The organism is Streptomyces sp. NPDC013455, assembly GCF_040632975.1.
Taxonomy (GTDB): Bacteria; Actinomycetota; Actinomycetes; order Streptomycetales; family Streptomycetaceae; genus Streptomyces.
In genome coordinates this window covers 390,643-572,478 of record NZ_JBEYCX010000002.1, presented here as the reverse complement: position 1 = coordinate 572,478, position 181,836 = coordinate 390,643, and the positions used below count along the sequence as shown (strand labels likewise).

Genomic DNA, 181,836 nt, shown 5'->3' with positions numbered 1-181,836 from the left:
CCTCGTCCCGGTCTGCTGACCGGAGACGGGGTATCAACATATCTGGCGTTGACTTTTGGCACGCTGTTGAGTTCTCAAGGAACGGTCGCTTCCTTTGTACTCACCCTCTCGGGCTTTCCTCCGGGCGCTTCCCTTCGGTCTTGCGTTTCCGACTCTATCAGATCTTTTCTCGATCCGATTTCCTCGGCGCTTTCCAGGTTTCCGCTTCCGCGTTTCCCTTTCCGGCGGTTCCGACTTTATCAGAAGTTTTTGGCCGGTCGAACCGGCCGCTCATTTCTGATTAATCGGGGGATGCTTCTCGGAATGTCACTCGGACTTCCTGAGGAAGCTCATAGATTCTATCGGCTGCCGGGGAGCCTGTCCAGCTCTCCACGCAACTGTTTGAATCTACCTCCCCACGCGCTCCGTGTCAACGGCTCTTGCGGGGCGAAGAGGAGATTAGCAGCTCACAGGGGTCGAGCGCACATCAGGCGGCGGTGGGTACGGAGGCGCTGCGGTCCGTGGCCTCCAGATCGCCCGTCTCACCCGCGCGGGCCGCGCGGCCGCCCAGGACGTAGACGTACCCGAGGAAGGCCAGCTCGGCGAGGACCCCGATGCCGATGCGCGCCCAGGTGGGCAGGCCGGAGGGGGTGACGAAGCCTTCGATGGCACCGGAGACGAACAGCACCAGCGCGAGGCCGATCGCCATGCCGACGGCGGCCCGCCCCTCCTCCGCGAGAGCCGCGCGGCGGGTGCGCGGGCCGGGGTCGATCACCGTCCAGCCCAGGCGCAGGCCCGTACCGGCCGCGACGAAGACCGCGGTCAGTTCGAGCAGGCCGTGCGGGAGGACCAGTCCGAGGAAGGTGTCGAGCCGGCCGGCCGAGGACATGAGCCCGAAGCCGACCCCGAGGTTGAGCATGTTCTGGAAGAGGATCCAGAGGACGGGCAGTCCCAGGAAGACGCCCAGGACCAGGCACATCGCCGCCGCCTGGGCGTTGTTCGTCCACACCTGTGCGGCGAAGGCGGCAGCGGGATGGCTGGAGTAGTAGGTCTCGTACTCGCCGCCGGGGCGGGTCAGCTCGCGCAGCTGGCTGGGGGCCGCGATGGCGGACTGCACCTCGGGGTGGGTGCCGATCCACCACCCGAGGAGGACGGCTATGGCGGTGGAGACGAGCGCCGTGGGCACCCACCAGTGGCGGGAGCGGTAGACGGCCGCCGGGAAACCGTGGGTCAGGAAGCGCGTGACGTCCCGCCACGAGGCGCGGCGGGTGCCGGCGACGGCGCTGCGCGCGCGTGCCACGAGCTGGCTGAGCCGTCCCGTCAGCTGGGGGTCCGGTGCGCTGGACTGGATCAGGGACAGATGGGTGGCGGTGCGCTGGTAGAGCGCGACGAGTTCGTCCGCTTCGGCACCCGTGAGGCGCCGCCGGCGGCGGAGCAGTACGTCGAGCCGGTCCCATTCGGCTCGGTGCACGGAGACGAAGACGTCCAGGTCCATCCGGTCTGCCTGCTCCTCGGCTGATCGTCCACGGCTCGTCGTGGATGCTCATGACTGTTGTCAGCTTGTCGTACCGCGACGCGATGCGCCCACAGCTTGGCAGACTTGCGGTTCAGGGGGCGGACCAGGGAAGGACGGCGGGCATGAGTGAGCTGGTGACGGGCGAGGCGGTGGCTCTCGAACTGCGGCCCGCGAAGCTGCCGAGCAGGGCGTTGGCCGTGCTGCTCGACCTCGTGGTGGCCGTGGTCGCCTACATCGTGGTGGCCACCGTGCTGGTGGCGTCCGCGGCTTCTCTGGACGAGGCCGCACAGGTGGCGCTGTCCATCGCGTCGTTCCTGCTGGTGCTGGTCGGCGGGCCGATCGCGGTCGAGACGCTGAGTCACGGGCGTTCGCTGGGGAAGCTGGCGTTCGGGCTCAGGGTGGTGCGGGACGACGGCGGGCCGATCCGGTTCCGGCACGCGCTGGTGCGCGGCGCGATCGGTGTGGTCGAGATCCTCATGACGTTCGGGGTGGTGGCCTGCATCGCCTCGTTGGTCTCGGCGCGGGGGCGGCGGCTCGGAGACGTGTTCGCGGGCACCCTGGTCGTGCGTGAGCGCGTGCCCGCCGGGCGGACCGGGTTCGTCCCGCCCCCGCCGCCGTGGCTCGCGGGGCGGTTCGCCGAACTCGATCTTTCAGCGGTGCCCGATGGGCTCTGGCTCGCGGTCCGGCAGTACCTGACGCGGATGCAGCAGCTCGACCCGCAGGTGTCGGCGGGTATGGCGCAGCGGCTGTCGGCCGACCTCGCGGCGCGCACCGGCGCGCCGGTGCCGCCGGATCTTCCTCCGGCGGCCTTCCTGGCGGCCGTGGTGCACGAGCGGCAGTCCCGCGAGGCGCGGCAGGCTTTCGGCCGCGGCGGTTTCCCCCCGCCGGTGGCGCAGTCCCTCGCGCAGCCGGTGGCCCCGTCCGGTGCTCCGGTCCTCCACCAGCAGGCCCCGGGCTCGTACCAGCGTCCCCCGGCCCCGTCGCAGCAGGCCCCGCTCGGCCCGCCGCCCCCGCCGCTGCCGGACGGGGCACCGGCCGACCGGCCGGCCCGGCCGGCCACCGGGTTCGCCCCGCCGGTCTAGCCCCGCCATCCGCCGGACCGGTCGCCGGGGGCAGCGGGGCCGGCCGGCGCCGGTGCGTTCAGTCGAAGCGGGACGGGGGTGACTGGAGGTCCTCCAGCTCGATCCCGGGTGCGGCCAGGACGACGTCGCCGGCGATGTGGACGGCGTGCTGTTCGCCGGTTTCCAGGGCTGTGACCTGGTACTCGTCCACGAGCAAGGGGCCGTTGTCAGTGGCGTGTGCTTCGCTGTTCACCAGAGCCCAGGACTGGTCCACGGTGCGGGGGGCGAGGACCGGATCGGTGAAGGCCACGAGGCGTACGCGGGTCGCGGCGGAGGAGGGGGTGAGGCGCAGGAGCCGTGCGGTGGCGACGAGGAACGCGGGGGACGTGCCGGTGAAGGCGTGGGCGCGCACATTGCCTTCGGTGGCATGGCTGCCGGTGGGGTCGGTCCGGACCCAGGTGACGCCGTCGAGGGCGGCGCCGCGCACCTGCCAGCCGCCCGCGTGGAGTTCGAGACGGATGGGCCGGCCGAGTTCGTCCAGGGCGAGGTCGACCGAGCCGCGGTCGTCGCCGGTGGGACCGGTCAGCCGGGAGACGTAGCGCCAGCCGGACGGCCCGGGGGCGCACTGGAAGTGCTCTTGTGCGAGGGGGGTGTGATCGTGCGGATCGTGGAGCGAATAACGGCCGCGGGGCATGGGGGTCCTGGGTCGTGACGGGCTGGTCCGGCCGGCAGCCGTGGGTCGGGGGACCCATCGGGGGGCCAAAGGGGCAGGCCCCCGGCACGGGGGTGCGGGGGCCTGCCTCGGAGGTCGTACTGCCGGAAGGGGTGCGTCGGTGTACCGGCGCACTCCCCCGGCGACCGGATGGGATCGATCCGGCTCAGTAGCGGTAGTGGTCCGGCTTGAACGGGCCGTCGACCTCGACGCCGATGTACGCGGCCTGCTCCGGGCGCAGCTTGGTGAGCTTGACGCCGAGCGCGTCCAGGTGGAGGCGGGCGACCTTCTCGTCGAGGTGCTTGGGCAGCACGTAGACGCCGATCGGGTACTCGTCGGGCTTGGTGAACAGCTCGATCTGGGCCAGGGTCTGGTCCGCGAAGGAGTTGGACATCACGAACGACGGGTGGCCGGTGGCGTTGCCCAGGTTCAGCAGGCGGCCCTCGGACAGCACGATGATCTTCTTGCCGTCGGGGAAGGTCCAGGTGTGGACCTGCGGCTTGACCTCGTCCTTGACGATGCCCGGGATCTTGGCCAGACCGGCCATGTCGATCTCGTTGTCGAAGTGACCGATGTTGCCGACGATGGCCTGGTGCTTCATCTTGGCCATGTCCGCGGCCATGATGATGTCCTTGTTGCCGGTCGTGGTGATGAAGATGTCGGCCTTGTCGATGACCTCGTCGAGGGTCGTGACCTGGTAGCCGTCCATCGCCGCCTGGAGCGCGCAGATCGGGTCGATCTCGGTGACGATCACCCGGGCGCCCTGGCCGCGCAGGGACTCCGCGCAGCCCTTGCCCACGTCGCCGTAGCCGCAGACGACCGCGGTCTTGCCGCCGATGAGGACGTCGGTGGCGCGGTTGATGCCGTCGATCAGGGAGTGGCGGCAGCCGTACTTGTTGTCGAACTTCGACTTGGTGACGGCGTCGTTCACGTTGATCGCAGGGAACAGGAGGTGGCCGTCGCGCTGCATCTCGTACAGGCGGTGGACGCCGGTCGTGGTCTCCTCGGTGACACCGCGGATCTCGGAGGCCAGCTGGGTCCACTTCTGCGAGCCGTCCGTGATGGTGCGGTGCAGGAGTTCGAGGATGACGCGGTGCTCGTCGGACTCGGCGGTGTCGACGGAGGGGACCTTGCCGTCCTTCTCGTACTCGACGCCCTTGTGGACGAGGAGGGTGGCGTCACCGCCGTCGTCGAGGATCATGTTCGGGCCGCCGGTGGGGCTGTTGGGCCAGGTCAGCGCCTGCTCCGTGCACCACCAGTACTCCTCCAGCGTCTCGCCCTTCCAGGCGAAGACCGGGACGCCCTGCGGGTTGTCGGGCGTGCCGTTCGGGCCGACGGCGATGGCGGCGGCCGCGTGGTCCTGGGTGGAGAAGATGTTGCAGGAGGCCCAGCGGACCTCGGCGCCGAGGGCGACCAGGGTCTCGATGAGCACGGCGGTCTGCACGGTCATGTGCAGGGAGCCGGTGACGCGGGCGCCGGCGAGCGGCTGGGCCTCGGCGTACTCCCTGCGGATCGCCATCAGGCCGGGCATCTCGTGCTCGGCGAGGGTGATCTCCTTGCGGCCGAACTCGGCCAGGGAGAGGTCGGCGACCTTGAAGTCCTGTCGGTTGTCGACAGTCGTCATTGCGAGCTGCTCCTCGGGGTTGGGTCGAGGTGGGTACGGCTGGTCTGCGCGGCGGCGGACACAGGGGTGCCCGAGAAGAGGACACAGGCATGCCCACGTACGCGCAGCGCAGTCCGTCGGAGGCCCTCTCTCCCTCGGCCGATCCGCGTGGGACCGCCCGACCGCCATCAGCAGCGACGTCTGGCTCCGTCCCAAGCTACACCGGAGGAGCCGGTCGCCCCCAGTCCGCATCCGCATACTTCGGGCCGTTCGGAGCGCGGTCGGGGGCCGGGCGCGCGGGGTGGCGGTGGTGCGGAAACGGTGGAACCAGTGCCGACGTACCCGCTTGAACTGGGACTTTTGCCGCGCCGGGGTGGTGCGGGATGCGGGGGGGGGGACCGGGAGTACCTGTCCCGCTCGCGGGGCGTCCGGGACGGCGCCGCGCGCGACGGAACGTGAGGGAAGCGACGTGTCCGGTCCGGCCGGGCCACCCGTGAGGGGTGACCGCGACGAGGAGCGGCGACCGTTGAAACTGCTGGCTGCGACGGCCTGCCCGGCCGGCATCGCGCACGCCTGCGTGGCGGCGGAGAAGCTCGCCCGGGCCGCCGCGAGCCGGGGCATCGAACCGAAGGGGGAGACGCCGGGGTCGATCGGGGCTGGAAATGGTCTTGATAACAGCGATGTCAGTGATGCGGAGGCGTCGTCGACACCGGCAGGGACGTCGGCCTGCGCCGCTTCACCGGCAAGCGCGTGTGGACGGTGGGGGGGCGCCGAAGGCGTCCGCCCGCCCCGTGCAGCTGCTGCAGCGGAGAGCGGGCACGGAGCGTTCACCAGGGGCCGCTATTCTCCGCCGCCGCGGATGGGCCGCATGGGGAGGACGGGACAGGACATGGCACGCAGTGGGCGGGGACTGGGGATCGCGGCGCTCGTGGTGGGGCTGCTGGGGGTACTGCTGGCCGGCGGTGGCTTCCTGTACGGACGCGGTGCGTACGGCACGGGCACCCCGTCCAGTCAGAGCATGGAGCCGACGTACGAGCGCGGTGACCGGATCGTCTGGGAGCGGATGGACGGCAGCGGGGTGCGGCGCGGTGACGTCGTGATGCTCTCGATGCCGGAGCGCTACCGGACCGACGCGGTGGTGATGCAGCGGGTGATCGGCGTGGGCGGGGACCGCGTGGCCTGCTGCACCACGGTCGGCACCGAGGAGCGGGTCACCGTGAACGGGAAGCCGCTCAAGGAGCCGTACGTCTACGGGGGCGACGCCGACGGGCTGGACCGGCCGTACGACGTGCGGGTGCCGGAGGGACGGCTCTTCCTGATGGGGGACCGCCGGTCGGACTCGATGGACTCGCGCTTCTTCGCCGACGATCACAACGGGACGGTTCCGGTGGACGCCGTGCGGGGGCGGGTGACGGACGACCACTCGGGTCCGGCTCTGCTGGGTACGGCCGTGCTCGCCGGTGGGGTGCTGGTCCTCACCGGCATCGGGCTGGGGACGGGCTTCCTGGTGGTGCGGCGGCGGAAGGCGCCGGCGGTGCCGCCGGCGCCCTGGCCCGTCCAGCCGGTCTGACGCCGGCCGCCGTACCGGAGGTCAGTGACCGGCGGGGGCCGGACCGCCCGGGGTGGCCTCCGGGTCCGGGCCCTTGGCGGCCTCGGCCTCGCTGTAGATGTCGGGTTCCAGGTAGATGACGCGGGCGATGGGGACGGCGGCGCGGATGCGGGTCTCGGCGGCGTTGATGGCGTTCGCGACCTCGCTGGCCGTGTCGTCGTGCCGGACGGCGATCTTGGCGGCGACCAGCAGCTCCTCGGGGCCGAGGTGCAGCGTGCGCATGTGGATGAGGCGGGTGACCGTGTCGCCGTCGACGATGGCGGCCTCGATCTTCTTGACCTCCTCGATGCCGGCGGCCTCGCCGAGCAGCAGCGACTTGGTCTCGGCGGCCAGGACGAGGGCGATCAGGACGAGCAGGACACCGATGCAGACGGTGCCGATGCCGTCCCAGACGCCGTCGCCGGTGAGCAGGGCGAGGCCGACGCCGCCGAGGGCGAGGACCAGACCGATGAGCGCGCCGAAGTCCTCCAGCAGGACGACGGGCAGTTCGGGTGCCTTGGCGCGGCGGACGAACTGCGTCCAGGACAGCTTGCCGCGCAGTTCGTTGGACTCCTTGATGGCCGTGCGGAAGGAGAAGCTCTCAGCGATGATCGCGAAGACGAGGACGCCGACCGGCCAGTACCAGTGCTCGATCTCGTGCGGGTGGCTGATCTTCTCGTAGCCCTCGTAGATGGCGAACATGCCGCCGACCGAGAAGAGGACGATGGAGACCAGGAAGGCGTAGATGTAGCGCTCGCGGCCGTAGCCGAAGGGGTGTTGCGGGGTGGCCTCGCGCTGCGCCTTCTTGCCGCCGACCAGCAGCAGGAACTGGTTGCCGGAGTCGGCGAGCGAGTGCACGCCCTCGGCGAGCATCGAGGAGGAGCCGCTGAACGCGAACGCCACGAACTTCGATGCCGCGATCGCGAGGTTGGCGCCGAGTGCCGCCACGATCGCCTTGGTACCGCCTGACGCGCTCATGTGTCCGCGTTGTCCCTTCGCCGCTGTCGCGCTTGTACGTCCGTCCGGACGAGTGCCCGGCTTTGCCCGGCCTTTGCCGGTGGGTCATTCTTGCAGCCCGGCCGGGCATCGGTGCTTCAGGTGTCCACAACCTCCGGTCACATGATCGGCCGGCCGTCCACCGGGGGGCCGGTCAGACGATCACCGTGGCGCGGAAGACCGTGCCCGCGCCGGAGATCTCCGCCCGCTCGCCGGCCGGGACGAAGACGGACCGACCGGGGCCCAGCTCGTGCTCGCCCGCCCGGACGGAGCCGGCCGTGCACAGCAGGATCTGCGGGGTGTCCCGGGTGAGGTCGTGGGCGCCGCCGCCCTCGGGCAGGACGTAGCGGGAGAGCCGGAACTCGTCGATCGGCGTCTCGTAGACCTCCTCGCCGTCCGCGGACGCCTCCGGGCGCAGCACGCCCGCGTCGCTCGGCTCGAAGCGGACGATCCGCAGCAGTTCGGGGACGTCGACGTGCTTGGGGGTGAGGCCGCAGCGCAGGACGTTGTCGGAGTTGGCCATGATTTCGACGCCGAGGCCGTTGAGGTAGGCGTGCGGGATGCCGGCACCGAGGTACAGGGCCTCGCCCGGCTGGAGCCGGACGTGGTTGAGGAGCATGGCCGCGATGACGCCGGGGTCGCCCGGGTAGTGGTGGGCGATGTCGGCGTAGGGGGCGTAGGCGCCGCCGAGGCGGGTGCACGCGGCGGTGGCCTCGGCGACCGTGTGGGCCATCTCCTCCGGGTCGGCGGTGAGGAGGGCGGTGAGGACCTCGCGCAGCGCCGCGTCCTCGGGGTGGGCGTGCAGCAGGTCGACGTACGGCTTGAGGGAGTCGACGCCGAGCCCGTCGAGGAGGTCGGCGGTGCGGACGGGGTCGCGGAAGCCGCACAGGCCGTCGAACTCGGTGAGCGCGCAGATCAGCTCGGGCTTGTGGTTGGCGTCCTTGTAGTTGCGGTGCGGGGCGTCGACGGGGATGCCGCGCCGCTCCTCGTCCGCGTAGCCCTCCCGGGCCTGTCCGAGGTCGGGGTGCACCTGGAGGGAGAGGGGTGCGCCGGCGGCGAGGATCTTGAGCAGGAACGGCAGGTGCGGGCCGAACCTGGCGACCGTGCGGGCGCCCAGTTCGCGCTCCGGGGCGGCCTCGATCACCTCGACGAGGGTGCCGCGCGCGGTGCGCGACGGGGCGCCTGGGTGGGCGCCCATCCACATCTCCGCCTGGGGTTCACCGCTCGGCTCGACGCCGAGGAGGTGCGGGATGGCGGTGGTGGAGCCCCAGGCGTAGGGGCGGACGGTGTTGTCGAGGCGGTCCATGTGTCTTCTCTGTCTCCGTACGTACGCGGCTCGGCCGGCGCTGTCGCTTCCGTCCCGCGCCGCTGGCGGGCGCGGTCGGTCGGCCAGGAGTCAGATCAGGCCCTCGAAGCGAGCGCCAGGTAAACGGCGGCGAAATCCGTGACGGCGATCAGTTCCGCGAGGGTCTCCAGCTCGCCGCCCTCCTCGGGTTCGAGTTCGCTGATCGGCGTGTCGTGGCCGAGGGCGATGTCACGGGCGGCGGGGGCGGCGGTGAGGCCGCTGATCGGGCGGTCGCGGAGCAGCACGACGCGCGCGTGCAGCGCGGGCGGCTCCTCCACGCGGTCGCGGAAGAAGTCGTCCGGATCGGCGCTGGCGGCCAGCGGGCCGGCCAGCAGGGCGCTGTGCGCGGCGAGCGCCTCGGGCAGTTCGGCGACGAGGGCGGGGCGGCCGGCGAGTTCGGCGAGGGCGGCGGCGAAGCGGCGGCCCGCCGGGCCGGCCGAGGTGCCCTCCGTCCACACGACGGGCAGCGCGTCGGCGAGTTCGGCGGCGAGGGTCTTGGCCGGGTTGCTGTAGGTCGCGATGGCCGGGCCGCAGCGCTCCGCGATGTGGTCCAGGCGGTCGGCGATCTTCTCCAGGGCGTCCGGCGGGGCGGCGATCAGGCCGATCCGGTCCAGGAGCGCCACCAGCGGGGTCAGCAGCGCCCAGAAGACGCCCGGGGAGGACGCGGCGAGCGGTTCCTCCTGGTCGTACGGTGCCGTCGCCATCGGTACGAACAGGCCGTGCGCGCCCGCCACCGCCTCGGCGAGCGGGGTGCCCGGCGGGGCCACGGCGACGAGGGAGCAGCCGCGGCGGTAGGCCTGGTCGGCGAGGAGGGAGAGGCTCGGTTCGGTGCCGTCCGGGGTGGCGATCAGCAGCAGGTCCACGGAGCCGGCCCAGCCCGGCAGCTCCCAGCGCAGGGCGCCCGCGGCGGGGGCGACGCCGGAGGGTGCCAGCCGGACGACGGGGCTGCCCGGGCCGGCGAGGGTGCCGAGGAGGTCGGCGGTGTGGGTGGCGGCGGCGCCGGGTCCGGCGATGAGGACCGCGCGGGGGCGGCCGTCGGGTCGCAGGTCGCCGACGCCGGCCTCGGCGGCGTGCCGGGCGGCGGTGCGGACGCGGGCGCCGGCCTCCGCTGCACCGCGCAGCAGTCCCCGGCGGTCGGCCTGGGCGAGGCCTTCCGGTGTGTCGAGCAGCGATTCGTCCAGCATGGGCGGCAGCCTCCGGTCGCGGGGTCCTGGGGTGCTACGCGGTGATGGGCCTCGTCACTCGGGGCGGCGTGCCTCGTCCACCAGGAGGACCGGGATGCCGTCGCGGACCGGGTAGGCGAGGCCGCAGTCCTGGCCCGTGCAGATCAGCTCGGAGTCCCGCTCCTGGAGGGGAGCGTGGCAGGCCGGGCAGGCGAGGATCTCCAGGAGACCGGCTTCGAGCGGCATGGGGTGTCCCTTCGGAGGGCGGGTGTGTGTCTTGTGTCTGTGGATACGCCTGGTCAGGTTACCGCCGTCGGGCAGGTCGCTCAGCCCCTGATGATCGCCAGTGCCTCGTCCCTGATCTTCGTCATCGTCGGCTCGTCCTTCGCCTCCGCGTTCAGGCGGAGCAGGGGCTCGGTGTTGGACGGGCGGACGTTGAACCACCAGTCGGCCGCGGCGACCGTGAGGCCGTCGAGGTCGTCGAGGGTGACGTCGGCGCGGTCCTCGAAGGCGGTGCGGATCGCGGCGAGGCGGGCGGACTGGTCGGTGACCGTGGAGTTGATCTCGCCCGAGCCGGTGTAGCGGTCGTACTGGGCGACCAGGCCGGACAGCGGGCCCTCCTGGCCGCCGAGGGCCGCGAGGACGTGCAGGGCGGCCAGCATGCCCGTGTCCGCGTTCCAGAAGTCCTTGAAGTAGTAGTGGGCCGAGTGCTCGCCGCCGAAGATGGCGCCGGTGCGGGCCATCTCGGCCTTGATGAAGGAGTGGCCGACCCGGGTGCGCACCGGGGTGCCGCCATGCTCCCGTACGACCTCGGGGACCGTGCGGGAGGTGATCAGGTTGTGGATGACCGTGCCCTTGCCGCCGTGGCGGGCCAGCTCCCGGGCGGCGACCAGCGCGGTGATCGCGGACGGGGAGACCGGGTCGCCGTTCTCGTCCACGACGAAGCAGCGGTCGGCGTCGCCGTCGAAGGCGATGCCGAGGTCGGCGCCCTCCGCGGGGACCCGCTTCTGCAGGTCCACGAGGTTGGCCGGGTCCAGCGGGTTGGCCTCGTGGTTCGGGAAGGTGCCGTCCAGTTCGAAGTACATCGGGACCAGGGTCAGGGGCAGGCCGGCGAAGACCGGGGGGACCGTGTGGCCGCCCATGCCGTTGCCGGCGTCGACCACGACCTTCAGGGGGCGGATCGCGGTCAGGTCGACCAGGGAGCACAGGTGCGCCGCGTAATCCTGCAACGTCTCGCGCGAGGAGAGGGTTCCCGGCCGGTCCGCCGGCCGCGGGGCGCCCTGCTCCAGCCAGCGCTCGACCAGCTCGCGGATCTGCGCCAGGCCGGTGTCCTGGCCGACCGGGGCGGCGCCCGCGCGGCAGAGCTTGATGCCGTTGTACCGGGCCGGGTTGTGCGAGGCCGTGAACATCGCGCCCGGCAGGTCCAGGGCGCCCGAGGCGTAGTACAGCTGGTCCGTGGAGCACAGGCCGATCTCGGTGACGTCCACGCCGCGCTCCGCCGCGCCGCGCGCGAAGGCGCGGGAGAGGCCGGGGGACGAGGGCCGCATGTCGTGGCCGACGACGATGGCCGCCGCTCCCGTCACCTCCGCGAAGGCGGCGCCGAAGAGCCCGGCCAGTGAGGCGTCCCACTGGTCCGGAACCACTCCGCGCACGTCGTACGCCTTCACGATCTGTGACAGATCAGCAGCCACGGCCAGCCCTCCTGGAAGTTCTACGGGTGCCCACAAACTACCCGCCGCCGGATGGGGCGGGGTGCGCGGACACCTGGTGGACGCCCGGTGGATCCGCACCCGTAACGCCGACGGAGGGCGAAACGTCACGCCCGGCGGGGGTGGCGTCGGGTGGCGCGGCGGTGGCGGCGCTCAGTTGTCCGGGGAGCGCAGGACCCTGAGGTGGCCCCGGCGGGCGACCTCCATGGGATCCGCGCCGCGGGTGCCGCCGCCGCCCGCCTCGGCCGTGCGCTGCTGCGGGCGGGCCGCTTCGCGTACGGCGTTGGCGAGGGCTTCCAGGTCGTCCCCGCTGGGCCGTGCGGGCGCCGAGCCGTCGAGCAGGCGTACGACCTCCCAGCCGCGCGGCGCGGTGAGGCGCTCGGAGTGCTCGGCGCACAGGTCGTAGCAGTGGGGTTCGGCGTAGGTGGCGAGCGGGCCGAGGACCGCGGTCGAGTCGGCGTAGACGTACGTCAGCGTCGCGACGGCGGGTCGGCCGCAGGCGGTGCGCGAACAGCGACGTACAGGGCTCACGACGTTGGACGGTACCGCACTCTTGAGCGGGCCGCGACGACTCCCCACCAGGTCACTCCACCGTGTCGTGCTGTGAAACGGCCCACACCCCCTCCCGGGCGGCCCCCTCTGACCTGGGCGGACGGACGCCCGGCGGGGGCCGGGGGGAAATCCGCGGGGTCACGAGCCGGTGCAAACGCCATCAATTGCCGTGAGTTCGGTGGTCTTGGCGGGTTACGGAATCGAGCCAGACGTTGGCTGGAATGGCCATGCCGCGGCGGGGTGCCGGGTGGCCCGTTGCCGCGTGGGACCGGACGGCCGGAGGGCGCGGGGACTACCCTTCACCAGTGATGGACAACCGTGTACCGCCCCGTGCCGCCGGCCCCGGGCCTCGCCGCCGTGATCGCCACGGGCGGGGCATGCGGGGGCCGATCGCACCGCCGCAGGTGCCGCTCGCGGCCAGCCGTGCCGAGGTGTTCGCGGATCTGGTGCAGGACTCCGTGGAGCGTCTGGAGCGGCGGTGGCCGCAGCTGGCCGACATCGATTTCCTCGTGCTGGAGGTGCCCCGGCTGGACGGGCGGGGCGACCAGGCGGCCGCGTGGAGCGACGAGGCCGTGCCCCTCGGCGGGATCATCCCCGCGCGTGACGGACGGCGGGCCCGGGTGGTCGTGTACCGGCGGCCGGTGGAGATCCGGACCAAGGGGCGCGACGAGCGGGCCGCGCTCGTGCACGAGGTCGTCGTGGAGCAGGTGGCCGAGCTGCTCGGTCTGACGCCGGAGACGGTCGATCCCCGGTACGGCGAGGACTAGGGGTGTCCCGCCGGCCGCTGCTCCTGGCGGACCGACGCTGCTCCTGACTGACCGCCGCTACGTCTGAAGCACCGCCGCTACTCCTGGAGGACCGACATGTCCTCCTCCGTCCGCGGCACGGAGACCATCCCGTGGTCGTTCGGGAGGGTCTGGACGGTGAACGCGGGGACGCCTCCGTCGGTGACCGCGAGGGTGCGGGAGGCGTAGACCGGGCCGCCGGAGACGGGTTCCACCGTGAGGGCGTAGGTGCCCTTCAGGCCCGCCGGGACCGGGGCGTCGATGTTCTGGGTGGTGCCGGACTTGATCGTGTAGGTCTTGCCGGCCGGCGTCCCGCCCTCGCTGCCGGCCGACGCCGTGACCTTGACCGTGGCGGTGCCGGTGGGGGCCGTCAGCGCGAGGGTGGTGCCCTTCGCCCTGTTGTCGGCCACGGTCGCGCGCGTGCCGACGGCGGCGGTGGCCGGGATGAACGCCGTCTCCCGCTTGTCGCCCTTGCCCCGCACGACCTGGAGGGCCGCGACGACCGGCACCGCCTGGTCGGTGGGGTCGAGGACGAGCGAGCCCGCCTCGCCACGGGTGACGTCACCGAGGTCGACCGCCGTGGTCATGCCGGACTTGACGTGCACCGTCTCGTTCCCGGCCGGGGTGATCAGGCCGTCGGGGGAGGCCAGCCGGATCTTCAGGTCGGCGTCGTCGTCACCGGGGGTGAAGGCGATCAGGCGGACGTCGGTGGCGTCCTTGGGGATGCCGGGCAGGACCAGGCTGCCGGACGGGTCCGCGGCGGCGGCCAGCCAGTCGCCGCCGGTCTTGTCGTCCAGGGCCTGCACGGCCGCGGCGACCCGGCCGCTGCGCACGCCGACGTGCACGGTCAGGTCGGGCCGGCGTTCGTCGGTGAGTGTGGAGAGCAGGATCCGCTCGCTCGCGTGCGGCTTGACGGTGAGGTTCTCGCCCAGCGGGGACTTGATCGCGCCGTCCTCGCCGTACAGCTCGATGTCGACGACGGCGGCCGCGTCGTCGGGGTTGGTCAGGTGGACGTAGTCGGTGCGGCCGGCCGCCGTGCCGGCGCCCGGGAACCAGAACTCGGTGTCCGCGCCGGTGCAGGTGACGCCCTGGAGGCCGCGTCCGGTCCCGGCGGCGACCTCGGTGGTCTCCTGCACGGTCCAGCCGGGCGCGAACCGGCCGTCCGCCGTGCCGACGAGCGCGGGTGCGTCGGCTCCGGAGGTCTCACCCGTGACCGGCGTGCCCGGTGCCTTGGGGGTGAGCACCGGCCGGCCGGCCGTGCCCTTGCCGCCCCCGGCGTCCCCGGCGTCCTTTGCGTCCTTGTCCGCGTCGGCGCCGGCCGGGTCGTCCGCCGACTGCTCGGTGGCGGCCTCGAGCCGGGCCTCGCCGCCGCCGGCGGCGCCCTTGGTGACGGGCGTGAACGACGTGTACGACGTCTCGGCGATGTCCGAGAGGCTCGGCGCCGGGCACAGCAAGCCGGTGCGTTCGACGGGCAGGCGGGCGGCCGCCCCGGGCGCGGCGGCGCCGGAGGCGGACGGCGAGTCGAGCGCGGCGAACGCGGTGACGGCGGCCAGCGCCGTCGTGCCGGCGAGCAGGGACAAGGTGGTGCGGTTCACTGCTGGCTCCCGTCGGGGCGCTGGCTGCCGGTGCCGTGGGGGTGCGGGGCCGTGTCGTACCCCTGCTGGGCGGGGTCGTAGCCCCGCTGGGAGTGGTCGTAGCCCCGCTGGGAGTGGTCGTAGCCCTGCTGGGCGGGGTCGTAGCCCAGGGCGGGGTCGTACGCCGGGTCGTAGCCCTGCTGCTGGTAGGCCGCCGGGTCGTACGGCGTCGGCTCGGTGGTGCCGCTGTAGGCGTACGGGTCGTAGGGGGCCGTCTGATAGGGGTCGGGCTGCTGGTGGCTCCGCTGGTCGTAGCCGCTCGCGGTCCCGTACGCGTCGGTGCCGTAGCCGCCGTATCCCGCCTGCGCGTAGGCGGACGGTTCGCTTTCCCAGTCCTGGCTCCGGTCGGCCGGGTCCTGCGTGTCGTACGACTGCTGCGCGGGCACGGCCGCCGGCGGCTGGTCCGGGAGCGGGGGTGTGCCGGGCTGCCGCTCGGCGGCCGCGTCCTCGGCCTGGGCGCGCAGGCGGCGGGCGCGGCGGCCCTCGCCGGCGGTGGCCTGGGCGGGCAGCGGCTGCTCCTCGGGCAGGTCGTCGTCGACGTCGCGGCGGCGGCCGGGCAGGGCGAGGACGACCAGGACGACGGCCAGCGCGCCCTGTGTCCAGAGCCAGGCGGTGTGGGCGATCGGCGCGTCGTAGGTGACGTCCAGCCTGCCCCCGGTGGACGGCAGCCGGAAGCCCTGGGCCCAGCCGTCGACCGTGGTGCGGGTGAGCGGCTTGCCGTCGAGGGTGGCCGTCCAGCCGTCGGCGGCGCTGTCGGCGAGGCGCAGGACGCGGTCGCCGGAGCCGGCCGGGACGGTGGAGTGGATCTCCACCGGTCCGGCGGCCACCGGCAGGGCCTTGCCGGAGCCGGCGGCGGGCACGATGGCCGCGCGGGAGACCTTCTGGTCGACGCGCCACAGGGCGCTGCCGTTCTGCTGGCTGAGCCGGGCCAGGCCGGGGGTGGCGTCGAGGACCCGGGTGATCTCGCGCGGGGCGCCCTGGTGGACGAGGACGTAGCGCACGGCGAAGCCGCCGAGTTCGTCGGCCTGGTCGGCGCCGGAGCCGGCGACGAGCTGGGCGACGGTCTCGCCCAGGCGGGTGCTGCGGCTGTCGGCGGCGGCGAGTTCGGCGTCGCCCATGCGGGCGCCGGAGCCGCGGACCAGGGTGTAGCGCACCCGGGCGGTGGAGTCGCTGTCCAGGACCAGGGTGCGGGCCTGGTCGCCGCCGGTGGAGTCCTCGGCGACGAACGCGGGCACCTGGGCCGGGTCGCGGCGCTGCAGCGGGCCGTCGGCGCCGCGGAGCATCCAGCCGGCGGCGGCGAGCAGCGGGCCGGCGGCCGCGGCGAGGGCGATCAGGGCGGCGACGGGCTGGCGCCAGCCGAAGCTCTGCTCGGCCACGCGTGCGCGGGCGCCGTCGGCGCCGAGTGCGGCTGCGGCCAGCAGGGCGATGCCGTAGACCAGGGTGGCCGGTCCGGCCCAGGCCGACTTGTCGGACAGGACGGCGAAGACGAGGCCGACCAGGGCGACGGCCCACGCGGTGCGGATGCCGAGCTGCCGCTCGGAGCGCAGGAGGGCCGCGAGCGCGGCGAGCACGAGGCCGATGAGCAGCAGGCCGGGCACGGTGCCGGGGCCGCCGGGGGCGGCGCCGAGCAGGTCGAGCGCGGAGGCGGCCGAGGCGCCGTACTCCAGGCCCGCCTCCTGGAAGAAGCCCGTCGGGAGCAGGGTCAGCGACCAGGGGGCGAGGACCAGCAGCGGGGTGCCGAGCTGGACCAGGAAGCGCAGGCCGTGGGCGACGAGGTCGCCGCGGCGCAGCACCAGCACGCCCAGGCCGAGGAGCAGCGCGATCGGCCAGACGATCGGTGTGAAGGCGGTGGTGACGGTCAGCAGCAGCGCGTACGCCCAGGTGGCGCGCCAGCTGCCGCGGGTGCCGGCGCGGTGCGCGAGACCGGCGGCGGCGATGCCCGCGCGCGCGATGAGCGGCAGCAGGACGGCGAGGACGGCGGTGCCGACGCGGCCCGCGGCCAGGGCGCCGGTGGTGGCGGGCAGGAAGGCGTAGGCGACGGCGGTCCACGCGCGCAGCAGCCGGGAGGTGACCAGCGGCCGGGAGGCGAAGTAGGCGGTGCACCCGGCGAGCGGCACCGAGCAGACCAGCAGGACGGTGACGGCGAGCCCGGTGGAGCCGAACAGGATCGAGGCGAGGGCCGCGACGATGGCCAGGTAGGGCGGTGCGGACGGGGTGCCGCCGGTGCCGACGGGGTGCCAGGCGTCCAGGTAGCGGGACCACAGGTCGCCGGCGCCGGCCGGGGCGGGCAGCAGCGCGCCGCCCGCCAGCGCGCCCCCGGCCAGCAGGGCGCGGCAGGCGACGAGGGAGATGAGCAGCAGCGCGAGGAAGAGCACCGGGCCGGGCCTGCGGGCGATCCGCTTGAGCCGGGCGAACTGCTCGACCTGAAGGAAGTCGGCGTCGTCGTCGCCGGGTCCGGACTCCACGGCGCCGCCGTGCCGGCCGGCCGAGGTGGTGTCGGTGTCGCTGCCGCCGGAGAAGTTGCCCGCGATCTGTTCCACGGTGGCCCGGACGGTGGCGCCGGGCGGCGGGAAGAGCTGGCGCAGTTCCGCCTTGTCGATCCGGGAGGGGCCGCGGCGGCGCCGGGCGGCGATGATCCGCTCGGGCCGCAGCAGGGTGGACAGCAGGCCGCGGATCTCGTCGACGGCCTGGCCGGGGACCTTGCCGACGAGGTAGGCGAGGGTGCGCAGGACGGTGCCGAGGACGAGCCGCAGCAGCACCCAGGGCAGCGCGGCCGTACGGGTGTTGACGAGCAGGGTGTAGACGGCGCCGGCCTTGTCGACCTTGTGCGGGGAGGCGGCGGTGCGGCCGGCGCAGTCGACCGTGCGGCGCTCGCGGGAGGCGGCCTCGGCGTGCCGGACGACGGCGTCGGGGGCGATGAGGACCCGGTGGCCGGCGGTGTGGGCGCGCCAGCACAGGTCGACGTCGTCCCGCATGAGGGGCAGCCGGCGGTCGAAGCCGCCGAGCTGTTCGAAGACGTCGCGGCGGACGAGCATGCCGGCGGTGGAGACGGACAGCACGGTGCGGACGTGGTCGTGCTGGCCCTGGTCCTGTTCGCGGCGGTCCAGGCCGGTCCAGCGGCGGCCGGAGCTGGCGATGGAGACGCCGACCTCCAGCAGCTGGCGTCGGTCGTACCAGCCGCGCAGTTTGGGGCCGACCACCGCGACGTCGTCGCGGCCGAGTTCGATCTCGTTCTCGACGACGCGCAGCAGCTGGGCGAGGGCGTCGGGTTCGGGGGCGCAGTCGTCGTGCAGCAGCCAGAGCCACTGGACCGGCTCGCCGTGCGGCAGCTCGGGCAGGTCGTAGGCGTCGTCGCGCCACGTGCGCGTGACGGGGTCCCAGCCGCTGGGGCGCTTCAGGTACGGCAGGTCCTCGGGGGTGAGGACGGGCGCGGTGCGGCTCGCCTCCTCGACGGCCTGGCCGAAGCCGGTGCGGCGGGCGAGGTGCAGCACCTGGGCATCGCCGAGGGCGTCGGTGAGGAGCCGGGCGGAGTCGTCCGCGCTGCCGGTGTCGGCGGCCACCGCGTACTGGACGGGGCGCTCCTGGCCGAGCAGCCCGGCGAGCGCGTCGGGCAGCCAGCGGGCGCCGTCGTGGGAGACGAGGACCGCGGTCACCACATGACGCGGGAACTCAGGGGTGGCAGCCGGGTCTTGGGCTGCCGTATGGCTGTGCACGGACATCGAGGTACGGGCCCCGGTTCGATGGACTGCGGTGGACGCCTGTGCCTCCTCGCGGGCCGAGGGGACAGCGGGGCGTCTCGGACGAGCGACCACACTATCGGCTGGGCATGACGACGGCCCGCCGCCTGTGGATAACCCACCTGCGACGGGCCGTTCGTGACGATTCCGGGTGGCCGTGCGCCCGTGCGCACGCGGGCCCGTTTCAGACGGCGGCCTTCTTGAGCCTGCGGCGCTCGCGCTCGGACAGCCCGCCCCAGATGCCGAAGCGCTCGTCGTTGGCGAGGGCGTATTCCAGGCACTCGGAGCGGACCTCGCAGGCGAGGCAGACCTTCTTGGCCTCTCTGGTGGAGCCGCCCTTCTCGGGGAAGAAGGACTCGGGGTCGGTCTGGGCGCACAGCGCGCGCTCCTGCCAGCCGAGTTCCTCGTCCGCGTCGTCGACCAGCAGTTGCTGCACCAGCTCGGTCATGTGCGCCCCTCGTCTGTCTTCGCGTCCCCGTGCGTAGCCGTTACCGATTTCGGCTGAACGACACGAGTGAAATTACAAGTGTGCTGCTCCGGGCGAGTCAAGCCGAGATCTGCTATTGGGCCCGTTATTCACTCTGCGGAACCAAGGCCGTGCGGAAAGTGTTCAAATCGCCATAAACCTTCACACCCAGCCGGGAGCCGCGAGGGCGGTCGGACCCCGCACGGCTCTCTGTACGGAGAAAGACGCCTCCGTGTTCGATGCCGTTCCGCGAGGCTCTTGCGCTCGGATGTGCCCCATGTGTCCCGAGGTCCCCGTGCACAAACCTTTCACCTGACAGTTGCACCGTATGAGGTGAACCATGTCCCACATACCGGGCGTCGAGTTGACACCACGTGTGTGAACCGGTGTCCTAGTGGGCATGCTCGCGAACTTGGCACTCACCTCGACCCGCACCGCCGGGTCCCACGGTGCTGCCCGGTCCCGCTGTAGCTGTTGTCGCCGTTCCGGCTGTTGAGCCCGTCTCCCGCTCCAGCCTGTCCCGGGTCCTTTGCGCGGGCTCGGTCGTTCCTTCCTCAGCAGCACCCTCCTGCAGCACCCTCCTTCCGGGCCCCACTCTTCCGCCGAGGACCAGAGCACCCATGAACAGCGACAACGACCTCCAGATCGCCGGCGACATCCTCGAAGTACCGCACCTGCTCCAGCCGCCGCGCGAGCACCCGGTCACCGTCGCCGAATTCGTGGGGCTCGCCCGCTCCATCGCCGCCGACCGCGCCCAGTGGGCGCACCTCGTGCGGTACGACGCCGCCACCCGCTGGTACCACCGGCTGCGCACGGGTCCCGGATACGAGGTCTGGCTGCTGTCCTGGGTCCCCGGGCAGGGCACCGGGCTGCACGACCACGGACGCTCGTCCGGGGTCCTCACCGTCCTGGAGGGCACGCTCACCGAGCGCACCGGGCAGCGCACGCGCGCGCTCACGGCGGGAACGCAGCGGGTGTTCGCGCCGGGGTACGCCCACGAAGTCGTCAACGACGCGCTGGAGCCGGCGGTCAGCCTGCACGTGTACCACCCGGGCCTGACCGAGATGCCGATGCACACGTCCCCGCACTGCGAGGCGCGCACCGAGCCGAGCCCGGTCACGGCCTGACGGCCACCGCGCCGGTGGCCGCCCGACCGCCACCGGCGCCGTGGCGGGTGGCTCCGGCAGCCTTGCGGCCGGGCTCCTGCCCGAAAGACGACGGCGCCTCGTCCGGTGGCTGTCTGACGCGTTGTCGTACCCGCCTGCGAGACTGATCCCCATGCGCATTGTGGTTCTGGCAGGCGGCATCGGCGGTGCCCGGTTCCTGCGTGGTCTGAAGCGGGCCGTTCCGGACGCGGACGTCACGGTCATCGGCAACACCGGCGACGACATCCATCTCTTCGGGCTCAAGGTCTGCCCGGACCTGGACACGGTGATGTACACGCTGGGCGGCGGCATCAACGAGGAACAGGGCTGGGGGCGGTCCGAGGAGACCTTCCACGTCAAGGCGGAGCTGGCGGCCTACGGGGTCGGCCCGGAGTGGTTCGGGCTGGGCGACCGGGACTTCGCCACGCACATCGTGCGGACCCAGATGCTCGGCGCCGGCTATCCGCTGAGCGCGGTCACCGAGGCGCTGTGCGACCGCTGGAAGCCGGGCGTGAAGCTGATCCCGATGACCGACGACCGCGTCGAGACGCACGTGGCCGTCGAGCTGGACGGTGAGCGCAAGGCGGTGCACTTCCAGGAGTACTGGGTGAGGCTGCGCGCCTCGGTCCCGGCCCACGCCGTCGTCCCGGTCGGTGCCGAGCAGGCCAAGCCGGCCCCCGGCGTCCTGGAGGCCATCGCCCAGGCGGACGTGATCCTCTTCCCGCCGTCCAACCCGGTCGTGTCCATCGGCACGATCCTCGCCGTCCCCGGTATCCGCGAGGCCATCGCGGAGGCGGGCGTGCCCGTCGTCGGCCTGTCGCCGATCGTCGGGGACGCGCCCGTGCGCGGGATGGCCGACAAGGTGCTCGCCGCGGTCGGCGTGGAGTCCACGGCCGCCGCGGTCGCCGAGCACTACGGCTCCGGGCTGCTGGACGGCTGGCTGGTGGACACCGTGGACGCGGGCGTGGTCGAGCGGGTCGAGGCGGACGGCATCCGCTGCCGGGCCGTACCGCTGATGATGACCGACGTGGACGCGACCGCGCAGATGGCGCGGGAGGCGCTGGCGCTGGCCGAGGAGGTGCGCGGGGCATGACCGAGGCGCGTCCCGAGTACCGGGTCTGGGCCCCGTCCGGCATCCCCGAGGTGCGGCCGGGCGACGACCTGGCCAAGCTGATCGCCGCGGCCGAGCCCGGCCTGGCCGACGGGGACGTGCTGCTCGTCACTTCCAAGATCGTCTCCAAGGCCGAGGGCCGGATCGTGCGGGCGGCCGACCGGGAGGCCGCGATCGACGCCGAGACGGTCCGGGTGGTGGCCCGGCGCGGCACGCTGCGCATCGTGGAGAACCGGCAGGGCCTGGTCATGGCCGCCGCCGGTGTCGACGCCTCCAACACCCCCGCGGGCACGGTGCTGTTGCTGCCCGAGGACCCGGACGCGTCCGCGCGCGCGATCCGCGCCGGTCTGCGCGAGGCCCTCGGCGTCGACGTCGGCGTCGTCGTCACCGACACCTTCGGGCGCCCTTGGCGCTCGGGGCTCACCGACATGGCGATCGGCGCCGACGGCGTGCGCGTGCTGGACGATCTGCGCGGGGGCACGGACGCCTACGGAAATCCGCTCAGCGCGACCGTCGTGGCCACGGCGGACGAGCTGGCCGCCGCCGGTGACCTGGTCAAGGGCAAGGCGGCGGGCCGGCCGGTCGCCGTCGTACGCGGACTGGCGCACGTGGTGGAGGCCGGCGACGGTTCGGCCGGTTCAGACGGTTCGGACGGTCCAGACGGCGAAGGCGCGCGGGCGCTGGTGCGCAGCGGGCCGGCCGACATGTTCCGGCTCGGCACCTCCGAGGCGATCCGGGAGGCGATGACCCAGCGCCGCACCGTGCGGGCCTTCACCGACGACCCCGTGGACCCCGGCGCGGTCCGCCGCGCGGTGGCGGCGGCGCTCACCGCGCCCGCCCCGCACCACACCACGCCCTGGCGGTTCGTGCTGCTGGAGTCGGCACGGTCGCGGGTACGGCTGCTGGACGCGATGCGGGACGCCTGGATCGCCGACCTGCGCCGGGACGGCAGGAGCGAGGAGGCCGTGGCCAAGCGGATCCGGCGCGGTGACGTCCTGCGCAACGCGCCGTACCTGATCGTGCCGTGCCTGGTCATGGACGGTTCGCACACCTACGGGGACGCCCGGCGCGACGGCGCCGAGCGGGAGATGTTCGTGGTCTCCATGGGCGCGGGCGTGCAGAACCTGCTGGTCGCGCTGGCCGGGGAACGGCTGGGCTCGGCGTGGGTGTCGTCCACCATGTTCTGCCGGGACGTGGTGCGCGAGGTGCTGGAGCTGCCGGCCGACTGGGATCCGATGGGCGCGGTGGCCGTCGGCCGCTCGGCGGAGGACCCGAGGCCGCGGGCGGAGCGGGACCCGGGGGCGTTCGTGGAGGTGCGGTGACCTCTCGCGGGGCCCGGCCGCCGTCATCGGCCTTCGCGCCGGGAGCCCGGCATGACCGCGAGACACCCCCGTAGTCTCGTAGCACGGCACCGGCATTCCGAGGACTCACCCGTGGCAGGACGTTTTCCCCAGCGGCCGACGCGTACGACCGTGCGCGGCGGGCATGTCGGCGTACCCGGGGGCGCCGCCGCCGGGATACCGCGGCAGGCGGCGGCCGCGCCGGCCCGGGTACGGCGGTGGGTGCCGGACGGGCCGCTGGACCTCGCCCTCGTCCTCGGGCCGCTGCGGCGCGGGCCCGCCGACCCGACGTTCCGGGCCACGGCGGACGGGTCCGTGTGGCGGACCAGCCGTACGCCCGCCGGGCCGGGCACGCTGAGGGTGCGGGCGTACGGCGGTGAGGTGCTCGGTGAGGCGTGGGGGCCGGGCGCGCCGTGGCTGCTGGACCGGCTGCCCGAGCTGCTCGGCTCCGCCGACGATCCGGACGCGTTCGTGCCCCGGCACCGGGTGGTGGCGCTGGCGCGGCACCGGCGGCCGGGGCTGCGGCTGACCCGGACCGGGCTGGTGCTGGAGTCGCTGATTCCGTCCGTGCTGGAGCAGAAGGTCACCACCGACGAGGCGTACCGGGCGTGGCGGCTGCTCGTACGCAGGTTCGGCGAGCCGGCGCCGGGCCCCGCCGGGACGGGTGAACGGCCGATGTGGGTGGTGCCGGCACCGCGGACCTGGGCGCTGATCCCCTCCTGGGAGTGGCACCGGGCCGGGGTCGACGACAAGCGGGCCTCGACGATCCTGCGGGCCGTGCGGGTCGCCGCGCGGCTGGAGCAGGCGGTGGAGATGCCGGCGGCGGAGGCCCGGGCGCGGCTGGAAGTGGTGCCGGGGGTGGGGCCGTGGACGTCGGCGGAAGTGGTGCAGCGCAGTCACGGGGCGGCGGACGCGGTGACCGTGGGGGATCTGCACCTGCCGGGGATCGTGGGGTGGGCGCTGGCGGGAGACCGGGACGCCGATGACGCGGAGATGCTGCGCCTGCTGGAGCCGTATGCCGGGCAGCGGCACCGGGCGGCCCGGTTGATCCTGCTGAGCGGGTGCGTGCCTGCGCGGCGGGTGCCGAAGATGCCCCGGGTGGACATCGGGTTGCTGTGAGGAGGGGGCGGGTGCCGGCCGTCGGGGGTGGGGGCCTGGCGGGCGCCGGGCGCGTCTGCGGTGCGCGCTGGGCGTGCCGGGCAGCACTCACCGGCGCTGGCCGGGTGCGCGATGCTTCGCCGGACGCCGGGGGGTCGCTCACCGGCGCTGGCCGGGTACGCCATGCTTCGCTAGACGCCGGGGGTCGCTCACCGGCGCTGGCCGGGTGCGCCATGCTTCGCCGGACGCCCAGGGTCGCTCACCGGCGCTGGCCGGGTGCCGCTGCGCCCACCCGTGCCGCCCCAGCGGCACGACTGCCCGCAGCTGGGTGGCGGTACGGCGCCGGAGGCGGGGCCCGCCGGGGCGCCGGGCACGACTGCCCGCAGCTGGGTGGCGGTACGGCGCCGGAGGCGGGGCCCGCCGGGGCGCCGGGCACGACTGCCCGCAGCTGGGTGGGTGGGGGGTGGGGCGTGTCGGGTTACTGGTCGGAGGAGAAGCGGACCGCGCCTGCGGGGATGCGGGCGTCGCACCATACGCGGGCTCCGTCGCGGAGCTCGTTGTCGGGGCCCACGATCGCGCCGTCGCCGACGACCGTGCCGGTGAGCACGGAGCGTTCGCCGACGCGGGCCCGGGTGCCGATGAGGGAGTCGGTGATGACGGCACCCGGTTCGATGACGGCGCCCGGGAGGATGGTGGAGCCGAAGACCCGCGCGCCCTCGGCGACGAACGCCCCCTCCCCGACCACCGTGCCCCCGGTCAGCTTGGCGTCCGGCGCCACCGTGGCCGTGGGCAGGACGAGCCGGTCGCCGCAGCGGCCGGGGACCGCCGGAGAGGGTGCGCGGCCGAGGACCAGGTCGGCCGAGCCGCGCACGAAGGCGGCCGGGGTGCCGAGGTCGAGCCAGTACGTGGAGTCGACCATGCCCTGCAGGTGGGCGCCGGCGGCCAGGAGGTCGGGGAAGGTCTCGCGTTCGACCGACACCGGGCGGCCCCCGGGGATCGTGTCGATGACCGAGCGGCGGAAGACGTACGCCCCCGCGTTGATCTGGTCGGTGACGATCTCCTCCGGCGTCTGCGGCTTCTCCAGGAAGGCCAGGACGCGCCCGGTCTCGTCGGTCGGGACGAGACCGTAGGCGCGCGGGTCCGTGACCTGCGTCAGGTGCAGCGAGACGTCCGCGCCGGTCGACTCGTGCGTGCCGACCAGGGCCCTGATGTCCAGGCCCGTCAGGATGTCGCCGTTGAAGACCAGCACCGGGTCGTCCGGGCCGGAGTGCAGCCGGGAGGCGACGTTGCGGATGGCGCCGCCCGTGCCCAGGGGCTCCTCCTCGGTGACGTACTCCAGGTGCAGGCCCAGCGCGGAGCCGTCACCGAAGTACGGCTCGAAGACCTCGGCCAGGTAGCTGGTGGCGAGGATGATGTGGTCGACGCCCGCCGCTCGCGCCCGGGCCAGCTGGTGGGTGAGGAACGGCACCCCGGCGGCCGGGACCATGGGCTTGGGCGTGTGCACCGTGAGCGGGCGCAGCCGGGTGCCTTTGCCGCCGACCAGAAGGATCGCTTCTGTCACCTGTCGTCTCTGCTTCCTGCCGGGACCGGCAAAACGTACTCGTCACACTCGTTTCGGCCGGTCAGTGTATGCAGACCGGGCGACGGCGCCCTCGCCGGCCGCGCGGAGCCACGCGAGATCGGCGTACGGTTTCCCCCGGCCGCACCGGGCAGGTCCCCCGTCCGGCCCCGCCTCCGTCCCCGTCCCGCCTCCGTCCCCGTCCGGCCCCCCTTGCGCCGCCCCCCGCCCCCCGACGGCGATGAACGCGGACCGGCTCAGCGTCCCTGGTAGCGGGCGGCGGTGGAGCGGGCCGTGCCGAGCTTGGCGTAGAGGCGCTTGCCGGGGCACTCGGTGGCGAACCCGTCCCGATGACCGGAGATCACGTTCAGTCGTACGCTCTTCCCCTTGGGGTAGAGGTTGCCACCACCCGACGTGAGATAAGTCTTCGCGCGCGGATCGGCCCCGAAGAGCCCGAGCTTCCACGCGGTCAGCTTGGCGACGGCCGTCACCGCCGAGCCCGGGGGCTTGCTCGCGCCGTACGAGCCGATCACGGCGATGCCCATGCTGTTGGTGTTGAACCCGAGCGTGTGCGCGCCGAGCACCGCCTTGGCCACGCCTCCGGCCCGGCCCTCGTAGATGGTTCCGCACTTGTCGACGAGGAAGTTGTAGCCGATGTCCCGCCAGCCCATGCTCTTGACGTGGTAGCGGTAGATACCGCGGATGACGGACGGGGCCTGGGCGCAGGTGTACTTGTTGCCGGAGGCCGTGTGGTGCACGAAGGCCGCCTTGACCTTCTTCGTGTAGACGAAGCCGCGTTCCCGCAGTGACTCGTCGGCGCCCCAGCCCCGGCGTGTGACGATCCGCGGCCGCGGTCCGATGTACGGCTTCGCCCGGGGTGTGCCGAGCAGGCGCTCCAGCTCCTGTTCGGTGGCCTGCCGGCTCAGTGCCGGGATGGCGGTGGACCCGTAGTCGGTGATGTCGACGTTGGCGGCCGAGGCGGCCATCGCCGCCTCCGTGATGAGGTCGGTGCGGGGGTCGTCGGCCGGCAGGTCCCCGGGGATCGCCTCACCGGCCGCACCGGCCGCAGCGCCGCCCTTGGCCTCCCGGGCCTCCCGTGCTTTCCGCGCCTCCCGTGCTTCCCCCGTCTCCCCTGCCTCACCGGCCTCCCGCGCGTCGCCGGCCGCCTCCGTGTCCCCGGCCCCGCCCTCCACGTCGTCCGTGCCCTCCGCGTCCCTCCCGGGATCCACCAGCTCCAGGCGCAGCCCGGACGGCAACGGCGCCCGCGCCCCGCCCGCACGCCTCCCCGCGCCGTCACCGGCGGCAACCGCGCCACCGGCACCGTCCGCACCGCCCACCGGCCCCGCGTGCTCCGCGCCCCCCGCGTGCTCCGCGCCGCCCACCGGACCCGCGTGCTCAGCGCCGCCCTCGTCCCCCGCACGCTCCGCTTCCTGTGCCCGGACCCGCACGTCCACGCCGTCCGAGTCGCCCACCCACAGCGGCGCGGTCGCCCCGCGCACCCGCCGTCCGGAGCGTTCCGCCGCGTGCGGGTCGGCGCCGTGGTCGGCGTTGTGCGTCTCGACGTCCTGCCAGCCCGACCACTCCCCCGTCGCGGCGGACCGGGTGCGCACCTGCACCCGGCCGTGCAGCTCGGTGCCCGGGTCGTCCCAGACGACGCCGAGGAGCGCGAACCGGTCCAGTCCGGTGCGGTACAGCCCCTGCTCGGGAGCCGCGCCGAGAACGCGCTCCCGGGAGAGGGGGGCGAGCGGCAGCGACCGGGTACTGCCCGGCACCCCTGCCCCACCCGGCCGCCGGGCACCGGCACGCGCGCCCGCACCCGCGCTCGGCCGTCCGGGGCCCCGCACCCCGGTCGCGCGCGCCCGACCGGGGCCCTCCGCCCCGGCCCCGCCCAGCGGACCGGACCGTTCCGTGCTCCCCGTCGCCGCGGGCGCGGTCGTCGGGGCGGTCGCGGCGGACGCGGGCAGGGCGGGTGTGAGGGCGACGACCGCGGCGCAGGTGACGCCGATCGAGCGGATGGCGAGCGGGGTGAGACCGAGAGAGGAAGTGAGGAATCCACGCATGCACAGGATCTTGGACATAGTCAGACAAATCTGTCCATAGGCAAACTGACGGACCGTCGGGAAACGTTCCGCCGAACCGGTGGCCCCACAGCCCGTCTCGCGCGCTCGCCCGCGCGTACCCTGTGCCGGGTGAACGCCACCGATCGCACCCCCGCCGACCTGCTCACTTCCGCGCTCGCCGCGGATCCCGGCCGCCCGCTGGTGACCTTCTACGACGACGCCACGGGTGAACGCGTCGAACTGTCCGTGGCCACCTTCGCCAATTGGGTGGCCAAGACCGCCAACCTCCTCCAGGGCGACCTCTCCGCCGGCCCCGGTGACCGGGTCGCGCTGCTGCTGCCCGCGCACTGGCAGACGGCGGTGTGGCTGGTGGCCTGTTCCGCGGTGGGCGCCGTCGCGGACGTCGCCGGGGATCCGGCGGCCGCCGACGTCGTCGTCAGCGGGCCGGAATCGCTCGAGGCCGCCCGCGCCTGCACCGGTGAGCGCGTGGCCCTGGCGCTGCGCCCGCTCGGCGGACGCTTCCCGCAGCCGCCGGCCGGGTTCCTCGACTACGCGGTGGAGGTGCCGGGCCAGGGCGACCGGTTCGCGCCGTTCGTCCCGGTGGACCCGGAGGAGCCGGCGCTCATCGTCGCCGGCCGGGAGTTCAGCGGGGCGGAGGTGGTCGAGCGGGCCGTCGCGGAGGCGCCGTCGCTGGACCTGACCGGACCCGCGTCCCGCATGCTGTCCGCACTGCCGTACGACACCTGGGAAGGGCTGTGCGCCGGCCTGTTCTCGCCGCTGGCCGTCGGCGGGTCCGTGGTGCTGTGCCGGCACCCGGAGCGGCTGGACGAGGAGGGCCTCGCCAAGCGGATCGAGAGCGAGAGGGTGACGGCGGTGCGCCGGTAGACCCACGCCGGCCACCCCACCACGGCCGGACGGGTCACCCCACCACGGCGGGTGACCGGCCACCCCACCACGGCCGGACGGGTCACCCCACCACGGCGGGTGACCGGCCACCCCACCACGGCCGGACGGGTCACCCCACCACGGCGGGTGACCGGCCACCCCACGACCGGACCGGTCACCCGCCGCGGCCGGACCACGTACCGGCCGCGCCCCGCGGCCCGGCCCCGCCCCCGCCGTCCGCTCCACACCCCCGCCGGTCGCCGGTCCCCGCCGTTCCCCGCCGTTCCCCCGTTCGGAGTAACAAAGGGCGCTGTCACCGCCCGGTCCCGCCATCGTCGTAAGGGCAGGACGTGACGCTCGTACGCCATGGAGGGGTGGACCTGACGTGAGCGACACCGCAGGCAACTCCCTCGGCCCCGGTGCCGGCTCCGCGGCCACCGGTGAAGGGCTCGCACGGCGGCGTCGGCGGTGGGTCAGGGGTACGGCGCTGGCGGCGGCCGTCCTCCTCGTGGCGGCCGGAGGCGCCGGCTGGGCCGTCTACGCCAAGCTCAGCGCCAACATCACCCCCGACGACGCGGCCGCCGCCGAACTGGCCCGGTACGAGAGGGAGCGGCCCACCGCCCTGGTGCGGGGCGCGCAGAACATCCTGCTGATCGGGTCCGACACCCGGGCCGGGGAAGGCAACGGCAAGTACGGCAAGGACCTCGGCAGCGAGCGGTCGGACACCACGATCCTGCTGCACCTGGCCGCCGACCGGGACAGCGCCACGGCCGTCTCGCTGGGAGTGTCCCGAAACCTACGCGCGGTCGGGCGACGCAGGCAATGAGCGCGGCCCCGGCCGGTGGGGAGGAAGCACACCGACCGGGACCTGTCTTTGAGCGGCGGCGGGGCGCGGTGACTCCTACAACTTCGCCAAGCCGTCTAGCAGCACCCGAAACAACGCCTCATCTGGGGCCGCCCAACGGCTAGGCAGCATCGACGCAGGCACCACTTTTCGCCGCTCGGCAAGCGCGGCCACGGAATCCGGCAACGCCGCGCGTGGCATCACGTGAAGCTGCGCGCCGCCTGCCGTCCTCGGTCCGCGTGCCCGTACTGGTGGCGTCGTCTCGCGCCGCAACTCCGTGAGGACGCCGCGCGCCTGCGAAACCCCCGGCGCTGCTGCTGCCCTCTGCGGCCGAAACTCCCTCGGCGCGACGGATGCCGCGTGCCGCCGCCGCTCGGGCAGCTCCGGCACTGGTGCCCCCCGCTGCTGGCGCATCTCGGCTAGATAGGCGGCCGTGTGCCGCCCGCGCTTCTTGCCCAAAACCCCGAGCCACCTTCCCGCGCGCTGCATGAGCCCGATAATCTGTCGCATGTGCTGTCAGCTCCTCGCTAGCTGATCGGTACAAGAACCCTGGGGACGGCCCACCCGCCCCAGGGCCAAAAACCCTTCGTCCTACCGACACAACCGAGCACGGCCCCCGCCTCCGCCGCAACGGCTGCGGGGGCGCACCGGTCAGAGCAACGCCCAACCATCTACGAAGCGATGCATGAGCGCCGCGTCCGCCATTTCGTGCAGGTCTCCGCTGCCATCGACGTGCGCGTCTAGTACCTCGTGTGGGAGCTTGATCGGTTCACCCTCGACCGACACCGCCGGGGGCTTCTCGACGTCGATATCTGCCCAAACGATCTTGCCGCCGCTCTCCGCTGCCGACACGCCCCACCGGTCACTGAACGCCTCGACCAGATGGAGACCCCGGCCGTTCTCGTCGTCGTCGCCTGCTGTGCGCGGGGCCGGTAGATTCGGGTGACGGTCCCAGACCTCGATCACGAGCGTGTCACCCTGCACGCGCACCTGGACGGCGACCAGCGCCAACCCGCTCGGGTCGCGCTCCGGGCCGGGGCCGACCTCGACCGCGTTGGTCACCAACTCCGACACGATCGACCGCGCCTCGTCGGCCACGTAATCCAGCCCCCACGCCCTCAGCGCGTGTGACACGAGCGAGCGGGCGAAATGGGCCGCCTTCGGCGTCGCGTGCAGCTTCACGGAAGTGGCCCCGAGAACCGCCGGATACTCCTTCACCGTGCCATCACCCCGAGTTCTTCGACTGGGGCGGCGACGACCGGCCCCTTCGTGCCTACGATCCACACACGGCCGCTGATCCAGCGCGCCACGTCTTCGCACATGAACGTTGCTAGTGACTCGTCGTCGTGCAGATGTGCAAGCGACGGGACCACGATGTCCGAAACCCTGAACAGGCGGCAGCTCCAGAGCAGTTCGGCCCAGACCTCCAGCCGATCACCGGGACGCTCCAGCATCATCACGTCCATGAGCCGGAACCCGCGCCGTCCCGCGAAGCCGTTGAGCTTGCGACGGACACGCGATAACTCGGCCGTGGAATCCGCGCCGGGCAGCAAGCGCGCATAGCCGTAGATGGTGGGGGTCAACAGACTGTCCTCCCGGTCGTCCGGGGCCACACCGAAAGGCGTGGGCCGCCCTGCTGCGACGTGCGCACGGCAGCGATGCATGGACCGGAACCGAAGCCGTTCGCAACATCCCGTCACTCACGCGGGGCACGTTCGGCTCTCGGCATCCGCTCCGTCACGGCGCGTGCCAAGCTGAGCCCAGCATGGCGGGTGGAACTGGTCACGTGCAACCGGTTCACATGGATTGGTTCAAATGAACCGGGTCATTTGGAATCCAGCTTGGCGAGACGGCCCCGCATGAGCCACACTCGGCGGCAGACGCCCACACCAGGGAAGGGATGCCGTGACCGAGAAAACGCCGGGCCTACGAAGCCTTGCGCTCGCGCTGCGACGGCTGCGGGAAGCGGCCGGGATGGAGCCCGAGGAGGTGATCGCAAAGGGACCGGTCAGCAAGAGCACGCTACGGCGCGCGGAGAACGCCGAAGCGCGGCCCAACCGCAGCACCCTGTACCACCTGCTGACGCTCTACAGGGCCGACGACGCCACCCGCGCTGAGATCGACGCCCTATGGGAAGAGGCGGGAAATCAAGACTGGTTGCGGCCCTATCACTCCGACCTGCGCCGTGACTACAAGGCGTGGATCGCGTGCGAAACGGCCGCATCGGAGGTCAAGAGCTACGAATCCTTGTTCGTTCCCGGCCTCACCCAAACCCGCGAATACGCGCACTGGCTCATCCAAGGCGTGTGGCCCTCCGCGACCGCGACCGACCTCGAACACCACGTGCAAGCGCGGATGGACCGGCAAGCGGTGATCACGCGGGCAAAACCCGTGACGTTCACCGCCGTCATGGACGAGGCCGCCCTACGGCGCGTGGTCGGCTCACCGCTGGTGATGTCTGAGCAGATGCGCCACCTGCAAGCGCTCGCGGATCAACCGCACGTCACGCTGCAAGTGATCCCGTTCAGCAGCGGTGCGCACCCCGGCATGCCCGGCTCGCTCGCCGTGGCCACGTTCGCCAAGCCGGCCGAACAGCCGGTCGTATACAGCGACGGCATGACCGGTGACGTGCTGCTCGACTCCGAACAAGATGTCGAGCACTACACCGAAATCTTCGCCGCCACACAGGCGAAGGCGCTCAACCCAACGGACTCGCTCGCCCTCATCGCTGCGGCCGAACACGAGTTCACCCGAGAACTGGAGACAGCATGAACAGCCCCGACCTCACCAACGCGCAGTGGTACAAGAGCTCTTACAGCAGCGGACAGGGCGCCTGCGTAGAGGTCGCCCACCTCCCCGGCGCGGTCGCAACGCAAGACAGCAAGGACCCCGGCGGTCCTGCGCTCGTCTTCACCCGCGACGGCTGGAAGAGCTTCCTCGACGGCATCGACGCGGGCGATTTCGGCGGATAACCGGGAGATTCACGCGCCCCCGCTCCACGTCGGAGCGGGGGCGCCCGGCATATACCAACGGCATACAACGGCGGTCATGGCCGAAAACACCCCTCGGAACTGGCCAACACCCGTCGCCAGCGGTCACATTCGAACACCCGACCAGGCACGCCACAAGGTCACCGGGCATATGACCGGGGCGGAACCGGACATACCGCATAACTGCGCGCGAAGGTCCTAGCGGGACACGAAACACCGGCGTTACGTTCGAGGCGTTCCGAAAGCGGCTGCATATATGCGCCGAACGTCCCCTGGCGCACGCGGCCGATCCGATCCAGTGAGAGGGAACGATCATGTTACGAGCCAAACTCGCGATGCTCGCGGCCGGTTCCGCCGCCGTGCTCGCCCTCGGCGGCCTCGCCGCCACCCCTGCAAGCGCCGCGACGGACGGTGCCCAGCTCGTGCCGACCAGGATCGGTGACTTCCTGGACTCCGGCGGCTCAGATGTCGGCGACGTCCTGAGCGAGCAGACGTGCACGTCTACCCCGGCCACTGCCAACCGCATCGCCCTCGACGCGGGCCAGTCCGCCATCGTGTACGCCAACCTCGTGACCTGCCTTCTCGACGTCGGCGGCTCGACCAGGACGGGCACGAGCAACATCGTCGGCGGCGTGAACGTGTACAGCACGAGCTGACACAGGACGTGCGGGCAACGCCGCGAGGCGTGATCCCGCCGGGGGCCGCGCCGTCAGGCGTGGCCCCCACCGCGCGGAACGCGCGGTGCCGCCGCGCGTCAGCGCGGCCAAGCGCCCGTCAGTGCCCGCTAGGGCACGGACGGGCATAGCTTGATCTACGTCGAGAACAGCGCGCCTGCCGCAGAAACCCACGGCGGGCGCGCTGCCGCGCGTCGGGCGTCAGCCCGGCGCGCGGCGCGGCGGCGCTCTGACCGGAGCATCGGGCACAGAGCGGCCGGGGCCGGTGGGTCCGCGCCCCGCGCGGGGCCACCGGACGCGGGCGCGGGCGCAACCACGACCACCGCGCGGCGCGACGCGTCACGCGGCGCGGTCAACCGCCGTGGCGTGCAGATGTCGGGACACGCCCGTCTCGCTGCCCCGGGACCTGATGGTGGACATCCCCGGCTGCCGGCGGGAGGACGGCCGGCGCAGCGACCCGGTGTTCTCGATGTTCAACCACGCCTTCCAGGTGGGCGGTTCGGCGTGCACGATCCGGACCGTCGAGAAGCTGACCGGCATCCGTGTCGACCACCACGTGGTCGTGGACTTCAGCGGGTTCAAGGAGATCGTGGACGCCGTCGACGGGGTGGAGGTGTGCCTGAAGGAACCCGTCGACGACAAGGCGGCCAAGCTGCGGCTGCCCGCCGGGCGGGTCACCCTCGACGGGGAGCAGGCGCTCGGCTACGTGCGCGCCCGCAAGTCCCTCGGCGACGGCAGCGACACCGAACGGATGGAACGGCAGCAGCGGTTCCTCGGCGCGCTCGTCAACAAGGTGCAGAGCAATGACGTCCTGCTGAACCCGGTGAAGCTGTACCCGGTGCTGGACGCGGCGACCTCCGCGCTGACCACCGATCCGGAACTGGCCAGTCTGGGCGGCTTGTACCAGTTGGTGCGGGGACTGCGCGACATCCCCACCGAACGTGTGCAGTTCCTGACCGTGCCACGGGAGTCGTACGTCTACGACACCAACCGTGACCAACTCGTGGAGCCGGAGGCCGAAAAGCTCTTCGGGCGGCTGCGGGCCGACCAGTCGGTGGCGGTGGCCGGCGACAATTCACGGGATGTTCCCGGCGGGGTCACGGAGACGGACGGTCGGGACGGCCCCTCGCCCGCCCCGACCTTTCACGGGAACACGGCCGCCGAGCAGGTCTGTGTGTAAGAGGAACGGCAAGAAAGACGAGCTCCGGTTCAGTAAATGAGGGGGATTGCCCGGTTGTAGGGAGGTGGAATTTGTCACCGGCGTCGCTCGACGCTGAACTGGGCGGATAGTGTGAGCGATCCGGTGCACCTGGCCGCGAGGTCCGTCCTGGGGTCGTGCACTGATTCACCGAGACCCGAGCGCCTTGGAGGGGGAAGGCGCCGCGTGGCCCCGACGGAGGATTCGGACAACCGTGGACGCGCAAGGCCGTGGGCGGGCGGACAACATCGACCCCGCAGACCAGTGGGTACTCAATCCGAACACCGGCGAATACGAACTGCGACTGAGTCCTTCCGCAGCGCAGTCGCCGGTGCCCGGACCGCGCAGACCGTCCTCCCGGGACGGCGGCGGAGCGGCGGGCGGCCGTGCGCGGCAGCCGGCGGGGCAGACCCGGCAGACGCCCCGGGCGCGCGGCACCGACGTGCCGCCGCCGCGTTCGGCGCGGCGCCGGGGCGGTGAGCCGGAGGCTCCGCCGCCGGGCCGGCGCGCCTCCCGGCGGCCGGTGAAGAAGAAGTCGACGGCGAAGAAGATACTGCTGTGGACCGGCGGGTCCATGGCCTTCGTGCTGGTCGCGGCGACGACCGCCGGCTACCTCTACATCAAGCACCTGAACGACAACATCACGTCCGTGTCCGACGACGGCGCGAGCACCGGTGGCTTCAGCAAGGACGAGGCGATCAACATCCTGCTGATCGGCACCGACAAGCGCACCGGCAAGGGCAACGAGGGCTACGGCGACTCGGGCAGCGTCGGCCACGCCGACACCACGATCCTGCTGCACGTCTCCAAGGACCGCTCCAACGCCACCGCGCTCAGCATCCCGCGTGACCTGATCGTGGACATCCCGGACTGCCCGACCCAGCAGGAGGACGGCAGCCAGAAGGTCATCCCGGGCTCCGAGGGCGCGCGCTTCAACACCAGCCTCGGGCAGGACGACCGTACGCCCAGCTGCACCATGCGGACGGTGACCGAGCTGACCGGGATCAAGCCGGACGACTTCATGGTCGCCGACTTCAACGCGGTCAAGACGCTGACCGAGGCGGTCGGCGGGGTCGAGGTCTGCCTGGCCAAGGACATCGACGACCCGGACTCGCACCTGAAGCTTTCCGAGGGCACCCACAACATCTCCGGTGAGCAGGCGCTGGCGTTCGTGCGCACCCGGCACTCCGTGGGCTTCGGCGGCGACCTCAGCCGGATCGGGCTCCAGCAGCAGTTCCTGAGCGCGCTGATGCGCAAGCTGAAGGGCAACTCCACGCTGAGCAGCCCGACGAAGATGGTGAAGCTGGCGGAGGCCGGCACCAAGGCGCTGACCGTGGACGACAAGCTGGACAGCATCGGCAAGCTCAAGGACCTGGGGCTGGAGCTGGGCAAGCTCAACCCGAAGAACCTGACCTTCACGACGGTGCCGGTCAAGGACAACCCGGCGGAGAAGGTCAAGGCCACCGTGGTCCTGGACGAGGCGAAGGCGCCCGCGGTCTTCGAAGCCATCCGGGGCGACGTCTCCTTCACCGAGGTGAAGAAGAAGCAGAAGGAGGCGAAGGACGCCCAGGCCGCCCGGCTCAAGGGCACCAAGGCACCCGCCTCCGAGGTGCGGGTGCGCATCCTCAACGGCGGGGCCACGGACGGCAGCGCCCAGGCGGAGCTGAACTGGCTGCAGAACGAGCAGGGCGTGACCAAGTCGGAGAACGCCGGCAACGCGCCGGCCGCGCTCGGCAAGACCACGCTGGAGTACGCGCCGGACCAGGCGGCCCAGGCGCGCCGGCTGGCGGCGATCATGGGGCTGTCCGGATCGGCTCTGAAGCCGGGCGAGAGCGTGACCAATTCCCAGGGGCTGCCGGCGATGACGCTGACCCTGGGCAAGGACTTCAAGGGAGCGGGGGTCTCCCTGACGACGCCGTCGAAGGCGCCGGACGTCGACAAGTCCACGGCAGACAAGGTGAAGTGCGCCTCGTAGGTAACCCTAGGGGCCCGTCGTGCGTCTAACCCGACGCGGGACGGGCCCGCTGCTTGGCGCAAGGGTGGGGAGGGCAGGGAATTTGGCGCAGAGCGAGGTGCGCGGGGAGGCTCCGGCGGTCGAGGACGGAACGTCACTCACGCCGCAGACCCCGGACGCGCCGGCGCGTTCCGGCCGGCGCCGCGGCGGGCGGCGGGCGGTCGGTCGGCAGCGGGACAGACGGCGGCCCAGACGGCGCGTGCTGCGCTGGTCGGCGACCGTGCTGGCGGTGTTGATACTCGGCACCGCGGGTGCCGGTTATCTGTACTACCAGCATCTCAACGGCAACATCCAGAAGGGCAAGCGCGCCGTCGGCGACGACTCCAAGGCGCACCGGACCGCACCCAACGCGGCCGGCCAGACCCCGCTGAACATCCTGCTCATCGGTTCCGACAGCCGGAACTCCAAGGAGAACCTGAAACTCGGCGGCAGCCGGGACCACGTCGGCGACCCCCCGCTCGCGGACGTGCAGATGCTCATCCACCTGTCGGCGGACCGCAAGAGCGCCGCCATGATCAGCATCCCGCGGGACACCCGGGTGGACATCCCCAAGTGCACCGACCCGGAGACCGGCAAGGTCTATCCGGCGACCAACGACATCATCAACGTCACCCTGGGCCGCGGCGGGGCCGGCTGCACGCTGCTCACCTGGGAGAACCTCACCGGGGTCTACATCGACCACTGGATGACGATCGACTTCGCGGGTGTGGTGAGGATGGCGGACGCCATCGGCGGTGTCGAGGTCTGCGTGAAGCAGAACGTCTCGGACCACTCCACGCCCAGTCAGCGCGGCGGCTCCGGCCTCCGGCTGAAGGCGGGACGCCAGAAGGTCCAGGGGGTGAAGGCCCTGCAGTGGCTGCGCACCCGGCACGCCTGGGGCAGCGACCTGATGCGGGCCCGCGCCCAGCACATGTACCTCAACTCGATGATCCGCACGCTGAAGCAGCAGAACGCGTTCACCGACACCGGCCGGCTGATGGACCTGGCCGAGGCGGCCACCGAGTCGCTGAAGGTCTCGGAGGAGATCGCCTCGGTGAAGAAGCTGTACGGGCTGGGCATGGAGATGAAGTCCGTGCCGACGGACCGCGTCACGAGCGTGACGATGCCCAACGTCCCCGACCCGAGCAACCCGAACGCCCACGTCGTACCGGACAAGTCCAAGGCCGACAAGATGTGGCGGATGCTCCGGGATGACGTGCCGTTCGACAAGAACGGCGGGAAGCCGGACGGGAAGCAGGCCGCGGGCAAGGAGGAGGCGGCCAAGAAGCCCTCGGTCGACACGAGCCGGCTCGGGGTGCTGGTGCAGAACGCCACCCGGACCGCCACCGAGGCCGCGGTGCGGCAGCGGGCGTCCGCGATCAGCCAGGAGCTGGTGGTCAAGGGCTACGCCCGGGCGACGGCCGACACCTCGGGAAGCCTCGCCGAGGACAAGACGGTCGTGCGCTACCCGAGCGCGGATCTGGAGGGTGACGCGCAGGCCGTCGCCAAGGCGCTGGGCATTCCGATGAGCCAGGTGCGGAAGTCGACCGACGTGTCGGGGGTCACGGTCGTCGTCGGCGCGGACTGGCGTACGGGCAGCGCCTATCCCAAGCAGCAGGAGCCGAAGGCCGGCGACCTGCCCGAGGGCGCCGACGCCGTCAACGGCTCGGACGAGTCGAAGTGCATGGACGTGTACGAGCCGTACCGGTGGAGCTGACGGCCCGGCGCACGTGACGACGGCCGAAGACGACGGCCGAAGACGAGGAAGGGCCCCTCCCGCGCGGCGGGAGGGGCCCTTGCGGTGTCCGTCAGACGGCGTCGAGGACCGCGGGCCGGCGGGAGGCGATGACCTTCCTCGCCAGGGACCGGGGGCTGGTCAGGAAGCCCCAGCCCCACGACATGTGCATGGTGGCCAGGGCCACCGGGATCTGCAGCCGGGCCTTGGCGGGCAGGCCCCGGCCGGCCGGGACGGAGCCCGCGACGATCGCGGCCAGGTAGCCGCCCGGGACCACGAAGGCCCACGGGGTCAGCGCCGCGCCGGCGACGAGGCCGGCCGCGATCGCGCACACCGCCGTCGGCGGGGCCAGGTAGCGCAGGTTGATGGAGCCGGAGTGGTAGCGGGCGACGACGTGCCGCCAGCGGCCGTAGTCCTTGTACTGCTTGGCCAGCGCCCGCACGGACGGCCGCGGCCGGTAGGACACCTTCAGCTCGGGCGAGAACCAGATCAGCCCGCCCGCCTCGCGGATGCGGAAGTTCAGCTCCCAGTCCTGGGCGCGGATGAACTCCTCGTTGTAACCGCCCTGCTGCTCCAGGGCCTCGCGGCGGAAGACGCCGAGGTAGACCGTCTCGGCCGGGCCGGCCTGGCCGCCGGTGTGGAAGGCCGCGTTGCCGACGCCGATCTTCGAGGTCATGGCGGCGGCGACCGCGTGCTCCCAGTCGTTCTCGCCCTCGGCGTGCATGATGCCGCCGACGTTCTGCGCGCCCGTCTCCTCGAGGAGCCGGACGGCGGTCGCGATGTAGTTCGGCGAGAGCATGCCGTGGCCGTCGACGCGGACCACGATCGGGTGCCGGGACGCCTTGATCGCCGCGTTCAGTGCGGCGGGGGTGCGGCCGGTCGGGTTGGGCACGGTGTGCACGCGCGGGTCTTCACGGACCAGCTCGGCGGCGATCTCGTCCGTGCGGTCCGTGGACGGACCGAGGGCGATCACGACCTCCATCTCGCCGGCGTACTCCTGCGCGAGGATCGCTTGGACGGCCCCGCGCAGATGCCGCTCCTCGTTGAGGACGGGCATGATCACGGACACAGCGGGGAGCCGCACGTCGGGCTTGGCGTTCATAGGGGCCTCACGTTACCGCGAACGGGGGACACGGGTGCGCGCCGCCCGGCGTGCGGCGCGGGCTGGAGATCGTATCGGCCTACCGTGCTCACGGATCCCACGTACGGCCTCGTCCGGAGGTGTCCTCCTTGCCCAGCCCGCCCCGGTCCCCCGCGCGTCCGCAGCGCCGCCCGCAGCCGCCCCGCCGCCTGCCGCGCCCGCCCGAGCGGCCCGTGCGGTCCGTCCGGCCGCCGCGGCGGCCCCGCTGGGCCATGCGGGCGGTGTGCACGCTGTCGGTCGTGGTGCTCGCCTCCGCGGGGATCGGGCACACGGTCGTCAGCAGCCTGGACGCCGGCATCGCCCGGATCGACGCCTTCAAGGACATGAAGAACCGGCCCCGGGCCGGCCACGGCATGAACCTGCTGCTGGTCGGCACCGACGGCCGCGACAAGCTCAGCGAGCGGGACCGGCGCACCTTCCGGCTGGGCGGGCAGCCCTGCCACTGCACCGACACGATGATGATCGTGCACATCTCGGAGGACCGGGAGCGGGCCACCGTGGTGAGCCTGCCGCGCGACTCGTACGCCGAGATGCCCGCGCACGTCGACCAGAACTCCGGGCAGCGGCACGGAGCGCACCCGGTCAAGCTCAACGCGGCCTACGCCGAGGGCGGCCCCCAGCTGACCATCCGCACGGTCGAGAACATGACCCACGTGAAGATCGACCACTATCTGGAGGTCGACTTCACCAGCTTCATGCGGACCGTCGACGTGGTCGGCGGGGTGAAGGTCTGCACGCCGACGCCGCTGAAGGACACGTACACCGGGCTCGACCTGGCCCCCGGCACGCACACCCTGCGCGGCGGACAGGCGCTCCAGTACGTGCGGGCCCGGCACCTCGACGGGGCCAGCGACCTGGGCCGGATGAAGCGGCAGCAGCGGTTCCTGGCCGCGCTCATCGAGAAGGCGACCTCGTCCGGGGTGCTGCTGAACCCGATGCGGTTCCGGGACGTGACCCGGGCGGTGCTCGGCTCGGTCCGCGCCGACGCGGGCTTCGGCACCGACGAGCTGCTCGACCTCGGCCGTGCGATGCGCAGCTTCTCGCCGTCCTCGTCCGAGTTCACCACCGTGCCCATCGGACAGATGGACTTCCCGGTCAAAGGCATCGGCTCGACCCTGAAGTGGGACCAGGCCAGGGCCGCCCGGCTGTTCCGCTCGCTGCGCGAGGACGAGCCGCTCACCGCGGACCGCCCGCGCCGTGCCCCGGCACAGGCTCCGGTGCCCGTCGAGGTGGCCCCGGACCGGATCCGGGTCCAGGTGGCCAACGGCACCGGCACGATGGGGCTGGCCAAGCGGGTCGACGCGGCGCTCGCGGCGGCCGGGTTCGCCACCACGCGCCGGCCGGTGACCGCCCCCGCGCACACACCACGCACGGTGATCTTCTACGACCCCCGCTGGGACCGGTCCGCCCGCTCCCTGGCCGCCGCCCTGCCGGGCAGCGAGCTGCGCGCGGTGGCGGGCCAGGGGCCGCTGCTGAAGGTGACGGCCGGCGCCGACTTCAAAAACGTGCGCAAGGTGCGTTTCGAGGACCCCGGGCAGCCGGAGCAGACGGTGGTGCGCGGCGACGAGGTGGTGTGCTCCGGGAACGCCTAGGCGGTGTCCTAGTCCTCGAATCCCTCCGCCACGCGCTGCTCGCGCAGCTCGCGGATCGCCCGGCGGCGGGCCAGGCGGTGGGTGCGGCGGATCTGGGCCTCCTGGTAGCGGCGGCGGTCGCGGTCGGTCTCCGGGAGCACCGGCGGGACCCGGCGCGGCTTGCCGTCGGCGTCGACGGCCGCGAAGACCAAGTAGGCCGAGCCGACCTGGGTGGGCGGTGCGGACTCGTTCCAGCGCTCGGCGAGGACCCGGACACCGATCTCCATCGAGGTCCGGCCGGTCCAGTTCACCTGGGCCTTCACATGGACCAGGTCACCGACGCGGACCGGCTCCAGGAACGCCATCTCGTCCATGGACGCGGTGACGGCGGGGCCGCCGGAGTGCCGGCCGGCCACCGCGCCCGCCGCGTCGTCGACCAGCTTCATGATCACTCCGCCGTGCACCGACCCCAGGAGGTTGACGTCGTTGTGGGTCATGATGTGGCTGAGGGTGGTGCGCGAGGCGGACGTGGGCTTGCCCGGGATGTCCGGTTCCACGTCCGTGGCCTGGTCTGTCATGCCCTCCACCTTATGCCGCGGCCGCATTCGCGGACTTTGTGTCGGGTTCGCAACAGCGGCGCCCTGATTTTCCGACATCCCTTGTCGAGCACGTAGCGGCGCCCTGCACACTGGGGCGCATGAATGACTGGCCCGAGGGATGGTCCGACGACAACCGCGGCCCGCGCTACGGACGCGGCAGTGCCGGCGCGCAGCCGGAGGCGGCCCGCGTGATGCGTCGGGTGCGGCGCGGCCCGGCGGTACCGCCCGGACCGCGCTCGGCGTACGGCGACCCCGGCCCGGCGGCGCCGCCGTACGGGGCCGGCGTGCCGCAGCAGCCGTCGTACGTCGACGGCCGGGGACACGACGACGGCGCCGGTCACGGCGACTACGACAGCGGCTACAACACGGGCCGGGTCTACGGCTCCCCGGGCGGCCGGGGCCCGGGCGGTCCGGCGGGCGAGTCCACCCGTGCCCCGCGGCCCGCGCCGAACTGGCGGCGCCGGATCAAGTGGACCGCGGTCTCGCTGGCGACCGTGGTGGTCGTCACGTCGGTGGCCACCTACTTCTGGGCCGACTCCAAGCTGCGCCGCGAGGTCGACCTGTCGACGGTCATCGACCGGCCGGAGGCGGGCGAGGGCACGAACTACCTGATCGTCGGCTCGGACAGCCGCGAGGGCATGTCCAAGGAGGACGAGAAGAAGCTGCACACCGGCGGCGCCGAGGGCAAGCGCACCGACTCGATGATGATCCTGCACGTCGGCGACAACGGCGACACGCTGATCTCGCTGCCGCGCGACTCGGACGTGGTGGTCCCGTCGTACAAGGGCTCGACGTCCGGCAAGGTCTACCCCGCGCAGGGCCGGCACGCGAAGCTGAACGCCACCTACTCCGAGGACGGGCCGACGCTGCTGGTCCGCACGATCGAGGCCAACACCGGGCTGCACATCGACCACTACGTGGAGATCGGCTTCCAGGGCTTCGCGAACATCGTGGACGCGGTGGGCGGCGTCGAGATCGACATCGACAAGGGCTTCAAGGACAAGTGGTCCGGCGCCGACTTCGAGGCCGGCAAGCAGACCCTGAACGGCCAGCAGGCGCTCGCCTTCGTCCGCACCCGGCACGCGTTCGCCGCCTCCGACCTGCAGCGGACCAAGAACCAGCAGAAGTTCCTGGCCGCCCTGGCCCACCAAGTGGCGACCCCGTCGACGGTGCTCAACCCCTTCAAGTTCTACCCGACCATGGGCGCGGGCCTGGACTCCCTGATCGTCGACGAGGACATGTCCCTGTGGGACCTGGCCTCGATGTTCTGGGCGATGAAGGGCGTCAGCGGCGGTGACGGCACGTCGATGAACATGCCGATCTCCGGCTCCTCCGGCGGCAACCTCGTCTGGGACAAGGCCAAGGTGAAGACGCTGGTGGACCAGCTGAACAACGACGAGAAGGTGACGGTCACCGGCAACTAGCCGGCTGCCGCGCCCGGACCGAGGGCACCCGCGCGGGTGCCCTCGGCCGCTGTACGGCCGCAGCGGCTCACATGCCGGCACCCACCGCCGCCCGGCAGGTGTCCGCACAGCGGCGACACGCCTCCGCGCAGCGCATCATCTGCTGGTCGTCCGGTATGGACATACACGCCTCGGCGCACATGTCGCAGACCTTGGCGCAGAGCGCGCACATGTCCGCGCACATGGGCGAGCGCCGCATCATCATGTCGGCGCACATGCGGGTCGTCTCGGAGCAGTCCATCAGCGCGCGCATGATCTGCATCTGCTGCTGGCCGCCCTTCTGCATGCAGGAGCTCATGCTCTCCTCGCACATGCTGTGGCAGCTCATGCAGGCCTCGATGCACTCCTGCATCTGCTGGGTGAGGGCGGGCATCATCTGCGACTGGGTCATGGCTCCTCCTCGGAGGCGGGGACCCGGGGCGGGCCCCGTGTGCTTCCGTCCTACGTCCCTCCGCCCCGCCCCGCATGTGACCGACCGGTCGTAAGGCGCCCCCGGCGCAGCGGAAAGGCGCCCCGAGGGGCGCCTTTCCGGGAGCCTTTCGAGCCGCCCGCCGAGCCGTGCGAACGGCTGGGGACGGCTACGCCGCCTACGGCAGGTTGCGGGCCATCACGATCCGCTGGACCTGGTTCGTGCCCTCGTAGATCTGGGTGCTTTACAGACCATACGGCCGTGACCTGGGCGAACACCCCTCCCAGAGGGAGGCTCCCCAGCATTTCCCCATGATGATCAAGAGTCTGTCCAGGTGGGACCAGCCGCAGCAGCGGCACAACCGGATGGGCAGTGGACGAGCAGGTATGCGGGAGGTTACGCGGTTTCCCGTTCCGTCAACCGTGATCGCTTGACCCGCGCGCCCCGGCCTCGGGAGCATCAACCCAGACGCGGGGAACTGGCAGCAGCGTGGGAGAGGGGAACCCGGACCATGAAGGTCACCAAGCTGGTCAGCACGTGCGACATCACGGACTGTCCGACGATCTATGCGACGGATCGCGGCACCTTCCTGGTGCAGGGCGAGACGCCGACCGACCACGGGCTTCAGATTCCCGCTCACGAAACCCTGGTCGAGATCCCGATGGAACTGCTCCAGAAGGCCGTCCGTGACAACCTCGTCTAAGACCCTCGGCGACCTCTTCGACTCGTTCGAGCGTGAGGCTTTCCGCCTGGAGGCCCTGGACGACTACAGCAAGTCCGGGAACGTCGACGCGTATCACGCCTACCTTGCCGGAGAGCCCCAGCCGGATGACTACAACGCCGGGTGGGTGGAGAAACTCCGCTCGCACACCGATAACGGGAAGCGCGTCTATCGGGTGCACATCTTGTCGCGCCCACTCACGGACTATCTCTGCTTCGAACTCGGGTGGGGCTACCGGAAAAACATGACCGGGGGTGAAGAATTCTTCATCCTCGACATCACCGACAAACCAAATCCCCTGCCCGATGTGCCAGACTTCTGGTGCTTCGATTCGCAGACCGTGGCCGTAATGAACTACGACGGGGCGGGAAAGTACCTGGGCTCGGAGGTTCTGAAGCCGGAGCGGGTGGCCGAGTTCACCACTTACCGCGATACGGCACTTGCTCACGCGGAGCCGTTCACCGAATGGTGGGCCAAGCACGGGGCGTGAACAGGGCACAGCTGGGAGCCGCACTGCGGGCACTGCGCCAGGCATCCGGGAAGGAGGCCAAGGCAGTCGCCCGTGCCGCCCTCATGTCTCCGTCCAAGCTCTCCAAGATCGAGAACGCGAAGCTGGCACCCAGCGCAACGGACGTAGAGCGGATCCTACTCGCCATCGGCGTATCCCCCGAGATCAAGGCCGAGTACACCGAAGCCGCCCGGACGGCCGGCACGGAGACGACTGAATGGCGACTGCTGAAGCGGGTCGGAGTCCACAAGGGTCAGCAGGAGGTCAAGGCTCTTGAAGCCCAGATGTCAGTGCTTCGGATGTTCCAACCGGCGCTGATTCCAGGTCTGCTCCAGACTCCTGAGTACATTCGGGCCGTCCTGCAGCGCCACAACCTGAGCGAGGACACCCTCAACCGCACGATCAACGGCCGATTGGACCGTCAAGCGATCCTCTACGACAGTACGAAATCCCTGCGGTTCATCATCACGGAACCGGTGCTGCGGTGGCGACTCGTCCCGTCGTCCATGATGGCTGCCCAGCTTGATCGGATCGTTTCCATGTCGCGTCTCTCCCACATCGACATCCGAGTAGTTCCGTTGAGTATTCGGCAGCACGACATCGCGAACCACTCGTTCGCAATCCGTGACAACCGCATGGTCACCGTCGAAACAGTCCACGCCGAGGTACTCGTCACCGACCCACGGGACGTAGAAATCTACGCAGAGAAATTCCACGGGTTCGAGCGGGTCGCACTGTCCGGTGAGGACATGCAGAGCTTGGTCGAGGGCATCCGCGACGACTTCTTGCGGGAACAGGAAACAGGCTAGAGCCCCGCCCCTGGCCCCGCCGAACATGGCGTCATGGGGAGCGAAGAGAGAACTTCCGATCCAGTGTCGACCGCATCGGCGATCAGCCTGATGGAGGGGCGAAGTGAGCCATCTCCTAAGCCTGGTTGCCGTACCTGCCTCTCACTCTCGGTCGCTCGCGAGAACGCGCGATCCGCGGGGGACCACAGCGGGGTTTCAGACGGCAACGTGAGGCTCCGCCGCCACCAAGCTGAGGTGCACGAGTGACGCGCAGGGGAGCGGCGCAGCGGCTGTTCACTGATCGACCGCTGATGACGATGCGCGTTTCCCGTGACTCCGGGCGAACGTGGGAGCCCGAGCGGGCAGTGTCGGCGAGCGACGATCTGGCACCTCTGATGGCTTCAGCGTGGCCGCCGTGCAAGTGCGCGCGGTGCGCCGAGTCCGGCAAGCGTTCCGACCGCTGAGCGGCTCTCCCCTTTGACTCCCGCCCGAACGGGCGGCGGCGGTCAGCCCTGGCCGCGATCAGTCAGCAGGAAGGTGCAGTGATGCTGAACGGAACCGACCTGTACGCGCTCGACATCGACGGGGCCTCGTTCGTGAAGGCGTGTGGCGGCCCCTGCACCGAAGGGTGCGTGACCCTGGCCCGGATCGGTGACGACGCCTGGGCTCTGGGCGACAGCAAGCGGCCGGACGCGCAGCCGCTGCGGTTCACCACGGAGGAACTGGACGCGGCCGGGATCGACCCGGCGCGGTTCGGTCTGAGCGTCTGACCCTCCGCCCTCGCCAACCGGCCCGGCCTCCCCTCCACACAGGCCGGGCCGGTTGGTTCCGCAACCCCCCACCATCGAACGGGAATCGACTGGTGCACCACCATCACGGCTATCTGTGGGTCGGCCCGAGAGAACGCTTCGACCAGGAAGCCCTACGGCGGCCCCCGCACCCCGAGCCGCCCCCGCCCGGCAGCAAACCCGAACTGATCCAGCGCTACCGAGAGGTGGCAGCGGAGTTCCCCACGTCTGACCTGCCACCGCTGGAGACGGCGTACTGGCTCATCAAGCCCCGCTCGTTAGTTCGTGGAACCTGGGACGAGGCCAAGGAAGCAGCGGGATGGATCGGGGAACGGCTGACTGAGTTCGCGCCCCGGTTCGCCTCTGAGCGTGACCGGGACACAACCCGCCTGGCCCGACTGGTGAGCGCTGCTGCTGAGCAACTGCACTCGGGTACGGATGTGTCCTGTGGCTTCTATCTGGAGCGCCCCTCGTATCTGTCCCTGGCAGTGGTGACGTGCTCCCCGAATCGCTCGATGCCTGAGCTGCCCTGCCCAGTCGCGTAGTCGAAGCAACGAAAGAAGCCCCGGCCGACGTGGCCGGGGCTTCTGCGGTTGGTTTCAGCAGGGCGCGGAAGGAGTTGAAGTCTGTGAGCGGTTCCGGCCCCTTTGGTTGCTGCTCGGGCTCAGAGGCGGCCTGCTCGGGTTCCACACGGTAGGCGTCCAGGCGGACGACCCGAGCACGGTTCTGCTCACGCTCCGCGCTGGCCGGCTGGGCCTCCGCGTGACGAGAAGTGTCCCGGTTCTCGTTGCTGTAGGTGCGGGCCGGCTGCGGCGCAGCGTGACGGGAAGTGTCGTCACGGAGTGAGAAGACGGTGGCCGGTCGGCCGGTCTTCCCCTCCCGTTCCACGGTGACGACGATTCCGGCCAGTGCCTTGACCTCGGCGGCGGTCGCCCCTACGTACGGGAGCACCTGGGAGGACGTGGCCCGGCCCCCGTGCATTTCGATCCGGGCCCGAACCTTGTCCTCAAGGCTGAGCGGCTGCCGCTTCACCTTCGGGGAGGTTGCTCCCTTGGTGATGCGGACGGCGTCCTGGACAGACCTGCGCACGAGTGTGAAGGGCGCGGGAAGTGCTGGCGATGCTGGAAGCCTGCCCTCCCCGCTACCGCGCGATGCTGTGGCTGATGGCAGGGTGTGGCCTGCGGCTGGGCGAAGCCATGGCCGTCTCCCGCGATCAGGTCGACTTCAAGGCCGAGACCCTTCGAGTGGACCACGGTGTATGGGGGCCGGAACGACTCCTCTTCCCGAACGTGACGCGGACGGGCTACCTGTACGCGTCGTACTTCTACCCGAAGATCTGGATGATGGCGCTGGACAAGGGCGGAGTGACCTACTGCAAGCCCCACTCGCTCCGGCACTACGCAACCATGCTGACGCCCGGCGCCGATGACCCCGACGACCCCACAGACGCGTCAGAGGTCGCCTGATCCCCACACGACAACAGCCCCCGGCAACTCGCCGGGGGCTGCGTTCGTTTGTGCTGGCAGCGGGTGTTTTCGAGTCACCAGCTCCCCAGGATTCCCCCAGCATGACGCCCATGAACGGCCCTGATCAGGCCGCAACGGGCAGAAAGCCGAGAGCGCTCCTCCGGAGCCTCGGAACCCCCTCTGACCTGCAAAAATCCTGCTACGGAAGATTCCTGGCCATGACGATCCGCTGGACCTGGTTCGTGCCTTCATAAATTTGCGTGATCTTGGCGTCGCGCATCATGCGCTCCACCGGGTAGTCGCGGGTGTAGCCGTAGCCGCCGAGGAGCTGGACGGCGTCGGTGGTGACCTCCATGGCGACGTCCGAGGCGAAGCACTTGGCGGCGGCACCCAGGTAGGTGAGGTCGGCGTCGCCGCGCTCGGAGGCGGCGGCGGCCTGGTAGGTGAGGGCGCGGGCCGCCGAGATCTTCATCGACATGTCGGCCAGCATGAACTGGATGCCCTGGAAGTCGGCGATCGCCTTGCCGAACTGCTTGCGCTCCTGGACGTAGCCCTTGGCGTAGTCCAGGGCGCCCTGGGCGACACCGAGGGCCTGGGCGGCGATGGTGATGCGGGTGTGGTCCAGGGTCTGCATCGCCGTGGCGAAGCCGGTGCCCTCCTCGCCGATCATGCGGTCGGCGGGGATGCGGACGTTGTCGAAGTAGACCTCGCGGGTCGGGGAGCCCTTGATGCCGAGCTTCTTCTCCGGGGCGCCGAAGGAGACGCCCTCGTCGGACTTCTCGACGACGAAGGCGGAGATGCCCTTGGAGCGCTTGGCGGGGTCGGTGACCGCCATCACCGTGTAGTACTCCGACACGCCCGCGTTGGTGATCCAGCGCTTGACGCCGTTGAGGACGTAGTGGTCGCCGTCCCGGACGGCCTTGGTCTTCATGCCGGCCGCGTCCGAGCCCGCCTCCGGCTCGGAGAGGCAGTACGAGAACATCGCGTCGCCCTTGGCCAGCGGGCCGAGGTACTTCTTCTTCAGCTCCTCGGAGCCGGAGAGGATCACCGGCAGGGAACCGAGCTTGTTCACGGCCGGGATGAGGGAGGAGGAGACGCAGGCGCGGGCCACTTCCTCGATCACGATGACCGTGGCGAGCGCGTCGGCACCCGAGCCGCCGTACTCCTCGGGGACGTGCACCGCGTGCAGGTCGTTGGCGACGAGGGCGTCGAGGGCCTCCTGCGGGAAGCGGGCCTCCTCGTCCACCGCCGCGGCGTACGGCGCGATCTTCGCCTCGACCAGGGAGCGGACGGCGTCCCGGAGCATGTCGTGCTCCTCGGACGGGCGGTACAGGTCGAAGTCAGCCGATCCGGCCACGGTCTCTCACGCTCCAAAGACGCAGTGATAATGACGCTAATTACCGTTAAGTAACTGAAATTTTAGAGGGCTTGTCCGCGGACGCCTACGTGAGGTTGGCGACAGCGGGAAAGTTGCCCGGCGAACGGCCCGACTATGCTCAGGCACCGCATGACCGAGCAGCACCGACGTACCCGAGCTGGAGCGCAACCATGAGCCTGAAGATCACCGTGATCGGCACCGGCTACCTCGGCGCCACCCACGCCGCGGCCATGGCCGAGCTGGGCTTCGAGGTGCTCGGCCTGGACGTCGTCCCCGAGAAGATCGCCATGCTGGAGCGCGGCGAGACACCGATGTACGAACCGGGTCTGCAGGAGCTGCTGCGCAAGCACGTGGCCGGGATCGAGGGGGCCAGCGGGCGGCTGCGGTTCACCACGGACTGGGCCGAGGTCGGCGCGTTCGGCGATGTGCACTTCGTGTGCGTGAACACCCCGCAGAAGCACGGCGAGTACGCCTGCGACATGTCGTACGTCGACGCCGCCGTCGCCTCCCTCGCGCCGCACCTGCACGGTCCGGCCCTGGTCGTCGGCAAGTCGACCGTGCCGGTGGGTTCCGCCGACCGACTGGCCGCCTACCTCGCCGAGCACGCCCCGGCGGGCGGTGACGCCGAGCTGGCCTGGAACCCGGAGTTCCTGCGGGAGGGCTACGCCGTCCAGGACACCCTGCACCCGGACCGGATCGTGGCCGGGGTGCGCAGCGAGCGCGCCGAGAAGCTGCTGCGCGAGGTGTACGCCGGCCCGATCGGCGAGGGCACGCCGTTCGTGGTCACCGACTTCCCGACCGCGGAGCTGGTGAAGACGGCCGCGAACTCCTTCCTCGCCACCAAGATCTCCTTCATCAACGCGATGGCGGAGGTGTGCGAGGCCGCCGGCGGCGACGTGGCGAAGCTGGCGGAGGCCATCGGCCACGACGACCGGATCGGCGCCAAGTTCCTGCGCGCCGGGATCGGCTTCGGCGGCGGCTGCCTCCCCAAGGACATCCGGGCGTTCATGGCCCGCGCGGGCGAGCTGGGCGCCGACCAGGCGCTGACCTTCCTGCGCGAGATCGACTCCATCAACATGCGCCGGCGCGGCCAGATGGTGGAGATGACCCGGGAGGCGCTCGGCGGCGGCTCCTTCCTGGGCAAGCGGGTCGCGGTGCTCGGCGCGACCTTCAAGCCGGACTCCGACGACGTCCGCGACTCGCCCGCGCTGAACGTGGCCGGGCAGATCCACCTCCAGGGCGGCCAGGTGACCGTGTACGACCCGAAGGGCATGGACAACGCCCGCAAGGTCTTCCCGACCCTGGGGTACGCCGACTCCGCGCAGGCGGCCGTCCGGGGCGCCGACGTCGTACTGCACCTGACCGAGTGGCGGGAGTTCCGCGAGCTGGACCCGGCGGCGCTGGGCGAGGCGGTCGCGGCCCGGGTGATCCTGGACGGCCGCAACGCCCTCGACCCGGAGCTGTGGCGGCGGGCCGGGTGGACGTACCGCGCGATGGGCCGGCCGACGGCGTAGCCGGACGCGCGCGCACGGCCCCGCGCGAACGGACCGCGCCGGCGGGCTCACGCGCACGGACAGGTGACGCCGGTTCGGCCGAGGCTCAGTCGGCCGAACCGGCGTCTGTCCGCATTCTGCACCACACCGCCCCGGATCACGGCCCCTTCGCCCGGTAACGGCGCATCTTGGCGCGGGCCCCGCACACCTGCATCGAGCACCAGCGCCCCCGGCCGGCCGGGCTGCGGTCGTAGTACGCCCAGTGGCAGGTGTCGGCCTCGCACGCCTTCAGGCGGGTCCAGGTGCCCGCGACCAGTGCCTCGGCGACGGCCGCGGCCACCCGGGAGAGCAGGGGGGCCGGGTCGGCCGGGGCGAGGCGGGCCGAGCCGTCGCGGTCGTCCACGGCGACGTACAGCGGGGCGCGCGCCAGCAGCGTGCCCAGGGGGGCCACCGCGCGGTGCGGCGCGTGGCCGGCGTGGGCGAGCAGCGCGGCCCGCAGGGCCTCGCGCAGCTCCCGGGCGCCGGCCAGCCCCTCCTCGGTGATCCCGAACCGGCCGCGGCCCTCCGACGTGTCCAGCGAGTCGGCGCCCGTCTCCAGGTCCAGGGTGTTCACCAGGGACTCGACCAGGGCCAGGCCGCCGGGAGCGGCCGATCTCTCGCTCATGGTTGCGACGTTACCCCTTCTGCGGGAGCATGCAGTAACCGTTACTGGTTACCCGGCTCTACAGGTAACCCAAGGAGGTAGTCATGGCTCTCGCCAAGCTCGATGTCGTGGTCCTGGACTGTCCCGACCCGCGGGCGCTGGCCGGTTTCTACGCCGGCGTGCTGGGCGGCACGGTGGAGGGGGACGACGAGTGGGCCGACCTGAAGGTGCCCGGCGGGCCGGCGCTCGCCTTCCAGCGGGCGCCCGGGTTCGTGCCGCCGCGCTGGCCCGCGCCGGACCACTCCCAGCAGTTCCACCTCGACCTGGCCGTCCAGGACCTGGACGCGGCCGAGGAAGGGGTGCTGGAACTGGGCGCGAAGCCGCTGGACACCGACCGCTCGCGCACCTTCCGTGTCTACGCCGACCCCGCGGGGCACCCGTTCTGCCTGTGCGCCTGCTGAACCGGGGCGCGCGTCGAACCGCCCGTCGAACCAAGGGAGGACACACCATGGCGTCGGTGGCCCGACTCCGCAACGTCGCGCTCGACTGTCCCGATCCGCACGCGCTGGCCGCCTTCTACGCGGCGGTGGCCGGAGGCACCCCGCGCGCGGAGGACGACGACTGGGTCGTCCTCCAGGTCCCGGACGGCCCCCGGCTGGCCTTCCAGCGGGCCGAGGGGCACACCCCGCCGGAATGGCCGCGCGCGGACCACAACGGCCAGCAGTGCCATCTCGACTTCGACGCGGGTCCGACCTGGGCGGACGTCGACGCGGCGCACGAGCGGGTGCTGGCGCTCGGCGCCCGCCCGCTGGACCTGGAGGACCGGGAGAAGAAGGACTTCCAGGTGTACGCCGATCCGGCCGGGCATCCGTTCTGCCTCTGCCGTATCGAGCAGCCGTGAGGACCTGCCGGCGGTGAGACGCCCCCTGTCAGGGGGTGGTGTCCAGGTCGGTGATCCGTGGTGCCCGGGCCTCCCGGCGGTACTGGGTGGCCCGGGCCGTGAAGTCGGCGCTGCGCAGCACCCGCTGCACGTTCTTCCAGGTCAGCAGGGACAGCTCGGTCTCGGTCCAGCCGCGTCCGAGCAGCTCGGCGACCAGGTGGGGGTAGCGGGAGGCGTCGGCGAGGTCGCGGGGGTGGACGGCCCCGGAGTCGTAGGTGCCGGACAGGCCGACGCACTCGGGGCCGGCCACGTCGCGGATGTGGTCGAGGTGGTCGGCGACGTCCGGGACGGTCGGGCCGGTCTGCTCGGCGGTCAGCGGCACCATGCACAGGCCCTTGGCCGCGCCCAGGGCGGCGAGCAGGTCGTCCGGCAGGTTGGCCGGGTGCGGGCGCAGGGCGCGGGCGGCCGAGCGCGTGCACAGCACCGGTGTCCGGGACAGGGCGAGGGCCCGCTCGGCGGTGGCCTGGGAGGCGCCGGAGAGGTCGGCGAGCACCCCGAGCCGGTTCATCTCGCGCACGACCTCCTCACCGAACCGGGTCAGCCCGGACTCGCCCGCCCAGGCGGTGCCGGCGAGGGTGAGCACGCGCAGCCCGAGGGCGCGCAGGATGCGCAGGATGCCGAGGGAGTCGTCCAGCGCGGCGCCGTGCGCGGGGCCCAGCACCACGGCGATCCGGCCGCGGTTGCGGGCGTCGATGACCTGGCCGGCGGTGCGCACCAGCCGCAGCCCCTCCGGGTGGGCCTCGATGACGGTGCGGACCTGGTCCAGCTGCTCCAGGGTGGCCGCGGCGGCGCGCTCGCCGACCGGCCCGCCGGGCAGGTGCAGCGACCAGAACAACGCGCCCACGTGCCCCTCGCGCAGCCGGGGCACGTCCGTGTCGACGGCGGCCTCGCCCAGCTCCAGGTCGTACCAGGGCAGGTGGCGCAGGGCCCAGGGCAGCCCGCTGTAGCCGTCGGCCACGGGGTGGGCGGCGAGCAGGGTGTGCGCCCGCGTCAGCAGTTCGCCGGTCGGCTGCTCCGGACGGGCCCGGCCCGGGTCGAGCGACGGCGGGACGGCCGGGGGTCCGCCCCGCAGGCCGTCGTCCTCGCCGACCTCGGTCGTGGTGGGGATGTCGTCCTGGAGGTCGGCCATGGCGGGCTCCGTACGTCGTCGTCGGCTACGTCGGTCGTGAGCTACGGCGTGCTGTGGCTGGCGTACCGACACGGTCGCACGGAGCGGAGGGGAGCTTCCTGGTGAGTGGGGCGTTCGGGGTACCGCGGCCGTCCCGGCCGGAGCACCCCCGAAACACCCCCCTGAACGGTCAGTCCCGCGTGCCGTCCAGGGCCTCGATGGTGGCCAGGGACGGGGCGCGCACGGCCTGCAGGTGACGGGCCACGTCCTCCGCCGCGCCCAGCACCCGGACCGCGTTCTGCCAGGTCAGCTTGGCCAGGTCGGCCTTGGACCAGCCGCGGTCCAGCAGCTCGGCGAGCAGGTTCGGGTAACCGGAGACGTCGTCCAGGCCGTCCGGGGTGAAGGCGGTGCCGTCGTAGTCGCCGCCGATGCCCAGGTGGTCGATGCCGGCCACCTCGCGCATGTGGTCCAGGTGGTCCGCGACCGTCGAGACCGTGGCGACCGGGCGCGGGGTGCGCTCCTCGAAGGCCCGGTGGACCCTCATGGCCTCCGGGCCGGTGTCCAGGTGGTGCAGGCCGTGGGCGCGCATGTTCTCGTCCGCCGCGGCCGTCCAGTCCACGGCCGCCTGGAGCACGAACTTCGGCACGAACGTCACCATCGCCACGCCGCCGTTCGCGGGCAGGCGCTCCAGGACGTCGTCGGGGATGTTGCGGGGGTGGTCGCACACCGCCCGCGCGGAGGAGTGGGAGAAGATCACCGGCGCGGAGCTGGCGTCCAGCGCGTCGCGCATGGTGGTCGCCGCCACGTGCGAGAGGTCGACGAGCATGCCGAGGCGGTTCATCTCCGCCACGACCTCGCGGCCGAAGGCGGACAGGCCGCCCACGCTCGGCTCGTCGGTCGCGGAGTCCGCCCAGTCCACGTTGTCGTTGTGGGTGAGCGTCATGTAGCGCACGCCGAGCGCGTACAGGCCGCGCAGCGTGCCGAGGGAATTGGCTATCGAGTGGCCGCCCTCCGCGCCCATCAGGGAGGCGATACGGCCGTCCCGGCGCGCCGCCTCCATGTCCGCGGCCGTCAGCGCGGGCGCGAGCTCCGCCGGGTAGCGGGCCAGGAGCCGCCGGACGCAGTCGATCTGCTCCAGCGTCGCCGCGACCGGATCCGGCTGCTCGCAGGGCACGTACACCGACCAGTACTGGGCGCCGACGCCGCCCTCGCGCAGCCGCGGCAGGTCGGTGTGCAGGTGCTCGCGCTGGTCGCCGGCGACGTCCAGGGCGGCCAGGTCGTAGCCCGCCTGCTTGCGCAGCGCCCAGGGCAGGTCGTTGTGCCCGTCGACCACCGGGAACTCGCGCAGCAGCGCACGGGCTTCGTCGAGGGCGGCCACGGCGGTCACTTCCCGAAGCCGAAGCCGCCGGTGCCCTCGACCTTGGCGCGCAGCCGCTTGCCCTTCTCGGTGGCCTGGTCGTTGAGGTCCTGCTGGAAGTCGCGCATCCGGTGCATCAGCTCCTCGTCGTGCGCGGCGAGCATCCGGGCCGCGAGCAGACCGGCGTTGCGGGCGCCGGCGACGGAGACCGTGGCGACCGGGACACCGGCGGGCATCTGCACGATCGACAGCAGGGAGTCCATGCCGTCCAGGTACTTCAGCGGCACCGGCACGCCGATGACCGGCAGCGGCGTGACGGAGGCGAGCATGCCGGGCAGGTGGGCGGCGCCGCCCGCGCCGGCGATGATCGCCTTCAGGCCGCGGTCGGCGGCCTGCTCGCCGTACGCGATCATCTCGCGGGGCATGCGGTGCGCGGAGACGACGTCGACCTCGTAGGCGATCTCGAACTCGTCCAGGGCCTTGGCGGCGGCCTCCATGACGGGCCAGTCGCTGTCCGACCCCATGACGATGCCAACAACGGGGCTCATTCGGTGATGGTGCCTCTCAGGTAGCCGGCTGCGTGACGGGCGCGCTCCAGCACGTCGTCCAGGTCGTCGCCGTAGGTGTTGACGTGTCCGACCTTGCGGCCGGGCTTCACGTCCTTGCCATACATGTGGATCTTGAGCTTGGGGTCGCGGGCCATGCAGTGCAAGTACGCGGAGTACATGTCCGGGTAGTCGCCGCCCAGGACGTTGACCATGACCGTCCATTCGGCGCGCGGCCGCGGGTCGCCCAGCGGCAGGTCCAGGACCGCGCGGACGTGGTTGGCGAACTGCGAGGTGATCGCGCCGTCCTGGGTCCAGTGGCCGGAGTTGTGCGGGCGCATCGCCAGCTCGTTGACGAGGATGCGGCCGTCGCGGGTCTGGAACAGCTCGACGGCGAGGTGCCCGACGACGCCCAGTTCCTTGGCGATGGTCAGCGCCATCCGCTCGGCGTGCAGCGCCAGGTCCTCGGCCAGGTCCGGGGCGGGGGCGATCACGGTGTCGCAGACGCCGTTCACCTGCCGGGACTCGACCACCGGGTAGGCGACGGCCTGGCCGTGCGGGGAGCGGACCACGTTGGCGGCCAGCTCACGGACGTAGTCGACCTTCTCCTCGGCGAGGACCGGCACGCCCGCCTTGAACGGCTCGGCGGCCTCCTCGGCGGAGTCGACGACCCACACGCCCTTGCCGTCGTAGCCGCCGCGGACGGTCTTGAGGACGACCGGGAAGCCGTCGCCCTCCGCCGCGAACCGGGCCACGTCGGCCGGGTCGGCGACGATCCGGTGCCGCGGGCACGGGATGCCGATCGAGTCGAGTTTCGCGCGCATCACCCCCTTGTCCTGGGCGTGCACCAGCGCGTCGGGCCCCGGGCGCACGGGGATGCCGTCCGCCTCCAGGGCCCTGAGGTGCTCGGTGGGTACATGTTCGTGATCGAAGGTGATCACATCGCACCCGCGCGCGAACTCACGCAGCGTGTCCAGGTCGCGATAGTCGCCGATGACGACATCGTTCACGACCTGCGCCGCGGAATCCTGAGGGGTGTCACTGAGGAGCTTGAACCTGATGCCGAGCGGGATGCCTGCCTCGTGAGTCATACGAGCGAGCTGGCCCCCGCCGACCATGCCGACTACCGGGAACGTCACACCCCTAGCGTATCGGCCACGCCGGGGCGGCCGAATCGCGTCCCTCCATTACTTCCCCGCCCGGCTGTCCTGCCCCTTCCCGCCCGGCTGTCCTGCCCCTTCCCGCCCGGCTGTCCTGCCCCTTCCCGCCCAGCCCTCCCGCGCCCCTTCCCGCCCGGCCCTCCCGCGCCCCTTCCCGCCCGGCCCTCCGCCCCCGCTTCTCGCGACCCGTGCGCGAGCCGTGGCCCGGTCCGCGGGCGTCCGCCGGTCCCCGCGGCTAGCATGGCGGGGTTGACGCAACCTACCGACGGGAGCTGCACCGCCATGGAACCTCGTTCCTCGGGGCTGCAACGGCTCGTACGCGAGGTGGTCAAGTTCGGCGCCGTCGGCGGCGCCGGTGTCCTGGTCAATCTCGGTGTGTTCAACCTGGTCAGGCACGTCTCCGACCTGCCGGTGGTGCGCGCCAGCATCATCGCGACCGTCGTGGCGATCGCGTTCAACTACGTCGGCTTCCGGTACTGGACGTACCGGGACCGCGACAAGAGCGGGCGGACCAAGGAACTCACGCTGTTCCTGCTGTTCAGCGCGGTCGGCCTGGTGATCGAGAACGGCGTGCTGTACCTGGCGACGTACGGCTTCGGCTGGGACAGCCCGCTGCAGAGCAACGTCTTCAAGTTCGTCGGCATCGGTGTCGCGACCCTGTTCCGGTTCTGGTCGTACCGCAGCTGGGTGTTCCGGGCGCTGCCGGCCCGGCAGGCCGTGGCCAGTGCCGAATCGATCCTGAAGCAGGAGACGCGGCGGCCCCCGCGGCGCCAGCGCGTCCCGTGACGCGGCGGCCCCCGCGGCGCCAGCGCGTCCCGTGACGCCCCGGGCCCCCGCCCTCCCCGCCGGCGCAGGTCGGCGCCCGCCCCGCTAGCGGACCGTCGGCCGTTCCTCCGTCTGCTTGCCCGACGGGGGCGTGCGCGAGAGGAACAGGCCGAAGACCGGGGGCTGCGCCTGCAGCAGCTCCAGCCGGCCGCCGTCGGCCTCCGCGAGGTCCCGGGCCACGGCCAGGCCGATTCCCGTGGAGTTGCGTCCGCTGATCGTGCGCTCGAAGATCCGCGCGCCGAGGTCGGCGGGCACGCCCGGCCCCTCGTCGGTGACCTCGATCACGGCCTGGTTGCCGGTGACCCGGGTGCGCAGCGCGACCGTGCCGCCGCCGTGCATGAGCGAGTTCTCGATCAGCGCGGCCAGCACCTGGGCGACCGCGCCCGGTGTGCCCACCGCCGTCAGGTGCCGCTTGCCGGAGCTGACGACGGCCCGGCCCGCGCTGCGGTACGCGGGCCGCCACTCGGCGAGCTGCTGCTGGATGACCTCGTCGAGGTCGAAGGTGACGGCGGAGCCGGTCCGCGGGTCGCGCGAGTTGGTCAGCAGCCGCTGCACCACGTCCGTCAGCCGCTCGACCTGCGTCAGCGCGATGGTGGCCTCCTCCTTCACCGTCTCCGGGTCGTCGGTGAGGGTGATCTCCTCCAGCCGCATGGACAGCGCGGTCAGCGGTGTGCGCAGCTGGTGGGAGGCGTCGGCCGCGAGGCGCCGCTCGGCGGTGAGCATGCGCCCGATCCGCTCGGCGGAGGCGTCCAGCACATCGGCGACCCGGTCCAGCTCGGGGACGCCGTAGCGCCTGTGCCGCGGGCGCGGGTCGCCGGAGCCGAGGCGCTCGGCGGTCTCGGCGAGGTCGGTCAGCGGGGAGGCGAGCCGGTTGGCCTGCCGTACGGCGAGCAGCACGGCCGCGATCACCGCGAGCAGCGCGACCAGGCCGATGATCAGCAGGGTCCGGCCGACCTCGCGGGTCACCGCGGAGCGCGGCTCCTGCACGGTGACCGTCTCGCCCTCCTCGCCCCGCTGCGTGGAGTGGATGGTGTCGCCCTCGGGCTTGCTGCCGATCTCGATGGGCGCCCTGCCGGGCATCCGGATGACCGCGTACTGGTCCTTGCTGACCGGATTGCGCAGCACGTCCGCGTTGACGTTCTCCGAGGCGAGGAGCCGGCTGTCCACGATGCTGGCCAGCCGCACCGCCTCCGACTCCACCCGCTCCTGGGCGCTGTTGCTGATCGTCCGCGTCTCGACGATCACGAGGGAGACGCCGAAGACGGCGATCACCACGAGGACGACGGCGAGGGTGGACTGGATGAGACGTCGGCGCATGGTTTCTTACCTGTGCTGGGGGCCGGCCCGGGCTCAGCTCTTCTCGAACCGGAAGCCCACGCCGCGTACCGTCGCGATGTACCGGGGGTTCGCCGCGTCGTCGCCGAGCTTCTTGCGCAGCCAGGAGATGTGCATGTCGAGGGTCTTGGTGGACGACCACCAGGTGGTGTCCCAGACCTCGCGCATCAGCTGGTCCCGCGTCACCACGCGGCCGGCGTCCCGCACCAGCACCCGCAGCAGGTCGAACTCCTTCGCGGTGAGCTGGAGTTCCTCCTCGCCCATCCAGGCGCGGTGCGACTCGACGTCGATCCGCACGCCGTGCGTGGCCGGCGGCTGCTGCGGCTCGGCGGCACCGCGCCGGAGCAGGGCCCGCACGCGGGCGAGCAGTTCGGCGAGCCGGAAGGGCTTGGTGACGTAGTCGTCGGCGCCCGCGTCGAGGCCGACGACGGTGTCCACCTCGTCGGCCCGCGCGGTCAGGATGAGGATCGGCACGGCGTGCCCGTCGGCACGCAGCCGGCGGGCGACCTCCAGGCCGTCCATGCCGGGCAGGCCCAGGTCCAGCACGACCAGGTCGACGCCGCCCTGCAGTCCGGCGTCGAGTGCGGCGGGTCCGTCCTCGCGCACCTCGACCTCGTAACCTTCCCGGCGCAGGGCGCGGGCCAGCGGCTCCGAGATGGACGCGTCGTCCTCGGCGAGCAGTACACGGGTCATGAGGTGATGGTAGACCGCCCGGGTGCGGTGCCGGGGTGTGATCGGTTCCCCGGCTTCTTACCTTCGCACCTCCCTGGTACGAACCATTGACCTGGGGATGCGATCGTAGGAGAGACCTTCGAATTCCCCCGTGCGGTTCCCGCGACACCTGTGATCCGCGTCTCAAGTCCTTCCATATCCGGCAGTGTCCTGCCGTATGGTGACCTGAACGCCTGTAGTACACCGGGGACCTTTGGCGGGCAGTCGACGCTGAAGGTCTTTGTTGTGTACGGGCCGAGCAAGATCACTTGATCGGCCGCGAAGGAATGACCTCTGGCCGGGCTCCGGACGCAGTGACGCGTCGTGGGGCGTGGATCCCGGTGGTCGCCGTCCGCCGCTCCGCGATCCGGGGCGGACTCCCCTGGGCGTGGGGATGGAGGGCCGACCCGCCGGTGCCGGCCGCACCCCCACGGGCGCGCGACTCCTCCCCCGGCTCCCGGCTCGGTCCGGGCACCGGGGACCCCCACCAGCCGCCGCCCCGACAGCAAGGAACGACCATGGCGTCCAGCCTGACGAAGGACTCGGTCCGTCCGGGCACCCCCGGTTCCGAGAAGACCTTCTTCGGCCACCCCCGGGGACTGGCCACCCTCTTCATGACCGAGATGTGGGAGCGTTTCTCCTACTACGGCATGAGGGCCCTGCTCCCGCTGTACCTGGTGGCCCCGGGTGGCCTGCACCTGAGCGCGGGCACGGCGAGCGCGATCTACGCGGTGTACCTGTCGCTCGTGTACCTGCTCGCCCTGCCCGGCGGCTGGTTCGCCGACCGCGTGCTCGGCCCCCGCAAGACGGTCGCCGCCGCCGGCATGATCATCATGCTCGGCCACCTCTGCCTCGCGCTGCCCGCCGCCGCGAGCTTCTACGTCGGCCTGGTCCTCGTCGCCATCGGTTCGGGTCTGCTGAAGGCCAACATCTCCACGATGGTCGGCCACCTCTACAACGGCCCGGACGACCCGCGCCGGGACGCCGGCTTCACGCTCTTCTACATCGGCATCAACCTCGGTGCCTTCGTCGCCCCGCTGGTCATCGGCACCGTCGGTGAGAACGTCAACTGGCACCTGGGCTTCGCGCTGGCCGCGCTCGGCATGGCGCTGGGTCTGGTCCAGTTCCTGCTGGGCGGCCGCCACCTGAACGTGAAGAGCAGCGAGGTCCCGACCCCGCTGACGCCGGCCGAGAAGGCCGCCACCCTGCGCAAGGGCCTGATCTGGCTGGCCATCGCCGTGGTCTTCTACGGCATCGTCGGCGGCACCGGCCACTTCACCCTGAACTGGGCGCTGATCCCGCTCACCCTCATCGGCCTGATCGTGCCGATCCTGGTCATCTCCCGCATCCTGCGCGACAAGGACCTGGAGACGGCCGAGCGCTCCAAGGTGTCGGCGTACATCTGGTTCTTCGTCGCCGCGGCCGTCTTCTGGATGATCTACGACCAGGGCGGTTCGACCCTGTCGCTGTTCGCCGACGGCAGCGCCAAGAACTCGGTCTTCGGCTGGGAGTTCCCGGTCTCCTGGTACCAGTCGGTCAACCCGGTCATGATCATGGCCCTGGCGCCGGTCTTCGCCTGGCTGTGGCTGTGGCTGAACCGGCGCGGCAAGGAGCCGAGCACGATCGTGAAGTTCGCCTCCGGCCTGGTGCTCGTGGGTGCGTCGTTCTTCGTCTTCCTCGCCCCGCTGTCGATCGCCGAGGGCGGCCACAAGGCCGCGGCGATGTGGCTGGTCGCCATCTACTTCGTGCAGACCGTCGGTGAGCTGACGCTGTCTCCGGTCGGCCTGTCCGTGACGACGAAGATGGCGCCGAAGAAGTACGCCTCCCAGATGATGGGCGTCTGGTTCCTCGCGGTGACCGCGGGTGACTCCGTCACCGCCCTGCTGTCGAACCCGGCCGTCGGTGGCGTCAACCTCGACAGGATGGGCTTCGTCGCCCTGGAGGCCACGCTCGCCGTGGTCGCCGGTGTCGCGGTGTGGATGTACCGCAAGAAGGTCAACGCGCTCATGGGCGACGTCCACTAGTCGCCCGGCCCCGGCCGGAGGAGGGCCGCCGCACCCCCGCGGGTGCGGCGGCCCTTCCGTGTGCGCGGGAAGAGCGGACCGCCGGGACCGCGTCGAGGAGCACGCTCTCCGACGGCACTTCGGGCGCGGCCGTCGAGGCGCGCCGGGGAGCGTGGGGAAGGAGGTCACGGCGCACGCCGGAGTCGTGGCGATCCGGCGTGCGGGACGGGGTGCCGGGGTGGCGGCCGGTGGCCCGGGGGCCGTCCCGAGCGGGTCAGGCGGGGGCGCCCAGTTCGGCCCAGACCGTCTTGCCCGGCGCGCCCGGCGTGCGGACGACGCCCCAGTCCAGGCAGAGCCGCTGCACGATGAACATGCCGTGCCCGCCGGGGCGACCGGCGCGGTGCGGGTTGCGCGGGGCGGGCTGGCCGGTGCCGCGGTCGGAGACCTCCAGCCGGATCACCTTGTTGTCGCAGGCGAGGCGCAGTTCGTCGGGACCCTCGGCGTGCAGGCAGGCGTTGGTGACCAGTTCGGAGACGACGAGCAGCACGTCCTCGGCGGCGGCCCGCTGGTCCGCGCTGGCGGCGGGCAGCCAGCCCCAGGCGTACAGCGCCTGGCGGGTGAAGTCGCGGGCGAGCGGGACGACCCCGCTCTCGCCCTCCAGGCCGAGTCTGCGGACCTGCCGGCCCTGCACCCGTGACGTACCGCCGGACGGCACGGACGGCACGGACGGCGCGGCTGCCCCCGTGGCTGCGCCGACGGCCGGCACAGCCTCCTCGGACGCCCCGGAAGCGCCGCTGGGCTCCGGGCCGCGGTCGCCCGGCGAGTAAGGCCGGGTGGTGCTCATCAGCGCTTCACCTCACCGATTCACCAGTTCACGATTCGAAAGTCCGGTCAAAGATCCGAGCGCCGTCGGGCGCCGGGCCGGTCCGTGCGCCGTCCGGCCGGGCGCGCGCCGCCCGCCCGTTTCCCGGGCGGGGTCCGGCGACCGCCCGCCGGCCGGGCGCGCGCTGCGTCCCGGCCGTACAGACGTGCGTACGTCCCGTCTGGTTCGTGGGTCCCGTCCGGCTCGGCCGCCGGTCCCGGGAGGGCCTGCGGCCGGCGGCCGGCGGGACGCCTCCTGCGTTTCTTCTGCCCTCTCCTGCCCGACCGATCCGGCGGAACACCCCCGTCTTGGACGTGACGGACGCAATGTCCGCGGGATGCGGCGGGCCGGCCGGGAGGGGCGGCGGATCAGTCGGCACCGTCGGCCAGGGCCGCCTCCACGGAATCGTGGACGGTGAAGACCGCCTCGGCCCCGGTGATCTCGAACACGCGGGCGACCACCGGCAGCATTCCCGCCAGGTGGACCCCGCCTCCGGCGGCCTCCGCCTTCAGCCGCGCGCCCAGCAGGACGTTCAGTCCTGTGGAGTCGCAGAACTCCAGGCGTGAGCAGTCCACCACCAGTCGCGAGAAGCCCTTGGCCAGGAGGTCGTCGAGGGGCTCACGCAAAAGATCGGCGGTGTGGTGATCGAGCTCACCCGCCGGTGTCACAACGGCGCTGGAGCCCTCTTCCCGCACCTCCACCAGAAGCCGGCCCGACTGTGCGCTGCCGACCGTCCCGTGGTCCATGCCGTCTCTCTCCCGAGGTCGTGGCTGCTGATGCCCTCGAACATTACGCCTTCCATGCGCACTCCGACACCCGAACATCCGCACACAATCGGACATACCAGAACAGAACGCACTTGCGACCCGCTCACTGCAGCGGGTAGGGCTAGTAAGGACACACACCCCTACACGCCGGCTTCGGAGGCGCCGCACACCGCAGTGCACGTACTGGCTTCGGCAGCCATATGCCGAGAACGATGGAGGACACCCATGTCACCCCGGCTCGACGCATCGCCTACCCCGATCGCGACGTCGACACCCCCACCGGAACAGCTGGATCATCCCATCGACACCCTCGACCTCTTCGAGGGCCTCCCGGAGATCCCCCCGTACGACGAGATCGGCCCGGTCGACGCGCGGGCCCTGTCCAAGACCCTCTTCGAGCGCCTGGAGTCGCTGGAGGAAGGGACGCACGAGTACGCGTACGTCCGCAACACCCTCGTCGAGCTCAACCTGGCGCTCGTCAAGTTCGCCGCCTCCCGCTTCCGCTCCCGCAGCGAGCCGATGGAGGACATCATCCAGGTCGGCACCATCGGCCTGATCAAGGCGATCGACCGCTTCGAACTCTCCCGCGGTGTGGAATTCCCCACGTTCGCGATGCCGACCATCATCGGCGAGATCAAGCGGTTCTTCCGTGACACCTCGTGGTCCGTGCGCGTCCCGCGCCGGCTCCAGGAGCTGCGGCTCGACCTGGCCAAGGCCGGGGACGAGCTGGCCCAGAAGCTGGACCGCGCGCCCACGGTCGCGGAACTCGCCGAGCGCCTCGGCCTCTCCAACGAGGAGGTCGTGGAGGGCATGGCCGCGTCCAACGCGTACACCGCCTCCTCGCTGGACGCCCAGCCCGAGGAGGACGAGACCGAGGGCGCTCTCGCGGACCGCATCGGGTACGAGGACCACGGCCTGGAGGGCATCGAGTACATCGAGTCGCTCAAGCCCCTGATCGCCGAACTCCCGGCACGGGACCGGAAGATCCTCTCCCTGCGTTTCGTGGCGAACATGACCCAGTCCGAGATCGGCGAGGAGCTCGGCATCTCCCAGATGCACGTGTCGCGGCTGCTGTCGCGCACGCTGGGACGGCTGCGCAAGGGACTGACGCTGGAGGAGTGACCCGGCGTCCGGGCCGCGCGGGCGGCCTCGTGGGAAGCGGCTCGGCCGACGGCGCCGGGCCGCTCCGCCGTTCCTCGGGACCCGGCTCGCCGGGTCCCGGGTACCCGGCGCCCGGATCGTCATGCCGGCCTCCCGGACCGTCATGCCGGCCTCCCGGGCCGCGTCCGCCCCGCCGGGCCGGGACGCAAGCGTCGGACCGCCCGCTCCCCGCGCCGTCAGACCGCCCGTACCCCGCGCCGCCAGACCCCCGTCACGAGCGGCACGCCCGGCCGGTAGGCCAGGTGGACGTGGCTGGGGGCGTCCAGGAGGAGCAGGTCGGCACGGGCGCCCGGAGCGAGACGGCCGATGTCGGTGCGGCGCAGGGCCGCGGCACCGCCCGCCGTGGCCGACCAGACCGCCTCGTCCGGGGTCATCCCCATGTCGCGGACGGCCAGCGCGATGCAGAAGGGCACGGACGAGGTGAAGGACGAGCCCGGGTTGCAGTCGGTGGAGAGGGCGACCGTCACACCCGCGTCCAGCAGGCGGCGGGCGTCCGGCCACGCGGCACGGGTGGAGAACTCCGCGCCGGGCAGGAGCGTGGCGACCGTACGGCCGCTCGCGAGGGCGTCGACGTCGTCGTCCGTCAGATGGGTGCAGTGGTCGGCGCTGGCCGCGTCCAGTTCGACGGCCAGCCGCACGCCGGGGCCGTACGAGAGCTGGTTGGCGTGGACGCGCGGGTGCAGGCCCTTGGCCTTGCCGGCCGTGAGGATCGCGCGGGCCTGGTCGCCGTCGAAGGCGCCCTTCTCGCAGAAGACGTCGATCCAGCGGGCGTGCGGCGCGCAGGCGTCCAGCATCTCGCCGGTGACCAGGGCGACGTAGGCGGCCGGGTCACCGGCGTGCTCGGGCGGGACGATGTGCGCGCCGAGGTACGTCACCTCGTCCGTGTGCCGCGCCGCGAGGCGCAGGGCGCGCGACTCGTCCTCCACGGTCAGGCCGTAGCCCGACTTGGTCTCGAACGTCGTCGTGCCCTGGCGCAGGGCCTCGTCCAGGTAGCGGGTGAGGTTCGCCTCCAGCTCCGCGTCGCTCGCGGCCCGGGTCGCGGCGACCGTGGTGCGGATGCCGCCCGCCGTGTAGGAGCGGCCGGACATGCGGGCGTTGAACTCCTGCGTCCGGTCGCCCGCGAAGACCAGGTGGGAGTGGGAGTCCACGAAGCCCGGCAGCACCGCCCGGCCGCCGGCGTCGACCCGGTTGTCAGTGGCGGGTGCTTTGCTTGACTCACCGGTCCACGCGACACGGTCGCCGTCGATGACGACGGCCGCGTCCTGGATCAGACCGAGGGGGGAGCCGTCACCGAGGGAGGGGTCGTTGGTGACCAGCGTGGCGATGTTGGTGATGACGGTGCTGCTGCTCATGGTGTCCTCGTGGGTGGTCGTCAGGCGCGGAGGGCTTCGACCGCCCGCGCAAGGGCGTGCGGCACGTCGGGTACGAGCGTGTGCGCCCCGTCGCGTACGACATGCCGGCCGCCCACGACCGTATGCCGTACGTCCGCCGCGCTCGCCGCGAAGACGGCCGTCTCGGCGCCCAGCCGGGGCAGTGGCCCGGCCGTCCTGACCGAGTCCAGGGCGATCGTCGTCAGGTCGGCGAGCGCGCCGGCCTCGATGGTGCCGGCCTCGTCCCAGCCGAGGGCGGCGTGGCCGTCGGCGGTGGCGGCCCGCAGCAGGGCGGCGGCCGTCCAGTGGCCCCGGGTGCGGGTGCGCAGCCGCTCGTTCAGCTCCATCGCGCGCGCTTCTTCGAGCAGGTCGATGACGGCGTGGCTGTCGGAGCCCAGGGAGAGCGGGGAGCCGGCCCGCTGGAGGGCGACGGCCGGGCCGATGCCGTCGGCCAGGTCCCGCTCGGTGGTGGGGCACATGCAGGTGCCGGTGCCCGAGCCGCCGAGCAGGTCGATGTCCTCGTCGGTGAGGTGGGTGTTGTGCACCCCGGTGGTGCGCGGCCCGAGGACGCCGTGGTCGGCGAGCAGCCGGGTGGGGGTGCGGCCGTGGGCGGCCAGGCAGGCCTCGTTCTCGGCGGTCTGCTCCGAGAGGTGCACGTGCAGCGGGGCCGACCGCTCCCGTGCCCACCGCGCCACGGTCGCCAGCTGCCCGGCGGGCACGGCCCGTACGGAGTGGATGGCCGCGCCGATCCGCGCGTGGTCCCGCTCCTTGAGAACTGCGCAGCGTTCGGCCCAGGCCTCCGCGCTGCCGTCGGAGAACCGCAGCTGGTGGGTGTTGGGCAGCTCGCCGAAGCCGGCGGAGAGGTAGCAGGTGTCGAGCAGGGTGATCCGGACACCGGCGTCGGCGGCGGCCGCGATCAGGGCCTCGCCCATGGCGTTGGGGTCGGCGTAGGGGGCGCCGCCGGGTGCGTGGTGCACGTAGTGGAACTCGCCGACGCAGGTGATGCCGGCGAGCGCCATCTCCGCGTACACCGCGCGGGCGAGGGCGTGGTAGGTCTCCGGGGTGAGGCGGTCGGCGACGGAGTACATCACCTCGCGCCAGGTCCAGAAGGTGCCGCTGCCGACCTGGACACTGCCGCGCAGGGCGCGGTGGAAGGCGTGGGAGTGGGCGTTCGCGAGCCCCGGCAGCGTGAGCCCGCGCAGCACCTCGGCGCCGGGCGGCGGGGCGGGCACGCCGGTGCGGACGGCACTGATCCGGCCGTCCGCGACCTCGAGGGCCACGCCCGGCTCGACGTGCGTGCCGAGCCAGGCGTGCTCCAACCAGTAGGTCCCCTTGGTCACCTGCAGGCCAGCCCTTCCAGTACGTCGGCGAGTGCGATCACCCCGGCCACGCAGTCGTCCTCGGCCGCGAACTCGGCCGGGGAGTGCGAGACACCGGTGGGATTGCGCACGAACAGCATGGCGGTCGGGATGCTCCCGGAGAGGATCCCGGCATCGTGTCCCGCCCCTGTTCCCAGGACGGGCACCGTCAGGCCGGTGTCCTTGCCCAGGATGCGGCCCAGTTCGTCGCGCAGGGCGTGGTCGAACTCGACGACCGGGGTGAAGGACTCCCGCACGACGTCGAGGTCGACGCCGTGGGCGTCCGCGTACTCCCGGGCGGCCTTCTCGACGGCGCCGACCACGGTGTCCAGGGTGCCCTGGTCGGCGGCCCGGGAGTCGAGCCAGCCGCGCACCAGCGAGGGGATCGCGTTGACCCCGTTCGGCTCCACCGCGATCTTGCCGAAGGTGGCGACGGCACCGGCGAGTTCGGCCTCCCGGCGGGCGGCGAGCACCGTCTCCGCGTACGACAGCATCGGGTCGCGCCGGTCCACCAGCCGGGTGGTGCCGGCGTGGTTGGCCTCGCCCCGGAAGTCGAACCGCCAGCGCCCGTGCGGCCAGATGGCGCTGGCGACGCCCACCCGGTCGCCGGAGAGGTCCAGCGCCCGCCCCTGCTCGACGTGCAGTTCCACGAAGGCGCCGATGCGGGCCAGTCGCTCGGGGTCGGCCCCGATGGCCTCGGGGTCGTGGCCGGCGGCCTCCATGGCCCGGGGCAGGCTGACGCCGTCCCCGTCGGTGAGCCGGTGGGCCTGCTCCCGTGTCAGCCGGCCTGCGGTGAGCCGGGAGCCGACACAGGCGAGCCCGAACCGGGCCCCCTCCTCGTCCCCGAAGTTGACGATGGCGAGGGGCTTCGCGAACTCCGCTCCCCGGCCGCGCAGCTCGTCCAGCGCGGCGAAGGAGGACACGACCCCGAGAGGCCCGTCGAAGGCGCCGCCGTCCGGCACGGAGTCCAGGTGCGACCCGGTGACGACGGCGTCCCCGGCGTCCGGGTCCCCCAGCCAGGCCCACTGGTTGCCGTTGCGGTCCACCTCGTAGGCCAGCCCGCGCGCCTCGGCCTGCTCCTTGAACCACGCCCGGCACTCGGCGTCGGCGCCGGTCCAGGCGAAGCGGCGGTAGCCGCCGGAGGCGGGGCTGCGGCCGATCGGCAGCAGCTCCGCCCACATGCTGTGGAAGCTCACGCGTGGTCACCCTCGCGCATCGGGACCCGGACGCCGCGCTCCTGGGCCACGGACTCCGCGATGTCGTACCCGGCGTCCACGTGCCGGATGACACCCATGCCGGGGTCGTTGGTCAGTACGCGGCGGATCTTCTCGCCGCCCAGCTTCGTGCCGTCGGCCACCGTCACCTGTCCGGCGTGGATGGACCGTCCCATGCCCACGCCGCCGCCGTGGTGGATGGACACCCAGGAGGCGCCGGAGGCGACGTTGACCATCGCGTTGAGCAGCGGCCAGTCGGCGATCGCGTCCGAGCCGTCGAGCATGGCCTCGGTCTCGCGGTACGGGGAGGCGACGGAACCGCAGTCGAGGTGGTCGCGTCCGATGGCCAGCGGAGCGGACAGTTCGCCGCTCGCCACCATGTCGTTGAAGCGCTCGCCGGCCTTGTCGCGCTCGCCGTAGCCGAGCCAGCAGATCCGCGCGGGCAGGCCCTGGAAGTGGACCCGTTCGCCGGCCATCTTGATCCAGCGGGCCAGGGACTCGTTCTCGGGGAAGAGCTCCAGGATCGCCTTGTCGGTCTTGGCGATGTCGGCCGGGTCGCCGGACAGGGCCGCCCAGCGGAAGGGGCCCTTGCCCTCGCAGAACAGGGGGCGGATGTAGGCGGGGACGAAGCCGGGGAAGGCGAACGCCCGGCCGTACCCGGCCAGCTGGGCCTCGCCGCGGATGGAGTTGCCGTAGTCGAAGACCTCGGCGCCGGCGTCCATGAAGCCGACCATGGCCTCGACGTGCTGCGCCATCGACTCCCGGGCCCGGGTGGTGAATCCGGCCGGGTCCTTCGCCGCCTCGGACGCCATGTCCTCGAAGGCCACGCCCACCGGCAGGTAGGACAGCGGGTCGTGGGCGGAGGTCTGGTCCGTGACGATGTCGACGGGGGCGTTCATCGCCAGGAGCTGCGGGAGAAGCTCGGCGGCGTTGCCGAGGACGCCGATGGACAGCGGACGGCGGGCGTCGCGGGCCTCGACGGCCAGCTGCAGCGCGTGGTCCAGGCTGTCGGCCCTGACGTCCAGGTAACGGTGCTCGATGCGGCGCTCGATGGCGCGCGGGTCGACGTCGATGCAGATCGCGACGCCGTCGTTCATGGTGACGGCGAGCGGCTGGGCACCGCCCATGCCGCCGAGGCCGGCGGTGAGGGTGATCGTCCCGGCGAGGGTGCCGCCGAACTTCTTCGCGGCGACGGCGGCGAAGGTCTCGTAGGTGCCCTGGAGGATGCCCTGGGTGCCGATGTAGATCCAGGAGCCGGCGGTCATCTGGCCGTACATGGTCAGGCCGAGGGCCTCCAGACGGCGGAACTCCTCCCAGTTGGCCCAGTCGCCGACCAGGTTGGAGTTGGCGATGAGGACGCGCGGGGCCCACTCGTGGGTCTGCATCACGCCGACCGGGCGGCCGGACTGGACCAGCATGGTCTCGTCCTGCTTGAGGGTCCTGAGGGTGCGGACCATGGCGTCGAAGGAGCGCCAGTCACGGGCGGCCTTGCCGGTGCCGCCGTAGACGACGAGCTTGTCGGGGTGCTCGGCGACCTCGGGGTCGAGGTTGTTCTGGAGCATGCGCAGGGCGGCTTCCTGCTGCCATCCCAGGGCGCTCAGTTCCGTGCCGCGCGGTGCTCGTACGGGGCGGGGTCCCGACATCGTCTGCCTCCTCCAGTGCCTACGTCTATTCACATCCTGGCTTCCTGAATAGACCTAGTCAATACATCGGTGGGGCCGCGTCCGCGCGCGGCGGATGTTTGGCTGGAAGCACCGGTGGCCGACACAGGACGGGGAAGCCGTGGAACACGACGTCGAGAGCGAGGCGCGGGCGCGCGCGGCCCGCCGCGACCAGGCGGTGCGGGCGGCGGTCGAGCAGGGGCTGCTGGGGCCGGACGCGGCCGTGGTGGGGCTGCTGGACGTCACCGGGATCCGGGAGTCGGCCGCGGCGCTGCGGGCGGCCTTCGAGGCGGTCACCGCGCCCGGCACACCGGTGCTGCACGCCTTCGCGGTGAAGGCGACCCCACTGGTGCCGGTGCTGCGGCTGCTGCGCGAGGAGGGGATCGGCGCGGAGGTGGCGAGCCCCGGCGAGCTGGCGCTGGCCCGGGCGGCCGGGGTGCCGCCCGACCGGACGGTGCTGGACTCGCCGGCGAAGACCCCGGCGGAGCTGCGCGAGGCGCTGGCCCTGGGCATCGCGGTGAACGCGGACAACCCGCAGGAGCTGGCCCGGCTCGACGCCCTGGTGCGCCGGGGCCCGGCGGGCACCTGGGGCGTCCCCGCCGCACCCGGCCGGTCCGCCCTCGGCCTCCGGGTCAACCCGCAGATCGGCGCCGGCACGATCGGGGCGACCTCCACGGCGACCCGGACCTCCAAGTTCGGGGTGGCGCTGCGGGACGAGGGGGCGCGCGCGTGGGTCGTGCAGGCGTACGCGGACCGCCCCTGGCTGACCCGGCTGCACGCGCACACCGGCTCGCAGGGCATCGCGCCGGCGCTGCTGGCGCGGGGCGTGGCGGAGGCGTACCGGCTCGCGGAGGAGATCAACGCGGCCGTCGGGCGGCAGCAGGTCGACACCGTCGACATCGGCGGCGGACTGCCGGTGAACTTCGCCTCGGAGGAGGCGGCACCGTCGTACGCGCACTACGCGCGGCTGCTGGCCGAGGAGGTGCCGGGGCTGTTCGACGGGCGGTACGGGCTGGTGACCGAGTTCGGGCGGTCGCTGCTGGCCAAGCACGGGACGGTGGTGGCCCGGGTGGAGTACGCCAAGAGCGCGGGCGGACGGCGGATCGCGGTGACGCACGCGGGCGTGCAGGTGGCGACGCGGACGGTGTACGCGCCGGAGGCGTGGCCGCTCAGGATCGCCGCGTACGACGCCGGGGGGCGGCCGAAGACCGGGCCGCAGGTGGTGCAGGACGTGGCCGGGCCGGCCTGCTTCTCCGGCGACCTGCTGGCCGAGGGGCGCGCCCTGCCCCCGCTGGAAGCGGGGGACTACGCGGCCGCGCTGGACACGGGCGCCTACTACTTCGCGCACCACTACGCCTACAACTCGCTGGCCCGGCCGGGCATCCACGGCTTCGCGCCGGACGGTGCGGGAGGCGTCGCCTTCGCGGTCGTACGCGAGCCGCAGACCATCGCGGAGGTGGTGGCGGAGTCCGGAGGGGCGCACGCGTCCGCGCTCACCACCCTGAATGCGACCGAGCGCCGTTGACGCACTCCGCCCACCCTCGTCCACCCTCGAACACATGGATCAACCGGCGTGGAACACACGTCAGTTGAGCAACACTAGTACGCCGGACGCATGTTCCACCGGAAAATACCAAAGGCCTCACCTCCCGCGCACACGTTGCGTAGTGTCGGCGTCACTCAGCCGGAGTCCCAGGCGGGAGGGGAGCCACGGTGCCCGGAATCGACGAGTGCCTACTGGAAGCGATGCGCCTGCCCGGTGCCCGGGGGGCCGCGCTGGTGGACTGGACGAGCGGACTGGCCCTCGGCACGGTCGGGGAGGCGCCCGGCGGCGACCACGAGACGACCGCCGCCGAGGCCGCGGAGCTCGCCCGGATGGCCGCCGAGCACGGCACCTTCGCCGCGCGCGGTGACGCGCCGGCACCGGTCGAGGACGTGATCATCAGCAACACCGACAGCTACCACCTGCTGCGGTTCGTCGACACGTCCTTCGACAGCAGCGTGTTCCTGCACCTGTGGCTCGGCCGTGAGGAGGGCAATCTCGCGCTCGCCCGGATCCGGCTCGGTGAGATGGCCGCCCGGCTGGTGCTGGGATGACCGCCGTCAGAACCCCGCCGCCGGCCCTGCCCGTGCGGGACAAGGGGGCCACCCGCGCGCTGTCCCCGATGCTCACCCGGCTCGCCGAGGAGCGGGCCACCGGTGTCCTGGTGCGCGAACACGGCGTCCTGCACCTCGCCGAGGGCCGGGTGGTGCACGCCGAGAGCCCCCTCGCCCCCGGCCTCGACGTGCTCCTGACGGCCCACGGCACCCTCGCGGGCACCGCCTGGCAGCGGGCCGCGGCCCGCACCCCGGGCCCGCTGCACGCGGCCGAACTCCTGCTGAGCTCCGGGGTGCTGCCCACCGGCGCGCTGGAGCTGTGCCACCTCGACGCGCTCTACGACGCCGGGTACTTCGCGCTGGCACCGAGCAGCACCCCGGGATGGTTCCGGTACGACCACGCGCCCCGGCTCGGCCCGCTGCCCTCGGTCCCGGTCGTCGCGCTGGAGCGGGAGACGCTCCGCCGCCGCCTGCTGCTGCACCGGCTGTGGCCCGACCCGGCCGCCGACAGCGCCCCGCTGATCCGCGTGGACCCGGCCCGCCGCGCCCCCGCGGCACCCGTCGCGCCCCGGCAGCGGGCCGTCCTGGACCGCGTGGACGGCGTCCGCACGGCCGCCGACATCGCGCGGCACCTGGGCCGGCAGGCGTTCCACACGCTGGTCGACGTCCGCCGGCTCGCGGCGGCCGGGTACGTCGCGCCGGTGCCGCCGGCGCCGGCCGCGCTCCCGGCGGCGGCCCCGCCGCCCCCGCCCCACCAGGTCACCACCGACCCCGACATCGCGCTGCTGAAGAGGCTCAGGGATGCGCTGGAGGCGCTTTGAACGGCACCGCCCCGCCGAGAGGAGAGACCTGATGGTGGCCGAAGAGGACCTGGAGACGGTCCTGGCGGAGCTGCGCCGGCTACGCACCCGGGTGCCGCAGCTGACCGGCGCCCTCGCGGCCGGTGTCGACGGCCTCGTCGTCGCCCACGACACCCCCGGGGTCGACCCGGAGGGCCTGGCCGCGCTCACCGCCGCCGCGCTCACCGCCGCCGCGCTCGGCGTGGCCGTGCGGGTCACCGACGCGACCGGGCACGGCGGCTTCCGGGAACTGCTGGTGCGCGGCGAGCGCGGCTACATCGCCACCTACGCGGCCGGCCGGAGCGCCGTCCTGACGCTGCTCGCCCAGGACCGGGTCAACGTCGGCCGGCTGCACCTGGAGGGCCGCCGGGCCGGTGCCCGCGTCGGGGAGCTGCTGGACGCCGCCGAGGCCGCCGCCCGCACCGCCCGGCCGGGCCCACGACCTCTGGGAGCCGTGCGTGCGGCACCCCCGATGCCCACCCGCACGCCTCGCACGACGAGTGCCGAGGCGCGCACCGCAACCGACAGTTGAGAGGACCACCATGGCCAATACCGAGACCGCGCTGAAGGAAGCCCTCACCTCCATCGAGGGCGCCACCGGTGTCGCACTCGTCGACTACACCAGCGGCATGGCCCTGGGCACGATGGGCGGCAGCAAGACCTTCGACCTGAACGTGGCCGCCGCCGGCAACACGGACGTGATCCGCGCCAAGATGCGCACGATGGAGATGCTGGGGCTCAAGGCCGGCATCGAGGACATCCTGATCACCCTGTCCGACCAGTACCACCTCATCCGCCTGCTCAGCAGCCGCGGCGGCAACGGACTCTTCCTCTACCTGGTCCTCGACTCCAGCCGGGCCAACCTCGCGATGGCCCGGCACCAGCTGAAGCGGATCGAGGAGGAGCTGGAGGTCTGACGGCGGCTCAGACGAGCGCCGCGGTGCGGCGGCGGGCCCCGCCCGGGGCCGCGTCGCCGGCCGCGATGCCCGTACCGCGCAGGCCGCCCACGGCCTTGCCCGCCGGGCGGCCGCCGCGCCCGTCCAGCCAGTCGACGCGCACCCACAGCAGCGTCTGGGCGGCCCGCTCCAGCCGTCCGATCCAGGCGGCCTTCAGCCGCAGCCCGGCACCGAGCCCGGCCATCAGCAGGCCACCGGCCGCGGGTACGGCGAAGGCGGAGCCGAGCGCGACGACCCAGCCCGCCAGCAGCCACCAGCGGTGTCCCCGGCGCCAGTTGCGCACGGTCACCGCCCGGTCCTGCAGCACGTCGTACCGGCCCGCGCGGGCCGCACCGCCGGCCAGCGCCGCGTACCGGCCCCGGCGGGCCAGCGCCACGGCGGCGGCGCCGAGCAGGAACAGCGCCGCCCCGGCCAGTACGCCGATCCGGCGTCCCGTCAGTCCCTCCGGCACGACACCGATCCCCGCGGCGGCCACCCCGAGCCACCACAGCGGTGCGGCCCCCGCCCGTACGACGACGGCCACCCGTGCCAGTCCCTGTCCTCCGCGCGCCACGTCAGCCTCCCGTGTCACGTGTCCGCATGGTTGCTACGTCTCGTAGGGAAGCTAGTAGCACAACGTGAGACGAATCTGAGAGCCCCCGGACGGGCGTCACTCCACGAACAGCCCCCGGGCCGCCGCCCTGGCGTCGAACTCCTCCAGACGTGCCTGGGCGTCCGGCAGGTCGTCGCAGAGCGCCTCCAGCAGCACCCGGCCGAGCAGCATCGGCGCGCACGCGGTGTCGAAGGCGAGCCCGGTGCCGACGGCGGCGGGCAGCAGCAGGTCGGAGTACTTGGCGACCGGCGCGAACGCCGAGTCGGCGACCGTGACGACGGTCAGGCCCGCGTCCTTGGCGTGGGCGAGGGTGTCCACGACCTCGCGCGGGTGCCGGGGCAGGGCGAAGCAGAGCAGGGCGGTGGCGCCCGCGCGGACCGCGGCGTCGACGCGGTCGTGGACCATCGTGCCGCCCTCGTGCAGCAGCCGGACGTCGGGGTGGACCTTGGCGGCGAAGTAGGCGAAGCCGTACGCCTGGGAGGCGGCGGCGCGCAGCCCGAGCACCGGCAGCGGGCGGGAGGCGGCGAGCACCCGGCCGGCCTCCTGCACCGGGCGGGGGTCGGCGAGCAGCTCGGCGAGGTGCTTCAGGTTCTCGATCTCGGCCTCGACGGCCTGCTGGTACTCGTTGTAAGCCCCCGCCCCGGCGGCCGGCTCGGCCGGGACGACCTCGCGCAGGTGCTTGCGCAGGGCGGGGTAGCCGTCGAAGCCGAGGGCGACGGCGAACCGGGTCACCGACGGCTGGCTGACCCCGGCCAGTTCGGCCAGCTCCACGCTGGACAGGAAGGGCACATCGGCCGCCCGGCGCACCATGCTGTGCGCGATGCGGCGCTGGGTCGGCGTGAGCCGGTGGCCCTCGAAGAGCGCCTGCAAGCGGTTCGCAGGGCTGTCGGTCGCGCTCATGACGTACTCCCCCTCCAGATCTCCTCGACGCCCCGGGAGAGTACAGCGCCGAGGCACAGCCGGACACGAGCCGACTATTCAGGCATCGCGTCACTGCATACCGTTATACAGCGCGGGGTGCCGGAGCGCAGCCGCCGTCCCCACCCCGGACCGGGGGGCCAGCCCCAGTGCGGCGGAGCCGGCCGCTTCCTAGGGTGGCCGGTATGGACACACTCGATCCGCGTGACGCGGAGCTCAGGAAGGACCTCGACGCCACCGTGCGGGCCCGCAGGGAACTGGGCGAGGAGTACGACTCCGCTCTCGTGGACTCGTTCCTGGAGAAGGTGGAACAGCGGATCGACGACGCGGTGGAACGCCGGGTGCGGCGGCAGCTGGCCGAGCGGCAGATGGCGGCCGCGCGCGAGACCCGGCGGCCGAAGCCGGCCGACTCCTGGGCCGAGCGCTACGGCTTCGCCCTGATCACGCTGGTCCTGGCGATCCCGCTGTCGGCGATCTCCGGCGCGCTGGCCGGTCTGGCCGGGATCGTGGCCACCTGGTTCGGCGTCGTCGGCGTCAACGCGGTGCAGGCGGTCCGGCTGCACCCGGAGCTGCTCGCGGGCCGCCGCGACCGGTACCGGCCGGCCGAGGACGACTGAGCGGCACCCCGGCCCCGCGCCCGCGCCCGCGCACCGGGCGAGGGCTGGGGCTGGGGCTGGGAAGTCGCATGCCGTGCGGTGGGAAGCCGCGTGCCGCGCGGTGGGAAGCCGCATGCCGCGCGGTGGGAAGCCGCATGCCGCGCCGGGTGATTTGCGCGGGGACCGCCGCACCCCCGTAACCGGGGGGCGGGACGACGGCGGTCCCCGCGAGGGACGCGGGCCGGGTCAGGACCGGGCTTGCGCGTCCGAGGCGTCCATGGAGGTCCGGGAGCCGCTCCGGAGGTCCTTGGCGCCGTTCGGCGCCGGCCCGGGAGGGAGGCTCCCAGTGCTCAACGCCTGGGTGGTGCCCCGTCTCCCTGCCGACACCGTCCAATGTGCCGGACCCGTGTTAAGCGGGTGCTGCGCGCACGTGACACGCTCGTACCACTTCCGCGAACCCCCGTCCCCCCGCAAGTCCGCCGCCCGCACGGGCGGTTCACCGGCCGTGCGGGCGGTTCACCGGCCGTGCGGGCGGTTCACCGGCCGTGCGGGCGGTTCACCGCCCGTTCGGCTACTTGTTGCCGCCCTCGGCGAGGAACGCCAGCAGGTCCTGCCGGCTGACCACACCGGTCGGCTTGCCCTCGACCAGGACGATCGCCGCGTCCGCCGAACCGAGCACCTGCATCAGGTCGCCGACCGGCTCGCCGGAACCCACCTGCGGCAGCGGGGCGCACATGTGCTTCTCCAGCGGGTCCTCCAGGGACGCGCGCTTGCTGAACAGGGCGTCCAGCAGCTCCCGTTCCACGACCGAGCCGACGACCTCGGCGGCCATCACGTCCGGGTGACCGGCGCCCGGCTTGACGACCGGCATCTGCGAGACGCCGTACTCGCGCAGCACCTCGATGGCCTGGCCGACGGTCTCCTCGGGGTGCATGTGCACCAGGGACGGGATGGAGCCGCCCGCCTTGTGGTTCAGGACGTCACCGACGCGGGCGCTCGGGCCCTCGTCCTCCAGGAAGCCGTAGTCGGCCATCCACTCGTCGTTGAAGATCTTGCTGAGGTAGCCGCGGCCGCTGTCCGGCAGCAGCACCACCACGACGTCGTCCGGACCGAGCCGCTCGGCGACCTCCAGCGCGGCCACGACGGCCATGCCGCAGGAGCCGCCCACCAGCAGGCCCTCCTCCTTGGCCAGCCGGCGGGTCATCTGGAAGGAGTCCTTGTCGGAGACCGCGACGATCTCGTCGGCGATGGTGCGGTCGTAGGCGGTCGGCCAGAAGTCCTCACCGACGCCCTCGACCAGGTACGGCCGCCCGGAGCCGCCGGAGTACACGGAGCCCTCGGGGTCGGCGCCGACGACCTTGACCTTCCCCTGGCTGGCCTCCTTCAGGTAGCGGCCGGTGCCGGAGATGGTGCCGCCGGTGCCGACGCCCGCCACGAAGTGGGTGATCCTGCCCTCGGTCTGCTCCCACAGCTCGGGACCGGTCGAGTGGTAGTGGGAGAGCGGGTTGTTGGGGTTGGAGTACTGGTCGGGCTTCCAGGCGCCCGGCGTCTCCCGGACGAGGCGGTCGGACACGTTGTAGTAGGAGTCCGGGTGCTCAGGCGCCACGGCCGTCGGGCACACGACCACTTCGGCCCCGTAGGCCCGCAGCACGTTGATCTTGTCGGTGCTCACCTTGTCGGGGCACACGAAGATGCACTTGTAGCCCTTCTGCTGGGCCACGATGGCCAGACCCACACCGGTGTTGCCACTGGTCGGCTCGACGATCGTGCCGCCCGGCTTCAGCTCACCGCTCCGCTCGGCGGCCTCGATCATGCGCAGGGCGATGCGGTCCTTCACGGAACCGCCCGGGTTGAAGTACTCCACCTTGGCCAGGACGGTCGCCTGGATGCCCTTGGTCACGTTGTTGAGCCGCACCAGCGGGGTGTTGCCGACGAGGCTGATCATCGAATCGTGGTATTGCACCGTTGTCTCCGGTCGCTGCAAAAGGTGTGTTCGTAGTGGTGTCGCCAGCCTAAGGCCAGCTGTGTGGCGGAGGCGGTCGTTCACTCCCCGTGGAGATTGACGCACGCCCTGTACGGGGCAAGGAGTGGGTGTACGGCTACGAGGAGGTGGCGGCGACGCATGACGAGCATGTCGAGGGCGCGGGTGGCCCGGCGGATCGCGGCCGGAGCGGCGTACGGCGGTGGCGGGGCCGGGCTGGTGGGTGCCGCCGCCGTCGGCCTGGTGCTGGCGGAGCTCCGGCTGGCGCGGCGCCATGTGGGCAACGGCAGCGGCGGCCGGGTGCCACCGGCCGAGGGCGTGTACGGCCACGCCTACGACATCCCCGGCGAACCGCCCCTGCGCCTGACCATGCTCGGCGACTCCACGGCGGCCGGGCAGGGTGTGCACCGGGCGGGCCAGACCCCGGGCGCGCTGCTGGCCTCGGGCCTCGCGGCGGTGGCGGAGCGCCCGGTGGAGCTGCGGAACGTGGCGCTGCCCGGTGCCCAGTCCGACGACCTCGACCGCCAGGTGACCCTGGTGCTCTCCTCCCCCTCCCCCGTCCCGGACATCTGCGTGATCATGATCGGCGCGAACGACGTGACCCACCGGATGCCGCCGACCCGCTCGGTACGGCACCTGTCGGCGGCGGTACGGCGGCTTCGCACGGCCGGTGCCGAGGTGGTGGTCGGCACCTGTCCCGACCTCGGCACGATCGAGCCGGTGCAGCAGCCGCTGCGGTGGCTGGCCCGGCGCGCCTCCCGGCAGCTGGCGGCGGCCCAGACCATCGGAGTGGTGGAGCAGGGCGGGCGCACGGTGTCGCTGGGCGATCTGCTCGGCCCCGAGTTCGAGGCGAACCCGCGCGAGCTGTTCGGGCCGGACAACTACCACCCGTCGGCGGAGGGATACGCCACGGCGGCGATGGCCGTGCTGCCCACGGTCTGCGCGGCGCTCGGGCTGTGGCCGGCGGAGGAGGAGCGGCCGGACGTGTCGCGCCGCGAGGGCTTCCTGCCGGTGGCGCGGGCGGCCGCCGAGGCCGCGTCCGAGGCGGGCACCGAGGTCACGGCGGCCATGCCCACCGGGCCCCGGGGGCCGTGGGCGCTGCTCAAGCGGCGGCGCAGGCGGCGGGTGCCGGAGGCCGAGCCGGCGGCCCCCTCGCTCTGACCGGCCGGCGCGCTCCCGCCGGCCGGTCGGATCAGAGAGGCCGGCCGGCCCGATCGGAAAAGCAAGCGCTTAGAAAGTGCGGCCAGGGTCACACGACGACACCGGTGACCCAGCTCATACGGACGGGTAACTTCCCCAGAAGGCCCTGCCCGATTCCCTCCCCTGGAGCCGTGATGCCCGAAGCCGTCATCGTCTCGACCGCCCGCTCCCCCATCGGCCGCGCGAACAAGGGCTCTCTGAAGGACCTGCGCCCCGACGACCTCACCGCCACGATCATCCAGGCGGCGCTCGCCAAGATCCCCGAGCTGGACCCGCGCGAGATCGACGACCTGATGCTCGGCTGCGGCCTCCCCGGCGGCGAGCAGGGCCACAACCTCGGCCGCATCGTCGCCGTGCAGATGGGCATGGACTACCTGCCCGGCTGCACGATCACCCGCTACTGCTCCTCCTCCCTCCAGACCTCCCGCATGGCGCTGCACGCCATCAAGGCCGGCGAGGGCGACGTCTTCATCTCGGCCGGCGTCGAGATGGTCTCCCGCTTCGTCAAGGGCAGCTCCGACGAGCTGCCGGGTACGCACAACCCGCTGTTCGCCGAGGCCGAGGCCCGCACCGCGGCCGTCGCCCAGTCGGGGGCCGACGAGTGGCACGACCCGCGCGAGGACGGCGAGCTGCCGGACGCCTACATCGCCATGGGCCAGACCGCGGAGAACCTGGCCCGTCTGAAGGGCGTCACCCGCGAGGAGATGGACGAGTTCGGCGTCCGCTCGCAGAACCTCGCCGAGAAGGCCCTGCAGAACGGTTTCTGGGAGCGCGAGATCACCCCGGTGACCCTCCCGGACGGCACGGTGGTCAGCAAGGACGACGGCCCGCGCGCCGGCGTCAGCATGGAGGGCGTGGCCGGCCTGAAGCCGGTCTTCCGCCCGGACGGACGGGTCACCGCCGGCAACTGCTGCCCGCTCAACGACGGTGCCGCCGCGGTCGTCATCATGAGTGACACCAAGGCCCGCGAGCTGGGCCTGACCCCGCTCGCCCGGATCGTCTCCACCGGCGTCTCCGGCCTCTCCCCGGAGATCATGGGCCTCGGCCCGGTCGACGCCAGCCGGCAGGCGCTCCAGCGGGCCGGCCTGACCATCGACGACATCGACCTGGTGGAGATCAACGAGGCGTTCGCGGCCCAGGTGATCCCCTCCTACCGGGACCTCGGCGTCGACATCGACAAGCTGAACGTCAACGGCGGCGCCATCGCCGTCGGCCACCCCTTCGGCATGACCGGCGCCCGCATCACCGGCACGCTCATCAACTCGCTCCAGTTCCACGACAAGCAGTTCGGCCTGGAGACGATGTGCGTCGGCGGCGGCCAGGGCATGGCGATGGTCATCGAGCGCCTCAGCTGACCCACCGTCCGTAGCGGAGCCTGCACGCCAGGTCGCAGAAGGGCCCAGAACCGAGGAAACGACACGGTTCTGGGCCTTTCTGTGATCCAATCTCCCCCAGGATGTGACCTATCTCGCCCGCTGGGCACATCCACGCAGGTCAGAGCAGGTCGGCACGGCGCACGGCAGAACCACGAAGCCAAAGTCCTGTCCGTTTCGTGACGTTACGCACTGACAGCTGGTTAGTCCGCCCTTCAAGCTGATGTAGGAAGTCGGGGGACGACTTTGAACCGGGAGTAAGTCAGTGAGCGCCATGCCGATCGCCCTGCTGCTCACCACGGCTGCCACCGGCGCCGTGGGCGTCGCCGTCCTGCGGACCGTCCTGAAGCTCCGCCGGCAGCTGACGGAGCTCCAGCGGCAGCTCGCCGAGAACCAGGCCGCGACCACGCACGCCCTGCTGCCGGGCGCCCGCACCAGCTCGGACACCGAGCAGATACGCGCGGCCGTCGCCGAGGCGCTGGCCGAGGAGCGGGAGCGGGAACTGGCCGAGGCGCGCGCCTTCTGGGCCGCGCAGGAAGCCCGGGACGCCTCCGACACGCCCTCGCTGTACGGCCTGCCCGACCCCGAGCTGTTCCTGCCGCGCCAGGCGGACTTCGCGGGCCTGGAACCGCTGGAACCGCTGGAGCCGGCCGTCGACGCCGACGACTTCTCGCCCAAGGACTTCGTCCAGGGAGGCACCCCGAGCGAGTCCCCGGAGCTCGCCGCGGCCCGCCGCCGGCACCCCTCGCACCCCGACTTCGTCCCGGTGCAGTCGCCCGCCGTGAGCGACCACGAGCGCACGGTGTCGGTGCTGGAGGAGCTGGCCGCCGAGCGCGTCGAGCTCTCCGACGTCCGCCCGGGCCCGCTCGGCACCCTCGACGTCTACGTCTTCGCCGACGGCACCACCCTGTGCATGACCCCGGGCCACCGCGAGACGGCGGAACGCCTGGCGAGGGCCGTGGAGGCGGGCGAGTCCCCTTACCTCCTGGGCGGCTCGGGGATCTCCGGCGCGTACACCCTCACCTTCGCGTGCGGCGAGGAGATGGTCTACGTCCTGGCCGACAGGGTCATCGCGTCCCTCTGACCTCTTCCTGCGCCCTCTTCCTCCGGCGTCTTCCTCCGGCGTCTTTCGCGTCTTCCTCAGACCCCCGCCCGCTGCCGCGCCTCCTCCACCAGCCGGACGGCTTCGGCAACCTGATCGTCACCGCGCAGCACATCGGCCAAGTCGTGGGCGGCCACCAGAATCTGGTCGGCCGCGGCGAACATCCCGGCGTCCGGCATCACCCGGGGCTCCGACCCCGGCGACTCGACACGCTGGGCCCAGCCGGCCAACTCCCTGGCCAGCGCGAGCGCCTCGGCGGCGGCCCCCCGCTGGAGCCGACTCTGCGGGGCCGCCCGCAGCCGGTCGGCGAAATCATCCACTGCTTTGGTCAAGGGCGTCGTATCAACCACGCGCCGAGCGTAACGCGCCGCACTGTTGCCAATACGCGAACGCTCAGGCACGGTGACCTGAAGGACCGGCTTACATCCCCTTTGCGTTCGGAGGCGCCGATGTCCCACGTCTTGTCCGAGGAGACCCACCGCAACCTGCTCGCCCGCATCCCGCACTGCACCGGTCGTGAAGTCTCCGACTGGCTGCGCGCCGTCGAAGAAGGCCCGTCCCTGTTCCGCTTCGAGGAGAAGGTCAGCTGGCTCCGGCACGAGTACGACCTGGCGTACGGCCACGCCAAGGCGATCGTGCACGAGTACGACCTGCGGAGGGCGGCGCGCAAGCTGCTCTGAACGCCGAAGGGCCCCGGGCGGATCGCCCGGGGCCCCTGCGTGCGACGGCGGTCGCGCTAGTCGTTGCTGCTGAAGATCGCCACCAGCCGCAGCATCTCCACGTAGATCCACACCAGGGTCATGGTGAGACCGAACGCGGCGAGCCAGGACTCCTTGCGCGGCGCGCCGTAGGCGATGCCGTCCTCGATCTGCTTGAAGTCGAGGGTCAGGAAGAACGCGCCGAGCAGGATCGCGAAGATGCCGACCACGGCACCGAGCGGACCGAAGCTGCGCAGCCCGCCGTCCTCGGCGACGCCGAAGGCCACCAGCAGCAGGTTGATCGCCATGACCACCATGAAGGCGATCGCGATGGTGATGCCGATGCGGGCGTAGCGGGCGGTGACGCGGATCCAGCCGGCCTTGTAGACCAGCAGGGTCGCGCCGGACACCGCCATGGTGCCGAGCACCGCCTGGAACGGCGCGCCGCTCCAGCGACTGTTGAACATCTCGCTGAAGACGCCGAGGAAGACGCCCTCGAAGGCCGCGTACCCGAGGATCAGCGCGGGCGACGGGGTGCGCTTGAAGCTCTGCACCATCGCCAGGACGAAGGCGATCAGGGCGGCGCCGACGGCCAGGCCGTAGCTGGTGCCGGAGACCGGCAGCAGCGCCCAGGCGAGGACGGCGCCGACGGCGACCGTGCCGAGCGTGAGCGCCGAACGGACGACGACGTCGTCCATGGTCATCCGGTCGGTGGTGGCCGGGGCCTGCGGCGGGGCGCCGTGCTGGACGTCCCCCTGCGCGTACGGGTTCTGTGCGTACGGGTTCTGCGCGTACGGGTTCTGCGCGTAGGGGTTGCCCTGGGCGTACCCGGCCTGCGGTGCGGTGTTGAAGCCGGCGTAGCCGCTGTCGCGGCTGAACCCCCGTCGCGAGAAGACCGGGTTGCTGCTCCTCATTTCACTCCTCCATGGCTGCCGAGCGCAGCCTTGGCTCAAGAGTAATGGATTGGCAAAGGATCGTCGTGATACCTGAGGAGGATCTTTCTCCTGCGGTGCTTCTTTCCCCTGCCGTGCTGCGCAACACGCTACGCGGACGGCTCATTCCCGGCCATGGGCGGTCGGCCGACCGAGCGGAAATCCGGTGTAGGCCTCGGCCAGGTCGGTCTCGGCCGCGCGACAGGAGGCGATCCGTTCCAGCCGGGCCAGCTGCAGGCGGGCGTCGAAGGGGGTGGCGTCCGGGGCGCGGTGCAGCAGGGTCGTCATGTCGTAGGAGAACCGCTCGGCCTGCCAGACGCGGTGCAGACAGGTCGCGGAGTACGCGTCGAGCAGGTCCGGGGAGCCGGTGTCCCGCTCGTGGACGAGCGCCCGGGCAAGGGTGACGACGTCGCCGACGGCGAGGTTCAGCCCCTTGGCGCCGGTCGGCGGCACGATGTGGGCGGCGTCGCCGGCGAGGAAGAGCCGGCCGTGCCGCATCGGCTCGTGGACGAAGGAGCGCATGGGCGTGACCGACTTCTGGGTGACGGGCCCGCGCTCCAGCCGCCAGCCGTCGCCCGTCTCGAACCGCCGCTCCAGCTCGTCCCAGATCTCCTCGTCGCCCCACTGCCCGGCGTCCGTGCCGGCGGGCACCTGGAGGTAGAGCCGGGAAACGGACGGGGACCGCATGGACAGCAGGGCGAAGCCGCGCTCGTGGTGGGCGTAGACGAGCTCGTCGTGGGAGGGGGCGACGTCGGCGAGGACGCCCAGCCAGGCGTAGGGGTAGGTCCGCTCGAACACGCGGGAGACGCCGGCCGGGAAGGCCCGGCGGGACACCCCCCAGAAGCCGTCGCAGCCGACCACGTAGTCGCACTCCAGTACGTCCTCGCGTCCCTGGTGCCGGAAGGGGATCCGCGGCCGGTCCCCCTGCGCGCCCTCCACCGCCAGCGCTTCGGCCTCGAACAGCAGCGGCCCGCCCTCCTTCACCTGGAGCGCGATGAGGTCCTTGCACACCTCGGTCTGGGCGTAGACGGTCACGGACCGCCCGCCGGTGAGCGCGGGGAAGCCGACGCGGTGGCGGCGCCGGTCGAACCGCAGCTCGATGCCGTCGTGCCGCAGCCCCTCCCGGTCCATCCGCTCCCCGGCCCCGGCGGCGCGCAGCACGTCCACCGTGCCCTGCTCCAGGATCCCGGCCCGCTGCCGTTGCTCGACGTAACCCCGGTCGCGGCTCTCCAGGACGACCGACTCGATCCCCGCCCGGTGCAGCAACCGCGCGAGCAGCAACCCGGCCGGCCCCGCTCCGATGATCCCGACGGTGGTACGCATCGACCGTCCCCTTCTCCGCCGCACCGCGGCTGTTCGCACAGTGAAGTTTTCTTCACTGGTACCAGGGCGCGAGTCTCCGACCGCACGGGCACCGCTGTCAACGGTCGCGCGCGGGGTGTTCAGGAGGGGTCGAAGCGGAAGGTGCCCGGAGCCGGACTCGAACCGGCACGCCCGCGAAGGGGCAGCGAGGTTTAAGCTCGCCGTGTCTGCATTCCACCATCCGGGCAGGCCATGGGCTCCGCATCGAGCGTTCCGAGCCTATCGGGACCCATCCCTCGAACAGCCGAAGGGTGGACCGATGTTGTCTTATTTTATTGACGCCTGAGGGTGCATCAGCCGACGGTACGCGCCATCCGCACTTGCCAATAGCGTGACGTGACAGCTGTACGCGCGTACGTGAAATGACGGAATTTCACCGTCCGAACGAGGGTGTTCCACCTGTTCTCGACGGGCCCGCCCGGCGCCTGCCCGGTCGGCGTCTCGGGGTCGGCCGTCCTCCCCAGGTATGACACGGCGGCCTTCCGTCCGACCGGAGTCGCCCCCCGGAACCGGAACAGCGACTGACTCCACGGGCCCCGCACGCCGAGACGATGGAACGGTCCCCGAGAACACACGTCGTCCCGACAGGAGCACCCTCCCGTGACCACCACACCCACCGCCGGCCGGACCACCGCCGTGGCCGCACGCGCCACGGAGTTGTCGAAGATCTACGGGCAGGGTGAGACCCGGGTGGTCGCCCTGGACCGGGTCTCGGTCGACTTCCGGCAGGCCGAGTTCACCGCGATCATGGGACCGTCCGGCTCCGGCAAGTCCACGCTGATGCACTGCGTGGCCGGGCTGGACACCTTCTCCTCCGGGTCGGTGCGCATCGGCGACACCGAGCTGGGCAAGCTGAAGGACAAACAGCTCACCAAGTTGCGCCGGGACAAGATCGGCTTCATCTTCCAGGCGTTCAACCTGCTGCCCACGCTGACCGCCCTGGAGAACATCACCCTCCCCATGGACATCGCCGGCCGGAAGCCGGACAAGGCGTGGCTCGACCGGGTGATCCAGATGGTCGGGCTGGCCGGGCGGCTCGCCCACCGGCCCTCCCAGCTGTCCGGCGGCCAGCAGCAGCGCGTCGCCGTCGCCCGCGCCCTCGCCTCCAAGCCGGACATCATCTTCGGTGACGAGCCGACCGGAAACCTGGACTCCCGCGCCGGTGCCGAGGTCCTCGGCTTCCTGCGCAACTCCGTGCGCGAGCTGGGCCAGACGGTGGTCATGGTCACCCACGACCCGGTGGCCGCCGCCTACGCCGACCGCGTGGTCTTCCTCGCGGACGGGCGGATCGTCGACGAGATCCACGGCCCCACCGCCGAGTCCGTGCTCGACCTCATGCGCCACCTCCCCGGCAGCGGTCACACCGGCGGCGCCGCCGCGCGGCCGCAGACCCCCGGGTCCGACGCGAAGGGCCGTACCCGCTGATGTTCCGCACCGCCCTGCGCAACGTCCTCGCGCACAAGGCCCGGCTGCTGATGACCGTGCTCGCCGTCATGCTCGGCGTGGCGTTCGTCTCCGGCACGCTGGTCTTCACCAACACCATCTCCGACGCCTACCAGAAGAGCTCCGCCAAGGGATTCGACCAGGTCGACGTCGCCGTACGGCCCGATTACCAGGATTCCGAGGGCGACACGGTCGGCAAGCGTGCCGAGCTGACCCAGGCGCTGCTCGACAAGGCCGCCCGGGTGCCCGGTGCCGCCTCCGCCACCGGTGTCGTCGGCGGCTTCACCGCCGTCGCCGGCAAGGACGGCAAGCTCGTCGGCGGGGACTGGCAGTCCGCCGGCGGCAACTACTGGGGCACCGAGGACGCCCGCTACCCGCTGGTCAGCGGCAGCGCCCCGCACGGCCCGGACGAGGTGCTGATCGACTCCGCGACCGCGAAGCGCGCCGGCTACCGGGTCGGCGACACCGTGCGCCTGTCCGTCGACGGACCGGTTCTCACCCCCGTCGTCAGCGGCATCTTCACCACCGACGACGGCAACGTGGCCGCCGGCGGCAGCCTCACCCTGTTCGACACGCCCACCGCCCAGGCCCTGTTCGGCAAGAAGGGCACGTACGACGAGATCGACGTGCGGGCCGCGGCCGGCACCAGCCAGACGGCGCTCAAGGCCGCGCTGGACAAGGCCCTGCCCGCGAAGCTCGTGGAGACCACCACCGGCGAGCAGCTCGCCGACGAGCAGGCCGAGGCGATCTCCGCCTCCATGAGCGGCCTGAAGCAGACCCTGCTGGTGTTCGCCGGCATCGCCCTGTTCGTCGGCACGTTCATCATCGCCAACACCTTCACCATGCTGGTCGCCCAGCGCACCCGGGAACTGGCCCTGCTGCGCGCGGTCGGCGCCTCCCGCCGCCAGGTCACCCGCTCGGTGCTCATCGAGGCGTTCGCGGTCGGTACGGTCGCCGGCGTGACCGGTCTGGCCGCCGGCATCGGCATCGGCGCGGGCCTGCGCTCCCTGCTGGGCTCCTTCGGCGCGAGCGTGCCCGACGGGCCGCTGGTGATCAGCCCCGGCACGGTGGCGACCGCCCTCGCGGTCGGCATCCTCATCACCATGCTGGCCGCCTGGCTGCCCGGCCGCCGGGCCGCGAAGATCCCGCCGGTGGCGGCGATGAGCAGCGTGCACGCCAAGGCCACCACCAAGTCGCTGGTGCTGCGCAACACGCTGGGCTCGCTCCTCACGGCGGCCGGCGTCGCGGTGGTCCTCGCGGGCACGAGGATGGACGCCGACACCGGCCAGGGCGCGATGGGCATCGGCGCGGTCCTGCTCATCATCGGCGTGTTCGTCCTGACGCCGCTGCTGTCCCGCCCGCTGATCGCCGCCGCCGCGCCGGTGCTGCGCGCCTTCGGGGTGTCGGGCAAGCTGGCCCGACAGAACTCGGTGCGCAACCCGCGCCGCACGGCGGCCACCGCCTCCGCGCTGATGATCGGCCTGACCCTGATCACCGGCATGACGGTGATGGCGGGCAGCCTCCAGACGTCCATCGACAAGATGGCCAGCTCGGCGATCCGCGCCGACTACGTCGTCTCGATGGCCAACCGGGGCCCGCTCTCCCCCGATGTGGAGGAGAAGGCCGCCGCGGTCGACGGGGTCACCGCGAGCAGCCCGCTGCGCAACGGCGAGTCCCGCATCGACGGCAGGACGGAGTTCCTGACCGGGGTCGACGGCTCGGCGATCGGCGAGCTGACGGACCTGAAGGTGACCGACGGCTCCTTCACGGTGGGCGGCACCCGCGTCGTCGTGGACGAGGACCGGGCGAAGGACTTCGGCTGGAAGGCCGGTTCGCGGTTCACCGCGCACTTCGAGGACGGCGCCTCGCGGCGGCTGACGGTCGCGGGGGTGTACGAGGGCAACGAGATGCTCAACGGCATCATCCTCGACAACGAGGTCCTCACCCCGCACCTGAGCGACCCGGCCGACATGCAGGTCATGGTCAAGACCGCCGGCGGCGCCTCGGACGGGGCCAAGGACAGGCTGGAGAAGGCCCTCGGCTCCAACCCGGCCATCAAGGTGCAGGACAAGCAGGACATCTCCCACGAGATCGGGAAGATGTTCACGCAGGTGCTGAACATGGTCTACGGCCTGCTCGGCATGGCGGTGATCGTCGCGGTGCTCGGCGTCGTCAACACGCTGGCGATGTCCGTCTTCGAGCGGGCGCAGGAGATCGGCATGCTCCGCGCGATCGGCCTGGACCGCCGGGCGGTCAAGCGGATGGTCCGTCTGGAGTCCCTGGTGATCTCCCTGTTCGGCGGGGTGCTGGGCATCGGCCTGGGCGTCTTCTTCGGCTGGGCGGCCGGTGAGCTGCTGGGCACGAAGATGGCGACGTACGAACTGGTCCTGCCCTGGGGCCGGATGGCGGTCTTCCTGCTGCTGGCGGGCACGGTCGGGGTCCTGGCCGCGCTGTGGCCGGCCCGCCGCGCGGCCCGGCTGAACATGCTGGCGGCCATCAAGGCCGAGTAGCCGCACGGCACCGCCCGCACGACACCGGCGGGCACGGCACCGGCAGGGGCTCCGCGGTCGCGGGGCCCCTGCCGGCCGCAGGGGCCGTCAGGCGTTCCAGGTGCGGGTGCGCAGCGGGAGTCCGGAGGCGCCGGACTCGGGGGTGCGGACCGCCAGGACCTGGTTGACGCCGATGCGGTTGCGCTCGAAGGCGAGCGCGGAGGCGGCCATGTACAGCCGCCAGACGCGGGCCCGGCCGGGGCTGGTGAGCCCGACCGCCTGGTCCCAGCCGGCCTCCAGGTTGGCCACCCAGCGGCGCAGGGTGAGGGCGTAGTGCTCGCGGATGGACTCCACGTCCCGGACCTCGAAACCGGCCCGCTCCAGCTGGGTGACGGTGGTGCCGACGGGGGCGAGTTCGCCGTCGGGGAAGACGTAGGCGTCGATGAACGCGTCCACCTCGTACGCCGATTCGTCCCGCTGCGGGCGGCGGGCGATCTGGTGGTTGAGCAGCCGTCCCCCGGGCTTCAGCAGGGAGTGCAGCCGGCGCGCGTACTGCAGGTACCGTTCGGCGCCGACGTGTTCGGCCATGCCGATGGAGGAGATCGCGTCGAAGGGGCCGTCCATGACGTCCCGGTAGTCCTGGACCCTGATCTCCACCCGGTCGGTCAGTCCCTCGTCGGCGACGCGCTTGCGGGCGTACGCCGCCTGCTCCTGGGACAGGGTCACCCCGACGACGCTCACGCCGTGCTCGCGGGCCGCGTGGATGGCCATGGAGCCCCAGCCGCAGCCGACGTCCAGCAGTCGCTGACCGTCCCTCAGGCCGAGCTTGGCGCAGACGAGTTCGAGCTTGTCGCGCTGGGCGGACTCCAGCGTGGCGCCCTCGCCGGCGGCGTCCCAGTAGGCGCAGGAGTACACCATGGAGGGGCCGAGGACGAGCTCGTAGAAGTCGTTGCCGACGTCGTAGTGGTGGCTGACGGCCCGCTTGTCGGTGCGGCGGGTGTGCAGCTTGCGGAGCGGTCTGCGGACCTCCTCGCGCGGCGGGGCGGGCGGCACCGGCGGACCGGCCAGCCTCAACAGGTCGCGGGCGGCGGCCCGGACGGCGGGATCGCGGGCCGCCTCCAGCAGCCCGCGGGCGTCCTCGTCCCGCTCCCAGAGCAGGCCCGCCACCGCGTCGAGCGCGGTGTACAGGTCGCCCTCGATCTCCAGGTCGCCGGAGACCCAGGCGCGGGCGAGGCCCAACTCGCCCGGTTTGAAGAGCATGCGGCGCAGGGCGCGGCGGTTGCGCACGACGAGCGCCGGCGCCCCCGGCGGCCCGTCCTGCGATCCGTCCCATGCCTTCACGCGCACCGGGAGCGGCGCTCCCAGCATCTGTTCGGCAAGACTCCTCAGCCGCGACGCGGCGTCGGCCATGGCGCACACCTCCAAGACGAGATCCCGGATGCCGGTAACCACGTAAACACCGTCTGCTGTTCCGCACAGTCCCGCAAAGGAGTTACAAGTAGGCAAAACAGTTGCAGACGCCACGCGGATGGCGGTGCGGGAACGCCGAAGGACCTCCCGCACCACGGATGGCGGGAGGTCCTTCGGGTGGTCCGGCGACCGGTGGTCGCGGAGTGGCGGCCGGGAGGGTCAGGAGGCCTTGGCCTTCTCCTCGGACTTCGAAGCGGCGACCGGCGCCGGCTTCGCGGCCTCGTAGAACTCCTCGCGCGGGTTCTCCATGGCGCCGAGGGAGACGACCTCGCGCTTGAGGAACATGCCGAGGGTCCAGTCGGCGAAGACACGGATCTTGCGGTTCCAGGTCGGCATCGCCAGGCCGTGGTAGCCGCGGTGCATGTACCAGGCGAGGCGGCCCTTGAGCTTGATCTTCATCTTGCCCATGACGATCATCGCCACGCCCTTGTGCAGGCCGAGACCGGCGACCGCACCCTTGTTGGCGTGCTCGTACTCCTTCTGCGGGAAGCCCCGCATACCGGAGATCACGTTGTCGCCGAGGACGCGGGCCTGGCGCAGCGCGTGCTGGGCGTTCGGCGGGCACCAGGCGTTCTCGTTGCCCGCCTTGCGGCCGACGAGGTCCGGAACCTGCGCGTTGTCACCGGCGGCCCAGATGTAGTCCGTGCCCTTGACCTGGAGGGTCGGCTCGCAGTCGACGTGACCGCGCGGGCCGAGGGGCAGGCCGAAGCGGGCGAGGGCCGGGTTCGGCTTGACGCCGGCGGTCCAGACGATGGTGTTGGAGTCGACCTCGAGGCCGTTCTTCAGCACGACGTGGCCGTCGACGCAGGAGTCCATGGAGGTGGAGAGGTAGATCTCCACGCCCCGGCTCTCCAGGTGCTCCTTGCCGTACTGGCCGAGCTTGGGGCCGACCTCGGGGAGGATCTTGTCGGCGGCGTCGACGAGGATGAAGCGCATGTCCTCGCGCGACACGTTCTTGTAGTACTTGGCCGCGTCCCGGGCCATGTCCTCGACCTCGCCGATGGTCTCCGCACCCGCGAAGCCACCGCCGATGAAGACGAAGGTGAGCGCCTTGCGGCGGATCTCCTCGTCGGTCGTGGAGTCGGCCTTGTCCAGCTGCTCCAGGACGTGGTTGCGCAGGCCGATGGACTCCTCGATGCCCTTCATGCCGATGCCCTGCTCGGCGAGGCCGGGGATCGGGAAGGTGCGGGAGACCGCGCCCATCGCGATGACCAGGTAGTCGAAGGGCAGCTCGTACGCCTCGCCCACCAGCGGGGCGATCGTGGCGACCTTGCGGTCCTGGTCGATGGTGGTGACCCGACCGGTGAGGACCTCCGCCTTCGGCAGCACGCGTCGCAGCGGGACGACGACGTGGCGAGGGGAGATGCTGCCGGCGGCGGCTTCGGGGAGGAAGGGCTGGTAGGTCATGTACGACCGGGGGTCGACGACCGTGACGGTCGCCTCGCCGTAGCGCATCTTCTTGAGGATGCGCCGAGCTGCGTACAGGCCTACGTACCCACCGCCTACTACGAGGATCCTGGGACGCTCCGTGGTGCTCATGCCATCGAGTATCCACCCGCCATCGGGGGGTCGCTCGTGCGCCCCTTCACAAGGTCTGACAGGGCCTGTGCTAAACTCCGCGGCCCGCGTGACGCAGGTCATGCCGGCCCGACGGAACCGGGGGGTGGTTCGCCCCGTTGTCAATGCCGCGTGAGCTGCCTCTCCGGGTCAGTGCGGGGCCGGTGAGGGTCCTGTGACCCTCTCGGAACAACCGATTCCGGAGCCCCTCCGCGCCCTTCATCTGAACATGTTCAACCGGCCTTGGACCCCTCGGAAGGGGGGAGGGAAGCGGTTCCGGGGACCGGCGGGAGGGAAATCCTTGTGAAGAACTTCACGAAGCTTTCCGCACGGTCGGGCCGAAGGGCCCCTTGAAGGCCCCCGGACACCGCTCAAACGTTATCCAACCTGCTCAGCAGACGGCTACCGGCGGGTAACAAAAGAGAGCTACGCCACCGACCACGCGATGCCGTCGAGGATGTCGTGCTCGCTGACGACGACCTCCTCGGCGCCGATCCGCTCCATGATCGCGAGCAGGACGAGGGCGCCCGCGCCGATGACGTCGACCCGCCCGGGGTGCATGGACGGGACCGCGGCGCGCTCGGCGTGCGTGGAGCGCAGCAGCCACTCGGTGATCTCGCGGACCCGGTCGCGGGAGACCCGCGAGTGGTGGATGCGCGCGGAGTCGTACTCGGGCAGCTCCTGGGCGATCGCGGAGACCGTGGTGACGGATCCGGCCAGGCCCACCAGGGTGTGCGCCTCGCGCAGCGGGACGGTCTCCTCGGCGAGGTCCAGGGCGGCCTCGACATCGGCCCTTATGGCGGCGATCTGCTCCTCGGCGGGCGGGTCGCTCACCGCGCCGTCGCGCACCAGGTGCCGCTCGGTCATCCGCACGCAGCCGATGTCCACCGACCGCGCGGCGCGCACGCGGTCGTCGCCGACGACGAACTCGGTGGACCCGCCGCCGATGTCCACGACCAGGTAGGGCCTGGCCAGGTCGGTGCGGCCGGTCAGCTCCCTGGTCGCCCCGGTGAAGGAGAACTCGGCCTCCTGGTCACCGGTGATGACCTCGGGCTCGACACCGAGGATGTCGAGGACGCCGCGCACGAAGTCGTCCCGGTTCTCGGCGTCGCGGGAGGCGGAGGTGGCGACGAAGCGGAGCCGCTCGGCGCCGTGCTCCTTGATGACGGCCGCGTACTCACGGCAGGCGGCGAAGGTGCGCTCCAGCGCCTCGGGGGCGAGCCGCCCGGTGCGGTCGACCCCCTGGCCGAGCCGCACGATCGTCATCCGGCGGTCCAGCTCGGTGAGTTCGCCCGTCTCCGGGTCGGCGTCGGCGACCAGCAGCCGGATGGAGTTGGTGCCGCAGTCCACGGCGGCGACGCGGGTCACTGCTCGTCCCCCTCGGTGTCGCAGGCCGTCACGCACGGACCCTTGGCCCACCACTCGGGGAGCATCGCGATCGCCTCGTCGCCGAGCGGGTTCACACCCGGTCCCGCGGCCAGCGAGTGGGCCACCAGGACGTGCAGGCACTTCACCCGGTCCGGCATGCCGCCCGCGCTCGGGAAGCCCGCCAGGACCTCGATCTCGTCCCGGCGCCGGATGTAGTCCTCGTGCGCGGCCCGGTAGGCGGCCGCCAGTTCGGGGTCGGTCCGCAGCCGCTCGGTCATCTCCTTCATGACGCCTTCGGCCTCCAGCGTGCCGATCGCCGAGGCGGCGCGCGGGCACGTCAGGTAGTACGTCGTCGGGAAGGGCGTGCCGTCGGGCAGGCGCGGTGCCGTCTCCACGACGTCCGGCCGGCCGCACGGGCAGCGGTGCGCGATGGCCCGCAGGCCCCGCGGCGGACGGCCCAGCTGCTGCTTGAAGGCCGCTACGTCGGCGTCGGTGGGCTCGGTGCGCGAAGTGGGCGGCGGAGGCGTTTCCATGACTGCTTTCAGACTGGCTTTCTGTCGGTTACCGGCCCTGCGGACCGGTCACTGGTCGGAGGCGTCGGACTTGTCGACGCCGTCCCAGACGTTCGCGTACCAGGGCCGGTGGGCGGCCCCGGAGGCGGCGCGGGACTGCTTGGCCGCGCCGGGGTCGACGACCACGTACCCGGTCTCGCCGGGCCGCACGTAGTGCAGCCGGCGCCGGATCTGCTGCTCGGCGTAGGCGTCGTCCTGCCAGCGCGCCTTGAGGTCACGCAGCTGTTCGACGCGACGGCGGGCCTGCTCCTGCTGCCGCTGGAGGTCGGCGATCTCCGCGCGCTGGGAGACGTACTGCCGCATGGGGTAGGCGAGGGCGACGACCAGCGAGCACAGCACCAGCGCGAGCAGTGCCGCGCGGCCGGTGAGCCGGGAGCGGCGGGCCTGCCGCTTGGTCTGGGAACGGTAGACCCGGGCCGCGGTCTGCTCGCCGAGCAGCCGGAGCCTGGTCGCGGTGGAGAACCGGTCCCGGCCGGTCATGACAGCTCACCTCGCATCACTGCTCCCGGCGCCTGCTGGTCGGCCGGGCCGGGGGACGTCCCCCGGGACAGCACAGCACGGCCATCTTCCCGCCTCCCGTCACACGCGCGTACGTCCCCGGACACGGTACGGGACCGGGTACGGGGACGTACGGACGACTGGCGAGGACTTAGCCCGGGAAGGCTCAGCCCTTGAAGCGCGGGAACGCGCTGCGGCCGGCGTACACCGCGGCGTCGTCGAGGATCTCCTCGATGCGCAGCAGCTGGTTGTACTTGGCGACGCGCTCGGAGCGGGCCGGGGCGCCGGTCTTGATCTGGCCGCAGTTGGTGGCGACGGCCAGGTCGGCGATGGTGACGTCCTCGGTCTCGCCGGAGCGGTGGGACATCATGCACTTGAAGCCGTTGCGCTGGGCGAGCTCCACGGCGTCCAGGGTCTCGGTCAGCGAGCCGATCTGGTTCACCTTGACCAGCAGGGCGTTGGCGGCGCCCTCCTCGATGCCGCGGGCCAGGCGCTCGGGGTTGGTGACGAACAGGTCGTCGCCGACGAGCTGGACCTTGTCACCGAGCTTGTCGGTGATGGTCTTCCAGCCCTCCCAGTCGTCCTCGAACAGCGGGTCCTCGATGGAGACCAGCGGGTACGCCTCGACCAGCTCGGCGTAGTACTCGGTCATCTCGGCGGCGGAGCGCGCCTTGCCCTCGAAGGAGTAGCTGCCGTCCTTGTAGAACTCGGAGGCGGCGACGTCGAGCGCGAGGGCGATCTGCTCGCCGGGGGTGTAACCGGCTTCCTTGATCGCCTCGAGGATGAGGTCGAGGGCCTCGCGGTTGGAGCCGAGGTTCGGGGCGAAGCCGCCCTCGTCGCCGAGGCCGGTGGACAGGCCCTTGCTCTTCAGGACCTTCTTCAGCGTGTGGTAGACCTCGGTGCCCCAGCGCAGCGCCTCGGAGAAGGACTCCGCGCCGATCGGGGCGATCATGAACTCCTGGATGTCCACGTTGGAGTCGGCGTGCGAGCCGCCGTTCAGGATGTTCATCATCGGCACCGGCAGCAGGTGCGCGTTCGGGCCGCCCAGGTAGCGGAAGAGCGGGAGGTCGCTGGCCTCGGAGGCGGCGTGGGCGACGGCGAGCGAGACGCCGAGGATGGCGTTGGCGCCGAGGGAGCCCTTGTTGTCGGTGGCGTCCAGGTCGAACATGGCCTGGTCGATCAGGCGCTGCTCGGTGGCGTCGTACCCGACCAGCTCCGGGCCGATCTGCTCGATGACGGCGAGGACGGCCTTCTCGACGCCCTTGCCCTGGTAGCGGTTCGGGTCACCGTCGCGCAGCTCGATGGCCTCGAAGGCGCCGGTCGAGGCGCCGGACGGAACGGCGGCACGACCCGTGCTGCCGTCGTCGAGGCCGACCTCGACCTCGACCGTGGGGTTGCCTCGGGAGTCCAGGATTTCCCGGGCTACGACGACGTCGATGGACGGCACGAGCATCTCCTTCTTGGATGTGACGCTGGAAGTGCGGGGCTGGTGTGCCTTGCGCCTAGAGCCTAACCGTCCCGGGGGCGTCGGCCACCGACCGACCGTCCCGTGGACAAGCTGACCGTACCTTTTGTTTCTGTCCGAAACAAAGGACTCCGGGTGGACGGACACAAAAAAGCCCCGTCCCGGTGCGTACGGGGGAACACGCACCGGGACGGGGAGCCCGTGGGGACGGGGGTGGCCCGCACGGGGGTCTTCAGCGTGGCCCGCACACCTGTGCGAGCCCTGTGGCTCCGGTGGGAGCCGGGTGTCACTTCAGGTGCAGCTGCTGGCCCGGGTAGATGAGGTCGGCGTCCTCGACGATGTTCTTGTTCAGCTCGAACAGCTTCTTCCAGCCGCCCTTGACGCCCTGCTCGTCGGCGATGGTGCTGAGGGTGTCGCCGGCGGCCACCTTGTACTCGCCGTCGCCCTTCGCGACCTTCTCGCCGGTCGGGGTGGTGACGGTCTTGCCCGTGGACGCGGCCGGACGCTCGGCGGAGCGGGAGGCGGCCTGCCCGTCGGTGGAGCGGGTGGCGGTGCCCGAGTCCGTGGAGGTGCTCGGGGCGGAGCCGTTGTAGGGGGTGCTGGACAGGCCCGTGCCGCAGACCGGCCAGGCGCCCTTGCCCTGCGCGGCGAGGACCTTCTCGGCGACCGCGATCTGCTGCGCCTTGCCGGCCTTGTCGGCGGTCGGGGCGTATGCGGTGCCGCCGTACGCGGCCCAGGTGGAGGCGGAGAACTGCAGACCGCCGTAGTAGCCGTTGCCGGTGTTGATGGACCAGTTGCCGCCGGACTCGCACTGGGCGACCTTGTCCCACTCGGCGGCGGTGGCGGCGGAGGCGTTGCCGGCCGCCATCAGCGGGGCGGCGACGGCGGCGCCGGTGACACCGGCGAGCGTGATGGCGCGGACGGCCTTGGACGGACGACGGTGCTTGCCCTTGCCGGTAAACAGCATGGATCGATCCCCTCACCGACGCCTGCGAGGTGAGCTGTCGGGTTCGGGCCGGTTGAGTTGCCCGGCCGCGGTCCCGCTTGCGCGGAGATCGCGGCTTCACCCCCAGCCGGTTCCAGCGTCAACCGCTGGTTCCGGCACCTACCTTGGGTCCCCCGCTCCTGCCTACGGCGCTTGACGCGACGACTGTTCCCGGGCGTCCGCTGGCAGGATTCGGCGTTGCGGATGCCGGGGCTCGCGGTGACGAGCGGCCTCGACCGTAGACACGCGATCCGCGGAATTTCAAAGACGATCAGGGCTTCTGAGACTCATCCCACACTTTCGCCAAATCGGACATTAGGGCGTTAAGTGGGGCGTCAACTGCCCCTACTCCGCGTCCTTTTCGTCCTCGACTTCCAGGGTCTGACCGGCGGTGATGTGGTTCGGGTCGGACCCGATGGCCTTCTTGTTGCCGGCGTAGAGCGCATGCCATCCGCCGTCGACGTCAAGGGAGTCGGCGATGGAGGCGAGGGAGTCTCCCTGGCGGACGGTGTAGGTACCCGGTTCGCGGGAGGCGTGCCGGCCGGACGCGGTGGCGTTCTGACCGTTTGTCACGCTTTCGTCCGCGCTCGCACCCCGGTGACGCCCGCCGCCCGCGAGGGCACCGGTGTCGACCAGGCTCCAGGAACCGGCGGCCTTCTGGGGATCGTCCGCGCGGCCGGGGTCCGGGGTGGCCGCGGGCAAGCCGTCGGCGCCCTGCGCGCTTCCCCGGTCCGGCGTGGCGGACTTGTCGGACTTGGGGGTGTCCGTCCCGATGGAGCCGGTGGCCGTGCCGGCTTCCTCGCCCGGCTCCGTGCTCGGCGTGGCCGTGGTGTCGGAGGAGGAACCGGAGCCGGTGCCGGTGTCGCCGCCCGTGCCGGTGCCGTCCGAGGTCTTCGGATCCGGCTTACCGGACGGGTGGGAGCTGTCGGACTTGCCGGAGGTGTCGGACTCGGGGGCGGGCGTCGAGGAGTCGGCCGGGGGCTCGGTGTCCTCGGAGCCGCCGACGCCCGTGTCGACGTCCACCGAACCCGAGTCCGTGGTCAGCCCGGACAGCAGGGCGCAGGTGGCCCAGGGGGCGGTGCCCTTGTCGGCGAGGATCTTCTCGGCCACGGAGATCTGCTGCGAACGGCTGGCCTGGTCGGCGCTGTCCGCGTACTGCGTACCGCCGTACGCGGCCCAGTCGTCCTGCGAGATCTGCAGGCCGCCGTAGTAGCCGTTGCCCGTGTCCGCGCTCCAGGAGCCTCCGCTCTCGCACTCGGCCACCTTGTCCCACGTGGTGCCGTCGGCCGCGTTGGCGCTCGCCGCGCCGAGCAGCGGGATGGCGATGGCGGAGCCGGTCACTCCGGCCGCGACGAGGAGGGCGGGAGCCTGGCGGGGGCGACGGTGTCGGCCGTTCCCGGAGAGCATGCAGAAGCCTTTCGAGCGACAGCAGGACCGGCGCGGCGGATGGAGCCGGTCGCCGCGCTGATGGGTGAACGTATAGGCAGACGATCACTTGTCACAAGTTCATGCCGCACAGATCACGTGAAGATCACAGAGTTGAACGTGTGTCATGTTCCGCTGGAGCGAGTGTGTTCAGACGGTGGGGGTGAACTCGACCGGCAGGCTGCGCAGGCCGCGCATGATGAGCCCGCCGCGCCAGCGCAGGTCGGCCGGATCCGCGGCGAGCCGCAGGTCGGGCAGGCGGGTGAGCAGCGTGGCGAGCGCGGTCTGCCCCTCCAGGCGGGCGAGCGGCGCGCCGAGGCAGTAGTGGATGCCGTGGCCGTAGCCGAGGTGCTGGTTGTCGCGGCGGGCGAGGTCCAGCACGTCCGGGTCACCGAACCGCTCCGGGTCCCGGTCGGCGGCGGCGAGGACGACGAGCACCGGATCGCCCGGCGCGATGTCCTGCCCGCCGATGGTGAGCGGCTCGGTGGCGAACCGCCAGGTGGCCAGCTCCACCGGGCCGTCGTAGCGCAGCAGTTCCTCCACCCCCGTCTCCAGCAGGTCCGTCTCCCCGGCGGCCAGGGACCGCTGGAGGCGCCGGCGCTGTCCGGGGTGGGTGAGCAGGGCGTAGGTGCCGTTGCCGATGAGGTTGACGGTCGTCTCGAAGCCGGCGAACAGGAGGATGAAGGCCATGGCGGCGGCCTCGTTCTCGGTGAGGTGCTCGCCGTGGTCGGAGGCGCGGATGAGGCCGGAGATCAGGTCCTCGCCGGGTGCGGGCGCGGCGGGCAGCGCCTCGCGCTTCTTGTGGATCAGCTCGGCGAGGTACCCCCGCATCTTCTTGACGGACCGCGCGACCCCTCCCCTGGGCCCCCCGCCGTGCCGGATCATCATCCCGGCCCAGTCCCGGAAGTCGTCCTGGTCCTCGCGCGGGACGCCGAGCAGGTCGCAGATGGCGTAGATGGGCAGCGGGAAGGCGAACTCGTGGATGAGGTCGGCGGAGCCCGTCCTCGCGAACCGGTCGATGAGGTGGTCGGTCAGCTCCTGCACCCGGGGCGCGAACTCGGCGACCCGCCGGGGCGTGAACGCCTTGCTGACGAGCCTCCTGAGCCGGGTGTGGTCCGGCGGGTCGATGTTGAGCAGGTGCGTCATCAGCTCGGCCTTGCGCTCACCGGGGATGCCGGTCTTGCCCTTGGCGTGCGCGGGCTCGTCGTGATGCGCCGGGTTCTTGCTCAGCCGCTGGTCGGCGAGGGCCTGCCGGGCATCGGCGTACCGGGTGACCAGCCATGCCTCGACCCCGCTCGGCAGCCGCGTCCGGTGTACGGGGGCGTGCTCGCGCAGCCAGGCGTAGGCGGGATAGGGGTCGGTGGCGAACTCCCACGTGAAGAGGGCGGGAGCGGTCGGCGGCTGGGGCTGGTCGGTCACCCCTCGACGGTATCCGCAGCGCCCTCTCGGGACGTGGGCGGCCGTACGTCCTGGCGGAGCCCCGCGACGGTATCCGCAGCGCCGTCTCGGGACCCGGCGGGCGTACGTCCTGGCCGGATCCCCTCGACGCTGTCCGCGGTGCCTCGCCGGGATTCGGGCGGCCGTACGTCCTGCCGGGACCCGGGCGGCCGTACGTCCTGGCGGACGCCCCTACGCGTCCAGCCCTTCGGCGGCTCGTACCGCGTCCCGGTAGACCCGGGCCGCCGCCCGCAGCGCCGCCTCCGGGTCCACGCCGTCCGCCTCGGCGCGGACGGCCAGCGCGAGGAGTTCGTAGCCGATGCCCTCCCCCTGGGGCAGGGGGACGTCCAGGCCGGCGGTGCGGACGCGGGAGGCGAGCTTGGCGGCGAGGGCCAGGCCCGGCTGGCCGAGCGGGACGCCGTCCGTGACCGACGTGCGCCGCTTCTCCTCCGCCTTGGTGCGCAGCCAGTGCTCCTTGACGTCCTCCGGCGTCTCGGCCCGCTCCTCGCCGAAGACGTGCGGGTGCCGGTGGATGAGCTTGGCGACGATGCCGCCGGCCACGTCGTCGACGGAGAACGGCGCCTCGCTGTGCTCCTCGGCGATGCGGGAGTGGAAGACGACCTGGAGGAGGACGTCGCCGAGCTCCTCGCGCAGCTCCTCGCGGTCGCCGGCCTCGATCGCCTCGACCAGTTCGTACGCCTCCTCGATGCCGTACTTCGCCAGGCCCTCGTGGGTCTGCCGGGAGGACCACGGGCACTCGGCGCGGATGCGGTCCATGACCTGCACGAGGTCCAGCAGCCGGGCGCCGGGCAGGTCGTAGGAGGCGGGAAGCAGTTCCAGCTCCGGCATGGCGACCCGGCCGGAGCCGGCGAGCCGGGCGAGGCCGTCGGTGAGCGCGGGCTCGCCCTCGCCGGTCGCCACGACCACCACCGTCCGCCCGCCGGCGCAGGCGTCGACCAGCTCCTGCGCGGTGGGGGACGCCTCGGCCACCGCTATCCCGGCCTCCCGCAGGTACGGCAGCTGCGGATGCGCGCCGTCCGCGCACAGCACGGCGTCGGCGGTGCGCAGGGCCTGCCAGGCGGGCCAGGAGAGCAGCCCGGGGGCGACGCGGTGGCTGGTGGTGAGCAGGACGATGCGGCCGGGGGTGGTCCCGGGGCCGGGCGTGGGGCCGGTTGCGGGGCTGGTTTCGTTCACGCTCCGAACGTAACCCACGGCGCGCGGCGGCGGTTCGCGTTGTCCACAGGGCCGGGAGGACAGTGTGATCGTATGCCCGGCGGCTACGCCGTCAGCGGGTCGTCGCCCGCCGCCGTCACTTCCCGGACCCAGGGTGTCCTGGCGTCTACCCGGCTGCTCTTCTGCACGTCCCAGGAGCCGTAGCGCGGGTTGAGGTCGACGTGGAGTTTCTCGGACGCCTCGGACAGCGCCTTCCAGAAGGCGGGCCGGCTGGTGTCGGTGCCGAGCTCGTCGGCGAGCTTCTGCGCCTCCAGCTGGAGGCGCAGGTTCTCGTCGAGGTGGGCCGGGGCGATGCTGTACCTCTGCAGCCAGGCCCTCTCCAAGTCCTTGCTGCCGCCGGCCTGCTGCTCCAGGTCCCGGCGCATCTGCTGGATCTCCTTGCGGGTGACCGTGACGCCCGCGTCCTGGGCGGCGCGGTGCAGCACCCGGTCGAGCACCATGCTGTGCAGGGTGTCCCGGGTGAGGCCGCCGGTGGAGGAGACGACCCGCTGGTACTGGCTGTCGTCCGGCACCGCGGCCCGCTGCGCCTCGCGGACCTCGCCGACCCGGCTCTCCAGCTGGGCGACGGTGATCCGCTGTCCGCCGACGACGGCCGCGGCGCCCGGGTGCGCGTCGTTTCCACAGGCGGTCAGCAGGGGTGCCGCGGCGGCGATCGCGGCGGTGAGGACGAGCGCGGTGCGACGGCGGCGGTGCAAGGAAACCTCCAGGGGGGAGATTGTGCGACGGTGCACAAAGTCTTGCGGTGATCGATGGTAGGCAGTGGGCAGGCCGCGGCCAACCCATTCGACCAACGATTCGCGCGCGCTTCGGGCACCGCCGCGCCGCCGGGTACCGCCACGCCGCCGGGCACCGCCGCGCCGCCGGGCGGACGGCCGGCCGGGGACCGGCGGGGGCCAGGGGGCGCCGGGAGCCCGGGATGATCGGTGAGATACCCCCTAGCCGCGGACCTGCCCCAGCCACTGGAGGGTCCGCCGGACCTCCACGGCCAGCGGATGACCGGGGCCGTGCAGCCGCTCGACGTCCACGACCAGGCGGGCGAGCGTGTCGTGGGCGGCCGGCCGGTCGCCCAGGGCGAGCAGCAGAAGGCCGATGCGGCGGCGCACGTCGTGGGCGAGGTGCGGGTCCCCGGCGACGTACTGGTTCTCGTAGTACGGCAGCAGCGCCCGGTACTCGGCGAGCGCCGCCGCCGGTTCGCCCAGCTGCTCCAGGCACTGCGCGGCCTCGTAGCGGTAGCGCAGCGACTGCGGGTCGGCGTGGCCGGCCTCGGTGGCGCGTTCATCGGCGAGGCGGCGCAGTTCGGGCAGCGCGCGCCGGTACTGGCCGTCGTCCATGAGCGTGGCCGCGTACTGCTTGCGCAGCGTCCGTACGACCGGGGAGTGCTCGCCGTGCTGTTCCGCGGCGGCCGGCAGGATCGCGCCCAGGATGTCGACGGCCTGCGTGATGCGGCCCTCCCCGAGCAGGCGCTTGACCTCGTCCACGGCGGCGGCGACATCGGGCTTCTCGGCCACCGGTGGCGCCGGGGCGACGGGTGCGGGCTGGTGGGCGGGCGTCCGCGCGCGGTCCGGCCAGGGGGCGTGCGGGCGCAGGAAGGGGCGCGTGGGGTCCAGGGGCGCCCCCGTGGGGGTCCCGCGCGCGGGCAGGAGCCGCGCCAGGTCCTCGTACACCTCTTGCGCGGACGCCGGCCGGTGCTGGGGGTCCTTGGCGAGCAGCCGCAGCACCAGGGTTTCGAGCGCCTCGGGGACCTCGGGGCGGATCCGGCGCACGGGCAGCGGAGGCTCGTACAGGTGCCGGTGCAGCACGCCGAGCGCCGTGGAACCGGCGAACGGCACCTCGCCGCTGAGCAGTTCGTGCATCAGCACGCCGAGCGCGTACAGATCCGTGTACGGGCCGACCGCGCCGCCCATCGCCTGCTCCGGCGCCATGTAGGCGGGCGAGCCGATCGGCGAACCGGTGTGGGTCAGGCGCGTGGTGTCGGTGTCCATCACCGAGGCCACGCCCAGGTCCAGGACGGTGACCGTGCCGTCCTGTTTCACCATCACGTTGCGCGGCTTCAGGTCGCGGTGCACGATCGGCACGGCGTGCACGGCGCTCAGCACGGCGCACAGTTGCGCGGCCACCGCGACCGCCCACTGCCACGGGTACGGGTCGTGCTCGGCGAGGTGGTCGGAGAGGTCGGCGCCGTCGACGTACTGCATGACGAGGAAGAGCTCCTCGCCCTCACTGCCCGCGTCGTGCACCGTCACCAGGCCGGGGTGGTCCACCTGCGCGGTCACCCGGCACTCGCGCAGGAACCGGCGGCGCAGTTCGTCCGCCTCCTGGCCGGCCACCTTGTCGGGGCGCAGCAGCTTCACCGCCACCCGCCGGTCGAGCCGCCGGTCGTACGCCGTCCACACCTGGCCCATGCCGCCCTGCCCGATGAGCGTGGACAGTTCGTACCGGCCGGCGACGAGACGTCCTGTCGCCCCGCTCACCGTCCGCCCTCGGGGCCGTCCTGCTTGCGCAGGTAGTCGCTCAGTTCGTCCAGCTCGGCCCGCACCTGGTCGATCCGCGCGGGCGCGGGGCGCGGGGCCGGCCCGGGGCCCGGCACGGGGACGGGGGGCACGGCTTGCCCGGTGTGGGGCGGCTGGGGCACCGGCGTGTGCTGCGCCGGCGGCCCGGGTATCGGCGTGTGCCGCGCGGGCGGCTGCGGGGCCGGCACGGGCGTCGTGTACGGCGGTGCCGCGTGCCCGAAGCCGTACGCGCCGTGCACGGTGGGGGCGTGCGGGTGGGCGTACCCGGCGAACCGCTGCCGCTGGTGCACCCGGATGTCCACGACCAGGTAGTAGACCGCCGACACCACGCCGAGGAGCAGGAGCAGGGCCAGCGCGAGGTCGCTGCGCCAGTCCTCCTCCGGCAGTTCACCGACCACCGCCAGTCCGGTGATGGACAGCGGCAGGCTCAGCCAGGCGATCAGCCAGTCGAACCAGCGGCCCCGTACGAAGGCGACCCGGAACAGCGGCAGGCACGACAGCAGTCCGCAGGTGAGCGCCCCGGCGGCCGCGAACATCACTCGCAGGGAGATGACCTTTCCCGCGCTGCGGGGAGGCGGCACCGCGCCGTGGCCGTACATGACTGCTCCTGGACCGAGTGGGACCGATGGGGACGGACTCCGACGGGACGGTGTCCGAGTCGGAGTCCGAGCGTATAGGCCGACAAGGACAACCGGTCCCGGGTTGTACCGAACCGTTGTCGCACTGATCACGTGACGCGTATTCACCCCGCCCGCCGGCCGGCCCGCTCCGGTTCAGCCGGGTGCGACCGTGCCGTCCGTCAGCCCGTCGTACATCCCGCGCACCAGCTGCTCCCCGAGCCGGCTCGCGTGCCTGAGCGCCCGCTCGAACTCGTCGAGGGCCCGGAACCGCGCGCCGTAGCGCCGCTGTTCCTCCAGCGGGAGCCGGGGCAGCTGGAGGCGGCGCACGTCCAGGCGGGTCGCCGTGGAGGCGTAGCTGCTGGCCTGCCGGTTGTTGGCGGTGCCGCGCAGGAACCCGGCGAGGAACCACGGGTCGAGTGCCGTGCCGTCGGGGCGCAGCAGCACGAGGTTGCGCCCCAGGGCGGCGCCCCCGGTCGTCTCGTCGATCACCCGCGCCACCGAGCCCCCGCCGAGCACGGGTACGACGACGTCGCCCGGCTCGGTCAGCACGGCCTCCTCCTCGCTCTCGGGGAGCGTGCCCGACGGCGCCGTCCCGGCCAGCACGTCGTGGTCGGTGAGCACCGGCACGCGCGCGTGACCGCCGTTTCCACCGGTGCGCATCACCAGGGCGCCCCCGCGCGCGAGTTCGCCGACGGTGGTGAGCGGCCAGCGCGCGGCCGGCGCCGGGTCGGCGGGGGGCGGCGTGAGGTCGGCGGTCAGCCGCAGGGTCGCCCCGAGCCGCTCGCGCACCTGCGTCAGCTGCTCCGCGCCGTCGGCGACGGCGGGCGGCGGCAGGTGGCGGGCGGGGGCCAGGTCCACGTCGTCGTCGAGGAGGTCGATGACCGGCACGGAACGGGCGAGTCCGGGCCGCTCGTCCAGCCGCCCGGTGCGCGCGAAGGTGCGCCAGGCGTCCAGGACGGCGTCGCGTACCGCGTCCCAGTCCGGGCCGCCCCGCCCCTCACCGGCGAACCTCCCCGTGTCGGCGAGCAGCACCTCGGGGGTGGCGGGTGTCCGGCCGGGCCGGCGCAGCACCCACAGGTGCAGCGGGATGTTGTACGGCGGCGCGGCGCCGACCGGCAGCGCGACCACCGCCCGCAGCGCGCCCCGGCGCAGCAGGTCGGCGCGGATCCGGCGTCCGGAGCGGCGGGAGGCGGCGGCCGGCGGCATCAGCAGCACGGCGGTACCGCCGTCGGTCAGCCGGGCCAGCGCGTGCTGCACCCAGGCCAGCTCGGACTCGGTGCGGGCCGGGAAGCCGTACTCCCAGCGGGGGTCGTAGGCCAGTTCGTCGTGGCCCCAGTTGCGCTCGTTGAACGGCGGGTGGCACAGGACCGCGTCGGCGCGCAGCTCCGGGTGGGCGTCGGCGCGCAGGGTGTCGCCGGCGGCGGCGCGCACGGTGGCCCGGCTGTGCAGCGCGAGCCGCAGCGCGCTGAGCGCGGCGAGGTCGGGGGCGCTGTCCTGGGCGTACACCTCCTGGTCGGGGCGGGTGTCGACGGCGCGCAGCAGGGCGCCGGTGCCGCAGGCCGGGTCCAGGACGGTGCGGGCCGGGCCGGCGAGGTCGGCCATGAGACCGGCGAGCTCGGCCGGGGTGAGCGTGTACTGGCGCGGGTTGGCGTCCAGGTGCCGGCCCAGCAGGAACTCGAACGTCTGCCGCGCGCCCACCTCGGCGGCGAGGTCGGCGGCGCCACGGAGGAGGGGGACGGAGGGGAGGAGTTGGGGGCCGGTGGGGGTGGGGACGGCGGGGGCCGGGGTGGTGGGTGCGGCCGGGGTGGTGGGTGCGGTGGTGGTTGCGGCGGGGGCGGACGGGGTTGGGGTGGACGGCGTGGATGGGGTGGGGGTGGATGGCATGGATGGGGTGGCTGCGGGCCGGGTGGCCGTGGCCTGCCCGGTCGGGGCGCTGTGAACGGGTGGTTCGCTGTGAACGGTCGGCGGGGTGTTCACAGCCGAGGGTTCCGGGGACGAGTTCACGGCCGGTGACGCCCGCGACGGGTTCACAGCCGGTGTCGTCCGCGAAGAGTTCACACCGCCGAATCGCGGGGTCAGCACCTCCTCCAGCGCGCCGGGCAGGATCGCGGCCAGCCGGGCGTCGGAACCGGCACTCGCGTCGAGCCAGACGGTGGGGCGCTCGTGGATCAGCAGCAGCGCGCAGCCGGTGTGCACCAGGGCCGTCAGCGGCCCGTCCGGGTGGCCGGCGAGCTGCTGCCAGACCCGCTCCCGCAAAGGGACCTCGGCGAGTTTGCCCTGCCGGCGCAGCCATGCCTCGACCTCGGCGAGGGCGAAGGACGGGCTGGTCTCGGTGCCGCCGACCGGCTTCGGGAAGTCGGCGTGCCTGCGGCGCCAGTTGCTGACGGCGGCGCGGCCCACGCCCGCCAGCCGCGCGATACCGGCGGCGGTCACCTCTGTCGCGTTGTCCTGCACCGGCGTCGCTCCCCTCGTCCCATGTGTGCACCGAGCATACCGGCGTACACAAGACCGGCGGATTCACGGTCGTGTACACACCTGTTCCTGTGAACCGTGTTGACTCGGTTAACAGGCTCTGGTCTTATTGACCCAGCGAACGAGCGGCCACCGAGGGGGAGGCCGCCGCTTTCGGAGGGGATTTGCCATGGGCATGAAGGCCAAGGTCGCGTTCGGTGCCGTCGTGGGGATCGTCGTCATCGGAGCCGTGTCCGCGAACGCGGGCGGCGACGGAGAGGACGGCGGTAACGGCGGTTCGGGCAGCGGCAAGGGCTCCTCGGCGTCGGCCGGGCGCACGTCCGGTGGCAAGAAGGCCCCGGAGGGCGACACGAAGGCGGCCGAGGAGAAGAAGGCGGCCGCCCTCGGGGGCGACGGCGAGTACCAGGTGGGTTCCGACGTGAAGCCGGGGACGTACCGCACCACCGGCAACACCGACGACATGTGCTACTGGGAGCGCGCCAAGGACGCCTCGGGCGAGATGGACTCGCTGCTGGCCAACGACAATGTCTCCGGCACGAGCTACGTCACCGTCAAGGCCACCGACAAGCTGTTCAAGTCCAGCGACTGCAAGGACTGGGAGGCCGTGGACCCGAAGGCGAAGGGCACGCCCGGCTCCTCGATGGACGGCGACGGAGGCATGTTCAAGGTCGGCACGGACATCGCGCCGGGCACCTACAAGTCCACCGGCAACGCCGACGACTCCTGCTACTGGGAGCGCACGAAGGACGCCGACCACGGGCTGGACTCCATCATCGCCAACAACAACGTCACCGGCACGGCCGTCGTCACGATCAGCCCGTCGGACGCCTACTTCAAGACGACCGACTGCGGCGACTGGAAGAAGGCCTGACCCGTCCGCTGGTCCCGGGCGCGGGGCGTGCGGTCCCCCCACCGCCCGCCCCGGCCCGCCCCGCTCACCTCGCCCGCCCCGGCGCGCCCCGCTCACCTCGCCCGCCGCGGTTCCTCCGCTCACCCCGAACCATCCCCCACCCCGTGTCCGGACAGCCCCACCGGCTGCCGGCCGTGGGTCCCGCGCCCGGACGGCGAACCCCGTCCCGGACGCCGTACGGCCTCGCCGTACGCATTCCCCCCGTCACACCCACCCCTGAAGGACTGTCATGCGTTTCTCGTCCCGTGCCGCCACGCTGATCGCCGTCGCGGCGCTCCCGCTGGCCCTGTCGGCCTGCTCCTCGTCCTCCGACTCGCCCTCCACCGCCAAAGCGAGCGCCAAGCCGGCCAAGGCGAAGGACCCCAACGCCGGTCTCCTGACCGGCACCCAGCTGAAGAAGGCGCTGGCGCCCGCCTCGGCCTTCCCCGCCGGGTTCACGCTGCAGGCCGACGGCGCCTCCGACAGCGGGGGCGACTTCCTGGCCCCGTCCAGCAGGAAGACCGCGAAGCCGGACTGCACCCGGCTGGAGGGCACGGCCTGGCTCCAGGTGACCGGTTACGAGGGCGGCGTCTCCTTCGCGCAGGACGACTACATCAACCAGGACAAGACCGAGGAAGTCGCCCAGGAGATCGACGCGTTCCAGGGCGACACGGCGAAGACGGTGATGAAGCAGCTCCGGTCCGTCGCGGCCGAGTGCGCCACCTTCACGGACACGGACACGCACGCCAAGGTGAAGGTGACGGGCAAGTCCACGTCCGGGCTCGGTGACGAGGCGTACACGATGACGCTGACCAGCGGCGCCTGGGAGACCGGCACCACCCTGATCGCGGCCCGTACCGGCAACACCGTGGTGACCGTGCTGTCCACCGCGGGCGCCGACGACGGTGCCGCGGTCGCGAAGAAGGTGACGGCCAAGGTCCTCGGCAACCTGTAGGGCCGGCCGGCCGCGTGCCACGCGGAAGGGGCGGGTCCGCCTGAACACCGTGACCTGGCGCCGGGGCTCACACCCCGGCGCCAGGTCACAGCGGGTGCCGCATCCACACGTTGGGCTCCACGTACACGGCGTAGTCGCGTTCCGGTTCGCAGCGGACCGGGACGAGCGCGCCGGGCACCTCGATGTCGCCGGCCGTGTCGAAGGCCAGCCCGGTCCACCGGCGCCATTCCTCCAGCGAGCCGCTCACGGTCATGGAGGCCGGGGCGATGGAGTCGATGGTGGCGCCGGCCCGGGCGTGGACGCGCAGCCACGGGTCCTCGGGCAGGCCGTCGAGGCGGATCCGGTGGGCGTAGTCGCCGATCGGGGTGTGCGGTTCGCGGTGCTTGGCGTTCGGGCGTACGGGGGCGACGACCTCGCGGAAGCCCCGGGCGCGGGCGTTCTCCCGCATCGCCGAGAGCATCGCGGCGGACAGGCCGTGGCCCTGGGCGTGCGGGGCGATGGTGACGGAGACGGCGCTCACGGTGTCCGGGCGGGTGCCGCGGCGCAGGTCGGTGAAGGCCCAGGCGAGAATCTGGTCCCAGCCGCGGGCGGGCAGGGTGCGCCGGCCCTCCACGTCGAGGGCGAACGGCACGCTGTAGGCGTGGGCGACGACCCGGCCGTCCTCGTCCTCGGCGAACAGGGCGTACTCCGGCAGCTCGGTGGGGATGCGTCCGTAGTGGGTGGTGCCCACGGGGTCGTGGGTGACGAACTCGGGCCATGTGTCGGTCATCCCGAGTACCGCCGGCAGCCGGTCGGGCCGCTCGGCGAGGCTGCTCACCTTGATGTCCATGCCGGTCACAGTAAACGGTGCGCGCCCGGCGGGAGGGCGCTCCACGCGGTCGCCGGGCGGGGTCACCGGGCGACCGCGTGATCATCCGGGCGGCGGCCGGACACGCGTACGTCCGGCAGGCCGCCCGGTCCTCCGGCAGGCCGCCCGGTCCTCCGGCAGGTCCCCTGTGCGAAGCGGGCCGTCCTGTCTCCCCCCCGGGGACGTCGTCGTGTTCAGTCGGTGTCCGTCGCGGCCAGCACCGCCAGCCGTCGGCGTCCGGGAGACATCACGGCCAGGCCGATGTCCCAGGCCACCTGCTCGAACCACTGCGTATCGGCGCTGAAGCCGTACCACGTGCACGCTCGGGCACGTGCCTCCACCGCCTCTGTGGCGTCACCCTCCGCGGCCCCGCAGAGACGGGCCAGGGACTGCCACGCGGCCAGCCGGCCGTATGCCCCGTGGATACCGGAGTTGTAGGCCCCTCCCGTGGACGCGGCAGCGAAAAGCACCCGCCACGCCTGGTCGGGCGGACAGACCGCGGCCGCGAACCCGTTCCCCGCGCCCTTCAGGCACTCCAGTCCCAGCGCCGGCAACAGGCTCGGTACCGCCTCCGCCGCCGAAGGATCCACCCACTCGAAGACGCGTGCCTCGATCCGGCCGTTCGACTCCTCGGCCCAGTTCGCCACGGCCGCGCCGATGCCCTTGGCCGCGGTTTCGGTCGTCGTCTCCACGAACGGCGCAACGCGCGCCCCGGCGACGACTGCGGCGCCGCGGTCGTCCGACGGGCCGTACGGCATCGAGTAGCTGCTGCTCTGAACGCCGTAGCTCGGCACGTCCGGCCGCCCTTCCACCTCGCACAGCGCCAACGGCAGCCGGCCGAGCGGATGGTGTCTCCAGTGTGACGATGTCGCCCACTGCGCGATCCCCGGTATCTCCGTCACGCCGGCGCCCCGGAGCACCAGTTCGTGAACGAGGCAGGCACGCAGTTCCTCCGAGGCCTCGGCACTGAACGCCACGGCCAGTTCCTCCGCCGGGTGGCCGGAGGCCAGCAGGGAGGCCGTGTAGCGGTCCAGCTTCCCTTCGGCGGCGCCCCCCGAGGACACCAGGCGCAGCGCCTGGGCGACGTTCCCGGGACCGGGGGTGGTGGCCAGCAGGCGAAGCAGGTGGTCGAAGACGCTGCGGTACTGCCAGATCCGCCCGGCGTCCTCGCCGTACGCACCGGCGAGCGCGATCCCGAGATCCGCGACGAAGGCCGCGTCCCCGCGCGTGAGGCGGCGGTCGGCCTCTTCCCACACGCCGGTGACGCTCTTCAGTTCCGGCAGCGTCGTCACGATGTCCTGTATGCAATCGGCCACGCCCTGAGCGTACGTGTCCGACAGCACGGAACCGAGCGCGTTTCCCGCGGTCACCGGGCCGTGGTCAGCCGCCGCACTGCTTCAGCATCATCGTCTTGTCCGCTGCCGTCACCGGCAGGTCGTACTTGAGGGCGACCTGTGCGAAACGGACGGTGTAGGCGCACCTGATGCGTCTGTCGGGCGGCAGCCAGGACGCGGGGCCGGAATCGCCCTTGGCCGAGTTGGCCCGCCCCTGGACCGGGATCAGGTTGAGCACGTCGTTGGCGAGCTGCTCGCGCTTGCTCTTCGACCAGCGGGAGGAACCCATCTGCCAGCTGTACGACAGCGGCACCACGTGGTCTATCTGTACCTCGGAGGCCCGCTGCTTGCGCCACTCGATGGTCGTCCCGGTGTACGGGTCGCGCAGCGTCATGGCGATGACCACGCAGTCGGAGCCGGCGCGGAAACGGAGGTCGCGGCCGTCGCGGCGGATGAGGTCGTTGCGGGTGTCGCACCCGTTCCTGGCGAGCGGCACCCCGTCGGCCGTGTCCATCCACGCGTAGCCGAACTTGTCGCGGTCGTAACCCGTCTTCGGCCCTCGCCCCTTGGTGGGCAACTTCTCCATGAGCCTGCGGGCCGCGGCCTTGTCGGCGTCCGAGGTGAGGGGCGCGAGTCCTGGCTCGGTGCCGTCCGGATTCTTCAGCGGACTGACTGCCCGTCCGTCCGGCGCGGCCGGCCCGGAACCCGTGGAGGAGCCGTCTGCGCCGAGTCCCTCGCAGCCCGCGACGAGGAACACGGCGGCCGCCGACACCGTCGCCGCGCGCAGGAAACGCGCCTTCCGCGCCCTTCCGTGACGCACGCGCCTCTCCCTCAGACGCGTCATGCTGCGCCCCCCTCGTCGTTCCTGGTCCGCCCCGGTCCGCCCCGGTCCGCTCTCCGGCGCGGCGGATCATTCCGCCCCACCGTAACGCCCCCTCCGCGTCCGCCGAACGGGGCGTTCGAGGGACGGTTACCCGGCCGGGCCGGGCTGGAACGTGCGCGGGGTCAGTCGGTACGGCCACCGCCCGGACCCCGCCTCACCGCCCGGCCGGTCCCCGCCCCCGGACCCACGCCTCACCGCCCGGCCGGTCCCCGCCCCCCGGGACCCGTCGCGGCCGGGTCCCCACCCCGCGGGCTAGCCCAGGATGGAGGTGAGGAACTCGCCGACCCAGGCCAGCAGTTCGCGGCCGACCAGCGGCTTGCCACCGATCTTCGCCGTCTTCGGGCGCGGGACCAGCACCTGGTGCACGGCCGGCTTGATGACCGTGCCCGGGTAGAGGCGCTTGAGGCGCAGCTCCTGCGACTCGCGCAACTCCACGGGCGCGAAGCGGATGTTGGTGCCCTGGAGCACGATCTCGCCGACCCCGCACGCGCGCGCGAGCATCCGCAGCCCGGCCACCAGCAGCAGGTTCTCCACCGGTTCGGGCAACTTGCCGTAGCGGTCGGTGAGTTCCTCGCGGACGGCCTTGATGTCCTCCTCCGAGTTGGCGGAGGCGATGGCCCGGTACGCCTGGAGGCGCAGCCGCTCGCCGGGGGCGTAGTCGTGCGGGACATGCGCGTCGACCGGCAGCTCGATCTTGACCTCGAGCGGCGGCTCCTCCTCGGCCCCACCGGTCTCCAGCTGGCGCCGGTAGTCGGCGACGGCCTCGCCGACCATGCGGACGTACAGGTCGAAGCCGACGCCGGCGATGTGCCCGGACTGCTCGCCGCCGAGCAGGTTGCCCGCGCCGCGGATCTCCAGGTCCTTCATCGCGACGTACATGCCCGCGCCCATCTCCGTGTGCTGGGCGATCGTCGCCAGGCGCTCGTGCGCGGTCTCCGTCAGCGGCTTCTCCGGCGGGTACAGGAAGTAGGCGTACCCGCGCTCGCGGCCCCGGCCGACGCGGCCGCGCAGCTGGTGCAGCTGGGAGAGCCCGAAGGTGTCGCCGCGCTCCACGATCAGCGTGTTGGCGTTGGAGATGTCGATGCCCGACTCCACGATCGTGGTGGACACCAGCACGTCGAACTTCTTCTCCCAGAAGTCGACGACCACCTGCTCCAGCGCGGACTCCGACATCTGGCCGTGGGCCGTCGCGATGCGCGCCTCGGGGACGATCTCGCGGAGTCTGGCCGCCGCGCGGTCGATGGACTCGACCCGGTTGTGGATGTAGAAGACCTGGCCCTCGCGCAGCAGCTCGCGGCGGATGGCCGCGCCGATCTGCCGCTCCTCGTAGGGCCCGACGAAGGTGAGCACCGGGTGGCGCTCCTCCGGCGGGGTGGTGATCGTGGACATCTCGCGGATGCCGGTGACCGCCATCTCCAGGGTGCGCGGGATCGGGGTCGCGGACATGGTCAGCACGTCGACGTTGGCGCGGAGCTTCTTCAGCTGCTCCTTGTGCTCGACGCCGAAGCGCTGCTCCTCGTCGACGATGACCAGGCCGAGGTCCTTGAACTTGGTCTCGGAGGAGAAGAGGCGGTGGGTGCCGATGACGACGTCCACCGAGCCCTCGCGCAGGCCCTCCAGGACGGCCTTCGCCTCGGTGTCGGTCTGGAAGCGGGAGAGCGCCTTCACGCTCACCGGGAACTGCGCGTACCGCTCCGAGAACGTCCCGAAGTGCTGCTGCACCAGCAGGGTCGTCGGGACGAGGACGGCCACCTGCTTGCCGTCCTGTACGGCCTTGAAGGCGGCGCGCACGGCGATCTCGGTCTTGCCGTAGCCGACGTCGCCGCAGATCAGGCGGTCCATCGGGACCGACTTCTCCATGTCGTCCTTGACCTCGGCGATGGTGGTGAGCTGGTCCGGGGTCTCCGCGTAGGGGAAGGCGTCCTCCAGCTCGCGCTGCCAGGGCGTGTCGGAGCCGAACGCGTGGCCGGGGGCGGCCATGCGGGCGCTGTACAGCTTGATCAGGTCGGCGGCGATCTCCTTGACGGCCTTCTTCGCGCGGGCCTTGGTCTTCGTCCAGTCGGCGCCGCCGAGGCGGTGCAGGGTGGGGGCCTCGCCGCCGACGTACTTGGTGATCTGCTCCAGCTGGTCGGTCGGGATGTAGAGGCGGTCGCCGGGCTGGCCGCGCTTGGCGGGCGCGTACTCGACCACCAGGTACTCGCGGGTGGCGCCCTGCACGGTGCGCTGCACCATCTCGATGTAGCGGCCGACGCCGTGCTGCTCGTGGACGATGTAGTCGCCCGGCTCCAGGGTGAGCGGGTCGATCGTCTTGCGGCGGCGGGCCGGCATGCGGGTGCCGTCGCGGCCGGTCGCGCGCTGGCCGGACAGGTCGGTCTCGGTGAGCACGGCGAGCTTGAGCGCCGGGTCCACGAAGCCGTACTCGATCGAGCCGCAGGAGACGTGCACCACGGACGGGCTCAGCTCGCCGAGGTCGGAGTCCAGGCGGGCCGCGATGCCCTCGCCGCCGAGCACCTCCACGGTGCGCGCGGCCGGGCCGTGGCCCTCGGTGAGGAACACCGTGCGCCAGCCGTCGGCGAGCCAGCCCTTGGTGTCGGCGAGCGCCCGCGCGGTGTCGCCGCGGTAGGTCTCGGGGGCGTGCATGCCGAGTTTGAGGGTGTCGGCCTCCAGTTCGAGGTCGGCCGCGAACGGCGACACGGACCACCACATCACGTCCAGCTCGCGCGCGCGGTCGCGGACGTCGGCGATGGACCACAGGGAGGCGGCGCCGACGTCGATCGGGGCCTCGCCGCCGCCGGCGGTGGCCGCCCAGGACGCCTGGAGGAACTCCTGGCTGGTCGCCACGAGGTCGGCGGCGCGGGTGCGGACCCGCTCGGGGTCGCAGACGACGGCCATGGCGCCCTTGGGGAGCACGTCGAGCAGCAGCTCCATGTCGTCCACCAGGACCGGGGCGAGGGACTCCATGCCCTCCACCGCGATGCCCTCGGCGATCTTGCCGAGGAGTTCGCCCAGCTCGGGGTGGTCCTCGGCGAGGGCACGCGCGCGTGCGCGCACGTCGTCGGTGAGCAGCAGTTCCCGGCAGGGGGGCGCCCACAGGCCGTGCTCGGCGACTTCGAGGGAGCGCTGGTCGGCGACCTTGAAGTAGCGGATCTCCTCGACGTCGTCGCCCCAGAACTCGATGCGCAGGGGGTGTTCCTCGGTGGGCGGGAAGACGTCCAGGATGCCGCCGCGCACGGCGAACTCGCCGCGCTTCTCGACCAGCTCCACGCGCGCGTAGGCGGCCGCCGCGAGGGCTTCGACGACCTCGTCGAGATCGGCGGTCCGGCCGGCCTTCAGGGAGACCGGTTCCAGGTCCCCGAGGCCCTTGACCTGTGGCTGGAGGACGGAGCGCACGGGGGCGACGACGACGGAGACCGGGCCGGTCTCGGGGTCGTCGGGGCTGGGGTGGGCCAGTCGGCGCAGCACGGCGAGGCGGCGGCCCACGGTGTCGCTGCGCGGGCTGAGCCGCTCGTGCGGGAGGGTCTCCCAGGAGGGGTACTCCACGACGCCCTCTTCGGGCAGCAGGGAGCGCAGGGCGGCGGCCAGGTCCTCGGCCTCCCGGCCGGTCGCGGTGACCGCCAGCACCGGGCGGCCGGCCTCGCGGGCCAGGGCGGCGATCGCGAAGGGGCGGGCCGCCGGGGGGCCGACGAGGTCGACGTGCGGGCGGTTGCCGTCCGCTGCCGCCTTGATCGCTTCCGCGAGGGCGGGGTCCTTGACGACGGCGTCGAGCAGACCGTGCAGGCTCATGGAGGGGCTTTCCGTCCGGGGGTCGGCAACACGAAGGGCCCGACTCGTGCGACGGGCCGGGGCTGTCCAGCGTACGACGGTGTCCGGGTTGCCGCCGGTGCCTGTGGACAACCGTCGCCGCGCCCCGCGCGCCCCGCGCGTCCCGTACGGCGCCGTCCGGGCCGCCGCCGTGCCGGCGGACGACCGGGACCGCGCCCGCGGCCCCTGGCGGGGCCGTGCGGCCGTATGACGGCGGGAACCCGGTGCCGGTGAGTCCCTCGGGACTCCCGGCTCCGGGTCCTCCTCCGCAACCCCCGTGTGCGGTGGTCTTCCGCGCCGCCCGCGCGGCTAGTCCGCCGCGATGGCGTTCAGGACGTTCATCCGGCCCGCCCGGAACGCCGGGACCAGCGCGGCGAACAGGCCCACGAAGGCCGAGCCGGCGAAGACGGCGGTGATCGTCGGCCAGGGGATCTCCAGGACGTGCAGTCCCTCCAGCGCGAGGAGCTTCTGGGCGGTGGCGCCCCAGCCCATGCCGAGGCCGAGGCCGAGCAGGGCGCCGAAGACGGCGATCACCACGGACTCCAGGCGGATCATGCGGCGCAGCTGGCGGCGGGAGAGGCCGATGGCCCGCATGAGGCCGATCTCCCGGGTCCGCTCGACCACCGAGAGGGCGAGGGTGTTCACGACACCCAGGACCGCCACGATGATCGCGAGGGCCAGCAGGCCGTAGATCATGTTGAGCAGCTGGCCGATCTGGTCCTCGAGCGCCTTCTTGTAGTCGGTCTGGTCGCGCACCGTCAGGGCCGGGTCGTCGCGCAGTGCCGACTTCAGCGCCTGGTAGGCGGCCGCCTCCCGCCCGTCCGCGGCGGTGGCGAACACCAGCTGGTCGAGGGGCATCCGCTCGGCCGGCACGTACCGCGCGGCCGTGGCGATGGAGGCGTACATGGCGCCCTTGTCGACCACGACGTCGTCACTGGTGATCGCACGGACCGTCAGTTTCGCCGTCCGGCCGTCGGCGAAGTCGACCGCGACGGTGGAGCCCAGCGTGACGCCGTGCTTCTTCGCGAAGCCCTCGAAGACGGACATGGAGTCCGGCCGGTAGGCGTCGGCGAGGTCGCCGGCGACCGTCTTGGTGCGCAGGTCCTGCACGTAGGTCGGGTCGGCCGCGTTGATCGTCTCGTTCCTGGAGACGCGCCCGTCCGGCGTGGTCAGGGACGCGTCCAGGCTCTTGTACTCGGTGACCCGCACGAGGCCGGGCGTGTCCTTGATCTTCTTCACCATCTGCGGGTTGACCATCTTGTACTCCTGGTCGCCCTGGATGATGAAGTCCGTGCCCACCGTCTTGTCCAGCTGGTCGGTGGCGGAGGCCACCATGGAGGAGCCGACCACCGACAGGCAGGCCACCAGGGCCAGGCCGATCATCAGGGCGGCGCCGGTGGCTCCGGTGCGGCGCGGGTTGCGCAGCGCGTTGCGCTCGGCCATCCGGCCCACGGGTCCGAAGATCCGCAGCATGACGGCGGCGAGGACGCGGACGACGCCGGCGGCGAGCAGCGGGCCGATGACGACGAAGCCGATGAGGGTGAGCACCACGCCCGCGCCCAGCCAGCCGGAGCCGGTCTTCGCCTGGTCGGCGGTGGCGGCGACGTACAGGCTCCAGCCGCCGGCGGCGGTCAGGAGCAGGCCGAGGACGGCCCGGACGGCTCCGGCCCTGGCGTCGGCCGGGGCGCCCGCGTCGCGCAGGGCGGCCATCGGGGAGACCTTGCCGGCGCGCCGGGCGGGCAGGTAGGCGGCGAGGACGGTGACGATGACGCCGAGGAGCAGGCCGGCCGCCGGGGTCGTCCAGGCGACGGTGAGATCGTCGGTGGACAGCTTCATGCCCATCCGGCCCATGAGCTTCATCAGGCCGATCGCGATGCCGACGCCCGCGCCGACACCGAGCACGGAGCCGAGGACGCCGAGCAGCAGCGCCTCGACGAGCACGGAGCGGTTGACCTGCTTGCGGGAGGAGCCGATGGCGCGCATCAGGCCGATCTCGCGGGTGCGCTGGGCGACCAGCATGGAGAAGGTGTTGATGATCAGGAAGATGCCGACCAGGAAGGCGATCCCGGCGAAGCCGAGCATCGCGTACTTCATGACGTTGAGGAAGCTCTGGACGTCCTTCTGGTTGGCGTCGGCGACTTCCTTGGCGGTCTGCACCTTGTAGCGCTGCCCGAGGGCGGCGGTGACGCTCTTCTTGAGCCGGGCGTCGCTCACGCCGTCGGCGGCGGTGACGTTGATGTTGGTGTAGACGCCGGTCCGGCCGACGAGGGTCTGCTGGGCGGTCCTGGTGTCCAGGTAGAAGATCGCGGCGCCGGGGTTGGTGACCTTGAAGGCGGCGATGCCGGACACGCGCGCGTGGTGCGTGCCGACGGCCGTGATCACGCCGATCTCGTCACCGAGCTTCAGGCCGTGCTTGTCGGCGGTGTCGGCGTCGACCATCACCTGTCCGGAGCCCTGGGGCGCCTTGCCCGAGGTGATCTCCATGGTGCGGGCGTCGTTGCCGTTCCAGCTGCCGACGATGGTGGGCGCGCCGCTGCTGGGCGACAGCTTGTCCTTGTCGGCGTCGACGACGGTCACCGCGGTGGAGAACACCGTGCCCTCGGCCGACCGGACGCCGTCGGCCGTGCGGACCTCGCCGAGCACCGCGGCCGGCACCACCGGCGGCTTGCCGGTGCGGGAGGTGGTCTGTCCGGTGTCGGAGGAGCCCTTGGCGCTGACCGTCACGTCGGAGGAGGTCGCCTGGAACAGCTTGTCGAAGGTGGTGTTCATCGTGTCGGTGAACACGAGCGTGCCGCACACGAACGCCACCGACAGCAGCACCGCCACGGCCGACAGCGCCATGCGCCCCTTGTGCGCGACGAAGTTGCGCATCGAGGTCTTCAGGACGGTCATGACGTGCGCCCCCGGGCGTCGAAGTCCTTCATGCGGTCCAGGACCTGATCGGCCGTCGGGTTGTACATCTCGTCGACGATCCGGCCGTCGGCGAGGTAGAGCACGCGGTCGGCGTAGGAGGCGGCCACGGGGTCGTGGGTGACCATGACGATGGTCTGGCCGAGTTCGTCCACCGAGCGGCGCAGGAAGCCCAGCACTTCGGCGCCCGCGCGCGAGTCGAGGTTTCCGGTCGGCTCGTCCCCGAAGATGATCTCCGGGCGGGCGGCGAGCGCGCGGGCCACGGCGACGCGCTGCTGCTGGCCGCCGGAGAGCTGGGTGGGCCGGTGCTTGAGGCGGCCGGCGAGCCCGACGGTCTCCACGACCCGGTCCAGCCAGGCCTTGTCCGGCTTACGGCCGGCGATGTCCATGGGCAGCGTGATGTTCTCGATCGCGTTGAGCGTCGGCAGCAGGTTGAACGCCTGGAAGATGAAGCCGATCCGGTCCCGGCGCAGCTGGGTGAGCTTCTTGTCCTTCAGGCCGGTGATCTCGGTCTCGTCCAGGTGGATGTGACCGCTCGTCACCGTGTCGAGGCCGGCGAGGCAGTGCATCAGGGTGGACTTGCCGGACCCGGAGGGGCCCATGATCGCGGTGAACCGGCCGCGGGCGATGTCCACGTCGACGTGGTCCAGGGCGACGACCCGGGTCTCGCCGGACCCGTACGCCTTCACGACCTGGCGCGCCCGCGCGGCAACGGCCGTACGCCCTCCAGTGCCCCCGTGCCTGGGAATGGTCACAGCCGATGTCACGGTATGTCTCCTATATCGGTCGGCAAGTCGGTGCGGAGTGCCCCGAGGTGCCGGGGCGTCGTCCGGGTACGTCGATGAGTCTGGCGGGAGGCCCGGGTGGGGCGCGCTGGTGCGGAGCCCCGTCTTTCCGGGGGGAAAACCCCACCCCCGCCGGTGCGGTCCGCCGCCCCCCAGCGGCGTGCAGCCAGGTTACGGAGCGCGCCCGGCCGGTCTCGTCCTCCGCCGGGACGAACCCGCCCCGAGACGGAGTACGGAGCAACCCCTAGGGGTGCTCCACCGCCGGGTGGAGCGGTTCTCGGGGTCGTCTGCACCTTTCGGCGCGGAAAGCCTCCACCCCGCCGTCAGGTCGGGGCCGGAACCGGGGCCGGGGCCGGGGTGCCGTGGGAAGCTGTGGTCCCGAAGACAGGTGCAGGGGGCACCGAGATGTTCCGGCGGGCGGCACGGGAGGAGTGTGCGGTGGAGGGTACGACACCGGCGATACGCGGCGGGGCCGCCCGGCGGCAGGGCACCGGGCGGCGGGGCGCGGTGGTCGGCGCGCTCATGCTGACGATGGCACTGGCGGCGCTCGACTCCACCGTCGTCGCCACGGCCGTACCGCAGATCGTCGGCGACCTCGGCGGCTTCTCCTTCTTCTCGTGGCTGTTCTCCGGCTACCTGCTCGCCGTCACCGTCTCGCTGCCCGTCTACGGCAAGCTGTCGGACACCTTCGGACGCAAGCCGGTGCTGGTGGTGGGCGCGGCCGTGTTCCTGCTGGGTTCGCTGCTGTGCGCGGCGGCCTGGAACATGGCGGCGCTGATCGCGTTCCGGATCGTGCAGGGCCTGGGCGGCGGGGCGTTGCAGGGCACCGTGCAGACGCTGGCCGCCGATCTGTACCCGCTGGCCGAGCGTCCGAGGATCCAGTCGAGGCTGTCCACGGTGTGGGCGGTGTCCGCGGTGGCCGGTCCGGGGCTCGGCGGCGTCCTCGCCGCCTACGCGGACTGGCGCTGGATCTTCCTGGTCAACCTGCCGATCGGCGCCGCCGCCCTGTGGCTGATCGTCCGTCACCTCAGGGAGCCGGAACGGGAGAACGCCGGCCGCGCGCGCGTGGACTGGGCCGGCGCGCTCGCGGTGTTCGCGTGCGGCGGCGTGCTGCTGACCGCGCTGGTGCAGGGCGGGGTCGCCTGGCCGTGGCTGTCGGCGCCGTCGCTCGCCCTGTTCGGCACGGGCCTCGCCCTGGCCGCCGTGGTGGTCGTGGTGGAGCGGCAGGCCGCGGATCCGGTCATCCCGGGGTGGGTGTGGCGGCGCCGGACCATCGCGGCCGTCAACCTGGCGCTCGGCGCGCTGGGCCTGCTGATGGTGGCGCCGTCGGTGTTCCTGCCGACGTACGCGCAGTCGGTGCTCGGCCTGGCGCCCGTGGCCGCCGGGTTCGTGCTGTCGGTGTGGACGCTCAGCTGGCCGGTGACGGCCGCGCTCAGCCAGCACGTCTACCGGCGGATCGGCTTCCGCGACACCGCGCTGCTCGGCATCGGCCTGGCGGCGCTCGTCCTGTGCGCGTTCCCGTTCCTGCCGTACCCCGGGTCGTGGTGGCAGCCGACGCTGCTGATGCTGCTGCTGGGCGGGGCGCTGGGGCTGTTCCAGCTGCCGCTGATCGTCGGCGTCCAGTCGACCGTGGGCTGGTCGGAGCGGGGCACCACGACCGCGTCGGTCCTGTTCTGCCGGCAGACCGGCCAGACCGTCGGTGCGTCCCTGTTCGGCGCCGTCGCCAACGGGGTGCTGGCCGCGCGGCTGGGCGGCGCGGGCGACCTGGACTCCGTCACCCGCGCGCTGGACGCCGGTACGGCCCCCGAGGCGACCCGGCGGGCGATCGCCGAGGCGGTCCGGGCGGTGTACCTCGGCGCGGCGGCCGCGGCGGCGGTGGCCTTCGTGGTGCTGCTGGTGGTGGCGCCTCGGCGTTTCCCGGTGCTCCAGGACTGAGTGCCGCCGTCCCGGCAGGGGGGTTAACGCGGGTAACACCGCAGGCCGGGGGACCGTGTTCCCCGCGGAAAGCGCATACCGACCGGCCAGTTTGGTGAAAACGCCCCGCGGCCCGTGACGCACGAGTAGCGTGCGTGCCCCGCTCCCCACCTCCCTGCGGTCCGCCACGGACCCGAGCCGCGCAAGGAGCCCCGGGATGTCCCACGACCCGCCGCCCCCGTCCTTCCCGCCCACCCCCGCACAGCCCTCACCCGCGTCCCGCCCGCCGTGGTCGCCGTACCCGCCGTACGCCCCACCGCCGTCACCCGCGAGGTCCACACCGCATACGCCGCCCCCGTCCTTCCCGCCGCCCCCGGCCCACCCCTGGCAGCCGCCCGCGCCGCCCGGACCGCCGCCCCGCCCGGACGCCCGGGCGCCCCGGGCGCCGCTCGGCCACCACAGCGACCTGCGGCTGCTGCGCAGCGCCTACCGCTGGCAGCGGCGCACCGCCACCCTCACCGCGCTGGGCTACTTCACGCTGTTCCTGGTGATGTCCGCGTGCGCGCCCGGCTTCATGACGGACCCGGTCGCCGACGGCGTCCCGGCCGGCCTGCTGCTCGCCCTGTTCCAGCTCCCGGTCACCTGGCTGGCGATCGCCCTGTACGAGCACACCACGCGCCGGCGCGTCGATCCGCTCGCCGACCGCATCCGCAGGCAGGCCGAGCTGGACGCGCGCCGGGGAGCCACGCGGTGACCGGCGCCGCCGGAGCGGTGTCCACCGGGTTCAGCGACTCCGCCCAGACCATGTCCCTGGTCGCCTTCTCCACCGTCGCCACGGTGACCCTGCTGCTGTGCGTGATGACCGGCCCCGACCGGGACGACCTCGCCGAGTTCTACACCGGCTACGGCTCCCTGTCCCCGCTGCGCAACGGCCTCGCCATCGCCGGCGACTACATCTCCGCCGCCACCGTCCTCGGCACCGGCGGGGTGATCGCCCTGTACGGCTACGACGGGATCGTCCTGGCCCTCAGTACGGCGCTGTCGCTGATGCTGCTGATGTTCCTGCTGGCCGAACCGCTGCGCAACGCCGGCCGGTTCACCATGGCGGACGCGCTCGCCCGCCGGCTGCCCGGCCGCGCCGTCCGCATCACGGCGTGCGCGGTGACCATCGCCGCGCTGCTGCCGCTGATGCTGGTCCAACTGGCCGCCACCGGCCAGCTGATGGCGTTCATCCTGGGCTTCGGCAGCGAGTCCCTGCAGACCGGGTGTGTCGCCGGCCTCGGCGTCCTCATGATCGCTTACGCGGCGATCGGCGGCATGAAGGGCACCGCGCTCATCCAGATCTGGAAGATCGTGATGCTGCTCGGCTCGGGCGCCGTGGTCGCCCTGCTGGTCCTGCGCCGCTTCGACTGGGACCCCGGCGCCCTGTTCACCACCGCGGCCGGCCGGAGCGGGGCGGGGCCCGCCTTCCTGCGCTCCGGGCTGCAGTTCGGCACCTCACCCGGGTCCCGACTCGACATGATCGCCTCGCAGCTGACCGTCGTCCTCGGCGGCGCCTGCCTGCCCCACGTCACCATGCGCATGTACACCGCCTCCAGCGCCCGCCAGGTACGCCGCTCGATGTCCTGGGCCGTGGCCCTCGTCACCCTGTTCGTGCTGGTCGTCACGGTGGTGGGCTTCGGCGCCACGGCGCTGCTCGGGCGTACGGCGATCGCCGCGGCCGACCGGCAGGGCAACACGGCGTACCTGATGGGCACGCGCGCGGTGTTCGGCGCCGACGTCTCGGCGGCGGAGACCTTCCTGTTCACCACGGTCACCACCGCGATCTTCCTGACCCTGCTCGCCTCGGTGGCCGGGATGATCCTGGCGTGCGCCAACTCCCTCGCCCACGACGTCTTCGCGGCCCGGGTCCAGGAGATGCCGGCCCGCCGCGAGATGACGCTGGCCCGGGTCTCGGCGCTCGTCACGGGCGTGCCGACCATCCTGCTGGCCACCCTGGTGCAGCACCACAGCCTCCAGCCCCTGGTGACGCTCTCCTTCTGCCTGGGCGCCTCCGCCCTGGCGCCCGCCCTGGTCTACGGCCTCTTCTGGCGCCGCTACACCCGCGGCGGACTGCTGGCCACGCTGATCGGGGGCTCGCTGACCGTGCTGCTGCTCATGCCGGGCACCACACTCGTCTCCGGGTCGCCCGCCTCGGCGTTCCCGCACGCCGACTTCGCCTGGTTCCCGTTCACCACGACCGGCATCGTCTCCATCCCGGCCGGCTTCCTCTTCGGCTGGCTGGGCACGGTGCTGTCGGACCGTGCGGAGGCGGAGCGGCAGCGGCGCCAGTACGAGGCGGTGGAGGGATGGATCCTCGCCGGGCCGGTCCGCGAACGGAGCTGACGGGCCGTCCGGGCGGCCCGGCGGCCCGGCGGCCCGGCGGTCAGCATGAGGGCGGGGCCCGCCGCGGTCGGTGGCTACTCCAGGGCCGCCCGGCCCGTCAGCGAGATGAGGCTGTCGCGCACGGAGTCCATGTGCGCCTGGACGTCGTCCCACATCTCGCCGTGCTCGCGCAGCACCCGCTCCGTCTCCCGGGCGATGCGCTCGGCGCGCACGCGCGCGTCGGCGACGATCTCGGCGGCACGCGCGCATGCCTCCTCCTGGCAGCGGCGGGCGGTCTCCCCGGCCTCCTCGAGGGCGCGCTCGGCGTCGGACAGCGCGGTCTCGGCCCGGCGGGCCCGCTCGGCGTGCAGGGCGTCCAGCGCGGCGATCCGCTCGGCCTCCTCGCGTTCGGCCGCTTCCCAGCGCTCGGCGTGGCCCCGGGACTGCTGGGCGAGCAGGCCGGCGGTGCGCTGGCGCACCTCGCGCAACGCCGCAAGCGCCTCACCCCGGCCCGCCTTCACCTCGCGCCGGGCGCCGACGCGCAGTTCGTCGGCCTCGGCCTGCGCGGCCGCGAGGTGCCGGCGGGCGTGCTCGTCGGCGTCCGCGCGCAGCGCCTGCGCCGCTTCCCGCGCCCGCTCGCACAGTTCCTCGCCGTGCGCCCGGGCCGCCGCCACCTCCTGCTCGGCCTCATGCCGCGTGCGCTCCCCGAGGTCCGCCGCCTCCTCCAGCACGAACTGGAAAAGACGCTGCGCCTGCTCCCCGAGCGCCTCGTAGGTCTGCGGGCCGAGCCGGGCGACGGCCTCACGCAACCGTGCGGCCTCCGCCTCCATGTCCTTGGCGAGCACGGTGAGCCGGGCGGCGCGCTCCCAGGCGGCGTCCCGGTCGTCGGACAGCGCCTGCAGATACGCCTCGACCTGCTCGGGGCGGTAGCCGCGCCCCCGGACGGTCGCGAAGCCGTGCGGCGGCATCGATGCGCTGCTCACCCTGGGAACCCCTCTCCACCGGACACGAACGACAGGATGATTTCGCGCACATCTTGATGGATCGGACGTAAGTGTTCATAACGCGACACTCCGCAGCCGCGTCACGGCCGGGATCCCCCTCTTCGCGAACGGCAGGGCGGACAGGGCCTCCCGTGCGACACGTCGGGCCCTCCACGCGTGCGCGTGAAGGGCCCGAAGGTCACACCCGGCCGGCGGGCGCGGGTCACGTCACAGCAACCCGTCCCACATCTGTTCCAGCAGCACCGACCACCAGTTCTCCGGCGAACCGAGCGCCGCCGGGTCCAGGGCGGCCAGCTGCGCCTGGAAGTCGACGGTCCAGCGGCCCGCCTGCTCCTGGTTCAGCCCGTAGCGCAGGCGCCACATCCGGCCCAGCAGCGCCAGGCACCGGGCGAACTCCGGCAGTCCGGTGTTCACGAACTGCGGCGGCACCGGCGCACCGCCCGGCCCCGCCTCCACGGGCACGGCCACGATGTGCGCCGTCCCGTACTGCACGCAGAGGGCCTTGCCGAAGTCGGTGCCCATGACGAGGTACGAGCCCGCGTCCGCCGCCGGCTGCACCCCGCGCTCGGCCGCCAGCTCCGCCAGCGTCGGCACCGGGCGGCCCGGCTGCGCCTGCGCCCAGAAGAACGGGCCCATGTCCAGCGGCAGTCCCGCCACGACCAGCGTGTGCGCCACGACCGGCGGCACACCCTGCCGGGACACCGCCTGCTGCTCGAACCGGAAGATCCCCGGACCGAACGCCGCGGCCAGCTCCTGCGCGACGGCCTCCGGCGGGACCGGCGGCACGGCCTGCACCGGCGGCAGCGGCGCCCGTACCGGTCCGGGCCGGGCGGGGCCGTCGGCCACCTGGTGCAGCTCGCCCTGGTGCGCCAGCAGCTGCTGCACGCCCTGCTGCCGGCTCGCGTGATCCGTGCCGTACGGCGCGATGCTCGTGATCCGCGCCTGCGGCCACTGCTCACGGATCATCCGCGCGCAGTACGCACCCGGCAGCGCACACGACTCCAGCTCCGTGTGCAGCTCCAGCACCGCCTCCGGCGGCACGTTCATGGCCCGCAGCTCGTGGAAGATCTGCCACTCCGGGTGCGGCGTACCCGGCGCCGAACGCCGGATCAGCTGCTGCTCCGAGCCGTCGTGGGCGCGGTAGCGCAGCACGGCCTGGTAGCCGGGCCCGACCGTCGGCTGCCCCTGCTGCGGATAGCCGTAGGCCGCAGCCGGCCCCGGCATCGGCCCGCCCGGCACCGGCCCGCCGGGCACCGGTCCGCCCGGCGGCGGCATCGCGCCCGGCGGCATCGGCGGGGTGCCGGGAGCGCCCGGCATGCCGACCGCCCCGGGGGCGGGCGGCGGCGGGGGCGCGCCCGGGCCGGCCACCGGCGGAGCGGCCAGCATGGTCTCGGCGTGGTGCACGGCCCCGCCACGGCCACCGCCGGGGACACCCGGGGCACCGGGAGCGCCCGGAGCACCGGGGGCGTTGGGCGCGGCGGGGGCTCCGGGCACGCCCGGGGCGCCCGGCGGCTGCGGTGCGCCCGGCGCGGGGGGCACACCGGGGGCGCCGGGCGGGTTCGGCATGCCCGGGGCGCCCGGTGTACCCGGGGCGCCCGGTGCCGGGGGCACGCCCGGGGCGCCGGGCCGCTGGGGCACGCCCCCGCCCAGCTGGCTCGGGTCGGCCAGCACGGTGGCCGCGTGATGCACCTGGCCCGGGGGCGTACCGCCCGGAGCACCCGGAGGCGCGGCAGGCGGGGTGGGGGCGCCCTGAGCGTTCGGCGCGCCGGGCGCCTGCGCCCCGTCCGCGCTCCCCGGACCGGCCGGCGCACCCGCGCCACCCTGCCCGTCGAGCCCCTCCGACCCGAGCGGCGCCATGAGCTGCGTCGGCACATACCCGCCCGCACCCGGCGCGGGCGGCGGAGTGGCGCTCCCCGGGCGCGCGCCCGGCGCACCAGGAACGCCCGGCGGCGGAGGCGGCGTGCCCACACCACCGCGCGCCTTCTTCGGCGGCGGAGCGGCCTTGCTGGTCGCGGCGTCCGCGATGTCCCCGGCGTTCGGCGCGAGCGGCCGCGCCGCCCCGCCCGGACCCGCTTCGGTCCGCGGCGCGTCCGGCGCACCGCCCGGCGCCGGCGGATAGCCGTACCCCGGCGCACCGGGCCCCTGCGGGTAGCCGTACGACGGGGCGCCCGGCGGTGCGGGCGGCGGCGTGCTGCCCTGCGGAGCACCCGGCACGCCGGCGGCCGCGGGAGGCGGAGTGCCGTGCGCCGCGGGGTAGGGCACCCCCGGCGGAGGAGTACCCGGGGCCGACGGCGCCTGCGGATGGCCGTACGGCGGCGTGCCCGACGGCGGCGGGGGCGTGCCCTGGCCCGCACCCGGCGCACCGGGAGGGACGGCCGCCGAGGCGGCACCGGGGGCACCCGGCGCGAAGCCCTGGGCGTCCGGCACGTTCAGCGCCGGCGCGACCGCCGTCGGCGGCAGCTGGCTGCCGCCCGACATCAACGCCGTCGGAGCGTCCGGCGCGACGGCCGGCGGACGCGGAGCCGCATCGTCGAGATCGCTCAACGGCGGCGCGAACACCGTCGCGGGCAGCGGCACCGACCGGTCCTCCCCACCGGTGTCCGCGTTCGTGTCGGTACCGGCCCACGGCGTCGCCCCCACGGGCACGTCCATCGCAGCGGGCGCCCCCGGCACACCGGCGCCCGGCGCCCCGGCACCGCCCTGCGCCTCCCCGGCCGCCGCCATCGGCACCCCGGCCTGCGTCCGGGCCGGCCCGTCCTCATCGGAGCCGCCGGCACCACCGGCCGCCCCCGACGCGGGACCACCGGCCGACGCGGGCGCCCCACCGGAAACCGACGGCGACGCGGCACCCGGCACCCCGGCCGGAGCACCGGAAGAACCGGATACACCGGATACACCGGATACACCGGATACACCGGATACACCGGATACACCGGATACACCGGATACACCGGATACACCGGACACACCCGAAGCATCCGCAGCCGGCACCGCACCCGAGGCCGCCGGATCCGCGTCCTCCGCGCCCGCCCGGCTCCGCTCACCGATGCCCAGCTTGTCCGCCGCCTCCTGCAACCACTCCGGCGGAGTCAGCAGGAACGACGTCTGGTTCAGATCCACCCGGGCGGCCGGCGCCGGAACCGCGTCCCGCGGCTCCTCGGCACGGCCGTACTCCTCCTCGTACCGGCGGATCACCTCACCCACCGGCAGAGCGGGCCACAGCGTCGCCTCCCCGCTGTCCCGCGCGATGACCAGCCGCTGACCGCCCGCGTCCGAACGCGGGCCATCCGGCCGGTCCTCGCCCCACACCACGAACCCCAGGTCGAACTCCCGCACCCGCACCTCACGGTGCTGGTACGCGGGCACGTCACCGTTGATCCACTCCTCGGCGCGCTCCTGCGCCTGCGCGTACGTCACCATCGCCTGCAGCTCACTCCCCCACCGGGCCGGAAGACGCCGAACCGGAAGACACCGGCACGACACGGACGAAACCGCCGTCCACCATCAGATCGGCCACCGTCTTCAACTCCGGCGGACTGCCCGCCAGCCGGGACAGGAAGGCGTCGAAATCATCACCGCACGGCAGCAGCAGACGCTCCACCCGCTCCGCCGGCGACCACGACGGATCCACGTCCCGCACATCGTCGTACGCGCAGAACCACACCGAACCGACCCGCTCGCCCTTCACCTTCACCGCGAGCAGCCCGCCCTGCACGAAAGCCACCCCGAGGTAATCCTTCGTCAGGTGGTCGCGCAGACACTTGTTCACGTACACCAGGTCGTTGACCGCCGCCTCGTCCCGCACCGTGAAGAACGGCTGGTCCACCAACAGCCCCAGCCCGGCGTCCAGCGCCGTACCGACCGGCGCGCAACCGCCCGCCGCCTTCAGGAACGAGCGGTAGGCACCGGGAAGCCGGTAGCCGAGATCCTCCTCGACCCCCTGCACCTGCGCCTCCTGCACCGCCACACCCGACTTCGGCAGACCGAAGTGCGCCGGCCGCGCCTCCTGCAGCGGCCGCGTACCCCGCTTGCCGTGGTCCACCGGCGCCGTCGCCACCCCACCGTGATGCCGCAGCAACGCCTTCACCTCGACCGGCACCAGCTCCAGCCGCCGCGTACCCGCCACGTGATGCCACGTCCAGCCGTGCGGCGTCGCCACGTCCGGCACCGTGTCCCACAACGCGTGCCCCGCCGCCGCCAGCGCGGCGTTCGCCGACACGTAGTCCGTCAGCCGCAGCTCGTCGACCCCGAAACCCTCCGGCGGCTCGGCGATCTCCACGGCCACGCGCGCGTACGGCGAGAAGTCCGGATGACCACGCTCATCGACCCGTACCCCTCTCGGGTGACGTGCCGCCCGGACCGGATCCGGGAAATGCACGACCTGCCCGGCGTAGGCCGCATTCGGCGGCGTGGCCCCTCCCCCGGCGTGGCCGCTGGGCGGTGTCCCCAGCCCGAGCCGACCTGTCGTCATGGCAGTTGCCCCCTGCGGCGTTCTCTCTGGCGCCTGAACGGCGGTGTCGATCGCGGATGGCGACAGCCTATGCGGTACGCGAACCCCGGTCACCGGCCCACCGCGTCCCCGCACCCGCCACCCGCCCGGCGACCACCCGCCCCCGACCCGAACCCACCACCACCTCCGTGACCAGCCGTCACCCCAGCGTCACGGCACACCTCCGCACGGGCGTCTCATCCCGCCCCAGCTTCCGCACCAGCCACGGCATTTGGCACCCTGTGTCCTTCGGGGGGATGCCCGGGGAGGGAAGAACGATCATGAACACCTTGCAGACCGGAGGTACCGACGTGCGGGCCGGCGACCCTCGCATCGACTGGAGCGGAACCGACACACCCCCCACCCCCACCCTCCGGCACCGCCGCGACGGCATCCTGCCCACCGTCGCCGCCGCCCTCTCCGTCCGCGGCGCCACCCTCACCGGCACCGCCGCCCGCAGCGACCAGCCCCCCGCCCTGCACCCCCTCGTCCAGGACTTCCTCGACACCCTCACCAGCGCCCAACGCGACCGCTTCACCGGCCGCTGCGCCGAGACCATCCTCATCTCCCGGCACATCGCCGCCGCCGACGCCGCCCGCAGCAAACGCGCCGCCCGCAGACCCATGACCAACGGCGAAGCCCGCAAGACCCTCAGACACGCAAAACTCACCGCCCGCCGCATACGCGAGGACGGCGACCCCCTCCACGGCAGCTTCGCCACCCCCTGCCGCGCCTGCACCGCCCTCAGCGCCCACTTCGGCGTCCGCATCGTCGACCCCACCGCCACCACCGGCTGACCCGGCCCGGCCACCCCGACGGCACCCGCACCACCCACGCGCACCCCCGCGCACCCGCACCCCCGCGCACCCGAACGACGACCCGAACGACGAACGAAGGGCCGATGCACCCCGACCGCACCACCACCCGCTTCCCCGTACCCGTCGACGCCGCCCTGCGCGCCGCCGGCTGGCAACCCGGACGCTGGGACATAAAACAAGCCGAGATCTGGGCCGACACCCTGCGCGACCACACCTCACCCGCCGGACACCGGCACACCGTCTTCCCCGCCGCCGTCGAAGCCTGGGCCGAATTCGGCGGCCTCACCATCACCCCCACCGGCCCCGGCCGCCAGATCGCACCCGCCGCCCTCCACCTCGACCCCCTGCACGGACTCCACCTCGCCCGCACCCTCGGCGACCTCGGCCGCGCCCTCGGCACCGAACTCTGCCCCCTCGGCGAGGAAACCGACACCGCCGCCCTCCTCGCCATCGACGCCGAAGGCCGCGTCTACACCATCGACCACACCGGCGACTGGTACCTCGGCCCCGACATCGACCACGCCCTCGCCACACTCGTCACCGGCATCCCACCCGTACGCCTCACCGCCGGCTGACACCCCCCAGCCCCCCACACAACCCACCGCGGCCCCGGCCGACCACCCGGCCCACCCCACCCCGGCGGACCACCCCTCACGCCGCCGGAATCACCGCCGACACCCGGAAACCCCCCGCATCCGTCGGCCCCGACACGAACACACCACCCAACGCCACCACCCGCTCCCGCATCCCCACCAGACCGTTCCCACCCGACGGCAGACCCGCGGCCGACGCCGACGCCGGCTCCGGCGGCGGCTCGTTCTCCACCTGCATCGCGATCTCCGACACCCGATGCGCCAGCCGCACATGCGTCTTCGCACCCGCCGCGTGCTTGTGCACGTTCGTCAACGCCTCCTGCACCACCCGGAACGCCGTCTGCTCGATCTCCGCCGCATACGACCGCACCTCCCCCTCCACCGACAGATCCACCACCATCCCCGCCGCGGCCGACTGCCCGATCAACTCACCCAACTCCGACAGACACGGCCCCTCCCCCGCACCCGCCTCCTCGGCCGCCCGCGACGCCGCCTCCGCGGCCGCCTCCCCCACCGCCGCCAACGACACCACCGCGGCCCGCCGCCCCGCGTCCTCCCCCGCCCGCAACACCCCCAGCATCTCCCGCAACTCCGTCAACGCCTGCCGCCCCATGTCCCCCACCAACGCGGCATTGCGCACCGCCTTCTCGGGATCCTTGCGGGCCACCGCCTGCAACGCCGCAGCGTGCACCACCATCAGGCTCACCCGGTGCGCCACCACGTCATGCATCTCACGCGCGATCCGCGTCCGCTCCTCGTTGCGCGCCCACTCGGCCCGCTCCTCCGCCCGCTCCGCCAGCAACTGCAGCTCCCGCTCCAGACTGTCCGCCCGCTCCCGCAGACTCTCCATCAGCCGCCGCCGCGCCCCCACGTACAACCCCAGCAACACCGGCGGAGCCGTCAGCCCCAACGCCGTCGTCACCGCCGCGAACGGCACGAACCAGTCACCCAGCGTCAGATCCCCGCGCGCCATGTCCTGCCGCACCCGCACGAACGTCACCACCGCCGTCCCCAGCAGCGACATCCCCGCCAACGCCCCGATGACCCGCCGCGGCAGCTCACACGCCGCCAGCGTGTACAGCCCCACCACACCCATCAGGAAACCCATCTCCGCGGGCGTGATCGCGATCGACACCAGCACCACCGCGACCGGCCACTTCCGGCGCAGCACCAGCACCGCACCGGCCACCAGCCCGAACACGATCCCCAGCGAGACCGGGACCCCCGCCTCCCGGGCGAACGGAATCCCCTCCGCCGCACACTCCACCGCGGACACCAGCGCGAGCGCCCCGTCGAGCACCGCACTGCGCCACCTCTCCCACCACCAAGGGCCGGTCAGCGCCCTGGCGTGCTCATCCCCCGTCGTGGTCATGTCTCCAGCCTACGGGCGACAGGTACGGCTTTTCCGGTGACTTTCACCTACCGCCACACACCACACCCCGTAACCGAACGACCTCGAAACCCACCGGTATCCCTCGAACTGGTGAACCCTTCCCGTTCACCCCCGGAACCCAACATTCCGTCCGGACGGTATGCGTATGGCACATCCACTCGGCAAGTACGCCGACTTCGAGGGCCTCAGAGAACAGGCGATCGCCCTCCGCAGGGCCGGCCACAGCCTCCGGCAGATCCGCGACGAGCTGAAGATCTTCAACAACGACATCCTGAACCAACTGGTGAAGGGCGAACCGCCGCCCGAGTGGACGAAGCGCCCGAGGGCGAAGGACGACCTCCGGGAGAGGGCGCGGGAGCTACGGCTCCAGGGCTGGACGTACGACCGCATCGAGGCGGAACTGGGCTGCTCACGGAGCTCGGTGTCACTGTGGGTACGGGATCTGCCGCGACCGGAGCGGCGCAGCCCCGAAGGAGCGGCCGCGATCGCGCGCAAGGGCTGGGAGGAGAGGCTGCGCTTGCGGGACGAGGAGCGCAGGCGCACCAAAGAAGAGGCGAAGCAGGCGGTCGGCGACCTGTCGGACCGGGAGCTGTTCCTGGTGGGGGTGGGTCTCTACTGGGCGGAGGGCGGCAAGGACAAGCCGTACGACCGCCGGGAGAACGTCACCTTCGTCAACAGCGACCCCGGCATGATCAAAGTCTTCCTCGCCTGGCTGAGCCTCCTGCGCGTGGAGCGCGACCGACTGCGCTTCACCGTGATGATCCACGAGAACGCCGACGTGACGAGCGCCGAGCGGTACTGGGCCGACCTCGTCGGCGTCGACGCCGGCGCCTTCAACAAAACGATCCTCAAGAGGCACAACCCCAGGACCGTCCGCAAGAACACCGGCGACGACTACCGCGGCTGCCTCGTGATCAGAGTCCTCAAGGGTGCCGACCTGTACCGTCGCATCGAAGGCTCTTGGTACGGCATAGTGTTGGGTGCCGACTCGGCGACCTGACCGAATGTCCGGTTTAGTCGAGTTTCATCCCCCATGGTGTAATCAGGCAGCACTGAGGGTTTTGGTCCCTTAAGTTCAGGTTCGAATCCTGATGGGGGAGCTGCACACCGTGCGGGCCCTGACACCACCGTCAGGGCCCGCACTCATTTCTCCCCCTACTCCCCCCGGTATCCTGCGGCTGTCACCCCCACCCATCCAGAGCCGAAGGGCAACCCCGTGAGCGCCATCCGCCCGGCCGCCGTCGTCGTTCTCGCAGCGGGTGAGGGCACCCGTATGAAGTCGGCCACACCCAAGGTCCTCCACGACATCTGCGGCCGCTCCCTGGTGGGCCATGTGCTGGCCGCCGCCCGTGAGTTGGACCCGCAGAACCTGGTCGTCGTGGTCGGCCACGCCCGTGAGCAGGTCACCGCGCACCTCAACGAGATCGACCCGGCCACCAGGACCGCCGTGCAGGCGGAGCAGAACGGGACCGGGCACGCCGTGCGGATGGGCCTGGAGGAGCTGGGCGGGGCCGTGGACGGGACCGTGGTGGTCGTGTGCGGGGACACCCCGCTGCTGACCGCCGACACGCTGAAGCAGCTCGCCGGGACGCACAGCGCCGACGGCAACGCCGTGACCGTGCTCACGGCGGAGGTGCCGGACGCGACCGGTTACGGCCGGATCGTGCGGGACGAGGCGACGGGTGCCGTCACCGCGATCGTGGAACACAAGGACGCGACCGAGGTGCAGCGGGAGATCCGGGAGATCAACTCCGGGGTGTTCGCGTTCGACGGCGCGCTGCTCTCCGACGCGCTGAAGAAGGTGCGGACGGACAACAGCCAGGGTGAGGAGTACCTCACGGACGTCCTCGGAATCCTGCGGGAGGCCGGGCACCGGGTGGGGGCTTCCGTGGCTGCCGACCATCGTGAGATCGCCGGGATCAACAACCGGGTGCAGCTGGCCGAGGCCCGGCGGATCCTGAACGACCGGCTGCTGAACCGGGCCATGCTGGACGGGGTGACCGTGGTGGACCCGGCGACGACGTGGGTCGACGTGACGGTGACCTTCGAGCGGGACGTGGTGGTGCATCCGGGTACGCAGCTGACGGGGTCGACGCATCTGGGCGAGGGTGCCGAGGTGGGTCCGAACAGCCGGCTGAGGGACACGCAGGTGGGTGCGGGGGCCCGGGTGGACAACACGGTGTCGGAGGGTGCCGTGGTGGGTGCCGAGGCGTCCGTGGGGCCGTTCGCGTACCTGCGGCCGGGGACGCGTCTGGGTGCGAAGGGGAAGATCGGGACGTACGTCGAGACGAAGAACGCGTCGATCGGTGAGGGTACGAAGGTGCCGCACTTGTCGTACGTCGGGGACGCGACGATCGGTGAGTACTCGAACATCGGTGCGGCGAGCGTGTTCGTGAACTACGACGGTCAGGACAAGCACCACACGACGGTGGGGTCGCACTGCCGGACGGGTTCGGACAACATGTTTGTGGCTCCTGTCACGGTCGGGGACGGTGCCTACACCGCTGCCGGGTCGGTGATCACGAAGGACGTGCCGCCCGGTTCGCTGGCCGTGGCCCGTGGTCAGCAGCGGAATATCGAGGGTTGGGTGGCGCGCAAGCGTCCGGGGAGCGCGGCGGCGAAGGCGGCCGAGGCGGCGTCCCGGCAGGGTGAGAGCGAGGACTGACCGGAAACGGCGGCGCCAAACACGGCGTACCGTGATAAGTGCACATCCGCACGCGTGCACCCGCATCCCTACCAGCTGGTACGGCCTCTCATGCCCTGTCGGGAGGTCGCCGAGCAGCCGGCTGGCTGAGACAACCTCTGAGGAGACAGTGCTGTGACCGGGATCAAGACGACCGGCGAGAAGAAGTTGATGTTCTTCTCCGGCCGCGCCCACCCCGAGCTTGCCGAGGAGGTCGCCCAGCAGCTGGGTGTCGGGGTCGTCCCGACGAAGGCCTTCGACTTCGCGAACGGTGAGATCTACGTCCGTTACCAGGAGTCGGCTCGCGGTGCGGACTGCTTCCTGATCCAGAGCCACACGGCTCCGATCAACAAGTGGATCATGGAGCAGCTGATCATGATCGACGCGCTGAAGCGTGCGTCGGCTCGTTCCATCACGGTGATCGTGCCGTTCTACGGTTACGCGCGGCAGGACAAGAAGCACCGGGGTCGTGAACCGATCTCGGCGCGTCTGATCGCGGATCTGATGAAGACGGCGGGTGCGGACCGCATCCTGACGGTGGATCTGCACACGGACCAGATCCAGGGTTTCTTCGACGGGCCGGTGGATCACCTGTTCGCGCTGCCGCTGCTGGCGGACTACGTGGGCAGGAAGGTGGACCGGGAGAAGCTGACGGTGGTGTCGCCGGACGCGGGCCGGGTGCGGGTGGCGGACCGGTGGTGTGACCGGCTGGGTGCGCCGCTGGCGATCGTGCACAAGCGTCGTGACAAGGACGTGGCGAACCAGGTGACGGTCCACGAGGTCGTGGGTGAGGTCAAGGGTCGTGTGTGTGTCCTGGTGGACGACATGATCGACACGGGTGGCACGATCTGTGCGGCCGCGGACGCGCTGTTCGCGCACGGCGCGGAGGATGTCATCGTCACGGCGACGCACGGTGTGCTGTCGGGTCCGGCCGCCGATCGGCTGAAGAACTCGCGGGTGAGTGAGTTCGTGTTCACGAACACGCTGCCGACGCCGTCGGAGCTGGGCCGGGATCTGGACAAGATCACGGTGCTGTCGATCGCTCCGACGATCGCGAGCGCGGTGCGTGAGGTGTTCGAGGACGGTTCGGTGACGAGCCTCTTCGACGAGCAGTGAGGTTTCTGCACTCCCTGCTGTGATCGTTTTGGGTACGGCCTCCCCCTCCGAGTAGACTGCTGCAGTTGCTCGGCGAGGGAGGCCGTACTCGTGTACGGCGGTCCGTTATCGACGCGCTCTTCGTAGCAGGCCGTTCGTGGCCGGGTGACCACGTCCGTTCCCAGTTTCTACGAGGAGTGATCCACATGTCCGAGGTGAAGCTCGCCGCCGAGACCCGTACCGAGTTCGGCAAGGGTGCGGCCCGTCGCATCCGCCGTGACAACAAGGTGCCGGTCGTTCTGTACGGTCACGGTTCCGACCCGCTGCACCTGACGCTTCCGGGCCACGACCTGCTGCTGGCGCTGCGTACGCCGAACGTCCTGATCTCCCTGGACATCGACGGCAAGACCAACGAGCTGGCGATCCCGAAGGCCGTGCAGCGCGACCCGCTGAAGGGCTTCCTGGAGCACGTCGACCTGCTGCTGGTCAAGCGTGGCGAGAAGGTCACGGTCGAGATCCCGGTGCACACCGAGGGCGAGCTGGCCGCCGGTGGCAACCTGCTGGAGCACGTCCTGGACGCGCTGCCGGTCGAGGCCGAGGCCACGCACATCCCGGAGCAGGTGAGCGTCTCCATCGAGGGTCTGGCCGCCGGTGCCTCCGTGCACGCCAAGGACATCGCCCTGCCGAGCGGTGTGACCCTGGCCGTGGACGCGGACGCCGTGGTGCTCCAGGTCCTGCAGGCGCAGGCCGAGGAGTCCGAGGGCGAGCAGGCCGAGGGTGAAGAGGCCGCCGAGGCCTGATCCTCGTAGTCGTCGTTCGGTTCAGCCGCTGCTTCCCCTTGGGGAAGCAGCGGCTGGCGCGTATCAAGGAGACATGGACGTGACCACCTCGGCCGGTGACCCCTGGCTGATCGTCGGGCTCGGCAATCCCGGGCCGGAGTACGCCATGAACCGGCACAACGTCGGTTTCATGGTGGCCGACCTGCTCGCGGAGCGGATCGGGGGGAGGTTCAAGCGGGCGGGCAAGGCGCAGGCGCAGGTGCTGGAGGGGCGGATCGGTCCGGCCGGGCCGGCGAGCCGCCGGGTGATCCTGGCGAAGCCGATGTCGTACATGAACCTGTCCGGCGGTCCGGTGAACGCGCTGCGGGACTTCTACAAGGTGCCGTTGGCGAACGTCGTGGCGGTGCACGACGAGCTGGACATCGACTACGGGGTGCTGCGGCTGAAGCTGGGCGGCGGGGACAACGGGCACAACGGTCTGAAGTCGATGACGAAGGCGATGGGTCCGGACTACCACCGGATGCGGTTCGGGATCGGCCGGCCGCCGGGGCGGATGCAGGTGGCCGACTTCGTGCTGAAGGACTTCTCCGCCGCGGAGCGCAAGGAGCTGGACTATTTCGTGGACCGGGCGGCGGACGCGGTGGAGTGTCTGGTGACCGAGGGGCTGGAGCGGGCGCAGGGCGCGTACAACTCCTGAGGTGCGGGTGTGGTGAAGCCGGCTGCCGGGGGCGGACGTCGTACAACTGGTGATTTGTCCGCCCGGGAGATGCGGGCGAGTTGACCTGCCGTAGGGGTATGGCCAATGATCCCGGCCATGCCTGCCACAGCCAGTACCGCTCGCCAGGCGTCCGTGACCGCGTTGCGGTTCGGGCGGGTCGCGGCGGCGGGTGCGGTCACCGCGTTGATCCTGTTCTGCGGGGTGTGGGGTTCCTGGGGGACCGCACAGCACGTGATGCTGACCAAGGGGCGTGAGCGGGGAACGGTCCGGGTGACGGGGTGCGCGGAGGGTGTGTGCAGCGGCCCGTTCACGCCGGCGTCGGCGGGGGCGCGGGCCCGCGCGCGCGTGGAGATCGAGGGGTCCGTCGCGGTGCGCCCGGGGACGGTGTACGACGTGGTGCTGAAGCCGGGTTCGGGCGATGCGGTGCGTTCGGGTCCGGCGGGGGTCCTGTACGCGTGGGTGCCGTTGGGCGGGGCGCTGTTGCTGGCGTCGGTGGTGGTCGCGGGCGGGATGCGGCTGGTGCGTCCGGCGTGGGTGCTGGGGCTGTGCGGGGTGGGGCTGCTGACGGCGGCGTTCCTGGCGTTGCAGTGAGGCGGATGCGCGGGTGAACGAAGGGTGCCCCCGGGGTCGTGCGACCTCGGGGGCACCCTTCGTTCGTGGCGGGTGGGTCAGCCGGTGTTGCGCAGGCCGGCCGCCACGCCGTTGACGGTGAGGAGCAGGGCACGGGAGAGCAGCGGGTCGGCGTCCGTGCCGGCCAGGGCGGCGTCGCGCTGGCGCTTGAGGAGGGTGACCTGGAGGTAGGAGATCGGGTCGAGGTAGGCGTCGCGGATGGCGAAGGTCTGCTTGAGCACGGGCTGGTGGTCGAGGAGTTCCTGCTCGCCGGTGACCCGGAGGACCTCGGTGACGGTGAGGTCGTGCTCGGCCTTGATGGTGTCGAAGACGTGCTTGAGCTCGTCCGGCACGAGGGTGTCGACGTAGTGCTGGGCGATGCGCAGGTCGGTCTTGGCGAGGGTCATCTCGACGTTGGAGATGAAGTTGCGGAAGAAGTGCCACTGCTGGTGCATCTCGTCGAGGACGGTGTCCTGGCCCGCCTCGCGCAGCGCCTTCAGGCCGGAGCCGACGCCGAACCAGCCGGGGACGATCTGCCGGGACTGGGTCCAGCCGAACACCCACGGGATGGCGCGCAGGCCGTCGAGCGAGACGCCGGAGCCGGGGCGGCGGGAGGGCCGGGAGCCCAGGTGCAGGTCGGCGAGCTGGTCCACCGGCGTCGAGGCGAGGAAGTACGTCGGCAGGTCCGGGTCCTCGACCAGGCGGCGGTAGGCGGCGTGGGCGGCGTCGGAGACGACGTCCATGGCGGCGTCCCAGCGGGCGAGGGCCTCGTCGGACTGGCGGGGGGCGGTGTGCAGGGCGGAGGCCTGGAGGGTGGCCGCGACGGTCAGTTCCAGGTTCTCCCGGGCCAGGGAGGGGATGAGGTACTTGTCGGAGATGACCTCGCCCTGTTCGGTGACCTTGATCTCGCCTTCCAGGGTGCCCCAGGGCTGGGCGAGGATGGCGTCGTGGGAGGGGCCGCCGCCGCGGCCGACGGTGCCGCCGCGGCCGTGGAAGAGGCGCAGGCGGACGCCGTAGCGGTGGGCGACGTCGCGCAGCCGGCGCTGGGCGCGGTGGATCTCCCACTGGCTGGTGGTGATGCCGCCGAACTTGGAGGAGTCGGAGTAGCCGAGCATGACCTCCTGGACGTCCCCGCGCAGCGCGACCAGGCGCCGGTAGGAGGGGTCGGAGAGCATGTCCTCCAGGATGGTGTCGGCGGCCTTGAGCTCGTCGGTGGTCTCCAGGAGGGGGACGATGCCGATCTTGGCCCAGCCGGCGTGCAGGTCGAGGAGGCCGGCCTCGCGGGCGAGGACGGTGGCGGCGAAGACGTCGTCGGCGCCCTGGCACATGGAGATGATGTAGGACTCGATGACCTCGGGGCCGAAGACCTCCAGGGCCTTCCTGACGGTCTGGAAGACGCCGAGGGTCTTGGCCCCGGCCGCGTCGACGGGCGCGGGGGTGGGGGCCAGCGGCCGCCTGGAGCGCAGTTCCTTGGCGAGGAGCTTGGCGCGGTAGTCGCGGGGCATGTCGGCGTAGCGCCAGGATTCCTCGCCGAGCCGGTCGAAGAGCTGGCCGAGGGCGTGGTGGTGGGCGTCGGCGTGTTCGCGGACGTCCATGGTGGCGAGCTGGAGGCCGAAGGCGGCCAGGGTGCGGATGGTGCGGGCGAGGCGGCCGTCGGCGAAGAGGCCGCCGCGGTGTTCGCGCAGGGAGCCCTGGATGATCCGCAGGTCGTGGAGCAGCTCGCTGGTGCCGAGGTAGTCGCGGCCCTCCTCGTGCGGGGTGCCCTTGGCGAGGCGCTGCTTGGTGTTCTCCAGCTTCTGCCGGATGCAGGTGGCCTTGAGCCGGTAGGGCTCCTCGGCGTTGAGGCGCTTGTAGCGGGGGCTGATCTCGGGGAGCAGCTCCAGGTCGGTCTTCAGGGAGTCGAGCAGCTCTTCGGTGGCTCCGGTGTAGCGGATGGAGTTGGAGAGCAGGCCGCGCAGCTCGTCGATCGTCTCCAGGGCGTCGTTGATGCCGTGCTCGTGCTGGAGGATGAGGACGTCCCAGGTGACCTGGGGGGTGACGTTGGGGTTGCCGTCGCGGTCGCCGCCGATCCAGGTGCCGAAGGTGAGCGGGCGGGTGTCGTCGGGGAGCTTGACGCCGACGCGTTCCAGTTCGGCGGTCAGGTCTTCGAGGACGTCGCCGACGGCGTCGGCGTGCAGCTCGTCGAGGTAGTAGATGGCGTTGCGGGCCTCGTCGGCCGGTTCGGGCCGGACGACGCGCAGCTCGTCGGTCTGCCAGACGAGGTCGATGTTCTCGGCGAGGCGGACGTCGTGGCGGCGGCGGTCGGAGTCGAGGACGGGGGTGTCCAGGAGCTCGGCGATGCGCCGGAGCTTGTTGAGGACCGACCGGCGCGCGGCCTCGGTGGGGTGTGCGGTGAAGACCGGGCGGACGTTGAGGTGCCGGACGGTCTGCTTGAGGTGCTCGGGGTCGGCGTCCTTGAGGCGGTCGGCCGTCCGGGAGAGCAGGCCGCCCTCGGCGGCGCGCTTGGCGCGCAGCTCGCGGCTGCGGTGCACCTGCTCGGTGATGTTGGCGAGGTGGAAGTAGGTGGAGAAGGCGCGGACCAGCTTGGCCGCGGTCTCCAGTTCGATACCGCGCAGCAGCTCGGCGGCGGCCTCGCCGTCCTCGCGGGTGAGGCGGCGGACCTTCTCGACCAGGTCGAGGAGCTCGGGGCCTTCCTGCCGTACGAGGGTTTCGCCCAGGAGGTCACCCAGCCGGCGGATGTCGGCGCGCAGCTCGGTGCTGCTCGTGGTGGTCTGGTCGTCGGCACTGCTCACAGGTGCGGCTCCTTGCAGTGTTGAAGCTCGTCTGGAGGGGAACCCGGCCGGCTGCCACGCGGCGAGCGCCGCTTAGGGGCCGGAGCGTCCGGGAAGGAAACTTCAGCGGACCGCGCTGTCCGACCGAGTCCAAGGATAGGTGGCGATGCGGACGCGCAGGCTCTGGGGCTCTTGCCGCGGCACGGCGCACTGCCATACTTACGATGCCGTAGGTTACGGAACCGTAGGAAGTCCGCGGGTCCTCCCCGGTCTCCGGTGGCCCGGCATCGCCTCGACCTCGACCCTCGAACCCCACAGGGGACGCGCATGACCTCAAGTTCCGACGTGATCCGACAAGCCCGTCAGGCCACCGGCACACCTCCTCCCTCCGCCACGCTGGGCGGCGAGCAGAAGCGTTCGATCGAGCAGATCACGCTGCTCCTGTTCATCACCGTGCCTTTCCTGGCACTGGTGGCGGCCGTGCCGCTGGCCTGGGGCTGGGGGGTGAGCTGGCTCGATGTGGGCCTGCTGGTCTTCTTCTACTTCCTGGGGTGCCACGGCATCACGATCGGTTTCCACCGGTACTTCACCCACGGTTCGTTCAAGGCGAAGCGGCCGCTGCGGATCGCACTGGCGGTCATGGGGTCGCTGGCGGTGGAGGGGCCCCTGGTGCGGTGGGTGGCCGATCACCGCAAGCACCACAAGTTCTCCGACGCGGAGGGTGACCCGCACTCGCCGTGGCGGTTCGGCGAGACGGTTCCGGCGCTGATGAAGGGCCTGTGGTGGGCGCACATCGGCTGGATGTTCGACGAGGAGCAGACTCCGCAGGACAAGTACGCGCCGGATCTGATCAAGGACCCGGTGATCCGGGCGATCTCCCGCCAGTTCGTCCTGTGGACGGCCCTGTCGCTGGCGCTGCCGGCACTGATCGGCGGTCTGGTGACGATGTCCTGGTGGGGCGCGTTCACCGGGTTCTTCTGGGGTTCACTCGTGCGAGTGGCCCTGTTGCACCATGTGACCTGGTCGATCAACTCGATCTGCCACGCGGTGGGCAAGCGGCCGTTCAAGTCGCGGGACCGTTCGGGCAACGTGTGGTGGCTGGCGATCCTGTCCTGCGGTGAGTCCTGGCACAACCTGCACCACGCCGACCCGACGTCGGCGCGGCACGGGGTGATGCGCGGCCAGCTGGACTCGTCGGCCCGCTTCATCCGCATCTTCGAGCGGCTCGGCTGGGCGTACGACGTGCGCTGGCCGTCACGCTCGCGTATCGATTCGCGCCGTCACAGCGGGGAGGAAGGCTCCCGGCGCCGGAGGGAGACGGCCGAGGCGGCATGATTGACGCCGTGGCGACCGATTCCAGCAGCAGTTCCAGTGACAAGCCTCGGCGGACCCGCCGGACCCGTATGACCGGTGCCGAGCGCCGCCAGCAGCTGCTGGAGATCGGTCGCACCCTCTTCGCGGCGAAAGGTTTCGAGGGCACGTCGGTGGAGGAGATCGCGGCGAAGGCCGGGGTGTCCAAGCCGGTGGTGTACGAGCACTTCGGCGGCAAGGAGGGGCTGTACGCGGTGGTGGTCGACCGCGAGATGCGGCGTCTGCTGGACATGGTGACCAGCTCGCTGACCGCCGGCCACCCGCGCGAGCTGTGCGAGCAGGCCGCGTTCGCGCTGCTCGACTACATCGAGGAGTACACGGACGGCTTCCGCATCCTGGTCCGGGACTCCCCCATCCCGCAGTCGACGGGCTCCTTCGCCTCGCTGATCTCGGACATCGCCACCCAGGTGGAGGACATCCTGGGCCGTGAGTTCAAGTCGCGCGGTTTCGACCCGAAGCTCGCCCCGCTGTACGCCCAGGCGCTGGTCGGCATGGTCGCGCTGACCGGGCAGTGGTGGCTGGACGTGCGCCGGCCGAAGAAGGCGGAGGTCGCGGCGCATCTGGTGAACCTGGCGTGGCACGGTCTGGACGGGCTGGAGCAGAAGCCGCGGCTGATAGGCCACCGCAAGTGCTGAGTCAGCGCGGCCGGGGGGCCTCCCGCACGGCGACGGCGAAGAGCCGGCAGAAGGGCAGGACCGTGCCGTGGGGTGTGGCCGGGTAGGCCGTGCGCAGCAGGTCCCGGTATTGGGTGAGGAACGCGTCCCGGGCTTCGGGGTCGTCGGCGAGTGCGGTCAGGACGGGCCGCAGGGCGGTGCCCTTGGCCCAGTCGAGTACCGGGTCCTCACCCTCCAGGACGTGGAAGTACGTCGTCCGCCACACGTCGGCGGTGCAGCCGAGGCGGGTGAGGCGGTCCAGGTAGGCGCCGGGGGTGTGGACGGTGCCGGTACCGCGCGGGACGCCGGCGAGGCGGGCGCGCCAGCGGGGGCCGGCGGCGAGGTCGCGCATCAGGGTGTGCAGCGGGGCGTCGAGGTTGTCGGGGACCTGGAAGGCGAAGGTGCCGCCGGGCTCCAGGGCGGCGGTCCAGTCGGCGAACCGGTCGGCGTGGCCCGGCACCCACTGGAGGGTGGCGTTGGAGACGATCAGGTCGTACGGCTCCCCGGGAGTCCAGGTGCGCAGGTCGGCGGGGGCGAACTCCAGCCGGCCGCCGCCCGCGGTGGGCCCCTCGTGCTCGACGTGGGCCCTGTCGAGCATCTCGGGCGCGTTGTCGTAGCCGGTGATGTGCGCGGTGGGCCAGCGGTCGGCGAGCAGGGTGGTGACGTTGCCGGGGCCGCAGCCGAGGTCGGCGATGCGGGGGCGGTCGCCGGGGAGCGCCGGGACGCGGGCCAGGAGGTCGGTGAAGGGCCGGGCCCGGTGGCCGGCGTGGCGGAGGTACTGGGCGGGGTCCCAGGCGGGGGTCGTCATGCGTTTCACCCTCCCCGTATTTCTCTCGAAGTCAAGAGACTCGACATCAAGAGACTTCATGTCGACACAACCACTACACTGATCTCCATGGAGGACGAGGTCGATCGGCTGGTCGCAGCGTGGCGCCGGGAGCGTCCGGACCTCGACGTGGAGCCGCTGGAAGTGCTGAGCCGGGTGAGCCGACTCGCCCGGCACCTGGACCGCGCCCGTCGGCTCGCCTTCGCCGAGCACCAGCTGGAACCCTGGGAGTTCGACGTCCTCACCGCGCTGCGGCGCGCGGGAACGCCGTACCAGCTCTCCCCCGGTCAGCTGCTGACGCAGACCCTGGTCACCTCGGGCACGATGACCAACCGGATCGACCGGCTGGCGAAGAAGGGCCTGGTGGAGCGGCTGCCCGACCCGAGCGACCGGCGGGGCGTGCTGGTCCGGCTGACCGACGAGGGCCGGGACCGCGCGGACCAGGCACTGGCGGGTCTGCTGGAGCAGGAGCGGGCGATCCTCGCCGAGCTGTCCCGCGCCCAGCGCGCGGAGCTGGCCGGGCTGCTACGCCAGCTGACCGCCCCGTTCGACAACATCCCCGGTTAGGTCCGCCGGCCCCACCCCGGCCCGCCGGGCGAGCGCGACGGCGGCCAGCGTGGAGTGCACGCCCAGCTTGCCCAGCACGTTCTGCATGTGGGTGCGGACGGTGTGCGGGGAGAGGAACAGCCGCTCGGCGACGGCCTTGCGGCCGAGGCCCGCGACCATGCACCGGAGCACCTCCCGCTCCCGCGGGGTGAGGGACTCCACCAGCCGCTCGCTCTCGGTGCGGTGCCTGCGCGCGGCCGTCAGCTCCTTGAGCACCCCGGTGAGCAGCGCGGGCGGCAGGTGCGTCTCGTCGCGCAGGACGCCTCGGATCACCGTCAGCAGCCGGGACAGCGAACAGTCCTTGGCGACCCAGCCGCAGGCCCCGGCCTGGAGCGCGAGCGCGGCGCGGCGCGGGTCGTCCTTCTCGGCCAGGACGACGATCCGTACCGCGGGCTGCGCGGCCCGTACCCCGGTGACCAGCGAGATGCCGTCGACCAGACCGTCCTCGTCGCCCTCGTGCACCGGTACGGCCGGGCGGACGCCGGGCAGCTTCCCGCCCAGGTCGGCGTCGACCAGCAGGACGTCGTAGCGGCGGCCCTCGGCGGCCGCCCGCTCCAGGCAGCGCAGCGCCGCCGGGCCGCTGCCCGCGGCGAAGACGTCGACGTCGGGCTCGGCGGCCAGGGCGGCGGCCAGCGACTCGGCGAAGATGCGGTGGTCGTCCACGACCAGGACTCGGATACGAACCACGAAACCCCCTCCCCCAGGCTCCGCTCGGAGCAGGGGATACCCAAGGTCCGGAAAGCTCCGGAACTGGCCGGTCCGGACAAGCCCGGAAAAGGTGCGGAGGACGACGCCCCGTGCGGGGACGACACCCGCGGACCGGGATGCGCACCGCCACGGCCGCCGCCGTCGCGGAGACTGCCACCCCACCGCGGGCGCCGTACCCGCCTGTCTCGCCCCCTGAGCGGCACCGGCCCCCACCGGTGCTGTTCCTCAGAGTACGGATGGGAGCACGCAGCGGAAGCGGATTTGCAGAACTGGCCGTCCGGGGCGTTTATGGTGTGCCGCATGTTTCGTATCGAGGCGTTAGTCGACAAAGACCGACGGGATCTGCTCCGCTCGCGGCTGCGGGAGTCCAACACGGCGGCGTCCCCCGTGCTGGCGGCCCTGCGGGGCACCCCCGCGGAGCGCGAGGCACCCCTGCACATCTGGGCGCTGGACCCGGCCGGCGGCCTCGCGGGCGGCCTGGTCGGCCACACCTGGACGACCTGGCTGCACGTCGCCTACCTGTGGGTCGACGCGGAGCACCGCGGCGCCGGCCTCGGCACGCGGCTGCTCGCCGAGGCCGAGCGGATCGCCGCCGACCGCGGCTGCACCGCAAGCCGCCTGGAGACCTGGGACTTCCAGGCCCCGGAGTTCTACCGCGGGCAGGGCTACGAGGTGGTGTGCGTGATCCCCGACTACCCGCCGGGGATCACCGAGTTCACCCTGACCAAGCGGCTGGTCTGAGCGGGGTCACAGGACCCTGCGGGCGCCCGCCGCCGGCACCGCCTCGAAGACGCGCGGAGCCGTGAAGCCGGCCGCCGCGAAGGCCTCCTCGACGGCCTTGGTGAGGGTGTCGACGTCGCTGACCTCGGCCAGGACGATCGCCGAGCCGCCGAAGCCGCCGCCGGTCATCCGCGCGCCGAGCGCGCCGTTCGCCAGGGCGGTGTCGACGACCAGGTCCAGCTCCGGGCAGGAGATGCGGAAGTCGTCGCGCAGGGAGGCGTGGCCCTCGGTGAGGACGGGGCCGATCGCCCGGGTGTCGCCGGCGCTCAGCAGGCCGACGACGCGTTCCACCCGGTGGTCCTCGCCGACGACGTGCCGGACCAGGCGGACGACCTCCTCCTCGTCACCCAGCCGGGCGAGGGCCTCGTCCAGGCCCTCGAACGGGACGTCGCGCAGGGCGTCGACGCCGAGCAGGGCCGCGCCCTTCTCGCAGCCCGCCCGGCGCTTGCCGTACTCGCCGCCGCTGTGGGCGTGCTTGACCTGGGTGTCCACCACCAGCAGGCGCAGTCCCTCGGCCGCGAGGTCGAAGGGGATCTGCCGCTGGGACAGGTCCCGGGTGTCCAGGAAGAGCGCGTGGCCCGGCTCGCAGCAGGCCGAGGCGGTCTGGTCCATGATGCCGGTCGGGGCACCGACGTAGACGTTCTCCGCGCGCTGGCACAGCCGGGCCAGCCTCCAGCGCTGGAGACCGAGCCCGAAGAGGTCGTTCAGCGCGAGCGCGATCACGACCTCCAGCGCGGCGGAGGAGGACAGGCCCGCGCCGGTCGGGACCGTCGAGGACAGGTGGACGTCCGCGCCGGTGATCTCGTGCCCCGCCTCGCGCAGGGCCCAGACCACGCCCGCCGGGTACGCCGTCCAGTTCCGGTCGCCGCCGGGTACGAGGGCGTCCAGCCGCAGTTCCGCGACCCCGCCGTCGATGTCCGCCGAGTGCAGGCGCAAGGCGCCGTCGGTGCGGCGGGAGACGGCCGCGACCGCCTGGTGCGGCAGCGCGAACGGCATGACGAAGCCGTCGTTGTAGTCGGTGTGCTCGCCGATCAGGTTGACCCGGCCCGGCGCCGCCCACACCCCCTCCGGCCGCGCCCCGTACAGCTCGGCGAAGCGCTCCGCGACCTGCTGTGCCCCCACTAGTGCTCCCTCGTGATGCTCTGCGCGAACTCCCACGCGTCCGCGACGATCCCCGCGAGGTCCGCGCGGGACGGGTTCCAGCCCAGCTTCTCGCGCGCGGTGTCCGCGGAGGCGACCAGGATCGCGGGGTCGCCGCCCCGGCGGGGGGCCACCACCTCGGGGATCGGGTGGCCGGTGACCTCGCGGACGGTCTCGATGACCTGGCGGACGGAGAAGCCGTTGCCGTTGCCGAGGTTGCAGATCAGGTGCTCGCCCGGCCGCGCGGCCGTCAGCGCCAGCAGGTGGGCCTCGGCGAGGTCCGCGACGTGGATGTAGTCGCGGACGCAGGTGCCGTCGGGGGTGGCGTAGTCGTCGCCGTAGACCGAGATCGCGTCGCGGCGGCCCTGGGCGACCTGGAGGACCAGCGGGATCAGGTGCGACTCTGGGTCGTGGCGCTCGCCGTGGGCGCCGTACGCGCCGGCGACGTTGAAGTAGCGCAGCGACACCGCGGCCAGGCCGTGGGCGTGCGCCTCGCTGGTGATCATGTGGTCGACGGCGAGCTTGGAGGCGCCGTAGGGGTTGGTGGGCCGCGTCGGCGCGCTCTCCACGATGGGGACCTGCTCGGGCTCGCCGTAGGTGGCCGCCGTGGAGGAGAAGACCAGGGTGCGGACGCGGGCCTCGCGCATCGCCGAGATAAGGGCCATGCTGCCGGCGACGTTGTTGTCCCAGTACTTCTCCGGCTTCACCACCGACTCGCCGACCTGCGAGGAGGCGGCGAAGTGCAGCACGCCGTCGAAGGAGGGGTCGAGCCACTTGGCGGCGTCACGGATGTCGCCCTCGACGAACGCGGCACCGGCGGGCACGCCCTCGCGGAAACCGGTGGAGAGGTTGTCGAGGACGGTGACCTCGTGGCCGGCCTCCAGCAGGTGCTGCGCCACGACACTGCCGACGTATCCCGCGCCACCCGTCACCAGGTACTTCATGAACTCGCTACCTCTCGCAGTCGCTCGGCCGCGCGCTCCGGCGGCACGTCGTTGATGAACACGCTCATGCCGGACTCGGAACCCGCGAGAAACTTCAGCTTGCCGGAAGTGCGGCGGATGGTGAAAAGCTCGAGGTGGAGCGCGAAGTCGTCCCGCGTCACACCGTCGAACTCGTCGAGGGTGCCGAAGGGCGCCTGGTGCCAGGCCGCGATGTACGGCGTCGGCGGCTCGCCCCCGGCCCCTCCGTCCCGCCCGTCGAAGATCCGGTCGAAGCGCCTCAAGAGTTCCAGATAGATCTGGGGGAATTCTGTGCGCGCCGCCTCGTCGAGCGCGAGCAGATCCGGGACCCGGCGCCTGGGGTACAGGTGGACCTCGTACGGCCAGTGCGCCGCGTAGGGGACGAAGGCCGCCCAGTGTTCACCCTCAAGGACGACCCGCTCACCGGCGAGTTCCCGCGCCAGGACCGCGTCGAACAGGTTCTCTCCGCCGGTCGCCTCCTTGTGGGCGGCGAGCGAGCGGAGCATCAGCGCGGTGCGCGGGGTGGTGAACGGGTAGGCGTAGATCTGTCCGTGCGGGTGGCCGAGGGTCACGCCGATCTCGGCACCGCGGTTCTCGAAACAGAACACCTGCTCGACGGAGGGCAGATGCGACAGCTCCGAGGTGCGGTCCGTCCAGGCGTCCAGCACCAGCCGCGCCTGGTCCTCGGTGAGGTCGGCGAAGGAGGCGTCGTGGTCGGAGGTGAAGCAGACGACCTCGCAGCGGCCGGAGTCGCCCGCCAGCGAGGGGAAACGGTTCTCGAAGACGACGACGTCGTAGGACGAGTCCGGGATCTCGCTGAGCCGCTCGCCCCGCGTCGGGCACAGCGGGCACTCGTCGGCCGGCGGGTGGTAGGTGCGGCCCTGACGGTGCGAGGCGACGGCGACCGAGTCGCCGAGCAGCGGATCACGCCGGACCTCGGACGTGGTGACCGTGCGGTCCAGCGGGCGGCGGTCGGACGCCACCCGCACGGTGTCGTCCCGGAGGTCGTAATAGATCAGCTCACGACCGTCGGCCAGCCGTGTCGAGGTCTTCTTCAACGCCGGACTCCTTTACGTCCCGCACCCCATCACTCAACACAATCAAACATAACAGATCACAACCCGACACGCAGCGAGACCATCACAATCAAACAAAGAACACCAACAGAAGTGTTCAAATCCTGAACGCGGAGGCGTAGGTTCCGCACTGATCAGTTCGCGCAACGAAGCGAGTTCTTCATGCACACCCCCACACACGGCTCCGCCTACCTGGCGGCCGAGCTACGGCTCCCCACCAACTGGCTGGACTACACGATCCTGGCGATCTACTTCGTCGTCGTCCTCGGCATCGGCTTCGCCGCCCGCCGTTCGGTGAAGACCAGCCTCGACTTCTTCCTCTCCGGACGCTCGCTGCCCGCCTGGATCACCGGCCTGGCCTTCATCTCCGCGAACCTGGCCGCCACCGAGATCCTGGGCATGGCCGCCAACAGCGCCCAGTACGGCGCGTACACCGTCCACTGGTACTGGATCGGCGCCATCCCCGCCATGGTCTTCCTGGGCCTGGTGATGATGCCCTTCTACTACGGCAGCAAGGTCCGCTCGGTCCCCGAGTTCCTGCTGCTGCGCTTCGACCGGGCCGCCCACCTGCTCAGTTCGATCCTGTTCGCGTTCGCCGCCATCCTGATCGCCGGCGTCAACCTCTACGCCCTCGCGATCGTCGTCGAGGCGCTGCTCGGCTGGCCGCAGTGGGTCGCCATCGTCGTCGCCGGCGCCTTCGTCCTCGCGTACATCACCCTCGGCGGCCTGTCCTCGGCGATCTACAACGAGGTGCTCCAGTTCTTCGTGATCCTCGCCGCGCTCATCCCGATCACCGTCCTCGGCCTGAAGAAGGCCGGCGGCTGGGGCGGCCTGACCGACAAGCTCACCGCGCAGCACGGCGCCGACTTCACCACCGCCTGGGGCGGCACCGGCATCGGGGAGGCCAACCCGCTCGGCGCCAACTGGCTCACCATCGTCCTCGGCCTCGGCTTCGTGCTCTCCTTCGGCTACTGGACCACCAACTTCGCCGAGGTGCAGCGCGCCCTGTCCGCGAAGAACCTCTCCGCCGGACAGCGCACCCCGCTGATCGCCGCCTACCCGAAGATCTTCATCGTCTTCCTGGTGATGATCCCGGGCCTGGTCGCCGCCGCGCTCATCCCGCAGTTCGGCACGGCCGCCTCCGGCTACCAGTACAACGACGCCATCCCCTACCTCATGCAGGAGCTGCTGCCCAACGGCGTGCTCGGCATCGCCGTCACCGGACTGCTGGCGGCCTTCATGGCGGGCATGGCGGCGAACGTGTCGTCCTTCAACACCGTCTTCACCAACGACATCTGGGCCAAGTACGTGATGCCCGGCCGGGAGGACGGCTACTACGTGCGGTTCGGCCGCCTGATCACCGCGATCGGCGTCTGCGCCTCCATCGGCACGGCGTTCCTGGCGTCCTCGTTCTCGAACATCATGAGCTACCTCCAGACGCTGTTCTCCTTCTTCAACGTGCCGATGTTCGTCGTGTTCATCGTCGGCATGTTCTGGAAGCGCGCGTCCGCCGCGTCCGGCTTCTGGGGCCTGCTCGCGGGCACCACCGCGGCGATGATCAACTACTTCGTGCTGTACAAGAAGGACATCATCTCCCTCCCCTCCGACCAGGGCGCCAACTTCGTCTCCGCGATCGCGGGCTTCGTCGCCGGCGCGGTCGTGATGGTCGCGGTGTCCCTGTTCACCCGGCCGAAGCCGGAGGCGGAGCTCCAGGGCCTGGTCTACGGCACCCGCTCCCCCGGCATGTCCGAGCCGCCCGCGCCCGGGGACGAGGCCTGGTACCGCAAGCCCGCCCTGCTGGGCTGGGGAGCGGTCGTCCTGGCCGCCGCCTGCTACATCCCGTTCTCGTTCTGACGCGGGAGGATCGAGGAAACCATGAGCGAGCACCCCGAACACCCGAACCGCGCGGCGCACTACACCGAGCAGGACGTCCAGCGCGAGGTATCCGAGCTGGAGAGCCGGTCGGCGACCGCGGCCCGCATCTTCGACCTGCGCCGCATCATCGGCGGCCTGTTCGTCGTGTACGGCGTCATCGTCACGATCACCGGCATCACCGACGGCCAGGCCGCGATCGACAAGGCGGAGGGCGTCAACATCAACCTGTGGACCGGCATCGGCATGCTGCTGCTCGGCCTGTTCTTCCTGGCCTGGCTGAAGCTGCGGCCGACTCCCCCGCCGCTCCCCCCGGAGGGCGTGCCCGAGGAGCCGGAGGACCGGGAGGCGCGGTAGCGCACCGTCTCCGTCCGCGGGGCGCAGGGGCTGGTCGCGCAGCCCCCGCGCCCCTCCGGGCCGCAGGGCCCGTCTCGCACTGCACGCAGACGGGAAGGGCCGGACAGGCCCTAGCCGTCCAGCCGGGCGTCCCGCGCGGCGCCCGCGCGGTCCAGCAAGCCCGTCCGCGCCGCCAGCGCCGCGGCCTCCAGGCGGGAGCCGACGCCCAGTTTCATCAGCACCCGCTGCACATGCGTACGCGCGGTGCTCGGCGCGATGCCCATGCCGGCCGCGATCAGCCGGGTGTCCTCCCCGTCGGCCACCCGCACCAGCACCTCCACCTCGCGCGGCGTCAGCATCTCCAGCAGCCGCTGCGCCTCGTCGTCGGGCTGCGCCGCGGGGTTCAGCAGCTCGCCGAAGGCGCCCTGCAGCAGTTGCGGAGCCACCGCCGCCTCACCGGCGCGGGCCTTCATGATGGCCCGCTCGACCCCCTCGATCCGCTCGTCGTGCCGTACGTACCCCGACGCCCCCGCGGCGAAGGCCGCCGCGATCCCGCGCGGCGACGGCACCGGGCCCAGCACCAGCACCGCGACCTGCGGGCGGTCCTTCTTGATCTTCACCACCGGGTCGAAGGTCCCCGGCTCGGCCGGTGCCGCCGTACCCAGCAGACACACCTCCGGCGCCCGCGCGATCACCAGATCCGCCGCGCCCGCGGCCGGTGCCGCCGCGGCCAGCACCCGGTGCCCGCGCAGCTTGAGCGCCGACGCCAGCGCCTCCGCGAGCAGGCGGTGGTCGTCGACGACCATGAGCCGCACTCCCATTGAGCAACCCCCCAAGTCCCCCTGGCACCCCCGCCCTTCATGCCCCCGGAAGCTACACGCTTGTTCGACGTCGCGCTGCCCCTCTCCATGAGAAGTGCCCCGGATCGATGAAATCCGGGGCACTTCTCGGCAAGTCACCCATTCGGGCGAGTCCGGCGCGGGCGCGGGCGGCCGGTCAGCCGCCGGTGCCGAACGCCACCACCAGGTACTCCCTGTCGTACGACGAGCTCCGCTTGTGGGCGTACACGGCCGACATGTACAGGCGGCCCTTGCCGAAGAGCAGCTCCGCGTACTCGGGCAGCAGGCTGGTCTCCGCCGAGTGCACGTTCCGCGTGCCGGGGTTCTCCAGCAGCTTGGCCGCCTTGAACGAGCCGCCGTCGATGCTGACGACCTGCCCGCCCTTGTTGTAGGGCGGCGACTTGTAGGCGAGGAGGTTGCCGCCGTCCATGCGCAGCGGCGAGAGCGTGTAGCCGTCGCCGGCCTCGGCGCGCTGGCCGGTCGTCTTGCCGGTCTTCAGGTCGAAGGCGATGATCTCGTTGGTCTTGCTGTACTCGCCCTTGCCGTCGTGCTCCTCCGTCGCCAGGAACAGCCGGCCGTTGCCGGCGACGATCTGGGTGCAGCCCTCGATCCGGGAGATCCCGTCGCAGCGGCCCGCGTAGGTGTCGCCGGGCGCGGCGATCCGGGCGAGCAGCCTGCCGGTCTTGCCGTCGATGGAGAAGTAGTCCGAGACACCGCTGCCGTCGCCCGCGCTGTCGCCGACGTCGGCCGCGACCACCAGCGGGTCGGTGGAGACGACGGCGGCGTACTCGATGCCGTCGGGCATCTTGTACTCGGAGATCACCTTCCCGCTCTTCGGGTCGATGTTCTGGATGCTCAGCTTGCGGTTGCCGTACTGGCCGCACTTGCGGACCGCGACCAGCCGGGTGCCGCCGCCGTACCCCGCGTCGTAGCAGGTGTCGTCCGGCTTGGGCTGCCACAGCGCGTTGCCGGAGTCGATGTCGAAGGCGGCGCCGCCGTCGGAGCTGCCGACCGCGACGGTGTGCTGGGCGACCGTCACGTTCTGGAAGGTGATCGGGTAGTCACCGGACTTGATGGACTTCGTCCACAGCTTCTTGCCGGCGGTGAGGTCGATCGCCGCGACCTGGCTGCACCCGGCGGTGGAGTTCTTCGCGGGCATCTTCGGCTGGAAGGCGACCGCCGTGCGGCCGTCCTCGTTGACCTGCCGGCTCGCCGCGCACACCGGGCCGGGCAGCTTGACCGTCCACAGCTCGGTGCCCTTGTCCGGGTCGTAGCCGACGATCTCCGCGATGCCGCTCTTGGCGTACACGGTGTCCGTCAGCCACGAGCCGGAGGTGACGACCGTGTCGTCCGTCTGGGGCAGCGGCACCTGGAAGAGCACCTTGGAGGCCGGGTCGGCCGGGACCTTCTCCTTGCCGCCACCGCCGGTCGTGCCGCCGGAGCCGCCCGAACCGCCGGTGGTGCCACCGGAGGCGGCCTCGTGCTGCTTCTTGCCGTCGTCACCCGACGACTTGCTGTACCAGATGCCGCCGCCGACGATCAGCGCGATGGCGACGACCGCCGCGACGACGATGAACAGCACGGTGTTGTTGCGCCCGCCGCCGCCCGGGACCGGCTGCGGCGCCATCGGCACGGTCGGCGGCTGGCCCTGGCCCGGGTAGCCGTAGCCCGGCGGCACCGCCTGCATGGGCTGGGTGGGCTGGGCGTAGGGGTTGTGCGGCTGGCCGCCGTAGCCGGCGGGCTGCTGGCCGTACGCGGGGGTCTGCGGGGCGTACGGGCTCTGCTGCGCGCCGGGGTAGCCGTAGCCGGGCTGGGGCTGCGGGGCGGGCGGTTGCGGGGGCGGGACCTGCGGGTAGCCGTAGCCGGGCTGCGGGGGCTGGGACGGCGGCTGCGGGGGCTGGGACGGCGGCTGCGGGGGCTGGTTCGGGGGCGGCGGGGGCGGCTGGGTCATGACACGGGTACCTCGGTGGGAGAGCGGAGGCCGGACGGCGGCGCGGGGTCGGGAAGGGGACGGGAGGAGGCCGGGACGGTGCTCCTGGCTCAGTCGCCGAAGGCCATGATCAGCTTCTCCTTCGCGTCGTCGTCCCCGGACAGCCGGCCCTCGGAGAGGAAGAAGCGCCCGCCGGTCCACTCCACGACACCGTCGTAGAAGGAGTTCTCGGCCTCGGCCGCGCCCTGCGGGTTGCGCAGCAGGGCGGTCGTCTTGTGGGAGGAGCCGGTGACCGGGACCGAGACGACCTGGCCGCCCGTGTCGTACGACGGCTTGACGTACGCGACGAGCTTGCCGCCCTCCACCTTCACCGGCGCCATCGGTTCGTCCACCGGGGACTTGACCCGCCACTTCTCCTTGCCGTCGGAGAGGCTGATCGCGACGATCTCGTTGGCGTTGATGGTGGCGTCCGTGGGCAGGTAGAGCGTGTCGGCGTCGACCGCCACGCCCTGGCAGCCCTGGAGTTCGCGCTCCAGGATCGCCCAGCCGCAGCGCGGCGCGAACTTCTCGTCGACCTTCACCTCCGAGCGGAACTTGCCGTCCTTGGTGAAGGTGGAGATGTTCCAGGCCTTCTTGTCCCGGTTGGTCAGGTAGACCACGAGCGGGTCGACCGAGTAGGTCCGGCTCACCTCCCAGCCCTTCTTGACCTGCTGGGTCCAGCGCACCTTGCCGGTGGCCGGGTCGAGTTCCTGGATCTCCTCGTGCTCCTTGCCGGTGCCGACACCGCAGGAGGCCACCTGGATCAGCCGGTCGGTGCCGCCCGCGAAGGCGGCCGGAAAGCAGGCCGCGCCGTACCTCTTCTTGTCGTACAGCTTCTTGCCGCTGTCGATGTCGTACGCGGTGCCCGACTGCGAGCGGCCGACCATCAGCGTCTTGCCGCTCACCGTGAGCTCGATGCTGAGCGCGCTGTCGAACAGCCCGCCGTCGGCGACCTCGGCGCTCCAGCCCTTCTTGCCGGTGCTCAGGTCGAGCTGCTGGAGCTGGTTGCACTTGGCGCGGTCGCCGCCGCTGTTCATGTACGCCACGACGACCTTGTCGTCGGCCGACTTCTGCGGGGTGACGGCGCAGATCTTCTGCGGGAAGTCGACCGGCCCCCAGGCGGTGCCGCCGTCACCGGTACGGAAGGCGAAGACCTGCTTGTACGCCGCCTTCACCGCCGCATCGTCGGTGATCCACATACCGGGCGCGTCGGCGCCGGACGCCGGGGCGTCGGGGGCCGGCTTGTACCAGAGCACCTTGGCCTCGCCGGCCTGGCGGCTTCCGTTGAGGTTCTCGGGGTCCGCGCCGCCGCCGGAGGCGGTCGGCGAACCGGAGGCGGACTGCGTGGGGGCGTCGCTCGGCCCGGCGACGGGCTTCTTCCCGCCGCCGTCGTCACCGCCGGTGAAGGCGAACACCGCGCCGCCGACGACGAGCAGTGCGGCCACCGCGGCGCCGACGACCAGCGCGGTCTTCTTCTTCCCCGGTCCCTGGGGGCCCGGCACGGACCCGCCCGGCGCGGTGCCGGGCATGCCCGGGTACGGCGGCTGCTGCGGGTGGCCGTAGCCGGGCTGCGGGCCGCCGTAGGGGCCCGGCTGCTGCGGGGCCTGCTGCGGAGGCCCGTAGGGGCCCGGGCCGGTGCCGTACGGTCCCGGCTGCTGCGGATAGCCGTAGCCCGGCTGGGGCGGCTGCGGGGGTGCGGCGGGCGGCTGGGGCGCGCCGAAACCGCCCTGCGCCGGCGGCGTCCCGGGGGCGGCACCGAAACCGCCCTGCGCCGGTGGCGTCTGCGGGGCGGGGCCGAAACCACCGCCCTGCGGCGGCTGGTCCTGCGGCGCTCCGAACCCGCCCTGCGGCGGCTGGTTGGGCGGCTGAGTCATCAGCGCTCTCCCCCTCGTTCACTGATTTTTAGCCACGCCCTGAGGTACTTGACGGACCCAAGGTCGTTGTTCAGACGGCTCTTTCTATCACCCGGCACAGACGGCACAGGGGGCCGCGTCCTCCCCTGTTCCCAAGGGAGGACCGGCCCGTGATGCCGTTGTTATGCGCCTTCACGCCCCCTTCACGCGGCGCACGCTCCCCCTTCGTGCGCCGCGCGGTGGTTCAGGCGTCCTCCGCCAGTTCCAGCCAGCGCAGCTCCAGTTCCTCGCGCTCCTGGGCCAGGTCCCGCAGCCGGGCGTCCAGTTCGGCCACCTTGGCGAAGTCGGTGGCGTTCTCCGCGATCTGCGCGTGCAGCGCGGTCTCCTTCTCGGAGATCTTGTCCAACTGGCGCTCGATCTTCTGGAGTTCCTTCTTCGCGGCACGCTGGTCGGCGGCGCTCTTCTCCTGCGTGGCCGGCTTGGGCGCCGCGGCGGCGGTGCGCTCGGCGACCGCCTCCTCCATCCGCTGCCGCCGCTCCAGGTACTCGTCGATCCCGCGGGGCAGCATGCGCAGGGCGCCGTCGCCGAGCAGGGCGAACACCCGGTCCGTCGTGCGCTCCACGAAGAACCGGTCGTGGGAGATGACGATCATCGAGCCGGGCCAGCCGTCGAGGACGTCCTCGAGCTGGGTGAGGGTCTCGATGTCGAGGTCGTTGGTGGGCTCGTCCAGGAAGAGGACGTTGGGCTCGTCCATCAGCAGCCGCAGCAGCTGGAGCCGGCGCCGCTCACCACCGGACAGGTCCCCGACCGGAGTCCACTGCTTCTCCTTGGTGAAGCCGAACGTCTCGCACAGCTGACCGGCGGTCATCTCGCGCCCCTTGCCGAGGTCGACGCGCTCGCGGACCCGCTGGACGGCCTCCAGCACCCGCCAGGAGGGGTCGAGTTCGGCGACTTCCTGGGAGAGGTAGGCCAGCTTCACGGTCCTGCCGACGGCGATGCGACCCCCGGCGGGCTGCTCCTCCCCCTCGGTGCGCGCGGCCGCGGCCATGGCGCGCAGCAGGGACGTCTTCCCGGCGCCGTTGACACCGACCAGGCCGATCCGGTCGCCCGGCCCGAGCTGCCAGGTGACGTGCTTGAGCAGCACCTTGGGCCCGGCCTGGACGGTGACGTCCTCCAGGTCGAAGACGGTCCTGCCGAGCCGCGAGGAGGCGAACTTCATCAGCTCGCTGCTGTCCCGGGGCGGCGGCACGTCCGCGATCAGCTCGTTGGCGGCCTCGACCCGGAAGCGCGGCTTGGAGGTACGGGCGGGCGCCCCGCGCCGCAGCCAGGCCAGCTCCTTGCGGATCAGGTTCTGCCGCTTGGCCTCCTCGGTCGCCGCGATCCGCTCCCGCTCGGCACGCGCGAAGACGTAGTCGGAGTAACCGCCCTCGTACTCGTAGACGTCACCGCGCTGCACGTCCCACATGCGCGTGCAGACCTGGTCGAGGAACCACCGGTCGTGGGTGACGCACACCAGCGCCGAGCGCCGCTCGCGCAGGTGCTGGGCGAGCCAGGCGATGCCCTCCACGTCCAGGTGGTTCGTCGGCTCGTCCAGGACGATCAGGTCCTGCTCCTCGATGAGCAGCTTGGCGAGCGCGATCCGGCGCCGTTCGCCGCCGGAGAGCGGCCCGATCACGGTGTCGAGCCCCTTGGGGAAGCCCGGCAGGTCCAGCCCGCCGAACAGCCCGGTCAGCACGTCCCTGACCTTGGCGTTGCCCGCCCACTCGTGGTCGGCCATGTCGCCGATGACCTCGTGGCGGACGGTCGCCTCGGGGTCCAGGGAGTCGTGCTGCGTGAGCACGCCGAGCCGCAGCCCGCCGGAGTGCGTGACCCGTCCGGTGTCCGCCTCCTCCAGCTTGGCCAGCATCCGGATGAGGGTGGTCTTGCCGTCGCCGTTGCGCCCGACGACGCCGATCCGGTCCCCTTCCTGCACGCCGAGCGAGACGCCGTCCAGCAGGGCACGGGTGCCGTAGACCTTGCTGACGTTCTCGACATTGACCAGGTTGACGGCCATTTCACTCCTGTGCGCGCGGCTGTATCGATGTGCGGCTCCGCCGCGTGGGTCAGCCTTCTAGCGTAGGGCTTCGGGGGTGAGCGGCGGGGCGCGAGGGGGGTGTCACTCTGCGTGAGCACCGTCGGGAGCCCGGCCTCCGTCGAGGGCGGGTACCGCGTCTCAGAGCACCGTCGCCCCGGCCACCGGCCCCGCCGCGGTCCGTACCGACCTGCACGTCCCGGACGCCCGCAGCGCCGCGGCCGCCTTCTCGGCCGCCTCGGCGTCCCGCGCGAGGAACGCCGTCGTGGGCCCGGACCCGGAGACCAGCGCGGCGAGCGCACCCGCCGCCCGCCCCGCCGCCAGCGTGTCCGCGAGCTCCGGGAACAGGGACAGCGCGGCGGGCTGGAGGTCGTTGGAGACCGTGGCGGCCAGCGCGTCCGCGTCCCCCTTCGCCAGCGCCCGCAGCAGCTCCGCCGAGGCCACCGGCTCCGGGACGTCCCGGCCCTGTGCCAGCCGGTCGAACTCGCGGAAGACGGCCGGGGTGGAGAGCCCGCGCTCGGCCATCGCGAACACCCAGTGGAACGTGCCGCCGGTCTCCAGGGCCGTCAGCCGCTCGCCTCGCCCGACACCGAGGGCCGCCCCGCCCACCAGGCTGAAGGGCACGTCGCTGCCCAGCTCGGCGCAGATTTCGAGCAGTTCGGCGCGCGAGGCGCCCGTGCCCCACAGCGTGTCGCAGGCGAGCAGCGCGCCCGCGCCGTCCGCGCTGCCGCCCGCCATGCCGCCGGCGACCGGGATGTCCTTGGCGATGTGGATGTGGACGTTCGGCTCGATGCCCCGGCGTTCGGCCAGCGCGAGGGCCGCGCGGGCGGCGAGGTTGGTGCGGTCCAGCGGGACCTGGCCGGCGTCCGGGCCCTCGCAGGTGATCCGGAGCTCCTTGGCCGGGACCACCGTGACCTCGTCGTACAGGCCGACCGCGAGGAAGACGTTGGCGAGGTCGTGGAAGCCGTCGGGGCGGGCGGCGCCCACCGCGAGCTGGACGTTGACCTTGGCCGGTACGCGTACGGTGACGCTCACTCGCCGCTCTCCCGGTGAGGGGGTGCGGGGGTCGTCCCCCGCGGTGACGCGGCCTCCGCGATGCGGGCGAACTCCTCCACCGTCAGCGACTCCCCGCGCGCCTGCGGGGAGACGCCGGCCGCGACCAGGGCCGCCTCGGCCGCGGCCGCCGATCCGGCCCAGCCGGCGAGCGCGGCGCGCAGGGTCTTGCGGCGCTGGGCGAAGGCGGCGTCGACCACCGCGAAGACCTCCTTCTTGGAGGCCGTCGTCCGGATCGGCTCCGCCCGCCGCACCAACGACACCAGTCCGCTGTCGACGTTCGGCGCCGGCCAGAAGACGTTGCGGCCGATGGCCCCGGCCCGCTTCACCTCGGCGTACCAGTTGGCCTTCACGGACGGCACGCCGTACACCTTGTTGCCGGGCGCGGCGGCGAGCCGGTCGGCGACCTCCGACTGCACCATCACCAGCGTCCGCTCGATGCTCGGGAAGGTGTCGAGCATGTGCAGCAGCACGGGTACGGCGACGTTGTACGGCAGGTTCGCCACCAGGGCCGTCGGTGCCGGGCCGGGCAGCTCGGCGACGTGCATCGCGTCGGAGTGGACCAGCGCGAACCGCTCGGCGCGCTCGGGCATGCGCGCGGCGATGGTCGCGGGCAGGGCGCCGGCCAGGACGTCGTCGATCTCGACGGCGGTGACCCGGTCGGCGGCCTCCAGCAACGCGAGGGTGAGCGAGCCGAGCCCGGGGCCGACCTCGACGACCACGTCGTCGGGGCGGACCCCGGCGGTGCGGACGATACGGCGGACCGTGTTGGCGTCGATCACGAAGTTCTGGCCGCGCTGCTTGGTGGGCCGGACACCGAGCGCTGCCGCGAGCTCACGGATGTCGGCCGCGCCGAGGAGGGCGTCGGGGGTGGGGCTGCTCACGGGACAAGGGTACGGGGGTGCGGCCGCCGGGATCGCCAGGGTGCCCGGCGGCCCGGGCCCGCCCGCGGTCAGCGGTGCAGCCGGGCCCCGCAGTGCGGCCAGGGGCCGGCGCCACGGCTCACGTACAGCTTCTTCGCGCGGTAGGTCTGCTCCTCCGCCGAGGCGTCCTGGGGGCGTCCCTTGCCGCCGAGGCTGTGCCAGGTGCGCGTGTCGAACTGGTACAGCCCGCCGTAGGTGCCGGACGGGTCGACCGCGTGCGGCCGGCCGCCGGACTCGCAGGCGGCGAGCGCGCGCCAGTTGAGGTGGTCGGCGCCGCGCACGGAGCGGGGCCGGGGCTTGGTGCCCACCTTCACCACCTGCTTGCGCGGCGTGCGCACCACCTCGGACTTCTCCGGGCGCGGCTTGTCCCGTACGCCGTTGACGGTGCGCAGGTAGTAGGTGGTCCGGCGCAGTCCGGGCTGTCCGGGCTGCGTGACGACCTCGGTGCCCTTGAAGAGGGACGGGTCCGCGGTCCGCTCGGTGGTGAACGGGATCTGCTCCTCGCGGACCTCCCGGCTGCCGCTGATGCGGAGCACGGTCACCGTCTGCCCGTCGCGCGGGAAGCTCCCGGGCGGGACGGACGTGGTGTCCTGGCCGCGCAGGACGATGCCGGCCTCCTCGACCGCTTCGCGGACGGTGGCCGCGTTGGTGCGGACGGTGCGGGTCCGGCCGTCCGCCAGGACCGTGACCGCCCGCTCGGTGCGCACGTCGAGGGCGAGCCCGGCGCGTCCGATGCGCTGGGAGCGGGAGGCCGACAGGTAGGCGCCCTCGGCGCGCACCCCCAGCTCGTCCAGCGCGCCCTCCACCGTGTGCGCCGTCGTCCACACCTCGCGCCGCCGGCCGTCCAGGGTCAGCCGGACGGGGCGCCCGTACCGCACCGCGACCGCGTCACCGCTCGTGAGCGCCGCGCCGGGGGCGGGCGCGACCGTGTCGTGCGCTCCCACCCGGACGCCCTCCTCGGCGAGCAGTTCCCGCACGTCGTCGGCGAAGGTGTGCAGGGCGCGCTGCCTGCCGTCGACGCTCAGCTCGACCGCCTTGTCCTTGGCGACGAAGGCGGTGGTGCCGCCGGCCAGGAAGGCGACGACCAGCGCCTGCGGGAGCAGTCGGCGCATGGCGGAGTCCGGGCGCTCGGGGGAGCGCGCCCGGCGGCGGCGCGTGGCCCGCCCGCCGGCCACCGCGGGCGGCTCGGGCTCCGGCTCCGGCTCCGGCTCCGGGATCACCGTCTGCGGTGCGCAGGTCGTCTGCCGGGGCAGCGGGGGCACCGGTTCGGTGACGAGGTACGCCTCGGCCTCGTAGGCGGGCCGGTAGGTGTCCTCGTACAGGCCGTACGGCAGGGTCTGCGCGGTGTGGACGGCGGCCTCGGGGCCGTAGGGGTCGTACGTCTCGTAGCTGGACTTGCTCACGCCGACACGCTCCAGGAGAGCCAGAGGGGTCCGGATCGGGCCCCCAGAACCTAGCGGAGCGACGGTCACTCTCCAAAGCGACTCGACTACGGACTGTCGCGACCCGTAGGGGTGATCAGTAGTCGAAGGCCCGGGCGGTGTTCGCGCCGAGGGCCGTCGCCAGCGCGTCCTCGCCGATGCCCCGCACGGCGGCCATCGCGCGGACCGTGACCGGGACCAGGTAGGGCGCGTTGGGCCGTCCGCGGTACGGCGCCGGGGTCAGGAAGGGCGCGTCGGTCTCCACGAGGACCAGTTCCAGCGGGGCCACGGCGAGGGCGTCGCGCAGGTTCTGGGCGTTCTTGAAGGTGACGTTGCCGGCGAAGGACATGAAGTAGCCCTCGCGGGCGCAGATATGGGCCATCTCGGCGTCGCCGGAGTAGCAGTGGAAGACGGTGCGCTCGGGGGCGCCCTCCTCCTTCAGGACGCGCAGGACGTCGGCGTGCGCGTCGCGGTCGTGGATGACGAGCGCCTTGCCGTGCCGCTTGGCGATCTCGATGTGGGCGCGGAAGGACCGCTCCTGGGCGGCCTTGCCCTCGGGGCCGGTGCGGAAGTGGTCCAGCCCGGTCTCGCCGACGGCCTTCACCTGCGGCAGGCCGGCCAGCCGGTCGATCTCGGCGAGCGCCTCGTCCAGGGCCGCGTCGCCGCCGGGGGCGCGGGCGCCCTGCCGGGACCAGCCGTCCGGGTCGCCGTGGACGATGCGCGGCGCCTCGTTGGGGTGCAGCGCGACGGCGGCGTGGACGCTGTCGTGGGCGGCGGCGATCTCCGCGGCCCATCGCGAGCCCTTGATGTCGCAGCCGACCTGGACGACCGTCGTGACGCCCACGGACGCGGCCTTCGCCAGGCCCTCCTCGACGGTGCCGGACTGCATGTCGAGGTGGGTGTGGGAGTCGGCGACGGGCACCCCCAGGGGAGGCGGGAGCGGGGGTGCCGCGTTCTTGTCGGCGTTCGAAGGCATGCCCCGATCCTACGAAAGGGGCGCGCCGGGCCGTCGCCCGCTCAGCTCGCCCTGCGCTGGAACGGATGCAGGAGGTCGGACAGGTGCCAGTGGTACGGCTCCCGGTCCCGCCCCGGCACCCGCGGCGCCTCGGCCGGGCCCGCCTGCGGCACGCGGGGCTGCCGCCCGGCCGCGCCGCGCACCGCGGAGACCTGGCCCGCGCGCATGATGCGCACGACACGGCCGTCGCAGTTCTGGCAGCCCGGCCGGCTCAGCGGCGACGGCACGACCCGGCCGTCGGCCACGTACAGCACGAACTCCTCCCCCTCGGCGTTCGTGTGGTGCTCTATCTCGTACGACTGCTCCCAGCCGTGTCCGCAGCGCATGCAGGCGAAGGCGTACGACTCGTGGACGACGGCGGTGGCGGTGGCGGTGGTGCGGAGACCGGTCTGCCCTGCTGTGTCACTCATGCCAGCTCCCTGTCGGGCGGGTGCGTCCCTGGTGGACGGGTGCGTCCCTGCGACCAGTGGACGCCGCGGCCGGCGCGAACGCGACGGACCTGCCGAGTGTTGGAGCCGATTTGGCCGTCGCTTGCCGAAGTGGCGCGAACGAGACACCTGAGCTTTGCCGACAACGCCGACGCTTTGCCCTGTCATGGAACACGCGGGGCGCGCGTGGAAGCACCCGAAGGGGCGCGAGGAACTGCGCGACCAGCCATGACGCACCCGCACCCGACAACGAACCCACACACCCGAAGGGGCGCGGGGAACTGCGCGACCGGCCAGGACGCACCCGCACCCGGCGACGGCCCCCGCCCCCGGCACTCCCCCCGGCGCTACCCCGGCCGCGTACCCCCGTCAGTCACCCGCCCGCTTGGCCGCCACCACCGCGTCGAAGACGACCCGCTTCGGCAGCCCGGCCTCCGCCGCCACCGCCGCGATGGCCTCCTTGCGGCGCTCGCCGGCCTCTTCCCGCACCCGCACCCGGCGCACCAGCTCCGCCGCGTCGAGTTCCTCGGGCCCGGTCTCGGGCGCGCCCTCGACCACGACGGTGATCTCCCCGCGCACGCCCTCCGCGGCCCACCGCGCCAGCTCGGCCAGCGGGCCGCGCCGTACCTCCTCGTAGGTCTTGGTCAGCTCCCGGCAGACGGCGGCCCGCCGGTCCGCGCCGAAGACCTCGGCCATCGCGGCGAGGGTGTCGTCGAGCCGGTGCGGGGCCTCGAAGTAGACGAGGGTGCGCCGCTCGCCCTCGACCTCGCGCAGCCGGGACAGCCGTTCGCCGGCCTTGCGCGGCAGGAAGCCCTCGAAGCAGAACCGGTCGACGGGCAGCCCGGACAGGGCGAGCGCGGTGAGCACGGCGGACGGCCCGGGTACGGCGGTGACCCGGATGTCCTGCTCCACGGCGGCGGCGACCAGCCGGTACCCGGGGTCGGAGACCGAGGGCATGCCGGCGTCGGTCACCAGCAGCACCCGCGCGCCGCCGAGCAGCTCGGTGACCAGCTCGGGGGTGCGGGCGGACTCGTTGCCCTCGAAGTACGACACCACGCGGCCCTTGGGCGTGACGCCCAGCGCCTGGGTGAGCCGGCGCAGCCGCCGGGTGTCCTCGGCGGCGACGACGTCGGCCTCGGCCAGCTCCTCGGCCAGCCGGGGCGGCGCGTCCGCGATGTCGCCGATGGGGGTACCTGCCAGGACAAGGGTTCCAGTCACACCCCCATCCTCCCAGGCGTTCCGGGGCCGCCCGCGGGCACCCGCGGGCGGGATGCGGACGGAACGTGTCCGGACCGGTACCGCGCATGCACGGGACTCGCACAGGCCGGTTCCCTACGATGGCGCGGTGACCAGTACCGCGTCCTCCATGGACCTCCGGCAGGGCCAGGCACCGCACGACCAGCGGCCGTCGTGGCAGCGGCGGCTGCGCCGATTCGGGTACACACCGGCCGCGGACGTGCCCACGGGCGACGTACGCGACCGGCTGGTGCCGCCGTACGCCGAGCCGAGCCCCCGGCTGTGGCGGGCGCTCGGCGTGCCGCCGGTCCTCGCCGAGCGCGTCACCCGCTGGTCGGGGTGGGGCGGGCCGCTGCTGGTGACGCTGATGGCGGGCCTGATGCGGTTCTGGCACCTGGGCAGCCCGCGCGCGGTGATATTCGACGAGACGTACTACGCGAAGGACGCGTGGGCGCTGGTCCACCGCGGTTTCGAGGTCAGCTGGGACAAGTACGGCAAGAACGGCAACGACCTGGTCCTCCAGCAGCACGGCCATCTGGCGGTGCCGACGGATCCGGCGTACGTGGTGCACCCGCCGGTCGGCAAGTACGTCATCGGGCTCGGCGAGCTGGTCTTCGGGTTCGACCCGTTCGGCTGGCGGTTCATGACGGCGCTGCTCGGGACGCTGAGCGTGCTGCTGGTGTGCCGGATCGGGCGCCGGATGTTCCGTTCGACGTTCCTCGGCTGTCTCGCGGGCGCGCTGATGGCCGTGGACGGCCTGCACTTCGTGATGAGCCGGACCGCGCTGCTCGACGGCGTGCTGATGTTCTTCGTGGTGGCCGCGTTCGGCTGCCTGGTGGTCGACCGGGACCGGGCGCGGGAGCGGCTGGCCGCCGCGCTGCCCGTGGGGCCGGACGGCCGGGTCCGGCCGGACGCGGGGGTGGCGGACGCCTTCCGGTTCGGGTGGCGTCCCTGGCGGTGGACGGCGGGGCTGATGCTGGGCCTGGCCGTGGGCACGAAGTGGAACGGCCTGTACGTGCTGGCCGCGTTCTGCGTGATGACGGTCCTGTGGGACGTCGGCACCCGCAAGGTGGCCGGCGCTCACCACCCCTACCTCGCGGCTCTCAAGTACGACACCGGTGCCGCGTTCGTGGCGACGGTCCCGGTGGCGCTGGTGACCTACGTGGCCTCCTGGACCGGCTGGATCCTGTCCCCGGCGGACGGCACCGGCGGCTACTACCGCAACTGGGCGGCCACCGACGGCAAGGGCGGCACCTGGTCGTTCCTGCCGGACTGGCTGCGCAGCCTGTGGCACTACGAGCACGAGGTCTACAACTTCCACGTCCACCTCGACCAGCCGCACACGTACCAGTCCAACCCGTGGAGCTGGATCGTGGTGGGCCGCCCGGTGTCGTACTTCTACGAGTCGCCCTCCCCCGGCGCCGACGGCTGCCCGGCGGACGCGGGACAGAAGTGCGCCCGGGAGGTGCTGGCGATCGGCACGCCGCTGCTGTGGTGGGCGGCCTGCTTCGCGCTCGGCTACGTGCTGTGGCGCTGGGCGTTCCGCCGTGACTGGCGGGCCGGTGCGGTCGCGTGCGGGATCGCGGCGGGTTACCTGCCGTGGTTCTTCTACCAGGAGCGGACGATCTTCCTCTTCTACGCGGTCGTCTTCCTGCCGTTCCTGTGCCTGGCGCTGGCGATGCTGATCGGCGCGATCATCGGCCCGCCGGGGTCGAGCGACACCCGCCGGGTGATCGGCGCGTCGGCGGCGGGCGTCCTGGTCCTGCTGATCGCCTGGAACTTCATCTACTTCTGGCCCCTGTACACGGGCCAGGCCATCCCGGTCGACTCGTGGCGGTCGCGGATGTGGCTGGACACCTGGGTCTGAGTCACGGTTCGACAACGCCCGCCGCCACGGGCCCCACAAGCGCTTACAGTTCCCCGGACATTTGTTTGAACGCGTTCAACAGGTCGAACGGGGAGGGGTCCGCGCCCATGCGCAACGGGGTCAAGGCGGCCGTCGTGGGCGGCGTCTGCGTCGCGCTGCTCGGCGGGGCGGGCTACGGGGTGTACACCGTCGCGTCCGCGCTGAACGGCGACGGCGGCACCGCGGGCGCCGCGTCCGTGAAGACCGGCCCGCCCAGCGACTCGGAGGTGACGGAGGCGACCGGTGCCTTCTTCGCCGCCTGGGAGAAGGGCGACGCGGCGACCGCGGCGTCGTACACGAACTACCCGCAGGCGGCCCGGGAGCTGCTGACGGCCTTCCACGACGACGCGCACATCGGGAAGGTGCGGATCACGCCCGCCGCGGCCACCGGCGACACGGTGCCCTTCACGGTGCGGGCGACGGTGTCGCACGACGGCGCGTCCCGGCGGCTGACCTACCGGAGCACGCTGACCGTGGTGCGCGGCGACACCTCGCACCGCGCGCTGGTCGACTGGCAGCCCTCGGTCGTCCACCCGCGGCTGCGCAAGGGTGACACGCTCACCACCGGCGAGTCGGCCGCCCCGGAGATCGAGGCCGTGGACCGCGACGGCAAGGTGCTGACCCGCCGGACGTACCCCTCCCTCGGCCCCGTCCTGGACGAGCTGCGCCGGCGGTACGGCGACAAGGCCGGCGGCCGGCCGGGGGTGGAGCTGGTGATCCGCCACCAGGCCGCGGCGGACGGCAGCCCGGTCGCGGACACCCCGCTCGTCACCCTGGTCAAGGGCCGGCCCGGCAAGCTCCCGACGACGCTCAGCGCGGGCGTGCAGGCGGCGGCCGAGTCGGCGGTGCAGAAGTACCCCGAGTCCTCCGTCGTGGCCCTCAAGCCGAGCACCGGCGAGATCCTGGCCGTCGCCAACAACCGCGTGGACGGCTTCGACGCGGCGCTCCTCGGCCAGCGGGCCCCCGGCTCCACGATGAAGATCATCAGTGCCGCGGCCCTCATCGACAACGGCCTGACCACCGCGGGCGGCCCGGCACCCTGCCCGCCGGAGGCCGTCTCCAACAGCCAGACGTTCCACAACCTCAAGACCCTCGCGCCGGACGCGCACGCCACCCTCGCCGACAGCTTCGCCCGCTCCTGCAACACCGCGTTCGTGAAGTTCGCGGACGAGGTGAAGGAGGACACCCTCACCCGGGAGGCCGCGGAGCGGTTCGGGCTCGGGCGGGACGACTGGCGGATCGGGGTGCCCTCCTTCGACGGCCGGGTGCCGGCCGCCGGCGGCCCCGACAAGGCGGCCGCCCTGATCGGCCAGGGCCGGGTGCAGATGAGCCCGCTGAACATGGCGTCCGTGACGGCGACCGCGAAGACCGGCACCTTCCGCCAGCCCGTGATCGTGCCGCTGCGGCTGGACGGCCGCGAACCGGCACGCGCGCGTGGACTGCCGCCCGGCACGGCCGGGCAACTGCGCGCCATGATGAGCCGCACCGCGCACAGCGGCACCGCGGCGGGCGTGATGGGCGATCTCGGCGGGGACATCGGCGCCAAGACCGGTTCCGCGGAGGTCGACGGCGAGGCCAGGCCGGACAGCTGGTTCGCCGGTTACCGCGGTGACGTGGCCGCGGCGGCGATGGTCCAGGACGGCGGGCACGGCGTCGACGCGGCCGGGCCGATTGTCGCAAGCGTGCTACGGATCACCGGCTGAGATCACCCGCGGAGGCGGGGACCTTAAGGTGAGTGCCGTCGTTGGGGTCTGATGAGGGCTGTGGGGACCCTGGGGAAGGCGCGGAGGAACTGAGGCTGTGGGCAAGAGAAGGCGCGTCGCCGAGCGGCGCAAGACCCGACCCGCCGTGCTCGGCGGGATGATCGCCGTGGTGGTCGGCGGTGCCGGGTTCGGCGTCTACGCGCTGTACGGCGGTGGCGCCGCCGCCGGCGAGCGGACCGGCGCCGCGGCCGACCGCGAGGCCGTCAAGACCGGCCCGCTCACCGCCGCCGAGGTCCGCACGGCCGCCACCCGCTTCCTCACCGCCTGGCAGGAGGGCAGGGCCACCGAGGCCGCGGCCGCCACCGACGCCCCGTCCGCCGCCGCCGCGCTGCTCACCGGCTCCGCCGAGGACGGGCACCTGAAGGACGTCACCCTCACCCCGCGGACGGCCAAGGGCACCGAGGTGCCGTTCTCCGTGACGGCGACCGTGGCCTACAAGAAGCTCGGCAAGCCGCTGTCGTACGGCAGTTCCCTCACCGTCGTGCGGCGCGCGGGCGACGGCGAGCCGGTGGTGGACTGGCACTCCGCCGTGGTCCACCCGGCCCTGAAGGACGGCGACAGACTGGTCACCGGCGAGTCGGGAACCCCGCCCGTCAAGGCGCTGGACCGCGACGGCGGCGAGCTGACGGCCGCCAGGTACCCGTCGCTGGGCACGGTGCTGGACGGGCTGCGGGAGAAGTACGGCAAGAAGGCGGGCGGTACGGCGGGCGTCGAGCTGCGCGTGGTGCGCGGCAAGGCGGCCAAGGCCGCCAAGCTGTCGGACAAGACGCTGCTGGAACTGAGCGAGGGCACCCCGGGGACGGTGAAGACGACGCTCAGTCCCGCCCTCCAGGCGGCGGCGGAGCGGCAGGTGGCCACGCGCGCGCGTGCCTCGGTGGTGGCGCTGCGGCCCTCGACCGGTGAGATCCTCGCGGTCGCCAACAGCGGGCACGGCTTCAACACCGCCTTCCAGGGCTCCCTGGCGCCCGGCTCCACGATGAAGGTCGTCACCTCGTCGCTGCTCATCGAGAAGGGCCTGGCCTCGGCGGACAAGAAGCATCCCTGCCCGAAGACCTCCCGGTACGGCGGCTGGACGTTCCACAACGACGACGACTTCCAGATCAAGGGCGGCACGTTCAAGGCGAGCTTCGCCCGCTCCTGCAACACGGCCTTCATCAGCCAGGCGAAGAAGCTGGCGAACGACGACCTGACCCGGCAGGCGCAGCAGGTCTTCGGACTGTCGATGAACAACTGGGCGATCGGTGTGCCGAGCTTCGACGGCTCGGTGCCGGTGCAGTCGGCGGCGCAGATGGCCGCCTCGCTGATCGGGCAGGGCGGGGTGCGGATGAACCCGCTGAACATGGCGTCGGTGGCGGCCACCGTGCGGTCGGGCACCTTCCACCAGCCCTATCTGGTGTCCCCGTCGGTGGACCACCGCACCCTGGCCACCGCCTCGCGCACCCTGTCGGCCGGGACGCTGTCCCAGCTGCGCGAGCTGATGCGGTACACGGCCGCCTACGGCACGGCCGCCGAGGCCATGTCCGGGCTCGGTCCGGACTACGGCGCCAAGACGGGGTCGGCGGAGGTCGACGGGCAGAAGAAGCCGAACGGCTGGTTCACCGCCTACCGGGGCGACCTCGCGGCCGCCGGCGTGGTGCAGGCGGGCGGGCACGGCGGCGACACGGCCGGACCGATCGTGGCGAAGCTGCTGAAGCTCGGCGGCTGACCGGCCGCGCACGGGCCGCGGTTCAGCCGCGCACGCACGGGCCGCGGTTCAGCCGCGCACGCACGGGCCGCGGTTCAGCCGCGCACGGGCTCGGCGGTGTACGTCCGGCGCAGGAACCTGAGCAGGGTCTTCGACTCGAACTGGACCACCTCGACGCCGTGGTCGGTGTGGAACTCGACCACGGCCTGGACGCGCCCGCAGGGCCACACCCGCACCGCGCCGCTCTCGGCGGGCGCCCGCAGCCCGCGTTCCAGGAGCGCGCGCGGGCAGGTCCACTCGTGCGGTCCGGGGAGGCCCACCAGGACGGACCGGGGATCGGCGTCGGGGTCGTACCGCAGCACGACCGGTACCGCTCCGGGGTCCTCCTCGTCCGTGACGATATGAGCGCGCGCGTACTGTTCGACCACAGACATCGGACCGCCCTCTCACGCAGCGTGACCTATGCGAAAGCCGTGCATCCGCTTTCCCTCAAGAGTGGCACATTTCCCGGTGGACGCCCGGTGAGAGCCGAGACTCGCTCTCTCTTGCGAAGGGTTTGCAACAAGGCTCTAAAATCGTACGGTGCACGTACCTGACGGATTCATCGACGCCCCGACCTCCGCGGTCACCGGAGTGGTCGCCGCCGGCGCCCTCGCGGTGAGCCTGCGCGGTGCCCGCCGCGAACTCGACGAGCGGACGGCCCCGCTGGCCGGCCTCGTGGCGGCCTTCATCTTCGCCGTCCAGATGCTCAACTTCCCCGTCGCCGCGGGCACCAGCGGACACCTGCTGGGCGGTGCCCTCGCGGCGATACTCGTCGGCCCGTACACCGCCGTGCTCTGCGTGTCGGTGGTGCTGCTGATGCAGGGCGTGCTGTTCGCCGACGGCGGCCTGACCGCGCTCGGCGTGAACATCACCGACATGGCGATCGTCACGACCGTCGTGTCGTACGCCGTCTTCCGCGGCCTGCTCGCCGTGCTGCCCCGCAAGCGGCGCTCGGTGACCGTCGCCTCCTTCGTCGCCGCGCTGGTGTCCGTGCCGGCCGCCGCGGTCGCCTTCACGCTGCTCTACGCGGTCGGCGGCACCACCGACGTCTCCATCGGCAAGGTCGCCACCGCGATGGTGGGCGTGCACGTGCTGATCGGCGTCGGCGAGGCGGTCATCACCGCCCTGACGGTCGGCGCCGTCATCGCCGTGCGCCCGGACCTGGTGTACGGGGCGCGCGGCCTGCGGCAGCGGCTCCGGCTGCGGGTGAACGGCGCACTGGTGGACGCCCCCGCTCCCACGGCGCCCGTGGCGGCGCGCACCTCGCGGCGCACGCTGTGGGTGACCGGCCTCGTCACCTCCCTCGTCCTCGCCGGCTTCGTCAGCTTCTACGCCTCCGCCAGCCCGGACGGCCTGGAGAAGGTGGCGCACGACAAGGGCATCGACAGGAAGGCGAAGGAGCACGCCTCGGCCGACTCGCCGCTGGCCGACTACGGCGTCAAGGACGTCTCCGACGCCCGGCTCTCCGGTGGCCTCGCCGGCGTCATCGGCGTCGGGGTCACGGTCGTCGCGGGCAGCGCGGTGTTCTGGGCGCTGCGCCGGCGGCGCGCCGACGACGTCTCCCCCGTGAACACCGGCGTCTGACGTGGGGGCGGGACACGCGCACCGGCTCTACCGGCACGGGCACTCGCCCGTGCACGCCCTGCCGCCGCACACCAAGCTGGCCGCCGCCTTCCTGTTCGTGGTGGTCGTCGTGTCGACCCCGCGCGCGGCGATGTGGGCGTTCGCGCTGTACGCGGTGCTGCTCGCCTGCGTCGCGCACCACGCGCGCGTGCCCGCCGGTTTCCTGCTCAGGCGCCTGCTGATCGAGGTGCCGTTCGTCGCCTTCGCGGTGCTGATGCCGTTCGTCGCGGAGGGCGAGCGGGTGCAGGTGCTCGGGCTCTCGCTCAGCGTGAACGGGCTGTGGGGTGCCTGGAACGTGCTCGCCAAGGGCACCCTGGGCGTCGCGACGTCCGTGCTGCTGGCCGCCACCACCGAGCTGCGCGAACTGCTGCTCGGACTGCAGCGGCTGAAGCTGCCGCCGCTGCTGGTGCAGATCGCGTCGTTCATGATCCGCTACGGCGACGTCATCACCGACGAGATGCGCCGGATGCGGATCGCCCGCGAGTCACGCGGCTTCGAGGCGAAGGGCGTGCGGCACTGGGGCGTCCTCGCCAAGTCCGCCGGCGCCCTGTTCATCCGCTCCTACGAGCGCGGGGAGCGCGTGCACCTGGCCATGGTGAGCCGGGGGTACGCCGGCACCATGCCGGTCATCGACGAGGTGACCGCCTCCGGCGCGCAGTGGCGGCACGCCCTCGCGCTCCCCTGCGCCGCCCTCGTCGTCTGTCTGCTGGGATGGTTCCTGTGAGTACTGCTTCCCTGGAGGTCTCCGGCCTCGCCTTCGCCTACCCCGACGGCCACCAGGCCCTGTTCGGCGTCGACTTCTCGATCGCACGCGGCGAACGGGTCGCCCTGCTCGGCCCGAACGGCGCCGGCAAGACGACGCTGGTGCTGCATCTGAACGGCATCCTCGGCGGCGGCACCGGCACGGTGACCGTGGCCGGACTGCCGGTCGGCGCGCGGCACATGGCCGCGATCCGGCAGAAGGTCGGCATCGTCTTCCAGGACCCGGACGACCAGCTGTTCATGCCGACCGTGCGGGAGGACGTGGCGTTCGGGCCGGCCGCCGCCGGGCTCAAGGGGGCGGCGCTCCAGGAGCGGGTGCGCTCCGCCCTGGAGCGGGTCGGGATGGGGGACTTCGCCGACCGGCCGCCGCACCACCTGTCCTTCGGCCAGCGCCGCCGGGTCGCGGTGGCCACCGTGCTGGCGATGGAGCCGGAGATCCTCGTCCTGGACGAGCCGTCCTCCAACCTGGACCCGGCCTCCCGCCGCGAGCTCGCCGACATCCTGCGCTCGCTGGACGTCACCGTCCTCATGGTCACCCACGACCTGCCGTACGCGCTGGAACTGTGCCCGCGCTCCCTCGTCCTCAGCGACGGCGTGATCGCCGCGGACGGCCCGACCGGCGAGCTGCTCGGCGACGAGGAGCTGATGCGGGCGCACCGGCTGGAGCTCCCGTTCGGCTTCGATCCGAAGTCCGTGACCGTGGGCTCCCCGGCCACACCGCGATAACGTTTCCGCTGGGCCGGCCCGCCGAGGAATCGCAGGCGCGCGGACGCTGTTGCACCCACTGTCGCAGGCACTGGGAAGGGATGGCGGGCGTGGACGTGAACGGCACAGTGGCCGAGGGCTTCGAGCCGGTCAGGGAGGCGTTCGCGGCCAACTTCGACCTGCGCGGCGAGCGCGGCGCGGCCGTCGCCGTCTACCGTGACGGGCACCGGGTCGTGCACCTGTGGGCCGGCACCAGGGACGTGGACGGAACGGCACCCTGGGAGCCGGGGACCGCGCAGATCGTGCGCTCCGCCACCAAGGGCGTCGTGGCCGCCGCGCTGCTGCTCCTGCACCAGCGCGGCGAGCTGGACCTGGGCGCCCCGGTCGGCTCGTACTGGCCGGAGTACAAGGCGGCCGGCAAGGAGCACACCCTCGTCCGGCACGTGCTCGCGCACCGCGCGGGCGTGCCCGTGCTGGACCGCCCGCTGACCCCCGCCGAGGCCGCCGACCCCGATCTCGGTGCCGCCGCCGTCGCCGCCCAGGCGCCGGTGTGGGAGCCGGGCACGGACCACGGCTACCACGCCCAGACCTTCAGCTGGCTCACCGGCGAGCTGGTCCGCCGGGTCACCGGCCGCCCGGTCGGCGAGTGGATCGCGGACGAGATCGCCGGGCCGGCCGGCGCGGACCTGTGGCTCGGCCTGCCGGAGCGGGAGCACGCGCGCGTGGGGCGGGTCGGCCCGGTCGACGCGCCCGAGAACGCGGGCGGTCCGCGGACCCGCCCCAAGCGTGCGGTCGCCGAGGCCTACGCCGACCCGGACTCCCTCACCCGCCGTGCCTTCGCCGCGATCACCCCGCTCCCCGACGAGAACGCGCCCGCCTACCGCGCCGCGGCCCTGCCGGCCTCCAACGGCATCGCCACCGCCGACGGACTGGCCCGCTTCTACGCCTCGCTCATCGGCGAGGTCGACGGCGGCACCCGCCTGTTCGACTCCGTCACCACCCGGCTGGCCCGCACCGAGCAGTCCGCCGGGCCGGACCGGGTCCTGGTGGTGAACACCCGCTACGGCCTCGGCCACATGCTGCACGGCCCCGCGTCGCCGCTGCTGTCCCCCGGGTCCTTCGGCCACCCCGGGCGCGGGGGCGCCCTCGCCTTCGCCGACCCGGACAGCGGCATCGCCTTCGGCTACGTCACCAACGGCTTCCGCACGGGCGTGACGGCGGACCCACGGGCGCAGGCGCTGATCCGCGCGGTCCGCACGGCGCTCGGCTAGACCGCGCGCGCCCCGGGCGCGCGGCGGGGCCCGCTCACACGTGGATCGGGTGCGAGGTCCGGCCGGACTCCGCGTCGATCTCGTCGTGGGCCTTGGTCAGCAGTTGCATGGCCAGTTCGTTGAGGGCACGGGCGCCGGCGATCTCCTCGCCGACCCGGGGCTGGTTCGCGTCCACGTTGTGCCTGCTGGCGTGGCCGTGCGACCGCACCTCGGTGCCGTCGGGCAAGCGCACCAGGGCCACCGCCTCCGTGTGCTGGTCGTCCTCCTCCTTGAACTCCAGCTCGACGTGCCATCCGACAGCGGTGTGCGACATGTCGATCACCTCCGAAAACCGCTGCTTCCAGAGTGCGCCCTGACACCCCGCCCGTCATGTCGGCGCGGGGCCCGGCGGCACGCACCGCGCGCACGGACCGGGCCGCGCTCACCCCGCGCTCGTCCCGCCCTCACCCCGCCCTCACCCCGCACTCAGCATCAGCCCGATCCCGAGCACGAGCAGCGCCGCCGCCGCGATGCGGGGTGCGCCGAAGCGCTCCTTGAAGAGCAGGGCGCCGATGGCCGCGCCGACGATGATCGACGACTCGCGCAGCGCGGCGATCGGGGCGAGCGCGGCCCGGGTCTGCGCCCACAGGACCAGGGCGTACGCGGAGAAGGACAGGGCGGCGCCGAGGAGGCCGAGGCCGGCGTACGGCCGCAGCACCCGTACCGTCGCGCCCCGCTCGCGTGCGTACAGGAGCATGGGGACGGCCGAGCCCTGCACGACCATGAGCCAGGCGATGTAGCCGAGGGGCGAGTGCGCGGCGCGGACGCCCAGGCCGTCGACGACCGTGTACGCGGCGATGGCCAGGCCGGTCGCCAGGGCCGCGCCGACGGCCGCCCGGTTCGGCCGGGTCCCGCGCAGGCCCCACAGGCTGACGCCGGTCAGGCCCAGGCAGGACACCGCGATCCCGGCGCTCACCCAGGCACCGGGCACCTCGTGCGCGAAGACGGCGGCGAGCACGGTGACCACGAGCGGGGCGCTGCCGCGCGCGAGGGGGTACGCCTGCCCGAAGTCGGCCAGCCGGAACGACGTCATCAGCAGGAGGTAGTAGACGATGTGCACGGCCGCCGAGGCCAGCAGCAGCGGCCAGGCCGGCCCGGCCGGGAAGGCCACGAACGGGGTGGTCGCGAGCCCGATCAGCAGTCCGCCGCCGCAGATCAGGGCGAAGCCGACCAGCTTGTCGCCGATCCGGTGCGCGATGGCGTTCCAGCCGGCGTGGGTGACGGCGGCGAGCAGGACGGCGGCGGTGACGAGTGGCGTCACGCCTGCCGCTCGCGCACGTCCACCAGCGTCGCGCCCGCGTGGGCGACGAGTTCCTTCGGCGCGATCGGGAAGACGGTGTACGGCGTCCCGGCCGCCGCCCACACCACGTCGTGCGCGAGCAGCGAACGGTCGGCGAGGACGCGCGTGCGCGTGCGGTGCCCGAAGGGCGGCACCCCGCCGATGGCGTAGCCGGTGGTCTCCCGCACGACCGCCGCATCGGCCCGGCCGACCTTCCCGGCGCCCAGCTCCTGCCGTACCCGCTCGACGTCCACCCGTCCGGCGCCGTCCATGAGCACCAGCACCGGCACCCCGTCGGCGGCGAAGATCAGCGACTTGCAGATCTGGCTCAGCTCGCACCCGACGGCGGCGGCGGCCTCGGCGGCGGTACGGGTCGCCTCCGGGAACCTCCGGGCGCGGGTGAGGACGTCCTCCAGCCCGAGCGCCCGCAGCGCTTCGGCGAACCGGGGGTGGGCCCCGGACTCTTCGGTGTCAGTGGCGGCTGTCGTCGTCATGGTCGGCACGGTACGGCATGGCCCGACCCGCGCTCACGGCGTTTTCCGGCAGGACGGCAGAGAGCCGGTGAGGGTGCAGCCCCGTCCCCACGGGCACCCTCACCGGCCGTTCGCGGTGTCGGAAGCGGTACGTCAGGTGCGTACCAGCTCCCGTTCCCCGTCGCTGCCGCCCGGCGAGTCCTGCGTGCGCAGGCCCTCGCCCTCGACGTCCACGTTGGGCAGTGCGCGGTCCAGCCACTTCGGCAGCCACCAGGCCCGGTCGCCGAGCAGGGCGAGCACCGCCGGGACGATGGCCATGCGGACGACGAACGCGTCGAAGAAGACGGCGATCGCGAGGCCGAAGCCGATCATCTTGACCATCGACTCGCTGGAGCCGATGAAGCCGGAGAAGACGGCGATCATGATGACGGCGGCCGCGGTCACGACCCGGGCGCCGTGCCGGAAGCCCGTCACCACCGCCTGGCCGGCCTTCTCACCGTGGACGTAGGCCTCCCGCATCCGGGTCACGAGGAACACCTCGTAGTCCATCGCGAGGCCGAAGACGACGCCCACCATGAAGATCGGCATCATCGACATGACCGGGCCGGTCTCCTCGACGTTCATCAGACCGGACAGCCAGCCCCACTGGAAGACCGCGACGACGGCGCCGAGCGCGGCGAGCACCGACAGCAGGAAGCCGAGGGCCGCCTTCAGCGGGACCAGGACCGAGCGGAAGACCACGATAAGCAGCAGGAAGGCCAGGCCCACGACGAGGGCGAGGTAGGGCAGCAGGGCGTCGTTCAGCTTCTGCGAGACGTCGATGTTCATCGCCGTCGAGCCGGTGACCAGGACCGTGGAGCCGGTCTCCCGCTTGATGTCCGCGCCCTCGTCCCGGATGGCGTGCACCAGTTCCTCGGTCGTCGCCGAGGACGGCTTCGACTTCGGGACGACGGTGATCGTCGCGGTGTCGCCGGCCTTGTTGGGCGCGGCCGGGGTGACGGTGACGACGTTCCGGAGGGCCTTGATCTCGTGGCCGACCTCGGTGAAGGCGGCCTTCGGGTCGGTGCTGCCCTTGGCGTCCACGACGACCATGAGCGGACCGTTGAAGCCGGGGCCGAAGCCCTCGGACAGCAGGTCGTAGGCGCGGCGCTGGGTGGTGGAGACGGGCTGGGAGCCGTCGTCGGGCAGGCCCAGCTCCAGGGAGGCGGCCGGGACGGCGGCGGCGCCGAGACCGAGCACACCGAGCAGGAGGACGGCGACCGGACGGCGGACGACGAAGCCGGCCCAGCGCGTGCCCATGTTGGGGCGGCCGGGGTTCTTCGGCGTACGGCCGCCGCCGAGCAGCTTGCTCTTCTCGCCGGCCGGCCTGACCTTGCGGCCGGCGTAGCCGAGGAGCGCCGGGATCATCGTCAGGGCGATGAGGACGGCGATGGCGACCGTGCCCGCCGCCGCGACGCCCATCTTGGTCAGCATCGGGATGTTGACGACGGAGAGTCCGACCAGGGCGATGACGACGGTCAGGCCGGCGAAGACCACCGCCGAGCCCGCGGTGCCCACGGCGCGGCCGGCGGCCTCCTCGCGCTCGCGGCCCTCGGCGAGTTCCGCGCGGTAGCGGGAGACGATGAACAGGGCGTAGTCGATGCCGACGGCGAGGCCGATCATCGTCGCCAGGGTGGAGGTGGTGGAGCCGAGGTCCAGGGTGCTGGCGAGCGCCGTGATGGAGGAGACGCCGATGCCGACACCGATGATCGCGGTCAGCAGCGGCAGCCCGGCGGCGAGCAGCGAGCCGAAGGTGATGACGAGGACGACGGCGGCGATCGCGATGCCGATGACCTCGCTGGAGCCGGTCTCGGGCGTCGCGGTCAGCGCGTCGCCGCCGATCTCGACGGTCAGCCCGGCGTCCCGCGCGTGCTGCGCGGCCTCCTTCAGGGCGTCCCGGGAGGAGTCCTGGAGTTCCATGCCGGAGACCTCGTACTTCACCGAGGCGTAGGCGATGGCGCCGTTCTTGCTGACGGCGTGTCCGGTGTAGGGGTCGGCGACGGAGGCGACCTCGGAACCGCTGCGCAGCTCCTTGACGGTCTTCTCGACGGCCGCCTTGTTGCCGGCGTCCGTCATCTTCTCGCCGCTCGGTGCCTTGAAGACGACCCGGGCGGTGGCGCCGTCGGCGCTCATTCCGGGGAAGCGCTGTTCCAGCAGGTCGAAGGCCTTCTGCGCCTCCGTGCCGGGGATGGAGAAGGACGTGTTGCCGGCCGCCGGCGCGGAGGCGGCGCCCACCCCCGCGAGGGTGAGCAGCGCGACCCATATCAAGGCGACGAAGTGTCGTCGCCGGAAGGCGAGCCGGCCGAGTTTGTAAAGGAACGTGGCCACGGAGGCGTACTCCCGGTCAGGTCGTGGTTCAGCTGGGCAGGGGTGATCAGCCCGACGACGTGAGCGGTGACGTCAGGTGGTGGGCTTGCTGGGGAGGGTCAGGCGGTTGGGGTGGTGCGAACGCCGAGGGCGGGGAGGACCACGGCTTCGATGTACGAGGTGAGGAAGGCCTGGGTGGGCGGCTGGTCGTCCAGCAGGGCCCGGGTGGCGAAGCCGCCGACCATCATGTGCAGCAGGAACTCGATCGCCGGGCAGTCCGCACGGACCTCGCCCCGGTCGATCGCCCGCTGGAGGACTTCCCGGAAACCGCCCATCTCGGGGTCGACGAGCTGCTCCCGGAAGGCCTGGCGCAGATCGTCGTTGTGGTGCATCGCCATGGCGACGCCCCGCATGAGCGCGGAGTTCCGCTCCATGGTGCAGTCGTCCTCCAGCGCCACGAGAGCGTGCAGGTCACCGCGGAGGGAACCGGTGTCGATGTCCCCCGGGTGGCCCCGCTTGCTGTGCCGCAGCGCCTTGACCACCAGCTCGGCCTTGCCGCCCCACTGGCGGTAGAGGGTGGCCTTGCTGGACCGGGTGCGGGCGGCCACGGCGTCCATGGTGAGGGCGTCGTAGCCGACCTCTCCGAGCAGGTCGAGCACGGCCCCGTACAACTCGGCCTCGCGCTCGGGCGTGATCCGGCTGCGACGCCCCGGTCCGGGCACCGGCTCGGCCTGAGCGGCCGGCGCCGCGCCCTTGGATGCGGCTGCGGTCATGCCCGTCACCTTCCCGCTCCGGAGTCTTCTTCACTCGTACATCCCTGACCATACCCCGCCCGCATGCGAAACGAAACTGTTTCGTACGTGGACGGAGCGTGGATTGGGTCACGAACGTGAAGGGCTCACAAGTTGCTGCTGCCCTGGGACCGGAAAAGCATGGGGAGGTGAGCTATCTGCGCCTTCCCCACCTCAGCGGCGACCTGCTGTGCTTCGTGGCCGAGGACGACCTCTGGCTGGCCCCGCTCGACACCCCCGGCCGCGCCTGGCGGCTCACCGCGGACCGCACCAAGGCCGGCCACCCGCGCTTCTCGCCCGACGGCCGCCGGATCGCGTACACCACCTGGCGCAGCCTCGCGCCCGAGATCCACCTGGTCGACGTCGACGGCGGCCCCGCCCGGCAGCTGACGTACTGGGGCAGCGCCGACACGCAGGTGTGCGGCTGGACGCCCCCCGACGAGGAAGGCCGGGCGGACATCCTGGCCGTCGCCTCCCACGGCCAGCCCTTCTCGCACTTCTCCTGGGCCTACAAGGTCCCCGCCGACGGCGACCCGGGCGGGCGGCTGCCCTGGGGCCCGGTCGCCGACATCCAGGTCGCGGAGATCGCCGGCGAGCGCAAGACCCTGCTGCTGACCGGCACCCCGCCGCACGAACCCGCCGCCTGGAAGCGGTACCGCGGCGGTGCCATGGGCCGGCTGTGGCTGCACGGCCGGCGGCTCCTGCCGGACATCGAGGGCCATCTCGCCTGCCCGCTGTTCGTCGCCGGCCGGATCGCCTTCCTCTCCGACCACGAGGGCGTCGGCAATCTCTACTCCTGCGCCTACGACGGCTCCGACCTGCGCCGCCACACCGACCACGACGCCTTCTACGCCCGCAACGCCGCCGGCGACGGCTCCAGGGTGGTCTACCAGTGCGCGGGCGAGCTGTGGCTGGTGGACGACTTCTCCCCGGGCGGCGTACCGCGCCGGCTCGACATCCGCCTGGCCGGACCGCGCACCGGCCGCCGCCCCTACCAGGTGCCGGCCGCGCAGAACGTCGACGGCATCTCCGTGGACGAGACCGGCCGGGCCAGTGCGGTCGTCGTCCGGGGCAGCCTGTACTGGCTCACCCACCGCGACGGCCCCGCCCGTACGATCACCGACACGCCCGGCGTCCGGGTACGGCTGCCGGAGATGCTCGGCTCCACCGGGCAGGTCGCCTACGTCACCGACGCCGAGGGCGAGGACGCCGTCGAGATCGCCCACCTGCCGCGCGCGACCGGCGACCGGGCGCCCCGCCGGGTGGCCTCCGGCGCACTGGGCCGCGTCCTGGAGATGGTCTGCGACCCCCTCGGCGAACGCCTCGCCGTGGCGTCGCACGACGGGCGGCTGCTGCTGATCGACGTGACGGAGGAGGAGGCAGAGGGAGAGAAACAGGCCGAGGGGCCCGCGGAGGGTGAAGGGGAAGGAGAGGCGGGAGGGAACGGGGCGGACACCGGTGGCCCGCACGGCGGCGTGACCGAGCTGGTCCGCTCGGCCAACGGCCCCGTCCGCGACCTCGCCTTCTCCCCCGACGGCTCGTGGCTGGCCTGGTCGCACCCCGGCATCGGCCGCACCCTGCGTCAGATCAAGCTGGCCCGGATCAAGGACCGGCTGATCGTGGACGTGACGAACGGCCGCTTCGAGGACGAGAACCCGGTCTTCACCCGCGACGGCCGGTACCTCGCCTTCCTCTCCTGGCGCGGCTTCGACCCGGTGTACGACGTGCACACCGGCGATCTGTCCTTCCCGCTCGGCTGCCGCCCCTATCTCGTCCCGCTCTCCTCGGCGACCCCCTCCCCCTTCGCCCTCAACCCCGAGGGACGCCCGGCCGCCGGCGGGCTCGACCCGCTGGAGGACGAGGAGACCGGCGAGGCCGGCACGGTGACGGTCGAGGCGGAGGGGCTGGCGAACCGGGTCACGCCGTTCCCGGTCATCGCCTCCAAGTACTCCGCGCTGTACCCGGTCGCGGGCGGTGGCCTGGTCTGGCTGCGCTGGCCGATCTCCGGCGCGCTCGGCGAGACCTTCGTCAATCCGGCCGACACCAGCGGCCGCCCGACCCTTGAGTACTTCAACATCACCAAGGCGAAGAAGTCCGAACTCGTCGACCACCTCGACTGGTTCGCGGTCAGCGGTGACGGCACCCGGCTGGTCGTCGTGGACGAGGGCGACCTGCGCGCGGTCCCCGCCACGGAGATCGGCGACAGCGACACGACCGTCTGGATCGACCTGCGTCGCATCCTGCACAAGGCCGACCCGCCCGCCGAGTGGCGCCAGGCGTACGACGAGGCCGGGCGGCTGATCCGCTCCTACTTCTGGGAGCCGGGCATGTGCGGCATCGACTGGGACGCGGTGCTCGACCAGTACCGCCCCCTGGTCGAACGGGTCGCCTCCCCCGACGAGTTCGCCGACCTGCTGCGCGAGGTCCTCGGCGAACTCGGCACCTCCCACGCCTACGTCACCGCCGCCCGCCGCAACGAGGGCCCGCCCCACTACCAGCGCTGGCAGGGCCTGCTCGGCGCCAACTTCGTGCGCCGCGACGGCCGCTGGACGGTCAAGCGCATCCTGCCCGGCGACTCCTCCGACTCCAAGGCCCGCTCGCCGCTGGCCGGCACGGGCATCCGCGAGGGCGCCGTCCTGACCCATGTCGACGGCCGCCCGGTCGACCCGGTGGCCGGCCCCTATCCGCTGCTCGCCGGCTCGGGCGGTACGACGGTGGAGCTGACGTTCACCCCGGCGTGCGGTGAGGCGGGGCGGGCCCGGCGGGTCGCCGTCGTCCCGCTCGTCGACGAACGGCCGCTGCGCTACCAGGACTGGGTGGCCAAACGCCGGGAGGTCGTACGGGAGCTGAGCGACGGCAGGTGCGGCTATCTGCACATCCCCGACATGGGCGGCTCCGGCTGGGCCCAGTTCAACCGCGACCTGCGCATGGAGGTGTCCCGGCCCGCGCTGATCGTGGACGTGCGCGGCAATGCGGGCGGGCACATCAGCGAACTCGTCATCGAGCAGCTGACCCGGACGATCCTGGGCTGGGACCTGACCCGCAACGCGCAGCCGGTGTCGTACACCTCCAACGCCCCGCGCGGTCCGGTGGTCGCCCTGGCCGACGAGGCGACGTCTTCGGACGGCGACATGATCACCGCGGCCTTCAAGCTGCTCAAACTCGGTCCGGTGGTCGGCCAGCGCACCTGGGGCGGGGTCGTCGGCATGACCGGCCGGCACCGCCTGGGCGACGGCACGGTCATCACCGTCCCGATGAACGCGGCCTGGTTCGACGCCTACGGCTGGTCCGTCGAGAACCACGGCGTCGCCCCCGACCTGGAGATCGAGCGCACCCCGCTGGACTGGGCCGAGGGCCGCCACGCCCAACTGGCCGACGCGGTGGAGCTGGCCCTGAGCCTGCTGGAGACCAACCCGGCCGCCACGCCCCCGGACTACCGCCACGCCCCGAACCGGGCGAGGCCGGAACTGCCCCCGCGCACGACCTGACGGCACCACGTGGGGCGCCCTCCCGGAAGGAGGGCGCCCCACGCCGAGAACGGCCGTGGCCGAGCGCGGCGGTCAGGCGTCGTAGTCGCGCTGGAAGCGGTCCTCCACCTGCTGCTCCGTGTCCTCGATGTCACGGAAGTTCTGGCCGCCGCCCCGCTCCGGCTGCTGCTGGCCCGGGCGGCTCTGCGGACCGCGCTGGCCGCTCTGGCCGGCCTGGCCGGCCTTCTCGCGGGCCTGGCCCGCCTTCTCCTTGGCCTGCTCCTTGGCCTGGCGGGACTTGTCCTGGAACTGGTCCTTCATACCCATGTGGGTTCACTCCCGTGGTGGGTGGTTTCCGACCCCTCGCTGGGGCCCCGACCAGATTCACACGGGCGAACACCGCCTGCATGTCGATCAGTTACGCTGCGTAGCGCGGGCCGCCTCGTCGGCCGCCCCACCTGCGCCGACGAGCCCGGAACTCATCCCCGCCAGGCGCGGCGCGAACCGCTTCACCTCGCGCTGCCCGACCGTCCCGATGAGTCCGGGCAGGTAACCGCGCACGCCCTGCATGCCGCGCAGCCACCACTGCCCGTACACGTGCGCCGAGCGCCGCTCGATGCCCGCGACGAGCCGGTCCACCGCGGGGCCCAGCGGGTAGGTCTTGTTCGACGGCCACGGCAGCCGCCGGCGCAACTCCCGCATCACGTCGTCCTGGTCGGCGCCGCGCACCATGTCGGTGTCGGTCCAGGACAGGTACCCGACGCCGACCCGCACACCCTGGTGTCCGACCTCGGCGCGCAGACTGTGCGCGTAGGCCTCCACACCCGACTTGGAGGCGCAGTACGCCGTCATCATCGGCGCCGGGGTGATGGCCGCGAGGGAGGCGATCTGGAGCAGGTAGCCCCGGCTCTCGACCAGCACGGGCAGGAAGGCGCGCGCGGTCACCGCCGAACCGATGAGGTTCACCTCGATCACCCGCCGCCACGCCTGCGGATCGGAGTCGATGAACGGACCGCCCGTCGCCACACCGGCGTTGGCGACCACGATGTCGGCCTTCCCGAACCGCGCCTTCACCTCCTGCGCGACCCTGCTCATCGTCTCGTGGTCGGTCACGTCGGCGTACCAGTGGGCGCTCTCGGTGTGCAGCCGCCCGGAGACCTCCTTGAGCGCCTCCTCCTCCAGACCGACCAGCGCCACCTTCGCCCCGCGCGCGGACAGCTTGCGCGCCAGCAGCTCGCCGACGCCGCGCGCCGCTCCCGTGACGACCGCGACCTGCCCTTCGAGGCTGACCCTGCTCATGCGCCCTCCTTGATCCGCACGGGGTCGGCCCCCGTGACATAGGTGTCGACGAGATCCCGTATCCGGCCGGTCACCAGCTCGGGTGCCTCGATCGGGGTCATGTGCCCGATGCCGGGCAGCTCGGTGAGGCCGACGCAGTTCGGCAGCGCGGCGGCCAGCGCCCGGGCGTGCACCGGGGGTGTGAGCCGGTCGTCGGTGCCCGCCACCACCACGGTGGGCTGGCTCAACCGCCGTACGCCGTGGTCGAGGTCGAGCGCCGCGAGGACGGCCGACCACGCGTGGCGCACCGCGCGCGGGCAGGCGTGCACGATCCGCGCGCACGCCTCCACCATGTGCGGGGCGGAACCGGCGCCCATGGTGGCGTACTTGAGGACGCGCCGCGCCAGCGGCGTGACCGGCCCGAGGGGCGCGCGGGAACCGAGGATGCGCCCGGTGATCCAGGTGCGGACGCGGCCGGCGCGCAACGGCATCACGAGCGCCTCGGCGACCAGCCGTGAACTGCCCGTGCTGCACAGCAGGACGGCGGCGGCGTGGTCCCGGAAGTGGGGGCGCCCGGCCGCGGCCATGACCGTCATGCCGCCCATGGAGTGGCCGGCGACGAT

General features: G+C 72.4%; 154 protein-coding genes, 1 tRNA gene, 3 pseudogenes and 1 riboswitch (1 of these 159 only partly in view). Of the genes and pseudogenes, 69 read left to right on the top strand and 89 right to left on the bottom strand.

Annotated features, from left to right (window positions below; genetic code table 11):
- Positions 1 to 466: 466 nt before the first annotated feature.
- Positions 467 to 1,474, bottom strand: a complete 1,008-nt coding sequence (locus tag ABZ576_RS06685) for a stage II sporulation protein M (RefSeq protein WP_360736618.1) — start codon at positions 1,472 to 1,474, stop codon at positions 467 to 469.
- A gap of 143 nt (positions 1,475 to 1,617) precedes the next feature.
- Here ABZ576_RS06685 and ABZ576_RS06680 point away from each other — a divergent pair, with 143 nt between their 5' ends.
- On the top strand, positions 1,618 to 2,577 hold the full coding sequence (locus tag ABZ576_RS06680; RefSeq protein WP_360736616.1) for an RDD family protein: 960 nt from the start codon (positions 1,618 to 1,620) through the stop codon (positions 2,575 to 2,577).
- A gap of 58 nt (positions 2,578 to 2,635) precedes the next feature.
- Here ABZ576_RS06680 and ABZ576_RS06675 read toward each other — a convergent pair whose 3' ends face one another.
- Both ABZ576_RS06675 and ahcY read right to left on the bottom strand, forming a co-directional pair.
- Entirely contained in the window at positions 2,636 to 3,250 is a 615-nt protein-coding gene (locus ABZ576_RS06675) for a hypothetical protein (RefSeq protein WP_360736614.1), read from the bottom strand.
- A 184-nt stretch (positions 3,251 to 3,434) separates the two neighbouring features.
- Positions 3,435 to 4,892 carry an adenosylhomocysteinase gene (ahcY, locus tag ABZ576_RS06670; protein WP_360736611.1) on the bottom strand — a complete coding sequence of 486 codons (1,458 nt, stop codon included), beginning with the start codon at positions 4,890 to 4,892 and terminating at the stop codon, positions 3,435 to 3,437.
- Here ahcY and ABZ576_RS06665 point away from each other — a divergent pair.
- Positions 4,816 to 5,496, top strand: a pseudogene (locus ABZ576_RS06665) (hypothetical protein); the annotation flags it as partial. The gene ahcY and the pseudogene ABZ576_RS06665 sit on opposite strands and share 77 nt — an antisense overlap.
- A 264-nt stretch (positions 5,497 to 5,760) precedes the next feature.
- On the top strand, positions 5,761 to 6,441 hold the full coding sequence (lepB, locus tag ABZ576_RS06660) for a signal peptidase I (RefSeq protein WP_360736689.1): 681 nt from the start codon (positions 5,761 to 5,763) through the stop codon (positions 6,439 to 6,441).
- A gap of 21 nt (positions 6,442 to 6,462) precedes the next feature.
- Here the strand turns inward: lepB and ABZ576_RS06655 are convergent, their stop codons facing one another.
- From ABZ576_RS06655 to ABZ576_RS06630, 6 genes are all read right to left on the bottom strand, one after another.
- Positions 6,463 to 7,437, bottom strand: coding sequence for a cation diffusion facilitator family transporter (locus ABZ576_RS06655; RefSeq protein ID WP_360736608.1), 975 nt, complete (start codon positions 7,435 to 7,437; stop codon positions 6,463 to 6,465).
- 172 nt (positions 7,438 to 7,609) lie between these two features.
- Positions 7,610 to 8,761 carry a mannose-6-phosphate isomerase, class I gene (gene manA, locus ABZ576_RS06650; protein ID WP_360736606.1) on the bottom strand — a complete coding sequence of 384 codons (1,152 nt, stop codon included), beginning with the start codon at positions 8,759 to 8,761 and terminating at the stop codon, positions 7,610 to 7,612.
- Between the two features lie 95 nt (positions 8,762 to 8,856).
- On the bottom strand, positions 8,857 to 9,984 hold the full coding sequence (locus ABZ576_RS06645; protein ID WP_360736604.1) for an SIS domain-containing protein: 1,128 nt from the start codon (positions 9,982 to 9,984) through the stop codon (positions 8,857 to 8,859).
- A gap of 54 nt (positions 9,985 to 10,038) precedes the next feature.
- Positions 10,039 to 10,209, bottom strand: a complete 171-nt coding sequence (locus tag ABZ576_RS06640; protein ID WP_360736602.1) for a Trm112 family protein — start codon at positions 10,207 to 10,209, stop codon at positions 10,039 to 10,041.
- A gap of 80 nt (positions 10,210 to 10,289) precedes the next feature.
- Positions 10,290 to 11,654, bottom strand: a complete 1,365-nt coding sequence (locus ABZ576_RS06635; RefSeq protein WP_360736599.1) for a phosphomannomutase/phosphoglucomutase — start codon at positions 11,652 to 11,654, stop codon at positions 10,290 to 10,292.
- Between the two features lie 171 nt (positions 11,655 to 11,825).
- Positions 11,826 to 12,251 (bottom strand): DUF3499 domain-containing protein, encoded by a 426-nt coding sequence (locus ABZ576_RS06630; protein WP_360736597.1) that lies wholly within the window; start codon positions 12,249 to 12,251, stop codon positions 11,826 to 11,828.
- Between the two features lie 350 nt (positions 12,252 to 12,601).
- On the opposite strand from ABZ576_RS06630, the gene ABZ576_RS06625 reads away from it, so the two are divergent.
- A complete protein-coding gene (locus ABZ576_RS06625; protein ID WP_360736595.1) occupies positions 12,602 to 12,991 on the top strand; it encodes a metallopeptidase family protein in 390 nt (129 codons plus the stop codon).
- Positions 12,992 to 13,068: 77 nt separating this feature from the next.
- On the opposite strand, the gene ABZ576_RS06620 is transcribed toward ABZ576_RS06625, so the two are convergent.
- From ABZ576_RS06620 to ABZ576_RS06610, 3 genes are all read right to left on the bottom strand, one after another.
- Positions 13,069 to 14,604: a DUF5719 family protein gene (locus ABZ576_RS06620; protein ID WP_360736592.1), complete on the bottom strand. Its 1,536-nt coding sequence runs from the start codon at positions 14,602 to 14,604 to the stop codon at positions 13,069 to 13,071.
- A complete protein-coding gene (locus ABZ576_RS06615) occupies positions 14,601 to 18,299 on the bottom strand; it encodes a glycosyltransferase (protein ID WP_360736590.1) in 3,699 nt (1,232 codons plus the stop codon). Before ABZ576_RS06615 ends, ABZ576_RS06620 begins: the two co-directional genes overlap by 4 nt.
- A gap of 265 nt (positions 18,300 to 18,564) precedes the next feature.
- Positions 18,565 to 18,828, bottom strand: a complete 264-nt coding sequence (locus tag ABZ576_RS06610) for a WhiB family transcriptional regulator (RefSeq protein WP_003975777.1) — start codon at positions 18,826 to 18,828, stop codon at positions 18,565 to 18,567.
- 638 nt (positions 18,829 to 19,466) lie between these two features.
- On the opposite strand from ABZ576_RS06610, the gene ABZ576_RS06605 reads away from it, so the two are divergent.
- The 4 genes from ABZ576_RS06605 to ABZ576_RS06590 all read left to right on the top strand — a co-directional run bounded on the left by ABZ576_RS06605 (position 19,467) and on the right by ABZ576_RS06590 (position 23,561).
- A complete protein-coding gene (locus ABZ576_RS06605; RefSeq protein WP_360736588.1) occupies positions 19,467 to 19,973 on the top strand; it encodes a cysteine dioxygenase family protein in 507 nt (168 codons plus the stop codon).
- Positions 19,974 to 20,124: 151 nt separating this feature from the next.
- Entirely contained in the window at positions 20,125 to 21,084 is a 960-nt protein-coding gene (gene cofD, locus ABZ576_RS06600) for a 2-phospho-L-lactate transferase (protein ID WP_360736585.1), read from the top strand.
- A complete protein-coding gene (locus tag ABZ576_RS06595; protein WP_360736582.1) occupies positions 21,081 to 22,424 on the top strand; it encodes a coenzyme F420-0:L-glutamate ligase in 1,344 nt (447 codons plus the stop codon). The genes cofD and ABZ576_RS06595 overlap by 4 nt, the downstream gene beginning before the upstream one ends.
- A 111-nt stretch (positions 22,425 to 22,535) precedes the next feature.
- Positions 22,536 to 23,561 (top strand): DNA-3-methyladenine glycosylase 2 family protein, encoded by a 1,026-nt coding sequence (locus ABZ576_RS06590; protein WP_360736579.1) that lies wholly within the window; start codon positions 22,536 to 22,538, stop codon positions 23,559 to 23,561.
- A 457-nt stretch (positions 23,562 to 24,018) separates the two neighbouring features.
- Here ABZ576_RS06590 and ABZ576_RS06585 read toward each other — a convergent pair whose 3' ends face one another.
- Positions 24,019 to 25,101: an NDP-sugar synthase gene (locus ABZ576_RS06585; RefSeq protein ID WP_360736577.1), complete on the bottom strand. Its 1,083-nt coding sequence runs from the start codon at positions 25,099 to 25,101 to the stop codon at positions 24,019 to 24,021.
- A gap of 254 nt (positions 25,102 to 25,355) precedes the next feature.
- Positions 25,356 to 27,158, bottom strand: coding sequence for a peptidoglycan recognition protein (locus tag ABZ576_RS06580; protein WP_360736575.1), 1,803 nt, complete (start codon positions 27,156 to 27,158; stop codon positions 25,356 to 25,358).
- Between the two features lie 129 nt (positions 27,159 to 27,287).
- Between ABZ576_RS06580 and ABZ576_RS06575 the strand changes: the two genes are divergently transcribed.
- Both ABZ576_RS06575 and ABZ576_RS06570 read left to right on the top strand, forming a co-directional pair.
- Positions 27,288 to 28,043: a TIGR03089 family protein gene (locus ABZ576_RS06575; protein ID WP_360736573.1), complete on the top strand. Its 756-nt coding sequence runs from the start codon at positions 27,288 to 27,290 to the stop codon at positions 28,041 to 28,043.
- 385 nt (positions 28,044 to 28,428) lie between these two features.
- Positions 28,429 to 28,824, top strand: a pseudogene (locus ABZ576_RS06570) (LytR family transcriptional regulator); the annotation flags it as partial.
- A gap of 714 nt (positions 28,825 to 29,538) precedes the next feature.
- Here the strand turns inward: ABZ576_RS06570 and ABZ576_RS06565 are convergent.
- Together ABZ576_RS06565 and ABZ576_RS06560 are read right to left on the bottom strand one after the other, a co-directional pair.
- Positions 29,539 to 30,105 carry an ATP-binding protein gene (locus tag ABZ576_RS06565; RefSeq protein WP_360736570.1) on the bottom strand — a complete coding sequence of 189 codons (567 nt, stop codon included), beginning with the start codon at positions 30,103 to 30,105 and terminating at the stop codon, positions 29,539 to 29,541.
- On the bottom strand, positions 30,102 to 30,470 hold the full coding sequence (locus ABZ576_RS06560) for a hypothetical protein (protein WP_360736567.1): 369 nt from the start codon (positions 30,468 to 30,470) through the stop codon (positions 30,102 to 30,104). Before ABZ576_RS06560 ends, ABZ576_RS06565 begins: the two co-directional genes overlap by 4 nt.
- A 322-nt stretch (positions 30,471 to 30,792) precedes the next feature.
- Between ABZ576_RS06560 and ABZ576_RS06555 the strand changes: the two genes are divergently transcribed.
- The 6 genes and pseudogenes from ABZ576_RS06555 to ABZ576_RS06530 all read left to right on the top strand — a co-directional run bounded on the left by ABZ576_RS06555 (position 30,793) and on the right by ABZ576_RS06530 (position 37,459).
- The gene (locus tag ABZ576_RS06555; protein ID WP_360736565.1) at positions 30,793 to 31,659 is read left to right on the top strand and encodes a helix-turn-helix transcriptional regulator; all 867 of its coding nucleotides are present in this window, start codon (positions 30,793 to 30,795) and stop codon (positions 31,657 to 31,659) included.
- Positions 31,656 to 31,859, top strand: coding sequence for a DUF397 domain-containing protein (locus tag ABZ576_RS06550; RefSeq protein WP_360736562.1), 204 nt, complete (start codon positions 31,656 to 31,658; stop codon positions 31,857 to 31,859). Before ABZ576_RS06555 ends, ABZ576_RS06550 begins: the two co-directional genes overlap by 4 nt.
- Positions 31,860 to 32,191: 332 nt before the next feature.
- A complete protein-coding gene (locus ABZ576_RS06545; protein WP_360736560.1) occupies positions 32,192 to 32,533 on the top strand; it encodes a hypothetical protein in 342 nt (113 codons plus the stop codon).
- Between the two features lie 406 nt (positions 32,534 to 32,939).
- Positions 32,940 to 33,731, top strand: a pseudogene (locus ABZ576_RS06540) (LCP family protein); the annotation flags it as partial.
- A gap of 232 nt (positions 33,732 to 33,963) precedes the next feature.
- On the top strand, positions 33,964 to 35,724 hold the full coding sequence (locus ABZ576_RS06535; RefSeq protein WP_360736557.1) for an LCP family protein: 1,761 nt from the start codon (positions 33,964 to 33,966) through the stop codon (positions 35,722 to 35,724).
- Positions 35,725 to 35,806: 82 nt separating this feature from the next.
- Complete coding sequence (locus ABZ576_RS06530; protein WP_360736555.1) at positions 35,807 to 37,459, top strand: LCP family protein; 1,653 nt, start codon at positions 35,807 to 35,809, stop codon at positions 37,457 to 37,459.
- A 91-nt stretch (positions 37,460 to 37,550) separates the two neighbouring features.
- Here the strand turns inward: ABZ576_RS06530 and ABZ576_RS06525 are convergent, their stop codons facing one another.
- On the bottom strand, positions 37,551 to 38,579 hold the full coding sequence (locus tag ABZ576_RS06525) for a glycosyltransferase family 2 protein (RefSeq protein ID WP_360736552.1): 1,029 nt from the start codon (positions 38,577 to 38,579) through the stop codon (positions 37,551 to 37,553).
- Between the two features lie 251 nt (positions 38,580 to 38,830).
- Between ABZ576_RS06525 and ABZ576_RS06520 the strand changes: the two genes are divergently transcribed.
- Positions 38,831 to 40,210 carry an LCP family protein gene (locus ABZ576_RS06520; RefSeq protein ID WP_360736686.1) on the top strand — a complete coding sequence of 460 codons (1,380 nt, stop codon included), beginning with the start codon at positions 38,831 to 38,833 and terminating at the stop codon, positions 40,208 to 40,210.
- Between the two features lie 8 nt (positions 40,211 to 40,218).
- Here the strand turns inward: ABZ576_RS06520 and ABZ576_RS06515 are convergent, their stop codons facing one another.
- On the bottom strand, positions 40,219 to 40,794 hold the full coding sequence (locus ABZ576_RS06515; RefSeq protein WP_360736549.1) for an acyl-CoA thioesterase: 576 nt from the start codon (positions 40,792 to 40,794) through the stop codon (positions 40,219 to 40,221).
- Between the two features lie 92 nt (positions 40,795 to 40,886).
- Between ABZ576_RS06515 and ABZ576_RS06510 the strand changes: the two genes are divergently transcribed.
- Complete coding sequence (locus ABZ576_RS06510; protein ID WP_360736547.1) at positions 40,887 to 42,212, top strand: LCP family protein; 1,326 nt, start codon at positions 40,887 to 40,889, stop codon at positions 42,210 to 42,212.
- A gap of 67 nt (positions 42,213 to 42,279) precedes the next feature.
- Here the strand turns inward: ABZ576_RS06510 and ABZ576_RS06505 are convergent, their stop codons facing one another.
- Entirely contained in the window at positions 42,280 to 42,642 is a 363-nt protein-coding gene (locus ABZ576_RS06505) for a four-helix bundle copper-binding protein (protein WP_360736545.1), read from the bottom strand.
- 529 nt (positions 42,643 to 43,171) lie between these two features.
- Here ABZ576_RS06505 and ABZ576_RS06500 point away from each other — a divergent pair.
- The 6 genes from ABZ576_RS06500 to ABZ576_RS06475 all read left to right on the top strand — a co-directional run bounded on the left by ABZ576_RS06500 (position 43,172) and on the right by ABZ576_RS06475 (position 46,931).
- Positions 43,172 to 43,363, top strand: coding sequence for a hypothetical protein (locus tag ABZ576_RS06500; protein WP_360736542.1), 192 nt, complete (start codon positions 43,172 to 43,174; stop codon positions 43,361 to 43,363).
- Positions 43,347 to 43,871 (top strand): DUF6879 family protein, encoded by a 525-nt coding sequence (locus ABZ576_RS06495; RefSeq protein ID WP_360736540.1) that lies wholly within the window; start codon positions 43,347 to 43,349, stop codon positions 43,869 to 43,871. Before ABZ576_RS06500 ends, ABZ576_RS06495 begins: the two co-directional genes overlap by 17 nt.
- Positions 43,868 to 44,698, top strand: coding sequence for a helix-turn-helix transcriptional regulator (locus ABZ576_RS06490; RefSeq protein WP_360736538.1), 831 nt, complete (start codon positions 43,868 to 43,870; stop codon positions 44,696 to 44,698). Before ABZ576_RS06495 ends, ABZ576_RS06490 begins: the two co-directional genes overlap by 4 nt.
- Before the next feature lie 524 nt (positions 44,699 to 45,222).
- Positions 45,223 to 45,447 (top strand): DUF397 domain-containing protein, encoded by a 225-nt coding sequence (locus ABZ576_RS06485; RefSeq protein ID WP_360736535.1) that lies wholly within the window; start codon positions 45,223 to 45,225, stop codon positions 45,445 to 45,447.
- A 92-nt stretch (positions 45,448 to 45,539) separates the two neighbouring features.
- A complete protein-coding gene (locus ABZ576_RS06480; protein ID WP_360736533.1) occupies positions 45,540 to 46,010 on the top strand; it encodes a hypothetical protein in 471 nt (156 codons plus the stop codon).
- Between the two features lie 618 nt (positions 46,011 to 46,628).
- Positions 46,629 to 46,931: a hypothetical protein gene (locus tag ABZ576_RS06475; RefSeq protein WP_360736530.1), complete on the top strand. Its 303-nt coding sequence runs from the start codon at positions 46,629 to 46,631 to the stop codon at positions 46,929 to 46,931.
- A gap of 199 nt (positions 46,932 to 47,130) precedes the next feature.
- Here ABZ576_RS06475 and ABZ576_RS06470 read toward each other — a convergent pair whose 3' ends face one another.
- Positions 47,131 to 48,288 carry an acyl-CoA dehydrogenase family protein gene (locus tag ABZ576_RS06470; RefSeq protein ID WP_360736528.1) on the bottom strand — a complete coding sequence of 386 codons (1,158 nt, stop codon included), beginning with the start codon at positions 48,286 to 48,288 and terminating at the stop codon, positions 47,131 to 47,133.
- A 191-nt stretch (positions 48,289 to 48,479) separates the two neighbouring features.
- Here ABZ576_RS06470 and ABZ576_RS06465 point away from each other — a divergent pair, with 191 nt between their 5' ends.
- Entirely contained in the window at positions 48,480 to 49,823 is a 1,344-nt protein-coding gene (locus tag ABZ576_RS06465; protein ID WP_360736526.1) for a UDP-glucose/GDP-mannose dehydrogenase family protein, read from the top strand.
- A 136-nt stretch (positions 49,824 to 49,959) separates the two neighbouring features.
- Here the strand turns inward: ABZ576_RS06465 and ABZ576_RS06460 are convergent, their stop codons facing one another.
- Positions 49,960 to 50,466, bottom strand: coding sequence for a CGNR zinc finger domain-containing protein (locus tag ABZ576_RS06460; RefSeq protein ID WP_360736523.1), 507 nt, complete (start codon positions 50,464 to 50,466; stop codon positions 49,960 to 49,962).
- Between the two features lie 83 nt (positions 50,467 to 50,549).
- Between ABZ576_RS06460 and ABZ576_RS06455 the strand changes: the two genes are divergently transcribed.
- Both ABZ576_RS06455 and ABZ576_RS06450 read left to right on the top strand, forming a co-directional pair.
- Positions 50,550 to 50,906, top strand: a complete 357-nt coding sequence (locus ABZ576_RS06455) for a VOC family protein (protein WP_360736520.1) — start codon at positions 50,550 to 50,552, stop codon at positions 50,904 to 50,906.
- Between the two features lie 47 nt (positions 50,907 to 50,953).
- Entirely contained in the window at positions 50,954 to 51,346 is a 393-nt protein-coding gene (locus ABZ576_RS06450) for a VOC family protein (protein ID WP_360736517.1), read from the top strand.
- Between the two features lie 28 nt (positions 51,347 to 51,374).
- Here ABZ576_RS06450 and ABZ576_RS06445 read toward each other — a convergent pair whose 3' ends face one another.
- The 4 genes from ABZ576_RS06445 to ABZ576_RS06430 form a co-directional block, all read right to left on the bottom strand.
- Complete coding sequence (locus tag ABZ576_RS06445; protein WP_360736515.1) at positions 51,375 to 52,514, bottom strand: dipeptidase; 1,140 nt, start codon at positions 52,512 to 52,514, stop codon at positions 51,375 to 51,377.
- 169 nt (positions 52,515 to 52,683) lie between these two features.
- A complete protein-coding gene (locus ABZ576_RS06440) occupies positions 52,684 to 53,880 on the bottom strand; it encodes a dipeptidase (protein WP_360736512.1) in 1,197 nt (398 codons plus the stop codon).
- A complete protein-coding gene (gene purE / locus ABZ576_RS06435; RefSeq protein WP_360736509.1) occupies positions 53,877 to 54,398 on the bottom strand; it encodes a 5-(carboxyamino)imidazole ribonucleotide mutase in 522 nt (173 codons plus the stop codon). Before purE ends, ABZ576_RS06440 begins: the two co-directional genes overlap by 4 nt.
- The gene (locus ABZ576_RS06430) at positions 54,395 to 55,534 is read right to left on the bottom strand and encodes a 5-(carboxyamino)imidazole ribonucleotide synthase (protein WP_360736507.1); all 1,140 of its coding nucleotides are present in this window, start codon (positions 55,532 to 55,534) and stop codon (positions 54,395 to 54,397) included. Before ABZ576_RS06430 ends, purE begins: the two co-directional genes overlap by 4 nt.
- A gap of 303 nt (positions 55,535 to 55,837) precedes the next feature.
- On the opposite strand from ABZ576_RS06430, the gene ABZ576_RS06425 reads away from it, so the two are divergent.
- Positions 55,838 to 56,341: a GtrA family protein gene (locus ABZ576_RS06425; RefSeq protein ID WP_360736504.1), complete on the top strand. Its 504-nt coding sequence runs from the start codon at positions 55,838 to 55,840 to the stop codon at positions 56,339 to 56,341.
- Between the two features lie 84 nt (positions 56,342 to 56,425).
- On the opposite strand, the gene ABZ576_RS06420 is transcribed toward ABZ576_RS06425, so the two are convergent.
- Positions 56,426 to 57,697 carry an ATP-binding protein gene (locus tag ABZ576_RS06420; RefSeq protein WP_360736502.1) on the bottom strand — a complete coding sequence of 424 codons (1,272 nt, stop codon included), beginning with the start codon at positions 57,695 to 57,697 and terminating at the stop codon, positions 56,426 to 56,428.
- 33 nt (positions 57,698 to 57,730) lie between these two features.
- Entirely contained in the window at positions 57,731 to 58,408 is a 678-nt protein-coding gene (locus ABZ576_RS06415; protein WP_360736500.1) for a response regulator transcription factor, read from the bottom strand.
- Between the two features lie 536 nt (positions 58,409 to 58,944).
- Here ABZ576_RS06415 and ABZ576_RS06410 point away from each other — a divergent pair.
- Positions 58,945 to 60,450: an oligopeptide:H+ symporter gene (locus ABZ576_RS06410; RefSeq protein WP_360736497.1), complete on the top strand. Its 1,506-nt coding sequence runs from the start codon at positions 58,945 to 58,947 to the stop codon at positions 60,448 to 60,450.
- A 253-nt stretch (positions 60,451 to 60,703) separates the two neighbouring features.
- On the opposite strand, the gene ABZ576_RS06405 is transcribed toward ABZ576_RS06410, so the two are convergent.
- On the bottom strand, positions 60,704 to 61,273 hold the full coding sequence (locus tag ABZ576_RS06405; RefSeq protein WP_360736494.1) for an ATP-binding protein: 570 nt from the start codon (positions 61,271 to 61,273) through the stop codon (positions 60,704 to 60,706).
- A 386-nt stretch (positions 61,274 to 61,659) separates the two neighbouring features.
- Positions 61,660 to 62,037 carry an STAS domain-containing protein gene (locus ABZ576_RS06400; protein WP_059251093.1) on the bottom strand — a complete coding sequence of 126 codons (378 nt, stop codon included), beginning with the start codon at positions 62,035 to 62,037 and terminating at the stop codon, positions 61,660 to 61,662.
- Between the two features lie 246 nt (positions 62,038 to 62,283).
- Here ABZ576_RS06400 and ABZ576_RS06395 point away from each other — a divergent pair, with 246 nt between their 5' ends.
- The gene (locus tag ABZ576_RS06395; protein WP_360736492.1) at positions 62,284 to 63,180 is read left to right on the top strand and encodes an RNA polymerase sigma factor SigF; all 897 of its coding nucleotides are present in this window, start codon (positions 62,284 to 62,286) and stop codon (positions 63,178 to 63,180) included.
- Between the two features lie 215 nt (positions 63,181 to 63,395).
- Here the strand turns inward: ABZ576_RS06395 and hutI are convergent, their stop codons facing one another.
- From hutI to hutU, 4 genes are read right to left on the bottom strand one after another with little or no spacing between them, the layout of a single operon-like run.
- Positions 63,396 to 64,571 carry an imidazolonepropionase gene (hutI, locus tag ABZ576_RS06390; RefSeq protein WP_360736489.1) on the bottom strand — a complete coding sequence of 392 codons (1,176 nt, stop codon included), beginning with the start codon at positions 64,569 to 64,571 and terminating at the stop codon, positions 63,396 to 63,398.
- A gap of 20 nt (positions 64,572 to 64,591) precedes the next feature.
- The gene (locus ABZ576_RS06385; protein WP_360736487.1) at positions 64,592 to 65,929 is read right to left on the bottom strand and encodes a formimidoylglutamate deiminase; all 1,338 of its coding nucleotides are present in this window, start codon (positions 65,927 to 65,929) and stop codon (positions 64,592 to 64,594) included.
- On the bottom strand, positions 65,926 to 67,128 hold the full coding sequence (locus tag ABZ576_RS06380) for an allantoate amidohydrolase (protein WP_360736684.1): 1,203 nt from the start codon (positions 67,126 to 67,128) through the stop codon (positions 65,926 to 65,928). The genes ABZ576_RS06385 and ABZ576_RS06380 overlap by 4 nt, the downstream gene beginning before the upstream one ends.
- 11 nt (positions 67,129 to 67,139) lie before the next feature.
- On the bottom strand, positions 67,140 to 68,804 hold the full coding sequence (hutU, locus tag ABZ576_RS06375; protein ID WP_360736485.1) for a urocanate hydratase: 1,665 nt from the start codon (positions 68,802 to 68,804) through the stop codon (positions 67,140 to 67,142).
- Between the two features lie 139 nt (positions 68,805 to 68,943).
- Here hutU and ABZ576_RS06370 point away from each other — a divergent pair, with 139 nt between their 5' ends.
- The 5 genes from ABZ576_RS06370 (at position 68,944) to ABZ576_RS06350 (ending at position 72,675) form a co-directional block, all read left to right on the top strand.
- Positions 68,944 to 70,347, top strand: a complete 1,404-nt coding sequence (locus ABZ576_RS06370) for a diaminopimelate decarboxylase (protein ID WP_360736483.1) — start codon at positions 68,944 to 68,946, stop codon at positions 70,345 to 70,347.
- Between the two features lie 188 nt (positions 70,348 to 70,535).
- Complete coding sequence (locus tag ABZ576_RS06365; protein WP_360736481.1) at positions 70,536 to 70,919, top strand: hypothetical protein; 384 nt, start codon at positions 70,536 to 70,538, stop codon at positions 70,917 to 70,919.
- Entirely contained in the window at positions 70,916 to 71,740 is an 825-nt protein-coding gene (locus tag ABZ576_RS06360; RefSeq protein ID WP_360736478.1) for a transcriptional regulator, read from the top strand. Before ABZ576_RS06365 ends, ABZ576_RS06360 begins: the two co-directional genes overlap by 4 nt.
- Positions 71,741 to 71,771: 31 nt before the next feature.
- On the top strand, positions 71,772 to 72,290 hold the full coding sequence (locus ABZ576_RS06355; RefSeq protein WP_360736476.1) for a roadblock/LC7 domain-containing protein: 519 nt from the start codon (positions 71,772 to 71,774) through the stop codon (positions 72,288 to 72,290).
- Positions 72,291 to 72,300: 10 nt separating this feature from the next.
- On the top strand, positions 72,301 to 72,675 hold the full coding sequence (locus ABZ576_RS06350; RefSeq protein ID WP_103809967.1) for a hypothetical protein: 375 nt from the start codon (positions 72,301 to 72,303) through the stop codon (positions 72,673 to 72,675).
- Positions 72,676 to 72,682: 7 nt separating this feature from the next.
- On the opposite strand, the gene ABZ576_RS06345 is transcribed toward ABZ576_RS06350, so the two are convergent.
- Positions 72,683 to 73,267 carry a hypothetical protein gene (locus ABZ576_RS06345; RefSeq protein WP_360736473.1) on the bottom strand — a complete coding sequence of 195 codons (585 nt, stop codon included), beginning with the start codon at positions 73,265 to 73,267 and terminating at the stop codon, positions 72,683 to 72,685.
- A gap of 96 nt (positions 73,268 to 73,363) precedes the next feature.
- A complete protein-coding gene (locus ABZ576_RS06340; RefSeq protein WP_360736471.1) occupies positions 73,364 to 74,206 on the bottom strand; it encodes a MurR/RpiR family transcriptional regulator in 843 nt (280 codons plus the stop codon).
- Between the two features lie 203 nt (positions 74,207 to 74,409).
- Here ABZ576_RS06340 and ABZ576_RS06335 point away from each other — a divergent pair, with 203 nt between their 5' ends.
- Complete coding sequence (locus ABZ576_RS06335) at positions 74,410 to 74,841, top strand: hypothetical protein (RefSeq protein WP_360736469.1); 432 nt, start codon at positions 74,410 to 74,412, stop codon at positions 74,839 to 74,841.
- Positions 74,842 to 75,391: 550 nt separating this feature from the next.
- Here ABZ576_RS06335 and ABZ576_RS06330 read toward each other — a convergent pair.
- Positions 75,392 to 76,783 (bottom strand): cystathionine beta-synthase, encoded by a 1,392-nt coding sequence (locus tag ABZ576_RS06330; protein ID WP_360736465.1) that lies wholly within the window; start codon positions 76,781 to 76,783, stop codon positions 75,392 to 75,394.
- A gap of 159 nt (positions 76,784 to 76,942) precedes the next feature.
- Here ABZ576_RS06330 and ABZ576_RS06325 point away from each other — a divergent pair, with 159 nt between their 5' ends.
- From ABZ576_RS06325 to ABZ576_RS06315, 3 genes are all read left to right on the top strand, one after another.
- Positions 76,943 to 77,962 (top strand): SGNH/GDSL hydrolase family protein, encoded by a 1,020-nt coding sequence (locus ABZ576_RS06325; RefSeq protein ID WP_360736463.1) that lies wholly within the window; start codon positions 76,943 to 76,945, stop codon positions 77,960 to 77,962.
- Between the two features lie 173 nt (positions 77,963 to 78,135).
- A complete protein-coding gene (locus ABZ576_RS06320) occupies positions 78,136 to 79,356 on the top strand; it encodes an acetyl-CoA C-acetyltransferase (RefSeq protein ID WP_360736460.1) in 1,221 nt (406 codons plus the stop codon).
- Positions 79,357 to 79,639: 283 nt separating this feature from the next.
- Positions 79,640 to 80,458: a LapA family protein gene (locus ABZ576_RS06315; protein WP_360736458.1), complete on the top strand. Its 819-nt coding sequence runs from the start codon at positions 79,640 to 79,642 to the stop codon at positions 80,456 to 80,458.
- 56 nt (positions 80,459 to 80,514) lie between these two features.
- Here ABZ576_RS06315 and ABZ576_RS06310 read toward each other — a convergent pair whose 3' ends face one another.
- Positions 80,515 to 80,826 (bottom strand): hypothetical protein, encoded by a 312-nt coding sequence (locus ABZ576_RS06310; RefSeq protein WP_360736456.1) that lies wholly within the window; start codon positions 80,824 to 80,826, stop codon positions 80,515 to 80,517.
- A gap of 99 nt (positions 80,827 to 80,925) precedes the next feature.
- Here ABZ576_RS06310 and ABZ576_RS06305 point away from each other — a divergent pair, with 99 nt between their 5' ends.
- The gene (locus tag ABZ576_RS06305; RefSeq protein WP_360736454.1) at positions 80,926 to 81,156 is read left to right on the top strand and encodes a DUF4287 domain-containing protein; all 231 of its coding nucleotides are present in this window, start codon (positions 80,926 to 80,928) and stop codon (positions 81,154 to 81,156) included.
- A gap of 56 nt (positions 81,157 to 81,212) precedes the next feature.
- Here ABZ576_RS06305 and ABZ576_RS06300 read toward each other — a convergent pair whose 3' ends face one another.
- The 3 genes from ABZ576_RS06300 to ABZ576_RS06290 all read right to left on the bottom strand — a co-directional run bounded on the left by ABZ576_RS06300 (position 81,213) and on the right by ABZ576_RS06290 (position 83,655).
- The gene (locus tag ABZ576_RS06300; RefSeq protein ID WP_360736452.1) at positions 81,213 to 82,088 is read right to left on the bottom strand and encodes a Bax inhibitor-1/YccA family protein; all 876 of its coding nucleotides are present in this window, start codon (positions 82,086 to 82,088) and stop codon (positions 81,213 to 81,215) included.
- 141 nt (positions 82,089 to 82,229) lie between these two features.
- A complete protein-coding gene (locus tag ABZ576_RS06295) occupies positions 82,230 to 83,429 on the bottom strand; it encodes a 4-hydroxybenzoate 3-monooxygenase (protein WP_360736449.1) in 1,200 nt (399 codons plus the stop codon).
- A gap of 142 nt (positions 83,430 to 83,571) precedes the next feature.
- Positions 83,572 to 83,655: transfer RNA gene (locus tag ABZ576_RS06290), tRNA-Leu, on the bottom strand.
- A 413-nt stretch (positions 83,656 to 84,068) separates the two neighbouring features.
- On the opposite strand from ABZ576_RS06290, the gene ABZ576_RS06285 reads away from it, so the two are divergent.
- Positions 84,069 to 84,893, top strand: a complete 825-nt coding sequence (locus tag ABZ576_RS06285; protein WP_360736447.1) for an ABC transporter ATP-binding protein — start codon at positions 84,069 to 84,071, stop codon at positions 84,891 to 84,893.
- Positions 84,893 to 87,421: an FtsX-like permease family protein gene (locus ABZ576_RS06280; protein ID WP_360736444.1), complete on the top strand. Its 2,529-nt coding sequence runs from the start codon at positions 84,893 to 84,895 to the stop codon at positions 87,419 to 87,421. The genes ABZ576_RS06285 and ABZ576_RS06280 overlap by 1 nt, the downstream gene beginning before the upstream one ends.
- 87 nt (positions 87,422 to 87,508) lie before the next feature.
- On the opposite strand, the gene ABZ576_RS06275 is transcribed toward ABZ576_RS06280, so the two are convergent.
- The 14 genes from ABZ576_RS06275 to ABZ576_RS06210 all read right to left on the bottom strand — a co-directional run bounded on the left by ABZ576_RS06275 (position 87,509) and on the right by ABZ576_RS06210 (position 104,994).
- Positions 87,509 to 88,810 carry a cyclopropane-fatty-acyl-phospholipid synthase family protein gene (locus ABZ576_RS06275; protein ID WP_360736441.1) on the bottom strand — a complete coding sequence of 434 codons (1,302 nt, stop codon included), beginning with the start codon at positions 88,808 to 88,810 and terminating at the stop codon, positions 87,509 to 87,511.
- A 219-nt stretch (positions 88,811 to 89,029) separates the two neighbouring features.
- Positions 89,030 to 90,409 carry an NAD(P)/FAD-dependent oxidoreductase gene (locus tag ABZ576_RS06270; RefSeq protein ID WP_360736438.1) on the bottom strand — a complete coding sequence of 460 codons (1,380 nt, stop codon included), beginning with the start codon at positions 90,407 to 90,409 and terminating at the stop codon, positions 89,030 to 89,032.
- A gap of 444 nt (positions 90,410 to 90,853) precedes the next feature.
- Complete coding sequence (locus ABZ576_RS06265) at positions 90,854 to 91,795, bottom strand: Ppx/GppA phosphatase family protein (RefSeq protein WP_360736435.1); 942 nt, start codon at positions 91,793 to 91,795, stop codon at positions 90,854 to 90,856.
- Complete coding sequence (locus ABZ576_RS06260; RefSeq protein WP_360736433.1) at positions 91,792 to 92,328, bottom strand: DUF501 domain-containing protein; 537 nt, start codon at positions 92,326 to 92,328, stop codon at positions 91,792 to 91,794. Before ABZ576_RS06260 ends, ABZ576_RS06265 begins: the two co-directional genes overlap by 4 nt.
- Before the next feature lie 48 nt (positions 92,329 to 92,376).
- Entirely contained in the window at positions 92,377 to 92,847 is a 471-nt protein-coding gene (locus ABZ576_RS06255) for a septum formation initiator family protein (protein WP_360736431.1), read from the bottom strand.
- A gap of 184 nt (positions 92,848 to 93,031) precedes the next feature.
- Positions 93,032 to 94,312 (bottom strand): phosphopyruvate hydratase, encoded by a 1,281-nt coding sequence (gene eno / locus ABZ576_RS06250; RefSeq protein ID WP_360736428.1) that lies wholly within the window; start codon positions 94,310 to 94,312, stop codon positions 93,032 to 93,034.
- 304 nt (positions 94,313 to 94,616) lie between these two features.
- Positions 94,617 to 95,297, bottom strand: a complete 681-nt coding sequence (locus ABZ576_RS06245; protein WP_360736426.1) for a transglycosylase family protein — start codon at positions 95,295 to 95,297, stop codon at positions 94,617 to 94,619.
- A 4-nt stretch (positions 95,298 to 95,301) separates the two neighbouring features.
- Positions 95,302 to 95,477, bottom strand: a riboswitch (cyclic di-AMP (ydaO/yuaA leader).
- A gap of 183 nt (positions 95,478 to 95,660) precedes the next feature.
- Positions 95,661 to 96,722 (bottom strand): transglycosylase family protein, encoded by a 1,062-nt coding sequence (locus tag ABZ576_RS06240; protein WP_360736423.1) that lies wholly within the window; start codon positions 96,720 to 96,722, stop codon positions 95,661 to 95,663.
- 168 nt (positions 96,723 to 96,890) lie between these two features.
- On the bottom strand, positions 96,891 to 98,159 hold the full coding sequence (locus tag ABZ576_RS06235; RefSeq protein WP_360736421.1) for a cytochrome P450: 1,269 nt from the start codon (positions 98,157 to 98,159) through the stop codon (positions 96,891 to 96,893).
- 210 nt (positions 98,160 to 98,369) lie between these two features.
- Entirely contained in the window at positions 98,370 to 99,371 is a 1,002-nt protein-coding gene (locus tag ABZ576_RS06230; protein WP_360736419.1) for a nucleoside triphosphate pyrophosphohydrolase, read from the bottom strand.
- Between the two features lie 83 nt (positions 99,372 to 99,454).
- Positions 99,455 to 100,105, bottom strand: a complete 651-nt coding sequence (locus ABZ576_RS06225; RefSeq protein ID WP_360736416.1) for a SurA N-terminal domain-containing protein — start codon at positions 100,103 to 100,105, stop codon at positions 99,455 to 99,457.
- Between the two features lie 240 nt (positions 100,106 to 100,345).
- Positions 100,346 to 101,839, bottom strand: coding sequence for a protein kinase (locus ABZ576_RS06220; RefSeq protein ID WP_360736682.1), 1,494 nt, complete (start codon positions 101,837 to 101,839; stop codon positions 100,346 to 100,348).
- 38 nt (positions 101,840 to 101,877) lie between these two features.
- Positions 101,878 to 102,519 carry a hypothetical protein gene (locus tag ABZ576_RS06215; protein ID WP_360736414.1) on the bottom strand — a complete coding sequence of 214 codons (642 nt, stop codon included), beginning with the start codon at positions 102,517 to 102,519 and terminating at the stop codon, positions 101,878 to 101,880.
- A 174-nt stretch (positions 102,520 to 102,693) separates the two neighbouring features.
- Positions 102,694 to 104,994, bottom strand: coding sequence for an N-6 DNA methylase (locus ABZ576_RS06210; RefSeq protein WP_360736411.1), 2,301 nt, complete (start codon positions 104,992 to 104,994; stop codon positions 102,694 to 102,696).
- A gap of 187 nt (positions 104,995 to 105,181) precedes the next feature.
- Here ABZ576_RS06210 and ABZ576_RS06205 point away from each other — a divergent pair, with 187 nt between their 5' ends.
- A complete protein-coding gene (locus ABZ576_RS06205; RefSeq protein WP_360736408.1) occupies positions 105,182 to 105,883 on the top strand; it encodes a hypothetical protein in 702 nt (233 codons plus the stop codon).
- Positions 105,884 to 106,151: 268 nt separating this feature from the next.
- Positions 106,152 to 106,856 (top strand): hypothetical protein, encoded by a 705-nt coding sequence (locus ABZ576_RS06200; protein ID WP_360736405.1) that lies wholly within the window; start codon positions 106,152 to 106,154, stop codon positions 106,854 to 106,856.
- An 85-nt stretch (positions 106,857 to 106,941) separates the two neighbouring features.
- Here the strand turns inward: ABZ576_RS06200 and ABZ576_RS06195 are convergent, their stop codons facing one another.
- The 6 genes from ABZ576_RS06195 to ABZ576_RS06170 form a co-directional block, all read right to left on the bottom strand.
- Positions 106,942 to 107,685, bottom strand: a complete 744-nt coding sequence (locus ABZ576_RS06195; RefSeq protein WP_360736402.1) for an N-acetyltransferase — start codon at positions 107,683 to 107,685, stop codon at positions 106,942 to 106,944.
- 212 nt (positions 107,686 to 107,897) lie between these two features.
- On the bottom strand, positions 107,898 to 109,019 hold the full coding sequence (locus ABZ576_RS06190; RefSeq protein ID WP_360736399.1) for a DUF6183 family protein: 1,122 nt from the start codon (positions 109,017 to 109,019) through the stop codon (positions 107,898 to 107,900).
- A 64-nt stretch (positions 109,020 to 109,083) separates the two neighbouring features.
- A complete protein-coding gene (locus ABZ576_RS06185; protein ID WP_360736396.1) occupies positions 109,084 to 109,857 on the bottom strand; it encodes an HNH endonuclease family protein in 774 nt (257 codons plus the stop codon).
- Positions 109,858 to 110,172: 315 nt separating this feature from the next.
- Positions 110,173 to 113,703 carry a transcription-repair coupling factor gene (gene mfd, locus ABZ576_RS06180; RefSeq protein ID WP_360736394.1) on the bottom strand — a complete coding sequence of 1,177 codons (3,531 nt, stop codon included), beginning with the start codon at positions 113,701 to 113,703 and terminating at the stop codon, positions 110,173 to 110,175.
- 327 nt (positions 113,704 to 114,030) lie between these two features.
- Positions 114,031 to 116,613, bottom strand: a complete 2,583-nt coding sequence (locus ABZ576_RS06175) for an FtsX-like permease family protein (protein ID WP_360736392.1) — start codon at positions 116,611 to 116,613, stop codon at positions 114,031 to 114,033.
- Positions 116,610 to 117,398, bottom strand: a complete 789-nt coding sequence (locus ABZ576_RS06170) for an ABC transporter ATP-binding protein (protein WP_360736390.1) — start codon at positions 117,396 to 117,398, stop codon at positions 116,610 to 116,612. The genes ABZ576_RS06175 and ABZ576_RS06170 overlap by 4 nt, the downstream gene beginning before the upstream one ends.
- A 456-nt stretch (positions 117,399 to 117,854) precedes the next feature.
- On the opposite strand from ABZ576_RS06170, the gene ABZ576_RS06165 reads away from it, so the two are divergent.
- From ABZ576_RS06165 to ABZ576_RS06155, 3 genes are all read left to right on the top strand, one after another.
- Positions 117,855 to 119,351 (top strand): MFS transporter, encoded by a 1,497-nt coding sequence (locus tag ABZ576_RS06165; RefSeq protein ID WP_360736388.1) that lies wholly within the window; start codon positions 117,855 to 117,857, stop codon positions 119,349 to 119,351.
- Positions 119,352 to 119,547: 196 nt separating this feature from the next.
- Entirely contained in the window at positions 119,548 to 120,084 is a 537-nt protein-coding gene (locus tag ABZ576_RS06160; protein WP_360736386.1) for a DUF485 domain-containing protein, read from the top strand.
- 50 nt (positions 120,085 to 120,134) lie between these two features.
- Positions 120,135 to 121,715 (top strand): cation acetate symporter, encoded by a 1,581-nt coding sequence (locus ABZ576_RS06155; RefSeq protein ID WP_360736679.1) that lies wholly within the window; start codon positions 120,135 to 120,137, stop codon positions 121,713 to 121,715.
- A gap of 74 nt (positions 121,716 to 121,789) precedes the next feature.
- Here ABZ576_RS06155 and ABZ576_RS06150 read toward each other — a convergent pair whose 3' ends face one another.
- The 3 genes from ABZ576_RS06150 to ABZ576_RS06140 form a co-directional block, all read right to left on the bottom strand.
- Positions 121,790 to 122,677 (bottom strand): cellulose-binding protein, encoded by an 888-nt coding sequence (locus ABZ576_RS06150; protein WP_360736383.1) that lies wholly within the window; start codon positions 122,675 to 122,677, stop codon positions 121,790 to 121,792.
- A gap of 228 nt (positions 122,678 to 122,905) precedes the next feature.
- Positions 122,906 to 126,118, bottom strand: coding sequence for an SUKH-4 family immunity protein (locus ABZ576_RS06145; protein WP_360736381.1), 3,213 nt, complete (start codon positions 126,116 to 126,118; stop codon positions 122,906 to 122,908).
- A 10-nt stretch (positions 126,119 to 126,128) separates the two neighbouring features.
- Positions 126,129 to 127,169 carry an SMI1/KNR4 family protein gene (locus ABZ576_RS06140; RefSeq protein ID WP_360736677.1) on the bottom strand — a complete coding sequence of 347 codons (1,041 nt, stop codon included), beginning with the start codon at positions 127,167 to 127,169 and terminating at the stop codon, positions 126,129 to 126,131.
- Positions 127,170 to 127,468: 299 nt separating this feature from the next.
- On the opposite strand from ABZ576_RS06140, the gene ABZ576_RS06135 reads away from it, so the two are divergent.
- Complete coding sequence (locus ABZ576_RS06135) at positions 127,469 to 127,984, top strand: YwqJ-related putative deaminase (RefSeq protein ID WP_360736379.1); 516 nt, start codon at positions 127,469 to 127,471, stop codon at positions 127,982 to 127,984.
- Positions 127,985 to 128,088: 104 nt separating this feature from the next.
- Positions 128,089 to 128,580, top strand: coding sequence for an SUKH-3 domain-containing protein (locus ABZ576_RS06130; RefSeq protein WP_360736377.1), 492 nt, complete (start codon positions 128,089 to 128,091; stop codon positions 128,578 to 128,580).
- A 76-nt stretch (positions 128,581 to 128,656) separates the two neighbouring features.
- Here ABZ576_RS06130 and ABZ576_RS06125 read toward each other — a convergent pair whose 3' ends face one another.
- Positions 128,657 to 129,970, bottom strand: a complete 1,314-nt coding sequence (locus tag ABZ576_RS06125; protein ID WP_360736375.1) for a histidine kinase — start codon at positions 129,968 to 129,970, stop codon at positions 128,657 to 128,659.
- Positions 129,971 to 130,136: 166 nt separating this feature from the next.
- Here ABZ576_RS06125 and ABZ576_RS06120 point away from each other — a divergent pair, with 166 nt between their 5' ends.
- From ABZ576_RS06120 to ABZ576_RS06095, 6 genes are all read left to right on the top strand, one after another.
- The gene (locus tag ABZ576_RS06120) at positions 130,137 to 130,991 is read left to right on the top strand and encodes a hypothetical protein (RefSeq protein WP_360736373.1); all 855 of its coding nucleotides are present in this window, start codon (positions 130,137 to 130,139) and stop codon (positions 130,989 to 130,991) included.
- Between the two features lie 216 nt (positions 130,992 to 131,207).
- Positions 131,208 to 132,656, top strand: coding sequence for a bifunctional UDP-N-acetylglucosamine diphosphorylase/glucosamine-1-phosphate N-acetyltransferase GlmU (gene glmU / locus ABZ576_RS06115; RefSeq protein WP_360736371.1), 1,449 nt, complete (start codon positions 131,208 to 131,210; stop codon positions 132,654 to 132,656).
- 153 nt (positions 132,657 to 132,809) lie between these two features.
- Positions 132,810 to 133,790 (top strand): ribose-phosphate diphosphokinase, encoded by a 981-nt coding sequence (locus ABZ576_RS06110; protein WP_360736369.1) that lies wholly within the window; start codon positions 132,810 to 132,812, stop codon positions 133,788 to 133,790.
- 185 nt (positions 133,791 to 133,975) lie between these two features.
- Positions 133,976 to 134,569: a 50S ribosomal protein L25/general stress protein Ctc gene (locus tag ABZ576_RS06105; RefSeq protein WP_360736367.1), complete on the top strand. Its 594-nt coding sequence runs from the start codon at positions 133,976 to 133,978 to the stop codon at positions 134,567 to 134,569.
- 73 nt (positions 134,570 to 134,642) lie between these two features.
- Positions 134,643 to 135,245, top strand: coding sequence for an aminoacyl-tRNA hydrolase (gene pth / locus ABZ576_RS06100; RefSeq protein ID WP_360736364.1), 603 nt, complete (start codon positions 134,643 to 134,645; stop codon positions 135,243 to 135,245).
- A 105-nt stretch (positions 135,246 to 135,350) separates the two neighbouring features.
- Entirely contained in the window at positions 135,351 to 135,857 is a 507-nt protein-coding gene (locus ABZ576_RS06095) for a hypothetical protein (RefSeq protein ID WP_360736361.1), read from the top strand.
- Positions 135,858 to 135,934: 77 nt separating this feature from the next.
- Here ABZ576_RS06095 and ppc read toward each other — a convergent pair whose 3' ends face one another.
- Complete coding sequence (gene ppc / locus ABZ576_RS06090; protein ID WP_360736359.1) at positions 135,935 to 138,667, bottom strand: phosphoenolpyruvate carboxylase; 2,733 nt, start codon at positions 138,665 to 138,667, stop codon at positions 135,935 to 135,937.
- A gap of 306 nt (positions 138,668 to 138,973) precedes the next feature.
- Here ppc and ABZ576_RS06085 point away from each other — a divergent pair, with 306 nt between their 5' ends.
- Both ABZ576_RS06085 and ABZ576_RS06080 read left to right on the top strand, forming a co-directional pair.
- Positions 138,974 to 139,981, top strand: coding sequence for a fatty acid desaturase (locus ABZ576_RS06085; RefSeq protein ID WP_360736357.1), 1,008 nt, complete (start codon positions 138,974 to 138,976; stop codon positions 139,979 to 139,981).
- Positions 139,978 to 140,652: a TetR/AcrR family transcriptional regulator gene (locus tag ABZ576_RS06080; protein WP_360736354.1), complete on the top strand. Its 675-nt coding sequence runs from the start codon at positions 139,978 to 139,980 to the stop codon at positions 140,650 to 140,652. The genes ABZ576_RS06085 and ABZ576_RS06080 overlap by 4 nt, the downstream gene beginning before the upstream one ends.
- A 1-nt stretch (position 140,653) precedes the next feature.
- On the opposite strand, the gene ABZ576_RS06075 is transcribed toward ABZ576_RS06080, so the two are convergent.
- Positions 140,654 to 141,478 carry a trans-aconitate 2-methyltransferase gene (locus ABZ576_RS06075; RefSeq protein WP_360736351.1) on the bottom strand — a complete coding sequence of 275 codons (825 nt, stop codon included), beginning with the start codon at positions 141,476 to 141,478 and terminating at the stop codon, positions 140,654 to 140,656.
- Between the two features lie 87 nt (positions 141,479 to 141,565).
- Between ABZ576_RS06075 and tamR the strand changes: the two genes are divergently transcribed.
- A complete protein-coding gene (gene tamR / locus ABZ576_RS06070) occupies positions 141,566 to 142,063 on the top strand; it encodes a MarR family transcriptional regulator TamR (protein WP_014673201.1) in 498 nt (165 codons plus the stop codon).
- Here tamR and ABZ576_RS06065 read toward each other — a convergent pair.
- A complete protein-coding gene (locus ABZ576_RS06065) occupies positions 142,022 to 142,789 on the bottom strand; it encodes a response regulator transcription factor (RefSeq protein WP_360736348.1) in 768 nt (255 codons plus the stop codon). The genes tamR and ABZ576_RS06065 overlap by 42 nt on opposite strands.
- Before the next feature lie 321 nt (positions 142,790 to 143,110).
- Between ABZ576_RS06065 and ABZ576_RS06060 the strand changes: the two genes are divergently transcribed.
- Positions 143,111 to 143,551 carry an N-acetyltransferase gene (locus ABZ576_RS06060; protein ID WP_360736345.1) on the top strand — a complete coding sequence of 147 codons (441 nt, stop codon included), beginning with the start codon at positions 143,111 to 143,113 and terminating at the stop codon, positions 143,549 to 143,551.
- A gap of 6 nt (positions 143,552 to 143,557) precedes the next feature.
- Here the strand turns inward: ABZ576_RS06060 and galK are convergent, their stop codons facing one another.
- Genes galK through galT form a run of 3 tightly spaced genes read right to left on the bottom strand, consistent with a single transcriptional unit; the run spans position 143,558 to position 146,750 of the window.
- On the bottom strand, positions 143,558 to 144,712 hold the full coding sequence (galK, locus tag ABZ576_RS06055; RefSeq protein WP_360736342.1) for a galactokinase: 1,155 nt from the start codon (positions 144,710 to 144,712) through the stop codon (positions 143,558 to 143,560).
- Positions 144,712 to 145,674 carry a UDP-glucose 4-epimerase GalE gene (galE, locus tag ABZ576_RS06050; RefSeq protein ID WP_360736339.1) on the bottom strand — a complete coding sequence of 321 codons (963 nt, stop codon included), beginning with the start codon at positions 145,672 to 145,674 and terminating at the stop codon, positions 144,712 to 144,714. Before galE ends, galK begins: the two co-directional genes overlap by 1 nt.
- Positions 145,671 to 146,750: a galactose-1-phosphate uridylyltransferase gene (gene galT / locus ABZ576_RS06045; RefSeq protein ID WP_360736336.1), complete on the bottom strand. Its 1,080-nt coding sequence runs from the start codon at positions 146,748 to 146,750 to the stop codon at positions 145,671 to 145,673. Before galT ends, galE begins: the two co-directional genes overlap by 4 nt.
- A gap of 180 nt (positions 146,751 to 146,930) precedes the next feature.
- Here galT and ABZ576_RS06040 point away from each other — a divergent pair, with 180 nt between their 5' ends.
- Both ABZ576_RS06040 and ABZ576_RS06035 read left to right on the top strand, forming a co-directional pair.
- A complete protein-coding gene (locus tag ABZ576_RS06040) occupies positions 146,931 to 148,622 on the top strand; it encodes a sodium:solute symporter family protein (RefSeq protein ID WP_360736333.1) in 1,692 nt (563 codons plus the stop codon).
- A 21-nt stretch (positions 148,623 to 148,643) separates the two neighbouring features.
- The gene (locus tag ABZ576_RS06035) at positions 148,644 to 148,997 is read left to right on the top strand and encodes a hypothetical protein (protein ID WP_360736330.1); all 354 of its coding nucleotides are present in this window, start codon (positions 148,644 to 148,646) and stop codon (positions 148,995 to 148,997) included.
- Between the two features lie 110 nt (positions 148,998 to 149,107).
- Here ABZ576_RS06035 and ABZ576_RS06030 read toward each other — a convergent pair whose 3' ends face one another.
- The 10 genes from ABZ576_RS06030 to rsmI form a co-directional block, all read right to left on the bottom strand.
- Positions 149,108 to 149,797, bottom strand: a complete 690-nt coding sequence (locus ABZ576_RS06030) for a response regulator transcription factor (protein ID WP_360736327.1) — start codon at positions 149,795 to 149,797, stop codon at positions 149,108 to 149,110.
- Between the two features lie 175 nt (positions 149,798 to 149,972).
- The gene (locus ABZ576_RS06025) at positions 149,973 to 151,766 is read right to left on the bottom strand and encodes a PQQ-binding-like beta-propeller repeat protein (RefSeq protein ID WP_360736324.1); all 1,794 of its coding nucleotides are present in this window, start codon (positions 151,764 to 151,766) and stop codon (positions 149,973 to 149,975) included.
- A gap of 89 nt (positions 151,767 to 151,855) precedes the next feature.
- A complete protein-coding gene (locus tag ABZ576_RS06020; RefSeq protein WP_360736321.1) occupies positions 151,856 to 153,658 on the bottom strand; it encodes a PQQ-binding-like beta-propeller repeat protein in 1,803 nt (600 codons plus the stop codon).
- Positions 153,659 to 153,881: 223 nt separating this feature from the next.
- Positions 153,882 to 155,690, bottom strand: a complete 1,809-nt coding sequence (locus tag ABZ576_RS06015; RefSeq protein WP_360736319.1) for an ABC-F family ATP-binding cassette domain-containing protein — start codon at positions 155,688 to 155,690, stop codon at positions 153,882 to 153,884.
- Positions 155,691 to 155,849: 159 nt separating this feature from the next.
- Positions 155,850 to 156,743 (bottom strand): 4-(cytidine 5'-diphospho)-2-C-methyl-D-erythritol kinase, encoded by an 894-nt coding sequence (locus tag ABZ576_RS06010; RefSeq protein ID WP_360736316.1) that lies wholly within the window; start codon positions 156,741 to 156,743, stop codon positions 155,850 to 155,852.
- Positions 156,740 to 157,645: a 16S rRNA (adenine(1518)-N(6)/adenine(1519)-N(6))-dimethyltransferase RsmA gene (gene rsmA, locus ABZ576_RS06005; RefSeq protein WP_360736314.1), complete on the bottom strand. Its 906-nt coding sequence runs from the start codon at positions 157,643 to 157,645 to the stop codon at positions 156,740 to 156,742. The genes ABZ576_RS06010 and rsmA overlap by 4 nt, the downstream gene beginning before the upstream one ends.
- Positions 157,646 to 157,713: 68 nt before the next feature.
- A complete protein-coding gene (locus tag ABZ576_RS06000) occupies positions 157,714 to 159,087 on the bottom strand; it encodes a ubiquitin-like domain-containing protein (protein WP_360736311.1) in 1,374 nt (457 codons plus the stop codon).
- Positions 159,088 to 159,202: 115 nt separating this feature from the next.
- Positions 159,203 to 160,081: a TatD family hydrolase gene (locus ABZ576_RS05995; RefSeq protein ID WP_360736309.1), complete on the bottom strand. Its 879-nt coding sequence runs from the start codon at positions 160,079 to 160,081 to the stop codon at positions 159,203 to 159,205.
- Between the two features lie 41 nt (positions 160,082 to 160,122).
- Positions 160,123 to 160,530, bottom strand: coding sequence for a hypothetical protein (locus ABZ576_RS05990; RefSeq protein ID WP_360736306.1), 408 nt, complete (start codon positions 160,528 to 160,530; stop codon positions 160,123 to 160,125).
- A gap of 387 nt (positions 160,531 to 160,917) precedes the next feature.
- Positions 160,918 to 161,766 (bottom strand): 16S rRNA (cytidine(1402)-2'-O)-methyltransferase, encoded by an 849-nt coding sequence (gene rsmI / locus ABZ576_RS05985; RefSeq protein WP_360736304.1) that lies wholly within the window; start codon positions 161,764 to 161,766, stop codon positions 160,918 to 160,920.
- 127 nt (positions 161,767 to 161,893) lie between these two features.
- On the opposite strand from rsmI, the gene ABZ576_RS05980 reads away from it, so the two are divergent.
- The 3 genes from ABZ576_RS05980 (at position 161,894) to ABZ576_RS05970 (ending at position 167,158) form a co-directional block, all read left to right on the top strand.
- Entirely contained in the window at positions 161,894 to 163,651 is a 1,758-nt protein-coding gene (locus ABZ576_RS05980; protein ID WP_360736301.1) for a phospholipid carrier-dependent glycosyltransferase, read from the top strand.
- A 107-nt stretch (positions 163,652 to 163,758) separates the two neighbouring features.
- Positions 163,759 to 165,393, top strand: a complete 1,635-nt coding sequence (locus tag ABZ576_RS05975; RefSeq protein ID WP_360736299.1) for a penicillin-binding transpeptidase domain-containing protein — start codon at positions 163,759 to 163,761, stop codon at positions 165,391 to 165,393.
- Positions 165,394 to 165,490: 97 nt separating this feature from the next.
- On the top strand, positions 165,491 to 167,158 hold the full coding sequence (locus ABZ576_RS05970; protein WP_360736297.1) for a penicillin-binding transpeptidase domain-containing protein: 1,668 nt from the start codon (positions 165,491 to 165,493) through the stop codon (positions 167,156 to 167,158).
- A 74-nt stretch (positions 167,159 to 167,232) separates the two neighbouring features.
- On the opposite strand, the gene ABZ576_RS05965 is transcribed toward ABZ576_RS05970, so the two are convergent.
- Entirely contained in the window at positions 167,233 to 167,571 is a 339-nt protein-coding gene (locus tag ABZ576_RS05965) for an SsgA family sporulation/cell division regulator (RefSeq protein WP_360736294.1), read from the bottom strand.
- Between the two features lie 148 nt (positions 167,572 to 167,719).
- Between ABZ576_RS05965 and ABZ576_RS05960 the strand changes: the two genes are divergently transcribed.
- The 4 genes from ABZ576_RS05960 (at position 167,720) to ABZ576_RS05945 (ending at position 171,540) form a co-directional block, all read left to right on the top strand.
- A complete protein-coding gene (locus ABZ576_RS05960) occupies positions 167,720 to 168,763 on the top strand; it encodes an energy-coupling factor ABC transporter permease (RefSeq protein WP_360736291.1) in 1,044 nt (347 codons plus the stop codon).
- Position 168,764: 1 nt separating this feature from the next.
- Positions 168,765 to 169,526: a cobalt ECF transporter T component CbiQ gene (gene cbiQ / locus ABZ576_RS05955; RefSeq protein ID WP_360736289.1), complete on the top strand. Its 762-nt coding sequence runs from the start codon at positions 168,765 to 168,767 to the stop codon at positions 169,524 to 169,526.
- Positions 169,514 to 170,290 carry an ABC transporter ATP-binding protein gene (locus ABZ576_RS05950; RefSeq protein ID WP_360736286.1) on the top strand — a complete coding sequence of 259 codons (777 nt, stop codon included), beginning with the start codon at positions 169,514 to 169,516 and terminating at the stop codon, positions 170,288 to 170,290. The genes cbiQ and ABZ576_RS05950 overlap by 13 nt, the downstream gene beginning before the upstream one ends.
- A gap of 89 nt (positions 170,291 to 170,379) precedes the next feature.
- A complete protein-coding gene (locus ABZ576_RS05945) occupies positions 170,380 to 171,540 on the top strand; it encodes a serine hydrolase domain-containing protein (RefSeq protein WP_360736284.1) in 1,161 nt (386 codons plus the stop codon).
- 34 nt (positions 171,541 to 171,574) lie between these two features.
- On the opposite strand, the gene ABZ576_RS05940 is transcribed toward ABZ576_RS05945, so the two are convergent.
- The 5 genes from ABZ576_RS05940 to ABZ576_RS05920 all read right to left on the bottom strand — a co-directional run bounded on the left by ABZ576_RS05940 (position 171,575) and on the right by ABZ576_RS05920 (position 176,450).
- Positions 171,575 to 171,853, bottom strand: coding sequence for a DUF1876 domain-containing protein (locus ABZ576_RS05940; RefSeq protein WP_360736282.1), 279 nt, complete (start codon positions 171,851 to 171,853; stop codon positions 171,575 to 171,577).
- A gap of 141 nt (positions 171,854 to 171,994) precedes the next feature.
- Entirely contained in the window at positions 171,995 to 172,840 is an 846-nt protein-coding gene (locus tag ABZ576_RS05935; protein ID WP_360736280.1) for an EamA family transporter, read from the bottom strand.
- Positions 172,837 to 173,352 carry a YbaK/EbsC family protein gene (locus ABZ576_RS05930; protein ID WP_360736277.1) on the bottom strand — a complete coding sequence of 172 codons (516 nt, stop codon included), beginning with the start codon at positions 173,350 to 173,352 and terminating at the stop codon, positions 172,837 to 172,839. The genes ABZ576_RS05935 and ABZ576_RS05930 overlap by 4 nt, the downstream gene beginning before the upstream one ends.
- 132 nt (positions 173,353 to 173,484) lie before the next feature.
- Positions 173,485 to 175,698, bottom strand: coding sequence for an MMPL family transporter (locus tag ABZ576_RS05925; protein WP_360736274.1), 2,214 nt, complete (start codon positions 175,696 to 175,698; stop codon positions 173,485 to 173,487).
- A 98-nt stretch (positions 175,699 to 175,796) separates the two neighbouring features.
- The gene (locus ABZ576_RS05920) at positions 175,797 to 176,450 is read right to left on the bottom strand and encodes a TetR/AcrR family transcriptional regulator (protein WP_360736271.1); all 654 of its coding nucleotides are present in this window, start codon (positions 176,448 to 176,450) and stop codon (positions 175,797 to 175,799) included.
- A gap of 167 nt (positions 176,451 to 176,617) precedes the next feature.
- On the opposite strand from ABZ576_RS05920, the gene ABZ576_RS05915 reads away from it, so the two are divergent.
- A complete protein-coding gene (locus ABZ576_RS05915; protein ID WP_360736269.1) occupies positions 176,618 to 179,956 on the top strand; it encodes a S41 family peptidase in 3,339 nt (1,112 codons plus the stop codon).
- A 72-nt stretch (positions 179,957 to 180,028) separates the two neighbouring features.
- Here the strand turns inward: ABZ576_RS05915 and ABZ576_RS05910 are convergent, their stop codons facing one another.
- The 3 genes from ABZ576_RS05910 to ABZ576_RS05900 all read right to left on the bottom strand — a co-directional run.
- On the bottom strand, positions 180,029 to 180,262 hold the full coding sequence (locus ABZ576_RS05910) for a hypothetical protein (protein ID WP_360736266.1): 234 nt from the start codon (positions 180,260 to 180,262) through the stop codon (positions 180,029 to 180,031).
- 87 nt (positions 180,263 to 180,349) lie between these two features.
- Positions 180,350 to 181,234 (bottom strand): SDR family oxidoreductase, encoded by an 885-nt coding sequence (locus ABZ576_RS05905; RefSeq protein WP_360736264.1) that lies wholly within the window; start codon positions 181,232 to 181,234, stop codon positions 180,350 to 180,352.
- Positions 181,231 to 181,836: the 3' portion of an alpha/beta hydrolase gene (locus tag ABZ576_RS05900; protein WP_360736261.1), read on the bottom strand. The gene runs 330 nt beyond the window's last position; 606 of the gene's 936 nt are visible here — the last part of the coding sequence; its start codon lies beyond the right edge, outside the window; its stop codon occupies positions 181,231 to 181,233. Before ABZ576_RS05900 ends, ABZ576_RS05905 begins: the two co-directional genes overlap by 4 nt.

Excerpts from the sequence above, each read along its gene's own strand:
- ABZ576_RS06685 (WP_360736618.1), bottom strand. The coding sequence starts at position 1,474 with ATGGACCTGGACGTCTTCGTCTCCGTGCACCGAGCCGAATGGGACCGG.
- ABZ576_RS06680 (WP_360736616.1), top strand. The coding sequence starts at position 1,618 with ATGAGTGAGCTGGTGACGGGCGAGGCGGTGGCTCTCGAACTGCGGCCC.
- ABZ576_RS06675 (WP_360736614.1), bottom strand. The coding sequence starts at position 3,250 with ATGCCCCGCGGCCGTTATTCGCTCCACGATCCGCACGATCACACCCCC.
- ahcY (WP_360736611.1), bottom strand. The coding sequence starts at position 4,892 with ATGACGACTGTCGACAACCGACAGGACTTCAAGGTCGCCGACCTCTCC.
- lepB (WP_360736689.1), top strand. The coding sequence starts at position 5,761 with ATGGCACGCAGTGGGCGGGGACTGGGGATCGCGGCGCTCGTGGTGGGG.
- ABZ576_RS06655 (WP_360736608.1), bottom strand. The coding sequence starts at position 7,437 with ATGAGCGCGTCAGGCGGTACCAAGGCGATCGTGGCGGCACTCGGCGCC.
- manA (WP_360736606.1), bottom strand. The coding sequence starts at position 8,761 with ATGGACCGCCTCGACAACACCGTCCGCCCCTACGCCTGGGGCTCCACC.
- ABZ576_RS06645 (WP_360736604.1), bottom strand. The coding sequence starts at position 9,984 with ATGCTGGACGAATCGCTGCTCGACACACCGGAAGGCCTCGCCCAGGCC.
- ABZ576_RS06640 (WP_360736602.1), bottom strand. The coding sequence starts at position 10,209 with ATGCCGCTCGAAGCCGGTCTCCTGGAGATCCTCGCCTGCCCGGCCTGC.
- ABZ576_RS06625 (WP_360736595.1), top strand. The coding sequence starts at position 12,602 with ATGCGGGGGCCGATCGCACCGCCGCAGGTGCCGCTCGCGGCCAGCCGT.
- ABZ576_RS06610 (WP_003975777.1), bottom strand. The coding sequence starts at position 18,828 with ATGACCGAGCTGGTGCAGCAACTGCTGGTCGACGACGCGGACGAGGAA.
- ABZ576_RS06605 (WP_360736588.1), top strand. The coding sequence starts at position 19,467 with ATGAACAGCGACAACGACCTCCAGATCGCCGGCGACATCCTCGAAGTA.
- cofD (WP_360736585.1), top strand. The coding sequence starts at position 20,125 with ATGCGCATTGTGGTTCTGGCAGGCGGCATCGGCGGTGCCCGGTTCCTG.
- ABZ576_RS06595 (WP_360736582.1), top strand. The coding sequence starts at position 21,081 with ATGACCGAGGCGCGTCCCGAGTACCGGGTCTGGGCCCCGTCCGGCATC.
- ABZ576_RS06580 (WP_360736575.1), bottom strand. The coding sequence starts at position 27,158 with ATGCGTGGATTCCTCACTTCCTCTCTCGGTCTCACCCCGCTCGCCATC.
- ABZ576_RS06550 (WP_360736562.1), top strand. The coding sequence starts at position 31,656 with ATGAACAGCCCCGACCTCACCAACGCGCAGTGGTACAAGAGCTCTTAC.
- ABZ576_RS06545 (WP_360736560.1), top strand. The coding sequence starts at position 32,192 with ATGTTACGAGCCAAACTCGCGATGCTCGCGGCCGGTTCCGCCGCCGTG.
- ABZ576_RS06525 (WP_360736552.1), bottom strand. The coding sequence starts at position 38,579 with ATGAACGCCAAGCCCGACGTGCGGCTCCCCGCTGTGTCCGTGATCATG.
- ABZ576_RS06520 (WP_360736686.1), top strand. The coding sequence starts at position 38,831 with ATGCGGGCGGTGTGCACGCTGTCGGTCGTGGTGCTCGCCTCCGCGGGG.
- ABZ576_RS06515 (WP_360736549.1), bottom strand. The coding sequence starts at position 40,794 with ATGCGGCCGCGGCATAAGGTGGAGGGCATGACAGACCAGGCCACGGAC.
- ABZ576_RS06510 (WP_360736547.1), top strand. The coding sequence starts at position 40,887 with ATGAATGACTGGCCCGAGGGATGGTCCGACGACAACCGCGGCCCGCGC.
- ABZ576_RS06505 (WP_360736545.1), bottom strand. The coding sequence starts at position 42,642 with ATGACCCAGTCGCAGATGATGCCCGCCCTCACCCAGCAGATGCAGGAG.
- ABZ576_RS06500 (WP_360736542.1), top strand. The coding sequence starts at position 43,172 with ATGAAGGTCACCAAGCTGGTCAGCACGTGCGACATCACGGACTGTCCG.
- ABZ576_RS06485 (WP_360736535.1), top strand. The coding sequence starts at position 45,223 with ATGCTGAACGGAACCGACCTGTACGCGCTCGACATCGACGGGGCCTCG.
- ABZ576_RS06475 (WP_360736530.1), top strand. The coding sequence starts at position 46,629 with ATGGCAGGGTGTGGCCTGCGGCTGGGCGAAGCCATGGCCGTCTCCCGC.
- ABZ576_RS06465 (WP_360736526.1), top strand. The coding sequence starts at position 48,480 with ATGAGCCTGAAGATCACCGTGATCGGCACCGGCTACCTCGGCGCCACC.
- ABZ576_RS06460 (WP_360736523.1), bottom strand. The coding sequence starts at position 50,466 with ATGAGCGAGAGATCGGCCGCTCCCGGCGGCCTGGCCCTGGTCGAGTCC.
- ABZ576_RS06455 (WP_360736520.1), top strand. The coding sequence starts at position 50,550 with ATGGCTCTCGCCAAGCTCGATGTCGTGGTCCTGGACTGTCCCGACCCG.
- ABZ576_RS06450 (WP_360736517.1), top strand. The coding sequence starts at position 50,954 with ATGGCGTCGGTGGCCCGACTCCGCAACGTCGCGCTCGACTGTCCCGAT.
- ABZ576_RS06445 (WP_360736515.1), bottom strand. The coding sequence starts at position 52,514 with ATGGCCGACCTCCAGGACGACATCCCCACCACGACCGAGGTCGGCGAG.
- purE (WP_360736509.1), bottom strand. The coding sequence starts at position 54,398 with ATGAGCCCCGTTGTTGGCATCGTCATGGGGTCGGACAGCGACTGGCCC.
- ABZ576_RS06425 (WP_360736504.1), top strand. The coding sequence starts at position 55,838 with ATGGAACCTCGTTCCTCGGGGCTGCAACGGCTCGTACGCGAGGTGGTC.
- ABZ576_RS06420 (WP_360736502.1), bottom strand. The coding sequence starts at position 57,697 with ATGCGCCGACGTCTCATCCAGTCCACCCTCGCCGTCGTCCTCGTGGTG.
- ABZ576_RS06415 (WP_360736500.1), bottom strand. The coding sequence starts at position 58,408 with ATGACCCGTGTACTGCTCGCCGAGGACGACGCGTCCATCTCGGAGCCG.
- ABZ576_RS06410 (WP_360736497.1), top strand. The coding sequence starts at position 58,945 with ATGGCGTCCAGCCTGACGAAGGACTCGGTCCGTCCGGGCACCCCCGGT.
- ABZ576_RS06405 (WP_360736494.1), bottom strand. The coding sequence starts at position 61,273 with ATGAGCACCACCCGGCCTTACTCGCCGGGCGACCGCGGCCCGGAGCCC.
- ABZ576_RS06400 (WP_059251093.1), bottom strand. The coding sequence starts at position 62,037 with ATGGACCACGGGACGGTCGGCAGCGCACAGTCGGGCCGGCTTCTGGTG.
- ABZ576_RS06395 (WP_360736492.1), top strand. The coding sequence starts at position 62,284 with ATGTCACCCCGGCTCGACGCATCGCCTACCCCGATCGCGACGTCGACA.
- hutI (WP_360736489.1), bottom strand. The coding sequence starts at position 64,571 with ATGAGCAGCAGCACCGTCATCACCAACATCGCCACGCTGGTCACCAAC.
- ABZ576_RS06380 (WP_360736684.1), bottom strand. The coding sequence starts at position 67,128 with ATGTGGGCGGAGCTGCTGCCGATCGGCCGCAGCCCCGCCTCCGGCGGC.
- hutU (WP_360736485.1), bottom strand. The coding sequence starts at position 68,804 with ATGTCGGGACCCCGCCCCGTACGAGCACCGCGCGGCACGGAACTGAGC.
- ABZ576_RS06360 (WP_360736478.1), top strand. The coding sequence starts at position 70,916 with ATGACCGCCGTCAGAACCCCGCCGCCGGCCCTGCCCGTGCGGGACAAG.
- ABZ576_RS06355 (WP_360736476.1), top strand. The coding sequence starts at position 71,772 with ATGGTGGCCGAAGAGGACCTGGAGACGGTCCTGGCGGAGCTGCGCCGG.
- ABZ576_RS06350 (WP_103809967.1), top strand. The coding sequence starts at position 72,301 with ATGGCCAATACCGAGACCGCGCTGAAGGAAGCCCTCACCTCCATCGAG.
- ABZ576_RS06340 (WP_360736471.1), bottom strand. The coding sequence starts at position 74,206 with ATGAGCGCGACCGACAGCCCTGCGAACCGCTTGCAGGCGCTCTTCGAG.
- ABZ576_RS06335 (WP_360736469.1), top strand. The coding sequence starts at position 74,410 with ATGGACACACTCGATCCGCGTGACGCGGAGCTCAGGAAGGACCTCGAC.
- ABZ576_RS06325 (WP_360736463.1), top strand. The coding sequence starts at position 76,943 with ATGACGAGCATGTCGAGGGCGCGGGTGGCCCGGCGGATCGCGGCCGGA.
- ABZ576_RS06320 (WP_360736460.1), top strand. The coding sequence starts at position 78,136 with ATGCCCGAAGCCGTCATCGTCTCGACCGCCCGCTCCCCCATCGGCCGC.
- ABZ576_RS06305 (WP_360736454.1), top strand. The coding sequence starts at position 80,926 with ATGTCCCACGTCTTGTCCGAGGAGACCCACCGCAACCTGCTCGCCCGC.
- ABZ576_RS06300 (WP_360736452.1), bottom strand. The coding sequence starts at position 82,088 with ATGAGGAGCAGCAACCCGGTCTTCTCGCGACGGGGGTTCAGCCGCGAC.
- ABZ576_RS06295 (WP_360736449.1), bottom strand. The coding sequence starts at position 83,429 with ATGCGTACCACCGTCGGGATCATCGGAGCGGGGCCGGCCGGGTTGCTG.
- ABZ576_RS06280 (WP_360736444.1), top strand. The coding sequence starts at position 84,893 with ATGTTCCGCACCGCCCTGCGCAACGTCCTCGCGCACAAGGCCCGGCTG.
- ABZ576_RS06275 (WP_360736441.1), bottom strand. The coding sequence starts at position 88,810 with ATGGCCGACGCCGCGTCGCGGCTGAGGAGTCTTGCCGAACAGATGCTG.
- ABZ576_RS06270 (WP_360736438.1), bottom strand. The coding sequence starts at position 90,409 with ATGAGCACCACGGAGCGTCCCAGGATCCTCGTAGTAGGCGGTGGGTAC.
- ABZ576_RS06260 (WP_360736433.1), bottom strand. The coding sequence starts at position 92,328 with ATGGAAACGCCTCCGCCGCCCACTTCGCGCACCGAGCCCACCGACGCC.
- ABZ576_RS06255 (WP_360736431.1), bottom strand. The coding sequence starts at position 92,847 with ATGACCGGCCGGGACCGGTTCTCCACCGCGACCAGGCTCCGGCTGCTC.
- ABZ576_RS06245 (WP_360736426.1), bottom strand. The coding sequence starts at position 95,297 with ATGCTGTTTACCGGCAAGGGCAAGCACCGTCGTCCGTCCAAGGCCGTC.
- ABZ576_RS06240 (WP_360736423.1), bottom strand. The coding sequence starts at position 96,722 with ATGCTCTCCGGGAACGGCCGACACCGTCGCCCCCGCCAGGCTCCCGCC.
- ABZ576_RS06215 (WP_360736414.1), bottom strand. The coding sequence starts at position 102,519 with ATGTACGGCCACGGCGCGGTGCCGCCTCCCCGCAGCGCGGGAAAGGTC.
- ABZ576_RS06205 (WP_360736408.1), top strand. The coding sequence starts at position 105,182 with ATGGGCATGAAGGCCAAGGTCGCGTTCGGTGCCGTCGTGGGGATCGTC.
- ABZ576_RS06200 (WP_360736405.1), top strand. The coding sequence starts at position 106,152 with ATGCGTTTCTCGTCCCGTGCCGCCACGCTGATCGCCGTCGCGGCGCTC.
- ABZ576_RS06195 (WP_360736402.1), bottom strand. The coding sequence starts at position 107,685 with ATGGACATCAAGGTGAGCAGCCTCGCCGAGCGGCCCGACCGGCTGCCG.
- mfd (WP_360736394.1), bottom strand. The coding sequence starts at position 113,703 with ATGAGCCTGCACGGTCTGCTCGACGCCGTCGTCAAGGACCCCGCCCTC.
- ABZ576_RS06175 (WP_360736392.1), bottom strand. The coding sequence starts at position 116,613 with ATGACCGTCCTGAAGACCTCGATGCGCAACTTCGTCGCGCACAAGGGG.
- ABZ576_RS06160 (WP_360736386.1), top strand. The coding sequence starts at position 119,548 with ATGTCCCACGACCCGCCGCCCCCGTCCTTCCCGCCCACCCCCGCACAG.
- ABZ576_RS06155 (WP_360736679.1), top strand. The coding sequence starts at position 120,135 with ATGTCCCTGGTCGCCTTCTCCACCGTCGCCACGGTGACCCTGCTGCTG.
- ABZ576_RS06145 (WP_360736381.1), bottom strand. The coding sequence starts at position 126,118 with ATGGTGACGTACGCGCAGGCGCAGGAGCGCGCCGAGGAGTGGATCAAC.
- ABZ576_RS06140 (WP_360736677.1), bottom strand. The coding sequence starts at position 127,169 with ATGACGACAGGTCGGCTCGGGCTGGGGACACCGCCCAGCGGCCACGCC.
- ABZ576_RS06135 (WP_360736379.1), top strand. The coding sequence starts at position 127,469 with ATGAACACCTTGCAGACCGGAGGTACCGACGTGCGGGCCGGCGACCCT.
- ABZ576_RS06130 (WP_360736377.1), top strand. The coding sequence starts at position 128,089 with ATGCACCCCGACCGCACCACCACCCGCTTCCCCGTACCCGTCGACGCC.
- ABZ576_RS06125 (WP_360736375.1), bottom strand. The coding sequence starts at position 129,970 with ATGACCACGACGGGGGATGAGCACGCCAGGGCGCTGACCGGCCCTTGG.
- ABZ576_RS06120 (WP_360736373.1), top strand. The coding sequence starts at position 130,137 with ATGGCACATCCACTCGGCAAGTACGCCGACTTCGAGGGCCTCAGAGAA.
- ABZ576_RS06105 (WP_360736367.1), top strand. The coding sequence starts at position 133,976 with ATGTCCGAGGTGAAGCTCGCCGCCGAGACCCGTACCGAGTTCGGCAAG.
- pth (WP_360736364.1), top strand. The coding sequence starts at position 134,643 with ATGGACGTGACCACCTCGGCCGGTGACCCCTGGCTGATCGTCGGGCTC.
- ABZ576_RS06095 (WP_360736361.1), top strand. The coding sequence starts at position 135,351 with ATGATCCCGGCCATGCCTGCCACAGCCAGTACCGCTCGCCAGGCGTCC.
- ABZ576_RS06085 (WP_360736357.1), top strand. The coding sequence starts at position 138,974 with ATGACCTCAAGTTCCGACGTGATCCGACAAGCCCGTCAGGCCACCGGC.
- ABZ576_RS06080 (WP_360736354.1), top strand. The coding sequence starts at position 139,978 with ATGATTGACGCCGTGGCGACCGATTCCAGCAGCAGTTCCAGTGACAAG.
- ABZ576_RS06075 (WP_360736351.1), bottom strand. The coding sequence starts at position 141,478 with ATGACGACCCCCGCCTGGGACCCCGCCCAGTACCTCCGCCACGCCGGC.
- tamR (WP_014673201.1), top strand. The coding sequence starts at position 141,566 with ATGGAGGACGAGGTCGATCGGCTGGTCGCAGCGTGGCGCCGGGAGCGT.
- ABZ576_RS06060 (WP_360736345.1), top strand. The coding sequence starts at position 143,111 with ATGTTTCGTATCGAGGCGTTAGTCGACAAAGACCGACGGGATCTGCTC.
- galE (WP_360736339.1), bottom strand. The coding sequence starts at position 145,674 with ATGAAGTACCTGGTGACGGGTGGCGCGGGATACGTCGGCAGTGTCGTG.
- ABZ576_RS06040 (WP_360736333.1), top strand. The coding sequence starts at position 146,931 with ATGCACACCCCCACACACGGCTCCGCCTACCTGGCGGCCGAGCTACGG.
- ABZ576_RS06035 (WP_360736330.1), top strand. The coding sequence starts at position 148,644 with ATGAGCGAGCACCCCGAACACCCGAACCGCGCGGCGCACTACACCGAG.
- ABZ576_RS06030 (WP_360736327.1), bottom strand. The coding sequence starts at position 149,797 with ATGGGAGTGCGGCTCATGGTCGTCGACGACCACCGCCTGCTCGCGGAG.
- ABZ576_RS06025 (WP_360736324.1), bottom strand. The coding sequence starts at position 151,766 with ATGACCCAGCCGCCCCCGCCGCCCCCGAACCAGCCCCCGCAGCCGCCG.
- ABZ576_RS06020 (WP_360736321.1), bottom strand. The coding sequence starts at position 153,658 with ATGACTCAGCCGCCCAACCAGCCGCCGCAGGGCGGGTTCGGAGCGCCG.
- ABZ576_RS06015 (WP_360736319.1), bottom strand. The coding sequence starts at position 155,690 with ATGGCCGTCAACCTGGTCAATGTCGAGAACGTCAGCAAGGTCTACGGC.
- ABZ576_RS05995 (WP_360736309.1), bottom strand. The coding sequence starts at position 160,081 with ATGCCTTCGAACGCCGACAAGAACGCGGCACCCCCGCTCCCGCCTCCC.
- ABZ576_RS05990 (WP_360736306.1), bottom strand. The coding sequence starts at position 160,530 with ATGAGTGACACAGCAGGGCAGACCGGTCTCCGCACCACCGCCACCGCC.
- ABZ576_RS05975 (WP_360736299.1), top strand. The coding sequence starts at position 163,759 with ATGCGCAACGGGGTCAAGGCGGCCGTCGTGGGCGGCGTCTGCGTCGCG.
- ABZ576_RS05965 (WP_360736294.1), bottom strand. The coding sequence starts at position 167,571 with ATGTCTGTGGTCGAACAGTACGCGCGCGCTCATATCGTCACGGACGAG.
- ABZ576_RS05950 (WP_360736286.1), top strand. The coding sequence starts at position 169,514 with ATGGTTCCTGTGAGTACTGCTTCCCTGGAGGTCTCCGGCCTCGCCTTC.
- ABZ576_RS05940 (WP_360736282.1), bottom strand. The coding sequence starts at position 171,853 with ATGTCGCACACCGCTGTCGGATGGCACGTCGAGCTGGAGTTCAAGGAG.
- ABZ576_RS05930 (WP_360736277.1), bottom strand. The coding sequence starts at position 173,352 with ATGACGACGACAGCCGCCACTGACACCGAAGAGTCCGGGGCCCACCCC.
- ABZ576_RS05920 (WP_360736271.1), bottom strand. The coding sequence starts at position 176,450 with ATGACCGCAGCCGCATCCAAGGGCGCGGCGCCGGCCGCTCAGGCCGAG.
- ABZ576_RS05910 (WP_360736266.1), bottom strand. The coding sequence starts at position 180,262 with ATGGGTATGAAGGACCAGTTCCAGGACAAGTCCCGCCAGGCCAAGGAG.
- ABZ576_RS05905 (WP_360736264.1), bottom strand. The coding sequence starts at position 181,234 with ATGAGCAGGGTCAGCCTCGAAGGGCAGGTCGCGGTCGTCACGGGAGCG.